Source organism: Bradyrhizobium neotropicale (assembly GCF_001641695.1).
Taxonomy (GTDB): domain Bacteria; phylum Pseudomonadota; class Alphaproteobacteria; order Rhizobiales; family Xanthobacteraceae; genus Bradyrhizobium; species Bradyrhizobium neotropicale.
The window spans coordinates 62,968-269,241 of sequence record NZ_LSEF01000025.1; the positions used below are offsets into that span (position 1 = coordinate 62,968).

A 206,274-nucleotide genomic window follows, 5' to 3' on the forward strand; every position below is an offset into this window, starting at 1 on the left:
ATCGACCAGATCGCGGCCCGGGCGATCAATCTGCTCGGCCTGGAAAACCTTCTCGCACCGGCAAAAGCCTGGTCCGGCTCGCGCTTCGAACGCGTGTAGACAGCGGAGTCCTCACTTCAACCTCGCTGCCCATTGCTCGATCTCGTCTATGTCCTCGGACAACTCGATGGAGAGCGAGCCGGCAAAATCCCTCCAGGCCTGCAAATTTGTCTTCGGCACGCCGATGACGATCGTAATCTGGCGATCCATCGCGCTGGCGATCAGGTCGAGCAGTCCGCCGCCGGAGCACTCGGCCTTGCCGAACTTGTTGAGGATCAGCAGGTCCGGCCTGTCCTCCATGTTTCCCTCGATTCGGGCAGCAGCTTCGGTCAACGCCGCCTCATCGAGCCTGCACCCCGCTGCACCTGCGCCGCGATCCTCGAAGATGGAGGTGCAGTGACCGGTGCTGAGATCTTCCAGCAAGACATCGCATCGCCGGTTGGGGGCGTCCGACACGCGGCGTTGAAGCACGCCGGCCAGCGACAGCCCGAGGCTGCGGCATTGCGTCACCAGCGCCGCGAAGGCTGCATCGGGATACACGTTATCAGGGTAGACGATCGCCGCAAGCGATGGTGCGAGCGTCACTTTTTCTTCGCCTGCTGTTACAGGTTTCATTGCAGTCATTGGAATTCACCTCGGATCAATTCACTTCGGCAAAGCCGAGCGATGCCTTTACGCCGGGCGAGATCATCCAGGGCTGCCAGGGCGGATCGAACGTCATGGTGACATCGACCGACTCCACGCCCGGAACGAGACAGGCGCTGTTGGCGACGCCCTCCTTGAGAAAGGACGCGGCGGGACAGCCTCGCGTCGTTGCCGTCATGGTAATGTGCGCGACGCCGTCGTCGACCGATACGTCATAGACAAAGCCGAGGTCGACGATGTTGTGTCCGAGTTCCGGGTCGATCACGACTTTCAGTGCCTGCCTTATCTGCGTCACAAGATCATCGTTGGCCGTCATGCGAGCACCCTCACCGTCAGCTGATAGACGTCCTTCTGCGGCGTGAAGCCGCCGCGCCACTGATGGCCGCGCTTGGTCAGCTCCCGAAACAGGAAGACCGGTTCGCGACTGAGCAAGGCGGAGAGCGTCTGCCCGGGCGCGAGCTGCTCCGCCGCGGCAAGAATACGAACCATCGGCTCCGGCGGATCGAGGTCACGGTTGTCGAGATGAACCACGGGCTCCGGCCAATCGCCATCGGCCAGCGCGGCGGGCGCCGGTTCAGCCGCTTCGAACGAGCCGACGGGCATGAACCGGATCTCCCATTCGCCGCCTTCGAGCTCGGCTTCCTGATGCGCAAAGCCCTTGCTCGCCATGACGTCAAACAGAGGGACCGGCTTGAAGGGGGCATAGAGCCGCAGGCCCTGCCCCGGCGCGAGCCGGTCGAGCGCGGCCATGATGATCGAGAACGGCTCGCCGCCTGCGCGCAGGATTGGCCGGACATCGACGTCGATGAATTCGCTCATTGCAGTCTCCTTTCAGTTTCGCGAGATCAGGAGGTGCGGCACGGCTGCTCCCGTCGGCAGGCGCAACGGCTCCGCCACATCCGCGAGCCGCCGGGCCCTGATGAGCTCCTCACCCAGGCCGAGCGTCGCAAGCGTGACGACCGCGAGAGCGACTCGGAAGCCGAGTGCCGCGTCGACCAACAGCATCAACGTTGCCGCCCAACTCCCGGCAAAGAACAGGACGAACCATTTTGTCGCGCGGCGCTCGGCAACGAGATCCTGCACGCGGGGCGTCGGCACTCTGCCCATCACCGGACCGTAGGCTTCAAGCCAGGTCAGGAACGGGACGATCTTGTAGAGGTTGGCAAGCACCAGGCCGGTGAGCCAACCGAACGCGACAAGGAAGACGAGCGCCCCGACATGCGGCTGGAACGAACCGGTCGCAAGAAGCGCGGCGCCAAGGATTGCGACCGCGGCGAGGCTCGCCAACGATAGGATGCTCATGCGCGTGTTGAGCTCGAGCGCGCGGCGTTTGCGGGTCCTATACAGGCCGAGCACATCATGGCCGTAGGCGATCAGCGATAGCAGCGCCGCAGCTCCTGCCACCAGAAGGACCAAGTTCAGCCCGGTCGCGCGCCAGAGCGCAAGCACGCCGCCGACGACACCGACGGCCAGCGCGGCGGCTCCGGCAAGCCAGGCAAGCCGCCCCAGCCTCGCATCGCTATCGGGCGCGAGCATGAACATCGCAAGCAGGCGATAGCTGACGCCCATGGCAGTGAATGTCAGCCATCCGCCAAGTCCCGCAATCGCATGGATCGGAACGCCTGACACCAACAGCTCCGGCCATCGCGCAGCCACGGCCGCTCCCGAAAGCACCAGGGAGAACATGCCGCCGAATGCTGCCGTGACACAAATGCAGGCAAGCCCGACTGCGGCGAACCGCGCAGGCCCCGGCAGCGGGCGGGCCAACCAGAGCGTCATGCCGAGATTGGCAACGACCAGCACGAAACCGGCAATCAGCAGGCCCGCGCCAACGGGAAGCAGCCAGCGCGGCCCGTTGATGTGGCCGCCCAGGGCCAGAAAGCCTGCGAGCAGGATGGTCAGCCCAAGCGTCAGCAGCGCAAGAGCCGGCAGCGTCCAGCGCTCCGCATAGAGCGGCCTTGCGACCAGCACCGGCACGAACTGAAACAGCGCGCCGCAAACGACCATGCTCAACCAACCGATGCAAACCATGTGGACGATGACGAGCGTGTCCGGTCCTCCGATGTCGTCATTCGGAAAACCGAATCCGGCAACCATCAGAACTTCTGCAAGCAGCAGCCATACGATTGCGGCCGCGAAGTAGCTGATGGCCCATTTGCAGAGGCTGGTTCCGATCACGGCTTGCTTCCCATCGCCTGCACACAATCCTGTGCCAGCGCTTCAAAACGGTAAGTAGTTGCAGCCACGACCTCTTTGTCGAGGCACAAACTTGAGCGCCTATCGCAGCGGTCTTTGCGGCAGCGCAAGGAGCGCTGCGGTGCGGCAGCCGATGAAGCTGTGACCACGGGAATCGGGAGGATGGCTTGCGAAAATTGCGAAGGCTACGCTGGCGGAGCCGCAAAGTGGCCAGGGTCGAACGGAGGCTTTTCGAGACCGTCTTCGTGGGATTGTTGCGAGAGATGACGGCCGAGATCGAGCCGGGGGCCCGCGTTCGCGAAAATGCCGCCGGCCGCCATTCGGCCTGCCCCTCAGAACCGGAAGCCCGCCCCGGCTAGCGATGCCGCGCCCCGGAATGACGCGGCCCAGTCATAACACTAGGAACTCTTCACGTTCAGGGACCGCAACCAGGCAAGCCGCGCGATCGCGCGCCCGGCGAGCCTTTGCAGCTCGTCGAGGCGAGCCGGCTCGCCGGCGGTCTCGGCGCTCTCGAGATATGCGTCCACCAGCGCCTCAGCGATGTGCTCGGCATCACCCTGCGCAAGACTTGATGGAAATCGCCCGACGCCCGTGGCTTCGACAGCCATCTCGGTCGTTTCCATCAGAAGTTCGTGTGCCCGGCTGGCCACCGCCCCGGTGTGAGCGCGCTCCAGCTCAACGACCAGCACGGCCAGCCGGCGTTCGAGCTCGCCTGCGTCGATGTGGCCGGCTGCGGCGCTAGCTTGCCGGCCCGCTCGCATTTCATCATGCTCCCGGTGGTAGGCGCGGCGCCGCTCTTTCCTGAGTGTTGCCACGTGGCCCAACTCCTCCTGCGCCATCGCCTCGGCGGCCTTCTTGATTTCGGCGTCTTTCGAGTAGGCCGACAGATAAGCCCAGAAGGCGAACGCGCGCTCCTCATTCCGTACCGCCATCGCCAAGGCGCGGTACGGCGTCATCAGTCGCGACGCCTTTATCTCCGCGGCCGTCTCGGCGTCAAACGTGTCGGGGACATCCCAGCGAACAAGGGCGGGATCGGGAGCCTTATGCCGGCGCGATTGCGACCACCTTGTGACACTGTCAACATGCTCGCGCTCGGCCGCAGCGAGATTTGCAAAAACCTCCGCCAGATCGACCTTCTTCTGACGCCGCATCTCCTCGGCAAGGTCAGTGTATCTCGTTGCTGCTTCCTGCTCCATGGCGTGTGCGAGTGCGAACAGTTCATCGAGCGAATGCAAGGATCCGGCCGGCTCGGATCCCAGGAGGAGAGTTTTCGCGAGCAACATGACACACCTGGCCCAGTTTCTTTGTCCTAGATCAAACCCGATCGGTCATCGGGCGACTAGACAACCGTCAGGAACAGGAGTCAAACCGCGATGGCTGGATCGTCGATCCCATTCGGGCCGTCCGCGGCTAGGGCCACTGCTCGCAGATCAGACAACGAAGGAATGCGCATCTTTCGATGCGCAATCCCGCGCTGAGGTGCGTCATGGTCTGGTGTCCTTTGGATGCGTCGCGGGCGTTGCGTAGCGGCCTGATCCTGACCGTCGTGCTCGGCGCGTTGCTGACTTTCTGGACGCACGCCGCTTGCGCTGCCAGCGACGTCGCAGGCTTTTTGCCCAAGGTCCAGCCCGCGGACTTCTTCCCATCCGCCGATCGGTTCGGCCCCCCGCAGGGTGACCCGCCTCTCGTCCCCGTCTACCGCGGCGATCAGCTTCAGGGATTCGTCTACCTCAATTCAGATTTTACCAATTCTGTCGGCTATTCCGGCAAGCCGATCCACATCCTGGTCGGGATCGATCCCAACGGCGTCATCACCGGCGTGAAGCTGGTCGATCACAAGGAACCGATCGTGCTGGTCGGAATACCGGAGGCCCGCATCGTCGGCGCCATGAACTCCCTGATCGGCAAGGACATGAAGCCGGTTGCCAGTGGCGCCGAGCATCCGCCGCAGGTCGACATCGTGAGCGGTGCGACCGTCACCGTACTGGTAATGAGCGACAGCATCGTCCGCTCCGCGGTGCGGCTGATCCGCACCGGGCGCGTCGGAGCGGGCGGCGCCGCCGCGGCCTCCGCCGCTTTACCGCCAGTCACCAAGACGCTCGATCTCGAGCGCAGCGAGGTACGCGATTGGGCGAGCCTCGTCGGGGAAGGTTCGATACGCCGGCTGCACCTGACCATAGACGACGTGAACCAGGCTTTTGCGAAGTCCGGCAACGCTGCGGCCGCCCAAAATCCCGAACCTGGCGACGCAGGTGACAGCTTCGTCGACCTCTACGTGGCGCTCGTCACCGCGCCCACCATCGGCCGCAGTCTGCTCGGTGACGACGGCTACCAGCGACTGAAAGAACGGCTGCAGCCGGGACAGCAGGCCATTCTGGTCGCCGGAAACGGCGTCTATTCGTTCAAGGGCTCGGCCTATGTGCGGGGCGGGATATTCGACCGGATCGAGGTGCTGCAGGAGGGTTCCAGCACGCGCTTTCGCGATCGCAATCATACCAGACTTGGGGCGCTGGCCGCTCCAGATGCACCCGAATTCCGCGAGATAGGCCTGTTCGTGACGCCTCCGGAATTCACGCTGGATCCGACGCATCCGTGGCAGCTTCAGCTGCTCGTTCAGCGGAGCCTCGGCACAAGAGACAAGGCGTTCCTCACCTTCGATCTCGACTACGTCCTGCCTGATCGCTACATGCGCCGCGAGCAGCCGGCTGTGACCGTGCCGGCCAGCGCTCCGGCGCCAAGCGCCCAAGCGCCCGCCCCGCAACCTGTCTCCACCGGCGAAGGCGAGGAGCCGCTGTGGATGCGGATCTGGCGCTCCGAGCCGATTTCGATCGGCATCACCGCTCTCATGCTGGCGGCACTCACCGGAATCTTCTTCTTTCAGAACATCCTCGTGCGCCGACCGGTCTTCTACAATTGGGTACGCAGGGCTTACCTGGCTTTTGTCCTGGTGTGGCTTGGCTGGTACGCGAACGCGCAGCTTTCGGTCGTCAATGTGATGACCTTTTCGAACTCCCTGATCACGGGATTCCATTGGGAGTTCTTCCTTGCCGCGCCGCTGATCTTCATCCTGTGGGCGGCGACTGCCTCGGCTCTTCTGTTTTGGGGACGTGGCCCCTTCTGCGGCTGGCTGTGCCCGTTCGGCGCGCTGCAGGAGCTCACCAACACCATCGCGAAGTGGCTGAAGGTGCCTCAGATCACCGTGCCGTGGGGTCTTCACGAGCGGTTATGGCCGGTCAAGTACATCATCTTCCTTGGGCTGTTCGGGCTGTCGCTCTATTCGGTCGACCTGGCCGAACGGTTCGCCGAAGTCGAGCCGTTCAAGACCGCGATCATCCTGAAGTTCGCACGTGGCTGGCCATTCGTGCTCTACGCGGTGGCGCTTCTCGTCGTCGGCCTCTTCATCGAGCGCTTCTTCTGCCGCTACCTCTGTCCGCTCGGTGCCGCGCTCGCAATCCCCGGCCGCATCAGGACGTTCGAATGGCTTCGCCGCTGGCAGGAATGCGGATCCCCGTGCCAACGATGCTCCAAGGAATGCCCGGTCCAGTCGATCCATCCCGAAGGGCACATCAACGTCAACGAGTGCATCTACTGCATGCACTGCCAGGAGCTCTACTACGACGACCAGCGCTGCCCGCACATGATCCAGGTCCGGCTGAAGCGCGAGAAGTTCGCGGCCATGTCCTCGCCAGCGATGCGCGCGGGCGGCAAGGGTCCCGCGACCGTCATCACCGCCGGCGGCAAGCCTGTCGGCGCATCATCCGCCATCTCTCCACCAGCAACCTGAAACCGAAAGCCGAGGAGGCAATCATGAGCGAGAACGAAGAAGCAAAGGGCGTCAACCGACGGACTCTGCTGGGGACAACGGCGGCCGCAGCTGGCGTGGGCCTGGCTGGCGGAGCGGCGATGAAAGCCGGCGGCGGCTTCGTCTCGACCGCGGACGCGCAGACCAAGGCCGCTGCACCGAAAGCGCCGGCTGCCCGGCCGGCTGTGCAGAAGACAGAGGTCGCGCCCGGCGAGCTCGACGAATACTACGTGTTCTTCTCGAGCGGCCAGTCCGGAGAGATGCGGATCGTCGGCCTTCCGTCGATGCGCGAATTGATGCGCGTTCCGGTCTTCAACCGTTGCAGCGCGACCGGTTGGGGCCAGACCAACGAAAGCCTCAAGATTCTGACGGAAGGGATGCAGCCCGCGACCCGCGAACTCCTCAAGAACCGCGGCGGCACCTTCATGAACGGCGACCTGCACCATCCGCACGTCTCATTCACGGACGGCACCTACGACGGCCGCTACGCCTTCATGAACGACAAGGCCAACAGCCGCGTGGCACGGGTGCGGCTCGACATTATGAAATGCGACAAGATCATCGAATTGCCGAACCAACACACGGTTCATGGCCTGCGATTGCAAAAATTTCCGCGCACCGGATACGTGTACTGCAACGGCGAAGACGGGGTTCCGCTGCCGAACGACGGCAAACTTCTCGACAATCCGAAAGAGTACCACTCCATCTTCACGGCGCTCGACGGCGACACGATGAAGGTGGCCTGGCAGGTGATCGTCAGCGGCAATCTCGACAACGTCGATTCCGACTATCAAGGCAAGTACTGCTTCTCGACCTGCTACAACAGCGAAGAAGGCGTCACCCTGGCCGAGATGACGGCCAGCGAGCAGGATTGGGTCGTCATCTTCAACCTCAAGCGGATCGAGGAGGCGGTCAAGAAAGGCGACTTCAAGGAAATGAACGGTGTACCCGTTATCGACGGCCGGAAGGGCTCGCCCTACACCCGCTATGTTCCGGTCTCGAACAATCCGCACGGCATGAATACCGCTCCCGACGGGATCCACATCGTGGCGGCCGGGAAGCTTTCACCGACGGTGACCGTGATGGACGTCCGCAAATTCGACGATCTATTCGACGACAAGATCAAGCCGCGCGACGTCGTCGTCGCGGAGCCGGAGCTCGGCCTCGGCCCGCTGCATACCGCCTACGACGGCAAGGGCAACGCCTATACGACGCTGTTCCTCGACAGCCAGGTCTGCAAATGGAACATCGAGCTGGCCAAACGAGCGTTCAAGGGCGAGAAGGTCGATCCCATCATCCAGAAGCTCGACGTACACTATCAGCCTGGCCACAACCATTCCTCGATGGGGCAGACCAAGGAGGCCGACGGGAAGTGGCTGATCTCGCTGAACAAGTTCTCGAAGGACCGCTTTCTGAACGTCGGTCCGCTGAAGCCCGAGAACGACCAGCTCATCGACATTTCCGGAGACAAGATGGTTCTGGTCCACGACGGTCCGAGCTTCGCCGAGCCGCATGACGCCACGATCGTCCATCGCTCCAAGATCAATCCGATCTCGATCTTTGACCGGGCGGATCCGATGTTCGCGGACGCGGTGAAGCAGGCCAAGGCCGATGGCATCAACCTCGAGGCGGATTCCAAGGTCATTCGGGATGGCAACAAGGTCCGCGTCTACATGACGTCGACCGCGCCCGCCTATGGCCTCGAGCAGTTCCAGGTCAAACAGGGTGACGAGGTGACCGTCTTCATCACCAATATCGACGCGGTCGAAGACCTGACGCACGGCTTTTGCATCGTGAACTACGGCATCCAAATGGAGATCGCGCCGATGGCGACGGCGTCCGTGACATTCATGGCCGATAAACCGGGCGTCTACTGGTACTATTGCTCCTGGTTCTGCCACGCCATGCACATGGAGATGAAGGGCCGCATGTTCGTCGAACCGAAGTCGGTCTGATCGGAGCGGCATCGTGGGCCTCTTGTCACGCATGTTTCCGGCGGCGCTGGTCGCCGCCGGATTTTCCAGCTTCGCCGATGCGGAGACCTTGACGGCTGCGCCAGACCGACCGCTCCAAGCGTTACTGGATGGCGCGCGCGCCGGCGACGTCATCGAACTTGCCCCGGGTGAATATCACGGTTCGGTCCGGATCGACCGTCCTTTGGAGCTGGTGGGGAGGCAGGGCGCGGTGCTTGATGGCGAGGGCGCCGACAACGTCATCACCGTCAGCGCACCCGACGTCACTGTCCGGGGCGTGACCATCCGCGGGTCTGGCCGCGATCTGCAGGCGATGAATTCCGGAATCTTCCTTCAGAAGACGGCCGAACGCGCGAAGATCGAGAACAACCGTCTGGTTGGAAACCTGTTCGGCGTCTACGTCCATGGCGCCCAAGGCTCGCGGGTCGTCCACAACGAGATCGAGGGACTGCGTGGCGGGCGTCTTAGCGAGGCAGGCAACGGCGTCTCGCTTTGGAATGCACCAGACGTCACCATCGCGGACAACACATTCCGCTACGGCCGCGACGGCATCTTCTCGATCTCAAGCCGCAACGACCGCTTCGTCAGAAATCGCTTCGAGCAGGTTCGCTTCGCGATCCACTACATGTACACCAACGACAGCGAAGTGAGCGGCAACGTTTCGATCGGTAACCATGTCGGGTACGCCATCATGTATTCGAGCCGGCTGGTGATCCGCGACAACGTTTCCGATCACGATCGCGACCACGGCCTTCTGTTCAACTACGCGAACTACTCCGAGATCGACGGCAATCGGGTGACGGGTGGCCTGCTGAGCACGGCGATGGACAGTGCGGAAGACGGTCCGAACGACGAGCGCGGCATGCTTCCGGAGCCGAAACGGGAGCGAGCTCTTCGAAGCGGCCCGGAAAAGTGCGTGTTCATCTACAACACCAATCACAACAAGTTCCGCAACAACTGGTTCGAACGCTGCGCTATCGGAGTACACTTTACCGCGGGCTCCGAAGGCAACGAAATCACGGGCAACGCCTTCATCAGCAACGCCAACCAGGTGAAATACGTCGGCACCAGACACTTGGACTGGTCGACCGGCGGGCGGGGTAACTACTGGAGCGACAATCCGGCGTTCGACCTCAACGGGGACGGAATCGCCGACACGGCCTACCGGCCGAACGACCTGATCGATCGTGTGCTCTGGACCGCGCCAGCCGCGAAAGTTCTCATCAACAGCCCCGCGGTCCAGGTGATCCGCTGGGCCCAGGCGCAATTTCCGGCGCTGCTGCCGGGCGGCGTGATCGACAGCCATCCGCTGATGTCACCGCCGAAGCGCCGCACGGCCGAGGAGGCGCGATGACCAGCACCATACGCGTCACCGAAGTCACCAAGGAGTACGGCCCGGTCAAGGCCGTGTGTGGGGCTTCGTTCGAGCTGGGTCGGGGCGAACTGGTTGCGCTGATCGGCCACAACGGCGCCGGCAAGACCACGCTGATGAAGCTGATGCTCGGGCTCATCCGGCCGACCAGCGGCTCGATCGAGGTCCTCGGCGACAACCCCGCCGCCGGCGAGTTCGCGGGCCGCCGGCAGCTTGGCTATCTGCCGGAGAATGTCTCGTTCGATTCCGCGCTGACAGGCCGGGAGACGCAAGCCTTTTACGCCCGGCTGAAGCGCGAGCCGATGACGAAGGCGCTCAACCTGCTCGAAACCGTCGGACTTGGGCCTGCCGCGCGCCGTCGCGTTGGCACGTACTCGAAGGGGATGCGGCAGCGGCTGGGGCTTGCCCAGGCGCTGATCGGTCATCCGCGGGTGCTGTTGTTGGACGAGCCGACGACCGGGCTTGATCCCGAACTGCGCCAGACCTTCTACGAGGTCATCGAGCAGCTTGCAGCGGACGGCGCGACAGTGCTCTTGTCCTCGCACGCGCTGACCGAGCTCGAGGAGCGCGCAGGGCGGGTGATCATCATGAACCGCGGCATCAAGGTCGCAGACGGATCGATCGACGAATTGCGCCGCCTCGCCCGGTTGCCCACCAGGATCCGTCTCAAGGTGGCGGGACTGGCCGCGAGCGAGATGCCGGCCTGGGTCCCGACGGATACGATCTGCCGGCGGCTCAACGGGCACATCGTCGAGATCGATGCTGCGCCGGACCGCAAGATCGAGCTTCTGCATCGCGCGACGGCGTCGGGCAATTCCGTGGAAGATGTCGATGTGGTCCCACCAAGTCTCGACGAACTCTACGCTCACTTCCTCCGACAGTCGGAGCGAACCTCATGAACGTGCTCATCATCGCGGCGAAAGAAATTCACCAGGCCATTCGCAACCGCTGGGTGCTCGCGGCAACACTCCTGCTCGCCGGACTTGCCTTGTCGCTGACCTTCCTCGGCAGCGCGCCGACCGGTAACGTCGGCGTTCGCGCGCTCGATGTCGTCGTCGTCAGTCTTTCGAGCCTGACGATCTTTCTCGTCCCACTCATCGCGCTTCTGATTTCGCATGACGCTATCGTGGGCGACATGGAGCGAGGCACGATGCTCTTGCTGCTGAGCTATCCGGTTGCGCGATGGCAGGTGCTGCTCGGCAAGTTCCTTGGTCACCTTGCGGTGCTCGCCTTTGCGACCTGTCTCGGCTATGGCCTGGCCGTCGGGGCGCTCGCGGCCACTGGCAGTCGCATCGATTTCGACAGCCTCCTCGCCTTCGCCGCCATGGTCGGCTCCTCGGTGCTGCTCGGCGCCGCATTCGTCGCGATCGGCTATCTCGTCAGCGCCCTCGCGCGCGACCGGGGCACGGCCGCCGGCATCTGCATCGGGCTGTGGCTGCTGCTTGTCCTGATCTACGACATGGCTCTGCTCGGCGTGCTCGCGCTTGACCAGGGCCGCAGCATTTCCGCAACCGCGCTGAATGCGATGCTCCTGTTGAACCCGACCGACGCATACCGGCTGTTCAATCTGACTGGATTCGCCAATGTCAGTACTTTCGCGGGGATGGCAGGACTCGCCCAAACCACGTCTCTGACCATGTCGGTCCTTCTGGCCGCCCTGCTCTCCTGGACCTTGGTGCCGCTGGGCCTCGCCGCGCTTGCCTTCTCGCGGAGAGAGCTATGAGACGCCTCGGCATCACGCTCGCTCTCCTTATTCCGCTTGCGCTTGTCGGCTGCGGCGAGAAGGAGGTCGCGAAGCTTCCACCGCCGCAGCAGATGACCGCCGAGGCGGTCGGGCACTATTGCGGCATGAACGTGCTCGAGCATCCGGGACCGAAGGGACAGATTTTCGCCGCGAGCCTGATCGAGCCCGTGTGGTTCTCATCCGTTCGAGACACCCTCGCCTTCACGATGCTGCCGGACGAGCCCAAGGACATCCAGGCGATCTACGTCTCGGACATGGGCCAGGCGCCGAGCTGGGACAAGCCGGGCGCCGACAATTGGGTCGAAGCGCGCAAGGCGCAGTTCGTGATTGGCAGCCGGGTCAAGGGCGGCATGGGCGGCGCCGAGGCGGTGCCGTTCTCGGATAGGTCGGCCGCGGAGAAGTTCGTCGCCGAGAACGGTGGACGCATCGTCGCATTCGCGGACGTGCCGCGCGCCTACGTGCTCAGATCGGGCGACGAGACCACACCGGATGATGGCGCCTCCGGGCGCGGTTCGGCCGACTGAGGAGAGCGTTATCATGCCAATGCTTTCTCGACGACGTTTCATCAACATCAGCGCCGCAGCGGCGGGCCTGGCGCTCGCACCGCTCGGACGCGCGGTGGCCTTGAATGCTGACGTCGCGGTCTGGCACGGCACCATGCTGGGCGCGACTGCAACCCTGAAAATCCATCATCAGGCAAGAGACGAAGCGGAACGTCTGATCGCGGCGGCGTGCTCTGAAGCCCGCCGCCTGGAGCGCCTGTTCAGCCTGTACCTGCCCGACTCCGCCCTGGTCGAATTGAACCGGACCGGAATTCTCGTCGACCCGGCACCGGAGTTGGTCGACCTGCTCTCGGACTCGCGCCGCTACGCCGAACTGACGGACGGGATGTTCGATCCGACCGTGCAGCCGCTATGGAAGCTATACGTCGAGCATTTTTCGAGCGCCGGTGCAGACCCGTCCGGTCCGCCGCAAGCGGCGGTGAAGGCGGCGCTTGGCCATGTCGACTATCGGCGTATGTCTATCAGACGGGATCGCATCGTACTGCCGAAGGGAGCCGAGCTCACGCTCAATGGCATCGCGCAGGGCTATGTCACCGACAAGGTTGTCGATCTGTTGCGCTCACAGGGGATCGCACAAAGCCTCGTCGACATGGGCGAGACGCGGACGATCGGATCGCGACCGGACGGCAGCTCGTGGGAGGTCGGAATCGCCGATCCCGAGCACCCGGGGCGGATCGAGACGACGCTGCGGATCGTGGATCGCGCGGTGTCGACGTCGGGCGGCTACGGGTTCCGGTTCGATCCCACAGGCCGCTTCAACCACCTGTTCGATCCGACCAACGGCGGCTGCGCCAGCCTCTATCGCAGCGTCACCACGGTGGCGTCCAGCGCCACCGCGGCGGATGCGCTGTCCACGGCTTTCAGCCTGATGCCGGAAGCGCAGATCCGCTCCTTGCTGCCGAAAACCGGTATCGAACGGGTCCATCTGATCGACGCAGCCGGAGGCGTTTCCGAGCTCGTGGCGTGATCTGTAGTCGCCGTTTGAGCGTTAGCCCTTCGCCAGGCTCGAGCTTCGCTACACGGTCTCGAACATCCGTGCGATCCGTCTCGACTATCAGTCTTCGCATCGACGGCGTAGGAAAGCTTAGCACTACGGGCGTCGCTCAAAACGTCGCCCGTCACCTCGTGATCCAGCGCTCCCTGCTAGGGACGGCCTTCAGCGAAAAGACAGGAGCGGGCTACTGCGAACGGTCCGAAGTCCACCCTTTATACTCGGCGACATTGTCCCGGGTCACGAGCTTCGAAGGCAACAATTCCACGGTCGAAGCCGGCTTCTGCCCGTTGAGAATGCCGACGCCGACCTGCACGGCGCGCCGCGCCATGAAGAACGGATCCTGCGAGGCAGAGGCCTGGACCTGCGGCGACTGCGGATCCTTCAGCGCGGCCTCGATATCGGGAGCGCCGTCGACCGCCGTGATGACGATGCCGCTGCGCCCTTGCTGACGCGCCGCGAGATCGGTACCGATCGCCTGTGGGTCGTTGATGGCGAAGATGGCGTCGATCTTGGGGAAGCGCGTCAGATAGCCCTGCGCAACGGTGAGGCCGCCCTCGCGCGAGCCCTTGCCGTCCTGATCGCTGGACAGGACCTTGATGCCGGGATTCTTGCCGAACACGTTCTTGCAGCCGGTGACGCGGTCGATCACGGCGGAAACCTGCGGCCCGTTCTCGATGATGACATCGCCTTTGCCGCCCAACTTATCAACGATGTACTGGCAGGAGATCTCGCCGGCCTGGACGTTGTTCGTGGTCACGGTAGCGTCGGCGCCCTCGGCTGCCGTGTCCACCGCGACGACGATGATGCCCGCGGCCTGCGCCTTCTTGATCGCGGGGCCGATCGCCTTGGGATCACCAGGGTTCAACAGGATCAGGTCGACGCCGGCGGCGATGAAGTTGTCGATCTGTGTCACCTGCTTGCCGAGATCATATTCGAATCCGACGGCGGTGATCTTCACATTCGGATTGGTCTTCTTGGCTTCGAACTCGGCACCCTTCGACAGCGCGACGAAGAACGGGTTGCCCATCGAGCCGAGTGAGACGCCGATCGCCTTGAGCTCCTTGGCGGATGACGGCGCGGTGCCGAGCGCAAGCGCCATCGCAGCGCCGGCGAGCGTGATCGTCTTCAACATTGCCTTCCTCCCTGGTCTATCTTGATCCCCGACACGGCAGACCAGTTGCCGCAGCGGAACTTCGCATCGGGCGCTGCGCGCTCAAGTGCGCGCCGAGCCTTTTAGGTTCTGGCGGAGCCTTGCAGCCGGTAGCGATCCAGCGCCACGGCGCCGATAATCACCAGACCCTTGATCACATATTGCCAGATGTCGGAGACGCCGATCAGAATCAGGCCGTTCGAGAGAACAGCAATGATCAGCGCGCCGACCAGCGTGCCCCAGATCGAGCCGATACCGCCGACGAAGGAGGTGCCGCCGAGGATCACTGCGGTGATGGCGTCGAGCTCGTAGGACTGGCCGAGCTGAAGACCGTTGGCCGCGTAAAGCCGCGCCGCCTGCATGGCGCCGCCGAGCCCGGCAAACAATCCCGACACGCCGTAGACGAAGATCAGCACAGCCCAAACCTTGATGCCGGCGAGCCGCGCCGCGCTCTCATTGCCACCGACCGCGTAGATGTGCACGCCGAGCACCGTACGGCGCAGCACCAGCCACGAAACGAGGATGACGAGCAGCGCAATGACCGACAGCCAGGGAATCGAGATCACACCGGGAATGAGCGTGAGCGAGCCGTTGCCGATGAAGGCGTAGGGAATGGAAGGATTGAACACAGTGGTGTCGGCGCCGAGCAGCCGCGCCAGCCCGCGCACGGCGGTCAGCGAGCCCAGCGTCACGATGAAAGGCGGCAGACGCAACAGCGCGATCAGCGCGCCATTGACGACGCCGAAGCCGAGGCCGGTCAACACCGCGACCGGGAGCCAGAGGGCACCAAGGTCGGGCAGTTTCGAGATGGTCAACCCGGCCATCGCAGAGACCGCGAGGATGGAACCGACCGACAGATCGATGCCGCCGGTCAGGATGACGAAGGTCATGCCAGCGGCAAGCACGGTGTTGACGGCGGCCTGTTGCAACACGATTCCGAGATTTTGTCCGGTGAAGAAACGGCCGTCGGACAGGAAATGAAAGCCGATGCACAGGACCAATAGCACCGGCAGCATGCCGGCGGCGCGGATCAGGAGCCGCAAACGCTGACGCTTGGTCTCCTGCGCAGCCGCGGTGCCGGCCGCCGTGCCCGAGTTTGCCTTTGCCTGCGAGGAACTGTCATGCATCGAGCTGCTCCATGCCGGTCGCCAGCGCCATGATATCTTCCTGGTTCAAGGGCGATGCCGCCTCCCGCCTGATCTCACCGGCAATGTGCCCGGCACGCATGACGATGACGCGGTCGCAGATGCCGATGATCTCCGGCAGATCCGACGAGATGACGAGGGTCGCAGTGCCCGACTTGGCAAGATTGTCGATGATCGAATAGATCTCGGACTTGGCCCCGACGTCGACGCCGCGGGTCGGCTCGTCGAGGATCAGCACCTTGGGCGCCGTCGCAAGCAAGCGCGAGAGCAGCACCTTCTGCTGGTTGCCCCCGGAGAGCGCGCCAACGTTGACACTGGCATTGGCGGCGCGGATGCCCAGCGCAGCAAACGCCTTGCTGGCGCGGTCGCGCGCCTTGTCGCGATCGAGGACATAGCCGAGCTTGGCATCGCGGCCGAGCACCGCGAGATTGATGTTGTCCAGGCACGACATGTCCAGGAACAGGCCGAGCGCCTTTCGGTCTTCGGTCAGATAGGCGATCCCGGCATCGAGCGCCTCGCCGGGCGTGCGAATCTCGATCGGGCGTCCCTCCAGCTCGAGCCGGCCGGAGGTTTTGGGCGAGGCGCCGATGATGAGATGTGCAAGCTCGGTGCGGCCCGCGCCGATCAGGCCGGCGAGGCCGACCACCTCGCCCGCGTGCACGGTGAGGGAGCAACCCTTGACGCGCTGGCCGTCGGCCATGTCGATTGCTGCGAGCACGGGATGTCCCCGCCCCGCCTCCGGGTCATGGTCCTTCTTGTAGAAAGAGGAGACGTCGCGTCCCACCATCAGCCGCACGATGGTATCGGCGCGGATCTCGGGCTTGTCGAGCGAGCCGACCAGACGGCCGTCGCGCAGAACGGTGACGCGGTCGCCCAGCGCGTAGACCTCGTCCATACGATGTGAGATGTAGATGATGGCGAGCCCCTCTGCGCGCAGCTGGCGGACCAGCGCGAACAGCCGATCGCTCTCGCCGGCCGACAGCGCAGTGGTCGGCTCGTCCATGATCAGTATCTTTGACCGCGCGTGCAGTGCACGCGCGATCTCGACGAGCTGGCGCTGGCCCATCGACAGATGCGCCACCAACGTCGATGGCAGGAAATCCGCGCCCAGCCGTTCCAGGATCGGGCCGACGCCCTCGCGCATGGCGCCGCGCGCCAGCAACCCCGAATGCGAGATCTCGCGGCCGAGATAAATATTCTCCGCAACACTGAGATTGGGGGCTAAGGATAGCTCCTGATAGATGATGGAGATGCCCGCGGCACGGCCGCCCAGCGGGCCTTCGATCCGCGCCGGCCTGCCCTCGATGCGGATCTCGCCGCCGGGATCAGGGCGATAGGCGCCCGACAATATCTTCATCAGCGTCGATTTGCCGGCGCCGTTCTCGCCCATCAGCGCATGGATTTCGCCGGCATAGACCGTGAGATCGACGGCTCGCAGCGCCTTGATGCCGAAGAAGGACTTTGAGACCCCGCGCATCTCGAGGATCGGATCGTTCATCGTGCCTCCCGATGCACAATGCGTTTCCCACCCGCGTCTCGATTTTTTGCCAGCGCGGTTCGCGCATTAAACAAAACGCCGCGGCACAGGGCAATACCGAAGACGGCATACCGAAGTATGTGCAACGCCAGGTCGACGCTACTGGCGCGGCCGGTACAGCTCGCGCCAGGCAGGAAGCCGCTCGGCATAGGCATCGACGAGCACGCGTTCAGGTTCGAACGTCTCGACGCGTCGCGGTGGGGTGCAGACGGCGTCGATTGCCTCGCCCGTGACAGCAAGCCGCCCCAATCTCGCCGCACCGAACGCCGCGCCGGTTTCGCCTTCGGCAAAGCGATGGATCGGAACATTCAGAACATTCGCCAGCACCGACAGCCAGAACCGGGACCGTGAACCGCCGCCGATGACATCGGCTTCAGTGACCGCGATTCCGACATCCGCGAGCACGTCCCGGCAGTCCGCAAGTGCGAAAGCGACGCCCTCGAGCACGGCCTGGACGATCGTCCCACGATCGGTGCCGTGGCTCAAACCATCGAGCATGCCGCGCACGACGGGATCGTCGTGCGGCGTCCGCTCGCCCGCGAGATACGGCAGGAAGCTCACAGGAGACGGCGCCTGCGGGCGCGACCCGAGTGGCGCCAGCAGCTCGGCCTCGGCGACGCCGAACAGGCGCGCGATCCAGGCGAGACAGGATGCCGCCGAGAGGATCGCACCGGCCTGAATCCACATTGCGGGGATGGCATGGCAGAACGTGTGCACCGCGCGATCCGGATTGGCGGCAATCCTGCTGGTCGGCGCCAGCAAAGCGCCTGATGTTCCCAGCGAAATGAACGCGGTGCCCGGCCTGATCGCGCCGATGCCGATGGCGCCCGCTGGATTGTCACCGGCACCGCCCGCGATCATCGGCCGCCTCGCCATGCCCCAGCGCTGCGCAAGTTCGCTGCGCAGTGTTGCTGCGGGCGCGCAACCCTCGACCAGACTCGGCATGTGATCGCGCGACAGGCCGGTCGCAGCCAGCGCTGCATCCGACCAGTCCCGGCGCGCGGCGTCGAGCCACAGCGATCCCGATGCGTCCGAGACGTCCTCGATCGCTTCGCCGGTCAGGACCAGGCGCAAATAGGCCTTCGGAAGCAGGATGAGTTTCGTGGCCGCAAAAATCTCGGGCTCGTGCGTCGCGATCCAGAGCAGCTTCGGCGCCGTGAATCCGGGCATCGCCTTGTTGCCCGACGTCGCACGCAAGGCGGGCCAACGTTGTTCCAGAATACGACACTCGGTGGCGGACCGTCCGTCGTTCCAGAGGATGCAAGGCCGCAACGGCTTTGCGCTGGCGTCAAGCAGCGTGGCGCCATGCATCTGGCCGGACAGTCCGATGCCTTCGACCGCAGCCAGCTCGCCGGCATGCGTCACCCTCAGGGCATCCAGCGTGGCAAAGGTCGCATTGATCCACTGCGCCGGATCCTGCTCGGAATAGCCCGGCAGCGGCGAGGCCGTCGTCAGCGGCCGGCTCTCGCTTGCAATCACGCGCTGGGCCTCGTCGACGAGAACGGTCTTGACCGCCGAGGTGCCGAGGTCGATGCCGAGATACATGGATGACTACAATTGTTGACGTTGGTATGGACGACGGCGTCGCCACGTCGGATAGTCCAATCAATCCAAGAAGCCTGATCGCGTCAAGGGAGCCGCTGCATGCTGAAATCGATCGACCCGCTTCTCAATGCGGATGTACTCTACGCCCTGCGGTCCATGGGGCACGGAGACAATCTCGTGCTCTGCGACACCAATTTTCCCGCTGACGCCGTTGCCCGCCAGACCGTACTGGGGCGGCTGTTGCGCATCGACAACGTCTCCGCCGGCCGCGCCGCGCGCGCGATCCTCTCGGTGCTGCCGCTCGACAGCTTTGTCGAAAAGCCGGCCTCTCGCATGGAGATCGTCGGCCAGCCCGACGAAATCCCGCCGGTGCAGCAAGAGGTCCAGGCCACAATCGATGCAGCGGAAGGACGCTCGTTTCCCATGGGATCGGTCGAGCGGTTTGCCTTTTATGAACTCGCCAAGAAGTCCTATTGCGTGATCCAGACCGGCGAACGGCGCTTCTACGGCTGCTTCATTTTCAAGAAGGGCGTCATCCCGCCCGATGCGGCTTGAGGTGAACACCTCAAGCTGAGCCCGCCCAGCGGCCACGGCGACGGCTGCCCCCCGGCATAATGTGACATCGACACGATGTCGCGCTCGCGGAACCTCTCGTTCAGCATCGGCGATGGCAACATCATCTCGCGGACGCATTCATCTTGCAGCGCGGCATCGCGACGAGTCCGCTCGTCGCTCGTCATTGACGCCACGCACGGACTCGACTCCGCGTCCATTCGTTGACTTTGATTCGTGCCGTTGCATACTCGACGCGGCCTCTGTCACCCATCACGACGACACCGAAGTCCACGCCTCGATGCGCTCCGGTGAGTCAGACTTCAGATCAAGAAAGTCAACAAGGGAGGGTATCGCGGTGAAACACCAAGATCATGATCGGCGTTCCGAAATGCAGCCGAGCCGACGCACGGTGTTGAAAGGCGCAGCCAGCGCGGCCGCGTTGGGCACGACGGGCGCGCTCGGCACGTTCTCCGAGCTTGCCTTGGCCCAAGCCAATCTGCGCGCCCAGATCACGCAAATTCCCGGTGTCGGCAAAGGTGCGCCGACCGACGCCGACTGGCAGAAAGTCGGCGAGCTCTGCCTCGGCCCGACCAAAGCGAGCATCAAGGAAGGCGAATTCAAGGGCGTCGAGCTCTCCTTCATGGGACTGAACAATCAGAACCTGCACAATCTCCTGTTCCGCGGCTTCCTGAAGCCATGGGAGGCCTATACGGGCGCGAAGATTTCCTGGATCGATCTCGCCCAGGCCGACTACAATCCGCGCTTGCAGCAGGCGATCGCGACCGGAACGGTCGACTTCGACATCCTGGAGATGGGTGCGCCGTTCGAAGGCGACGTCTGCGGCAAGGGGCTGGCCTCGGAGATGCCGGACTGGGTCAAGAACCAGATCGATATTGACGACTATGTCGACTACCTGAAGCCGCCGGTCGGAACCTGGAACGGCAAGACCTATCGCGTCACCATCGACGGCGACTGCCACAACTTCAACTACCGCACGGACGTGTTCTCCGACCCAACGCTCGCCAAGGCCTGGAAGGACGCCGGCAACACCAGCGAATGGGGCGTGCCGAAAACCTGGCAGCAGGTGCAGGCGGTGACCAAATTCCTCAAGGGCAAGAAGATCAAGAACCAGAACGCGTTCGGCTATCTCGACGCGCCTAAGCCCTGGGGCGGTTTCGGCTTCTATTTCCTGACGAGCCGCGCCTCCGCCTACGCCAAGCATCCTGATGACAAGGCCTGGCTGTTCGACATCGACACGATGAAGCCGCGCATCAACAATCCAGCCTGGGTGCGCGCCATCCAGGACGTGATCGACGCGCTGCCGTTCGAACCTGCCGATCAGCTCAATGCCGATCCGAACACCACCGGCTTCCAACAATTTCTGGCGGGCATCGGCTCGATGATCCCCTGGTGGGGCGACATCGGCCAGGTGGCGAAGGCGAGCGACACTTCCGTGGTCGGCGACGTCGTCGGCTTCGACATCCTGCCTGGGTCGGACGACGTGTATAACTCGAAGACGGGAAAGTGGGACAAGCTCGCGAGCGGGCCGAACCATGCGCCGAACTGCGCCTATCTCGGCTGGGGCGTTTACGTCATGGCGCGGGTCAATGGCGACGAGAAGAAGCACAAGGCGGCATGGAGCGCGGCCGCGCATCTCGGCGGCAAGGATCTGTCGCTGTGGATGGTGATGTATCCCTCGGGCTTCCAGGCCCACCGCACCAGCCACTTCCAGTTCGACGAGTGGGTGGCCGCGGGCTACGACCGCAAATACATCACTTCCTATCTGAACTCGCAGCTCGGCTCCTACAATCATCCGAACCGCGCAGTGGAGCCGCGCATCCCCGGCATCTTCCAGTATTACAGCATCGCCGAAGACGAGCTGACGAAGATCTTCGCCGGCAGGGTCGATGCCCAGACCGGCGCGAACAACATCGCCGCCGCCTGGGAGAAGCTGACCGACCAGATCGGCCGCGAACGGCAGATCGGGCTCTACAAGGCGTCTCTCGGCACGTAGCTTCTTTTGACTGCGAGACCCTTCCCAACCCCAGCTGGCGCCGCTTCAGGCGCCAGCTCCTCTAGCAAGATCGCAGAGTCGGATTGCGATGCAGAGTTCGGTCGACTTGAGCAATGATCGCTTCGCGCCCGCCCCCCGGCGGGCTAGCGTCAGCCGGAAGAACGCAGGTCGGGCGCTGGTCGCGTTCGCTTCGCTCGGTCTCCTGCTCGTGATCCTCCTGCAGGGACTGCACGCAACCGGTACAATCGCGGCAGGCTTTTCGGATTGGCGTCCGATCATGATCGCCTACGTGCTGTGGGCTATCGCGTTTGGGGTCGGGCAAATCATCATCAGAGGCGAGCGTGGTCAGCGCGCGCTGTTTCTGCTGCCGGCCGTGTTCTTCACGGTCGCGGTCGTAATATTTCCTACGATTTTCGGACTCTACATCGCGTCACTGGACTGGAATCTGTCATCAATCGACGGCCCGCGCTTCAGCGGTTTCGATAATCTTAGGGGAATGCTGAGCGACACCTACTACTGGAACGCGCTGGGCAACATGATCTTCTACACGGTCGCAGTGCTCGGCGAATATGCGATTGCGTTTGGGCTTGCTTTGCTGCTCAGTGCCGATATCCGTGGACGAAGATTCTTTCGTGTGGTCTTCCTGCTGCCGATGATGCTCAGCCCTGTCGCGGTGAGCTGGATGATCGGCAAGTCGCTTTTGGAGTATCGCTTCGGACCTGCGGCGACGCTGGCGCGCTATCTCGGATGGGAAAACCCGGCCTTCTTCGCCTCACCGTGGATGGCACGCTTCAGTATCCAGGCGATGGACGCATGGGTCTCGATCCCCTTCATCATGATCATCCTTCTCGCAGGCCTCCAGGCGATGCCGAAGGAGGTGCAGGAGGCGGCCAAGGTCGACGGCGCGAATGGCTGGCAATCATTCTGGCACGTCACCTTCCCGATCATGCTGCCGGTCAGCATCACCGTCCTGATCATCCGCATCATCTTCAAGCTGAAGCTCGCCGACATCGTGATCAACGTCACCGCGGGAGGCCCGGGAGGAGCAACCGACACAGTGTCGAGCTTCATCTACCGCGTCTACCGCGACCGCTCGAATGTCGGATACGGCACGGCGCTCGCTATGGCCTATCTGCTGTTGATCATCGTGCTGCTAACGCTGTTGTTACGGCTGGCCAAGCGCTGGACGCAAAGGGTCATGTAGGGTATCGCAAAGGGAGTTGCTCGATTGGCTGTGACGACCGTAGCATCCAAGCCCGTCCGAAGGCATCCTGTAGCACCGCGCGCCAAGCGGATGCTGGGCCGCATGCTGATCTACGCTGCACTCCTGTTCTGGACGTTCATCTGCCTGTTCCCGATCTACTGGACCGTCACGACCTCATTCAAATCGGCAGTCGACGTGACGCAGGCCCACCTGATTCCCTGGGTCGATTTTCAGCCAGACTGGAAAGGATGGCGCTCGCTCGGCTTGTCGCCGGACACGCTATTCGGCACCTCGACGGCACGCTCCGAATTCGTGAACCGCTTCGTCAACAGCGTCATCACCTCGGTCGGTGCATCGCTGCTCGCGCTCCTCCTCGGATCGCTGGCGGCCTATGGCCTGAGCCGCTTCCGCTACAAATTCGCCTGGATGCGCAACGACGACATCCTGTTCTTCTTTATGTCCCAACTTATCCTGCCGCCGGTCGTGCTCGCGTTGCCGTTCCTTGTGCTGTACAAGGCGCTGTCTCTGCTCGATACGACGTTTGGCCTGATCCTGCTCTACACACTGACGGTGCTGCCAATCGTCATCTGGATCATGCGCGACCAATTCAACGCAATTCCGATCGAGCTTGATGAAGCCGCTTTTGTGGACGGCTTGTCGACCTGGGGCGCGTTTCTTCGCATCATCCTGCCGCTCGCGCTCCCCGGAATGATGGCGGCATTCATTCTCTCGCTTGTGCTGTGCTGGAACGAGTATTTCTTCGCGGCGCTATTGACCAGCACGGACGCCAAGACGCTACCCGTGATGGTGGCGAGCCAGACCGGCTCGCAAGGCATCAACTGGTGGTCGATGGCGGCGCTGTCGACGGCGGCGATCGCCCCGCTCGTCCTAATCGGCATTTTCCTCGAGCGCTACATTGTCAGCGGCTTGACTACGGGAGCGGGAAAGTAGCTCGCAAGGCCAGCCGGGCCCCTCACTTCGCGAATTCGACCGGCCCGACAAGAGTGACAGATGGAGATGGGTCGTTTTTCGCGACCGGACATCCTATATAGTAATCCGTGACTCACTTGTTGGAGGACAGCGATGAAGGCCTTCATCCTTGCCTGCGTTGCGACGATCGTGATTGCTGCGGCTGGAGTTGTCGTGCTCGACAGCGTACAGCAACCCGTCGCCGAAGCTTTTGCGACGACGGGCGTGCGTCTGTAGGCAATGCGCCGCCTGCTCTATTCGCTGCCCTATTCGGCTGCGGATGCGGCATGGCGGGGCCGCGGCTGAGAATCGTTCGGGCCGCTCCGTGCCGATTGCTGGTCGAGCCACAGGCTGTGGTGCTCACGCGCCCAATTGACATCCACCTCACCTGATCCCATCGCCTCGAAGGCTCCCTCCATCCCGATCGTACCGATGTAGATGTGAGCGAGCATCGCGGCGATGAACAGCACGGCCACGATCGAGTGAACGACCTGGGCAATCTGCATGCCCTCGATTCCCGTCAGGTAGAACGGGAACATGAGCTGATACCCGGTCGCAGCGACGATGCCACCGCCAATCACAACGATCCAGTAGATGCCCTTTTGACCGGCGTTGAAGCGGCGGGCCGGCGGATGATCGTGACCGATCAGGCCACCGCCACGCTTGATCCACTCCAGATCCACCTTGTTCGGGATATTGCCGCCGATCCACATCAGAAAGATCAGCACGACGCCAATCGTGAAGGGAAAGCTCAAATAGTTGTGGGCGAATTTCGCCCATTGCGACCATTCGGAGAAGGCATCGAATCCAATCAGCGGCAGCAGCAGCGGCCGTCCGAACGTGATGTTCAGTCCCGAGATCGCCAGGATGACGAAGCAGGTCGCAGTCATCCAATGCACGAAACGCTCAAAGGTGTTGAATCGCACGATGGTGCGGCCGGATCGTCCGCTTTCGAGGCGGACCATGCCGCGCGTCAAATAGAAGATCACGAGCACCGCCAGCATGCCGAGCATTGCAACGCCGCCTATCCACCGTAGCGCGACGTTGCGGAATTCACGCCACTCCCGGCCAGCCGGTTGCACCAGCACGCTGGAGCGCTGGTCGGGAATGCTGACGCGTCCCTGGATCCGGTCCATCTCCTGAAGCAACTGGCGCTCGTTGACCGAGCTCGCCGTCGGATTGACCTGCTGGGCCAGCGACGGTGTCGGAACTGCCATGATCAACAGAAGCAACGCCCACGCGCCGATGGCTGGACGAATGAACCTTGCAAATGAGGACATGAACTCCTCCTCGGCATTTGTGCCGCGTCGCCCGCGGCCTGCTTCAGGACTCGATCGTCTCGCGATAGGCGGTCTTCCAGCCCCACGCGCCTGAACCGTAGCCGCGCTTCAGCACGCGCTCCTTATATATCTGGGCGATGATCTCGCCGTCGCCGGCGAGCAGCGACTTGGTCGAGCACATCTCGGCACACAGCGGCAGCTTGCCTTCGGCGAGGCGGTTCGCACCGTATTTCTCGTATTCCTCCTTGCTGCCATCGGCCTCGGGGCCGCCGGCGCAATAGGTACATTTGTCCATCTTGCCGCGCGAGCCGAAATTGCCGACCTTCGGATATTGCGGCGCGCCAAACGGACAGGCGTAGAAGCAGTAGCCACAGCCGATACAGAGATCCTTGGAGTGCAGAACCACGCCGTCGGCAGTGGTATAGAAGCAGTTCACCGGACACACTGCCGCGCATGGCGCATCCGTGCAGTGCATGCAGGCCATCGAGACCGAACGTTCGCCCGGCTTGCCGTCGGCGATGGTGACGACCCGGCGCCGGTTGATGCCCCAGGGGACCTCGTGCTCGTTCTTGCAGGCCGTGACGCAGGCGTTGCACTCGATGCAACGGTCGGCGTCGCAGAGAAACTTCATACGTGCCATCGTCGTTGCTCCTTATGCCGCCGCGATCTGGCAGAGAGTGACCTTGGGCTCCTGCATGCCCGTCGCGGGATCGTATCCGTAGGTGGTGATCGTGTTCGCGCTTTCGCCGAGCACGATCGGGTCGGTGCCCTTCGGGTAGTTGCCGCGAAGATCCTTGCCAGCAAGCCAGCCACCGAAATGGAAGGGCATCCAGGCAACGCCCTTGCCGACCCGCTCGGTGACGAGCGCCTTCATTCTTGCCCTGGAATTGTTCTCGGCGCCCGTGACCCAGACCCAGCCGCCGTCCTTGACGCCGCGCTCGGCTGCATCGGCGGGATTGATCTCGATGAACATGTCCTGCTGCAGTTCGGCGAGCCACGGGTTGGTGCGCGTCTCCTCGCCGCCACCTTCGTATTCGACCAGACGACCGGACGACAGGATCAGCGGGAATTGTTTTGCAATTCCCTTGTCCACCGCAGCTTTCTGCACGGAGAAGCCGATATTGGGCATCCGGAACTGCTTGGCGTCGGGCAGCGTCGGGTATTTGGCGACGAGGTCGACGCGCGGTGTGTAGATCGGCTCGCGGTGGACCGGGATCGGATCCGGCAAGCCGAAGGCATTCATGCGCGCCTTGCCGTTGCCGTAGGGTACGCAGCCATGCGCCAGCGCGACGCGCTGGATGCCGCCCGACAGGTCGAGCGACCACGACACTGTGTCCGGATTGGCTGGATTGACCTTGTTGATCACGGCCATTTCCGCTTCGGTGAGCTCGGTGTCCCAGCCGAGCTTCTTCAGGCTCGCCAGCGTAAATTCCGGATAGCCGTCCTGGATTGCCGACCCCAGGGAGTACGAGCCATCCGCGAGCAGGCTCACCTTCCGCGTCGTGCCGTCCGGCAGCTTCTCCTCGCGCTCGAGGCCGAACCGCGGCCGGAACGTGCCGCCGCCATCCATCACGTGCAGATTGGTATTGTAGAGCAAGGGCGTGCCGGGATGCTTGACCTCCGGTGATCCCCAGCATGGCCAGGGCAGACCGTAATAGTCGCCGCCGACCTCGGGATCGTCCTTCGGCGCCCGCATCGTCAGCATGTCGAACTTCGCCTGGTTCTTCATGTGCGCCTTGAGGCGCTCGGGCGATTGTCCGCAATAGCCGGTCGACCAACTTCCGCGATTCATCTCGCGTAGCACATCCTCTGCTTCAGGAAGATTGTTCTCGACCTTGATTTTCTTGAACATTTGGTCGGCGAAGCCAAACTTCTTCGCCATCAGATAGATGATCTCGAGATCATCCTTCGACTCGAAGATCGGCTTCACGATCTGCTCGCCCCATTGCAGCGAGCGGTTGGAGGCAACGCGCGATCCCTTGCACTCGAATTGCGTGGCGACCGGCAGAATGTAGACGCCATCCTTGCGCCCCGCCTCGACGGAGAGCGAGGCCCAGGTGGTCGGATGCGGGTCGGCGATGACGAGCAGTTCGAGCGCCTTCAACCCATTGAGGGACTCAGGGATTCGGGTAATGCTGTTGGAGGCGTGTCCCTGCACGAACACCGCCTTCACATTGTCTTTCTGCGCGACCTGATCCTTCGGCAACGTCACCGCTTCGAACCAGCGGGTCAGCGGAATGCCGGGGGTTTCCATGATCTGCTTGGAGTCGAAGCGCGATTTCAGGAAGTCATAGTCGACCTCCCAAACACGCGACCAATGCTTCCAGGCACCTTCGGCGAGGCCGTAGTAGAACGGCAGCGTGACGATATCGAGCCCGACATCCGTCGCGCCCTGCACGTTGTCGTGGCCACGGAAGATGTTGGCGCCCGCGCCGGCCTTGCCGACATTGCCGGTCATCAAAAGCGCGATGCAGCTCGCCCGCACGTTGGCGGTACCGACGGTCTTCTGGGTCTGGCCCATGGCCCAGATCAGCGTCGCCGGCTTCTCGGTGGCAAACATCTTGGCAACGCGCTTGAGCTGCTCGCCGGGAATGCCGGTGACGCGCTCGACTTCGTCCGGAGGCCATTTATCGACCTCCTTCTTGAGGTCGTCGAACCCGTAGACGCGTTGCCGGATGAACTCCTTGTCCTCCCAGCCGTTCTGGAGGATGTGCCACATCATGCCGTAGAGCACCGGGATGTCGGTGCCCGGCCGCATCCGCACATATTCGGTCGCGTGCGCGGCCGTGCGCGTCAGGCGTGGGTCGATGACGACAAAGTTGGCCTTTTGCAGCTCCTTGCCCTCGAGCAGATGCTGCAGTGAGACAGGATGCGCCTCCGCCGGATTGCCGCCCAGGATGACCTGTGTCTTCGCATTGCGGATATCATTGTAGCTGTTGGTCATCGCGCCGTAGCCCCAGGTATTGGCGACGCCGGTGACGGTGGTCGAATGGCAGATGCGGGCCTGGTGATCGGTGTTGTTGGTTCCCCAGAACGCGCCGAGCTTGCGGAACAGGTAGGCGCCTTCATTGGTCATCTTGGCCGAGCCGAGCCAATAGACGGAATCGGGACCCGACTTCTCACGTACAGCTTGAAGTTTGTCGCCGATCTCGTTGATCGCGGTATCCCAGGAGACGCGGGTCCACTGCCCGCCCACCAGCTTCATCGGATAGCGCAGCCGCCGCTCGCTGTGCACGAGCTCGCGCACGGACGCGCCCTTGGCGCAATGCGAGCCGCGATTGATCGGCGAATCCCAGCTTGGCTCCTGGCCGATCCATACCCCGTTCAAGACCTCGGCCGTCACCGTGCATCCGACCGAGCAATGCGTGCAGATGCTCTTGCGGACGGCCGCGCCTGCGGTGAGCGGACCGGCCATCGCCGCTTCCGCCTTGCGCACGCTGCCGACCGGCAGGGTGCCGAGCGCGGCGAGCGCGCCGCCGGCAAGACCGGATTTGCGCAAGAAGCTGCGGCGGTCGAGACCGCCAGCCTGCCCCGCGAGGGACTCGGCAACGGAACCGTGGCGCAGGGACTGCTGGTGTGCTCGCTTGATCAGCATGGTCAGCCCCCCTTAGCCGGATAACGATTGACGCGGTAAAAGGCCTTGACGTGATCGGTTTCCTTGTAGCGCGCCTTGCGCTTCTCATCGTTGGTTTCGCTGTCGGCCTGCGCGGACCCGACCAGCGGTGTCGCGAGTGTCGCGCCGGCGCCCACCGTGCCGATGCCGACCTTGCGCAGAAAGGCGCGGCGCCCAACTGTGGTTTTGCTGTCTTCACTCATCGCATCTCTCCTGGACCTGCAGTTGCAGGTCAGTTGGCGAATGTGAATGCTTCCGTCTCGATCTCGATGAAGGCGCGCCCCAGTGCGCCAACCGCACGATAGAAAATGGCGCTCTCCGCGCTCTCGATGTCGGCGAACAGCCGCCCCATCCAGGGCGCGACGTGTTTTTCGAAGAAGGCGCGCTGCGCCTCGAACGACGCCGCGAAGCGGCCTGCCGCGAAACCTGCCATGATCTCGCACAGAATGGCCGCGTGATCTTCTGGCTCCGAATTATTCGCGACGCACGCGATCCCGGACGCAGCGAGGTCGGCGCGCAGGCGCGACAACGGCCGCTCGTTGAGAAAGCCGGTCAGGTAGTAGGAGGCATAGGGCAAGAGCTCGCCGCGGCCGAGGCCGATGAACAGATCGAAATATTCGCGTTCGACCTTCGCTGCGACCGCGTTGGCGGCGGCTGCAGCCAGCTCAGCATGCGCGCGCCCGAGCGGCGTCGCATCACCGGTCAACGCTGAGAGTTGATCGAGTAGTCTTCGTGACGGTGCCGCGGATAACAGCGTCGCGAGCAACAGATATTGCTGCGCACGTGCCGCATCGACCAGATCAATCGCCTCTTTGGACAAAAGCGGCTCGCTGTACAGATCAGGCCGCAAGTCATTGCGCGATACGCCGGTGGCCGCTTCGACGGCAATCACCCGTTGCGCTGGCACCTTGCTCCAGTTCGAAACGGACGGCTGGCTGATGCCGATTTTGCGCGCAAGCTCTGCAACGCCGCCGGCGGCGTCAATGGCTCGCTCAAGGCCATCATCACGCACGTGGACCTCCCATCAGAGTCCGAGGTGCTTGATTTTTCTTTTGTTACAAAGCGCTAGGCGAAGCGTAGTCCCGGTTCCGCGGGGGGTCAATTGCCCCATAGTCTGAGGCTATAGCCTTTCGTCGGGGGTTTAGCGGGGCAGCGCGCCGCCATGCGTGTGGCGCCGAACCAACATCCGTTCGCTTTCAGAGCTCTCAGCGACAATTGGTTGCGTTGCAGCAGGAGCAGGTGCCGGTTCAGTGGTCGCGGCTTCTTCGGCGACGACCTCAGCGTCCGACGTCCCGGCCTGGCGCAATTCCCGCGGAGAATCCGTGACTTCAACCGGAGGCTCGGACAGCGCCTCAGCTGATTTGCTGAGGCCGCCGACGATCTTGTCCACGAACGCAGCCAGCTCTTGTTCGGAGCAATCCAGTGGACCAAAGCCCGGCATCGCGGTCGGATCGTTGAAGTCCCAGGCGTTTTCGGCAAGCCCGACGAAGTCGCGAATGGCGGGGTCGGCGATCCAGGCGCGACGAAGCGCCGCACGCGTCAGATCCTGCGGAATCCCTTTGCGGAGGAATGCCTTGATGTCGGTCGCTGATGTGATCGAGTCGATCGAAGGCAGGCTCGAGATGTCGAATTCCGCTTCGTCGTCCTTCGCGGCGGGCGGTGGTGCTGTTTGCATGTCGTCGTGCGTTGCCGGGGCCGGTTGCGTGGCGTTCGCCCTTGCCTCCTGCTTGCGACGGGACCAGCGTGCCAAAAACTTGTCCTCGCCCAACTTGTCCTCACTCATTCGTGTCCGCCTTCATGCTGCCGGCGCGCGAGCGCCTCCGGATCGGCCTGCCGCCGCTTGCGTTTGAAGAACTCGCGTTCGACGTGGTGCTCGGCAACGAAGCTTTCAATCTGCTCGCGCAGCATCTCCGGCATGGGAACCGCCTCGACAAGATTCGCACCGGCTTCCGTGAACGCCTCGCCTTCGGCAGGATCGGCGGTGGCGGCAGCCACCGAATAGGGCCAGGCGCCTTCTGCCGGCGACAATACGGTCCAGATGCTCGGACTTCCCGAGGCGAGATTGTCGCGATAGCGCGCCGTCTCGGAACTGTAGAGATCGACCATGGCGCTGCCGGCGTAGAACAACGTCGTCCCGTCCTCTTCGCGCAGCACCGTCCAGGGCTTTGTGTCCAGCTCGTCCGGCAGCACGGCGACGGCACGCCAGACAAAGTCGGTCCACGGCGAGTCCGCCCTGTGCCGCTCGACCACGATGCCGACGGGGATGCGCACAAGCGGCAGCGCGGCCGGGCTCATGTCACCATCTCCAGGTGTTTGATCGGCAACCCCGTCAGCAGGTTCTGCGGCTTCATCCGGAGCTTGTGATCGGAGCTCATCGACAGAATGAGATAGACCGGCTCACCCTGCATCTCGGCTGCAGCCGCGTTCGTGTCTGCAAACCTCAGGCAGAACAATGAGAGCACGCGTGCGGCGCTGCGATCGTCGAGCCGCTCGCCGTGCCAGAGACGGTCGCCGAGCCTGGTCGCATCAGTGTCGAGCCCCACATACCAGGTGAGGTGCGCATCACGCAGCTCGCGCAGCGGCTCGATGCTGACGTCGATCCCGAGCAGATGGGAGATCCAGCGCGCCATCGCCTGCGCCAGCGCGCTCGGCCCGCGGCCGCCTGCGGTGAGGTCGAACGCCATGTCAAAATGGTCACTTCTAGGCCAATAATCGTCGGCATTGTCCTCGCTCAAGACGTCCAGCTCGGCATCGGTCACTGCCCCCAGCATCGACATCAGCGAGAGCACCGGGGTCGGGCTCTGCCCACCGACGACCTCTTCATCGCCGAGCAGCAGGGCCCGTTCTTGCGGCAGGATACGCTGCGGGCGGAAGAACAGCTCGGCTGCGCGCAGCACGAACGGATCATCGCAGCCATCGAGCGCATTGCGCAGGATCACGTGCACGAGCTGATTGACGAACAGCGGCGGCACATCGTTCGCCCCCGACCGGACGGTTGCAAGATAGGCGGCCTCCAGCGTCGGATGCCGCACCAGCAGATCGCGATAGGCAAGCACGAGCCGCCAGTTCTCCCTCGCATCCGCATCGACAATCGCAGCGATCTCGTCCGCGCTGACCGGCCGGCGGGGAGCGGCGAGCAGCTCGCGGTGCAGCCGCCGCTCGACCGGGCATGCTTCGTCCGGTGGAATCAGCTCGGGACGGACGAAATAGGCTTTCAGGAACTCCTCGGTGACGCAAAGCCCGCCGCTCTCGTCACGATCGAGCAGATGATGGCCGCACGCGATCCAGAAATCATTCATCGGTGCCGCGGCTCCTGGTTCATATCGGCGAGCCTCAGATTGCTGTCGGGCTCGACATCATCCTCGACTTCCATGAACGAGAACGCCTTGCTGTGTCCCTGCCCTGCCCGCAGTTGCAGCCTGCGGAACGACTCCCGGACTTCGCCATCGCTCACCGAACGGTGAACCGCGATGAGCGAACTGATCGGATGCGTGCAGAGCGACTGCGCAAAGGCGACCTCCTCTTCCGCAGCCGTCCGTGCGGTTGCCAGATCCGGCGCGCCGAAACGATCGATGAGTTGCCCGGCGAGGAGTTCGATCAACGCCCTGCGATCGTCGTCGGTTGCCGGCACAATCTGCACCAGTGTCGACCACCCCCAGGATTGCACCCCGAGGAAGCCGCTGCGGAAGGCCGCACGCGCCTTGCCGCTCATGGCCGTCGGATCCTGGTCGCAGAAGCGGAACGCGCCGGAGACGGCCCATTCGCCAGGTTCGGCCGGCGCGTCGAACACAAAAGTGTCGGAGGGATCGAGCGCGATGGTGCGCAGCAGTTTCACAGCCGCGGTCCTCCGAGCTTCGGATCGAGCCAGGACGGCGTGGCGAGCGCCTTGACCAGTTCGCTCCGCTCGGTCCGGTCAGTGTTGATGCGGCGTGCGAGGAGATCGCCGCAATCATCGATCCGCAGGACGGTTTTCCGCTCGCGGGCCATGCGACTGAGATAGTCGCGCGCGACGCCGTCAAAGCCATCGACCTGCCAGCTATCGATCACGCGCATCAAATGCCGCGCGAAGCTCTCGGTCACCTCTACGGCGCCCGCTTCGCCAAACCCCTCCTCATCCAGCGCGGACGCGAGCGGATGAACGCCCGGCCCCTGGTCGGCCATTGCGACCGTCCGGATCATCGCGCCAAACACGAGCCAGGCGGGCGGCTCATCCTCGCGCGCGGACGACGGCCATCCCATCCGCCCGCCGCCGACCAGCCCCCCGTCAATCTCGACGGCGTCGGGCCAGCCGATCGCGACCGTCTTGTTCGGCGGCGCATAGGCGCGAAGAGCGTCAGTGAGCGCGACCATGCCCGCGTAGAAGGCGCGTCGCGCGGTGCTCAAGGGTTCGCCCGGCTCGAGCACCACGGCGAATTCCGCAAGATCGAACCGGCCGACGCACACCAGCGTCCCAGCGCCGCTTTTGGGTGCAATGCGGCAAGCGTGGGCAAAGGCGTCTCCGCTCTCACGCAACCGGACGAGCGTGAATGGCGGCGGCAGATGGATCGGTTCCGCCAGGGAAACGTGGCTGGTTGGGGTCGACCGCAGGGCCGTCCTCCACTTTCCTTTTCTTCCCGATAGTGAAAATCTATACGAGGTGCAGGAACGGCGCGAGTCCGTAAGACGGCGCCGCACTGGCGGAGGGATCACCTGGAGCAGCCAGCGAAGACCGTCCTGATCTGCTCGTGTGAAGACACGATGCGCCTTGACGTGGCCGCTATCCGGCGTGGATGCCCCAATTGCGAGATCAGGAGCCATCGCCATCTCTGCGGCGCAGAACTCGATCATTTCCGCAATGCCGCAAAGGCGGACGGCCCGCTGACGGTCGCCTGTACGCAGCAGGCCGCGCAGTTCACCGACGAGAGCGGCGAACGCCCTGGCGGCATCAGCTTCGTCAACATCCGCGAGACGGCCGGCTGGTCGCGCGACGGCGCGAATGCGGGCCCGAAGATGGCCGCGCTGCTCGCGGCGGCTGAGATTCCCGCGCCGGACTATCCGTTGGTCACTTTGACGAGCGACGGCATCATCCTGATCTATGGGCGCGACGAGGCCGCGATCGAAGCCGGGCGGCTGCTCGCGGATCACCTCGATGTCACGGTCATGCTCAAGCAGCCGGCAGACGTCACGCCGCCTGGCACGGCAGTATTCCCGATCGTGAAGGGCACGATCCGCAACGCGCGGGGACATTTTGGCGCTTTCGAGCTCACGATCGACGACTACGCTCAGCCGCACCCATCTTCGCGCGACCGTTTCGTGTTCGAAGTCCCGCGCAACAGAGCGACCTCACGCTGCGATCTCGTGCTCGACCTCTCCGGCGGGGCGCCGCTGTTCCCCGCGCACGACCTGCGGGACGGCTATCTCCGCGCGGATCCGAAAGATCCCGCGGCCGTGCTGCGTGCGGTGCTTGCCGCGCGCGATCTCGTCGGAAGCTTCGACAAGCCGAGATACGTCGACTTCACGCCCAGCCTCTGCGCGCATTCGCGCTCGAAGCTGACCGGATGCCATCGCTGCCTGGATTTATGCCCGACCGGCGCGATCACGCCGGACGGCGACCATGTCGCTGTCAACGCAGAGATCTGCGCGGGTTGCGGGCAATGCGCGTCCGCCTGCCCCACAGGCGCTGCATCCTACGCCCTGCCGCCCGCCGACATCCAGTTGCAGATCCTTCGCGCCATGTTGCTCGCCTACCGCGAGGCCGGCGGCACGCAGCCGGTGCTATTGCTGCATGACAGCCAGCACGGCACGCCCCTGATCGATGCGCTCGCCCGTCATGGCGACGGATTGCCGGCCAATGTGATTCCCCTCGCCGTCAACGAGCTGACGCAGGTCGGCCTCGAGGCCATCATCGGCGCATTCGCCTATGGCGCAGCTGCCGTCCGGTTCCTGCTGCGCGCCAAGCCACGACACAGCGTGACCGGATTATTGCAGACGATCGGAATGGCCGAGACCATTCTAGCCGGGCTCGGATTTGACGGACGCCGCGTGACCACGATCGAAACCGACGATCCCGACGCTCTGACTGAGCAACTGACGGGGATTGGAGACCTTGCCGGCCTCGTGACATCGGCCACTTTCCGGACCGTCGGTAAGCGCGGCGACCTGCTTCGCTTCGGCTTGAGTGAACTGCACCGCCTCGCCCCCAACCAGGTTGATGTGATTGCCTTGCCTCAGGGCGCGCCGATCGGTGCGATCACCGTCGACACCGGCGGTTGCACGCTGTGCCTGTCCTGTGTGTCGGCCTGCCCAACCGGCGCGCTTCGTGCCGATCCCGACCGTCCCGTCCTCAAATTCGTGGAAGACGCCTGTGTGCAGTGCGGACTGTGCCAGAGCACCTGTCCTGAGAAGGTCATCACGCTCACCCCACAGATCGACTTCCGGGCAAGGCGCGCGCCGGCGCAAGTGATCAAGGAAGAAGAACCCGCCCTGTGTGTTCGTTGCGGCACGCCCTTCGGCGTCAAGAGCACGATCGACCGGATCGCGACCAAGCTCGAGGGACGCCATTGGATGTACCCCGCCGGCGACAGGCGGGCCGAGGCCTTGCGCATGTGCGCCGACTGCCGCGTCATCGTCATGAGCGAACAGCAGTTCGATCCGATCCAGGACGTTCCGGAACGCGCGCCACCACGGACGACGGATGATTATCTGCGCCAACGCGAGAACAAGGAATAGCCGATGCCTCGTTTCATGATGGTTCCGTCGACATGCCTCATCGCCACGATGCTTGCCGGCACGGCCGTCCCCGCCGCCACCCTCACCAAGGCGGAAAAGGTCGCGCTCAAACAGGCGGTCGTCGCCTGCAAGGCGGAGGCAAAGGGCAAGAAGATCAAGTGGCTGTCACGCCGCAAATACGTCAACCAGTGTGTCGTGACGGCGCTCAAGGAACATCCCAGCATCGATGTTGCTCGCATGCTCGAGGAGCGCCCTGAGCTGACGAATATGCCCGTAGAGCAATGGCCGGGGTATTAAATTTAGATCGAGCTACTTCGATGTCGCACGCGCCAGAAAGTCAGTGAGCGCGCGGCGATCTTCGGCTGAGCCGATGTGCTGCTCCGGCATCTTGGTGCCGGGCGTATACGCGTTCGGCCCGATTTCGAACAGCTTTGAGACAGTCTCCGGCGTCCAGACAATGTCCATCGCCCTGAGTGCGTCGGAGAAGCGGTAGCCCGGCAGCGAAGCGATCCTCCGGCCGAAGAGCCCGGCAAGCGTCGGGCCGGCGCGCTGCACCTCCGTCTCCGACAATGTGTGGCAGGCGACGCAGGCCCTGAAGATTTCGGCGCCGTGATCGCCGGCATAGGCGGCGAGCGGATCCGCCGGCGCGCCCAGCACGTTCGAACCGATCGCTTCGCCGGTCAGTGCATTCCAGCGCCTGATCTTGCCGTCGGCGTTGCCGGTCAGGAGCGTCGCGCCATCGGGCAGGAACGCAACCGACCAGACCGGCATGCCGAGCGCGGCGAGCGTTCGCACCACGCTGCGCGTTTTGCGATCGACGATCGTCACAGTGCCGTCAATCGCCGCCGCAGCGATCAAGGCGCCGTCATGCGAGATCGCCAGGGCCACGATCGGCGTGGCGCTGGCCATGACCTCGCCATTTCCCTTGCCATCGGCACTCAGCATGCGCAGCTTTCCGTCTGCTGCGCCGGTGACGATTTCGCCATCAGGCGAGATGGCTACGGCATTCAGCGGCGACGGCACCGTGACGACCTCGGCGCTGCCGTCCGGCGGGCGCCAGATCCGCACCGTGAGATCATAACCCACGCTCACCAGTGATTTTCCATCGGGGGCAAAGGCCACGCCGTTCACGTTTTGCGAGTGACCTTGCAGCACGCGCGTCCCACCGTCGATCAGCGATGAAATCCGCACCGTGTGGTCCCACGAGGCTGATGCGAGCTTCGATGCATCAGGCGAAACGGCGAGCCCGGCAATAGGTCCCGCATGGCCCTCGAGAACCCGATCCGGCTGCGGCCGGCCCGGCACCCAGATGGCGATCTGGCCGTCCGCACCGGCGGTTGCCATTCTTCCATCTCCGAGGAAGGCAACCGCATTCACCGCGCCCGAATGGAAGCGAAGGACCTGCTCGGCGGACTCGGTTGCGAGGGACCATCGGATCGCTGCGGTGTCGAAGCTACCCGACAGAACCGTCTTGCCATCGACCGAAACGGCGATCGCACGGACAGGCCCGCCGTGTCCCGCCAACTGCGCCTGTGCGGGCTGCAGCGCAAGGAGCAGCGAAGCCGTCAGAAGCACGGTGGCGAGACGCAAGGTCAAATCCATTAGCTGTCGGAGATACTCACAGCGACGCCCCGTGCCATTCCGCCTGGCTTTAGCGGCACGGCCAAATGCCGACCCGCGACGCCCGTCAGCTCCTGCCGGCGGTCGTTCTGCAGATCTCGCGTGTCCGTTCCGACAGGCTTGGGGCCCTTGGGCAAAAACGCACCCGTTTGATCCAGCTCAACGAGGGGACCTCGCATTGGGTTCCAGGTGCGACAAGCGGCGCCTTGAAAGGCGACCTACATGATAGCAGTCTTATGGCGCCTCACAGATCGAGGCCGAACATGCAGATTCACCCGAAGACATATCTGCAGCTCATCTCGCGGTTGTGGCACTTTCGCGTGTTTCCGCCGCGACACCGCGACTCGCCCGCCCGGGACGCCTCGCCACTGCTGATCTACATCGTCGCCGTGCTAGCGCTGCTATTGGCTGTCCTTGAGGTTGACCTCCACCGTGAGTTGCTTCAGTCCTTCGGACTGCTCGGCGATCCCGCTGGGATCAACCCGATTTTTATGAGCCCTTGAGATACAGCCTATGACGCTGCGGCTCCCGCAGGCGAACAAACCGCCCGACGCATTGTTCAAGACGCACGGCAGCATTCTCTCTACGGCTGTGCTCCCCTTGGAAACACCAGGGATCGATCTTCGAAATCTTCAACCGCCAGTCTGCCCTGTTGCGCCTTATGCATCTCTCGCATAGCGGGCATCCCTGCCACCGATGCGCGATTCTCCGAGGATGGATGCGATCGAAGCATATTCGTCGCGCCCACGATAACCGCGAGGGCGGTGAGGCCGGAGATCATCAGGAGCTTCATGCGAACCTCCGTTGGTTCTGCGAGAGTAGAAGCTCTGACTAGTGCAGGACTCGAAGCCGCCGTGTGAGATCCCTCACATTTCTCATTTTCTTGATGATGCCCGCCACGCGTCCGGAACGGGAGCAGAAACCGGCCCTGCCCGGCGAAGCCGACGATTGCTTCGAAGATCTATAGTCCGCCGCGCGGAGAGTGAGGATAAGTTGCGGGCAGCGGCGTTAGTCCGGCGACTGTCAGGACCAGAGGCGTGACGCGGCGATCTTCGTCTTCAGACGTGCGAGCTTCGGCCTGACACTTGCTCCCGAATTCCTCCAGGCCCGCGCGCTTCTCGAACATCGCCGACAACAGAGACGCGAGTGGAGATTTCTTCTTCAACTCCTCGACGTCGACGACGCGGATCGCATGGCGGCTCTCTCGCTCGATCAGGCCGCTGTCGCAGAACCTCATCATCGTGCGGCTCAACGTGTCGCAGTTGATGACGAGATAGTTGGCGATGTCGGTGCGCGACATCGGAAGCTCGACCGTCACGCTGCGGGAGTCCATGCGCCCCTTCCTCAGTGCCAGGGCCAGGATGAACGAGGCGACGCGCTGCTCGGTCTCGAGGCGACCGACCAGCAATTGATGAATGTTGGCACGTGCCAGTTGATTGTGGCACCGCATGACCAGGAACGCCCAGTAATCATGCACCGGCACGATCCGATTGGCGGAGGGCGGATCCAGGGACACCAACGATGCGCGAGTGATCGCCCTCAGCGAAACGCCGGGCGCGGGAAGCACCGTCGCGGCCGACAGCACGTCGCCGGCGACGAGAAAGTCCAGCACCTGCAACTTTCCTTTGGCCGGCGTTGCGTCAATTGCCAGCATGCCCTCCCGCAGCACCACCACCTTCCCCGGCGGAGGAAGCGGAACGCGCTGCTGCGAGTTGAGGTGCAGGCAGTCGCCATCGGCGCAGATGTATTCGATAAATTGTCCGACTTCGTCGAGCGGCGGGTTGAGTGTGGATGAACGCAATTGCGGTGGAGAAAGATCTTCAACAAATGGCTTGCGCCGGGGGATCATTGCAGGGCCCTCTTCGGGAGCCTTGGCGCTGACCTCGCGTCAGCGACGAGCGCTCAAAATCAAATGAATAGATAAACAGCAACGCAGAGGGCGAAGTGTATCACGCGCAGCCGCCGATCGAACGGTCATGAGGGGGTAGACCTCATGCGCCGCATTTCGAATCGAGAATACCCTTTTGGTGGTAATCCCAAATTGCGGCGCTGGGGCTTGATGCGCTTGTCTGATTCCACTCTTGGCGGACGCAAGCCGCATCCCGGTTGAAGGCGCCACTACAATGCCAAAGCGCGGGTGTGTCCAACGAGAAACCCTGTCGCGCGTCAGAGTTCTCCATCGGAGACGCGCGCGAGCATATCCAGGCATCGCGCGCCACATCATCGTGCAGCCGCGATGCTGCCTGACGTCAGTCCTCGATGAAACCGCTGTCGAGATGCATGGCCACCGCCACAATACTGTCGCGGTCGATGAACACGGCCGGATCGGAGAAAGAGTGTGCTGGCGACTAACGCCATTCAGCTGCGGCGAATGCGTGGCCGCCCCTTTTTTGGAGCCACTTCACTCGCGCTGCCGACCCGAGCGAGAGCAAGTGCTGCCAGCACCGTGCGATTGGAGACCTGGAGCTTCTGGAAGACATGATGAAGATGCACCTTGATGGTGCCATCCGAAATATTCAGCCGGCGCCCGATTGCCTTGTTCGACAATCCTTCCGAAACCAGACGTATGATCTGGCGTTCGCGATCCGTCAGCGTCATCAAGGCATCCTCCGAACCCTGATCGCGAGGAGCCGGCCTAGGCAGAGGCGAAAGGTCGCGGCCTTCCGCGATTTGACGCAGGGCCTGCAGGAGTACTTCTGGCGCCACTTCTTTCAAGAAGATGCTGTGACCATTGATCGCAGTTGACGCGACCAATTCGCGCCCATGCTCCGCCGTCGTGAAGAACACCAATCGCGTCTGGAGTTCTTCCGAGTTCACAATGGAAAGAAGTTCGAGGCCGGACAGACCGGGCAGCGCGACATCGACGATGGCAATGTCAGGCTCGAGATTGCGCAACGCCTCAATGAAGCCCGCGCCATCACTGCAGGACGCAACGATTTTGAAGTCGCGGTCGGCTTCGAGCAGGCCACTTAAGCCCAACAGCACCACCGGATGCCGGTCCGCTATGACGACACTGATACGACCCATCTGGGCGATCCCAACCTCCCCCAACGTGATGAACCGCCCCTGACCCCCGCTTATTCCGCAAACACTGCCACGTTTTCCCTACCGGCACATTCCGTAGGATGCCGGTAGGATTGGTACGAACGACTCCACCGTAGCACACGAGGTTCGCCGATTCTGTTAAGAAGAATACACAATCCTTGCTAATCATTTTATCGTTAACTCGCGCATAGGATGCATAATTGCAACCTATAGCGGCGTTTTTTCGCCCGCCGACTTCAAAGCTGCAGCCGCGCGACATTTAAGCTCACCCCCAGAGCGCCTATAACCAAAGATATATATGGATATCGGTAATTAGAATCTAACATTCAGAAAAGGCTCCGCGAAATAATCAAGGCTTTGGGAACTACGGGGTGCGGACCCCCCGAGTTCTGCCAAGGAGAGCGACGAAAGGAGACAAGAGAGGACTACGACAGCCGCGATCTACACGATGGGACCGATTTCGAGACCAAGACCATTTCAGGACCAAAACAGCATTCCCTCGTGCCAGCACCGGATGTCGACTGCCCCGTCTAGATTGTCATTGCGTCAAGGGCTGGGAGTGAAAAATGTTGAGGCGACGATTTATCGCAACGGTTGTTATTGGAAAAAGCGTATTAATAAGAGAGGGCATCGCCGGAATACTGAGATCGGCGAATTTTCGCACTCTGACCTCTGTATCATGCGTCGATGACCTGCCGCCGGGCAAGCTGCAACCGCAAGATCAGCTGGCCTTAATGCTACATACCGGCGACGAGTTCGATACGGTGATCGAGCAACTCGAATTCCTGCGGGATCGCAATCCAAAAGTTCGTATTGCGATCGTCACCGATCACTATCGGCGGGACGAGATGGTTGCCGCGTTTCGCGCGGGTGCCAACGGCTATTTCGTCGATGCTATGACGCGCGATGCCTTCATCAAATCCATTGAACTGCTGATGATGGGCGAAACCGTCTTCCCACCGGCGTCTCTGATGTCAATTGCACTCGAACCGGAGCGCGATATTGACCGAAAGCTGGAGCGGCAGGACAACGGCGATCCCAGACTCCTCGCCATGGAGGAGGACCAGCCGGCGCAGCAGTTGTCACCGCGCGAGAAATCGGTTCTGCGGTGCCTGATCGCGGGCGACTCCAACAAGTCCATCGCGCGCAAGATCGACGTCGCCGAGGCGACCGTAAAGGTTCACGTCAAGGCGATCCTTCGCAAGATCCGGGTTCAGAACCGGACCCAGGCGGCGATCTGGGGAATGAACCACTGGTTTCCGGCGCCGTCGGCAAACACGAGGATCGGCGCTTCGCCTCCGACCGTCCAGATCGGCAAACGGCCCTTCGATACGATCGACGTAGCGTCCAACGTCGAGCCGATCGAGGCATCGCCTCCGATGGAGATGCCGACGCCGCTGCCAAACCATGTGAAGGCGCGTCGTTACGGGCGCCTGCTTCGAGGCGATTGAGCCGCGGCGACACGTCACGCTTGGCCTGTCCCGCGTTGGCGGCACCGAGCTCGCGGCGGCATCCGCCGCCGTAGGGCTTACCGGACCATCGGTCGCCGCCGCAAGCGGCCCGAGCGTGAGTTCGCTTTTCACGCTCGAGCCCCCCTCTTCCTATCGCTCACGCAGCGCTTCTTGCTTGTATCTCGCCAACGGCGAGAGCAGGTAGCTGAGGATCCTGCGCGCGCCGGTCTTGATCTCGACCGTCACGGCCATGCCGGGACCCAGCTTGACCAGCTTGTCCTCGACCTGCATGTGCGACCGATCGAGCGATATGCGCGCGGCATATTCCAGCTCCTGGCCCTTCGGCTCACTGCCGCCCTGGGCCGAGCCCGCCGTCCGGTCATTCGAGCCGCCCTGTGGACGGTCGCGCGTGATGGCGTCCGACGACACGCTGAGCACGTCGCCGTGGAGAAGCCCGTAGCGCGTGAAGTTGAAAGTATCGATCTTGATTTCCGCCTTCTGTCCGGGATGGACGAAGCCGATGTCGCGGTTGGAGAGCATGGCCTCGATCTCGAGCTGGCTCTCGCTTGGAACGACCACCGCGAGCGCCTGAGCCGGCGTCACCACACCTCCCACCGTATGGACGGCGAGCTGTTGCACGACGCCATCGACCGGCGCGGTTAGCTGCTGGAGTTTGGTGCGCCGCTCGGCCTTGATCACCTCCTGCTGAGCGCTCGCAGCCTTCTGCTCGGCTTTCGCCAGCAAGTCATAGGTTGCGCGCCGATACTCCGCAGCGGTCTTGTCCTTCGTTTCCTTCAGCAGGGCGATGGCCGCGTCGGCTTCTCGCAGCCGGCTCTGTTGCAGGAGAAGATCCTGCTGCAGCCCGACGAGCTCCTGATACTCCTGGAGATAGACGACCTTCGAAGCCAAGGCCTTTTCGACGAGACCTTTGCGGATGTCGACGCGCTCCTGCAGCACCGGGATCGTCGCCTCGAGCTTCGCGACGCTTGCCGACGTCGTCGCCCGCTCCGCCTCCTTCTGGCCTTGCTGGCGCTCGATTTCGGCGAGCTTGGCATTCTGCTCGGCGCGCTGGCTGATCAGGAACTGACGATGCATCTCGACGTCTGCGGCGCTTGCGCTTTGCGGCGGCCGGAATGCGGCGAGCGGGTCCTGCGCGAGCGCAGCCCGCAGCCGCGCGACGTCGAGCTCGGCCGCAACGAGATCGCTCTTCTGGCGCTCCTGATCGGCTTCCGTCATGGTCGGGTCGAGCTCGATCAGGACGTCGCCGGACTTGACGCTCTGCCCATCGCGCACGTGGATGGCGCGCACAACGCCGGTCTCGAACGGCTGGATCAGCTTGGTGCGTCCGCCCGGCACGATCTTGCCGGTAGCGGTCGCGACGATATCGACGGTACCGAACGCCGCCCATACCAGCGCGATGCAGAACACCGCGATGATGCTCGCCGCGATCGCGCGTCCGACCGGCGACGGCGGCGATTCCGTGATTTCGAGCGCCGCCGGCAAGAACGCAATTTCCTGCTCGCGGCGACGAACCTCGGTTCGCGGAAATGCGATGATGTTTCGGCTAGCGGACGTCATGGATACCGGCCTGCAGATAATGAAGGTTTGCGTAACGCCCGTTCGAACGGATCAGCTCATCATGGCTGCCGTCCTCGACGATGCGGCCATGCTCGAGCGTGATGATCCGGTTCGCATTGCGCACGGTCGAGAGCCGATGCGCGATGACGAACACGGTCCGGCCGGCGGCAATTCGCCTCATGTTCTGCTGGATCGCGCGCTCGCTTTCGTAGTCGAGCGCGCTGGTTGCCTCGTCGAGGATGAGGATGCGCGGGTCGGTAATGAGTGCGCGCGCGATCGCAACGCGCTGGCGTTGCCCGCCGGACAGGCTGCTGCCGCGTTCGCCGACGACGGTGTCGTAGCCCTCGGGCAGCTCCAGGATGAAGTCGTGAGCGCCGGCGAGCGTGGCAGCCTCGATCACGCGCTCCATCGGCACGGCCGGGTCGGCTAGCGCGATGTTCTCGCGAATGGAGCGGTTGAACAGCACGTTCTCCTGCAGGACGACGCCGATCTGGCGTCGAAGCCAGGCCAGATCGACCATCGCGAGGTCGACGCCGTCGACCAGCACGCGGCCGCTTTCCGGCACATAGAGACGCTGGACCAGCTTGGTGATGGTGCTCTTGCCCGAGCCGGAGGAGCCCACGATGCCGACGACCTGACCGGGCTCGACGTTGAACGACACGTCGTGCAGCACCTCGGGGCCGTCGATGCGGTAGCGGAAGGTCGCATGCTCGAACGTGACCTGCCCGCGGATCGGCGGCAGGGCAGCCCGGCCGGGATTGAAGCTCGGCTCGGGAATGGTGTTGAGGATGTCGCCGAGGCGATCGATCGACAGGCGGGCCTGATGGAAATCCTGCCACATCTGCGCGAGTCGCAGCACCGGCATGCTCACGCGGGCGGCCAGCATGTTGAACGCGACCAGTTCGCCGACGGACAGGTCGCCGCCGATTACCAGCCTGGCGCCGAAGTAAAGCGTCGCGGCCACGACCAGCTTGTTGATCATCTGGACCGCCTGGCTCGCCGTGTTGTTCAGGCTGAGCACGCGGAAGCTAGCGCTCACGTAGGCGGCGAGCTGCTCCTCCCAGCGGAGCTGTATCTGCGGCTCGACCGCCATCGCCTTCAACGTCTCGACGCCAGTCACGCTCTCGACCAGGAAGGCTTGGTTCTCGGAGCCACGATTGAATTTTTCGTCGAGGCGTCGGCGAAACAGCGGCGCGGCTCCCGCGGAAATGCCGATGTAGAACGGGAACGACGCCATGACGATCAGCGTCAACGTCGTCGAATAATAGAACATCACCGCAAGGAAGACGAAGGTGAACAGGAAATCGATCACGAGCGTGAGCGCCGAGCTCGTTAGGAACTGGCGGATGTTTTCGAGCTCGCGGACGCGCGCAACCGAGTCGCCGACACGGCGTGCCTGGAAATAGGCGATAGGCAACGCCATCAAGTGACGGAACAGCCGGGCGCCGAGCTCGACGTCGATGCGGTTCGTCGTGTGCGCGAACAGATAGACACGCAGCGTGCCAAGAACGGTCTCGAACACGGTCAGCGCGACAAGGCCGATGACCAGAACGTCGAGCGTGCTCATGCTTCGATGTACGAGCACCTTGTCGATCACCACCTGGAAGAACAGCGGCGAGATGAGGGCAAAGATCTGGAGGAAGAACGAGGCGACCAGCACTTCGCCGAGAAGGCGGCGATATTTGTGAACTGCGCCGACAAACCAGCCGATATCGAAGCGCCGGGACAGATCCGTCAGGGCCGCGCGCCGGGTCATCAGGATGATGTCGCCATCCCAGATGGCCTCGAGCTCGGCCTGCGTCATAGTTTCGGGGCGGGGCGACAACGGACGCTGAACGAGGAGCGTGTCGTCGACGAACTTGCCGAGAATCAGGAATCCGCCATCGCGCAGCAGAGCGATGCCCGGCAGCGGAGTCACCGCGAGCCGGCTCCAGCTCGTCCTCTGTGCCCGCGCCTTGACCCCGAAATCCTTGGCACAGCGCAAAATTTCGGCAACGCCGACGCGCGCCGTGCCGATCCGGTGCCGGATCTGGCCCGGGTCGGCCGCAATGCCATGGCAACGCAGCAAGATGGCCACGGCAATGAGCCCGGCCTCATCGTGGCTCTCGGATTGCGCGAACGCTGCCTCGACCGGCATATCACTACGATCGGCGAAACTCGCAGGCATCAAAACGTCGCGGGCGCGCATCAAGGCGTCGCGAGCGCGCATCAGCGCATCGCCGGCACGCCTCGCCAGCTCACGCCCGTGGAGGGCTGCGACAAACGTATGAAGCGCGCGGGCGCGCATCAGCGCGTCCCTGGTACGTCCCGCCAGCTCACGCGCGTGGACAGCCAAGCCGGCAAACGCATGAAGCACCCGATTGGCGACATTCTGCGTTCCAGTCAGGATCAGACGGCCATCCCAGATCTCTTCGAATTCCGCGCGCGTCATCACCTTCGGAGACGTCGAGGCCGGATGCAGCACCAACGCGCCGCGGTCGTCGACCTTTCCGAGCAGCAGAAATCCGCCGTCACGCAGCGATGCGATTCCGGGTAGCCCGATGCCCGCAAGTCGCTTCCAATGCGTAGTCCGCGAACGGACCTCGACTCCAAACTCGCGCGCGCAGCGAAGCAGCGCGGGGATACCGATCACACCGCCCTCGCATCGGTCGAGGAGCTGGTCGGGCCCGGCGTTCACGCCATGAAGGCGCAGGAAGAGAGCCAGGGCTCGAAGCCCCAGATCTGCGGCGTGGGCATTTCCGTTCTGGATCGCCATTTTTTACTCAACCCTTCGCGGCTACCCGGCCGCGTTTGATGTTCCTTATGCATTTCAAAACTGTTGGTACCGCACCCTGACACCGGGCTGCGGAAGCGGATCAGTGCTGAGGCCTGGTCAGGAACGGGTCCTGACACCAGATGGCGCCATTCGATACCGCCAGCACGATCTGAACGCATCGACCCGGCCGGAGTTACCGGCCAACGCACTTGTGGACACTCGACGAACTTCTTGGCAGGCCAAGTTGAAGACCGGGATTCCACTGCCGCGCATCGCGAAGGCGCGCGACATACCGCATGCTCGCAGCCTAGGACCACGAGCAGATTTCAAAGCATTGCAGCCTCGAACCGCGAGGGGATTTCAAAGCAGCGGGATTTTGGAAGCTGGCCCCCCAACTGCTGGGCCGGTGGTTAATAAGCAAAAATGGCGAAAAAACTTTCGAAATGTGATTTATGCACACGTATTCAGGCCCCATGTATTTTGCGCCGACACGAGCCGATTCGGCGGAAGACACGCACTCGATTTTTCTGTCGGATTAACGCGCGAAATTGATAATCGAATGTTTCGCGGCCATGGCCGCGTGCGATGTTGCTTCTCATGCATTTCCAAGACTGTCCAAGACTGATGGTGCCGCACCCAGGCGCCGAGCGCCTGGGTGCGGCAGTGGATCAGTGTTGAGGTCTGGTCAGGAGCGACGAGTTCTGTGCCCAGGTGTTGCCATTCGACACGGCTGCCACGATCTGACCGGGGTCGACCCGACCGGTGTTACCCGCCAGATACTGATTCAGCAGTGCGAAGCTCTGGCTTGCCAGGGACGAAGCAGTCGATCCGCTCGCATGCGAGGTATCCGCCGCCGTGATCGGCGACGCAGAGGTCGCGACGCCTCTGTTGGCGACCAAGTCCCTGATCTCGCTGAGCAGAGCAGACCCCTGGCTCGTGCCGGTCGTGGTGGTCCCGCCGCTCGCGACCGAGCTGCCATGGTGGTGGTGGTGCCAACATCCATGGCCATGGCCTGAGGCCCCTGTGTCCGTGCCGGTCGACGGCGTCCCAGTGGAGGTAGTCGACCCGCGAGGATCCGTCACGGTGATGGTCTGCGGCGAGGCCGTCGAGACCGCACCGGTGGTCGGATCCTTCGCGCTTGCCGTCAGCGTAAGCGTCGCAACCGGCTGACCTCCGCCCCTGTAGTTCGACGTCAGCGTCAGTCCGCCGTCGACTTGCGCGGCAGTCAAGGTGATGTCGCTGCCGTGGAACTTGGTGCCGTCGCTGGTGGTGATCGTCTCGTATCTCGGCAGCCCCTTGATGTTCAGGGTGACCTGATCGTTGGAATCAGTCGTTGTCACCGTTGTCCCAAGGTCGACATGACCGCCTCTCCCAGCCACCCAGAGCGAGTTATCCGCGACGGAGAGGACGGGCTTGGTCACGGACGGCGTCGATGGGGTGGTCGGCGTCGTCGGCGTCGATGACGGCGGATCAATCTGGAGGCCGGAGAACGTCTTCAGCGCGCCCGACAGGTTCGCTGCGAGACCGCCGGAGTCCTTGATGCTCGCCCCGTTCGGGAGATTGACCCCGGTGATGGCGAGCGCCGGAGTATTCGTGTCGGTCGACGCGACCGTGGTCTTGAAGGTGAGCGAGTTCGTGCCCGAGCCACCGACATAGGTCGCCTTTGCACCATCGTTGAGCGACAGCGTCGGCGTACCACTGACGGTCACGGCCTCGCTGAAGCCGAGCGTCAATGTGATGGTGTCGCCGGGTAGCTCGACTCCCGTTCCCGGTGAAGCGGAGGCCTGGGTCACCGTCGGCGCGACGTTGTCGGGGGTTGTCGGCGTCGTTGGGGTGGTCGGCGTCGTCGGGGTAGTCGGGGTCGTCGGCGTGCTCGACGAGTTCGAGATCTGGAGACCCGAGAACGTCTTCACCGCACCCGAGAGGTTCGCTGCGAGACCGCCGGAGTCCTTGATGCTCGCACCGGTCGGCAGATTGACCCCAGTGATGGCGAGCGCCGAAGTATTCGTGTCGGTCGACGCGACCGTGGTCTTGAAGGTGAGCGAGTTCGTGCCCGAGCCACTGACATAGGTCGCCTTTGCGCCATCGTTGAGCGACAGCGTCGGCGTACCCGTGACGGTCACGGCCTCGCTGAAGCCGAGCGTCATTGTGACGGTGTCACCGACGTGCTCCGTTCCCGTCCCCGGCGAAGCGGACGCCTGAGTCACCGTCGGCGCGACGTTGACGGGGGTGGTCGGGGTCGTCGGCGTGGTTGGGGTCGTCGGCGTCGAGGGTGCGCTGGGCGCGGTCGTGGAGTTGTTGCTTACCGTGTTGTTGTTGGACTGGTTTATGAAAATTGTCGAGTCGCTTGCCGCCTGAGTGTGCTGCGTGTTGTTTCCATAGACCGTGTTGCCGCTGATGACCGCGTTGTCCGTCTGGAATGACTCGATGCCGGGTCCACCGTTGTTGTAGACGGTATTGTTTTGGACAAGCATTTGTCCCGTATAGCCGGGGTTGGTGTCCAGAATGATCCCTTCGCCATCCGTGATCACGTTGCCGCCCTGGGTGGGCACCATTTGCGCGTTGTTATAGGAAGTGTTGCCGCTTATGACGAAATGGGGACCGGCATTGTTGTCCAGGTTCACCGAGGTAGAGACAGAGATGCCGCTATTGCCATAGTGCGACCAGTGCGCGTTGTCGTGCACGACGTTGTTCAGGATCTGCACATAGTCAGCTCCCTCAGTATAGATGCCGCCGCCCGATTGGTTGTAGACAGTGTTGTTTTCGATCGTGATGTTGTGGGGCAGCGAGGCGCTGCCGCCCGGAATGATGGCGATACCGTTTCCATTGAGGGCCGGGTCGCCGGTGCTCCCCCCCATCGCCTGGCTCAAATTGTAGTTGGCCGCACCGCCCCGCACAGTGAAGCCGTTAATGACGATATAGTTCGCCGAGACAACGATCCCATTCCAGGTGCCGGCGTTGTCGATGACTGGCGTCGCTCCAGGGGCAGCTTGGAAGGTGATAGGGGCACTCGCCGTGCCGCTGGTGGTAATCTCCAGCACTTTGCCGTTGTCCGTCCCCGTATAAGTACCGTTCATCACCAGGACGGTGTCACCGGGCTTCACCAGGTTTGCGGCTGCCTGCAAGGTAGCCAAAGGAGCATCCGCGGACGTGCCCGCGTTGCTAGCCTTACCAATTTCAGAGCTCACATAGTACGTCGTCATGCATTATCTCTCCCACACGGCGGACCCCAATTCGTCACCGAGCATCAACGCAGCACACCGATCACCGGCGTTTGAACTGCACCACCCACTCGATTTTGAATCAGCCGCTGAACTACCCCGTCACCCAATGCGGAATTCGCCGCGGGCGAAGACTTTTTTAAGACGGTTTGTGGACTCGAACAGGGAGCTTTTGAGTATCACCGCCTAAGTTGAGGCTGCGACCATATACCAACGGATAAATGTAAGGCCGATCGTTTAAACCAAAGAATATTTCTTACTGCAGTTGAATAACGCAGATTGCTCAAAGAACCAAAAATCGAAACATTTTCGCTTTTACCCACAAGCCACCGCACGATGAATTGCGCTCAACTTCGGGCCCGCGAAAATTCCCTTTGAGCACAACATCATCCGCTCGCAGACTAAAGGGCTTCGAACCGCAGCAGAATAAACGGTGGAAAATAACTCTCCGATTAAGGAGCGATGTCCCCGCACCTAAATTTACGACCCGCCCGCGATTATAATCGTGGCAGGCGCGATCAAAGCGATGGCCCCGGACTGGCAGCTTTTGGGCAAGTTAGTGAACTGAATGCCGTTATCGGCGACTACGACTCAATGTCGCAGGGAACGGCCTCGACGAACTGCTCGTGAAACACAGGTGCGGCCGCACCATTCGCCCTTTCAAGCGGCCCGGCAAGGCGACCTTCGATGTCCGATCGATCGCGACAAACAAATAGAGCTTGTCTTCCGCGGTTCGTGCCTCAGCAATGTCGATATGGAGAAAGCGGATTGGATATCGTCAGACACAATCATTCCTGGCTTGTCGCGACGTTCGACGATCACCGTCGGCTCGACGACGACGCACCGTCCGGAGATCGACGTATCCGGAGAGCCGTGCCCCTGCAAATACCGATGCAATGACGAACGTGTCAGGCGATGAAGTTAGGTTCCTCTACAGCCTGAGTTGGCGAGATAGCTGGCGCATTCCGCTGGGGTTAAGGCTGTGCGGATTCCCAGGTTTGGGAATCTCAAATCGACCCAACCTGGCTTCATCCCGCTCTAGCGACAGCTCTCTCTCACAGATGAATCCCATTATGAAGAACATGCTCGTCCAGATTTGCAGAGCTGCAAGAAGGACCTGCTCGCTGATCCCAATCAACAGAATTGCTATGAGAAGAAGCATCGACGTAAGTCCGAATTGTCGTGCTCGACCTTTCATGCACCTTACAGCCATGACGAGATTTCGCGCCCACAATAACAAGAAGAGAGATGACCCCACCGCCCCGACACCCAGCAAAAACTCCAACAGGCCGTTGTGAGCGTTGGGCACCTCCCAATTCACCGCTTCCGCGATTTGTCCGGCTGCGGGATTTCCCGGCACCCAAAATGCGGCATACCCCCAACCGAACAACGGCTTCTCGCCTATATTATCAATCGCGTACTGCCATATCTGAGTACGTCCCGTCAGCGTTGCATCCTTGCCGAGAATCTCCAAAATCAGATCGTCGTTCACCGCAAAGAAGAGGAGAACCAGAGCGCAGCCCATCGAGAGGCAGATTGTTCCGATCGACGCCCCTTTGAGATAAAGCCTTCCAAGGAAGTCGAGGCAGAAGAGTGCGGCGATGGCCACCAGCGACGTCGATGATTTGCTCAGAAAGGCAACCGTGGTGCATAAGGCGATGATGCAGATGTATCGAAGCCGCCTCCCCTTTCTGACCCGTAAGCAATGAAGTGCGCCAAGCACCCCTGCGGCCATGACCTGCCCGAGCACATTCTTCTGCGAGAATATTCCCTCGAAGTCTGGTTCTGTGTCATTGAACGCGGCCCCGGGGAATAAGACGAACTGCCAAAGGACCGAAGCGACTGCAGATAAGGCGCAGGTCCGGACGAGCAAGTCCATCAGCTCGTCACGGTCCGAAACTTGGACGAGCCCAATAGCGCCAACGACAACGAAAACATACGCTGTACCTTGAGTGAAGGTCAGGCTGGGCTTAACAGACCAGAGAGCTGACGCGAGCAGGAAGCCCGCTGCCAGCAGCGGAAGAAACTTATTGAACCGAGCCGCGCCTGTCTTGCGCATGCCCGACCAGAAAAGAAAAACGCTGACGAATACGCCGAGCAAGTTCACCGTCATGGTGATGTCATTCCCGGTACTTCCAGCCCCACGAGGCCCGTTCACAAGCTTGTCGATGACACCCAAGAAGCTCATGGTGTGCAGCACGTAGTAGATCGACGCAGCATGGACCACCTTGGTCATCATCGGCGAGCTAGCGCGATCTACTGTGCGAAATGCATCTCTGGATTGGCCCGCTTGAGCTACACTGCGATGCACCACGTCTAGATTCCTCTTCTTAGACTGGGCTCAATTGGTCCAAATATCCAAGAACGTCCGCACCGACCTACTCTGTACACGCAATGCCCCTTCCGATCTCTGCTCGACGTCACCCCATTCCACAGATTTCAGCGAGGCGACTTGGTCGATTAAATGACGCCCCTTGGCGGTGATCGCCGGACGAAACCAAGACAAGACACGAATATTCGTGGTTTTTAATAATAATCCGATATAACCACATGTAAATGGCGCCCCGGGATGCGGCGAGGCTGACACAGTATTAATGTTGCTATAAATTTTCTTGGCCACTTCCTGAACCTCCTAGAGAGAAATCGCGCCTCGATAATATCGCGGTTATATTATACCTCACCGGGAAGACCCTCGCTCCTTTTGAGGATTTGCTCAACGACCCAGACGTCTGGAGAACTTGTGGATGCCCTTGGTTTCCGTCGTGATCCCGACACTGCATCGGCCGGAAATGGTATTGCGCGCAATTCGTAGCGTGCTCAATCAAACGCACAGAGAGATCGAGGTTGTCGTGGTCGTTGATGGACCGGATGCGGCCACGGTCGCTGCCGTTCGGTCCTTGGAAGATCCGCGGCTGCAACTCATTGTCAACCCACGGTCGCTGACGGCGGCCGGGGCGCGCAATGCCGGCGCCGCTCGCGCGACAGGCGATTGGATTGCCTTCCTCGATGACGACGACGAGTGGCTGCCGAACAAACTGGAAAGGCAGATGGCATTCGTGCGCGAGACCACGCTTGTGAGCTGCCTTAGTCGGGTCGTGACCCCGCTTGCGACCTATGTCTGGCCGGGGACCGTTTATGACAATTCCCTCCCGCTCGACGAGTACCTTTTCGATCGCCGCTCATTGTTCATGGGATCGAGCTTCATTCAGACGTCCAGCTATCTGCTCCCCCGACGGCTATTTGATCGGATACGCTTCAACGTCGAAAGCCCTCATGACGATTGGGAATTCATATTGCGCCTGTCCAAGGAAACAGGCGCCAGAATAGAGACCGTCCCGGAGGTGCTGGTCACGCTGTATTTCGAAGAGGAGCGCTCCTCTCTTTCCAGCGCCGCAACGTGGTCGGCTTCTCTCAGGTGGATCGAAACCCTGCGCCCGCTCATTACCCCGCGTGCCTATAGCGGGTTCTGCCTCGGCGTCGTGGGATCTCGGGCAGCGAAGCAGGGAGCCTACGCGGCATTTTTTGACCTACTCCAAACGGCATTTCGGCGCGGCTCGCCGACATTATATCAAGTCACGTTTTACCTCCTGTTTTGGCTCGCGCCGCAAAGAGCTCGACGCCGTTTGCGTGCCTTGCTTCGGGGGCAGCCGGCCTGAACTGCGTTTGCTCTCGTCCACGAGATGGATGACCGATTTCGGCCTCCTCGCGCCTCCGGGCTCCAACGAAATTCGGGCCAACGCCCCAAGGCCCTCGCCCGCCCTTTGATTAAACCAAGGGCAAGAGCATTGATTAAAATCATTTAAATGCCCGGCATTAAATATTGACTTTAAATTTCTTCGTGCTTATTTTACGGGCGGATTGTCGATATAAATAATAATAGGACAGGATTAATGAAAAGCGCCCTGGTCTGCGGAGCCGGTGGATTCATCGGCGGCCATCTCGTGAAGCGTCTCAAGAAGGACGGATTTTGGGTTCGCGGGGTCGATCTGAAATTTCATGAGTTCTCCGAAACCCAAGCCGACGATTTCGTCATAGGCGACCTGCGGGATCAGGGATTTTGTCGCGCCGTCGTGGACCGCCGATTTGATGAAGTCTATCAACTCGCCGCCGACATGGGCGGCGCCGGCTATATTTTCACCGGCGAGCATGACGCCGACGTCATGCACAACTCAGTCACGATCAATTCGAGCGTACTAGACGCCTGCCACAAGCGCGGCGTCAGAAAGATCTTCTATTCGTCGTCGGCATGCATGTATCCGGCCTATAACCAGGAAGATCCGAAAAACCCGAAGTGCTCAGAGGACTCGGCTTATCCGGCCGCGCCTGACAGCGAGTACGGTTGGGAAAAGCTGTTCAGCGAACGTCTGTATCTGGCCTACCGGCGAAACTACGGTGTGCAGACCCACATCGCGCGCTATCATAATATCTTTGGACCGGAGGGCACGTGGATCGGAGGCCGCGAAAAGGCCCCGGCCGCGGTCTGTCGCAAAGTCGCCATGGCGCGCAACGGCGAGGATATCGAGGTGTGGGGCGACGGCGAGCAAACCCGCTCATTCCTTTACATCGACGAATGTATCGAGGGCACCGTGCGGCTGTTGCGCTCAAACTTCTCCGGCCCGGTCAACATTGGTTCGGAAGAAATGGTCACGATCAACCAGCTTGTCGACATGGTGGCGGATATCGCCGGCAAGCGGATTGGCAAGAACCACGTGCCCGGACCTCAGGGCGTGCGAGGTCGGAACTCCGACAACCGGCTGATCAGGGAGAATCTCGGCTGGGAGCCGAGCCGATCGCTCCGCGCGGGGCTGGAACCGACCTACCAGTGGATTGCCGCCCAAGCGGCGAGGAACGTCATGCCCAAAGCGCGGGTGGCATGAGGACGACGGCAGGTCTTTGAATTGGATTTTCCGAGTCGGATCGCTTCATCCACTGAAGCCCAAGCCGGAAATGACGTCAAACGACTGGCTGGTTTTCGAGGATCTCGCTCAAGACGCACCAAACTCAAGAACGCTTGGCTGGAATGGACTCCATCCATGAGTAGGCCAAATCTACCGCTGTGCAAGTGATGCAGCAGCTGCAACGGAGACGGACTGCACGAAACACGCCGAACAGGCGGGAGCAACTAGTGGATTGTGAATTGAACTGCGACGACGCTGTCACTCACGGGCTCCGGACGCGCACCGTTCTTATTGTTACTCCAGGCGGACTGGAGCATGGCGGTGGAATTGGCCGCCAGATGGGTTATTTCCTCCAAGCTTACCAAGAGACCGAACAAAGATTTCGTTACCAGGTCGTCGATTCACGTGGCCCGTGGTACCTCGGCTCGTCACCGCTGCACGTCGTCGGGTCCATTGCTTATCTTGGCCGCGCCATTCTTACGCTGTCTCGTGCCTGTCTTTCGTCGCCCTGCGTGGCACACGTCAACATCACAGGCCGCGGCAGCACCATTCGCAAGCTCATTCTCCTGACCATCTGCCGGCCACTTGGATTGCGCTACGTCCTGCATCTCCATGATTACGACTACGCTGCATATTACCGCAGCCGGGGGACCTTTGTTAAAAAGCTGATTGCAACGATGTTTCGCCGTGCAGCCGCAGTCATCGTACTTGGACGGCGAGACCTCGAAGTGATCTCCCAATTGTTCCAGCTGCGCAAGGACCGCATGACCGTCCTTCCCAACGCGGTACCGGATCCTCTCCCAGATCTCGATGGACGTCCGGCCCCTGGACAGCCGTGTCAGTTGCTCTTTCTCGGGCACCTCGGCTCTCGAAAGGGTGTGCCGGATTTGCTGAAGGCCCTCGCCAGCCCAGCCGTAAGGCACCTGCGCTGGCGAGCAACGCTCGCGGGGGACGGACCGATCGAGGAGTACCGCAACCTTGCGAAGGACCTCGGCATCCTGGGCTCGCTAAGCTTTCCGGGCTGGCTCGATCAGAGGCGCACGAGCGAATTGTGCGCCAATGCCGACGTCCTAGTTCTTCCCTCCTATGCCGAGGGGTTGGCGATGTCGGTGCTGGAGGGCCTGTCCCATGGCCTCGTCGTGATCACAACCCCGGTCGGCGCGCATTCTGAAGTGATCAAGCCCGAGGTGTCGGGGATACTCGTGCCTCCCGGAGACATAGCGGCGCTCGCCGAGACATTGGTCCGCGTGATCGAAGACGAAAGTCTTCGGATGCGGCTGGCGAGTGGCGCGCGCGCCCGTTTCCTCGAGAAATTCGACGTGCGTCACTACGCGGCTCGACTGGAGCAGCTTCACGCTGATCTGTTCGGGCCCCCACTTGACCGCCCGAAGCCGGTGGAGAAAGGGCTGATATCGTGAAACATCTGGCCGACCAACGAGAAAACAGCCAAATCCTGGCTGGCATTCCGAGCGAGATTCCCAGGGTGAACATTCTTGGAGTCGGCGTCACGCCGGTGAATCTTCCGCAAACCATCAACATACTGGAAAATTGGCAAGCCGAAGGACGCCGCGAATACGTCCTCTGCACTTGTGTTCACGGCATTATGGAAGCGCAGAGAGATCCCGAGATTCGAAGCGCTCTGAACCGGTCCGGTCTGACGACGGAGGATGGGATGCCTCTGGTCTGGTGGTGCCAACGCCGCGGCTATCCCAATGCGGGGCGCGTCTATGGACCCGACCTGCTTCTGGCGATGTGCGAAAGGGCGGCCCAGACTGGCCACCGACACTATTTTTACGGAGGAAGCCCTCGCGTCGTCGAGGCTATGGTCTCGCGCCTCGTAGCGCGCTTCCCGGGCCTGACCATCGCTGGCTACCGGTCCCCTCCGTTCCGGCCGCTCACGCCGGAAGAAGACGCCGCCGATATCCAGGCCATCAACGACGCCCGTCCCGACTACGTCTGGGTCGGGCTCGGAATGCCGAAGCAGGACAAATGGATCGTGAACCACGTCGGCAAAATTGAAGCCGCTGCGTTACTTGGCGTGGGGGCGGCGTTCGATTTCGCCGCGGGCGCGAAGCCTCAGGCGCCGCTATGGATGCAGCGTTCAGGTTTGGAGTGGCTCTTCCGTCTCATGACGGAGCCTCGGCGGCTCGCTCACCGCTACCTCGTCTACAACTCCATTTTTGTCGTCCGGGCGTTTCAACAGCTTGCCGGGTGGAAGTCCTACGCTCGAGATTGGTAAACCCTGCACGCTTCATCTCGGAAATAGATCTCCACCGCCGTCGGAAAACAATAGTGCCGACAACGATGTGTCGCATCGAGACGCACATGATGTAGCTACATGAAGCTATTGATTTCAGCCTATGCGTGCGCCCCCAATCGTGGTTCTGACCATGCTGTTGGCTGGAATTGGGCGACCGAAGCCCACAGGTTGGGCCACGAAATCTGGGCGTTTGTGTCCCCAGCACATCATGACTCGATCAAGCGCGCATGTGACGAGATGCCGGGCCTCGACGGTATCCATTGGGTCTTCCCTGAGGTTGAGGGATGGCCCCTCAAACAGGCGGTCGAACCCAAATGGGAGAGAACCTACAACGTGCTCTGGCAGCGCGCAGCCCTGCGTGACGCACGCGACCTGCACCAGCAAGTCGGTTTCGACGTCGTCCACCATCTCACATGGGCCGGCATTCGCGCGCCGACGTTCTTGGGGGCACTTGCAGCACCGCTCATTATAGGGCCAGTCGGAGGCGGGGAAACGTCTCCGCCCTCACTGCGGGACGAAATAGGCTTAAGGGGCAGGATACTCGAAGGAATACGAGATCTGTCCAATTCGACCATTGCGATGAACCCGCTGGTCCGGAGTGGTCTGGCTCGCGCTTCTGCTATTTTTGTTTCTACAGCCGACACCCAGAATCTGTTTAAGGGCGTCCTCCGCAACAAGGCGACGGTCTTCACGCAACTCGGCCTTCCAAATCTCCCCAGCGATCGCTTGCCGCGCTCCCCCTCAGGACCGCCGCGTTTACTCTACGCCGGTCGCCTGCTCTACTGGAAGGGCGTTCATATAGCCATCAGGGCTTTTGCCGAGGTGGTGAGGCAAATCCCCAATGCCCGCTTCACGATCGTAGGAAGCGGCCCGGAACGATCGAGGCTCGAAGACGATATAAGGCACAACAAACTTCTCGGCAGCGTGGAATTCATTCCGCAACTGCCACAGAATGCGTTGTTCGAGCTGTACAGAAATCACGACCTCTTCCTTTTTCCAAGCCTGCATGACAGCGGCGGCTTTGTAGTGCTCGAGGCAATGTCTCATGGCTTACCAGTCGTTTGCCTTGATCTAGGCGGTCCCAGAGACATGGTGACGCCGAGCTCCGGTGTCGTCGTAAAGCACAACGGTCAGAATAGCGCGCAGCTCGCCACAATGATGGCCAGGGAAATATGCCGGCTGCTTGCGTCGCCAGAGACACTCTCTGTCTTGTCTGCGGGCGCGGTCGCCCGCGCACAGGATTTCATCTTAGCAGAACGCATCAAGCGCTTTTATGATCGCGCCCTGGAATTCATGCCGCGCGGCGATCCGACCGTCGTGCGACAACTAGACCAGGTGCTATCGATTCATCAGTAGATCCTGCACGGTCGAGCCGGCGCGTTTGACCGGCTCGACAAGCGGAAAAAAGCCAGTGCGTGCTGTTGGGAACATTCGGATGATGAAGAAGTTCTTGTTGTTGGATTTCGCGCTCAGCCTATCGCTGCTTGCAGTAGCCGCGTATGCGCGGAATTCTCCCCCGGCCAACACTGTCGCCACATCACGACCGTTCACGCCCCTGCACCTCTATTATATTTCCCCGAGCGGTGACGATTCCAACAACGGCTTGACGCCGGCGACAGCCTGGGCGACGCCTAAGCACGCGGTTGCCTGCGGCGACGTGCTGATCGTCGCCGCTGGGAACTATGATCGTGGTCAGTTTGGTCGTGCGTCTTTTGGAAGTGATTACGGCAACTTCGGCCCGGTCTCGAACTGTCCGTCGACCACCGGCGGCATCGATGGCACAGGCGGCATCTATTTTGCGATTTTGCTCTGTGCAGGGCCCGATGTGATGAGTTGTCGGGTTGATGGTGGTTCCGGGCCGGCGTTTGATATCGGCCAAGGCAACTGGGCGGTTGAAGGATTTTGGGCAACGCAGAATACAGATGCTGAGCGCGCGTGCTTTGGTTCGCTGGGGACTGCCACAGGAACGACATGGCACCATGTGGCTTTCATCAACAACATCGCGAGCACTTGCGATCTTGCCGGATTTAGTACCGGCAACATCGGTATCGAAAATGCAGGGGTCGACCAGACGGCAATAGTCGGGGGAATCGTTTTCGACGGAGCAAATAGTCTTGGCCCCTACCAACTCTGTGGCAGCGCCCTCTCACTCATGCCAACAGGTAGCACGGACACCAGTGCCGGGACCCACGTTTATGTGTCGCAGAACTTCATTTATAGAAGCACCAATGCGACGGGTCCCACGGAATGCAGAGCCTCTGCTGATCCCCATCCGCACTCCGATGGCAACGCCATCATCTTCGACACCTTGGCGGCGAACTCTTATCCTGGTCAAGGTGTGGTCGCCAACAACGTGATGTGGGCCAACGGAAACGCGTGCTTCCAGGCGTTTCCGCAGACTGCCGCCGGCTGGACAGACCGGGCGCCGATCCATGTTTTCAACAACACTTGCTATAACAACAACCAGGATTCGCGGGCGCATTGTGCGGGCGAGTTGTATTTGCACGGCGTTTACCCGACTGAGGGTGGCATCTACAACGTCGCAAAGAATATCTTCCTCGCAACTGTAACTTCCTGTGGCCGCGGCGGTTACGGCCCTGTTGTCAGCGCGTGGGTGGAGAGCGCAAACAGCGCTACACTGACCAATTCAAATGTTTCGATTTCCGGGAACTACATCTGGAACAGCCATCCGCCGACGACGACTACGACGGGCGGCAGCAACACTATGGTCAATATCGGACGCTCTGAAGGGACCGCTTCGTGGATGTTCGGCACCAACACCTACGAAAACCCCGGTCTGACCAATCCTGGTAACCTGCCAACCGAGGCGCCTGATTGCGCAGGTTATGCGACGACAGTGTCGTGCATGAATGCAAAATACGACGTTTCCAATCTCATCAAGCCCACCATCGCCACGACGAGCGTGGGCTACCAGCCGCCAGGGACCTGCACGCAGGACCCCTACTATCCGACGTGGTTGAAGGGGGTCGTCCACTTGCATTGGGACGGCACGCACCTGACCGAAGTCGACGGGCTGATCACCAAACCCTGCGGGCTATGAAGACGATCTCTCCTTCTTGTAAGCCCGAATGACAATTTCGTTCTCGTCGCAAGGAACAGTGCTTTCTGGAGGGAGAGCGACATTGCTGACGTCGTCTTTCTCAGAACGAACATCGAAGGTCATGATCTCGCCGCGCTGCGGGGTGCGCGGAACGCATTTGCGCCGCTCACCTGCTCCGCTGCAATTCATACCGCAAGTCAGCTGAACCCTCTCGTGCCTCGCCTCGCCCCACCGCTATCGGCTCTTCAGCAGATCTTGCACGATTGAGCCGGCAACCTTGATCGGTTCAACCAGCCGAAACAGGCCCACGACTATGGCGAGGTAAAGGCAGGTGCAGACGCCGCCCAACAACAAGATGCGCACCAAGCTGGAACAATCACCAAGAGCCTCGGTGCGCAGCCACCAGCCTCCCGCCAAGGCCCCGATAGCACCGATCAGTTGCGGGCCCACCGCCCGGATTACGCGTTCAGCGCCAATGCCTATCGGGCGGCCGGCATAGATTATCGAAGGAAGGGCAATGAGCAAGCTTGTCACGGACATGGCGATGGCTACGCCCGTGGCACCAAAGGGCAGACCTGCGAGAACCGCCACGACCTGGACAGCCGCTGTGATAATGCCCCAGTTGCGCCAGCGGTCCGGCCTTCCAATCGAAACATGCAACCAGCCTTGCGAGCCCTCGACGACCTGGAAAATGCCGCGCAGGGCGATAATGCTCAGCAGCGAGCCGGCCATCCGCCACTTCTCTCCCAACAATATGACTGTCAGGTCTTCAGCGACCACGGACAGGATCGATGCCGCAGGCATGACGAAGAACGCCAATGCTGACAACGCCGCTTCGTATTTTTGCCGAAGAGCGGCCGGATCGGATTGAAGCTTGCTGAGGGTCGCGCTTGCGACCATGTGTAGCTGAATTAGTGCCGCGAAGATCGAGTTCTCATACAGCGCAATGGCGTTCTGATAATATCCAACCTGGTCAGGCCGGTAGAACAAGCCCAGCGCAATCCGGTCGACTGATTTGGCCATCGTATAAATGACCGAAAAACCTACCACGTGTTGGCCAAACCGGATCATCGGCCTCACGTCACTGTCAAAGGCCGGAAATCCAGGTCTCCATCGGCATACAAACCACGCCCCAACGGCAATACAGAACGTGCTTACGACCGGACGCAGCACCAGCGCCCAATAACCCGATCCGAAAATTGCGACAACGACGGCGACGACAATCCCCGCCAGCGTGCTGAGAATCTGTATGTTGGCGATCCTGCCGAACTGCATCGAACGTCGTAGGAGCGCCAAGTGCTGGTTTGAAGCCCCTCCCAGCACGAAAGTGATCGCAATACACAGCGTGATCGGCGCCAGCCGGGGCTCGCCATATATCCATGCAATCAACGGACTGCAGGCAGCCACTATCAATGCAACGGCCAACCCAATGCCGCTACTGAGCCAAAAAAGGCAGTTGACCTGTCCTCGCGTGATCTTGCTTCTTTGTACCGTGGCGTCTCCGAGACCGAAATCGATGAGCAGCGGCGCAAAGCTCGTCAGAACCGTGACGATCGCGACCAATCCAAAATCCTCCGGCGCCAGGAGCCGGGCCAGGATGACCGCGGAAACGATCTGGAGAGCACCATTTCCGTATTGCATCGCGACGGAGACGAAGCCACCGCGCAAGGCGCGGCGCCCCAGATCTTTCGAGTCACTGTGGTCCTCAAAATAACCCGCTACGCTGTCAACCATGCCGCTATTAATCGCCTTTCGCTCACCGGAAAAATAACTGTATAATACATTATCGAATTAATTCCTCTTCGAATAATTGATAGGTGAATTGGTTGCCAAGCAAGGAAGTTCTCATGAAAGTCAGTGAACCCGTCTATGACGCGTCTCAGTCGATCTTCGCGAGAGCGGCAAGATTGAGATTGTTTGGAAAGTCTCCTGCCAAGGTCTATTTGCGGCTCAACAAGCCGATCTGGGAAATCATTCCGCGCGGCCTCCAGAATTCCGATCCTGTTCACGCGTACGGAGCCTGGCTTCAGAGCCTGGTTCGGCTCAGCGCGACGCGAGAGCAGTATTTCGGAACGTTCTTTCTCCGGAACCGTCCAGCCCTGGAATTGATGCGCCGTATCGCCGACAAGAAGCCAAAGGGCGCACCCCTGAGAATTGTCGTGCTCGCGTGCAGTGCTGGCGCCGAGGTTTACTCGATCCTTTGGACAATTCGCTCGGCTCGACCCGACCTCAAGGTTTCCGTGCGCGCGGTGGACATTTCGCAGAAGATTCTGAACTTTGCTGAAAATGGCGTGTACGCGTCCGATACCACCGGACTGGTCGGCTCCTCGATCTTCGAGCGCCTGACCGCGCACGAAATGGAGCATATGTTCGACTGGAAAGGCGACGCGGCCAGTGTAAAGCCCTGGCTCCGAGAGGGGATTACGTGGCAGCTTGGCGATGCTTCTTCGCCCGAGCTGATCCGCGCTTTGGGACCTCAGGACATCGTGGTGGCCAACAATTTCCTTTGTCATATGGAGCCGCCGGCGGCAGAGAGCTGTCTGCGGAATATTGCGGGTCTGCTCGATCGTGGGGGATGCCTGTTTGTTTCCGGCGTTGATCTCGATGTTCGAGCAAAGGTCGCGCGAGAGCTTGGATGGCGGCCGATCCCAGAGTTGCTCGAGCAAATCCACGACGGAGATCCTTGCGTCCGAAACGACTGGCCCTGGAAGTGGTGGGGTCTTGAACCGCTAAATCGCAGCAAGCCCAATTGGCGTAGTCGATATGCGGCATTCTTTGAGGTCAACGACGGAAACGGCTAGAAGCCGAGGTCGATCTTCGACCCGCCAAACGCGATAGACCCCTCCCTTGATCCGAGGTCAAGCGCCACTAACGCCCGATGCCCTCGTAGTGCGCGAATGCCTCGGGATCGAGAACACGGCGCCCATCGACGACCAGAGGACGTCTGCCAAGCTCTTTCAGCAAGCCAGCGAGCTGTGAGAACTCCTTCCATCGCGTGACCAGAATAACGACCTGCGCGTTGGCGACCGCCTCGCGCAGCGATTCCGCCAGATCCACGTCCGTCAGATCCTCGTGTCCATTCGGGCGCGCGATAGGGTCATAGGCCGTCACACGCGCGCCTTCCATCTTGAGTTTGCGAATGATCGGAAAAGCCGGGGATTCGCGCACGTCATCCGTATCGGGCTTGAACGCGATTCCGAGTATGGTGACCGTCACATCCTGCAGCGATGCAAAATGGCGCCGGATCAGACGCATTATCTCGTCGATCTGTCCCTTGTTAACGTCGAGAACGCTCTGCAGAAGATTCAGCGTCAGGCCCATTTCGCGCCCCTGGCCTATCAATGCTGTAACGTCCTTGGGCAAGCAGCTCCCGCCGAACCCGCAGCCTGGCTCCAGGAAGCTGACAATGGGCGCCGTCACTCTCTCGCCGCCAATACGCGTTGTGAAATATCCGGCTTGATGCACGCCGCGCATCACGTCGGCTGCGTCCACATTGCCGACCGCCCTGCACAAGCGCGCAATCTCGTTCGAGAACGAGATCATGGTAGCCAGCACGGCGTTCGACGCGTACTTGATCATCTCCGCAGTCGTCGGACTGGTCACGATGCGCGGCACCGCTTTGTCGAAGCCGGAGTAGAGTTCGCGCAGGACATCATGCGTGCGGGCATCTATACCCCCGAGCACCAGCCGGTCCGGATAGGAGAAGTCAGAGACCGCGGTGCCCTCGGTCAGAAACTCCGGGTTCATGCCCAGTCCGAACCCCTGCCCCGCAATCTTGCCGGATGCTCGTTCGAGCGCTGCTCGCACAACACCCACCGTCGTTCCGGGTATGACCGTGCTTTTGACGATCACGGTGCTGTAGCCGGCCTTGCGCCGAAGCGCACCACCGATCTCGGAGGCTGCCGCCTCGACATAGGACAGATCGATCTTGCCGTCGGCGGCAGGCGTCCCCACCGCAATGAACGTCACGTCGGTCGCCGCTACCGCCGCGGCCAAATCCGTGGATGCCCGCAAGCGCCGGCCGACGTGGCGCTCCATGAGCTCCGACAAGCCCTTCTCGTGGATCGGCGACCGCGCCGAGTTGATCATCTCGACCTTGCCGGGATCGACATCCACGCAGGTCACGTCGTGCCCACACTCGGCGAGGCAAGCGCCCGTCACCAAACCCACATAGCCCGTGCCGATGATTGAAATCTTCATTGCGCGGCCGCATTCCGGTTGTGATTGTACCAGATCAACGATCGGTAGATGCCATCCTCGATCAGGACCTTGGGCGCGAAGCCGAGTTCATTGCGCGCCTTGTCGATGACGGGGCAACGGCGGTTCGGATTGTCGATCAAATAATCTGCTTCGTTGCTCTTGCCCAACACGACCTTGCCACGGTAGCCGCTGACTTCGGCAGCCGCCCTGACGATGAGCTCGGCCAGATTGGCGATCGAGATTTCCGGACGGTCGATGCCGATGTTATAGGGCTCGCCGGCACCGCCGCGCACCAGAACCTTGAAGTAGCCGGTGATCGCATCGGTCGCGTAGCAGAAGGTCCGCGTCGGGCTGCCGTCGGACAGCATGACGATGTCGCGCCCGGCGAAAATATCCTTCGCAAAGTCCGATATCACGCGTCCATCGGTAATCTTCAATCCAGGACCGTAGTTGTTGAACGGCCGCGCCATGCGCACCGGGATTTCCTCCTGCCTGGCGTAGACGACGCACATCGTCTCACCGAAGCGCTTGGTCTCGTCGTAGCAGGCCCGAGGGCCGGTGCAGGAGACGTGGCCCCGGTAGTCCTCGGGTGTCGGTATGGCCGCCGATACGGGGTCGCCGTAGATCTCGCTCGACGAATAGAACAGAAACCCGCGCAGCGGCTGGCCCCTGTCTCGCTCCGCCACGGCATAGTCCAGCAGGTTGCGCAAGCCGTTGACGTTCGCGTCGATGCACTTGAGCGGTTGGGCGCGATAGAAGATGGGTGAAGCGATGCCCGCAGCGTGGACGACATAATCGAAATGGCCGATATCCTTCGGCAGCGGTTCGATCATGTCATGGCGCCGCAATTCCAGGTCAGCGCGCCCGCGCAGGGCTTCGAGCCATTCGGGCACACCGCGCGCGTAATTGTCGTACACCGCGACATTGATCTTCCCGCCGGCCGCGCGCGTATCATTCCAGTGCAGAACGGATTGAACGAGGTAGTATCCGAGAAATCCGCCGCCGCCGGTCACCAGCAATCTTCCGCCGGACATGGCGCCGAACTCGGCGGCTAGATCCGCACAGATCGCATCCAGGTCTTCATCCAGGAGCTCCTGCAACCCAATCAACTGTCTGTGCTTGCGCATGTACGAAGATTCCATCATTTGAACCTAGAGAACGAGCTTTCGCGCGTGGAAAGCCTCGGCGTAGCGCGTTGGCGAGTTGCACTCGACACCGCGAAGGCGCATGTGACCGCGAAACAGGTCCGCGTCGAACCATTGGTGATTGATCTGTGAGGGAAAACTCTTCAGCAGGGTCGACACCTTCTTGTCGACCGTCGCCTCCGACAGCGGACAAAAAACTCCCGGGTGCGTCAGATCCCCTTCATATTTCGGAATCTCGTATTCCAGGATCGTGTGATTGCGGAAGGTGTTCCACGTCAGCTCCGAAATGACGCGATGATCCTGATGCCGGTCGGTGAGGTAGTGAGTCATGATAAGATCCGGTGCGCCCCACCTGCGCATGTCCTCGAACGCGTCCTTGACGTCGGCCACACAGGACGGGAAATAGCTGCCGCGAAACCTGTGCACATGCACAGTGAGATCGGCGCCCGCTGCGCCCAGCAGCGATTCGGCTGCTGCGCGCGTCTCGGGCTCGCGCACGTCATCTCCGGAGAAGAGCACCCAAACGAAACGCAATCGAGGATAGCGCTTATGCAGCTCGATCAGCGTCCCGCCGCATCCGATCTCAATGTCGTCGCAATGGGCGCCCAAGCAGAGGATCGTACCGTCCGCAGGGAGATCAGGCTTGAATCGCAGCATGGTCTTCGCCCAGAGAAAGCCGCCGGCTGGTTCTGGAAAGCGCCTTGTTGAGCGCTTTCTCGCCACTGACGAAGGATTGGTCGGTCCAAAGGTAGGCCCAATCCCCATAGCGGCCGCAATATGCGATGCCGATATCGTCGAGGAAGCCGTGAACCGCTGCCGTGCAGGACGTCGCCTCCAGATCGAAGATCACGTTGGCGTAGGGAATGTGCATGGCGCCGCGGTACAGGATGCGATCGTCCTCGCGCAATATACCGCACTGCCTGAGACCGGCGATGACCGGCTCGATGCAATCCTCGGGCCGCCGGTCGAGGGGCCTGTACTTCTTGGAGAAGTAGCACTCCGCCTGCAGGCTCCCGCATCCGGGAGGAACGTTGTGCGGAGATTGCAGATGCGGCGTGCTGAGACGGCTGAAGAAGATGTCGCGATCGTAGAAGTAGGTCCAGTGAGCGTCGATGAGGTCTTCCCGATCGATGCCGAGGTTGACGATGACGGCTTCGCTGCAGGCCAGCCGTTCGGCCGCCTCGAGAACGTCTCGCGGTACTCCCTCGATCATCGGTATCAGCTCAGGCAGCGGAATCGACGAAATCAGGGCGTCGTATGATGCCGCCGCGCCGTTCTTGAAGTGCAGCAGGCGTGCCTTCGGATCCATGCGAACGACCTTGTGACCGAGCTTGATGTCGGCCATTTTTTTGAACGGCTCGAGGTAGCTGACAAAGCCGCCGCGACTTGGATAGCGAAAGCCGCTGTTGTAGTTCACATTAGCCGTGCTCGGCTCCAGGGCGCCGCGAAACACTTCATCGAGCTTCGGGCGATACATTCGCGGGCCAATCCACTCCGTGCTCAGGTTGGACGCCGTCGTGGTGTGGTATTTCCACGTGTATTCCATCGGAAACGTTTCCGAAAACGTCTTGCCGTAGCTTGCGCGCAGCCAGTCCTCGTAGTTGCGAATTGGCGGCGTTTCGGTGCGCTGCGCCACTTCGACGAATTCCAGCATGATCTTGGTGACCAGGTCGGTCGGCAATCCGTACAGGTTGACCTGGGCCGGATGCTTGATCCAGTGCCCCCGCCAATAGTTGTTGATCCGCGTCGGCGTGCTTTCGTATTTGCCGCCGATATTGGCCGCGAGCAGATCCTTGATGCGGCCATCGTCGGTGAACGACACGTGCGGCCCTTCATCGAAGACCCAGCCGCCCGGAAACTCGTGCGACGCGGTATGGCCGCCGACGTAATCGTGCATGTCGTACATCACGGGGCGTGGTGCGCCGGCCGCCTGCGCGGCGTGCGCAGCACCGAAACCCGCCATTCCCGTACCCAGTATCGTGATACTCGTCATCGCCAGTTCATCCCTTGCGATTATTCGATGGACACGCCACCAATCCTGTCACCAAAGGGCTTTCAGCCAGTCGGCGTCGTCTTGGGTGGCGCGATCGGGGCCCTGGCGCTCTTTTGTTTGCCATGACTGGAGGCCCTTCCTGCATTTCCGGATCGCGTTGGCTCAAATGGGGGAGAGTTGCGTGTCCTTCTCCGATCCGAGCGGCGCTTGCGTGAATTGCGAGCGCGAAGGAGTCGTCTCCAATGGCCAGCGCTGGTTCTGCTCCCGCCAAAGCTTCTCCGCCAACCGGCCGCGCGGTGACTCGACATCGTTGAAGGAAATGACCGCATCCTTCGCGATGTCCCGCCGCAGCATGCAGCCTTCGGACAAGCCGATCGGCAACGCGTCGACGGCTCTGGCCGCCGCGCGATTGTCGATCAAGCCATAGGAGCAGAAGCCACCGACGCCATCCAGACGCTCGCCGGCCTTGAGGTCGCGCTTGGCGATGGTGAGCACCTCGCAGACCGGCCCCGCGAGCGGCGCCACCGTCGGATCCTGATGAACCACCGCGCGGCCGATCGTGGAAAGAAGTTGCACGTGCGGCAGGTGAAAAGGCGTGTAGAAAAGGTAGAACGGACCGTCGCCCAGCTTGTAGTAGCTCAATTGCGCTTGCTTGAGCGGCGCGTCCTCGTGAACAATGACCCAGGCTCCGGTCCCTGGCATCGCCCCTACTGAATAATCCACGATACCGGTCTTGAGCATCTCTTCGGCCGGCAGCAGTTTCGTCAGCTCCCTCACATATGAGCAGGACGGGCCGTGCATGCCGCGGCGGCCAACGTGGAAACCGGTCGCGTTCGCCAGGACCGTAGTTTCCATCGACAGCTTGGTCGAATCGGCGAAGGAGGTGACCTTGTGCACATCCTGGCCGTACTTCGCGGCAAACTCACGCTGGGTCTCCGGGGTCCGGTAGTGATCCACCATCCCCTTGATGTTGCCAGCGGCCACAGGACGAAAACCGAGGGAACGCAGGTAACGCAGGAGCGTCATGGCGACACCCGGCTCGTCGCCGTCCGTGTGCGTCACCACCACTCCCGCACTGTCCGCCCGCGCCTTGAGGATCGGTCCCAACAACGAGTCCAGTTCTGCGTTGACCAGGACGACATGCTTGCCGTGCTCGAAGGCCGCCAGAACCACGCCCGCCGCAGCCTCGATCGTTCCCGTCGCTTCGACCAGGATGTCGATCGCCGGGCAAGTCGTGAGCGCCGAGGGATCATCCGTCAACACCGGAATGCCTGACTTGATCGAGGCTTCCGCCGCCCGCGCCGACGTGACCCGGCGCCATTCCTGAAAGCCGGCTTCGCGGAAAGCCCTTTCGCCATGCTCGAGGGTTCGGTTTGCGATGGCCACCAGACGCATGCCGGGCGCCGGCGTTCCCAGTTGCAGAGCAATGGCCCGGCCGGTCACACCGGCTCCCACCAGTCCTATGCGGATTGGGTTGCCGGTGGACTCGCGTTGCAGCAGAGCGACGTCGACGTTCATAGGAACCTCTCTTTCGTAGGGTTGTTCTGCCCCGGCGTGTTGCCCTGCCCCTGCATCAAGGGCCAGTTGCGGTCCTGCTCCGAAATCGCCGAAACCGGCAGCGGCCACTGAATGCCGAAGGCCGGATCATCGAATCGTGCGCCCCGGCACGATTCCGGCGCGTAGAACGCCGAGGTCAGGTACAGCGCCTCGGAATTATCTTCGATGCTCTGAAATCCATGCGCACATTGCTCGGGAACGTAAAGCATGCGCCCGTTTTCCGCGGTCAGCTCCACGCCGCACCATTGCCCGAACGAAGCCGAGTCCGGTCGGAGGTCGACGGCCACGTCAAAGATCGCGCCCCTTGTGCAGCGCACCAGCTTCGCTTCGAGCGTAGGCGCAATCTGCAGATGCAGTCCGCGGACCGTGCCCTTGCACGGGTTGAATTGCATGTTGGCCTGGACCGGCAGGAAGTGAATTCCATGTTCTTCGAATTCCCGCCCGCACCAGGCGCGCATGAAGCGGCCGCGTTCATCGTGACGCGGATCGGGATCGATGATCCAGGCACCTGCTACTTGGGTCCTTGTGAAATGCATCGCGGCCCCTGCCCCAAAATGCGCACACAGCGCGCTGGCCTAAAATAATACCGTAACTTTTAATTCGCCTGCAATTAAACCGACCATTATCACTATTTAATGCCACGACAAAGCAGAATATTGATTATACCTGCGATTTAGAATATAAAAACAAGGCGAGATAAAAAATCGCGCGCTAAGCCATTGCAACTACGCGACAAATTGCCCATGCCAGGAAAGTGCGATCTGATTTAATGTGTTGTCGGCGCCCCATCGCCGAAATTAACTTTTTAATCCTGCCATGGAATTTGAGGAGCAATATGGTCGGGCAGATCCCCGCGGTGGCCGGCTGAAGGATGGTGAAGCTCCAGATTTGAGAGGCGAAGAGCCATGAAGGTTGTTTTATTCTGTGGAGGACTTGGTACGCGGATACGCGAGTATTCCGAGGCGATTCCAAAGCCGATGATACCGATCGGCCAACAGCCCATCCTCTGGCACGTCATGCAATACTACAGCCGATACGCGCATCGGGACTTTGTTCTGTGCCTTGGCTACAAGGCCAACGTCGTAAAGGACTACTTCCTCAACAACAGGCAGGCCGCAAACAGCGACTGTACGGTCTCGCATTTCGGCAAGAAGATCGAATTGCTCGGCGAAGCTCCTCCGGATTGGAGTGTCTCGCTCGTGGACACGGGAATATGGCGCAACATCGGTCAGCGCCTGCTGGCGGTCCGCCATCTCGTGCAGGACGAGGAAATATTCCTCGCCAATTACAGCGACGGTCTGACCGACGCTCCGCTGCCGGAAATGATTGATCACTTCAAGAGAAGCGGCAAAATCGCCTGCTTCATAGCCGTGCACCCGCCGATCACCTTCCATCTGGCCGACATCGACGAGAATGGCCTCGTGCGCGGAATGAGTGCGAGCCAGGACTCCGGGATATGGATCAATGGCGGGTATTTCATTCTTCGAAAGGAGATATTCGACTACATTGAGGAAGGGGACGAATTGGTCGTGCAGCCCTTCAAGCGCCTCATGGAGCGTGGCCAGCTTATGGCGTACCGCTACGAGGGATTCTGGCGCGCCATGGACACCCTCAGGGACAGGCAGGTCCTCGAGGAGATGATTGAACGTGGCGATACGCCATGGCAACCGAACCAGAATGTTGCGGCCGCGATCAGCGCATGACGGCGCTCCAACTCGCCGGACGTGGAGATTGGCCGTCGGGACCATGCTTTGGAACGCACCTGGATGACATGAATGCCAGGTCGAGCGGCCCCGACCGCGCACCACCGCGTCAACTCCAGGCATTCGAGCCAAGGCAGCGCACGACGTCAAACTTCTCGAGCGCAGCAGACAGTAACAATGCATGTGCCTCTACTTCACCACTCCAAACCTTTGTCTTTTCCAGCCACCAGAACGGATGATCGTTCCACGCATCATTCGTTGAACTAAGAACAGGATCGCATGTCCCGTGCGGTTAGAAGGATCGGGCTTCTTCACCATGTCGGCGGGGGCAACCTCGGCGACGAGGCCACCGTGGAGACGGTCGCGCGCAACATAAGGCAGCGATGGCCAAAAGCCGAAATAGTCGCGCTTTCAATGAATCCCGACGATACGGAAGCCCGGCACGGGGTCAAATCCTACCCCTTGCGGCGGATGCGTTGGAGCATCGGTTATCGGCCGGCGGGACCCGAGTCAGCCTTCAAGAAGAAACTGAAGGTGCTGGCGCGGAAATGTAAGGCCTCCTACCCGCTTGCCATGGCTCGTCTACCGAGCGAGGCGCTCCGCGAACTGTCTTTCCTGATGTCCTCACGCCACAAGGTGAAATCTCTCGACCTCTTGATTATCTGCGGGGGAGGACAGCTCACCGGCAGGGATGGCCCGTGGGGTTTTCCCTACACGCTCTTCAAGTGGATCGCACTGGCGAGATCTGCGGGAGTAAGATGCATCTTTTTGAACGTCGGGGCTGGACCATTGACCACCCCCCTGAGCAAATTCTTCGCAAGGCGAGCTCTGCATGGTGCGGACTACGTCTCTTTCCGCGATAACAAGTCTCAGGCTCTCGTTCGTGAGATAGGGTTTACGGGCAAGAGCTGGGTGTTTCCGGACAAGGTCTACAGCCTGGAATTCGCCGCAATAAATACGGCTCCTCCGGACAAGGGGTCTCGGCGGACCGTCGGTCTTGCGCCGATGCCCTATCCTGATCATGGCGGCGCACCGACGGAAAACGATCAGATTCTCTATAACGAATTCATTGGGAAGCTTGCGAGCTTCGGGTCCTGGCTTGCTTCTCAATCGTATGCGCTGGAGTTCTTTGGAACCGACATAGGCGTCGACCCGAAGGCGATCGACGATCTTCAGAAGACTCTGCAGTTTCAACAAGCGCTTTGTCCATCACGTAACGGGACACGCCGTCCCGTCCAATCGGTGCACGATCTATTGGCAACGATGTCACGCGTGGACTACGTTGTGACCTGCCGCTTTCATGGCGTGGTGTTTGCGCATCTGCTCAACAAGCCTGTTCTTGCAATTGCGCATCACCCGAAAGTTGCCGAACTGATGTCTGATCTGGAATTGTCGAGCTACTGCGTTGATATACGGAACTTTGATCCTGATTTATTGGCAGAACGGTTTGCATCGATGGTTGTTCGGACGGAAGAGATCAAAGCGCGGATGGCCGCGAGCCTGACCACAAATAGGCAGTTGTTGAGACGACAATTTGATGAATTATTCGGCCTCGAGGTTTCGTAGGCGTGGCAAGTGGATGGGTGTGACGTGAGAGAAGCTCTTGGCGCAGGATCGAAGTGGAGGCGCCGTCCCTCCGCGCCAAATCTGTTCCCGCGATTTCAGCCGAAGATTTCGCACTCCGGCCCTCGGTTTCGATTTCCCGCAATTGGATTGGTAAACGACGAGTCTGGCAGTCATGGACATCAAGGTGGATAAACCGCGCGTACTGCTCTTTTCACTTAGAAATATTTACGGGAGGGCTCACTTCAGGTGCCCTCACTTCGAGTTCGAAGACATCATCTGCGAGATCGATTCTGTCGACCTGCTGGCACCAAAGGTCGATTCTTCCAGTCTGCGCGCTGACTTTGCCACGCGACTGGCTTTCCACGCGCCCATCGCACTGAACCCAGGCATTCCACGAGTATCAGTGAAGAAGCACTATGATCTTCTTTTTACCGTCTGCGGACATCCGCAGGATCTGATAATGTTCAATGCCATCAAGAATGTAAAAGACAGCTGCGCGATATCCGTCTGCTTGCTGGACGAATTCTGGGTCAAGGAGATACCGCAACGTCGTCACTTCTTGCCGATGCTGGCCCAGTTTGATGTGGTCATGCTGTACTACAGTCAAACAGTGAAGCCCCTCAGCGAGGCCATTGGTCGACGATGCGCGTTTTTGCCGCCTGGTGTGGACGCCATTTCGTTTTGTCCTTACCCAAATCCTCCGAAGAGAGTTTTGGATGTTCTAAGTGTTGGCCGAAGATCGGAGATAACGCACCAGAAGCTCCTCAGTCTGGTCAACGAAGAGGGTCTATTCTATCTCCATGACAGCTTGGCCGGCATTCAGACTCTCAACTCAAGGGAACACAGAACACTTCTCGCGAATTGCGCCAAGAGGAGCCGGTACTACATTGTCAATCCGGGGTTGATCGACCGACCGGACAAACGAGGCGATCAAATCGAGGTTGGTAACAGGTACTTTGAAGGCGCAGCATCCGGAGCCATTATGGTAGGAGAGCCGCCAAACAATGAAGCTTTCAAAGAAATGTTTGACTGGCCTGAAGCTGTCACTCCCGTCACTCGGCTGCCGTTCAATTCACCCGATATAGATTTCGTCATGAAGGAGCTGGATCAAAATCCGGAACGTCAGGAGAAGATACGGCGAACGGGGATATTGGAAGCGTTGAAACGGCACGATTGGGTGTATCGGTGGGAAAAGATACTCGAAACGGTTGGTCTTCAGCCCACGCAGGAAATGCAGCAAAGGAAGGACCGCCTTGGTAAGCTCGCCGAAATCGTGTCACAGCAGTAGACTGACGCGATGCCGAAGACGACGAAGATAGCGTTTCAGCCTATCTCCTACTATTCGGTGGAAACGGGCTTCACCTACTACGTTCGGATTCTTCCTGGTCATCCGCTCATTGCCTTCGAACCAGCGCGGGTGTGACACCAACAATATCTTCATGCGTCCGGAATACGAATACTCGACACCCGGTGGCACCTCAACGACGAGGCCCGGCGATACGTCAAAGTTCTGATTGTCGATCGCAAATACTCCCGAGCCTTCAATGATGTAGTAGATGCGAGTAAGAGCCTGGCTGATCATGAAGGTGTCATGTCCGGTGCGGACATCGAGGAGGTGAACAGCAAAATCTGGATCCTTGAGGGGCCGAAACTCATATCCCGCCATGCCCTCTTGAGCAAAAGCCGGCGATGAAGACATCTCGAATACGTATGACATGTCATTTTCTCACAGATCAAACCAATAGACTGGCCGAGCCTCAGCCCCGAGACCGTCTTCATAGTTCCGTTGTATCATTCGGGAAATCTGCTGGCTCGATAGAGAGCTGGGCGGATCGCGCGCAACGAGTGCCGCGGCAATAATCATCGCGCAGCACCTCGCCATCTCGTCTCACTGCATCATATTTTCGCTCCTCCCCAGGTCCCGCGCTTTTTCCGAGGATGCTCATCCACCCGCGCCGTACTCTCTGCACTTTTCGATCGTCGCGCTTGCTCGCGGATTACTGGCCTTTTGTGGGTTCAGCCTTTTGAATCTGCGTCAACCCCGCTTCGATTTCGTACCGTCGTTGTCACAGTCGGCGAGCCTCAACACGATGAAGTATGCGGCATAATAGCATTTAAATAAACCTATTTAAATTTTAAATCTTATATATAATATGAGGCTCGTGCTGTTGGGTCCAAAAAAAAATACGGCCTCGGCAGACTCGCCGGAGCATCGTTTATCGTTTCCGGCGTGGCATTTCTCCGAGATTTGAGAGTTAATCGATGAGGACCACGGTTAAGTCATCTGGATCCACTCGCCTCGTCCATGATGGAGACTTCTTTTTTCTCTATTCAACCGGCGGCATGGTCGTTGAGCTGATGTATGGCGGAGCGCCGGGTCTAGCCGGTCAATTCGGCACAATCGCGCCGATAGGGGCCGAGCAGACGGCGAGCGGGTACGAAGTTACCTGGAAAGTGCCGGGCGACGATACGTATTCGGGATGGCTCATCAACAATAGCGCAGCGAACGCCGCGTTGCAGTCGATGGAGATCGGCTTCCGGCCGGATCTTAACGGCGACGGCACGATTGGCCCTGCTACCCCTTCTTCACCTCCTCCCGCATCCAACCCCGTCGTGGTCGAGAGCTTCGGATCGACCAGCCTCACGCAAATCGATACTCGTTTTTATCTTTATGGCAGCGACGGCACGGGCCCATCGCTGAAATACCATGGCGCCGACTATTTGGCCGGTCAATTCGGCCAGATAGCGCCGATTGCGGCCGAGCACACGGCGACCGGATACGAGGTCGCATGGAAGGTGTCGGGCGCTGATCAGTATTCGGTCTGGGCAACCGACAACAACGGCAATTATGTTTCGAACATTCTCAACAGGGTGTCCGGGACGAACACCGCGCTGCAATCGATCGAGACCAGCTTTCATCAGGACCTCAATGGCGACGGCACAATTGGCTCGCCTTCTTCACCTCCTCCAGCATCTGACACGATAGTCATCGAGAGCTTCGGATCGACGAGCCTGACCAAGGTTGGCACTCTTTTTTATCTATACGATAGCGGCGGCACCGGCCCATCGCTCAAATATCAGGGCGCGGACTACGTCAGCGGTCAATTTGGCTCGATCACGCCGATTGCCGCAGAGAAGACGGCGAGTGGCTACGAGGTCGCATGGAAGCAGCCAGGCGTCGATCAGTATTCGGTGTGGGTCACGGACAACAACGGCAACTATATCGCGAATATTCTTCGCAACGTGTCGGGAGCGAGCACCGCGCTGCAGTCGATCGAGGCCAGCTTCCATCAGGATCTCAATGGTGACGGCACGATCAGTTCGCCCAGCCAAAATTCATCACCGCAGTTCGTTTATGAAGGCGTCGACGCCGACGGCGCGCAGCTCTACTCGGTGACATGGTCGACTGCGGGCTTGCAACCGTTCGCCGTTCGCGTGCTGGCTCCTGACCATCCGACGACAAATGTAGCACACAGCTTTCTCTATGCACTTCCCGTCGAGGCCGGACTCGCTCAGTCAACTTGGGGTGATGGTCTGGAGCAGCTCCAGCAACTCGACGTGCAAGATCGATATAACGCAACGATCATCGAACCGATCTTCCCTATCGCGCCGTGGTATGCAGACAGCGCCACCGATCCGACCATCAACTACGAGACATTCATGGCGACGCTATTGCCCGCGTGGGTCGATAGCAACTTTGCCACCACCGGCACCGAGGACAACCTGCTGATTGGCTTCTCGAAGTCTGGCTACGGTGCTCTTGATCTGCTTTTCAAGCATCCCGATGTGTTCGATGCCGCTGCCGCATGGGATTTCCCCGCGGATATGGCGAATTACACCGATTTTGGGGCGGACGAGAATTACGGTACCGATGCAAATTTTCAAGCCAACTATCGGTTGACCGACGCTTTCATCGACACATGGAAGGCGCCATTCACCACGGAGAATCGAATCTGGATTTCCGGATATGGCCTGTTTGGATCCGATCTCTCGGACTTCGATGCTCTCCTCACATCGGATGGCGTCTTGCATACGCTTGGCACGCAGACGTTCGATGCCCATAACTGGTTCAGTGGCTGGCTGTCCCGCGCTGTAGCGGGGCTTTATGGATTCGACGGCGGGAATGCCGGCGATCCGCCTCCGCCGACCACGACTATCGTCGAGAGCTTCGGAGCGACGAGTTTAACGAAAGTTGGCACGCATTTCTATCTCTACGACAGTGCCGGCACCGGCCCATCGCTCAAATATCAGGGCGCGGACTATGTCGACGGTCAGTTTGGCTCGATAACACCGATCGGCGCCGAGCAAACGGCGAACGGATACGAGGTTGCCTGGAAGCTGCCGGGTGCAGATCAGTATTCCGTGTGGCTCACCGACAGCAATGGAAACTACCTCTCGAACGCCCTGACCAGCGTATCGGGAGCCAGCGGCGTGCTGCAATCGATCGAGACCAGCTTCCACCAGGATCTCAACGGCGACGGGACGATTGGCCCTCCTGCGCCGTCCGGCCCCATCGTGGTCGAGAGCTTCGGATCGACCAGCCTGACCGAGCTTGGCACGCACTTCTATCTCTACGACAGTGCCGGCACTGGCCCATCGCTCAAATATCAGGGCGCCGACTATGTCGACGGTCAATTCGGTTCGATAACGCCGATCGGCGCCGAGCAGACGGCGAACGGATACGAGGTCGCCTGGAAGCTGCCGGGCGCCGATCAGTATTCGGTGTGGCTCACCGACAGCAATGGCAACTACCTCTCGAACGCCCTGACCAGCGTATCGGGAGCCAGCGGCGTGCTGCAGTCGATCGAGACCAGTTTCCACCAGGATCTCAACGGCGACGGGACGATTGGCCCTTCTGCGCCGTCCGCCCCCACCGTGGTCGAGAGCTTCGGATCGACCAGCCTGACCGAGCTTGGCACGCACTTCTATCTCTACGACAGTGCCGGCACTGGCCCATCGCTCAAATATCAGGGCGCCGACTATGTCGACGGTCAATTCGGTTCGATAACGCCGATCGGCGCCGAGCAGACGGCCAGCGGATACGAGGTCGCCTGGAAGCTGCCGGGTGCAGATCAGTATTCCGTGTGGCTCACCGACAGCAATGGCAACTACCTCTCGAACGCCCTGACCAGTGTGTCGGGAGCCAGCGGCGTGCTGCAATCGATCGAGACCAGCTTCCACCAGGATCTCAACGGTGACGGGACGATTGGCCCTGCGCCCTCCGGCCCCACCGTGGTCGAGAGCTTCGGATCGACCAGCCTGACCGAGGTTGGCACGCACTTCTATCTCTACGACAGTGCCGGCACTGGCCCATCGCTCAAATATCAGGGCGCCGACTATGTCGACGGTCAATTCGGTTCGATAACGCCGATCGGCGCCGAGCAGACGGCGAGCGGATACGAGGTCGCCTGGAAGCTGCCGGGTGCAGATCAGTATTCCGTGTGGCTCACCGACAGCAATGGCAACTACCTTTCGAATGTGCTGACCAGCGTGTCGGGAGCAAGCGCTGCGCTGCAATCGATCGAGACCAGCTTCCATCAGGATCTCAACGGTGACGGTTACCAGGGCATCGTGCTGGATGGAAGCTCAGGCGGTCAGACGCTCGCCGCTGGTAGCAGTCCGACGACGCTAATCGGCGGCCCTAACGATATCCTCAGTGGGGGCGGCAGCGCCGACACGTTCGTGTTCCGGCCGAACTTCGGTGCAAACACCGTGAACAATTTCACGCCAGGAACGGACGTACTCCAATTCGATCATTCGATATTTTCCGATGCCAATGCAGCTCTGAGCGTCGCCCAGCAGGTGGGATCAGACGTGGTCATTGCGCATGACGGGTCAAACCTGGTGACCCTTCACGACGTGCAATTGGCTGCCCTGCCCGCATCGGACTTTCATATCGTCTGAGTTTGCGCTCGACGTGTTCGTCGGCGGCACGCACCTTCTTGCCCTGCCGCGCGGGCTGCTGCATCCGACCGCGCCCTGCAACCTCGGCTGAAACGGTACTCAAGCACTCAATATTTAATCCTCACTTTTCGGTTGCGAAATTAAATCTTTTAATATTTAATTGGAGCGGCTCTGAACTGGCGAATTTGGGCGAATATGACCGCGCTCGTTCCTTGGGCGAGCGTCATTATTTTGCGAATCGCACCAACAACATTCACGGTGCAACGAGTGTTATTCGGCAATCTGGAAGTTTCATTCTCTCAGCAGGCGGGCCGCGGACGAATGGCGCGCCAGAATCCATATTTCGGGTTCGGCTGCATTCTTGGGCGCGAAGGGCCGGTCTGGCGGGCCCGCGCTATCCCGACAGCAACAAAGGCCTTCGTGGTTTTGCTTGAAGCAAAAATTGGAGGTTGTGCAGGCGACAGTGCCGGAACTGATGAGACCTTCCCCAAGACAAAATGCGTCGGGGCCTTTGCCGCAAATATGGACGCGCCCATGGACCCGGGAGAATCATGATGCTCGACGCGACAAATAGCAGGCTTTCCGTCATCGACCAGGAAAATCAGCAGCCCCCTTGGCGAGACGGGACCGGCTTGAGGACGTTGATCGAGAAACTTCGCTATCACCGGCGGATGATGATGGTTCTGACGCTGGTCGGCGCCACCGTCGGATGGGTGGCTAGCCTCGCATACATTACCGTCAGAGTCCCCGCGTTCTCTGCTTCATCGGACATATTGATTTCGAACACGACGCTGCAGTTGTCTGGCACGGACGCGGTCGTGACCCAGATCCTGGTCGAGAATTCGCTCATCCAGAGCGCGATCGAAGTGTTGAGATCCGGGAGAGTGCTTGGCCGCGTGGTCGACAAGGTCGGATGGGATGAGATCGAGCAAAAATTGCCGAGATCATCATATGCCTTGCCCTGGAGCGACTTTTTTCGCGAGCCGGAGTCCTCGGACACCAGCAGGAGACAGTCGGCGATAGCGTTGTTGCGGTCCAACATGACCGTCGTACGTGTGGGCACAAGCCAAATTGTCTCGCTCGGCGCGAGAGCGTTGACCGCAGTGGACGCGGCGACGCTCGCGAATGAGATTGGTGGAGCATTCGTTCAGGAACTGTACGATGCGAACGCCGTCATCACCACGAACGCTGCCTTGCGGGAGCGGATCAAGGTGCTCGGTCCGACGGCCCGGATCATTAGCGAGGCCGTTCCGCCGAAGTGGAAGGATCCACCCAGGGCTGCAGTCGCCATGCTGCTCGGCATCTTGCTCGGCGGCGCCGTGGGCGCGGGAAGCGGCCTCGCCTTTACCATGCTGGATCGGCGCTTGCGCGCTGCAGAGCAGCTCGCCGCCCTGACTTCGGTCGAATGTTTCGGATACGTGCCCCTGGTCGACCCGCAATCTTCGTTGCCGTCGGAGCCCGACTACAACTTTGACCTGGAATCCATATTGAGGCGGTCCGTACTGCGCCGCGTGCGCTCGGCGGTGCTCGAACGGTCGACAAGGGTTCCTCGCATAGTCGGCGTGACGTCCTGCAGCGCCGCCGAGGGGAAGACGACGCTTGCCGCCAACCTGGCCCGGTTCATTGCCCGTGAAGGCTCGCGCGTGCTTTTGATCGATGCATGTCGCCCCGATGCGGCGCGCGGTCTGGGACAAAGCGACGTACCAGGTCTTCAGGAGTTGCTGCGGGAAACGGCCGCCCTGGACGACGTCATCGTGGACAACATTTGTCTCAACCTCGATTTTCTGCCGAGTGGAAAAGCTCTTGGCGATCTCGACCTGCTGTGGGGCAATCTCGTTCATGCCGTCAACGACGGGCGCGAGCGCGGTTATGAATGGGTCATTCTCGATCTGCCCGAACTTGCAACAGCGATCGATGTGCGCGCCGCAGGTCAGGTCTTCGACGACCTCCTGATCGTGGTGGAATGGGGCCGCACCTCGGAGGGACAGCTCCAGCAAGGGCTCCGCGCGCTGGGATCCTTGCGGGACAGAATCGTCGGTACGGTCATCAACAAGGCGCCATGGACTTCGATCGATTCCGAGACGGCAAGCCTGGCTCAGGCCGACGGCCGGCTTGCGACGAGCATCGATCCGAAATCGTGGACGGCGAGGTACATCTATGATCACGAAAAGATTCAGTGATATTGCGATGGCCTTGAGCCTCGCGCTGATCTTTACCACGCCGCCGGCGTCGGTCCTGGCCGGCGATTACAAGCTCGGAGTATCCGATCGGGTCAAGATCAAGGTGCAGGAATGGCCGGATCTCGCCGGCGAGTACACGGTCAATCCCGACGGTGTCGTTTCGTTGCCCCTGATCGGGAACATCAATGTGGCCGGCCGCAATCTCAACGATCTGGCGCGCGAGATCTCCGACCGCTTGCAGCAACGTTCCGAGGGCGCACAGCGGACTTTCGCTGCGGTCGAAATCTCTCAGTACCGCCCTTTCGCAATCCTGGGAGACGTTCAAAAGCCCGGTCAATATCCGTATCGGCCTGGTCTTACGGTGGTCGAGGCGATCAGCGTCGCGGGCGGGTATTATCGACCTGAGTTGGGGGTCCTCCGGCTTGGCGCGAGCAGCGACTTCACCAGCCAATCAGCCAAGCTGAACCGGCTGATCGCCCGCGAGGCGCGGCTGATCGCGGCGATCGATGGACGCGAGGATATTCCCCTGCCGCGGGAATTTGCGAAGAAGAACGATCCCGAGATCGCAGCGATCATGAAAAGTGAGCAAGCCGCGCTAGCGCTGGAAACCGAGATGAAGCGCATTGAACAGGCGGGATTGGAGACGATCAAGTCGCTGTATCAAAACGAGATAGGCTCGCTTGGCGGACAGGTGGAGGCTCTCGCACAGGAGAAGGAAAGTATTGGGACACAGCTCAACCAGCTGCGTGCGATGGCTGCAAAAGGCCTTGCGCTTTCCCCGACAATGTTTGCCCTCGAGCGATCGTTTGCCCAAGTCTCGAATGAGCAGATGAGCGCGGAAACGGCCATTGTGAAAGCCAAAGAGAACATCTCGTTGGCCGAACAGCGCGTCAGCGACCTTCAGCAACAGAGACGCCGCATCGCAACGACGGAGCTGGAGAAGGCAAGAGACGACATTGTCGACGCGCGCGCAAAAATCATGGCGGCAACGCAGGTGCTCGGGATAGTTCAGGCCGGTGCGCCCGGCGATGCGCGTGAGCGTTCATCACAGAACGCCCAGCGGGCCAGCTTCACTATCCTTCGAAAAGAGGGTGAGGCAATGCGGGAGATCGTGGCGGACGAAGTGACGCTTGTGGCCCCGGACGATGTCATCAAGGTCGTTCCGAATAACCTCGTCAACCTCTCGCAGGCGGTCCCACCGGAACGCTAGGCCGCGGCGACCGCTCCCATGAATCGGAGAGGTCTTTTCCGCTCCGATTGAATCGGAACGGAGGCTAAACGTTCTCTGGCATTACAGCTGCATTTGTCGGGAGGTGAGCGCTGCGAACACCGGCCTTGTGTCTCCGCCGCCAGAAATTCAGTGGCAGGTCAGATCCGAAACTCTTCGATTTTGCGTCCCGACTTCTTCGCGGCAACCAACCAGCGGGGAAGCTTGCCGCGGCCGGACCAGGTTTCGGAGGTCTGCGGGTTGCGATATTTCGGCAGCACCCGTGGATACTTGCGACGCCGTTTCGCGTCGCTCGGCTGGGCCTCGCCCGGTTGAACGATGGCGCCCATTCCGCGGTCAAGGACGGCCAGGCGCTTCTCCAACTCATGCTTTTCCGCCTTGATCCGGGCCGCCAGGATCGCACTGATCTTCTCGTGGAGCGACCAGAGGTCGTCTAACGACATAGACTCGAGCTCGAGCTTTTTCTTCGACAACATTCCGACGCCCTGTAGAATCAATTCGGGTTTCAATATTGCCGCACCCGCGAATAATCAAGAGGGTACCAGATTGTTACCAACAAGAACAAAAATAGTGATTTAAGTCGGCGACTCGAACCGCAACTTCAACGAGCCGCCGGAGGCAAACTCTCCAACTTCGGGTGCAATTGCACGTAACCGATGCGTGATCGACGCCCCGCGGTTCCCGGCTCGGCCGGCCTCCGCAACACATGAACGGCCGCAACTGGCGGCGAATGCCCCGCTGGAGCTCGATCTGCGCCATGAGAGAGGGCTGCGCGGCCGATGGAACAGCAAACGACACACATATTCACAAAAGCCGACCAGGCTAAAAGCAATTTAAATCCACGAGCGCAACAAAAATCCAATTATAATAAGCAACCGCTTGATCTAACCGGTATTTCTACTTCACAAAATTTAACCCGACAAAAGTCAAAAATTCAAAAATAATCGTTCCATTAATACAAATAAATTATATAATTTAATCTTCGAATGTTTAATTAGTAAGCGGTGTTTATCCCGCTTTCACCCGACGCACGCCTGGCATTGAGGCAGCCCCGACCATAATCGCAACCTGAATAGTGACGAGAATGCATAAATTGGATCTGGACGCCATGGATCTTGATGAACTCTGGCGCCTGCATGAGCAGCTCACGCACATTCTCTCGGAAAAAATTAGTGCAGAGAAGCTCGAACTTGAAAAGCGTCTCGCACAGCTCAACAGGGCCGAGCCGATCGGCGAGACCAAGGGTCCCTCCCCCGAGAAGCAGACCGACCGGCCTCCACGACGCAGATATCCAAAAGTTCTGCCGAAATACAGCAACCCGGCGGCTCCGGAGGAAACCTGGTCCGGCCGCGGAAAACAACCCCGCTGGGTCGTCGCGGCGCTCCAATCTGGGCACCGGCTTGAAGAGTTCCGGATATCCGATCCCGATCAGCCGCCCACGGATGAGAGCGACCGCGGCCAATACTGAATCGCGCCGCCCGTGGTGGGGATCAGATCAAAGCCAGTTGAGGCTCGCGGGTACGCCGGAGATCCTTGGCAAGGCTACTGCGAATGCCCGAAATCTCGCCAAGGAGAACGTCACAGAGCTCGATTCGCGTGGTGAGCACATTCGCCGTCGCGGACGCGTCTGTCAGTGCATGAAGCTGGACCTGGGTCTGCCTGATGATGCTCAGGGCATCGCTAACCGGACAGCTAGACGACGCCGCCAAATGACTGATCTTTGTCATGAAAGCCTCCCTAATCTGTTCCTTAGATAGCTTTCGATCGCTCGCTGCGCCCCTCGTCGAGGCGAGGCGCGCGCCTCGGCTCGTCGCTTTGCTCATTGCGATGCACTGAGTTTCCCGAGTTGCGCGCGGGCGATTCACCGAACGGCGGGAAGAAGATGCTGCAGGCGCATTAATAGGCATTCCAGTACACCTTTCTGGAAAACAAGGTCATGACAATAATTTTGAGATCGAGCAGGAGTGACCAGTTGTCGATGTAATGCAGATCATGCTCCAGACGGCGCTGCATCTTCTCGAGGGTATCGGTGCCGCCGCGATACCCATTGACCTGAGCCCAGCCCGTAATGCCAGGCTTGACGTTGTGACGACGGTAAAATGACGAGATCAGTTCCGCGAAGGCTTCGTTTTGCGCAGTTGGATGGGGACGAGGCCCGACCAGCGACATGTCGCCGGCCAGGACGTTGAACAACTGCGGAAGCTCATCGATATTGGTTTGGCGCAAGAACCGTCCCAGACGGGTCACACGAGAATCGTGTCTGGTGACGGGTCTGAAGTTGTCACCCTCCTCCATCACGGTCATCGATCGGAATTTCAGCACACGAATGGGCTCGTTGTTGTAGCCGTGCCGCGTCTGGCGAAAGAACACCGGCCCACGGGAATCGAGCTTGATGGCGAGCGGAGCGATGATGAAGACGGGGCTAGCCAGAATGAGGCCTGCGATTGCAGCGGCGACGTCGAACACTCGCTTGATCGCTCGGTTGAATGGAGTGAGGGGGGACTGGAAGATCCGCATGGTCACCATGTTGCCGAACTGGGTGATCCGCGAGACGGCCATGAGATCGATAGACCCGACGGGGACGACGTGAACGTCGACCGGCAGGTCTGATAGGGCGCTGGCGAGCACCAGTGCAGATGGAACATCCGGCTCCGAACTCAAAATGACGATGTCATCAGCTCGGAGAGGCCGGCACTCCGTAACCAGTTGGCGGGCATCAGGCAGCGCTCGGGCCGCGTCGGGACGCGCCGGCCCCGAATGGTCTGCGCGAACCATCGGAAAGTTGAAGGAGTGGATCGTCCGTATTCCGGCGACGATTGCTCGCGCGGAAAAATGCAGGCAGTGCTCCGGATCTCCGACAAGAATAACGCGCCTGGCGTCGATCAGCCCTGACGCAATGGCACGCTGCAGTAACGAGAACCATATTGTCCGCGTGCAGAGAACTGCGATCATGACGCTCACGCCTTGGACGATGACGGTAGCGCGCGAGTAGTCTGCCGAGATTTTCAGAACGAATATCGTCGAGATGAAGAAGGAGAATACGAGCAAGACAGCACTGGCGCCGCTCCACAGGAACACGTGGCGGGGCTGAGCCTGAATCCGCGAATATTGCCGGAGTCCTATTGATACCAGCAAGTGAAACGTGGAAATCAGAAGAGCTTCCGGAATGTACTGGGCGGGGTTCGGCCAATGCAGCAGGACCAGCCGATAATAGAGCACTGCTGCGAAATAAGCCGCAAAGGCTACGAGCAGGAATTCGGTGCCTGCTGCAAGCATCAATAGAGCAGCCAACTTGCCCCAACCAGCGCCTGCTGCGACTACCGTGCGGCCATCAACCGAATGTGCCGAAAGCTGCGTAGAGCCCGGCAGATTGGTGAATGACGCATAACTCATAGCAACCTATCCGGGAGCTTCGTCTTCCTGGCCCAAGCAGTAGCATTCGGGTCACCGGGTGGAAATTGGCAATAAATGGGTACTGAGAGGTAACCCCAATGGTTGGTTGAGCTGCGGCCGTGCGTGTTTAAACTGCCGGGAAGTATCGAAATGGCGAAGCGGCCCAGCGTCAATGAGGACTGGGCGGTGGCCCTCGCCTGTCTGGACCTTCGTCCGACGGTAGCGTCGTCGACGCGGCTGCCTCCGCGGATGAACTTGAAGGAGGAAGGTGAGTGGCGACGCTGCTGACACAATGCAGCGTCGGCCTATTATTTCGAACGGAGAATAACATGCGACGTAATTATGATAGTTGTAAACGTGTTTTGGTCACCGGAGGAGCCGGCTTCCTGGGCTCCCATTTAATCGATCGACTGCTCTCCGACGGCCATGAGGTTGTCTGCGTAGACAATCTCTTCACCGGAACCAAACACAACATCGAGCATTTGCACGCACACCCGCGCTTCGAATTTTTGCGCCACGACATCACCTTTCCCCTGCACGTCGAGGTCGATGAGATCTACAACTTGGCCTGCCCCGCGTCGCCGATCCAATACCAGCACGATCCGGTGCAGACCACGAAGACATCGGTGCATGGCGCGATAAATATGTTGGGCCTCGCCAAGCGGCTGAAATGTCGAATTCTGCAGGCTTCGACGAGCGAAGTTTATGGCGATCCAGCGGTTCATCCTCAAACCGAAGATTATTGGGGCCATGTGAATACCATCGGCCCTCGATCTTGCTATGATGAGGGAAAGCGTTGCGCCGAGACCTTGTTCTTCGATTATCACCGACAGTGCGGCGTCGAAATCAAGGTTGCTCGCATCTTCAACACATACGGCCCGCGGATGCATCGGGCTGACGGTCGAGTGGTTTCGAATTTCATCATTCAGGCACTCAACGGCGAGCCGATCACGCTCTATGGCGAGGGCAATCAGACTCGTTCGTTCTGCTACGTGGACGACTTGATTGATGGTCTCGTCCGCCTGATGGAGAGCCGCGCTTCGTTCACCGGACCGGTCAACATTGGAAACGATGGAGAATTCAGCATTCGAGAGCTCGCGGAGCTGGTGCTCGCTGAAACCGGCTCCTCGTCAAAGCTCGTCCATCTACCCTTGCCCCGCGACGATCCAAGGCAACGCCGACCCGATATATCCCTCGCCAAGGCCGAATTGGGCTGGCAACCGACTATAAGGCTGCAAGACGGATTGAAGCCGACCGTTGCATATTTCCGCCGCGACCAGGCGCATCGATCGTACAAGCTTGAGGAGCAATATCCGATCGTCGTCGACGAGCGGGATCAATTGATCAATTCCGTCGCGCACAACATCCTCGCGGCTGAATGATCGTTCCACAGCTTAGGGGTTCGGCCGTTCGCGACATCGACCGCCCCCCGGCCAGCGCCACGGGCGCGACCCTTGACGCGATCCCGGAATGCTGCGGCGGCCGCCAGGCCGCCGCCGGCAGGGCAAGTCCGGCGGTTGGCGGACCGGCATGAGGTCCAGCTCTGACGGCTGGTCGCGGAACTCGATCTGACGATCGCGACACCGACGAAACGGCCTTCGCGCCCGCCCGCTCGAGGAGGACAGGAAAAACCTCATGCCTCAAAGACTACTTAAGTTCGCTGCTTGGGCCGGTCTGAGTTTCATTGCTTATTCGACCCTGTCGCCGCTTAGAGACAGGCCGATTTTGCTGACCTCGTCCGCGCTGGAGCATCTTGCCGCATTTGCCATTCTCGGCACGCTCTTCTGCTTAGCCTATCCCCGGCGGACGCCTGCCGTCCTACTCATCGTACTTGGCAGCGCCGCGTTGCTTGAGCTTCTGCAGTTGCTTACTCCGGACCGCCACGCACGAACCCTCGACGCAGTCCAAAAGATTGCTGGAGGCACCGCAGGCGTTTTCGTTGGCCGCGCCGTTCTGCATTTCGATCGAGCACGTTCCTGGTTGTTGCACGCTAAATGGCATGTCGAGGGCTAAGTGAAAACGGTCGCCTTCTTCGGCCACACCAATCCATTGGGACCCGGTTTTGCCCTCCGCGCAGCGAAGGAGTTGAAGCGCATCTTCTTCGCCGCAGCCGGGCGACGCGCAGGAGGCGCTCTCGGCGCCGTCTCGTTACCTTCATGGTCAAAGCCTCAGATCGGATCTGACCGCACGGCCGGAATCCGGCATGGCTCAGGCAACGCAGGACATAAGCCTTGTGCGGCAACTATCGTTTGGCTGAAATACCCCGAAATTTCCGGACCAACCCTCTGCACAGGAGGGTTGCAGCAGGGTTACTGTTGAGCGGTGCAGGGACGAAGGGTGACTATCCCCGCCTCTCTGCAGCATTTGCTGGAAATGACCGGCTGAGCCGGATTCGCTTGTTCCTGGTCCTGCATGGTGGATGAAGATGACCGACGAGCAGTTGGTGCGCCTGAAAGTATACAGCAACAACATCCATCGCTATCGCCGATTGCTAAGGGGCAAGCTGACCGAGCAAGAGCGGCAATTCGTCAAAAGACGTCTGAGGGAAGAACAGTTGGCGATCCAGAACCTGACGGCCGATCGCGTGCCGCTAAGTGACTCGAGAGCCATGTGAAGAAGGTTGCCTTCTGCCGGACCAATCCGTTGTTGCTTGGTTTGGCCAAACGCACCGTCGACAAGCTCAAGCAGGTACTCTTCGCCCTCGCTTAGTTTCCTGAGTACTGTCTCCGCCGTGTTAAGCATTCGAATGTTGCCAAGCCGCGACGGAGCAGCAAACCTTCATCGACCTGCTATCGCGCACGCACGCCACGACGACCCGGCAGAAGTTGAAGGTAAAGCGGCCGTAGAAAAGGCTCGCCCCCGGTTCTGATGCTGCCAATCGATACGAGCTGCCGAAGGCGTGGACGAATTCGATCATCCCCATGAGCTCATGGTGCGTCAGCACCAAATGGAGCCCTGCCAGCGGCATCAACAGGGCTGGAATGCCGATGCTGTTCATGACGCCCTCGCTCCTGCACGCGGCAGCGGCATGAATTGCGCGAGATAGGCGCTCCGCCATTGATAGGGCGTATCGCCGGCGAAGCGCTTGAACACTGTGGTGAAGTGCGCCTGGGTCTGGAAGCCGACCGTCAAGGCGACGTCGACGAGGGAGACGTCGGCCTGCTTGAGCAACTCCTGGGCGCGCTCGATGCGACGCTTCAGCAGGTATTCGTGAGGCCGAACGCCGATAGCCGCGCGGAACTGCGCGGCGAAATGCATCCGGCTCAGACCCGCAACGGTGGCCAGATCCTGGAGCGAAATCCTCGCGCTCAGATTATCGTCGACATATTGCAGGACGCGCTTGAGGCGCCATTTCTGCAGCGATCGAACGGTTCGGCCGGGATGGTCCTCGCGGACGTCGGCGGCGGGGTCGGTCTCGGCCTGTGCGCCAGACGTCTGCCGGCTGAACGTCCGGGTCAGGATCGCAAGCCGCAACGCATCGGCCAGGATTGCGGAATGGGCATCGTGCGTGGCTTCGGTTGCAACGAGCGCATCGGACAGGCGCCGCATGACCGGGTCCGTGAATTCTCCTTCCGCAGACACCCGCTCGTTCTCTGCAGACGCGCCCGCAAGACGCTTCGCGGAAACCCTGAAGCTGAGCGCACGGTCGGCAGATGGCTCGACGTCGGCCGCGTGCGCCTCGACCGCCAGGGCCACGTCCAGATGGACCAGAGACAGCGTTATGCCCTCTTCGTCGAACCGGCCAGGGAGCCTCGACAGCCTGAGCCGACGGTGATCGATTCCCGAAACGTCGATCGCGCGAACGACATGATTCTTGGCGGCTTGCGGGTGTGACATCTGTAGCGACATCGTCGAACCTCCTTGTCCCTTTCTCGATCCGGGAAGGCCCACCAGGCTTGTCCGAATGCGATGGGAGCAGAGTAGTTCGCCGGTCTGCGCGCTCCATTCTACGCGCGGGTGCGTTCACTAGGTTCTCAGGTTGCCTGCGTCATACCTAGGTATGATCGCAAAGTCGCCATCTGGGCGTCCGGCTTGCAGAGCGACTCACCGGCCCCGCCTGCCGCCTGCGGTAAGGTGACGCTTCCGCCGAGAGGCCCCTGAAGTGGCAGCGTGGTGCGTGGCCTGTTTTCCTTCGAAAATGTGTGTGATCGGCGCTTGCGCACAGCTCACGAAGACGGGAGGTCTTCCAAGAGAGCACGAAAAACATCCGCCTGGGTGTTGTCGGAAACGAAAAATCGCGGCATCAACGCGGCTGCAATGCGAAGAATGTACGTCTGCGACGATGACAAGGCATGATCCAGCTACAGGCTCATCCAAGAGCCGCGCCGGCTTGCGGTTCTCGTCCGGCCTGCTGGCGTTCGCTGTCTTTCTCGTCGACGTCCTCACGCCGCTCGAGGGCGCGGTTGCGGTTCTCTATGTCGTTGCGATCCTGTTGGCGGCGAGGACGAGCCGGCGCAACGACATCATCGTCGCTGCTGCGACATGCGTCATTCTGACGATGACGGCCTACGTCCTGTCGCACGATTTGAAATCGATCGCCTCACCTGCCCTGCGCGCGCTGGTGAGTCTCGCGGCCATCGGCATCACGACGTTGCTTGCGCTGCAGAACCAGGCCGCCACGAGCCGGCTTGCGGCACAGGCGCGCCTGCTCAACCTGTCGCACGACATGATCTTCGCCAGGGACAGGCGCGGCGTGATCACCTTCTGGAACAAGACAGCGGAGCAAACCTATGGATGGCCGGCCGAAGACGCGATCGGGCGTGTCGCTGACGACCTGCTGCAGACCGTGTATCCCGACAGGCGCGATCTCATCGAATCCGTTCTGCTGGAGGCCGGCCGATGGGAAGGCCGGGTCGAACAGCGGACGAAAGCCGGCACCGCGCTCACCGTCGATGCGCGTTGGGCCCTGCAGCGCGATCATCTCGGCAGGCCGGTCGGCGTGCTCGAAACGCACACCGATGTCACGGACCGCGAGGCGGCGCATGCCGCGCTGGTGCAGAGCGAGCGACGGTATCGGCGGATGTTCGATGCCAGCCGGATCGGGGTCCTCGAAGAGGACTGGAGCGGCCTCCGAGCCGCGCTGAATTCGCTGGAGCCGGGGGAAGCCGGCCTACGCGACTATCTTGTGCAAAATCCCGATTTCGTCCGATACGCCCGCGGGCTCGCCAGGATCACCGACGCAAATCCCGCCCTGCAGAGGATGGCCGGGGCAAGCAGCTCCTCCGCCTTCATCGAGAACGTGGACAGGCTTCTGGGCGCGGACGACCGCAGTTTCCTCGGCGGATTGCTGGCATTCGCGGAAGGCGAGCCGTTCTACGAGGGGGAGACCGATCTCGTCAGGCTCGACGGCGGCAAGGTTCCCGTGCTGTTTACCATCACCTTCCCGCCCGAGCCCGGCGGGGATCGCAACGTGCTTGCCTTTGTCATGGATATCACCGAACGCAAGCAGTCGCAGGACGCACTGCTCGCGGCGCAGGCAGAGCTTGCCCACGCCGCACGCGTCGCCACCCTTGGCGAACTCAGCGCATCCATCGCCCATGAGGTGAATCAGCCGCTGGCGGCGATCGTCACCAGCGGCGAGGCCGGCTTGCGCTGGCTGCGGCGCGACGTGCCCGATCTGAACGAGGTTACGGCGACCATCGATCACGTCGTTGCCGAAGGGCGCAGGGCCGGCGAGATCGTGACCCGCATCCGGACCTTCCTGAAGAAGCGGTCGCCCCAGCAGGACATCCTGCAAATCAGCGAGATCATCGATGAAGCAGCGTTGCTGGTCGGGCGGGAGCTCGCAAAGGACGACGTCGTCCTGACCATCGAGGTGGAACCTGGGCTGCCGCCGGTTCGCGGCGACCGGATCCAGCTTCAGCAGGTTCTCGTGAATCTGCTGGTCAATGCCGGCCAGGCCATGTCGGGCCAAAGCGGCCCCCGCATCGTTACGCTCGGCGCCGGTTCCGTCGCAGGCGAAAGGCTCGCCATCACGGTGCAGGACACCGGCCCCGGCATCGCACCCGGCGACCTGCCCCGCCTGTTCGATGCGTTCTTTTCGACGAAAAATGGCGGAATGGGCATGGGACTTGCGATCTGTCGAACGACGGTGGAAGCTCACGGCGGGCAGTTGTCGGCAGAGAGCGTGCCCGGTTCGGGGGCGACATTTCGCCTGACGCTGCCCTACAGCCAAGAACACACCACGCCATGACGCGACCGATCGACGAAGCACATCCGCCATCCGCAAAGTCCATCGTCATCATCGTCGACGATGACGCAGGGATTCGTACCTCGCTCGACAGCCTGTTCCGATCCGTCGGCCTCGAAACGCGCCTGTTCGGCTCGCCGGCTGAGTTGCTCGGCGGCCAGCTACCCGACAGGCCCGGTTGCATCGTGCTGGACGTCCGGCTGCCCGGGGTGAGCGGGCTCGATCTCCAGGGCCAATTGGCCCAGCAGGGCATCGGATATCCCATCATCTTCATGACCGGCCATGGAGACATTCCGATGTCGGTGCGCGCCATGAAGGCTGGTGCCGTCGATTTTCTCTCCAAGCCATTCCGCGATCAGGACATGCTCGATGCCGTGACGGCAGCGCTCGCACGCGATGCCCAGCGTCGCGCCGAAGCCACGGCGAAAGAGGATATTCGCGCCCAATACGAGACACTGACGGCGCGCGAGCGCGAGGTGATGGGCTACGTGACCGCCGGCCTGATGAACAAGCAGGTCGCAGGCCTGATCGGCCTCAGCGAGATCACGGTCAAGATCCATCGTGGCAACGTGATGCGCAAGATGGGGGTCCGGTCGCTGGCCGATCTCGTCCGCAAGGCCGAGGCACTTGGGGTATCCCAGACCCGCAGGTCTACGGACCAAACCTGAGTATAGTTCCGGTGGGACCGTCCGCGGTCCATAAGGCGCTGACGGCCGCGTTGCGGGGAGATAGCCTCCTTGGAGCACGCCGGCCAGGAAGTGCGGGAATGGCCAAGACCCCGGTAATTGCGATCGTGGACGACGACGCAGGAGTTCGCACCTCGCTTGCGAGCCTGGTGCGTTCGCTCGGCTATGAGGCGCACACCTACGAGTCCGGCGTCGACTTCCTCGAGCAGCCGCCAGGCGATGATCCGGCATGCATGATCGCCGACATCCAGATGCCGGCCATCACCGGAGATGAATTGCAGGCGCGGCTGATTGCCTCTGGCCGCCATTTCCCCATCATTCTGATGACGGCGTTTCCCTCCGACGCCGTCCGCCAGCGTGTGATGGCGGCGGGCGCACATTGCTATCTCGGCAAGCCCTCCAGCGGCGACGAAATCATCCGCTGCCTCGAAGAGGCGCTGGCAGGTCAGCCGCCGCGCTAGTCCTACCTTCCCTTCCGCACAGAATGCGCGTGGCTTCTGTATTCGGAGCGTGCATTCTGGCAAGCGGGTTCCTGGACCGGAAATACCGGCAAGCCCGGCAAATCTCATACTCGCGCGCATGCGAGCGAATGCCACCAGTGCTCCCGGTCAAGCGCGCCCCCTTGTCTTCGCCGGTTTCTCCGCGAGCTCCTGGGCCTTCGCGCTGCGGGTATGGCTCGCGACCCTTCTCGCGCTCTATGTGAGCTTCTGGCTCGAGCTCGAATCCCCGTCGTCGGCGGCCCTCACCGTGGCGATCCTGGCGCTGCCCACGCGCGCTCAAGGCATGGAAAAGGCCGGCTACCGGCTTCTTGGCACCGCCATCGGCGTCGCGGCATCGATCGTGATCGCCGGCGTCTTCTCCCAGACCGGCGGTCTCCTGCTCGCCGTTTTCAGCATCTGGATCGGCCTCTGTGTCTATGCGGCCGGGATGCTGGACGGCAATCGCGCCTACGCGGCAGCCCTCGGCTGCACCACCGTAGCCCTGATTGCCATTCAGCAGATCGATAGTCCCCTGCAAGTGTTTCCCACCGGCGTCGCGCGTGGCGCCGCCATTGCCATCGGGGTCCTCGCGGTCGCACTCGTCAACGAGGTCCTTGCCGCGCCCGCCTACCATCCGGTGCTGGCAAGCCGACTAGAGGCTCTGCATCGCCGGGGCATGGACGTTGCGCAAGGCGCCGCTCGCGGCGAAGCGTCCTCAAGCTCCGTCGCGGCGGGCCTGTTGCGCGATATTGCGGCCCTGCGTCCAGAAATCGCGAGCCTCACCACGGAATCGAGCGACGGCCCAGCGAGAACCGCCGCAGCGCGTTCCGCGATGGTGGACCTCGTGACCGTATTGTCCCTCGCCCGCTCGCTCGCGGCACTGCCCGTGGCTATCTTGCCGACCGAAGTCGCGGGCGATCGGGACGGCGGCGCCTCCGGTCTGATCGCGGTTTGCCGAGCCTGGCTCAGGGGCGAGATTCTTCGCAAGAGCGCGGACGTACGCAGCAGCCTCGACGCCCTGCGCGCCGGAACGCGACCGCCGCAGACGTGGCGTGCGCCGCTGTATCGCTCGCGCCGCATCGCAGCCGAGGGCGGCGCGCGGACGGCGATCCATTTCGCGCTGATCGCGATGTTGTTTGTGATGGCGGGCTGGCCAACCACCGAGCTCTGCCTTTCCCTCGTTGCAGTCATCATCGGGCTGGGTTCGACGGCCCCCGATCCACGCAGCTTCACGATGACGGCGTTGCTTGCCACGCCGATTGCGTGCCTGCTCGCCGGCATCCTGAAGTACCTCGTCTTCAACGGCGTCTCCGAGTTTCAGTTGCTGGCGATCGGTCTTGCGCCTGTCGTCATCGGCCTTGCGCTCCTGATCTCGCTGCCGAGCCGCATGCTGTCATCGGTTGGCCGCCTCACCCTGGTGTTCACGCTCGCCATCTTCGCCCCGACCAACCCGCAGAGCTACGATCCCGAGGTGTTTCTGGTGACGAGCCTCTTCGTTTGCCTGGCTTCAGCGCTGGTCTTTGCGGCACAGCTTCTTCTTCCGTCCTTGTCGGGCGAGCGACGGATCCGGCTGTTGCTGGGCGAGGCCCGCGCCGAGCTGAACCACGTCGATAGCAGGCAAGTCCGGCATCTTCCGCTCGAGGAAGCCGCGTTTCGCGATGCCGCGCGCATCGAACAGATCGTGACGGCAAACGACGGTTCGACATCCAACGATCAGGTCGTGGCCGAAGCGATGCGCTGCTTCGACCAGGCCGCGATCCTGCGGCGGTGCCGTGTCGAACTGGACCGTCTGGCGGCGGGTGCGCTCGCCGAACCGGCGCGCGCCGCGCAAGCCGCCCTCGCCTTGCGCAACGATCGGGCGATCTTGGCTACGGCGGAGGCGCTGCGCCAGGCGGCAAGCCGACGCGGCCTGTCCGTCAATTCGACCCTCGCGGCACTGGTTTCGGCAAGCGTGGCGTTCGCATCAATACAGTCCAGCCAAGGAAGGAGGCCATGACGAACACATATCATGAGCTGGTCATCGGCGGTGTGCTGATTGCGCCGATCGTGTCATACGCGGCAACGGCGTTGCTCGCGTTCCTGTTACTTCGTCCTCTGCTGCGGTTCGTTGGCTTTGCGAGGTTCTTCAGCAACCCCTCGCTGGCCGAGCTCAGCCTGTACGTGACGATGTTTTGCCTGCTCGCACTATCTTCTTAGGGAGAGCATCATGGAAACTGGCCTGTGCCGCGACGCGGCCACGCTGCTTGACGGCAAAGCGGCCACCGAAACACAGGCCGGCAGCACCGACGCCGTCGACCATGCCGGCCTGCCGGAGCCTCTGGCACGCGACACCAGCGATCGCGCCGCGGAAGACGGCAACCGTGCGGCTCAGGCGACACCCTCGACGCTGCGGCGCGAGGCTCTCGGACGCCTCATCGTCGGCGCCGGCAAGCATCTTGCGACGCTCGGAATTGCGCTGGTCGCCATCCTGATATCGGCCGCGACATGGCAACACTACGTCACCGCTCCGTGGACACGGAATGGCAGTGTGCGCGTTCAGGTCGCCAACGTCGCGCCGCAGATCCCGGGCAAGATCGTGGAGCTGCGGGTGGCCGACAACCAGTTCGTCCACAAGGGCGACGTCCTCTACGTGATCGATCCCTTCGACTTCGAGGTGGCCGTCCGCGTCGGGAAGGCCCTCGTCGACCAGCGGGCAGCCGATTTGGAAGTGAAGCAGGCCGAGTTCGATCGCCGCCAGCATCTGTCCGATCTGGCCACGACGCCCGAGGAGCAGCAGATCTTTGCCGGCAATGCGGTGCAGGCAAAGGCCGCCTATGAAGCAGCGACACACCAGCTCGCGCAGGCGGAGCTGAACCTGAAGCGTACCAGCGTGCTCAGTCCGGTCGATGGCTACGTCACCAACCTTCTGCTGCGCGTCGGAGACTATGCCGTCACCGGCGTCAGCAACGTCTCCGTCATCGACTCCGACAGCTTCTGGATCGACGGCTACTTCGAGGAGACCAAGATGGCTCGCATCTGCATAGGCGATCGCGCCGAGGCGCAACTGGTCGGCTATCCCAGGCCGATCCTCGGGCACGTGAAGACCGTGACGCGCGGCGTCAGCGTATCGAACGCCGCTTCAGGCACGCAGGGCCTGCCCAACGTCGATCCCATCTACACATGGGTGCGGCTTGCCCAGCGCGTGCCGGTTCGCGTTGCCATCGACACGGTGCCGGCCGACGTGCCGCTGGTCTCGGGCATGACGGCGACGGTGACGATTCGGCAGCCTGCCGGTGGTGATCCCCAGACCTGGTTCGGCCAACTCCGTGCGAACCTGATGGCCCCCATATCCGATTGGTTCGGAGAAGGCCGCCCGCCACGTCCGAACTGCCTCCAGGGCGCATCCCAGCCCGCCCCCGAAGTAGAGGCGCTTCCTTACACGCGGGAGCCCGCGGTTCCCTCGGCGGAGAAGATCGCCCCGGGCCTCACGCCCGGCGTCGACGCCTCACCGCGCCTTCCCTGAATCCGGCCAAGATGAGAGGCGCTGCGCCGCGCCTTTCATCCGCTTTGCACCAAGCCGCACAGTGCCAGCCGGCAAACTCGCATCTCGCAATGCAACCCCTTGATGCCCTTGGTCCAATTGACGTTTTTGCGACACGCGGTCGCACCCATCGCATTTGCAAAATCTAACAGCGCTTAAGCATCCATAACGAGCTTTGCGACGGGATCAGACTTATCGTTTAGGCATCGACTTGTTGCATTCGGCAGTTCGGCGGCCGTCACGGCGGCAGCCGGACTTAAGAAACGGGACCAACGATGCTTACCGACATGCAAACGGCCGGCGCCTGGCTGGGCTATGATGCCAGCCAATGCGAACCGGAGATTCCGCCGGAAACGCGTGCGTTTCCCCATGAACGGAAATGGCGCCGGCCCGAGCAACACACCGGCACCGCCGCCGAGGACATCACGATCTCGCGCTGGACCTATGCGCAAGCTGCCGTCCGGCACGAAGAGGCGACGACCCCGCCGGACCGCTATTTCTTCTGCATTGCCTTGAAGACGACGCGCCTCAAACTGACCAGGGGCAGCCAGACCATCTTCGACGGCATCATGCCGGCAGGCACGCTGTATGTCGGCGCCCCCTCGAAACAGCTCAGCGCGCAGTTCCATGCGCCGTACGACTTCCTGCACTTCCACGTGTCCGCCAACTGCTTTCCATCGCCGCAACCGGATACGGAATTTCTCACGGCCGAGAGCCTGAACGACCTCGTCCTGTTGCGCGATCCGTTTGCCGAGCAACTTGCAAAGGCCCTGACCGAGCACGGCGCCTCCGCCGACCAGGAATTTGCCCGCTGCGTCGGTCAGACGCTGGCGATGCATGTTGCCCGGCACGAGTTGCCGCGTACGAAAGTCAACGCGCTGCCGAAATGGCGCCTCCGGCGCGTCGAGGAACATGTCAGGACGCATTTCGACCGCTGCATCAGCCTGTCCGATCTTGCCAGGGTCGCGGGGCTGTCGCGCATGCACTTTGCGGCGCAGTTTCGCGCTGCGACGGGATACCGGCCGCGCGAGTACCTCCTACATCAGCGCATCGAGCATGCGAAATCGTTGCTGTCGAACAGCGAGACGCCGTTGGCCGAGGTCGCGCTGGCCGTCGGCTTCTGCACGCAGGCGCATTTTTCGACCGTCTTCAAACGCATCACGGGCGACACGCCGGCGCGCTGGCGGTGCGCCAGGCGGAACGAATTGTCGTTGGCCGCGGCTCACGACAGCGATCCGGCGCCACCGCGCACCACGTTTTCTCGTGTCCTTCCGGCGGAGCGGCGTGATTCATGCGAAATGAGAAACGTCCTGGGTTCATGAAAGATTTTGTCTTGCCCATCGGCGATGCTGCAGACGTGAACGACTGAGACCCAGTCATGGCTCCGGCCTCCCCTCCCGGGCATGCGAGCCTCTCGGGCCGTCCTCCCCCAAGGGACGGCCCCTCTTTTTGCGATCAACCGCATCCTGTCGAACGACATCCGCCACGCCGCTCGAGCAGAGCGATCGCAAGCTTTGGCGATGCTGCCTAATTGGGAAAGAGCACGGCGATCGCAATCGCCATTGTAACGATGCTGAATGCGGTGCTGGCGATCACCATGGAGCCTGCAGTCGCGGAATCCAGCCGGTAATTGACGGCAAACAGGATTCCGAAGAAGCCCGACGGCAGAGCGGCAAGCAGAATTGCCGTCTTCGCGGTGTCCGGACCAATCCGAAGGCCATAGACGATCGCAACGGCCAGCAGCGGCCGGATGATGTCCGACGCCGCCGTTGCGGCGACGACCTTCCAATCGAGCCGGAACGACTGGGCCGACAGGACGAGGCCGGTCACGAACAGCGCCACGCCGGCCGTCGCGTTGCCGATCAGCTCGAGGCAGGCATGGGCAAGCGCATCGAGGTTCAGATCAGACAATGAAAGCAGGATCCCGAGTGCGGGCGCCAGCACAACAGGCTTGGTGAGCGCGCGCCGGACGGCCACCAGAACCTGCCGCGCCGACATTTCGCCACCGTGAGCCTTGCTGACGTTCATCTCGACCACAATCAGCGTGAGCGGGCTGATGAGGATCGAGCCCGTTGCCAGTACGACTGCAACCGGAACGGTGCCGGCCGGCCCCAGCACCGATGTCAGGATGGGCAGACCAACACCGGCAAGATTCGGGAAGCCGATCGTCAAAGCCTGGAGGGATGCATCGGATTTGGTCACTCCGGCGAATGTGCGCGCGTACCAGTACCAGGCGACGTAAAGCACCAGCATTGTCAGCCCGGAGACCAGGAACAGCGGGCCCTGCTCGATGGTCTGGCTGCGCGAGGCCGACGCTGTCGCGGCGAACAGTGCGGCCGGCAGCGCAAAATCCATCACGAGCGCATTGAGAGCCTCGACGTGATGATTGTCGATGACGCGAATCCGGCCTGCTGCAAATCCGAGCAACAGGACGAAGAAGACCGGCGCCAGCGCCATCACGATTGGATTGGACGTCATGGGTCCGCCCTTTCATGAGCATCGACATACAGCGTCATGACGAGCGGGTCGGCCGATCGCGTCACGTGAGGTTATCTGGATCTTCCAATGAGGCTGGCGGGAGTGCTGTCTCTCCCGCCAGTCTCCCTTCTGCCGGTCGTGCGTCAGGACCGGCAAAAGGTGTTTCAACGTGTGGCCGGCGGCACGATGTTGCGCGCGGCGCGCGTGATGACAGCCGCCACTTCCTTGGGATGGGACTCGTAGACCGAGTGGCTGGCACCCGGGATGACGGTCGTCTGGCTCTTGGCGCGCTCGTAATACCAGCGCTCGAGATCCGGGTTGATGATCTGGTCGTTGCCGGCGACGATGCCCCAGCTCGGCTTGGTCTTCCACGCGGCCGCGGTCAGCGGCGTGCTGAATACCTGCGTGGCGGCCAGGACCTGCGAACGCGATTCGAACTCGGCCTGCTCGCGCGGCAGATCGGGCGCGAACAGTTTGGGGAATTGCACGGGATCGAGATAGGTAAACTTGTCAGGGGTGACCTTGATCGCGCCTTCGGTCTTGCCCAAGACGCTCGGCGTCTTCTTGCCCAGCGCCGATTCGTCCTCGCCGACATCGGGCGCATGGGCTGCGACGTAGACGAGACCGACAACGTTGGGATGAACGCCGGCTTCGGTGATGATCGATCCGCCGTAGCTGTGACCGACGAGGAGCGTCGGACCGTCCTGGAGATCGAGCAGCCGCTTCGCCGCGGTGACGTCATCGGCAAACGACGTCTCCGGCTCCTGCAGCATGCTGACGCGGAAGCCTTCCTTGGTCAGGATCTCGTAGACCGACTTCCAGCCGGATGCATCGACCCAGGCGCCGTGCACCAGGACGATATTCTTCAGGGGCTCGGCATTCGCGGGGACGACGGTCGATAACAGCGCAAGGGCGGCCGTGAAGGCCAGGTAGGCTTTGAGATGTTTCATATCAGATCACTCCGGGTTGAAATGACGCGACACTAGTTTCGAAGGTTGCGTTCGTATTTCCGCAAACAACTGTCCTTGTCACTTCGCACGCCGGCAAGATCCGGGCCTCGAACGATGACTCACGGGCTCGGCTTCAGCGAACTAACTACTACGCGCGTTCGACTGATGGACAGCAAGCAACGTTCGTACGCGAAAGACCATCGGCGCTCGGTCGGGCATTGCAGATGGAGCTTCTGACATTTCCCAAACTCCACGCAAAGGATCGGACAATGACATCAACCGCGAAACGCTACATCGTCCCCCTCATTCTGCTCTGCGCAACATCGTCGGCGCATGCAAGCTCGTGCACGGGCGCGATCACGCGCACCCAGGCCCAGCTCGATCTGGCGATAGAGCACAATGCCGGCTCGCATGGCTGGAAGCCGGAGAGTCTGAACGCTTTGCGCAGCTATCAGCCCACGCCCCGCTCGCTCGCCGCGGCCGAGAACGGCAATGGCCCTGACTTCACCGGCGCGCTGGATTCGCTCGCTCGCGCGCGCGCTGCCGATCGCGCCGGCAACACCGCAGCATGCAACCGCGAACTCGCTCGTGCGCGAGCCGTGCTGAGATAGCGAAAGCAGGATGCATCCTTTCGTCGTGCCACCAGGGAGCAGGGCGTGCATTCTGGAAATACCTGCGCTTCCGCTGCTCTCTATGGTTCGAGCGCATTCAGCCGGAGCACCGCCCATGCGAATACAGCTCTCATCGAACAACGCTGGCGCAAAGCGATCCGCACCGCGTCGGTTCACGTTGATGTGTCTGGGCGCGACGCTTGCCGCCGGCGCCATATGGCTGGCCGCTGGAGCGGCGATCGCACAAACGCCAGTGCCGATGTCACAGCCGCCGGTCGGCATGGGCGCGACCTCGCCCCTGAACCCGCAAGCTCTTCGTCCCGAGGGTATTCCGCTGGGATCGACTGAAATTGCAACGCCGGGCGTGTCCCCGGTCAGTCCCGCGCAAGGCATGGCGAACTGTGCCACGTCAAGCAACACCGGAGCGCCCGGAGCTCTGTTCGACGGCGGCGGGCTTGCCGGGGGCTCATCGATCCCCTGCACCGGAAGCGCGACGTCTCCGTCGGCCCTGCCCTCATCAGCGACGGTCGGACGCGTCGGAATTCCGCTCGGTGCCACCGAGCTCGGTGGCGCCGGATTGAGCCCAACCGTGCCAGTGCCCGGCCCAGATCTTTCGGGCGGAGCGGCTGTCACGAACAGCACCGGCAATCCCTGACATCATCGAGGAACATCACCGTGAAACCAACCCTCGCAATCACGTTGGCCGCTTCCGCCGCCATCCTGGCGGGCGCAGGCTTCTGGTTCTTCGGCACGGACAGGCACCCGGCCGTCGTCGCCGCGCCAGTGCCTGCCGCTGTCCCCGTGGTCGCGGCCACCGTCACCGGCAAGGACGTTCCGATCTTTCTTCGCGGCATCGGCACGGTGATCGCCTACAACACCGACATCGTTCGCAGCCAGATCCAGGGGCAGATCGTAAAGATCGCCTTCACCGAGGGACAGACCGTCAAGGCCGGCGACCTGCTCGCCCAGATCGATCCGCGTCCCTATCAGGCCCAGGTCGAGCAGCTGACGGCCAATCGCGACCGCGACCAGGCTCAGCTCACGAACGCCGAGGCCAATCTCTCCCGCTACAATCAGCTCGGCGACAAGGGATATGCGACCCCGCAACTGATCGAGACACAGACGGCGCAGGTGGCTCAGCTCAAGGCGGCCGTGAAGGCGGACCAGGCACAGATCGACGAGGCCAACGTCCAGCTCAGCTACACGCGCCTGACCTCGGCCATTCCCGGCATTACCGGCGTCCGCCAGATCGATGTCGGCAACGTGATCCATCCGACCGATCCGAACGGCCTCGTCGTCGTCACCCAGATCGAACCGATCTCCCTGCTCTTCACCCTTCCGCAGACGGATCTTCCGGTGATCCAGCAGCGGGCCGCGAAGGGAACGCTGAAAGTCATCGCCTACAGCCAGGACAACAAGATGAAGCTCGACGAGGGCAGCCTCCTGCTGGTCAACAACGAGATCGCGGGCACGACGGGCACGGTCCAGCTCAAGGCGGAATTTCCAAACCATGAGCACCGGCTCTGGCCGGGGCAACTCGTGAATGCACGCCTGCTGATGGAGACGCGGAAGGATGCCCTGACGGTAGCCGGCTCAGCGGTGCAGCAGGGCCAGAACGGCAACTACGTCTATGTCGTGGCGGCCGACCAGACGGCGAAGCTGCGACCTGTCCATGTCGCGCAAATCAGCGATGGCCAGGCCCTGATCGACCAGGGCTTGAAATCAGGCGACGTCGTCGTGGTCGACGGACAGTATCGCCTCACCGAAGGCAGCCGCGTTCGCGAGCTTCACGGCAAGGCCGCGCGCGAAGCCGACCTGCAAAGTTCGGTGCAGGACGCCCTTCCATGAACCTCTCTGCGCCGTTCATCCTCCGGCCGATCGCAACCGCGCTCCTGATGGCGGGCCTGCTGTTGTGCGGCCTTGCGGCCTATCCGCTGTTGCCGGTCGGCGCGCTGCCGAACGTCAATTACCCGACGATCCAGATCTCGGCGCAATTGCCCGGCGCCGATCCCGAAACCATCGCGTCATCGGTAGCGACGCCCCTGGAGCAGCAGCTCAGCCAGATTCCCGGCGTCACGCAGCTCACCTCGTCGAGCGCGCTCGGCGTCGCGCAGCTCACCATCCAGTTCGAGCTGTCGCGCACCGTCGACAGCGCGGCGGTCGATGTGCTGTCCGCGATCAATGCCGCCAGCCCGTTTCTGCCGCAGAACATTCCCTACCCGCCGACGATCCGGAAGGTGAACCCGGCGGAAACGCCGATCATGCTGCTCGCGCTGACCTCCGACTCGCTGCCGTTGACCACCGTTGACGCCTACGCGGAAAACATCCTGCTGCCCAAGATCTCGCAGATTCCCGGCGTCGGCCTCGTCGGAATCGGCGGTCAGCAGAAGCCCGCGATCCGCGTCCGCGTCAACCCGCAGGCGCTTGCCGCCCGGGGAATCGGGCTTGAAGACGTCCGCAGCGTGATCGCCGGCGCCAATGTCGACCTGCCGAAGGGCACGCTCAACAGCCCGCGCGTCACCTATACGCTGAACACCAACGACCAATTGCTGAAGCCTTCGGCGTATGAAGCTCTCATCATCGCCTATCGCAACGGCTCGCCAGTGCGGATACGCGACATCGGCACCGCCATCGAAGCTCCTGAAAACGACCTTTTGGAGGGCTGGTACGGCAAACAGCCCGCCATCGTGCTCGCCATCCAGCGTGTCCCCGGCGCCAACGTGATCCAGACGGTCGACCGCATCAAGACGTTGCTGCCGACGCTGCAGGCATCCGTTCCTCCCGCGATCAAGGTGGCGATCGCCGCCGACCGCACCGCCACCATTCGCGCCGCCGTCTCCGACGTCCAGTTCACCCTGATGTTGACGGTCGCGCTGGTCGTCATGGTGATATTCCTGTTCCTGCGAAATTTCTGGGCCACGATCATTCCGGCGGTGACGGTCCCCCTGTCGCTGATCGGGACGTTCGCGGTGCTCTATGTGCTCGGCTACAGCCTCGACAACCTGTCGCTGATGGCGTTGTCGATCGCGGTCGGTTTCGTGGTCGACGATGCCGTGGTCGTGATCGAGAACATCGTGCGCCATCTCGAGCAGGGCATGACACCGATGCAGGCAGCCCTCAAGGGCTCCAGCGAGATCGGCTTCACCATCGTGTCGATCACGCTGTCGCTGATCGCGGTGTTCATCCCGCTCTTCCTCATGGGCGGCTATGTCGGAAAGCTGTTCCAGGAATTCGCCATCACGATCACCGCCTCGCTGCTGCTGTCGCTGATCATTTCGCTCACCCTGACGCCGATGATGTGCGCACGCCTCTTGAAAGACGATTCACGCACGAAGCACGGCAGGCTCTACCTCCTGTTCGAACGCGGCTTCGATGCCCTGCTCGCGCTCTATGCACGGGGCTTGCGCGTCGTGCTGCGCCACCGTTTCGTAACGCTGATCGTAATGCTTTCCACCATCGCGGTGACCGGCTATCTCTATGTGATCATCCCGAAGGGCTTCTTCCCGCAACAGGATACCGGGCAGATCGTCGGCATCACCGAAGCAGCGCAGGACATCTCCTTCCCCGCGATGTCCGAGCGCCAGCAGGCGATCGTCGGCATCCTCTTGAAGGATCCGGCCATCCAGTCGGTGGCGAGCTATATCGGCCCTGGCGGCCCGACGGCCACGCTAAACCAGGGACGCATCTTCATCGTGCTGAAGCCGAAACCCGAACGCAAGGCCAGCGCCGACCAGATCATCAATCGACTGAGACCGCAGCTCGCTCATATCCAGGGCATCACGCTCTACATGCAGTCGGCGCAGGACATCACGATCGGCGCGCGGCTGTCGAAGACGCAGTATCAGTACACGCTGACGGATGCCGATTCCGATGAACTCGCCCACTGGTCGGCGATCTTCCTGGAGAAGCTTCGCGCGCTCGACATCATCACCGATGTCGCAACCGACCAGGCCAACGCCGGACCGAGACTGGACGTCACCGTCGATCGCGAAGTCGCCTCGAGTTTTGGCATCCTGCCCACAACGATCGACAATACCCTCGACGACGCCTTTGGCCAGCGTATCGTCTCCACGATGTTCACCTCGCTGAACCAATACCACGTCGTGATGGAGGTCGATCCGAAGTTTCAATACGGACCCGAAGCGCTCAAGGACATCTACCTGAACTCGGCCACCGGCCAGCAGGTCCCCTTGAGCACGCTGGTTCACAGCGTCATCAAGCCTGCGCCGATCCTGATCAATCACCAGGGCCTGTTTCCCTCCGTCACGATATCGTTCAACCTGCGGTCCGGCGCTGCGCTTGGCGACGCGGTGGCGGCCGTGCAGAAGATCGAGAAGGACACCGGCAAGCCCGCTTCGCTGGCGACTTCGTTCCAGGGCAATGCGCAAGCCTTCCAATCCTCTCTGTCGGGCACGCCGCTGCTGATCGGCGCTGCGCTGATCGTGATCTACATCATCCTCGGCGTCCTCTACGAGAGCCTGATCCACCCGATCACGATCCTGTCGACCCTGCCCTCCGCCGGCATCGGCGCGCTGCTGATGCTGCTCGCCGTTCACATGGATCTCAGCGTCATCGCCATTATCGGCATCATCCTGTTGATCGGCATCGTCAAGAAGAACGGCATCATGCTGGTCGACTTCGCGCTCGAGGTGCAGCGCCAGCATGGGCTCAGCCCGCAGGAAGCGATCTACCAGGCCTGCACGCTGCGCTTCCGTCCGATCCTGATGACGACGATGGCCGCGCTGCTCGGGGGCGTGCCCCTGATGCTCGGCACCGGCACCGGCTCAGAGCTGCGCCAACCGCTCGGCTACACCATCGTCGGCGGCCTGATGCTCTCGCAAATCCTGACGCTCTACACGACGCCTGTGGTCTATCTCTATCTCGACAGGCTCGGCGCGTGGTTCACCAGGCCGCGGGCGGCCGGGCCATCCGGCCCGTCCACGGCCGCACCAGACACGAGGTTAAGTCATGAGTCCGCTCGATAGCGTGACCGTCGGCATGACGGCGGAAAAGCGTCTGACCGTCACGCCCGAGATGACGGTCGGCCATGTGGTGCCGGGCATGCCGGGGGTCTACGGCACGCCGATGATGATCCTGCACATGGAAATGGCCGCGGGATCAACGATCCAGCCATCCTTGCCGGCCGGATTTGTCAGCGTCGGCATGATGGTGAACGTCCGCCATCTCGCGGCGACGCCGGTTGGCCGCATGGTGCGTGCGGTTGCTCGGATCGTCGAGATCGAGGCGAAGAGCGTCGTGTTCGAGGTCGAGGCCTGGGACGGCACCCGCAAGATCGGCGACGGCACCCATCGCCGCGGCATCGTCAACGTCGCAGAGTTCGAGAAACGGTTCGGCGTAACGCGGCCTGCGGAGCTGATGCGTTCTCAACGCCCTGAGGGGATGACGGTCCGGGTGAAAGACGCGTCCCTTCTTCATCCGGAGTCTGCCGACTGCCGTGACGACGCCCGATGATCGCAGGTTGCCGGTGTTTTGCCCGACGTGTCAAACGATTTGGCTGAGGCGTCAAAACGGTTTGGCTGAGCGCTGCGTCGTGTCGGCAGCCTCGCGCTACTTTGCATGGGGTTGTTTTTCAGATTTTTGGTTGGCTGGCCGAACCGCTCCGACTTTCCGGCCCTCTCACCAGCCTGCGACTACAGCCGCGTTTGGGATCGAAGCCGCGACAATCTGGCCTTCGGTGACGCCGCCGTGCGTTTTGACAAAAGCTCCACGAAAGCAAAAGACTCTTATTCCGCAACGCGGTAGACCGCACGCACTTCGTGCTCAATGCTCCGAGCAACTGGACTCGGAAAAGCGATCTGATGGTCAACGCGTATCTCTCGAACCTGTCTCATCGGCTGACCCAGCCCGGATTCGCCTGTGGAGGCCGGGAGCCCCTGACGGGCCGCCGCATGGGGACGATCTGTCCAGTGTCCGCGCCGGGTAACGATCTCACGATCCCGGTCCAGTTGGACCGAGCAAAATCGTCCGATCGTCCGCAGTATGCTCCATGACGGCCGAGTGTCAGCGATCGAACACGCCGCCCGAACGCCTGGATGACTTTCGTCTGCTACAGTCCAAGCGATGGTGGCACCGCCTGCAGCCGGTCCAAGCCGAACATCGGAACACTCGCGTCCTCGCTCATGCCGCTCTCTGCGCCGCGGGAAGCGCTGCGCTGACCCTGCTGTCGTTCGCCTGCTTCCTGCTCGGATTCAACTTCACCACCACCGCCTTTGCCCTCCTCATCGTCATTGTCCTGTTGTCGCTGCTCGACAGTCTGGTGTCGTCGGTGATCTTTTCCGCTGTCGCGGTCGGCTGGCTCGCCTTCCTTTTCATCGATCCCATCTATTCGCTTGCGGTCGGCGGCCTCCAGGACATCGTCACCTTGGCCACCTTTCTGATCACGTCGCTGACAATCGTCGGCCTGGTCAGGCGCCTGCACAGCCTAGAGCGCGAGCAGTTGGCCGCCGCGGCCAGGGATATCACCGCCCAGAAGAAGGCCCACGCCGAACTGGAACGGAGCGAGCTGCGCTATCGCCAGCTGTTCAGCCGAATGCCGATCGCGCTCCGGCAGCTCGACGCCAGCCGGCTGGTGGTACTGTTCCGAAAGTTGCGCGCGGAAGGGATCGAGGATCTCGGCAGCTATTTCGACAGCCATCCCGATTTCCTCCAGACCTGCATGGAGGCGCTCACGTTTCAAGAGGCCAACGAACGCGCGGTTCAGATGTTCGGCGGCGGCTATGCCGGACGTTCCATGGCCGACACCTGGAGGGAGCGGCCGGATACTTTCCGTCGGGCCATGGAGTCCCGCTTTCGCGGTGAGACGAACTTCGAGGAAGAGACCAGGATGGTCACGTGGGACGACCGCGTCCTCGACGTTCTCTTCACGACGGCGCGCGTCGGTCCCATCAATGATCTCGAATTGAGCCTCGTCGGCACGATCGACATTTCGCAACGTGTTCGCGCCCAGGAAAGGCTCCAGCAGGTGCAGGCGGAGTTCGCGCATGCGGCTCGGGTCTCCGTGCTTGGCGAGCTCACCGCTTCCATCGCCCACGAGATCAACCAGCCGCTGGCCGCCATCGCGACCAATGCCGCAGCCGGGCTGCGCTGGCTGAACAGGCCCAATCCCGACATGGAGGAGGCGCGCGGCGTGATCGAAAACATGGCTGCGGATGCCAAGCGTGCCGCGAACATCGTGGCGCGCGTCCACGGCATGGCCACCAGGAGGGCGCCGGAGCGGATCCTGCTGTCGCTTGACGACGTCATTCGGGAAGCCCAGCACTTCCTTCAACATGAGATGGAATCCCGCGCGGTCACGATCCAGCATCATTCCGATCCGGCGGTACCGCGGCTGCTCGGCGACCGCACCCAGCTCCAGCAGGTGATCGTCAACCTTGCAATCAACGCCATGCAGGCCATGACGCAGGCCGGCAGCGAAGATCGCAGGATCGTCATCAGCACGGTCACTCTGGACCGGGGCACCTTATGCTGCTCCGTGGAGGACAGCGGACCCGGCATCGGCGCCGAACATGTCGGCCGGCTCTTCGAGAGCTTCTTCACGACCAAGGAAAGCGGCATGGGCATGGGACTGCCGATCTGCCGGTCCATCGTCGAAGCGCATGGCGGCCGGATCCAAGCCGATGGCAACGGCCCAGGTGGAGGCGCCCGCTTCTGGTTTACGCTGCCGATCTCGAGCACGGCGCATACGGCCTGATCCGGCTCGTCGCTGGTCGAGATCGGTTGGCGACTCTATTCCTCGATCGCGGACTCGGAGGCGCTCGCGCGCACCAGGCGGATCGGAACGCCCTTGAATGACGGCGTGAAGCTCATGGGGTCGCGGGCATAGAGCGGCACCAGCGGATTGGTCTCCGGATAATAGGCCGCGCAGCAGCCGGTCGGAAAGGAATAGCCGACCACGCGGAAGTTGCGCACGATCCGCTCGACGCCGTCGGTCGATTCCGTGATCAGATCCACGCGATCCCCTTCGGCAAGGCCGCGCTTCTTCATCTCGTATTCGTTGAGGAACACCACGTCACGCTGGCCGAACACACCGCGATAGCGGTCCGACATCGAATAGAGCGTGGTGTTGTACTGATCGTGGCTGCGTATCGTGCTGAGCCACAGGAAATCGGGATCGCACTGCGGCGGGTCCTCTCCGCAGCCCTCGAATACCAGAAAATTGGCCTTGCCGGACGGTGTCGCCCAGATCCGCTCCCGCGCGGTCGAGGTCAGATGGAAGCCACCGGGAACGCGGATGCGTGCGTTGTAGCCCTGGAAGATGGGGAAGACCGCCTCGATCGCATCACGGATGCGATCGTAATCGGCAACGAACCCGTCCCAGTCGACCACCGTGCGGTCGCAGAGCGTCGCCTTGGCGACACCGGCAATGATCGCCACCTCGCTGAGGAGATGCTCCGATGCCGGCTTGTTGCGACCGCCCGAGGCATGGACCATGGACATCGAGTCTTCCACCGTGACGGATTGCGGCCCCGCCGCCTGGACGTCGATTTCGGTGCGGCCGAGGCACGGCAGGATCAGGGCGGCACGGCCATGGATCAGATGGCTGCGGTTGAGCTTGGTCGAGACATGGACGGTCAGATCGAGCTCGCGCAACGCAGCCTGCGTCGCCTGCCAGTCGGGGATTGCGGCCGCAAAATTGCCGCCCACAGCGAAGAAGACCTTCACCTCGCCGCGGATCATCGCCTCCAATGCGGTCACGACGTTATGTCCTGGCGCTGATGGCGGCTTGAATCCGAAATGCTGTTCCAGGCGCTCGAGGAACTCCGCGTTGGGGACCTCGGTGATGCCGACGGTGCGGTCGCCCTGCACGTTGGAGTGGCCACGAACCGGGCAGACGCCGGCGCCCTCACGTCCCACATTGCCCCGCAACAGGGCCAGATTGGCGATCTGCTGCACGTTGTGCGCACCGCGCTGGTGCTGGGTGATGCCCATGCCGTAGACGAAGATGGCGCGTTCCGCCTTCATGTAGGCATTGGCCGCGTATTCCATGTCCTCGCGCGTCAGGCCCGACTGACGCTCGATGTCCGGCCACGCCGTGAGGTTGAGATCGTCGATCAGCGCTTCGATCCCGACTGTGTGCCCGCGGATGAAATCCCAGTCCAGGATCTCCGGCTGCTCGGCGGCACGCGCGGCCTCGTCAGTTTCCACCAGGAGCTTCATGATCCCCTTCAAGACCGCGACGTCGCCGCCGATCCGCACTTGGAAGAGTTTCGAGCTGATCGTCGTCGAGCTCAGCGTGATCATCTCGAGGGGGCTCTGCGGTGCCTGGAAGCGTTCCAGCGCACGCTCGCGGAACGGATTGATGGAGATGATCGAGGCGCCGCGGCGCGCCGCATTGCGCAGGCTCGTCATCATCCGCGGGCTGTTGGTGCCGGGATTCTGACCGAAGATGAAGATGCAGTCGGCCTTGTCGAAATCCTCGAGCAGCACCGTGCCCTTGCCGACGCCGATCGAATGCGGCAGGCCGACACTGGTCGCCTCATGGCACATGTTCGAGCAATCCGGAAAATTGTTGGTGCCGTATTCGCGCACGAAGAGCTGATAGAGAAAGGCGGCCTCGTTCGAGGTCCGCCCGGACGTGTAGAAATCCGCCATGTTCGGGTCCGGCAGGGCCCTGAGCTGGCGGCCGATCATGTCGAACGCATCGCTCCACTGCACAGGAAGATAGCGGTCGGAGGCAGCATCGTAGGCCATCGGATGCGTGAGCCGCCCGACCATCTCGAGATCATAGTCGCTCCAGCTCGCAAGTTCCGTGACTGTATGCTCGGCAAAGAACTCGGGCGTGCACCGTTTAGAGGTCGCTTCCCAGGCAATTGCCTTGCCGCCATTCTCGCAGAACTCGAATGACGAGGTGTGCTTCGGATCGGGCCAGGCGCAGCCGGGGCAATCGAATCCCTGCGGCTGATTCATCCGGCTCAGCGTCGCCGCGCCCTTCACCGGCACCCGCTGCACCAGCAGGGCCTCGCTCAGCGCCTTGAGGGCACCCCAGCCGCCGGCGGGCTCATGATAGGGACGAACCGATTTCCTGGTCATCTGAGAGGTCTCTCGATGTGACGATCCTCATGCCAGTTAAGGACGCCCGCGCCGGACTAGTCTTTTCAAATCGGATTTCGAATTTCTCAATTGCACAGCTTCCCCCCGGTGCAATCGCGAGGGCCCCGCCGAAGTCGGTAGTGCATTCCGGAAAAAGGATCGCCGTTCGCGGAAGCTGCGTCCACAGGGCGAAACTAGGCTAGTCTCGTGGAGCCTCGCCGCGATGAAGGCTCGAGATGCATTTCAGGAGCGACCAACATGTTTTCACGACGTGAATTGCTGGCTATGTCGGCGGCAGGCGCCGCCATGGTCAGCTCCAGCGCGCAAGCCGCAACCTTCGGCAATCCGGATGAGCCGCCGCAGGGCGCGATCAATGCCAAGAGCCCCGGAAGCCTGAGCGATCCCGGGCCGCAAAATCCGGCCCTGGCGAAGCAGTTTCCCTCGGCACAAGAGCCGCCGGCGACGGACGTCGGCGGCTTGCAGATGAACTGGGCCTCGTTCAACAACGCGCCCAGGCGCATTCAGAACGGCGGATGGGCCCGCCAGGTCACGGTCGAGGATTTCGCGATCTCGAAGGAGATCTCCGGCGTCAATATGAGGCTGTCTGCCGGTGGCATCCGCGAGCTGCATTGGCATCAGGCGGCCGAATGGGCGATCATGACCTACGGCAACTGCCGCATCACGGTGCTCGACGTCCAGGGCCGCCCCTATGTGGCCGACCTCAAGGCCGGCGACCTCTGGTTCTTTCCGTCGGGTGCGCCGCATTCCCTGCAAGGACTGGGTCCCGACGGCTGCGAGTTCGTGATCTGCTTCGACGACGGTCACGCCAACGAGTTCAACACCCTGCTGGTGACGGACTGGTTCGCCCACACGCCTCCGGAGGTGCTGGCCAGGAATTTCGGAGTGCCGGCCGAAACCTTCGCCAATATTCCCTTGCACGATCGATGGATCTTCCAGGGCACGGTACCCGGCGATCTCGCCGCAGATCGCGCCGCCATTGCCAAACATGCCGAGGCACCGCCCTACCCGTTCGTTTACTCGCTGGGCAGCTCGGCTCCCGTGAAGGAGAGTTCGGCGGGAAGCATCCGCGTCGCGGACAGCACCAACTTCAAGGTGGCGACCACGGTTGCGGCCGCGCTGGTGACGATGCCTCCGGGCGCCGTCCGGGAGATGCACTGGCATCCGAACGCGGATGAGTGGCAGTACTATATCAAAGGCAAGGCGCGGATGACGGTGTTCGATACGGGGCCCAACGCGCGAACGACGGATTTTTCCGCGGGCGATATCGGCTATGTCCCGCGCAATCTCGGACATTACGTCGAGAACGTCGGCGATACCGACGTACAGTTCGTCGGTGTATTCCGCGCGCCGCGTTACGAGGAGGTATCGCTCTCCAATTGGCTTGCGCACACACCGCCCGCACTGGTCGCCCAGCACCTCAATATCGATGAGAAGGTGATCGCCCAGTGGCCGGACACCAGTCCAGGCATCATGCCGAAATCCTGAACGACAAAGGCGCCGAAACCGGCGCCTTTCTTTTGCCGTCAGTAGCGAGCCGTTTCCGACTCGAACTTGCCCCGGAAGACGCGGAAGCCGATCGCGACGTAGGCCAGCATGAGCGGGAAGATGAACAGGCCTTCTCCCCAGAACATGAAGGCAAGGCTGGCATGAGGCGCGGCGGCTTCATCGATCGTGATGGCGAAGGGCACCATGTAGGGCCAGAACGAAAGAGCCAGCGTGCCGAACGCTGATACGAAGATCAACGAGACCATGTGGAACGGCCAATAGTCGTCATGCCGCAGGATGCTCGAGGCGAGCATGCAGGCGGCGCCGGCGCCGATCGCAGGAAAGAGGAACAGATAGGGCCGCTCGATCCAGCGCTGCAGGATCGGCAGGTGCTGGATCAGCGCGTGGCTGAAGACGAGGATCAGGAACAGGAGCACCCCGGTTGCCAGCACGGGAATTTGGCTTCGCGCCAGGTCGCGAACAGCGCCCCCGCGCTTTCTCACCAGCCAGCACGCCCCGAGCAGCGCGTAGCCGAGGCAAAGACCGACACCGCACAGGACCGAGAACACGCTCAGCCAGCCGAGCACCCCGCCGGTATATTGGCCATCCACGACCGGCAGGCCCTGCACGAGCGCGCCGACCATCACACCCTGCATGAAGCTCGCGACCAGGGAGCCGAGGCCGAAGCTGAGATCCCAGACCCAGCGCGAGCGCTGCGACTTCGAGCGGAATTCGAATGCGACCCCGCGCAGGATCAATCCCAGCAACATGAAGATGACCGGAAGGTAGAAGGCCGAGAGCACCGTCGCATACACGACCGGAAATGCACCCCACAGGATCACACCGGTCACCACGAGCCAGGTCTCGTTGCCATCCCAGAACGGCGCGATCGCGCCCAGCATGGCCTGCCGCCGCTGCTCGCTGTTCGGCAGCAGGAACAAAATTCCGACGCCGAGATCGAAGCCATCGAGCAGGAGATAGATCAGGATGCTGATCGCCAGCAGAGCCACCCAGAACGTCACCATGGTCATTCTCCTGCCTGAGCGTAGTCGCCCGATAGCGGTGGCCTATCGGCAAGCGACATGGGGCGATTGGGCGCCGGGTTGTGCAGGGGCTTGTCGCCAAGTCCCGCCGGACCGGCACGCAACAGCCGGTAGATGTAATGGGTCCCGAACGAGAAGATGAAGGCGTAGACCGCGACGAACAGAATCAGCGACGCCGTCGCGGCAGGCGCGGTCAGGAACGGCGTCACCGCATCGGCAGTCCGCAACACGCCGTAAACCGTCCAGGGCTGGCGCCCTACTTCCGCGGTGTACCAGCCCGTGAGGATCGCGACCCATGGCAGCGGAAAGCTGAGGAAGATGCCCCATAGCAGCAGCCGGTTCCGCTCGAGGCGGTGCTTGCGGCCGAGATAGGTCCCAAGCCAGGCCAGCCCCAGCATCACGAGACCGCAGCCGACCATGATGCGGAAGGCGAAGAACGGGATCGCCACCGGCGGCCGCTCCTGCGGCGCGAAACTGGTCAGACCCACTTCCTTCGAGGTCAGACTCATGCTGCCGATGATGCTTCCGAGGATCGGGATCGATATGGCGTATTTGTTGGATTCAGTGCCGGAATCTGGGATCGCGATCAGCACCTCCGAGGCCGGCTGTTCGTCATGCCAGCGGGCCTCGATCGCCGCAAACTTGGCCGGCTGATAGTCGTGGACATAGTCGCCGACGAGGTGTCCGATGAAGAGCTGGACCGGTAGCAGCACGGCCGCCAGCGCGAGGCCCATGCGCAGCATCACATGCGCCTCGGCGCGATAGGTCCCCCGCAGCAGATACCAAGCGCCGGTCGCCGCGACGCAGAACGCGCCGGTCAGATAGGAGGCGAGCAGCATGTGCGGAAACCTGACCCAGACCACCCGGTTGAAGATGATCGCCATCCAGTCGTCAGGAACGAACTGGCCATTCTGCAAGACATAGCCGGTCGGCGCCTGCATCCAGCTGTTGTTCACCATGATCCAGAACGCCGAAAGCGTCGTCCCGAGCGCCACCATGGCGGTGGAGAACAGGTAGAACCAGGGCGGCACTCGGCTCCGCCCGAAGATGAGGATGCCGAAGAAGCTGGCCTCCAGCATGAACGCGGTGAATGTCTCGTAGGACAGAAGCGGGCCCTGGATCGGCCCTGACATCTTCGCAAGAACGCTCCAGTTTGTTCCGAACTGGAACCCCATCACCACTCCCGATACGACGCCCATGCCGAAGGCGACGCCAAATATCTTGAGCCAGAACTCGAACAGGGTCCGGTAGACGGGCTTGCCGCTGTACTGGTGCAGCGCCTCAAGCACGGTAAGCCACGCCGCAAGGCCGATGGTGAAGGCCGGAAAGATGATGTGGAACGAGATGGTGAAGGCGAATTGTATCCGCGACAGGAGGAGCGCCGTGGGGTCCATCGGAAATTCTCCTGCCCGCTCAGGCTCGCTTCGCCGCCGGCAGCACCGGTGTGGCGGGGATGTTGTCGACCTTGAGGACCTCGGCCGTCACCGCACGTATCTGCCGGCACAGATCCGCATCCTCGATCAACGACACGCCGTAGGATGGGATGATCTGCTTCAGCTTCGGCAGCCAGGCACTTGCCGTGAGCTCGCCGGAGAAGCACTTCTCCAGCACGCCGATGGCGATGAACGCGGCGGTGGAAGCGCCCGGTGAGGCCCCGAGAAGCGCGACCAGGGAATGATCGGCGGCGCCAACGAGCTCGGTTCCGAATTCGAGCAATCCACCGCGCTTGACGTCCGGCTTGATGATCTGAACGCGCTGACCCGCGACCTGCAATCGCCAGTCCTTGGGATCCGCGTTCGGAAAATACTCGTCGAGCGTCGCCAGGCGTCGATTTTCGGACTGCAGCAGTTGACCGATCAGATATTCGGTGAGATCGAAATTGTCGCGCGCCACCGCCAGCAACGGCTCGACGTTGGCAGGACGGACGGACTCGAACAGATCGAGCAGCGACCCGTGCTTGAGAAACTTGCTCGAGAAGCCCGCATAGGGACCGAACAGCAGCGAGTGCTGCCCCCCGATCACGCGTGTATCGAGATGCGGCACGGACATCGGTGGCGAGCCAACTGCCGCCTTGCCGTAGACCTTGGCATGGTGGCGCTTGTTGATCTCCGGATCGTCGCAGCGCAGCCAGATCCCGCTGACCGGAAAGCCCGCGTAACCGCGCCCTTCCGGAATGCCGGATTTCTGCAGCAGCGGCAGTGCACCGCCGCCGGCGCCGATGAACACGAACTTCGCGCGGACCGACCGCGTCTCGCCGCTGTCGGTATCGCGCACGTCGATACGCCAGTGACCATCCGGTTCGCGGACAATCTCCGTGACGCAGCTCTTGTAGCGAACGGCGCAGCCGGACTGGTTGACGAGATGAGCGACCAGAAGATGAGTCAGCGAACCGTAGTCGACGTCAGTACCGGTGACGATGCGCGTTGCGGCCACGGGATCGTCGCCGCTCCGTCCTTCCATCACCAGCGGAACCCAGTCGGCAATCTTCTTCCGGTCCTCGCTGTACTCCATGCCCTCATAGCAATGATGGGCAGACATCGCCTTGAACCGCTTGCGGAGGAACGCAACATTGTCGGCGCCGTGCACGAAGCTCATGTGAGGCACCGGGTGGATGAAGGTCCGCGGATCGGCGATCGCCCCCCGCCCGACCAGATGGGACCAGAATTGCCGGGACAGGTCGAACTCGACGTTGACCTGAAGCGCCTTGGAGATGTCGATGCTGCCGTCGGGCCGTTCCGGCGTGTAGTTCATCTCGCAGTTCGCCGCGTGCCCGGTGCCGGCATTGTTCCAGGCGTCCGAACTTTCTTGAGCGCAATCCTCCAGAACCTCGAACATCTGGATCGTGAGCGAGGGCTCCAGCTCCTTGAGAAGGACACCGAGCGTGGCGCTCATGATACCAGCGCCAATGAGCGCGACGTCGAGTTCGGAATTGGAAGTGCCTTGCATGGGATTTCTCCTCGTTCGCTGTTTTTGGATTGCAGATCAGGCCTGGGTCCGCTGCCGCGCCTTTGTGCGGAATGGCACCTGCGCCCCCGGCGTCAGCACCACATAGGCGCGGCGCCAGGACGCATCATCCGTCAGCGTCCAGCTGTGTCCGGAGCCTGCGGTGTCTTCCGCCAGCAGGACGTCGCCGGGATGAAGCAGGAAGTGCTCGCCGTCGCGCGTTTGGAAATCGAGCGTTCCACTTAGCGTAATCACGAATTGGCGGACCGGCGCCGTGTGCCAGGAGAAGGCCCCGCCCGACGCGGTTTCCTGGAACGAGACGGTGGCCACATCGACCCTGCTGCTGAGGGCGTCGCCGCGCGCGCCCGGCTCCAGCTCGATGATCCCTTCCTCGAAATGGGAATTATTGTCCTCACCGGTCCATAGACGCACGCAGCGGATCATTGGTTCTCTCCTCACATTGTTGTCGCTGCGCTCGCACGCGAGGCCAGCATTCACCCGTCAAGTTGCCGGCGCACCGATCGCGCGAGGCGCCGTGGCCTCGGCGACATAAGGCTTGACCATCTTTGCGGGGTCGACCACGCGATCGAACTCCTGCTCGGTCACGAAACCGAGCTTGAGCGCTGCCGCCCTCAGCGTGAGATCGTTGTCCATCGCGTAGTGCGCGATCTTCGACGCCTTGTCGTAACCGATCACCGGGGCCAGCGCGGTAACGAGCATCAGCGAACGCTCCACATACTCCTCGATCTTCTTGCGGTTCGGCCGCGTTCCCTCGACGAGGAATTTGCGGAAGTTCGTGCATCCGTCGGTGAGGATGGTGATCGACTGTGCAATGTTATGGATGATCAGCGGCTTGTAGACATTCATCTCCAGATAACCGCCGGCGCCGCCGAACCCCACAGCGACGTCATTCGCCATTACCTGCACTGCGATCATCGTCAACGCCTCAGCCTGCGTCGGGTTGACCTTACCCGGCATGATCGAGGAGCCGGGCTCGTTCTCCGGAATCAGCAGCTCCGCGAACCCCGCGCGCGGACCGCAGGACATCAAACGGATATCGTTCCCGATCTTGTACAGTGAGCTCGCGAGCGTACGCAGCGTGCCCGACAGCTGCACCAGCGCGTCATGCGCGCCCTGCACGGCGAACTTGTTCGGTGCGCTGACAAAGGGCAGTCTCGTCAGCCGCGCGATCTCGGCGGCCACCGCCTCGGCAAAGCCGGGAGCCGCGTTAATTCCGGTGCCGACGGCTGTACCGCCGAGCGCGAGCCGGAACACGCCTCCGAGCGCACCGTCGATGCGCCCCAGGTCGTCCTCGAGCATGCCGGCGTATCCCGACCATTCCTGGCCCAAGGTCAGCGGGGTGGCATCCTGCATGTGGGTGCGGCCGATCTTGACGATATCGCCCCACTCCCCTGCTTTTGCGGCAATCGCATCGTGCAGCGCTTTGACCGCCGGCACGAGGCGCTGCGTCACATTCACGGCAGCCGCAATGTACATCGCCGATGGAAAGCTGTCGTTCGATGATTGCGACATGTTGACGTGATCGTTCGGATGGACCGGGCGCTTGCTGCCAAGCGGGGTGCCGGCGAGCTGACAGCACCGGTTGGAGATCACCTCATTCACGTTCATGTTGAACTGCGTGCCGCTTCCCGTCATCCAGACATGAAGCGGAAACATGTCATGATGCTGCCCTGCGAGAATCTCGTCGCAGACATGGACGATCAGCTTGTGAAGCTTACCGTCGAGGCGGCCTCCTGCACAGTTGGCGTTTGCCGCCGCTTTCTTCAGGGTCGCGTAGGACGCGATCATCTCACGCGGCATCAGATCCTTTCCGATGCTGAAATGCTCGAGCGAACGCTGAGTCTGCGCTCCCCAGAGCTTGTCGGCGGGAACACCGACTTCGCCCAAACTGTCTGTTTCTTTGCGGAGGTCGTTCATGCTTGCATCTCCCGGCAGTTGCATCGGAAACGCGCTCGGCGCCGCTGGCAACGTAGGCGCCTCGCCCCGCAGGCGCTTTCGCGAACGAACGTCCTTTTGTCGAATGGAATGGCGGCAGCTCGCCGGGCTGGCTCTTGCGCGATCGCGTCGGTTTCCAATGCGGCGAGCCCGGCCGCAAAGCCGATGGTGAGGGCCGGATAGGCTCAGATTGCGCGGCGCCGGCGGCAAAGCCAGAGCGCGAAAGTCGATAATGTAATCGGCAGCGCCAGACTTGCAGCGTCAAACCGCAGCGTGGCCCAGCCGCCGACCGCAGCCCCGAACAAGAACATCAGGCAGATCGTGAGCATGGCCACAGCGCCGCGTGCCGCCTCGGCACGCGGGATCGCCGCGAGTTGGTCAAGCGTGCGGAACATGTTCCCGGTGACAGCGACCGAGAGATAGTTCAGGCGCCCGACCTGCCTGAAGCTCGCCGACTGTAGCGCGCTTCCGAAGGAAATTCCGATGATGGCAACCGGTTCGGAGATCCGGTGCAGCGTCAGCATCACCGCAGCCAGACAGACGATCTTGCCGCAGAGGCACAGCAGCGGCGCATTGAGCCGGATCGCCAACGATGCACCGGCCAGAAAAGCAAGGATCGGAAGGAGGTGGTGAGCCGCCTGATGCCATTGCCCTGATGCGGCGTACATTCCGACGAAAACCACGTTGCCGGTGTGGGAGCTTCCAAACACGCCGCCGAGCGAGAGCCAGGTGAAGGCGTCGAGGAATCCGCCCGACATCGTCAGAAGGGACGCAACAGCAAGCGATTGCTCGACGCCGGAGGCGTCGACGACCAGCGGTTTGGGCTCCAGCTTCGGAGGCGCAGCTTCCATCGCCATTTGCACGGCCCACGAGATCAGCAATCTGCGCGCGGCGCGACGTTTTCGGGCAGGAGAATGCGATGGGGATGGGTGAACACGCCGTATCCGTCGTCGCGAGCGATCGCGAGCAACGTGATCCCCGCCTCCTCCGCGGTTCGGATCGCGAGCGTGGTTGGCGCGGACACCGCGATCACGACCGGCACGCCGATCATTGCGGCCTTCTGCACCATCTCGACCGAAACGCGGCTTGTCAGCAATACGGCACCGGCACAGGCAGATTTCCGTCGGCGAGCAATCGCGCCGGCGAGCTTGTCGAGCGCATTGTGCCGGCCGACGTCCTCTCGGACAGGGCCGATGCCGGAGCGAGGATGCCAAAAGGCCGCCGCGTGCACGGATCGGGTCTGCTGATTCAGGATCTGGAGGGGAGCCAGCGCCTGCATTGCACCCAGCAGGTCGCGGGCGTGAAAGACAGTGTCTCGATCCGGCACAGGAGAAGCGGGCCGGCGTGCCTGCTCAAGGCTTTCGATACCGCATAGCCCGCATCCAACCGGACCGCTCATGGCGCGGCGGCGCGCAGCCAGGCGCGTCGCGCGATCCCCATCGAGCCACATCCGGATCTCGATTCCAAGCTCGCTCCGGATCAGGTCGATGCTCTGGATGTCACTCGCACGTTCCACGATGCCCTCAGTCAGCGTGAAGCCGACGCCAAAGTCCTCGAGATCGTCCGGCGTTGCCATCATCACCGCGTGAGTCGATCCATTGTAGCTAAGAGCAATTGCTGTCTCTTCGGCCACCAGACGCGACGTCGCCATGACGTGGCCGCGCCGCCAGGCAATCTCCTGATGCCGCGCGAGTGTTGTGCTGCTCATCATGGCTCACACCGTTGCCGGCTGGCTCGAATGCCTGGTCGCACGCGATCTGAGCGCGAGCCCGAACGCGATCAGTCCCCACCCCTGGAAGATCAGGTCGACCACCAGCATCGCGCCGAGCAGCCAAAGGCCGATCGCGGGCCAGGTCGCGACGAGGAGAATGCCGACACAGAACGTCAAAACACCGGCAGCCACGATCCAGCGCCAGCCTGCGGCCGGCCTCATGTGGAAGCCAGCCCATGTCCGCATCACACCGGCGGCAACCAGGAAGGCGCAAACCACGAGGGACAGCGTGAACGAGGCGAGAAGCGGGTCGTAGAGGATGATCGCTCCGGCGGCCGTATAAGCGATCCCCGCCAAGAGCCAGAACAGAAAGCCACGCAGGCCGTGCATTGAAAAGGCATGTACGATCTGGAAAATGCCGGCGACCACCATGGTGGCTCCGATGACCAGCACGGAAGCCAGACTGGCCGCCATCAGGTTTGTCGATGCGATGCCGCCAAGGATCAGTTCGCCGACCCCCAGCGCAACGAACCAGCCCCATTTCCCGGTGATCGCGTGGATGGCGTGTCCCAGCGACGTTTTCGTGTTCGACATGTCCGTCATGACTTGACCCTCGTTACACGACCGTTCTTTCAGGTCGCGAATGGGGTCAGCTTGGACGACCCGGCGCCGGTCATCTTTCACGTATGCGGTCGATATTGCCCGTCTGCACGATGCAGGCCGCTGGCGGCCGCGAATTTATTCGCCTGCAACAGGCATCTCGTCTGCCCCGCGCGGGATATTGACGACGACGCGTGTCCCGTCCAATCCCCTGCGGATATCAACTGTTCCACGCACGCTGGCGGCAAGCGCCTCGACGACAGCGCTGCCCCTCTCGAGGTGTGCGCCCTCGTCTGATGAGCCGTTGTCGGTGACGCAGCACGCGATCGACGTATCCGTCGGCCACATTTCAAGATGAATGGCGCCCGCTCCCCCGTGGGGAACGTGCCGCGCTGAATCTGCGAGCAATTCAAAGACGATCATGCCGAGCAGCCGGCATCGCTCCGAGCTCATCCTCACTGGATCGAGCAACAATGACAGCGCAATACCGTCGCGCTCGAGCCTCGAACGGCTGATCGAACGGCACAAATGGTGGAGATAGGCCGCCAGATCGATCGTCGTGGTATATTCCATCATTTGCAGTGAGCGATGAACCTGCGCATGGCCTCGCAGCCTATCCCGCACCGAAGCGAGGCTCGCCCTCGCTTCGGGACTGTCGCAGCGGCTTGCCGCCACCGAGACGAGTTTGATCACGGAGGCGAGCTCATCGCCGAGTTCGTGCGAGAGCTCGCGCAACACCAGGCGTTCGGCCATATCCCCGCCATCCGGCAACAGCTCCGACGGCCCGCTCATCCTTCACTCGGCTCCCTGCCGGACGCTATGTCGAGCTCAGGGCTTCGAACCCGTCCGTCCGGACTCGTACAGGAACCAGATGCGCCGTTCGGTCTCATCGATCCAGTTTTCCAACAGACTTGCGGTTGCGACGTCGCCATATTCGTCGCAGAGCTCATGGACGCGGCGCATTTCCCGCGTCAGTTGCTGATTGTCGTCACGCAGCTCCGCGAGCATGTCCTGTGGCTCCACATATTCTGCATCGTTGTCGGGGATGCGCTGCTCGCGTGCGATGTGCCCGATCGAGCGCAGCGTCGTCCCGCCGATCTTGCGTGCGCGCTCGGCGATGTCGTCGGTCATGGCGAAAATCTGCTCGGCCTGCTCGTCGAGCATGAGGTGATAGTCGCGAAAATGGCTGCCCGACACATGCCAGTGGAAGTTCTTGGTCTTCAGGTACAGCGCGAAGACATCCGCCAGCAGCGCGCGCAGCGCGGCGGGAACGTCGCGGTTCGCATTCGCGCCCAGATCTGTCGGAGTTTGAAGTTCTGCTCTGATCATTGTCAGCATCCTTGTTGGTGGTTCGGGAACTCTAGCGGCATGCCACGCGAACGGTCTTTCGGGCCCGAAAGACCATTTTCAGATTGCACGCGTGATCATCGACCGGCGCGCGCCGCTCAGGGCGCTGTCCTGCCGGGCAGCCGGAACAGAGCCATTTTCTCGAAGACCCCATCGCGCCGGATCAATGCGTGGAACAGCCCTGCTGCGAGGTGCAGCAGCACCAGCGCGAAAAACGCAAATCCCAGATAGAAGTGGGCATTCCAGAGCAGCGTGTGCACGCCATCGCTCTGCGGCAGCAGCGCGGGAATCTGGATTCCGCCATACAGGACGACCGGATAAGCCGCCGCCCAGAGCATTCCGAGGCCGAGCAACGGCATGACGATCATGAGCGCATAGAGCGCCTGATGCGACAGCGCAGCGCCGACCTTCGTCGCCCTCGGCAGATCGGCCGGCAACGGCGGGGCACCGTAATACAGCCGCAGCGCCAGCCGCATCAGGACGAGGAAAAGCAGAGCGACGCCCAGCGTCTTGTGGATGAGGATGAGCGGCAGATATTTCGGCGCGACGGTCGACACCATGCCTACGCCGATGAAGAGCATCACGAAGATGCAGACCGCCATCAGCCAGTGCAGCAGCCGCTGAAGCAAAGCAAAGCGATCGGGAGCGTTGGTCATGGCTTGGCGGCCTTGTTGCGGGGATAGTCCTTGGCTTCCGCCGTGCGAAGATCATAGGATTTGCGGTAGACCGATGATCGCGCAGCCGGGAACGGGTCGTCCGATACGCGCATGCCTGGCGGCAGGACGGTGGGATCGAAGTTGATGTCGCGGCAAGGGCCATCCCGCTCCGGCTCGATCCGCTGCACGACCAGCGTTCCGACCTCTACCGTGCGGCGGCCCTGTGGCCACGCTTTGCTCGGATCAGCCGTAGGATCGCTGGGGTCGGCGACCGTGACGAGCATGGTCCAGCGTTGCGGACCGGCGGTCCGAACCCGCTCCGTGATCTCCTGCTCGAGGAAGTCGGGACCACGCTCATCGAGCTCGGCTTTCGAGACCGGTATGGGCTTGGCCGACGGCAGCAGCGACCATCGCACGGCGTGCTCGGTGCCGCTCGCATTCGTGAAGATGAAGCTGTTGAGGCCGTTATACGGTTCCTCCGCATAGCTGCCGGTCCAGGGCGCCGTCTTGGCCCAGCTCGCGAACCCGGCAAACTCCGGATTCGCGCCGACGAACGCCTTCATCGCCTCAGGGTTCTTGCTACCGGCAGCCAGCAGGAGATCGTGAAATGCCTGGGGCGTGGAGACCGCGAAGACCGGCGGGTTGATCATCGCGGTCCGCCATTCCTCGCCTTCCGCGGGCGAGATCATCAGCCCGAGGCCACGCACCCGCACCGTCGCGTCCACTGCGTTGGGGTCGGCCGTGCCGAGATTGAAGCGACCGAGGGCCGGGTAGCGGCCTTGCGCGAAGGCCTTGGCACGGGAAAGCTCCACGCCGTTTCCGTTCGCTTCGAACACGCCGGTGAAACAGATTCCCTTTGCGTGATTTCGCCGGTACCCGGGCGGCGCGCCGCCTGGCGGCGCCAGCGCCTCGATCATGCGTCCCGGCGTGAGCCGCCCGGGAGAGAGCCATCCGGCGGAGTACGCGAAGGCGGCGGCGCCGCCCCCAAGGACGGCCGCGATCAGGACGAGCGATCCAAGGCTGGACCGTGGTAGCTTGCCTGACTGCTTCATTCCGTCTCCTTGAGATGTGCGTGATCAGACGCCGGCGGTCCGATATTCGAGTTGGTCTCCTTGTAGTCTGCCCCCTTGGCGGCGATCTTCCCAAACCTGTTGCCAATTTCGGGAAGGCACGGCGCGCACGCGCGAGACGGCGGTCGGACCCGTCGTAGGCGAGTTATTCCCGGCGGGCCGGGCCTTTTCGAAAAGATTCGTGCTTTTTGGAAAACGCTCACCAGGAGCGAAAGACCCGCCCTGCCCTGCATCTTATTCCGGACATTGCTCGCTCAACGCGGCGCAGCCAGCCGCGAGGCGATGCAGTTGTGCCGTAGGGCGCAGCGATGTGCGGAAGGCTTGAATGCGATTGGGAATCGAATGGGCAAAGTGATCATCGTCACGGGGGCTGCGAACGGAATCGGAAGAAGCGCGTGCACGGAACTGGCGCGGGCGGGACACACGGTTTACGTCTCAATGCGAGAGACGAACGGTCGCAATGCGCATCATGTCGAGGAGATCAGAGCAGAAGCCATCAAGGATGGCCTCGATCTGCGTGCGATCGAGCTCGATGTGTCTTCCGAAACATCGGTCAATTCGGCCATTGACAGCATCATTGACGAAAATGGCCGGCTTGACGTGGTCGTGCACAACGCCGGTCAAGTCGTGTACGGACCGACGGAGGCCTTTACGGCGGAGCAGCTCGCCGAACTCTACGATACCAACGTGCTCAGCACGCAGCGCGTCAATCGCGCAGCACTGCCGCAATTGCGCAAGCAGGGCCAGGGCCTGCTGATATGGATCACCTCCAGCAGCGCGCGCGGCGGTTCGGTGCCGTTTCTCGGTCCCTATGCTTCGTCAAAGGCGGCTGTGGATGCATTGGCGTTGAGCTACGCCGGTGAGCTCGCACGCTGGGGCATCGAAACCACGATCGTCGTTCCCGGCGCTCTCGGTCCCGGCCACTATGTTCGCTCCGGCAGACCGCTCGATACCATCCGGGCGGAAGAATATGCGGACGGTCCGACTGCCGACGTGAGCGAAATCGCGCTCGCGGGCCTCGCTGAGCTTTCGCCCCGGGATCCGGCCCCACAAGACGTCGCGCGCGCAATCGCAAACGTCGTGGACACGCCGTTCGGGCAGCGTCCATTACGGGTTCATTTCGGTGCCGACGACGACGGAGCTGCAGTCGTCGATGCCGTCGCGGATCGGATACGGACGGAACTGCTGCGCCGGATCGGGCTCGCCGATATTCTCAAACCGACGATCATCGGATAGGCCAGGTCAGTCTCCCAGATGGACAACCATCTTCGGGCGATCCCGAGGAAGAGGACGATGCCGAACTGAACGAGCGCAGCTGTGGTGCTTTTCCAGAATCGACAGCTGTTTTCTGAAAATCCAGCATGCTCGTCCGAGCTCGCGGAGCTGCGCTCGAATTGTGACACGCATGTCATGCAGGTGATCCTTTACCGCCGCAACGTCGGCTGTTAAGTTGAGATTGCCTCTACGTTCACACGTCTTGGCGTGCTCCCAAGCCTTTGAACGCCACAGGTCGGCCGTCGGCTCAATATGCCCCAAATGGATTCCCGCGATCAGAGCAGCAGCGTTGCAGTCGCGACTCAACCCGCCGCTTGCGGAGTTTTCGCGTTTGGCCCCTTTCGCCTGGATCCCGCGCGGAGACGGATCGAAAGGGATGGCAGGCCCGTTCAACTGTCGGCGCGCGCATTCGACATTCTTCTCGTATTGATCAGGCACGCAGGCGCCGTCATCAGCAAGAGCGATCTGATGGCCAGAGCATGGCCTGGTGCCAGCGTCGACGAAGGCAGCCTGCGTGTTCACGTCGCGGCGCTTCGCAAGGCGCTCGGAGACGGCAACGCCGGCGCCAAATATCTGAGCACGGTGTCCGGACAGGGCTACTGCTTCATCGGATCCGTCGCGCGCCTGGAGCGCGCGCAGCCCACGCCGGTCAGTTCCACTCACGCCGACCATCTTCCGGCGCTTCCCCGCCAGGTGGTCGGACGCGAACAGACCATCCAGGAGATAGCCGAGAAGCTGACGATCCAGCGCTTCGTCACCATCGTCGGTCCCGGCGGCATCGGCAAGACGACGGTCGCCGTTTCCGTTGGCCACGCCCTGATCGACGAGTTCGCCGGCCAGGTCTACTTTCTGAGCCTCGGCGAGATCGGCGATGCCGCTCTCGTGCCTGACATCACCGCGTCAGCGCTTGGGCTGCCGGTTCGATCAAACGATCCTACCGAAAGTCTGGCGGCTTTCCTGCGCAACAGGCGAATGCTGTTGATCCTGGATTGCTGTGAGCATGTCATCGAAACGACGGCAGCACTTGCCGAACGCCTCTACAAGGAGGCGCCCGAGCTGCATATCCTGGCCACGAGCCGCGAGTTGCTGCGCGTCGAAGGGGAGCACGTAGATCGTCTCCCGCCCCTCGCAGGTCCACCGGAGGACGCCGATCTAAGGGCTGCGAGCGCGCTTACCTATCCCGCGGTAGAACTTTTTGTGAAGCGCGCGATCACCGGGGGCGATAATTTCGAGTTGACGGACGCGAACGCGTCGGACGTCGGCAATCTCTGCCGTCGGCTCGATGGAATACCGCTCGCAATCGAGCTCACCGCCGGCCACGTCTGCGCATACGGCATCAAAACCACGGTCGAGCTGCTCGACAAGCAGTTCAATCTGCTATGGGAGGGGCGACGTACCGCGCTGCCCCGACATCGGACGCTCCGTGCAACCATCGAATGGAGCTACAATCTTCTATCCGAATCGGAACGCGTGATCCTCAACCGGCTATCCATATTCGTCGGCAGCTTCACTCTGGAGGCTGCCCGATCAGTCGCCGGTTCCGGGGCTGCCGACGACGACACAATCACGACGACGCTCGCCAGTCTCGTTGCCAAATCGATGGTGGCGTTCAACGCAGGCCCGCAATCCAGTCGCTATCGGCTTCCGGACACGACGCGGGCCTACGCGCAGGAGAATCTTGCCGCCAGCGCGGACGCCGGCATGATGGCGCGCCGCCACGCCTCCTACTTTCTCGGCCTGCTTGAAGCCACGGGCGACGAGCGGGACGAAGATCTTTCGGCGATCGCCGATCAGTCCGGCAACATACGCAGCGCGCTAACGTGGTGCTTCTCAGATCAGGGAGACCGAAGAACCGGCGTGGCCCTCGCTGCGGCATCGATACCGCTCTTCTTCAAGCTGTCGCTATTGACTGAATGCCAGCTGTGGCTCACGCGCTCAATCAAGGCGCTGGACGAAACCGACGGAAGCGTCAGGCACGACCTCGCACTACATGGCGCGCTTGGGTCGGCCCGGATGCTCACAGGGCAAATCGACGAATTGGGCGTCAATTGCCTCAACCGGGCAATCGCGTTGGCGGAGAAGATTGGCGACGTACCCGGGCAGATCGGTCTGATCGGCCGGCTGCACTTGCTCCAGTTGTATATCGGTAACTTTGACGATGCGCTGAGTACTGCCAGGCGCGGCGAAGCCATCGCCCTCACCAGCGGCGATTCTGTTTCGGTGGCGCGCATGCGCGTATTGCTCAGCATTTCCTGCCAATATCTTGGCGACATTTCCGCTGCCCGATCGCACATCGAAGCCGCGTTGTTGCATTTGAACCTGGAACACGACGACTATAGCGGCATGGCGCTCGAGTTTCCGCAGTGCGCTCAAACCACTCTCGCTCGCATCCTCTGGCTTCAGGGACATCCCGATCAGGCCACGGAAACGGCGCGGCGAACCATCTCGGACGTGATTGCACTGAACGATCCGATGACGCTCTGCAGAGCGCTGCCCTGGGCATTTGGTGTCTTCCTTTGGAATGGGGACCTTGGGGATTGCGAGGTGCACTTGGACAGGCTCATCGCGGAAGCCCGCAGACTGGACCTCACCATCCTCCAGACGATCGGCGAGGCCATGAAGGGCATCGCGCTGCTGGGGCGGAGCGAGACCGGTATCGGGCTCGCCATGCTGAAAAGCTCTGTAGAGAAGCTGCAGAGCCGGCATTTCAGCGCGGCGGCGGGACTTTGCGCGCCGCTCGCCGAAGCTCTGGCGGTCGCAGATCACGGCGATGAAGCACTCGACATCATCGATGAGGCGATTGCCCGGGCTGGGCATCGCAACTTCATGGTGGACATGCCCGACATGTTGCGGGCAAAGGCGGAAGTGCTGATGCGCAAGGACAATCGGAACTTCCTGCAGGCGGAGCAGTGCCTCAGGCAGTCGCTGCAATTGGCCCGACGTCAGGGGGCGCTGGGTTACGAACTGCGTACGGCGATCAGCCTTGCAAGGCTATGGCTGCGACAGGGCCGCCGTGCAGAAGCGCACGACATGCTCGCTCCAATCTACGGACGATTTACCGAGGGATTCCAAACACGCGCCCTGAAGGCGGCCAGAGAGCTGCTCGCCAAATCGAACTCTTCGGGTTCGTTCGCGGCCGGTTGATCGGCGCCCTCAATCGCGCGTAAGTCCGATCGCTTTGACGACGGGCGCCAGGTGCGCCAGCTCATCTTCCACCAGTTGCTGAAATTTCTCCGGGCTGGAATCGGCGTCCGGCTCCATGCCTTGCGAACGGTAGGTTTCCTGCAACGCCGGATCGGCCATCGCAGCACGGGTTGCCGCGGATATGCGATAGACGATCGCATCCGGTGTCGCCTTGGGCGCGAACAGGCCGAACCATCCGGCATATCCGAGGTCGGGCATGCCAGCCTCGATGACGGTTGGAATGTCCGGCGCACCGCCGAGCCGCTTCTGGCTCGTCACGGCAAGCATGCGCAGCTTGCCGGCGCGGTGCAACTGCACGAGGTGACCAGATACGACGGCGATCATGGCCGGGATCTGACCGCTGACGAGGTCGTTGGTCGCAGGTGCCATGCCCCGGTAGGGAACGTGGACAAGATCCAGCGGGACGCTCGATCGCCGCCTGAACATCTCGCCGACAAGATGATTGCCGGTGCCGACCCCCGGAGTGCCATAGGAAAGCTTGCCGGGATTGGCTCTCGCGTAAGCGGCGAGCTCCTGGAGGTCCCTCACCGGGAGCGAGGGATGTACGACGAAAGCAAGCGTGCTGGTGATCAGGCGATAGACAGCCCGGAAATCGCGAACCGGATCGTAGGCAGGACGCACCGAGGACAACGGAATCATGACCTGGGTGCTGCCATTGCCGAGCAGGAGCGAATAGCCGTCGGGCGCACTCTGGGCCACCATGGCGGAGCCAACGGAGCCACCGGCGCCACCGACGTTCTCGACATAGATCGGGCCGAGCAGTGATGCGATCCTTTCGGCCCAGGGCCGGCCGATCTGGTCGCCCGAGGCACCCGCCGCATACGGGATCACCAGCCGGATGGGACGGGAGGGGTAATCATCGGCGCCTGCGCCGCCGGACCATGCGACCAGCGCGGCAAGGCGCGTGGCCGTTACGAGGAGTTCTCGCCGTGACAGAAGGTTCATTTCGCGCGCAATTGAGAGAGTGCATCGTTGATCTTACAGCAACGCAGCGCGAGGAGATATCGCTCAGGGGATAGGCTGCATTGCATCGATCGGACGACAGCGACCACCGAGGACGCGACCGCAATCCGATCTGCGTGGCATCGCCCCGGGACTTCCCGCCACAACGGTGGCAGGCCTGCCAAGCGCACTGGGATGGGGCGCGTGCGACGGCGCGCGCGCAGCGGCGAAGAATATCGAGATCGCAATCGCGACACCGCAGTTGCGTATGACGGCGAGCAAGAAGCGGGACACTGGTGCCTCCATGTCGCTCGAGTCATGCCTCGATGCAACAGGCTGGTCGTTCGAAAGCGCAGCTTTTGTTGTCTGTACGCATGGAATCGGAGCGTGGATTTCCGATCCCCAAGAGGTCGCCCCTGCTTCGGGTCGGCTCGCATCTCGCATCGGGACGCCGTGCGATCCTGATAGAAGAGCGCGGAGCCGAAAGACCCCGCCGGCGCGCCAGGGCATCCTGATCCGGCAATGAGACACCGGAGCAAGCGCCACACCACGCTGCGGCATGAGGCGCGGAACGATGAGCAAGTTGCGGAAGTTCTGGAGCACGGGGGCTGCGGCGCTCGACGAGGCCGCACGCACATCCGACTGCATGGGTCGGATGCCGCCCCCGGGGCATCCACCGCTGCAACCTACCCGGACGACAGCTGCCCCATCATTGCTCGCGCTCGTCTTAGATCCGCGGTCTCCAAACCTTCGGTGAAATGACCGTATACAGACGCAAGGATGCGGTGTGCTTCAACAGGGCGATCCTGGCTGATCCTCAACCCTGCCAGACTGATCGCAGTCCTCAGTTCCCAGGACAGCGCGCCCTGGCCCTGCGCGACCGCGAACGCCTTGTCGAACGCCTGTTCGGCCGCGGCAACGGAGTGATGCGAGCCGGCCCGCAGCAGCAACTCGCCTTTGATGCGCAGAAGCTCGGCTTCGTACCAGCGCTCGTCCCTCGCCTCGCACCGCACGAGCGCCTCGTCGACTGTGGCAAGTCCCAGCGATACGTCGCCGGCTTCGCCGAGGCATACCGCCAGCTCGCCGAGCGGAAGCAGGAAACGCGGCAGGTACCGGGCGTCGCCCGCCTGTTCGAGCGCCTTGCGCAGCGCGGTGAGACCGGCAGCGACGGCGCCGCGTCGCGCCATCACCACGCCTGTGAAGGCGTGCGCCCATATATTCCAGAGGCGGATCGGATGACGTTCGGTGTGCTCGATCAGCAGTTTGCAATAGCTTTCCGCCGCGTCGAGATCACCGGCCAGGAACGTAATCGGACAGGCGCCCTGGCCCAGCACGCTGCAGAACGTCAGGGCATGACCGCTGGCACGGCCCTCCTCGACGTTGCGCGCAACGACGCCCAATGCCTGATCGGCCAACCCGAGCAGCCAGAGGATGCGCGCGTGGAAATAGTGCGCCGAGGACCGCAGGTCGAACCGAAAGCGGACGACCTGCGGCTTCGGCGACAGATCCGAGAGACGGGACAGCGTCCGCGCAATGTGATGGTGCGCGAGCTTCTGGTCGCCGAGATAGTGCAAGGTGGTTGCGAGCAGCCGGTCGGCCATCATGCGGTCGACGGAATTGCTGGAGTAGGCCACGATCTCGGCGAACCGGTGCGCGAATTCGAGCGCCTTGCGGAACTCGCCATTGTTGAACTGATCGATGCACTGTCCCCAAAGCGCCCGTAATCGGTAGTCCCAGTCGTCAAGCTGCTCGGCGAGCCGTAGCGTCGCGGCCCAGGCAGGGCCGGCCTCGCGCCCCCGACCAACGCCATACATCAGCGACCAGCCACGCGCGGCGGACAATTGCATACGCAACCGCGCCGCGTTCGCCGCGTCGTCGTCAAGGCGCGCCAGGGCAAGCTCGGTACGCTCGCGGCATTCGGCAAGCAGCGACATTTGTACCCATAGCGGGATCGCCACGGCGGTCAGCGCCGCTCCGATCTGAGCATCTCCGCCGGACGAAAATGCCCAATCGAGGCTGGCACGCACATTGTCGATGTGCCGCCCATAGATGGCGAGCCACTCCGGCTGGGGTTTCAGCTCGCTTTCTGACTCCGCACCGGCGAAGAAACTGCAATAATATTCAGCCTGCCGGCGGGCCGCGTCGCAATATTCTCCACTGGCGCGCAGTTTCTCCAACGCATAGGCGCGCGTCGTATCCAGCAGCCGATAGTACGGATGGTCGCCGCGAATGTCGGCGACGACGAGTGACTTGGCCACCAGGTTCGCGAGCTGGCCGGTGACATCGCTCGCGTTCTCACCGGAGACCGCAATGGCTGCATCGAGCAGAAACTCGCCGGCGAATATGCCGAGCTGGCGCAGGACGCGCGCCTCGGCCTCCGGCAACAGGTCATAGCTCCAGTCGAGCGTCGCACGAAGCGTTTGCTGCCTCGGCAGTGCCGTGCGCCGACCGGACGTCAGGAATTTGAACCGGTCGTCGAGAATTGCTGCGATCTTCGGCGGAGTGAGCATTACGGCGCGCGCGGCGGCAAACTCGATCGCGAGCGGAATGCCGTCCAGCCGCCGGCAGATGGCTGCAACGGCAGCAAGGTTTTCTTCGTCCATCGCGAAGCTGGAGCCCAGCGCCCTCGCCCTGGTTATGAACAACTCCGCCGCCGTGTATTCGCAGATGGCATCGGGCGCGAGGCGGGACTCCGGCGGCACGCTCAAGGCGGGTACGCGATAGACATGTTCGCCATCAATGCGCAGCGCTTCACGGCTGGTCGCAATGATCGTCGTCCGAGAGCAGCGGCTGACGATCGTCTCGGCGAGCTTCGCCACTTCATCGACGACATGCTCGCAATTGTCGAGGATGAGCAGCAGTTGCCGGCCACCAATGGACCGCGCGACCGATTGCGGCGAAATCTCTTCCCCTTCCAGCTTGATTCCCAGCGCACCTGCGACGGCCGAAGGAACAAATGCGGGATCCGAAAGCGAGGCCAGTTCGATCAACAATCTATCGGCGGCAAAGCCGGCCGGCAGCGATCGGGCTGCCTGTAGCGCAAGCGCCGTCTTGCCGATCCCGCCCGGTCCGACAAGGCTCACCACCCGATACGCCGAGACGAGCTCGCACAGATGCGCAATCGCCGTGCTTCGGCCGACGAGATCGAATGACGCCGTTGGAATGTTGGTCGACGGCCGCGGGTCCGGTGCGGCGGAAAGTAGCGGCGCATCCATCTGCCGAACCCGCCATGCTCCGACCAGCCGATAGCCACGACCGACCGTCGTTCCCAGCATGTCGCGATCGGCTCCGAAGGCCTTCCGGATTGCGGCGATATGCACGCGAAGGGCACTCTCCTCGACGAAGACGCCGCGCCAGACCCTTTCCGTCAGGTCGTTCTTGGAGACAAGCTCGCCCCCCGCTTCAACCAATTCCGCAAGGATTTCAAAGGCTCGTCCGCCCAGCGGAACGGGCGCTCCCATGGAGCGCAACTCTCGTCTGGCGAGATCTATTTCCCATCCTGCGCAAGCGTAGACGGGGCGCTGGCTTGACCCAGCCATCATGGGATAGCCCCAAGTCGTTCTTAGATTTTCCACCTAGTTTACCACCAAGCCTTTCAACAAGCGCAAGTCGCCCAAAGGAGGGGGACGACGAACAAATCCGGACCTATTGCCCGGCAACACCGCCAGTGAGCCGAGCGCGACCTACGATCGCGCTGCGTCCAATGCACGTCTGCAACAATCTGAGATTGCAATCACGATCCGAGTTCAGAACGACAGCGTGCCGCGGATGATCAGGGTGCCAAGTCGCCTTCCTCAACAGCCGCGACAGATCGATCCTTCCAACATCTTATCAAGCCGCGCGTCGTCGCCATCGATAGCGGGGTCCATACCGAGCAGCGGCCCGCTCATGGCATGCCCGCCAGTGCCTGACGACGGCAGCGCGGTGCCGAGCGAATTCGTTCCGGGAGCCGCCGCACTCGTTCCGAGCACCCCGCCGCTTTCCATTGACATGTGCGGCCCTGAACCGCCGCGGGCGAACGCCACGCCCGAAAGCGCAACGCAGGAGACGATGCAGAAAATCCTAAGCGGCCTCATGACTCAAACTCCGGGTGTAAGGGCTCGCTGCAGCTAGAGCCAGCCGGGCAGTTTGGCCATGCACAATCACGCGAGCAGATCATGACCATTACGACATGATCAAAGACTCGTTGCTGCACGTCTCAACTCTCACATCACTCCGACTCCCGCATTTGAAGTTATTCCGCGATCTCGCAACATTGATGATCGTCCAGTCGCGCAACGGTGACGAATATTCTGCGGCATTCGGGCCACGAGTGCCTATATCGGTCGTGATACACAACAACCCTTCGAAACGCCCCCGAACGAGCAGCGATCATCGCCACGGCGACTCTCCGCACACGACAAGCAATGGAGAATCGCTATGGGTGCATTCAAGATCCTGATCGCCGCGACATTGATTTCAACTGCAACTATCTCATCCGCCTCGGCCGCGTGGTCCTTCGCGGATCAGGAGCCCGCGACCTTTGCATCGATGTACCCCGATCGCGACGTGCTCAACGGCGGCGCGCTCACACCGGCGGGTCGGATGGGCCTCGAACGTCCCGGTGGCGCTGCGCCGGTGTTCGCCTGGCACCACATCTACGGCGGCCATCGGCATCGCTGACCAAAACACCCTCGCTCCGCGCAATTGCGAAATTTAACAAGTCCTAAGCGGGCGTAACGAGCGTCGCCGTGCGGATTCCGCCTATAGTTCCAGCTCGCCCTCCCGGGCGCGCTCCGCCGCTAAATCGGAGCGCGCCGGGACGGCGCCGAAACTGGCGACATCACGGAGATCTTTCACTTGGCTACGAGCGGACGCGACGGGGCAATGTCAACAATCGCCCGGCAACTTGCAAAGCTCCTCATCGCTGCCGTCCTGCTTGCCGGCGACGACCTGGGCGTCTCCGCGCAGGAGCGATACGATCCCGGCGCGAGCGACACGGACATCAAGATCGGCAACATCATGCCGTATAGCGGTCCGGCATCAGCCTACGGCATCATCGGCAAGGCGATGAGCGCGTATTTTCGCATGATCAACGAGGACGGCGGCATCAATGGACGAAAGATCAATTTTATCTCGTATGACGATGCGTACAGCCCACCCAAGGCGATCGACGAGGCCCGAAGGCTCGTCGAGAGCGACGAGGTGCTTGCGATCTTCGCTCCGTTTGGCACGGCAAGCAACATTGCGATCCAGAAGTATTTGAACGCACGACACGTGCCCCAGCTCTTTGCAATAACCGGGGCCTCGCGCTTTGACGATCCCGCAAATTTCCGCTGGACCATCGGTTGGCAACCGAGCTACCGGACCGAAGCGCGCATCTATGCGGCCTACATCCTGAAGCACTATCCGGATGCGAGGATCGGCATCCTGTATCAGAACGACGAGTTCGGCCGGGACTATCTCGTCGGATTGAGGGACACGCTTCAGGACAGGTACGATCGGATGGTCGTGTCCAGCCTGTCCTATGACATCAGCACGCCGACGATCGATTCACAGATCGTCGCGATCAAGGCCGCGGCTCCCGAGATATTCATCAACATTGCCACGCCGAAATTCGCAGCCCAGGCGATCAGGAAGCTCGCAGAACTGGATTGGCATCCCGTCCACATCATGACGAACGTATCGGTCTCTGTCGGCGCTGTGCTGAAGCCAGCCGGCTTGGACAACGCGAGGGAACTCCTCAGCGCGGGCTATCAGATGGACGTGACCGATCCGCAGTGGGACGCCCACCCGGGCATGCAGCGCTTCCGCGCGTTCATGGCAAGGTACATGCCGGATGTAGATCGATCGGAGAGCGGTCCGTTGATCGCGTTCAGCATGTCAACCGCACTCACGGAGGTGATACGTCGCTGCGGCGACGATCTCACCCGCGAGAACATCATGAGAGTGGCAACCAATCTCGATTTCGAGATCGCGACTTACATTCCCGGCGTCCGGATCAAGACGTCACCGACGGACTATCGTCCGATCGAGCAACTTCAGATGATGCGCTTTACCGGCGACCGATGGCAATGGTTCGGGCCGCTACTCGACGGACGCGGGGATGGGACGACACTCTCATCCGACTAGCTGCAAGCCAGGCACGACTTCGTGCAAAGGCGAAAATGATCGTTCGATTGTTACTGCCCATCCGGTACATGCGTACACACCTTGGTGGGGCAAGCCGTGACTTTCTCCGGCTTCGCTTTGTCAAGGAGACGTTCGATGACTACACTGAAGCTCTTGTCCGCCGGACTGATCGTTGCGGCCACTTTCGCAGCCCCCGCGATGGCCCGCGAGAGCAGCATTCATGCGCGGCGCACCGTAGCCGATGCCTACGCGTCGGCTCAGCGCATTCCGGCCATGTCCAAGCGCGGCTGCGTCCGGGCGCCTGACGTCGGCTCGTATGCAAGTGCCCCGTGGCGCCGTCCCCCCTGCGAGCCCACCACCGGCTACTGAGCTCGGCCCGCGTCTGCGCGCGGAGCGCAGAGTTGGAAGGAAGAATGGCAGCTTGCCCGAGGCCGCCATTCTTCCGGCCAGGCATATCGAATCTCCGGACCCGAGCAGTCTCGCCTAACCGAGGCCGCCATCGACCTGAAAGCATTGCCGTGTGATGCGCTGGCTTTCGTCCGACGCCAGGAACAGCGCCACGCGTGCGATGTCGTCGGGCGTCACCGCGTCGGGAATAGCCTGACGCGAGCGAAGCTCGGCGATCTTCTGCTCGTCCGGAAACCAGAGCCGACGCTGGCGCTCCGTGATCACCATGCCGGGAGCGATGGCGTTGACGCGGATGCGGTCGGGGCCGACGAGTCGGGCGAGCGAGTTGGTGAAGCCGACGATCGCCGCCTTCGCCGCCGCGTAGGCCGGCAGCGCCGGCGCGCCGCGCATCCATGCCACCGACGACATGTTGATGATCGAACCGCCGCCACGCGCCTGCATCTGCGGCACGATCGCCTGCGCCGCGAAGAAGACGTGCCTGAGGTTGACGCCCATCATCCAGTCGAACTCGGCCGGCGTCACTTCGGAGAGAACCTGCCGTTGATCGTTGGCGGCGTTGTTGACGAGGACCGCCGCATCGCCAAGCACCCCTCGGACCTGCGCCATCGCGCTGCGCAAGGCGTCGATGTCGAGGAGGTCGCATGGCACAAACAGCGGCGCGGCGCCGGACACATCTGCCACTTCATCGACCAGCGCCTCGCCGGCTTCCGTATCGATGTCAACAAATGCAACGCGGGCCCCTTGCGCCGCGAACGCGTGCACGAAGGCCGCGCCGATGCCGCTGGCGCCTCCCGTGATCAACACCACACGGCCAGCGAGGCCGGAATAACTCGTCTCGGTCATGCGATCAGCCGCTCCGTCTCGGGGTCGAACAGGCAAATGCGCCGCGTATCGAGCGCGAAGTCGGCGGACGCGCCGAGCGTGGGCCGGATATCGGGGGTGATACGCGCCATCGCGGCTTCGCCGCCAAGGCGCAGCAACACCATCGTCTCGGCACCGGTCGGCTCGACCATCTCCACCGGCGCGCTAACGACAATGGGCGCATCGCCGGAAAATACCCGGCTGCCCTCGGCGATGCATTCGGGCCTGATCCCCAGCACCACCTCACGGCCGACAAACGAGGCCGCCACATCGTACCCCCGCAGGCGAAGGCGAACCTCGTCCGGCCGCCCGGCCCCGATCACGACCACCGGCCCGCCATTGTCGGCCTCGAGCCGTGCCGGCATCGTGTTCATCGGCGGCGAGCCCATGAAGCGCGCCACGAACAGATTGGCCGGATAGCGGTACACGGTGTCGGGATCGGCGAATTGCTGCACCTGTCCATGATGCATCACGGCGATCCGCGTCGCCATCGTCATCGCCTCGATCTGATCATGGGTGACATAGACGATGGTGGCACCGATGCGCTGATGCAGCCGCTTGATCTCCATCCGCATCTCGACGCGCAGCTTGGCGTCGAGATTGGACAGCGGCTCGTCGAACAGGAAGAGGAGAGGATCGCGCACCAGGGCGCGCCCCATCGCCACACGTTGCCGCTGGCCGCCGGAGAGCTGCGACGGCTTGCGGCCGAGCAGAGGCTCGATCTGGAGCAGCTTCGCGACATTCGCGACCGCCGCGTCCTGCTCCGCCTTCGGCACATGACGGCATTCCATGCCGAAGGTGATGTTCTGGCGCACCGTCATCGACGGATAGAGCGCATAGGACTGGAACACCATGGCGATGTCGCGGTCCTTGGGCGGGACGTCGTTGACGACGCGGCCGCCGATTTCGACGGTGCCGGAGCTCGCACGATCGAGCCCGGCGACGATGTTGAGCAGCGTGGACTTGCCGCAGCCGGACGGTCCGACCAGCACGGTGAATTCGCCGCTCTCGATGTCGAGATTGATGCCTTTCAGCACCTCCAGATTGGCGTAGCGCTTGGATAGGGCGCGAATGCTTAGTGCCGTCATGACAACCCCATCATTTCACGGCTCCCGCGGTAAGGCCGCGTACGAAGTATCTGCCACCGAGGAGATAGATCAGCAGAGTGGGCAGCGCTGCGATGATCACCGCGGCGCTCTGCACGCCATGCTGCGGGATGTCTGCGACTGCGGCAGATAGCGCGATGAGAGCGGCCGTGACGGGCTGCTGTTGGCCGCTCGTGAACGTCACGCCATAGAGAAACTCGTTCCAGATGTGCGTGAACTGCCAGATCACGGTGACGATCAGGATGGGAGCCGAGAGCGGCAGAATGATGCGCCAGAAAATACGAAAGAACCCTGCGCCATCGATACGTGCGGCCCTGATCAGTTCATGTGGAATGGCGACATAGTAGTTTCGGCAGAACAGTGTGGTGAAGGAAAGCCCCTGGATCGTGTGAATCAGCACCAGACCCGTCAGCGTGTTGATGAGACCGATGTCCCGCAGCACGATGGTCCAGGGAAGCAGGCGCATCTGCTGGGGAAGGAAGAGGCCAAGCGTCACGATGCCGTAGATCCAGCTATCGCCGCGAAAACGCCAGAGCGACACGGCATAACCGGCGATCGCGCCGAGCATGGTAGAGAAAATCGTCGCAGGAATCGTGACGAGCGCGGAGTTCAGCATGTACGGCCGGATGCCGGCGCAGGTCTCGGCGACGCAGAAACCGCTCCAGGCAGCGGCGTAGTTGCTCCAGGCCCAATGTTTCGGCCAGCCGATCATCGAGGCCTGCGCGATCTCCTCGTTGGTACGGAGCGAGTTCAGCACGACAACAACCAGTGGCGCGAGCCAGGCTGCCGCGATCAGCGAGACGACGAGATAGATCAGAATCCGGGTCGGCGCGAAGGTTTGGTCACGCATGGGTGGCGCGCCGTTGCTGGATATATCGCCACGCCGCATAGGGCAGCAGCACCGCGAGAAGAATGAGCAACATCAGCACCGCCGCCGCCGCTCCCCGGCCGAGCAAGCTGCGCTGGAACATCAGGTCGTAGACCACAAGTGCCGGCAGTTGGGTCGCGATTCCGGGGCCGCCGTTGGTGAGCGCGCGAACGAGATCAAAGGTCGAAATCGCGAACTGTAGCTGGATGACGACGACGGTTACTGTGATCGGCCAAAGCGTCGGCAGAATGACGCGCCGGTACATTCGGAAAGGTCCGGCGCCGTCGATCTGCGCAGCCTTGACGAGGTCGGCGTCGACGGACCGAAGGCCGGCAAGGAACAGCGCCATGGCGAAGCCGGAGGATTGCCAGATCGCGGCGATGACAATAGTCCAGATTGCCATGTCGCGGTCGATCAGCCAGTCGAACTTGAAGGAGGTCCAGCCGAGATCGTGGACCAGCTTCTGGATTCCAACGCCAGGATTGAGCAGCCAACTCCAGACCGTGCCGGTGACGACGAACGACACGGCCAGCGGGTAGAGAAAGATGGACCGCAGCACGTTCTCGCCGCGAATGCGCTGATCGAGCAGGATCGCAAGCACGAGGCCGGTCACCACACTCAGCAGCACGAAAGCGCTGCCGAACAGCAGCAGATTGTCGAAGGCGATCTTCCAGTTCCGCGTCGCGAGCACAGCCGTGTAGTTGCGCAAACCCACCCAGCCGGAGACCGGTACAAGAGTGGATGGCGTGAACGAAATCCAGATCGTCCACAGCGAGAACGACACGAGGTGCGCTGCGGACAACAGCAGCGGCACCCAGATCGTCAGATATTCGGGCAGCCGGCGCAACGCGCCGGAAATCGCCGGCCGGCCCGGCCGCGTAGCTGTCGAGACGGCGTTGGTCAACGCGCGCTCTCGACGGCGTCGGCAAGGCGGGTGACCGCCTGCTCCGGTGTAACCGTCTTGTTCTTCACGTACTCCGTGATCACGTCGATCATCGCTGCGGTCATACCGTTTTCCTGCGCCATGTTGTGCGCGAGGCTCAGAACAGCCTGATTGCTGGCGATCGCGTCTTTCAGAGCTGCTGCGGTCCGCCGTTGACCGTCCGACCAGCCTTCACCGGAAAGATCGACATCGGTGCGCACGGGGATCGATCCCGTGATCTGCGAATACATCGTCTGGATCGCCGGATCCATGACGAGCTGGGCCATCAGCGTCTGGCCGGCTTGCAGGTCGGGCTCCTTGCGCTGCCAGAAGATGAACGCATCGGCATTCAACAGGAAGACCGGCTTGGTATTGTCGCTCGGGCCGGGGGCGATGGTGAAATCGTCGAACTTGAAACCGGCGTTGCGCAATACGCCCTGCGCCCACCCGCCCATGATCATCATGCCCATGTCGCCGTCGACGAAGCGCTTCAGGTTGGTCGAAAAGTGTTGGGCGCCGACGTTGGGGTCCATCCAGTCGGCGATCTTGCGCACCTGCGCGAAGGCAGCCTTTATCTCGGGCCCCTTTAAGGCTTTTTCGTCAAGATTCATGATCGCCGCACGGTATGAAGTCGGACTGATGCCGGCGAGAGCGGCTTCGAACTTCTGTCCATCGTCCGGGCGGGTGCCGCCGTTGGCGATGGGATAGGTGACTCCGCCCGCTTTCATCTTTTCGGCAAGGTCGTTGAAGTCAGCCCAGGTGACGGGGATCTTGTCGGCCTTGGCCTTGTCCATCGCGCGTTTGGAGAGAAACAGCATGTTGGTGCTGTAGATCTGCAACGGCAGTGCAATCCATTTGCCCCCCGGCTTATGCAGGCGTGAGAGGTCTGGAGCGACAACCTTTTCGTAGCCGGCGGCGGCAACAAGGGCGTCGAGATCGACGGTCGGGGCAATCTTCGACCAGGCTGCGATCTCGGGACCTTTGAGCTGCGAACAGGCCGGTGGATCGCCGGCCATGATCTGAGCGCGCAGCTTGTTCATCATCTCGGTGGTGAAGCCGGGCACCGGCGAGTGCTGCCAAACCCCGCCCTTCTCCTCGAATTTCTTCCCAAGCGCCGTGATGGCCGCCCCGTCGCTGCCTGCGGACCATTGCGAGATCACGGTCAGGCGCGGCTTGGCCGCGCCTTGCGCACGGACAACCGCCGGCAGTGCGAGCGTGGCAGCAGATCCAGCGAGCAGACGACGCCTTGTTATCGTGATCGGCATGGCAAGTTCCTCCCGGGTGTGAACTCTGTAGCGCGAAGCCGCGCGGCTTTAGGGCATCTCAGGCGGCCTCCGTCGATGCGGCCGGCATGCCGCCGCGGCAAGCAAGGCAATAGGCGGCAAACGCCAGCGCGGCCCTCGGATCGTTGCCGTTCGACGGCGGCACGAAAGCGAGCGACACCTGCGCGAGTTTGCGTCCGCCGAGTAGGCAGGCATCGATCCCGTCGATCAGAGCCTTTCGATCGGTCTCCGCCAGAAGCGACGGCCAGCCCGAGATGGCCACGCCACAGCAGGGCTTTACGTTCAACGTGTTCCCGATCGCGAGGCCAAGCCGATACAGGCGGTGCCGCAGCTCCTGCCGCACGCGGGGCGAAATCGGCATTGCGGCCACCCAATCGCTGCCGAGCTGGAGCAACTCCGGTTCGGACATGCCGAGAAGCCCGGCCAGTGCGGGAAGCGAGGTGTAGGCTTCGACGCAGCCATGGTGGCCGCAGCGGCAACGCGGACCGCCCTCGCCGAACACCATGTGGCCGAGCTCGACGGGCTGCAAGGCGTCGGCGTCGATCGCGTCGTCCATCCAGGCGCCGGCAACGCCCTGGCCGACGAAGACGAACAGATGCGCGCCGCTGAACGGGTAGTCCTCCGTGCGGCAGCGGTGAAACGTGGCATGCGCCACGACCGAGTTGGTGAACTCGGCCTGCACGCCCGCGAACATCTCGCCAAGCATGCCGCGAATGCGTCCGACGTCGCAGGGGATGATGGGATTGTCCGATACGCTCAACCGGCCAAGGCCGGGAACCGAGACGCCGATCTGCGACAGCCGGACCCGGTGTCGCTGTGTCCAGTCCCGTAGCGACGTTAGCGCCTCGAGAAACACGCGGCCCACGGATTCGGCGGTCGGCGTTTTCGGCAGCGGCAGCCGCTCGGTGTAGTGTAGCTCGCCGGACATCGCGCCGACGCCCACACTCAGCGACTGCCCCGTGAGCTCGATAGCCGCCAGGGCCACGGAACCGTCGAGGGACACGAGCGCTGTCGGGCCGCCGAAGTAAGGCGCAGGCCGCCGAATTTCCTCGATCAGCCCTTCCGCCTTCAGGTCGAACAGGATGCGCGACAGGCTCGCCTCAGACAGGCGCACCGCCTTGGCCAGAGGTGGCCGAAACATGCCGCCCGATTGAAGCAGATGCCCCAAGATGGCCGCACGCGTCTGCCGCCGACTTCTCGGCTGCTCAGACATTTCCATCCCTGTCGTCATTCTTACTTAGTGTAAGAATGGGCGCGCTGCGTCTCGCCTGTCAAGGCGTTTGCCGGCTCGATGCTGAGCGTGCCGTTGTGGCAGCAAGGATCGAAGGCGATTGTTCTTTTTTGGTCCGCCGACTCGTTGGATGGAACTCTTCAAGTTTCACGCGAAGTCATTTCATCCAAAATCTCAGCGCAGGAACGGTGGCGCACGACGAAGATTGAGGCGCACGCCCTCTCAACATCGTCATCCGGAAGCGGAGCAAAGCAATCCAGAATCCGAGAAATTCAACTTTCGCCCCAGCCTAGATCGACCAGAAATCTCTCTTACATATCAATACTTTATATCGATTATCATTCAGCGCACGAGAATCGCTGAAACTTGCCTCTGAAGACAAGGCAAACAAACCGTAAAGGAGGCAGCTCCCTCGCCCCTCCCGCCCCGCGATAGAGGTATCATATAGCCGATAAAGCGCCTCTGTCGTGGCAAAAATGCGACAACGTCCGGTCATTTGTGCAACTTTTACGCGTTTGACCTAGATTGTCGCGCCGGTCCCTGCAAAGGTCAGGCGCATTTCCAGGGGGCCCCGCGTCCGTAGAATTCGGAGACGGGTGGAGGTTAAATTGTTTGGGCGCATTCTCATTTCTAGTGCATTGGTTCTGGTTCCGTGCGGTGGCGCGGTAGCGGAGCAATTTTCGATCAATGATGCTTTGAAGCAGGCCGTACATACCAATCCGGGCGTCGGCGAAGCGTCTGCCAACCGCCGCGCCACCGAAAGCGAGCTTCGACAGACCCAGAGCACGCTGCTGCCGCAGGTTCGCGTCGAAGCGCGGTGGGGTCCCGAAAAATTCGACCAGAGCGCTGCCGTAACCAGCAGTACCGCCCTACCCATCCCGGTGGCCGGAAATGGCTCCTGGCGAAACGGATCGCAGGAATCCGTCGTCGTGCGGCAGATCCTGTTCGACGGCTTCGCATCGATCCAGGACATCTGGCGGCAGACCGCCCGCGTCAACGCGGCGGCTTTCCGTGTGCGCGAACGCACCGAGCTGATCGCTCTCGACGCTGCGGAAGCCTATGTCGACGTCACGCGCTATTTGCGACTGGTCACGACCGGCGAGCAGAACGTCGCCGCTCACGAGAAGATTTTCGCCAACGTCAACACGCGCTTCTCCGGCGGACGGGCCGGCGAAGGCGACCTCGAACAGGCGCGCGAACGCGTTGAAGCTGCACGCGCCGCGCTCACCGAATTCCGCCGGAGCCTGGAGGAGGCCCGCGCCAAGTACCGCAAGGTCGTGGGACTTGAGCCCATCAATGTTCGTTTTCCGGGTCCACTGGGCGGCATGCCGTCGACCCGCGACGAGGCGCTTGCAACCACCGTGCGCTTCAATCCCACCATCCAGGCTGCGCAGGCCGACGCTGATGCGGCAAAGCACGCATTTCGGGTGACGGACGGCGCTTTCGTTCCGACCTTCTCGCTCGAGGGCCGGGCGACCCACAACGACAATACCTATCCGTATCTCGGCGTCACTCACGACGACTACAGCGGCAAGGTCGTGATGTCCTGGGATGTGTTCCGGGGCGGCCAGGATGTCTGGCGGCGGTCCGAGATGGCCGAACGCTATGTCGAGACCACCGCGCGACACGCGCGCCTGCAGCGTGACGCCATCGAGTCCATCGACAAGGCCTGGGCGGCGCGCACGGTCACCGCGACGCGGATCGCGACCCTGGTGCGGGAACTCGACGCCGCCCGGAAGACCATTGCGGCGTACCAGAAGGAATATGAGCTCGGCCAGCGCTCGCTGATCGATCTCCTGAATGCCCAGAACCAGTATTTCAACACGCTGGTCTCGTTGACTTCGGCACGCGGCGTCGTGGTGTTCGCCGACTACCAACTGCTGGCGGCCATGGGCACGCTGCTCGAGTACCTGAAGGCTCCGCCGCCGGTTGATGCGGCACCGGTGGATCTGGGGATCTTCGGAACGCCGGACTACAGGGCGCCCACGCTGCGCGTGAAGCTGCCGCAGACGGGCTCCGAGCCGCTGAAGGTCGCAGTGCCGGAAGCCCAGCCGGCTCCCCAGCGTCTGGGCTATGCGAGCGAAACGCCCGAGGCCTATCTGTTCAGGGATAGATGGCCGCGTGGGGCTAATCAGGCGAGCATGACGGGAGCATCGGAGTGGCTCACGCAGCAGCGAAGTACCAGTAATCCCCCCGTATTGACCCCCTCCCCGGTCACCGCTTATGCAGCGGACAAAAAGCCGCATTGGCTGGCGACGGCGTTCGAGCCGGTTCAGAGATAGCCCCGCCCCGCGAATGGGATCGGGTCGTGAAATCCGCTTGGCAGGTTGGCCAAGCGGCGGAAGGCGCTCCTAAGATTAACCTTTAGGCGCGCTTTCGCCGGTTAACCAAATGATTCCTCTGCGTTTTCCGCTATGGTGGAATGACGGTTCGTTGCTCGCTCCGCATCATTTCATTTTGGGCATTGGCAATTGTTGTTTCGATCATCCGAGTCTAGGCGCGCGCCTGACCGCCCCGTTGCTGAGGTGACGGCTGCACCTGAACCCAAGCAGGCGGCAGGTCACCTCGACGATCCGCTTGCATCATCGCTGATGTATCTGGCGGCCTATCATGGCCGCGCCGTCAGCCGCGAAGCATTGCTGGGCGGCCTGCCGATCCTTGATGGACGATTGTCAGTCCCCCTCTATGACCGCGCAGCCCGGCGTGCCGGACTTGAGACCGAAGCCGTCAAGCGTGACATTGCAGACATTCCCGCGCTGGTTCTGCCAGCCGTCCTGATCATGAAGAACGGGACGACGCTGATCCTCGTGGAGTTCGATCAGACCGGAGGCAACGCCAAAGTCCTCAATCCGTCCTCGACGCCTCACAGCCCGGAGCTTCACCCGATCCAGGCCATCTCGGCCGGCTACACCGGATATGCATTCTTCGTCCGGGCCGCAGCCGAGAGCAACGCACGCGTCGTAGCCGCCGGCGATCTGCCGCGAAGTCACTGGTTCTGGTCAACCGCCAAAGTGCATTGGCGCAGCTACGGCCACATCGCTCTCGCCGCCCTCCTCGTCAACATGCTCGCGCTCGCCACGCCGCTGTTCACGATGAGCGTTTACGACCGCGTCGTGCCCAACGGCGCCATTCCTTCGCTGATCGCGCTGTCGGTCGGGATGGGCCTTGCCATCCTGTTCGACTTCGTACTGCGAACCGTGCGAAGCAAGATGATCGATGTGACCGGCAAGACCATGGACGTGGTGCTGGCCGCGAACATTTTCGAGCACATCATGTCGGTCAAGATGGCGCAGCGGCCGACCTCGGTCGGCATCGTCGCCAACCAGCTCCGCGACTTCGATTCGGTCCGCGAGTTCTTCACCTCGGGCAGCGTGGTTTCGGCGACTGATCTGCTCTTCGCCCTGATCTTCATCGGCGTCCTCTTTGCGATCGCGGGTCCGCTTGCCTGGATCCCGCTCGCGATGTTGCCGATCATGATCATCATCGGCCTGACGGTGCAGCGCCCGCTGGACCGCGCCATGAAGCGATTGCAGGCGGAATCGGCGGCACGGCATGGGGTGCTGGTCGAATCCCTGTCCGGCATCGAGACCGTGCGGGCGACCGGCGCCGAGTCGCGGATGCAAACGGCCTGGGAGCGCTCCGTCGCGGCCACCGCGCGCTCCGGCGAGGACGTGCATTTCTGGGCCTCGCTCGCCCTGACCAGCACCAACACCGCCCAGCAGGCGACGAGCCTCCTGCTGGTCGTGATCGGCGTGCTCCTCATTCTCGACGGCAAGCTCTCGATGGGCGCGCTGGTCGCGGCCAACATGCTGGCCGGTCGCGTGCTGGCGCCGATCGCCGGCCTCGCGTCGGTCATCACGCGCGGCACCCAGACGCTGTCGGCGCTGAAGTCGATCGACCGCATCATGTCGCTGGAACGGGAGCGGTCGCCGCAGCGCGCCTACGTGTCCCGAAAAATCGACCAGGGGCGCATCAGCTTCGATAACGTCAGCTTCACCTATCCGAATGCGCCGGGCAAGGCACTAGACAAGGTGACGTTCAAAATCGAAAGCGGCGAGCGCGTCGGCATCATTGGGCGCGTCGGATCAGGGAAAACGACGGTCGGCCGGCTCCTGGTGGGCTTCTACGAACCGCAGGAAGGACGCATCCTCGTCGACGGCGTCGACTCGCGCCAATACGATCCTGCCGATCTGCGCGCCGGCATCGGCTTTGCCCTGCAGGATACCGATCTCTTCTTCGGCAAGTTGCGCGACAACATCGCCCTCGGCAAGCCCGAGGCGACCGACGAGGAAGTGCTTCATGCCGCCCGTCTGTCCGGGGTGGAAAGCTTCATCGCCGGACATCCGATGGGCTATGACATGCCCATCGCCGAGGGCGGCCGCAGCCTCTCGGGCGGTCAGAAGCAGGCGATTGGCCTGGCGCGTGTCCTGATCAGGAAACCGCGCATTCTGTTCATGGACGAGCCGACAGCGCATTTCGACGTGCGCAGCGAAGCCGAATTTCTCGAGCGGTTGAAGGCAATCCACGGCGATCGCATGACCCTGATCATCTCGACGCACCGCCTCTCGCTGCTGAATGCGGTCGACCGGCTGCTGCTGTTCGACAGCGGCCGCCTCGTCGCCGACGGGCCGCGCGACAAGGTGCTCGCTCTGCTCCAGGGCAAGCCGAACGGGCCATCCGCCGAGACTTCGCCTCACCCCAATTTATCCCGGGCTCAATCACAGGGCTGAACCCATGGCCTCCTCTGATTTCGCCTTCGCCAACGACGTTCGTGCCGCCGCGATGCTGCGCACGCCGCGAACCTCGCGCATGCTTCTGATGACATTCCTCGCCATGCTCGTGGTCTTCGTGGGCTGGGCGCATTTTGCCATCCTGGACGAGGTCAAGCGCGGCAACGGCCGCGTCGTGCCGTCGCGGCAGATGCAGGTGGTGCAGTCGCTCGAAGGCGGGATTGTCGGCGAGATCCTGGTGCAGGAGGGAGCGATCGTCCAGCAGGGACAATCCCTGATGCGCATCGACGACACCAAGTTCGCTTCCGAATTCGGCGAGATCAGGGAACGGCGCGCTGCGATGGCCGCGCGCGTCGCCCGCCTCGAGGCCGAAGCCAGGGGCAAGAGCGAACTGAGCTTCCCCGATCAACTCGACCAGGTGGTGCCGTCGGCCGTGGCTGCGGAGACCAGCGTGTTCAAGATGCGCGCGCAGAAACTGGCGCAGGATGTCGACGTCCTGAACCAGCAGGTCACCCGCCTGACCGGGACGCTGAAATTGCTCGATCGGGAGCTGTCGCTGACGCGGAAGCTGTACGAGCAGAAGGTCGTGCCGGAAATCGAGATGTTGCGCCTCGACCGTCAGGCGACCGAGATGAGAGGGCAGCTCGCCGAGGCTCAATCGAAGATCGCGAGCACGGTCTCTTCTTTCCGCTCCCAGGCGGACGAGGATCTTGCGAAGTCCAAGGGTGACCTCGCCGTGCTCGATGAAAACATCAAATCGGCGCAGGACCGGGTCCGGCGAACCGATCTGAAAGCGCCGGTACATGGGATCGTCAACAAGCTGAACGTGACCACCGTGGGAGCGGTCGTGCAGCCCGGCGCCAACGTCATGGACATCGTTCCCCTCGACGACACGCTGCTGGTCGAAGGGCGTATTCGGCCCCAGGATATTGCTTTCATCCGGCCCGGCCAGGATGCGGTGGTGAAGATCTCTGCTTACGACTCGTCCGTCTATGGCTCGCTGAAGGGCAAGGTCGAGCGCATCAGCGCCGATACCATCGTCGACGACAAGGCTGAAAAGACGCCGGACCGCCAGGAGAGCTTCTACCGCGTCATGATACGTACGGAGAAGAACCATCTGGGGACGGAAGAGAAGCCGCTGCCGATCATTCCCGGCATGGTCACGACGGTCGAAATCCTGACCGGCGAGAAGTCGGTTCTGGATTACATCCTCAAGCCGGCCCGTACCCTGAAGGATGAAGCCCTGCGCGAGCGCTGAGGCCGCGGCACGGTTAACAAAACGCAAAGGCCGGAGCGACAATTTACCGGCCGGCCGAAGCCCGCGATTGACCGCCTTTGCGACAATCGCCCCGCCCTCCTCCGGCCTTAACTCCACCTAAGCGCCGCAGACCGCAGTCTCGATCCAACAACAGGATCGGGGCGTAGATCGACGCAATAGACGTTGACGACGCTCCCGGCAGGGGACGTCGCTTATGGCACTGCAATTGGAATTGCAGCGAGCAAGCTTGCGCGCGCTTTGCGTGGGCCTGGCTGCATTGATCGCTACCTGCGCAACATCGCCCTCCCGGGCCGATGAGGCGGATGCACAGGAAACGCTCGCGCGCGGCATGGACGCGGCAGCGCGCCCCCCGGCGACATTCTTCCGCATCAACGACGTGCTGGCGAAGCTCGATGCCATGCGCGGCCGCGGACCGAATGCGGTCCGTCTTGCGGCGCTCACGCCCTCCAACATCGCAACCGACGCAGCGCCCGAACCCAAGCAGGCAGCCCCAAGGGGTGACGAGCCATTCGGCCTGTTCACCTTCCGCGCGCCCGATGGGCTGCTATGGCGCAAGTGGCGGGGGCTCGAAGCCAAGCTCACCAAGGACACGGAGACGCTGAGGCAGTGCGAGGCCGATGCCGGCAATTGCCTGTCCAACGCCGCGCAGTTCCTGCGGCTGATCGGCGCCGTCAAATCGAAATCGGGACGCGACAGGCTCGACGAGGCGAACCGCGCCGTCAACATGGTCGTCCGCTACGTCAGCGACTTTGCCCAGCACGGCGAAGCCGATCGCTGGAGCTCGCCGCTGGAGACCTTCGCGACGGCGAAGGGTGATTGCGAGGATTATGCGATCGCGAAATACGTCGCGCTGGGTGAAGCCGGATTTCCGCGTGAGGACCTCCGGCTCGTGCTGGTCCGCGACCGCGCCGTGCGGCAGGACCACGCCGTGCTCGCCGCGCGCCTCGACGGACAATGGCTCATCCTGGACAATCGGCGAAACAGCCTCATCGAGGATGGCGACGCGACGAGCTTCACCCCGCTGTTTGCCATCAATCATGACGGCGTCCACCTGTTCGCAACACCCTACGCAAAACGGCAGCCGCTCACCGGCGAAATCGCGGCCGCACCTGCGGCCGAAAGCGGCGAGCGAGTCGAATGGACCGGAGACGAAGCGTTGGCCGGCGGTGGTGGCATCAGCGCCTTGCCGCTCTGGATGTGAGCCGGGCGGAGACTGCCGGCGCAGCTTAGTCTATTGGCCGACAACCAGCCGCCCTCCGCGGTCAGGCTACTGGTGACAACCACAAAAAAAGGCGCCGAACCGGCGCCTTTTTTCTTTTTTGACGGTCGGCCAGGTCAGGCCGCGTGAACCATCACTTGGGCTTGGGCCTGAGCCTGGGTCTCGAGATGGACCAGGACCTGGTTCGCCGTTCCGCTCGTATCGACATGGAAATCGGACGCCGTATGTTCGCCGGCGAAGGCAATATTCGCCGTCGTCTTTCCATCCGTCACCGTCAGAACGCCTCCATTGCCCTGAGCGTTCTCCTGGTAGCTCATGCTGGCGCTGCCGCCGAGGATGCCTTCGAGATCCAGAGTGTCGTTCGCGTCGAACCCGGACAGGACACCATGGAAGTCGGAGGCATGATCGAGGACGAGGGTGCCCGAGGCATTGTCGTCGAACTTGACCTCGCCGCTGAACGCGCCGGCCAGTTCGAGGCTTCCGTGTCCCGAGATCAGGGCCGAACCGTTGCCGCTGACGTTGCCCGTGACGGAGAGATCGCCGCCATTGGCCCACAGCAGGCCCTCGTTGTCGATCGCAGCATGAACGATCATGCCTCCCGATCCCACCGCCTCCAGCGTGCCGGAATTGGTGACGACATTCGCTCCGGTGTCGATCACCAGCGCGTTCACGCCGGTGGCCACGATCGTGCCTTCGTTGACCAGCGTGAGCTGGCCGTCGCCGATCTGACCCGCGCCCATGATGGTGTTGTCCACGTTGGTGAGCGTGACATCCGCCTGGCTGCCGAAGATCACGTTCTCCGAATTGTCGGACAGCACGACCGTTCCGCCGCCCTGGAGCGTCGCCCCATGCTGCACGATCTCGAGCTCCGTTTGTGTGCCGGTCGAGCCGAGCTCGATCCTGCCGGTGTTGTCGACGATGCCGCTGAGAGGCAGCATCGCGCCGTCGCTCAGGACCATGTCGCCGCTGTTGTGCGTCACCGGCGTCTCGTTGAACACGAAATCGTCGCCAGTGAGGGTCTTGGCGTCGACCCCGGCCAGGGTGATCGTTTCACCGTCGCCGAGCGTGATGACGGCATTGCCTGCCGCGTCGGTTGACAGGTGCGCCTGAACGTCGGCGAAGCTCGACACTCCGTCGAAGCCGATCAGGTCGATCTTGTCATGCGCGACGTCGAAGCCGTGCACGACATCGGCGCCGATCCGGTTGGCGAAGACCAGCATATCGTGGCCGCTCGACGCCGTCAGCGTGTCGTCGCCGGACCAGGCGAAGATCGGCGAGCCCTTGGCATAGGCCTCGACGTTGTCGACGACGTAGGCAGTCCCGATGCTGCCGTCGGCATCGGTCCAGCTCTCCATGACGTTGAACACCAGAGCGCCGGTGAAGCCATCCGGCGAGGTCACCGAGAGCGAGCCGATGTCGTTGGTCAGAACCGTCCACGTGCCATCGGCATTGCGTGAGCCTTCGCTCAGCGTCCAGCCGTCGAGCACGCCGGCGATCGTCAGCGAGACCGGACCGACATGCTGGGCGGCCGCAGTGCTGGCGAGTGCGAGGTTGATGGCCTCACCAGACACGCCGGCGGGAGCGACTGCCTTCACCGACGTGGAAGCGGTATTGCCGGCCAAGTCGGTCGCTGTTGCTGTGATCGTTTGCCCCGAATTGAAGTTGCTGCTGGTAATGCTCCAGTTGCCGCTGGAAACCGAATTATCCGTTCCTAGCGAGGTGCCTCCCTTTGCGACGGACACGGAGACAGCCCCGCTTCCCGAATCGCTGACCGTGCCCGCCACCAGATTCAAGTTATGGCTAGCCGTTGTAATCGCGATCGTTGGCCCGACTGTGTCGAGCGTAAAGTTCAGTGTCGCATTCGACGAGGTGTTGCCGGCGACGTCGGTCTGGTGGACCAGCACGGTCTTCGCGCCATCGCCCGTGAGCGTGAAGCTCGAACCGCTGCCGTTGTTCCAGCTCGTCCCGTTGTTGGTGCTGTACTGCCAGGAGGCTCCCGTCTCGAGACCAGAGACATCGACCTGGCCGCTGCTGGTGATGCGGTCGCTCGACGACAGTCCGGTATCGCTGTGGAGCGCCAGTGTGGGAGCAGCAGCGCTATCGTCGATCGTCACCGACAGGCCCGCGGATGCGCTGCTCACATTGCCGGCCACATCGGTCGCCTTGGCCGTGATCACATGCGTGCCATCGGCCAGCGAACTGGTGACGATCGAATAGGTGCCGCCGGTCGCGACGCCCGTTCCGACAAGCGTTCCGTCGGAGAAGATGCTCACCGTGCTGCCGGTCTCCGCCGTGCCCGTGAAGGTCGGCGTGTGAACGCTGGTGATGTTGTCGGTGCTCGACGAACCGGAATCGCTGGCGGCGATCAGGTCGGGCGTCGAGGGCGTCGCAATGACGTGGTCGATCGTGACGGTCAGACCGCCGGAAGCGCTGCTCTGATTGCCGGCCGCATCCGTCGCCTTGGCCGTGATGGTGTGCTGCCCGTCGGAGAGCGAGCTCGTGGTGATCGTATAGGTGCCGCCGGTGGCGACACCGGTTCCGACGAGGTTGCCGTCGGAATAGATGTTCACCGTGCTGCCGGCTTCCGCCGTACCGGTGAAGGTCGGCGTCTGGTCATTGGTGACGTTGTCGGTATTGGACGAGCCGCTGTCGGTCGCAGCCGTCATGTCCGGCGTTGATGGAGCACCCGGCGCGGTGCCATCCACCGTCACGTTATGCGCTGCCGTATTGCCGACGTTGCCGGCGATGTCGATGACGCGGACCTGATAGGTGAACGTGCCGTCGGCATGCGTTGCCGGATCGGTGTAGCTCCAGGAGCCAAAGGACGTGTCGGCATTGTTCCAGGTTTGACCATTGTCGGTGCTCACCTGGATGATGTTGCTGCCCAGGTTGCTATAGGTACCATTCAAGGTCAGCGTTCGGTCGCTGGTGATGAAGTCCGACGAGCTCGCGCCGGTATCGTTTTGGATACCGGAGATCGCCACTGTCGTGGTCGGTGGCGTGATGTCGATGTCAACGTCCTGTTGGTCGGTGTTGTTGCCGACATTGCCCGCCGCGTCGACCACCCGGGCGTAGTAAGTGAAATCCGAACTGTGCGTGGCCGGATCGCTGTAGCTCCAGTGGGTAGAATCCGTCTGGGTTGCATCGAACCAGGTGAAGCCGTCCGTGGAGACCTGGACCTTGTCACCCGTGGCCAACGTGCTGTTGGTGCCCGAGACCGTGAGCTGGGTGTCATTGGTGACGAAATCCGTCGAAGACACGCCCGTATCCTGCGAGATCGCCGTGATATGGACGCTCTCGGTCGGTTTCGTCGTGTCCACCGTCACAGCGTAGCCGCTGGACAACGTACTGTTGCCGGCAACGTCGGTTGCCCTTGCCGTGTACTGGTACGTGCCGTCCGACAATTTGGTGCCGGTATCGTCCAGGCTCCAGTCGCCATTGCCGTCGGCCACGATCGTGCCGATCGAGGTTCCGTTCCGGTACACGATGACCGTGGTGCCAGCTTCGGCGGTGCCCTCGATGATCAGCCTGTTGTCGTTCGTGATGTGATCGCCGACGACACCGCTGTCGTTGACGATTCCGGTGACGGCCGCGGCCGGCGCGGCGGTATCGATGGTGATGTCGAGCGACGAGGACGACGGGCTGACATTGTTGGAGGCGTCGGTCTCGAAGCCGCGGACGTGATGCAGGCCGTCCGTGAGCAGCGACACGTCGATGCTGAACGTTCCACCGCTGACAGCGGCCGACCCGAGCGTCGCTTCGCCGGACTCATGGATGCCATCGTTGTTGGTGTCGTCGTACAGCGTCACCGTGGTGCCATTCTCCGCGGCACCCGTGATGGTCAAGCCGGTGGTGTGGTTGGTGATGTTGTCGCTGCTGCTGGTTCCGGTGTCGTCAAGCGCATCGAGGTCGAGCCCCGTCGGCGCATGCGGCGAGTTCTTGATCACGATCGACAGATCGGCACCGGCCTGATCGCCGTCGTGGTCCACCAGCGTGTAGTGGAAGGTCTCCGTCTGGTCGGCGTTGACCGATGCAGAGGTCGCGTAGGAATAGGCGCCGGTGGCGAAGTTGAACGTCAGCGTGCCGAGCGACGTCACGGCCGTCAGGACACTGCCGAGCGTGGTATGCCCATGCCCGTCGCTGAAATTTGTCCCGTCGAACGTATAGGTCGCGGGACCGACCGTGATCGACAGGATCCCGGCCCCCACGCCCGGGCCGTCGGCGCCGAACGTGTCATTGCTGAGCACGTTGCCGGACGCGGTGTGCACCGTCGCCGGGATTGTGTTGAGCAATCCGTTGGCGTTGCTGCCGATGCCGATGTTGTCGCCCGGGGTCGGATACGCGATCGGTGCGATATCGGAGTCAGCGCTGGTCGAGGCGACGTTGACGCCATAGACCGTGCTGATGTGGTTGGTCGCGAGGAAGGAATCCCAGGTTACCTGCTCGCTGTTGCTGATATCGGGGTTGTAGAAGGGCTCGGTCGGCTCACCGTCGGACAGGAAATATCCGATGGTCTGGCCGGCGTCGGGCGTCGTGTGCGTGCTGATGTAGCTTTCCGTGGTGGTCAGAGCGACGTGGTAGTTGGTGCCGCCGTCAGCCTGCAGCCCGTTGATATAGGTGATCGCATTCGACACCGTCATCCAGCCTGAAACCTGCGCGGTGTCGTTGAAGTCGACCACAAGGACCTGGCCGCCATTGATGCCGGCGTTCAGCAGGTTGATCGCTGCCTGCTTTTCAGACGCGAGGGTGGTGCCGTCGGTGCTGCCCGACGTGTCGATCATGAACACGACGTTGGTGGCCGAAGCCTCAGCCACGTTCGCCGTTTCACCCCGCGCGATCGGGACATCGTCCTTGACGTTGATGGAAACGGTCGAGGTCGAGGTATTCCCGAGCGAGTCGGTGACCGTGTAGGTGAACACGTCCGCGCCGTTGACGGTGTCGGCGCCGTTGTTGGCCGACGGTTCCGTGACGGGCTTGGTCAGCGTGTAGGTATAATGGCCCGAGGAATTGATCTCCAGCACACCATAGGTACCCTGCACGAGGGTGCCGACATGGCCGCTGACATCGCTGCCGCTGGTGCCGGCAGCGACGCCGGTGACCGTAACGCCGTCCGGATCGGAGAACGACACCGTTCCCGTCGCGGACTCAGTCGTCAGGGTCGGATTGGATCCAGTGAAGGCGCTCGATGCGAGATCGCCGCTGTCCTTCGTGGTGTCGAGCGCAGCCTCGTCGACCGTCACGGTCGCGGGCGCGACCGTGGGTTGGCCGTTCGTGACATTGATCGTCAGCGTCGTCGTCGACGTATCGCCGTCACCATCCGTGATCGTGTAGGTGAACTGGTCGGCCCCGGTCGCTGCATTCGGATTGGCGTGATAGCTATAGGAGCCATCCGTTCCGACCGTCAGCACGCCATGCGCGCCCGCAACCGTGTGGTTGAGCGACACGTTGTTCCAGGCGATCGAGGCGATGCCATCGGCGCCGCCAACGTCGTTGTTCTCGACATTGCCCGTGATGAGCGCGCCGGACTCTGCGGAGTTGACATCCGCATGCGCTGTCGGGACGTCGTCCTTGATGTTGATGGAAACGGTCGAGGTCGAGGTATTCCCGAACGAGTCGGTGACCGTGTAGGTGAACACGTCCGCGCCGTTGACGGTGTCGGCGCCGTTGTTGGCCGACGGTTCCGTGACGGGCTTGGTCAGCGTGTAGGTATAATGGCCCGAGGAATTGATCTCCAGCACACCATAGGTACCCTGCACGAGGGTGCCGACATGGCCGCTGACATCGCTGCCGCTGGTGCCGGCAGCGACGCCGGTGACCGTAACGCCGTCCGGATCGGAGAACGACAGCGTTCCCGTCGCCGACTCAGTCGTCAGGGTCGGATTGGATCCAGTGAAGGCGCTCGACGCGAGATCGCCGCTGTCCTTCGTGGTGTCGAGCGCAGCCTCGTCGACCGTCACGGTCGCGGGCGCGACCGTGGGCTGGCCGTTCGTGACATTGATCGTCAGCGTCGTCGTCGACGTGTCGCCGTCACCATCCGTGATCGTGTAGGTGAACTGGTCGGCCCCGGTCGCTGTGTTCGGATTGGCGTGGTAGCTGTAGGCGCCATCCGTTCCGACCGTCAGCACGCCATGCGCGCCCGTGACGGTGTGGTTGAGCGACACGTTGTTCCAGGCGATCGAGGCGATGCCATCGGCGCCGCCAACGTCGTTGTTCTCGACATTGCCCGTGATGAGAGCGCCGGACTCTGCGGAGTTGACATCCGCATGCGCCGTCGGGACGTCGTCGTCGATCGTCAGCGTGAGCGTGCCCGTTGCCGTGTCGCCGTTGCCGTCCTTGACCGTCACGGTGACGTGTCCGCTGTCGGTGTCGGCGCCGGCGTCATGGTGATAGGCGGCGGTCTGCTTGAACGTGTAGTCGCCGGTCGTCTCGTTGATGGTCAGCGTCCACGAGGCGGTCGTGATCGTCGTCACGCCACCGGCGGACGTCTGCGAGACAACGGCCCCCAGCCCGCCGTCATAGACCGCGGCAAACTCCGGCGTACCGGGTCCGTCGTGACCATAGTCGATATGCAGGGAACCGGTCGCCGATTGCGCAACGAACGGATCCGGAGTCGGACCCGCGGCGTGATCATTGCCGGCGGCATCGCTCAGCTCCGCGGCGTCGGACGACGAGATCGTCGGGATACCGTTCACGCCGATGTTGGCGTTGATGTGGATCGTGCCAGTCGCAGCATCGTTGTCGGCATCGGTGCCGGTGAGCGTGAAGTCGAACGGCCCGACGTTGGTATTCTGCGTGACCTCGGTGCCGCCAATGTCCTTGATCTTGATCTTGCCGCTGCCGTCTGTCGACGTGGTGAGCTCGAGTTGATCGAACGAGGCGATCGACGGATCGACCGTAAAGCCGTCTGTCCCGTTCTCATGCGCGGGAATGGTGAACTGGCCGCTCTCGTGCTGGCCGGTATGCGTGTCGGTCGCGATCCAGGTGATGGTCACGTCGCTGCTGCCGCCCGACTTGAAGTGCAAGTTCGCAACGGTCATCTCGTTGTCGAACGTGATCTTCGCGTAACCGCCATCGCCGGCGTTGTTGCTGTCGATACCGACGCCCTGGCCGGAACCGTTGAGTTTCTGGTTGGTGTCAGCGGTGATCGTGAACGGGCCGAAGTCCTTGCTATGCACAGGCGAGAAAGCCGACGTGAGGTCCACGGGGTTAAGTGGCGCCGTGCCGGTCGGCAGGTTGTCGATCTCGAAGCTGTAGGTGCCGTTCGGATTGACCGTAAGGACGTAATAGGTCAGCCCGCTGCCGTGGAACGTGCCGGTGACCGTCGTGATGCCGTTGCCGTCGACGACGGTCGCGACATCGACGCCGCTGATAGCCGGCGCAGCAACGGTGAGATGCCCGGGCTCGTCAGCACCGACGTGGAAGTCGAACGTTCCCGTCGCCGCCGTATGGAGCTGCGTCACCGAGCCGGTGCTGATCGTCCCGAAATAAGGTTCGTCGTCGCGGACGGTGACCGTGAAATTCGCGGAGCCGAGCGAGGTCACGTCCCCGTCGCCGTCGACCGCGTTGATCAGGCCGCCGAGGCTGATCGAAAGCGTGTCCTCGAACTCCTTCTCCTGCGTGGGCGTGCTGGGATCATCCTGCTTCGGATGATCGAGCTGATCCTTGAGCGCGAAGGTCCACGATCCGTCGTCGTTGACGGTGAGCGAGAAGATGTTGCGGCCATCGTGGCTCTGCGCTGTGACCGTATTGCCGGAGACCGTGGCGTGGTCGATCGCCTGGCCCTGCGACGTCAGATGAAGGCCGCTGATCCAGGCCGAGGCAGTGGTTTGGTCGACCAGCTGGAACGGATGCGCACCGGGACCGTCGGCACCGAAGCTGACCAGCGCCTTGAGCGAGCCGGCATCACCCGAAATGCTCGCATGGCCCGTTCCCGCCGTTTCGCCGAGACGGCCGGCGTCGATGTTTCCGGTGGGCAAGCCGTCCTCGTCGACCTCTCCGGTCACGCTGCCCGAAGCAATCACGAGCGGGATGTCGTCTACGACCTTGACCGTGAGCGAGGTCTGGACGCTGTCGCCATCGGCGTCCGTCGCGATGACGTTGAAGTTCAGCACATCGACATCGGCGCCGGCACCCGGATGATCGATGTTCTGGTACTGAACATAGGTGAAGTAGCCGTGGCCCTGCTCGTAGAGCGTGATGGAGAACACCGGATCGGTGTCGGGGTTGCCGCCATGCTTGTAGGCGATGATCTGCTCGTTGCCGGGCGAGTCGCTCGGGAAGCGAACGACGTAATCGAGCTGCACGCCGTCAGAGGTGAGCTGCGGGCCGAGCACATTGCCCTGGGCGTCCTTGGCAAAGGCGAGATGCTTCGCATCGCCGTTGTCCGCGCCCCAGTTGATGTGGAAGAAGCCGGTCGCGGCCTGCGCCTCGCCGGAGAAACCGCCGCCCGGAAGCGCGACCGGGCTCAGGTGGCGATCATCCGGAAGATTGGCTTCGTTGACGTTGACGGTGTCGCCCGCGGCGGTCACCACCGGCACGTCGTCGTCGACGCCGACCATGAAAGTGCCGTGCGCTGAATCGCCGTCGGAATCCGTCGCGGTGAAGTGGAAGGTCAGGTCGATATCGTTCTCCGAGCCGTTCGGCGCATGATCGAGCTGGCCCAGCAGGGTGAATTTGAACGCACCTGTCCCATCGTCGGACAGCGAAACTTCGAAGACCTTGTGATTCGGGTCGCCCACATACCCGATCAGCGTGGCCCCCATGCCCGTCAGCATGTACTGGACGGTCTGGCCGTTCGAGGTGAGGACGTGCCCGGCGATGCCGCTGACATCGACCGTGGCATCCGTGAAGGTCACATTGCGGCCGGTGAGTGCGCTGCCGTCGTTGTCCTGCGCGAACGACCCATCGGGCCTGATGGTGTCGTTCGAAGGATCGTAATTGTCAGCACCCCAGTTGATGCCGAGCGCGCCGGTGACCGAGGTCGCAATTCCCGCCGCATCACCTTCCGACGGAGTCGGCAGGTCGTGATTGCCCGCCGGCAGACCGTCCTCGTCGACGACGTACGTCGCGACCAGGCCGACATTGGCGAGATACGTGCCGTGATAGTCCTCGCTGGCGAGGTCGTGTCCTTGCCAGGTCTGGGTGATCGGCGCGTTGCCGGTGCCGATCTCGACGAAGCTCAGCGTGTCGTGGCCCGTGGCCGTGACGATGTAGTTGTAGGACGTCAGCTGGCCCGGTCCGCTCGGATCGATCGTGCCGATGACTTGGCCATCCCAGACCACCTGCAGCTTTGCGGTTTCGGGGAACGGCGCACCCGCCTCGAACTGGATGGCGTAGCTCTGGCCCGGGGTCAGGTTAGTGAAGCTCTGGGTGATTTCGATGTTGCCGGGCGAAGAGCCCATATCGACCATGTCCGCGCCGTTCGACGTGGTCATGCCGAGATAGCCGCTCGGCGTGCGTTCGAGATCGACTGTACCCGGCCCGACCGGAGACTGTGAGATCGTCCAGCCGGTGACGTCCGTCGACATCGATCCCCACCAGGCCGGATCGCTCCAAACGCCCTGGGAGAAATTGCCGTTGACGATCTGGCTGAGCGGAGCCGCAGCCACCGTCGGGCCGTCGTCGAGGAAGTGGATCTGGCCGCCGATGCCGACCGAGGCGACCGAGGTGTCGCCATCACCGTCGGTCACGGTCACGCTCGCCTGGATGGCGTTGTCGGCGATCGCGAGCGGACTTGCCGCCTCGTTCGGATCGGCCGGATTGTGATGATAGAGTGCTGTATATTCGGCAACCGTGAGCACGCCGGTCGCGCTGTCGATCGAAATTGCAAAGGCGACCTTGCCGCCGGAATCGACCGTGCCATCCGCCAGGCCTTCGCGGCCGACGATGAGGTTGCCTTCCTTGAACAGGAACACACTACGCCCGTCGGTTGCATCGAGGCCTGAATCGACACCGCTGGCGGAGACGTTCAGTACGAAAACCGGAGCAGCGCCCTGCCCGTCCGCACCGTAGACGGTCGCGGTCGCGGAAACGACGGCCGCGCTGCTCTGCGCGATTTCGATCGGCGTTCCGGCAATCGAGCTGAACAGGCCGGTAAAGTCGCTGAGATGGGCAACGTCGTTGGTGCCGGCGTCCTGTCCGGCGGTTTCGTCGATGGTCAGGGTGGCCTTGGTCACGGCCAAAGCGGCGGTCGGGCCGTCATCGTCGAAACGGATCGCGGCGGAGACGTCGACGGTCTTCGAAGCGGTGTCGTTGTCGCCGTCCTTGACGGTCACGGTCACCGACAGCGAGCCGGTGTTGAGGAACACGCCCTCGTCGTTGCTGGCCGTGTTCGGCTCATGGAGCGAGACATACTGGACCAGCGACAGTTTGCCGGTGCTCGCGTTGACCGTGAACGCGAACGCGGCGTCGTCAGCCGAGGTGACCTGGTGATCGCCGTTCGAGTCATAACGGCCGACGACGTAGCTGACGCCGTTATAGGTCTCGTTGAACAGGATGATGTGCTGGCCGGCCGTCGTCTGAAGGCCGGAATCCGTGAGGCCCGAATTGGCCGTCTGCACGACATAGGTCGTCGCACCCGAGGTGGCCGGGCCGTCGCTGCCGAAGTTAGCGGAGACGCTGACGATCGCGCCCCTGCCCTCCGCAAACTGCGGCTGCATGTCGGGGTCGAAACCCTGGTGGGCGACTGCGTTGAAGAGCGAGTTGGCCGCAACTTCATTCGAGTCCGCCTGGATGCCTGCGGTTTCGTCGATCACGATCTCGCCGACGGACACGTTGGCGAGATAGGTGCCCTGATTGTCCGGCGTGCCGGTCTCGCGGAATTCAAGCAGGTTGTCGTGATTGGGGCCGGAGCCGCCCACCACCTGGATCGTGTATTCCTGCATCTGCCCGGTCGGCGAGATGTCGCCGACCTTGACGCCGCCGAACCAGACCTCGAGATGCGCCAAATTCGGGAACGGCGCGCCTGCCTCGAAGCGCAGATCGTAAGTCTGGCCACTCGCCAGCCCCGTGACGACCTGGCTGATTTTCACGTCATGCGGCGAGGCGTCGAGGTCGACCATGTAGCCGCCGGTCGAGGAATGCATCCCCAGATAGCCGTCGCCGACGCGCTCGAGCTGAACCGTGCCGCCGCCGGTGTTGGCAATCAGATCGGCGCCGGAATGACCGCTGTTGGCGTCGGAGATGGTCCAGCCACCATTGGTGCCGGTCGCAGTGCCGCTTCCCTGGCCCCACTCATTACTGTTGAGGACGAACGCACCGAAGTCGAGACCGTTGATCACCGCGGGCGCGGTTACGGTCAGGGTCGGGCCGTCGTCCTGGAACTGGATCTTGCTCGAAATGTCGATGGCCTGCGTGGCGTGATCACCATCACCATCGGTGACCGTGACGACGGCCTGAACGTGCTGCAGGGTCGTGGTCGGCTCATCGAGGTCGCTCGGGGACGATCCCGGGCTCGGGTTCTTCAGCGACAGATATTGCGCGACGCTGATCCGGCCATCCTGACCGATCTCGATGGCGAATGCCGCTGGATCGGAGGTCGAAACAGAATGATCGCCGTTGCCGTCGACGCGGCCGACGATCATGCTGACGCCGTTGTAGGTCTCCAGCCGCAGCAGGATGTGCTGGCCATCGGTGGTCTGAAGGCCGGAATCGGTGTTGTTGCCACCGTCGATCTGCAGCGACAGCACGGTCGAGTTGGTCTTGGCCGGGCCATCGGTGCCGAAGGTCGCGGCCACGCTGACCACCGCGGCGGAGCTGAGCGCAAATCCGATGGCGCCGTTGTCCTTGTTCGGAACGTCAGGATCCGAGCCCTGGTTCGTGATCGCGTTGAACGAGGCGAGCACGGTGCTCGGCAGGTTTGCGCCGGCGACGTCATCGGACGGATTGGGATCGCCCGCGTTCTGGACGCCCGGCGTTTCGTCATGGACGACTGTTACCCCGGTCGCGGTGATCGTGACCGTGGGGCCGGAATCCTCGATCTTGATCAGCGAGCTGTCGTGGCCCGCCAGCGTGACGGTTTTCGAGTCAGAAGCCACGTCGCCGTCGCCGTCGGTCGCGGTCACGGTCAGCGTGACGCCGAGGCTGGCATCACGATCGTTGAAGGTCAGCGACGCCGACTCGTCGCTCGAATTGGTGTTGCTGTGCTGGATCGGCAGATATTGCTCGACGACGATCCGTGGCTCACCGCTGCTCTGGTCGATCACGACATGCAGGGCGACGAAGTCGGTGACGTTACCGCCGCCGCCAATGCCGATCTTGCCGACGATCGAGCCGTCGGCTTCCTTGAACAGATAGATCGTGCGCTGGGCATCCGTGAGGCCTGCCAGCGGCGAATCGGCAAGCGCAGTGACGATCAGGTTGGTTTCCACGCCGGTCGCCGAGCCGTTCGAAACCGTGCTGCCGTGATCATCCTTCAGCGTAAAAGTGTAGCTGACGGTGGGCGCGGCCTTGGCGCCGTCGGCGCCGAAGTCGACGTCGGTGGTGAACAGTTCCGCAACCGAGGTGCCCTTCTCGTCGGACGTCGGCGTCTTTGTGATGCCGATCGCCTTGGTCGGGTCGGTGCTGGTCAAGAACGAGGGAGCCGTCACGCCGGGAACGTCGTCGCTGGTCGCGTTCGGGTCGCCCGGGGTCACGCCGATCGACTCGTCGAGCGTCAGCAGCGCCAGTGTGACGTCGTGGCCGTGGCTGTCCTCCGCCCGGTCGACATCGACCGTCGGCGTGTCGTCGTTGACCTTCACGGTCAGCGAGCCGGAATCCTGGTCGCCGTCCCCGTCGGTGACGGTGAAGCCGATCTTCACGGAAAGGTTCTCTTCCGTGGTGCTGTTGGTCGGATGAACCAGCGGTTCGCTGACCTTGAAGGTGTAGGATCCGTCACCGGCGACGTCGAGCGTGAAAACGACGTTACCCGAAACGTGTCCGGTCGCGGTCAGAACGGTATGGCCGCCACTCGTCGTGGTCGTGTAGTCGAGGGTTTCCTGGCCGGCGAGACCGCTATCGAGCTTGTAGATCGCCTTGATGTCCGAAGGCGGCGCAAAGGTGACGCTCTCGGTGCCGTCGGCGCCGCTGTTGAAGAGCGAGTGCGCCCCGCCAGTCAGAGTATTCAGGCTCGGGAAAGCATCGCCGCTGCCGCCGAAATTCGGCGGGAAAAGTGATTGCGCCTCGTCGTCGAGAATCGTGAATGGCTTGACGTCATAGGCGTGCGGCACGTCGTCTTCGAACTTGATATGGCTCGAAATGTCGGTCGAAGCGGTCGCCTGGTCCTGGTCGCCGTCGGTGATGGTGACGGTCGCACTCACGACGCCCTGCGTCAGCTGGACGGTTTCGTCCGAGGCGTGCGGGTCGGGATGCTTCAGCGACAGATATTCCGCCGTCGCCACGTGACCATCGTCATCGATTGCGATCGCGAAAGCCGCCGGATCGGAGGTCGAGACCTGGTGGTCGCCGTTGGTATCGACCCGGCCGACGATCACGCCGTTCTCGATCGTGAGATAGATTTCTTTGCCGTCGGTGGTCTGAATGCCGGAATCGACCGAGCCGCTGACGCCATTGAGCGTCAGGGAGTACACGACGGCATTGTGCGCGGCAGGTCCGTCGGCACCGAAGATGGCATGAACATCGAGGGCGTCGTGGCCGCCAATGGCAAAGCCGATCGCGCCATGGTCCTTCTCGCTCGACGTAAGGTCGGGATCGTTGCCCGTATTGACGACGGAATCGAACAGGTGGCGGACGAAGGACGCGGTCGTATCATCGTCTTCGAACTGGACGCCGGGCGTCTCATCGAGCACGACCGAGAAGCGCTCGTCGACATTGACGGTGACCTTCGGGCCGTCATCGAGGAAGGTGATTTCATGGGAGACGTCAACCGACTTGGTGACGGTGTCGCCGTCGGCATCCTTTACCGTCAGCGCAATCGACACGCTGCCCGTCGCGAGCGAGACCCCCTCATTGTAGCTGTTGAAACCGTCAGCGGCCGTCGCGTGGTCCGGTTGGTTGAGAGAGACATACTGGGCCACCGAAACCTGCCCGGTGGTCGGATCGATCGTGATAGCGAACGCGGCCGGATCGCTGCCGTCGACGACGGTATTGCCGTCGTGGGGCGCGTCGTAGCGGCCGACGATGACGCCGTTCTCGAGGAATAGATAGATCTCGCGCCCAGCGGTCGTCTGGAGACCGGAATCGACGCCGCTCTTCGCCAGCGTCAGTTCGAACAGCTTGGACTGGGTCGCATCGCCGCCATCGGCGCCGAAATTGATGTCGGCGGAGACGAGGCCCGAATTCACCGCATAGCCGATCGCATTATGGTCGTGGCTGACGTCGGGATCGAAGCCCTTGTTCGCGACGTTGTTGAACGCCGTCTGGGCCGCGGCCGAAAGGTCCGTGAACTGGACGTCGTTGGTGCCGGCCTGCTGGCCGGGCGTCTCGTCGATCGTGACGGAGTTCTTGCCGGGGGTCAGGGTCAGCGTCGGACTGTCGTCATGAATGACGATCGTCGAGCCGATGTCGATGCTGGCGGAAGCGGAGTCGCCATCATTGTCCGTAATCGTCGCGGTCAGCGTGACCGGGACGCCGGAAAGCTGGATCGGCTCATTGCTGGGGACGTTCGCCTGGGGAGTGAGCTCGTGCACTGAGCGATCGAGCGTCATCGTCACCTGGCCGGACAACGAATCCACTTTGAGCGTGAAAGCAATCGCGCCATCGGGGTCAGAAGTAGCGAGGTCCGTTCCCACGCGGGCGACGACGGTGCCGTTCTCATTGAACAGGAACACCTCGTGCCCGGTCAGGGAATCGAGCAGGTGGGTGTCAACACCGCCACCGCTCACCGACACTGCATAGCTGATAGTGGCGCCGTCGGCGCCGTCGGCGTGCGTAAAGAGGCCGCTGAAGTCCTTGGTGACCGAAGCCGGGTATGACGGCGTTTGCGCGCCGCTCGGCAGCGCGCTCTCGTCGACTTCGAGGACAGGCAGGACCGGGAGCTGCGGCCCCTCGTCGCCGCCCTGGCCCAGCACCACAGCGATGGTCGGGCTGTCGTCATGAATGACGATGGTCGAGCCGATGCTGATGCTGGCAGAAGCGGTGTCGCCGTCGTTGTCCGTGATCGTCGCGGTCAGCGTGACCGGGACGTTCGAAAGACTGATCGGCTCGTCGCTGTTGGCGTTCACTTGGGGAGTGAACTCGTGCACCGAGCGCTCGAGCGTCATCGTCACCTGTCCGGACGAATCCACTTCGAGCGTGAAAACGATATGGCCACCGGCCGCAGCGGTGGCGTCCGTTCCCTCGCGGGCGACGATGGTGCCCTTCTCGTTGAACAGGAACACTTCGTGCCCTGTCAGGGAGTCGAGCAGGTGCGTGTCGACACCGCCCGCGGTCACTGACAAGGCGTAGGTGATGGTGGCGCCGTCGGCGCCGTCGACATGCGTAAAGGCGCCGCTGAAGTCTTGAGTGGCCGTCGTCGACAATGAGTGCGGCTGCGCGCCGCTCGGCAGCGCGCTCTCGTCGACTTCGAGGGCGGGAAGGAACGGGAGATGCGGACCGTCGCCCTCACCCTCGCCTTGCGCTACGGCGATGCTCGGACCGTCATCGTTGATCGTAATGTGCGGACCGAGGTCGAAGCTTCCGGTTGCCGAGTTTCCGCTGACGTCGACCGCCGTCGCCGTCACCGAGACCAGTCCCGGGCCGAGGTGAATCCCCTCGCTGGTGTCGGCCGGATTATCCTTGGAATCCTGATGGACGCCGCGCAGATCGGTCATCGTGATGTGACCGGTACCGTCCACCGTCAGAGTGAAGACGGTGAGCTCCTTGCCGTTGACCGTTACGACACCATCGACCTCGGCGGTGCCCTTCTGAACCAGGACGACACCCTGACCACTGAGCGAGTCAATCAGGCCGGTGCTCGTCTTGTCGACGTGGAGCGCGTAGGTCAGGCTCTGCAGACCCAACGGCGTACTTACCGTGAAGACGACCTGAAGGTTCTGGGTATCGACATTGGAGCCGGACGCGCCGGTGGTCGACCCAGCCGAGTTCGTGCCGTTGGCCGGAATGAAGCTCTCGTCGACCACCAGTTCGATCGAGCCGGTCACGCTGACCGTAGGAGAAGATATCGCGGGGAATTGCTGATCGCCGGTCCCGGAATTGCCGAGCTCCTCCTGCCCCAGCAGGTCCAGCGGATTGCCGGCGTTCAGCGGATCCACCGCGGAGCTGGAGAAGTTGGCGCCGCTTCCTTGCGCGTTGCCGCTGCCGTCGCCGGCTGCAGGCAGCACGGACTGATCGGTCGTGATCGGGAAGAGGCTGGCGAACTCCTGCACGCTGACGTCGCGCCCGGGCGCCAGCTCGATCGACAGCAACTGCTGATTGTCGTGCCGGGAGTCGAAGACGGGATCGACCGTGATCGTCGACTTGTTGTCGAACAGAATGATCAGCTTCTCGCCGACGTGGACGAGCGTGATCTTCTCGTTGGCGATTGACGAAAAGTCGAGCTTCACCTTCTGGTCGTAGCCAAGATGCACGACCACCGCCTGATCTGTCAGCGGCTTCGCTAATGAGAAGGTTCGAACTGGGGTGGAGGTGGTCGGAACAGCGGTGCCGGTGGCCTGCGCCACCTGAAATTGAGCGTTCATTAATTGCCCCTGCCAAACACTTTTTGCACTGAAAAAGCAGAAAGTAAGCCGAAAATCTTCGGTATTAAGCTATTGTTAACTGCACCAGGGGTCAACGAAATCAACTAGTTAACGAAGACTTTTTGGTCCACCGTGGTAAATTGGTTGACGCGGGAACCGGACACCCGAAAAGGCATTTGAAATGAATACCTTGCAGCGAACTACTCGGAAAAATTGTGCGACCTTGCGAGCAACGACAGTGGTATTATTGTCCGGTCTGACCGTTGCGCTGTGTGGATTCGCCGCGCCGGCATGGGCCGAGGACCCGCTCTCCCCGGTCGAGCGAACGGTCAAATCCCTCCCCAACAAGGACACGCGAATCGGCGTCTACATCAACGTGCTGCCCGACTGCACATCGGGGCCGCTGCCCACGATCCGCCTCGTCAATGCGCCCGCCTCCGGGAAGGTGACCGTCAAGTCGGCGAAGGTGAAAGCAACCAACTACAAGTCCTGTCTCGCACTGGAAGTGCCGGCCTACGTCGCGTTCTACAAATCGCAGCCGGACTTCGTCGGCGACGACGTGCTGATGATCGAGGTCAAATATGCCGGCGGTCGAACCGAAATTCAGAAGATCACGGTCAACGTGGTCGGCCCGGGAGCGCAGCAGAAGATCTAGCTGAGCCACCTCGTCACCGGCACAATCCTGCTCGATCTCGCACGCAAGAGCATAGGGCCTGCAGGCCCGAATGCGTCACCATTTGCTGACGCAGGACGGCAACAGATGAAAGCCAAGTGATGCCTCGGGGCGTCGTGGCAAACGCCGCGGTTTGACGGTGTTGGCGATTTTTGCTCTCTTAGCCCTGTGATTTGAAAATTTCTTTGGGGGCGGCAATGCGTAATTTCATGGCCAAGTGTCTGACGGCCAAGTGTCTGACGGCGGCTGTTCTTTTCGGAGCCGGAGTGGCGGGCAGTCCTGGGGCAGCCAACGCGGCCGATATGGCCTTGAAGGCTTCTCCGAGCGGGATCGGCAGTTGCTCGGAGCTCGTCTTCACCTGCGAGAACGGCAGGCAATACCCGCTGTGCCCGATCGCAGTGTCAATCGACGGCGACGTCGTGACGGCATCGCTGCATACCGGCCGCTCCGGCGGCGTGCATGTACGCCTGGTCCCGATGGGGGTCGGATATCGCTACGCCGGTCCCGGCGTCTGGGTGGACGGCTTCGGCGGCAATGCCCTGCTCAATTTCGGCAAGCACAGCCAGATCGCCTGCACGATCGAGAACTACTAATTGACGTGTGCCTGAGCGGCGCCCTCGCAAGGCGCCGCGGTTCAGCCGCTCGCTAACCTTTGGTGCGAACGACGAGCGCCCTCGCGCGAGGGTACATGAAGGCCTTGGGCTGGACGTACACCGGACAATAATTGTCCCACTGATATTGCTGCCAATTCCACTTCCAGCAGCCGGTCGCGATCTCGGGGTCGGGATACCAGTTCAGCCGGTACGGCTCATCGCCGAAGGGATAAGGACCGCCCTGGGCGCTGGCGGACGATGCACACATGCAGACGGCGGCAGCAATCGCGACAAGGCATGACTTATACATGACTTTCTCCGAATATGCCGGCATAGTGCCAAATCGATACATCCTTATCAAGCTTGGAAACGCGAGTCGCATTAGCGATCGCGTCCGCCACAGCGCCGGCTCTCAAGACATTGCTCGGACCGGGAGCCCACCGAAGTTGCTGCCGGCCTCGGCACCAATTGCGGCCGCTCAGATGATTGCAATCGAAGTCATTCCCCACACAAGTCTCGTTTCATGAAACAAACCATTTCCCTCAATGCCAAGCTTCGGTGGCCGGACGTCAAGGACCATTACGTCGTCATCTATGAAGGGCATGTGATCGGCAACGTGCATCGTTCCGGAGACAGCTGGTCCTGGTCGATAAGCGTCCCGATGGCCTTGCCTGATTGGTCGGCCGGAAACGCGCCGACCCTGCACGACGGCATCAAGTTACTCGGCGGCGCCTGGACCAAAATACTGAACGCGACCAGCCCGGAGCGCCTGCAGCGGGCATGGGATCTCGAGCGAGCTGCCGAAGCTCGGAGCACGGATTCCGGCTCCGACAAATAATGTCGGGTTGCCAAGGGTGTACTGCGTAGACGCGACGCCGCACGTCCCGCTCAGTTGGAGTGCCTACGCCTTCTCATTGATGGAGATCTCTTCGGGCCTTGCCAATTTCAAGTCGGCAAGCCCGGCTGGCTCCCGCGTCGTCTTTCGCCACTGCGCCGGCGTGACGCCCATATGGCTCTTGAAGGCGCGCTGGAATGCTGCCTCGGATTGATATCCGACCGCTTCTCCAACAGCTCCAGTCGAGACCGACGATGTCCTCAATTGGTTCGCTGCGAGGCTCATGCGAATGTCCGTCAGGAGATCGCTCGGCGAGCATCCAAGTTTCTCCTGGAATTGACGGGCAAGTGTCGCACGCGACATGTTGCAGAGACGCGCAAGCGCGGGCAGCGTCCATGCGCGTGCCGGCGCGCTAAACAAGGCGGCGACCGCGGGCGCAAGGCGCGGATGGCCTGCAAGTGCAAGGAGCCCCCGTGGCGCCGCATCGGTCTCGCTGGCGAGCCGCAGCACGAGTGCGAACATCGCCGTCGTTAGTGCGTTCAGCATCGCGCGGCCACCCAATTGGTCGTCCGCCGTCTCGCCGCGCATCAGGGCAACGAGGCCCGCGAGTTGCCCCGCAGTGTCCCGCTGTCCGGCGTGAGCGCCGGCATTCACGATGAGGACAGGCGGCAGATAATTGCGCAGCAACCGGTCGTGCGGCGGAGCGATCGCGAAGTGTCCGCACAACAGATCGAGCCGCTCGTCCGCGCCGGGATTTTCGCTGATCGTGAAATTGAGAGCCGCACGGTCGCGGGCCTTGAGCGGCACGGCTCCGCTGCCGTCATGCATGACGTGCCGTGGATTGCCGGGAAGCAGGAGGATGTCGCCAGTCTTCAGTGGCAGCGGCCGGCCTCCCGCTGGATTCTCCAGAATCGCCGAGCCGGCAAGCACCGCATGGTACGGGATTTCGTTCGCCTCGCCCGGCCCCTGCTCGATCCGCCAGGGCACGCCGTAGGCGCAGCGCAGGTCGAGACGACCGCGCACCGGCATCATCTCGAACAACCGGCTAAGCCAATCCATGGCGGCCTCCCGAAAATGAGATGATTGAGCATATAGCAGCGCCTTCTCGGCATTAAAAGTCTCGAGCCGAGACCCTACTGTCACTCCGCAATCGTTCACCACCCCAACCAAGGAGTGCCACCATGTCTCGTCTTTCTGTCCCGAACCTCGAAACCGATGCCGGTCCGTCCGGTCAGGTCTATGCCCAGATCAAGAAGGCCATCGGCAACGTGCCGAACACGTTCGCGGCCATCGCCGCCCATGGTCCCGCTGCGCTCAAGGCCGTGCTTGCTGCCGATGCGGTGCTTGCCTCCGGAAGCCTGAGCAAGTCCGACAAGGAGATCATCAAGCTCGTCATCAGCGAAGTCGCCGGCTGTGACTATTGTGTCGCCGCCCATAGCCATCTCGGAAAGCTCGCCGGCGTGAAGCCGGAGGTGCTCAAGCAGATCCGCGACGGCCAGCCCACCGGCGATGCCAGGCGCGATGCGCTGGTCGCCTTCGTTCGCAAGCTCGCGCGATCGAGCGGCACCGTCAGCGACGAAGACTTCGCCGCGATAACGGCCGCCGGTTACAGCGACGCGCAGCTCGTGGAGATCAGCCTCGCCTTCGCGACCACGGTCTTCACCAACGTCTTCAACCGCATCAACGACACCGAGATCGACTTCCCGGCCGTCGCGTAACGCGACCGCGCCGCATCGATCATCTCAAAGGGATCACGCCCATGACTACGCTTGCCAATACGGCTCAAAACCCTCTCGTCCGCGTGCTGGAGAGATCCGGTCTCCTGGCTGAGGACCTCGACTACCACGTCGTCCGCGCTTCGATGGTGATCATGTTCTTCTTCTTCGGTTACCAGAAGTGGTTTCCGTACGAATTCGAACGACTAGTCCCGTTCATCAGCAACGGTCCGCTGATCTGGTGGCTCTATCCCGTGTTCGGCCATGCCGGCGCCAGCTATTTCCTTGGCGCCTCGGAATGGACGTTCGGCTCGCTGTTGCTCGCGGGCTTCTGGGACAAGCGTCTTGGCGTTCTCGGCTCCCTCGGCTCGACCGGCACCTTAATCGCGACGGTCACCATCATTCCCTTCATGCCGGAAGGCTGGGACATCGCGGCGGGAGGCTTCCCCGCGATGACCGGAAACGTGCCCTTCCTGATGAAGGACGTCGTGCTGCTCGCAGTCTCCTTCTACCTCCTGCGACAGGACCTGGTTCGCCTGACGCGGCAATAGGGTGGTACTCCTGCTGACGGCGATGCGTCGCCGGTGAGCTTTCCAGCTCGCCGGCGATTGCGGGTCTGGCGCCGGCCTCCTCGTCGCCGTCAAACACGCTCCCTGCGCTCCAACGGTAGGGCAAACAGCAGGACTAGCATGACCAGACCCATCAGCGCGGCGTAGGCGCTGGCCGCTGCGAAGGCGCTGCCATAGGCTTCCACCTCGGCCGCCCCTCCCCCGCGGGCATGGACAAGCACGGCGGCAAACAAGCTGCCAACCAGAGCGACACCGAAAGCACCCCCCACTTGCTGCGCGGTACTGAGCATGCCCGAGGCCGATCCGATGTCGCGATGAGGAATGCCGCCGAGAATGGTATTGAAAAGCGGCGTCACCAACAGGCCTTGGCCAAATCCGACGAGCAGCAGACTCGGGATAAGCGCTTCGGCCTGCATGGGCGCCCCGAAAAACGCCGTGCCGGCCGCCGCGCCGTTGCCGATCGCTTTAATCGTAGAGCCGACCGCGAGTACATTCCATCGGTGCTCGGCTGCTACTCGCCCGGCGATTGTCGAGCCAATCATGAATGCAACGGGTACTGCGGAAAGAATGATGCCGGCGGCCAGTGGCGATCGACCAAGCCCAACCTGCACCAGGAACGCGTAGGCGAGAAAGAAGGAGCTATGAGTGGAATAGTAGACCAGCACCAACACAACGCCAATCGTGAACGACCGATTGCAAAACAGACCCGTCTGCAACAACGGCGATTCGCCTCGGCAGGATTTGCCATACTGATGCCAAGCGAACCCGACCAGGACCGGGACGGCAGCGCAAAGCATTGCCACCGACCAGACCGGCCATCCCGCCTCCCGTCCTTCCACTAACGGATAGAGCAATAGTCCGAGGCCAATAGCACTTAAGGCAACCCCCGTGACATCGAGCCGTTGACCGGCCGACACTGTGTCCATCGGGATCAGGCGTAGCGCCGCTCGGATCGCCAGCAAACCGATCGGGATGTTCACCAGGAAGATCGTTCGCCAGCCCAGATCCCACAGATCAATACTGACCAGCATGCCACCCAGCACCTGGCCTGTGACCGCGGCCAGTCCCAATACAATCCCAAGCGCCGCAAAGGCTTTGGTACGTATTGCGCTCTCTGCGAAGGTCATGTGGATCAGCGCGAGCGCCTGCGGGAACAGGACGGCCGCAGTGAGACCTTGCAGCAATCGAGCCAAGATCAGTGTCGTCGCGGTTGGCGAGAGGCCGCACAGTGCCGATGCAACAGTAAAGCCAGCCAGCCCAAGGCTAAACATTCTCCGGCGACCGCACAGGTCGCCCAGCCGGCCGCCAGTAATCAGCATCACCGCATAGGCCAAGCCGTAGCCAGCGATCACCAGTTCGGCTTGTCCAAAGCTCGCCCCAAGCTGGCGCCGGATATCTGGGATGGCGACATTCACAATCATCATGTCCATCACGGTCATGAACGGGCCGACCAGCACCACGGACAGAGTAAGCCATGGACGCGACTGATGTGCATGGGTGACGGAAGCGGCCAGGTCGTCCATGTGAAGCTCCGGCAGGTGGCTGTCCCTGTCGGAGAGTGAAGCAATTCGCTATAGTGAAAAATGTAAGTCGTTATCCTATTAGCTCGAACAACAGCGTGATGGACCGTGACAAATCTACAGCGCACCGACGACCGCCGAGCACTGTCCGATTTCGTGCGTGATCGGCGCTCCCGCATTGCGCCTGAACAAGTTGGACTGGCGGGAGGACCTCGTCGTCGTGCACCAGGGCTGCGGCGTGAGGAGGTTGCCCATCTCGCCGGGGTCGGCGTCACGTGGTACACTTGGTTCGAGCAAGGCCGCGCTATTCAGGTCTCCGCCGATTTTCTTGAGCGGATATGTCGAGCGCTGCGTCTTGACACTGCGGAACGCGCACACCTCTACGCCTTGGCGCAGCACCGGCCGCCACTCGCGGCCACGCCGAACGTCCCAACCGTCTCGCCGGTCCTGCAAACCTTTCTCGATAGCTTGCCCAACCCAGCCTACCTCAAGACGCCGCGGTGGGATGTGGTGGCTTGGAACTCGGCCGCGGTCGCGCTGTTCGGCGACTATGCCCTGATGCCTCCGAATGAACGCAACAGTCTTTGGCTGACGTTCGTCGACCCCCGTTACCGTCAGATGAGGCCAGACTGGGAACAGGGAGCCCGCCAGGCTCTGGCCAAGTTTCGCCTCGACCACAGCCAAGCCAACGGCGATCCCGCCTTCGATGCACTTGTTGAGGCGCTAAGGGCGGCCAGCGTCGAATTCCGACATTGGTGGCCGCGGCAAGACGTGACAGAGCGAAGCGAAGGAATTAAGCGCTTCAGGCACGAGACTTGGGGAGAAGTCGAGTTCGCCTACACCACGTTCCTGGTCGAGGGAGCATCGGAGCTGCGCCTGGTCACCTTTACGCCGCCGGACGGCGCCTGCAGGGCGCCGCGGCTCTAGCACGCCAAGGACTAGCGCGAATGGCTGAACAGGTCCGTCGTGGCGTCGTCGACTGCGATATCAACCAGCGCGGGGCCGCTTGACGCCAGAGCCTCGGCAAGAACGCGATCGAGCTCGCCGACATCGGTCACGCGCGTGCCCGGACAGCCAAGACCCTTGGCAAGCGCCACGAAGTCGAGCCCGGGCAGATCGATCCCGGGCGGGCGATGCGCCTGCATGAGTTGGCTGAAGGCGCGCATCGCGCCATAGCCGGAATTGTTCATGATCACGAACGTAATCGGCAGCTTGCGTTGTGCCGCGGTCCAGATCGCCTGGACACAGTACAACGCCGAACCGTCGCCGATCAGCCCCACGATACGTCGGCCCGGCCGTGCCAGCGCCACGCCGACGGAGGCCGGCAGGCTGTAACCAAGTCCGCCGCTCGCCATGGTGTAGAAGCTGTCCGCGCCCGGCCGCGGCAGGAATTGCTGAATGGCGGGACGATGCGACGGCGCCTCCTCGACCACGATCGCATCGCGCGGCATCAGCTCCGAGAGGCGGCTCAGCGCATAGGCCGGAGGGATCGGATTTTTCGCGGCGGGAATTGCGGGCTGAGGGCGCGCAGCCGGCGCATCGCGCTTCGCGACGTCAGGCAGCGCCGCCAGCAGCGCAGGAAGCGCCTTCGGCAGCGTGCTGATGATGGTGTCGCCGGCAGCAGCGGACGCTGCCTCGGTCGGATCGTCGGTGATCTGCCAGACCGGCGTTCCATCATCGAGCAGTTCGCATTGTCCCTCGACGTGGAAGGTGAACACGGGCGCCCCGACCACGACGATCAGATCGGCGCCGCGCAAGGCGCGGGCGAGCCCACCTGGCGCGGCCGGAAGGAAGCCCGCGAATTGCGGATGCAATTCCGGAAAGCTCGACCGGCTCGACATCGGGCTTGCAAACACTGCCGCCCTCGCCCGCTCGGCCACCGCGACCATCGCATCGACGCAGCCGTTGCGATCAATTTCGGGCCCGACCACGAATGCGGGTCTTTTGGCTGCTGTAATCGCCGCGCCGAGCCGAACGATCGCCGCCGGATCCGGCGCAAACTCCGTCGCGATGTTGCGGACCGGCGGAGCGACCGCAGGCCGCGCCCAATCGTCCGAAGGCACCGACACGAATGTCGGGCCGCGCGGATGCTGCATGGCCGTTAAGAAGGCCTGCGCAATGGCCGCGGGGACGTCCTCGGCGCGCGCAGGTTCCGAACTCCATTTCACATACGGTTTTGGAAACTGTTCGGCGTCCTCGGCGAAGAGATAAGGCCGCATCCGCAGCAGGCTGCGCGCCTGCTGCCCGGCCGTCACCACCATCGGCGTCTTGTTGCGAAACGTGGTGAAGAGATTACCGAGCGCATGGCCGAGCCCGGCCGCCGAATGCAGGTTGACGAAGGCCGGACATCCCGTGGCCTGCGCATAACCGTCGGCCATGCCGACGACACAAGCTTCCTGCAGGCCAAGCACGTAGTCGATGTCATCCGGCCAATCGCCGAGAAAGGCAAGCTCGGTCGAGCCTGGATTGCCGAAGACGCGGTCGACGCCGAAGGAACGAAGCACACCGAGGGTCGCTTCCCGAACCGTCAAGACTTTCGAATTCATGGACTGATTTCCTGGCATGCTTCGCCGTGTCGTGGCGCGATCAGAAGGGGTAGTGCTGGGGCTGCGTCTCGATCGTGATCCAGCGCAGATCGGTGAATTCGGCGATCCCGGCCTGGCCGCCGAAGCGGCCGTAGCCAGATCCCTTCATGCCGCCGAACGGCATCTGCGCCTCGTCATGCACGGTCGGTCCATTGACATGGCAAATGCCGCTTTCGATGCGCTGCGCGACCGTCAGCGCACGCGCGACATCCTTGCCGAACACCGCGGCCGAGAGACCGTACTCGGTGTCGTTGGCAAGACGCACCGCATCATCCACGCCACGCGCGCGGATCACCGAGACGACGGGGCCAAAACTCTCTTCGGTGTAAATGCGCATGCCGGGCACGACGCGATCGAGAACCGTTGCCGGAACGACCGTGCCGGCACGCTCTCCGCCCGCGAGCTTGGCGGCGCCCTTGCCGATCGCGTCCTCGATCAGAGCAACGACATGCTTGGCCGGGGCCTCGTCGATCATCGAGCCGACGACGACCGGACCGGAGCGCGGGTCGCCCGCCGGAAGCGCGCCCGCCTTCTTGGCGAGCTTCTCGACAAAGCGATCGGCCACGCTCTCATCGACGATCACGCGCTCCGTCGACATGCAGACCTGGCCCTGGTTGATGAAGGCGCCGAACGCCACGGCCGCGACCGCGGCATCGAGGTCGGCATCGTCGAGCACGACGAGAGGTGCCTTGCCACCGAGCTCGAGCAGCACCGGCTTGAGATGCCGGCCGGCGAGTTCGGCGATGACGCGGCCGACGCGGGTCGAGCCGGTGAAGTTGATCCGCCTGACGGCGGGATTGGCGATGAGTCGCTCGACCACGGCCGGCGCATCCGCCGGCGCATTGGTCACGACATTCACGACACCCGGCGGGAAGCCGGCATCCCTGAACACGTCTCCGATCAGTCGGTGCGTTCCAGGACAGATCTCGGACGCCTTGAGCACCACCGTGTTGCCGCAGGCGAGCGGCGTCGCCACCGCGCGAACGCCGAGAATGATCGGGGCGTTCCAAGGCGCGATGCCAAGGCACACGCCGGCCGGCTGACGAACGGACATCGCGAGGCATCCCGGCTTGTCGGACGGGATCACCTCGCCGGCGACCTGCGTCGTCAGCGAGGCCGCCTCGCGCAGCATGCCGGTCGCGAGCTTCACGTTGAAGGCCGACCAGACCTCTGTGGTGCCGATCTCGGCCATCATGATTCGGATGAAGGCGTCGCGTTTGGCGTCGAGCGCATCGGCCGCCTTGAGCAGCAGACCGCGCCTCGCATTCGGGCCAAGTCCCGACCACTGCGCCAGCGCGGCGGAGGCCGCCGCCACTGCGGCATCGGCGTCCGACACTGTCGCGGCCGCCGCGCGGCTCGCGACCTCTTGTGACAGCGGATTGCGCCGCTCGAACACCTTGCCGCCGGAAGCGGCCTGATCCCGCCCGTTGATCAGAAGATTGACGTCCATGAGAACCTCCCTTGTGTTGGCGCTGGACCTAGCCGAGCAGCCGCGATTTGCTGGTCTCGCGCGCGAAACCGAGCGCGATCACCGCCGCGACCGCGAGGGCGAGGTAATATCCGGTGATGGCGTAGGTGGAGCCCGTCTGCGCAAGCAGGCTGGTGGCGACGAGCGGTGCGATGCCGCCGCCGAGCACCGTCCCGAGCTGCTTTCCGATCGACACGCCGGTGAAACGGATGCGGGTCGGAAACAGCTCCGGGAAATAGCTTCCTTCAGTGCCGAACATCAAAGGATGGATCACGCCCGCGGCCAGGATCACCGCAGCCGTGACCAGGAGCGTGTCACGGCTTGCGACAGCACCGTAGAACGCAAACATCGACAAGCTTGCGAGCATGACGCCGGCGAGGAACAGCCGTTTCCGTCCGATCCGGTCGGACCACGCGCCGATGAGCGGCATCGCAACGAGGCCCACGAGATTGGCGAACAGCACGGCCTGCGTGATCACGTCCTTCTGGACGCCGAGCTGGCGCGTTGCGAAGGAGATGGTGAAGATGGCGGTCAAATAGAAATAGGATGTTTGCGCCATCTCGGCAAAGAACACGATGAGGATCGGTCGCCAATGTCCCCTCACCGCCTCGACGGCAGGTACTGCTTCAGCCACCTCCGCCGCGCGGAACGTCGCGCTCTCCTCGATGCGCAAGCGCATGTAGACGCCGAGCGCGACCAGCACCGCGCTGATCAGGAACGGAACGCGCCAGCCCCATGACAGCAGCTCCGCCTCCGGCAGCCGCGAGATCGCGAGCGCCGCAAACGAGGCGAGCACCACGCCAACGGGCCCCGCGGCCTGGATCACGGCAGCAGAGAAGCCGCGCCGGTGACCGGGCGCCGTTTCGATCGCCATCAGGATCGCCGCGGTCGACTCGCCGCCGAGCGCAAAGCCCTGAAGGAAGCGCAGCAGAACGAGCGCGATCGTCGCGATCAGGCCCGCGCTGGCGTAGGTCGGCAACAGCCCGATTGACATGGTCGCAAGTCCCATCATGAGCAGCGTGCACAACAGGACGGATTTGCGACCGAGGCGATCGCCGAAATGTCCGAACACGATCCCGCCGAGCGGGCGCGCCAGGAATCCGACGGCAAACGTCGCGAAGACCGCGATGGTCGCCGTGAGCTGATCGAACTTCGGGAAGAACAGCTGATCGAACACCAGCGGCGCGATCAGGCCGTAGATGAAGAAATCGTACCATTCGATCGCGGTGCCGATCGTGCCGGCGATCAGAATGCGCCGGCGGCTGCTTGCGGTCTGCTCGCCGCCGGCAACAGTGGCCGCACGATCGCCGTAGCCCTCGAGTGTTCCTGTCGTCACTTTGTCCTCCTCCGGTGTCGTTGTCGTTTTGTTGTTGTTAGTGCCCACACGGCCGCAGGTCGGACGCGGCGGCGGGAATCGATCAGCTTGCCAGACGTGCGCCGCTGCTCGCACTATGCCCGAGCGCGCGGGCAAGAACGCGCCCGAGCGTCCCCGCCTGCGATGCGCTACCGCGCCAGGCCACGATCTGGTCGGGACGTATGAGAGCGAGGTCGGCCTCATAGAGATCGCGCAAGGATTTTGGCAGCGTGACGAGTTTCACCTCGACGCCAATCGTCCTGACGGCTTCAGCAAGCGGAGCGTGAGCGGACGCGACCTCGCCGAACTGGAGCAGTGTCCACTCGAACCCGAACAGGTCGTACAAGGACACGCCGTCCTCCAGCCACGCATGCGGTGCGCGGCCGCCGGGACAGGCGCTGGGAACGTAGACATTTGCAGCGTCGGGCGGCGGCTGGCTGCCGTCGGAGACGATGATCGGCGAGGCGTCGTAGCGGCCACCAAAGGTGACGCCGGGAATGTTGAACTCGGCGCGGGCGTGCTGTTCGAGATAGATGCCGGCGGTTCGCCTCGCCTCGCGGCCGGCTTCCGTGGCGTCCTCGATCTCGGTCGCGGGCGCGAACAGACCGAGCGAGTCGGCGAAGCGGCGCGCGTAATCGGTGTTGCGGAGCGCGACCGGACGACGCTCGACCTCGTAGCTGTCGAGCAGCGCAGCCGGGCTCACGCCCTTGACGACGCTTGCGAGCTTCCAGCCGAGATTGACCGCATCCTCGATCGCGGTGTTGTAACCGAGGCCTCCCGTTGGCGTGAACAGATGCGCCGCGTCGCCGCCGAGGAAAACCCTGCCCCGCTGCATTCCATTCGCGACCAGCGCGTGACCCGCGGTCCAGGTCAAGAACGAGAGCACCTCGCATTCGATCGGCGCACCGCATGCGCGCTGAAACGCGGCCTTGGCCTCGTTGATCGTGATCGCGCTCTCGTCCTCGCCCGGCCGCAGCTGCGTGTGGAACGCGAATTCGTCGCGGCCATTCACGGACGCCATGAAGGCGCGGCGGTCACCGTTGAAGCAGTTGTACATCCACGCCTTGGCGTGCGGGATGCTCGCGTAGAAATCAGGCGAACGGAGATAGACGGCCAGCATCCGTCCGCCCATGAAATCGCGCTGCGTTCCGGTCTCGCCGCCATAGACGATCCCGAGCGATTGCCGGACCTGCGAACGCGGCCCGTCGGCGCCGACCATGTAGTCGGCTCGAACTTCAAAGCGGCGACCGTCATCGAGACACTCGATTTCGCCGACGATGCCCTCATCGCTTTCGACGTAGTTGATCAGACGATGGCCATAGTTGAGCTGGATTCCAGGAAGCCGTTCGGCATGCCGGCGCAGCACCGCCTCGACATATTTCTGCGAGACGCGGTGCGGCAGCTCGGCGGCGCTCCAGGAGCCGGACAAGCCCTTGATGAGCTCGCCCGCGCGTGACGATGACGGCAATTGAAACCGCGCCAACTCATAGCCGGTGTAGCGGGTGAAGTACGCGACGTCGGTCGGATAGTCGGCGGGTAGGCCTTCCCGTCTTATCTCGTCGGCGAAACCCAGCCGCCGATAATGCTCCATCGAACGCGCCTGCGTCGCATTGGCTTGCGGATTGAAGGCCGTGCCAGGCTTTTCATCGACGAGGATCGCGGACACGCCGCGGCGGCCGAGCTCGTTGGCCAGCATCAACCCGCATGGCCCCCCGCCCACGATGAGCACCGAGGCCGTCAGACGTGTCTCCAAGACGCTTCTCCCTACCAGCATTATCTTGCATGGTAAGGTAGCCTGACGATATCGTCAAGCAGCCTGACTAATTCGCATCATCGAGCGTGTCGAACTCCGCGCCATAGACCGCCAGCCCCTTCAGGATCGCGTCCATCGTGGCCTCGCCGAGGTCGGCGCGCATCTCCTGTTCGGCAATGTCGACTGCATCGCGAAACGCGTCGAGCCATTTGAGCCCGGCCGGCGTAAATGTGACGATGCGGGCGCGCCGATCGGTCGGATCGGCAATGCGATCGACCAGGCCGAGCTCAGCGCATTGATCGACCAGCTCGCCCATCGCCTGCTTGCTCATGGATGCGCGGCGGGCGAGCTCCGTGAGCCTTGTCCCCTCCACATCGAGATTGCGCGTGAGGCTGACATGCGCGATGCGCGTTTCGTCGTGTCCCCTGTCGCTCATCAATTCGAGCACGCGACCTTCAAAGCGCCGTACTGCATTGTTGAGCAGGCGGCCAATGTTGGCATGTCGCCACGCGGTCCCGGATGTCCTTGCTTTCAATGGATGTGCGCCTTCTCGGAAGCAGTCAGAGCTCGAGCGTGTGTATCGCTCACTTCGTCGTGTCGATCCAGATCCCCGGCTCCGAATGCTCGCGGATGTAACTCACCAGGAAGTCCGAAAAGACCCTGATCTTGGCGGGCAGCCCGGCGCGGTTCTGATAGGCGATGTTCATGGTGAGCAGAGGCAGCTCCCACTCCATCAGCACCGGGACGAGACGGCCCGCCGCGATGTCGCTCTGCACGATGTAGAGCGGCTGGATGAGAATGCCGAGGCCTGCCAGCGCCGCGCCGCGGATGACCTGGCCGTCATTGCTGTCGAGCGTCGGCGTGATACGGACGGTCTGCGCGCCATTACCCTTCCGCAGACGCAGCGAATAGGGATCGTTGGCAAGGTTGTAGACGAGCATGTTGTGCCGCGCGAGATCGGCGGGCTGCTCCGGCTTGCTGCAGCTTGCGAGATATGACGGCGCGGCCGCCAGCACGCGGCGCATCTGGCCGATACGGCGGACGACGATGTTCGAATCCGGTTCGTGCTCGCGGGTCCGGATAGCCACATCGATACCCGCCTCGATGAAATCCGGATACCGGTTGGCGGTCGTGATCTGCAGATTGAGTTTTGGGTAACGCGCGCGAAACGCCGGCAGCATCGGGGCCAGATAGATCACGGCAAAGGAGAGCGAGCTCGTAACCCGCAACGTGCCCTGAGGCGACAAGGCACGATCGCTGACGATGTCCTCGGCTTCCGCCAATTCATTCAGAACCGGACCGCAACGCTCGAGCAGTTCCTGTCCCGCCTCCGTCAACCACAATCGGCGGGTGTTGCGCTCGATCAGCCGGACTGCAAGGCGCTCCTCCAGCGCACTGAGGTAGCGGCTGGCCGCCGCATTCGACATGCGCAGCGCCTCGGCAGCTTTGGACAGGCTGCCGAGCTCGGCCGTCTTGGAGAAGACCTCCAATTGCAGCAAGCGGTCCATTTTTTCACTTATAGAAAAAGAGACTTACAAATATTGGCCTTTATTTCCGCATCCTGCAAGCCAAAATGGCCTCAAGACAAGCAAGACAGCAGGCGAGGAAATCAGGAAATGTCGGGCCCGATCAGGCACATCGTGATGTGGCGGCTGCGTGGGGAGACCCCCGAGGAGCGCTCCGCCGCCCGACTCAAGGTCAAAACCCTGTTCGAGGGCCTCAAGGGCCGGATCGACGGCCTCACCCACATCGAGGTCGGCCTCGACGTCAGCGATGTCGATTATGCCTGCGACGTGGTCCTGTTTTCCGAATTCGCCAATCAGGCCGCGCTCGCCGCCTATGCCACCCATCCGGAACATCTGCGCGTGCGCGAAGCGCTGGGCGACTTGCGAACCGGACGCTTCCAGGTCGATTATCCCATCAAAGAGACCGGCGCATGATCGGTTCGTTCACATTTGAAAACCTCCCCTGCCGCGTCGTGTTCGGCAGCGGCACGCTTGCTGCGGCCAAAGCCGAAGTCGAACGGCTCGGCGGCAAGCGCGCGCTGGTGCTGACGACGCCGCAGCAGGAGACACAAGGCAAGAGCTTGGGCACGGCGCTCGGCCCGCTCTACGCAGGACTATTCCCCGGCGCCACCATGCATACGCCGGTCGAGGTCACCGTGCAGGCGCTCGCGGCGATGAAGGCGTGCGATGCCGACTGCGTCGTGTCGCTCGGCGGCGGATCGACCACCGGTCTTGGCAAGGCACTGGCCTTGCGCACCGGCGTCAACCAGCTCTGCATTCCCACCACCTATGCCGGCTCGGAGATGACGCCGATTGTCGGCCAGACCGAGAACGGCCTGAAGACCACGGTGCGCGACGCCGCCGTGCTGCCGGAGACCGTGATCTACGATGTCGATCTCACCCTGACGCTGCCGGCGAGCCTGGCCGCGACCTCCGGCATCAATGCGATCGCGCATGCGGTGGAAGCGCTCTACGCCCGCGACACCAATCCCGTCACGTCGCTGATGGCGGAGGAAGGCATTCGCGCATTGGCCCGCGCCCTGCCTGCCATTGCCGCGAAAAGCGATGACCACGAGGCCCGCACCGAGGCACTCTATGGCGCCTGGCTGTGCGGTGTTTGTCTGGGCACCGTCGGCATGGCGTTGCATCACAAGCTCTGCCATACGCTCGGCGGCACCTTCGATCTGCCGCACGCCGAGACCCACACCATCGTGCTGCCGCATGCGCTGGCCTACAACGCGCCCGCCGTGCCCGATGCGATGGCGCGCATCTCGCGCGCGATCGGCGCTGCCGATGCATCGCGGGGTCTGTACGATCTTGCGAAGCGGCTGAATGCAAAGCTTGCGCTGCGCGACGTCGGCATGCCCGAGAGCGGCATCGACAAGGCGGCCGATCTCGCCGTCACCAACGCCTACTGGAATCCGCGCCCGCTCGAGCGCAACGCCATCCGCGACCTGATCGCGCGCGCCTGGGCCGGCGAGCCGCCGGGCCCGGCCAAGGCGGCGGCTTGATCCGATGACGCGCACGCTGATCAAATCCGCTGTTGTCATCAGCATGGATGATGCGATTGGCGACCTCCGCACCGGCGATGTGCTGGTCGAGGGCAACCGTATCCTTGACGTGCGTCCATCGATCGATGTCGGCGGCGGCGCAGCCGACATCGAGATCGTCGACGGGACGGGCCGCATCGTCATCCCCGGCCTCATCAACGCGCATATGCACACCTGGCAGACAGCGCTCCGCGGCTATGCCGCGAACTGGACGCTGCTCGAATATTTCCGACGCATGCATGCCGGCCTCGCAACCGTGTTCCGGCCCGAGGACATCTACATCGCAACGCTGGTCGGCGCGCTGAACCAGATCAATTGCGGCGCCACGACGCTGGTCGACTGGTGCCACAACAATCCGACGCCTGACCATACCGACGCCGCTGTCCGCGGCCTGATCGAGAGCGGCATTCGCGCCGCATTCTTCCACGGCTCGCCGAAGCCCGAGCCAAAACCGGGCGAGCCGCACTTCTCCGAGATCGCGCACCCACGCCGCGAGGTCGAGCGGCTGCTCGCAGGTCCCCTCGCCGATCGCGACGGCCTCGTCACGCTGGGGCTCGCCATTCTCGGTCCGCATTATTCGACGCTAGACGTTGCCGTGCACGATTTTCGCCTGGCGCGCGAGCTCAAGCTGATCGCATCGATGCACCAGGGCGGCGGTCCGGCGAAGACGCCCGGCGGCTGGGAGAAGCTGATCGAGGCCGGCCTTGTCGGCGCCGGCGTCAACATCGTTCACGGCAACGATCTGCCCGACGATCTCCTCGATCGTCTGGTCGGTCTCGGCGTGTCCTTCTCGGTGACGCCTGAAAACGAGATGATCCAGGGCCACGGCTTCCCGATCACCGGACGGCTGCTGAAGCGCGGCGTGCGCCCGACGATCGGCATTGATCTGGAATCCGTGCTGGCCGGCGATCTCTTTTCCGCCGCGCGAGTCGCGCTGTCAATGCAGCGGGCACTCGATAACGCAGAGACGCGCAAGGCCAGCGGCACCATTCCGGCAACGACCACGATTCCAGCGCGCGAGGCACTGCGCTGGATCACGACTGAGGGCGCGCGGATGCTTGGCCGCGAGGATCAGATCGGCTCGCTGACGCCAGGAAAGCTCGCCGACCTCGTCATCATCAACGCTTCCGATCTCAACCTCTTCCCGGTGCACGACCCCGTTTCCACCGTCGTGATGCAGACGAGCCTCGCCAATATCGAGGCCGTCATGATCGGCGGCACCTGGAAGAAACGGAACGGGCGTCTGCTGCTTGAGGGGCTGGAGACGAAGAAAGAGCTGCTCGCGCAATCGGGCCAGCGGCTGGTGCAGGACATCGAACGACAGGGACGCGCCGCCTGAAGGCGCCAACGGACAACAACAATGACAGACGCTTCGAAGACTGTAGCTTTTATCGGGATCGGCAAGATGGGTCTGCCGATGTCGGTGCTCGTTGCCAAGGCCGGGTACGCCGTGACCGCCTTCGACCAGAGCGCGGCGCGGCTCAACGAAGCACGCGCACAAGGCATTTCGACCGCCGCTTCGCTCGCCGGAGCCGTGAACGGCAAAGCCGCAGTCGTCACGTCCCTGCCCGATGACGCGGCCCTGCGCGCCGTGTTGCTCGGCGCCACCGGCCTCATCGGCGCGATGGCGCCTGGCGTCGTGCTGATCGAGACCAGCACCGTGAGCGCCGAGGCATCCGCCGAAGTCGACGCTGCCGCGCAGGCGCGCGGCGTTCTCTATCTGCGCGCGCCGGTCTCCGGCAACGCCAGCATCGTTCACACCGGCGCGCTGACCTGCTTTGTTTCCGGCCCCAAGGACGCCTTCGAGAGCACCAAGCCTTTGTTCGCCTCGTTCACCCGCGCCCAGACTTATCTCGGGCCCGGCGAAGAGGCGCGCTACGCAAAGCTCGCGGTCAATCTGATGATTGCGGTGTCGGCCGCCATGATGGCCGAGAGCCTTGCGCTGGCGCGCAAGGGCGGCATCGCCTGGCAGGACATTCTCAAGGTGCTCGACGACAGCGCGGTCGCCTCCCCCATGGTCAAGTATAAGACCGCGCCCCTCCGGACCCGCGATTTCGAGTCCACTTTCTCCTGCAAGCAGATGGCCAAGGATCTCGACCTCATCCTTGGCGCCGGCCACGCCGTCGGCGTGCCGCTGCAGCTCGCGGCCCAGGTGCGCGAGACCTATGGCTCGCTAGTCGCGCAGGGCGACGCTGAGACCGACTTCATCGCGACCGTCAAGCATCTCGAGCGGCTGTCCGGCCTCGGCGAGCCCAAACTCTGATCCACGGAGCCACATATGCGTAACTTCAACGAGAACACGATCACGGACGCGGTGCTGGAGCGGATCAAGGACGCAAGCGATCCACGCATCAAACAGGTCAGCGAAGCGCTGGTGCGCCATCTTCATGCCTTCGTCCGTGAGGTCCGCCCGACTCAGAAGGAATGGGAATACGGCATCGATTTCCTGACCCGCACCGGTCACATGTGCGACGACAAGCGGCAGGAGTTCATCCTGCTGTCGGACACGCTCGGCGTCTCGATGCTGGTCGACGCGATCAACCATCCGATGCCGGAAGGCGCAACCGAGACCACTGTGCTCGGGCCGTTCTTCGTCCAGGCTGCGCCGGAGAAGGACAGTGGCGCGGATATCTCCGGCCCAATGGAGGGCGACCCGATGCTGGTCACGGGCTCCGTCTCGACCGTCGACGGACGCCCGCTTGCAGGCGCTACGGTGGACGTCTGGCATTCCGACGATGACGGCTATTACGACGTGCAGCAGCTCGACGACATCGGCGGCGATCTCGCCATGCGCGCACGCTTCCACACCGATGCCAACGGCCGCTTCCATTTCTGGTCGATCAAGCCGGCCGCCTATCCGGTTCCGCATGACGGCCCGGTCGGCGAGATGCTGGAGGCGCAGGGCCGCCATCCCTGGCGTCCGGCGCATGTCCATTTCATGATCTCGGCGCCCGGCTTCGAACAGCTCGTGACGCATGTGTTCGTCGCCGGCGATCGGTATCTCGACTCTGACGTGGTGTTCGGCGTCAAGGACAGCCTGATCCGCGACTTCGTCCGCAACCCGGCCGGCCGTGCGCCGGATGGTCGCATGGTGGACAGTGAGTATTTTCACCTCAACTACGATTTCGGCCTGAAGCAGGTTGCGAGCAACGCACAAGCCGCTTAAGCCGGACGATAACGCAACGGACCCACAAGAGTCCGGCGCCGGAGGCAGACAGGGAGCAAGGATGGGACCACGGGTTAGCACGGCAGCTTTGGCCGATCGCCTCGCGGGCATGATCGGTCCGCGCGCGAGTGTCGCGCGCGGCGTGCTCGATCAGCATGGGCAGAGCGAATCCCATTATCGCAACCTGCCGCCCGATATCGTCGTGTTCCCGGAGACGACGCACGAGGTCGCCGAGATCGTCAAAATGTGCGCCGGCGCGGGCATGCCGATCGTGCCCTATGGCGCCGGAACCTCGCTTGAAGGCAACGCGGCATCGATCGCAGGCGGCGTCTGTCTCGACTTCGCGCGCATGAACAAGGTGCTGGCGGTGCATGAGAGCGACATGGACGTCGTCGTGCAGCCCGGCATCACGCGAAAGCAGCTCAATGCGGAGCTGCGCAGCACCGGCCTGTTCTTCCCGATCGATCCCGGCGCCGACGCTTCGATCGCCGGCATGACATCGACCCGCGCCTCGGGCACCATGGCGGTGCGTTACGGCACCATGAAGGACAATGTCATGGCGCTGGAGGTGGTTCTGGCCGACGGCCGCGTGATCCGCACAGCGCAGCGCGCGCGCAAATCGGCCGCCGGCTACGATCTGACCCGGATGTTCGTCGGCGCCGAAGGCACGCTCGGGGTCATCACCGAGATCACGCTCAAACTCCATCCCCTGCCGCAGGCAATTTCGGCCGCGGTCTGCAGCTTCGATACGCTGCACGACGCCGTCGACACGGCGATCTCCGCGATCCAGTCCGCCATTCCCGTGGCGCGCATCGAGTTGCTCGATGACGTCATGATGCGGGGCATCAATGCCTACGCAAAGCTCGGCTATCGCGAAGCCTCGACCCTGTTCTTCGAATTCCATGGCTCCGAGACCTCGGTCGCCGAGCAGGCCGAGGCGGCGCAGGCGATCGCCGCCGACCATGGCGGTCATGGGTTTGCCTGGGCGAAGGCGCCGGAGGACCGCAGCCGGCTCTGGCATGCCCGCGACAACACGCTCTATGCGGGCCTGGGCTTGAGGCCCGGCGCGCGCGCCGTGATCACCGATGTCTGCGTACCGATCTCGCGGCTGGCGGAATGCCTGACCGAGACGCGACGGGACGCCGACGAGCACGGCTTTACGGCTCCGATCGTCGGCCATGTCGGCGACGGCAATTTCCACATGCTGATCCTGATCGATCCCGCAAAGCCGGAGGAGGCAGAAGGCGCCAAGGCGCTGCAGGCGCGCATGGTCGCCCGCGCCATTGCCATGGATGGCACCTGCACCGGCGAGCACGGCATCGGGCTCGGCAAGATCGACTATCTCGCCGATGAGCTCGGCGAGGCCGTCGATGTGATGCGGTCGATCAAGCAGGCACTCGATCCGAACGGCCTGATGAATCCCGGAAAGATCTTCGCAAGCGGAGCGCGGGCATGAGCACCGCGGCATTGCCCATTCAGACTCCTTCGCCGACGCCGCTGCTCGAGCTGCGCGGCATCAGCAAGGACTTTCCCGGCGTCAAGGCGCTGGACGACGTGTCCTTTGCCGTCTTCCCCGGCGAAGTCCATATGCTGCTCGGCGAGAACGGCGCCGGCAAGTCGAGCCTGATGAAGGTGCTGTGCGGCGCCTATCGCGCCGACGCCGGCGAGTTCTACCACAAGGGTGAAAAGGTCGCGATCGGCTCGACCGCCGACGCGCAGAAGCTCGGCATTGCCGTGATCTTCCAGGAGTTCTCGCTCGTCCCCTATCTCGATATCGCCCAGAACATCTTCCTCGGCCGCGAGCCGAAGGGGCGCATTCCCGGCACGATCGACCGCCGCAGGATATTGGCCGACGCCAGGCGCGTGCTCGACACGATCGGCTTCGACATCGATCCCTCCATCACCGTCGACAAGCTCGGCGTGGCGCAGCAGCAGATGGTCGAGATCGCGAAAGCGATCAGCCAGAACGCGCGCATCCTGGTCATGGACGAGCCGACCGCGGCGCTGTCCGATCGCGAGACCGAGCTCCTGTTCGCGCTGATCGCGCGGCTGAAGGCCGATGGCGTGTCCATCGTCTACATCTCGCACCGCATGGCCGAAGTGTTCGCGCTCGGCGACCGCATCACGGTGCTGCGCGACGGCCGCCGCATCGACGGCGTGCGCCCCGCCGACGTCACGCCGGACCAGCTCGTCCGCATGATGGTCGGCCGCAATGTCGACATGACCTATCCGCGCAACTTTGCCGACAAGCCCGGCGAAGTGCTGCTCAGGGTCAAGGACCTGACCTCGCCGACCGGCATCTCGGACATCAACATCGAGGTGCGCCAGGGCGAGATCGTCGGCCTGTGTGGCCTCGTCGGCTCGGGGCGCAGCGAGGTCGCGCGCGCCATCTTCGGCGCGGATCCCGTGACGTCCGGCGAGATCATCTTCGACGGCAAGGCCATCTCCGGAGAGCCCGACATCGCGGCACGCAGCGGCATCGCCCTGATCCCGGAGAGCCGCAAGAGCGAAGGACTCGCGCTGCTCCGCTCCGTCGGCGACAATCTCGTCGTCTCGGCGCTGCGAAAGCTCTTTCCGAGCGGGCTGTTCGACCAGCGCAGCGCCCTGCGTACGTCCGACGGCCTGATCCGGCAGCTCCGCATCGCGACGCCTAGCGCGCGGCAGACCGTGGGACTGCTCTCCGGCGGCAATCAGCAGAAGGTCGTGATCGGCAAATGGCTGGCCGCCGGCGCAAAGCTCTTCATCTTCGACGAGCCGACGCGCGGCATCGACATCGGCGCCAAGTCCGAGATCTTCGCGCTGATCGATCGCCTGGTCGCCGAAGGCGCGGCGGCGCTGATGATCTCGTCCGAGCAGGTCGAGATCTGCCATGTCTGCGACCGCGCCTATGTGATGCGCGAGGGCCGCATCGCCGGGCATCTTGCGCGCAATGAGCTGACGGAGGAAAACATCGTGCGACTGGGGATGCATCATGCGTGAGGCCGCGGTCGCGTCACAACCCAATCCGCTGCAGCGTATTCCCGGCGTCGCGATCGTGCTGGTCGTCCTGATCGCGCTGTTCGGCGTGCTCGCGCCCGGCTTCCTTTCGGTCGCCAACCTCTCCAACGTGCTGGTGCAGTCGACGATCCTGACCATGCTCGCGCTGCCGATGACGCTGATCATCATGACCGAGGGGCTTGACCTGTCGATGGGCGCGGTGCTGACGCTGACCTCGCTTTGCGTCGCGATCGTGTCGCTCGCGACCAAATCGATGCTGCTCGGGCTCTGCGCCGGCCTGCTGGTCGGCGCGGCCTTCGGCACCGTGAACGGCTGGCTGGTCGCAATCCTCGGCATTCCGCCGTTCGTCGCGACGCTCGGCACGCTCGGCATGGCCCAAGGCCTGTCGCTGATCGTCAGCGACGGCCAAAGCGTGGTCGGTATCCCCCACAGCGTGCGTGACATCTATTCCGCGACGCTTCTGGGCGTGCCCGTCCCGATCGTGATGGCGCTCGTTACTTATGCGGCCTTTCACGCCCTGCTCTATCACACCCGCTTCGGCACCTACATCTTCGCGCTCGGCGGCAATCGCGAGGCGCTGCGCTATGCCGGCCTCTCGCCGAACCGACTCCTGATCGCGGTTTACGCGCTCGGCGGCACCATGGCCGGCGTTGCCGGCCTGCTGATGACCGCACGCATGAATTCCGGCCATCCCACCGCGGGTCTCGGCCTCGAATTCGACGCCATCGCCGCTGTCGCGGTCGGCGGCACCTCGTTCGAGCGCGGCAATGGCTGGCTGCTCGGCACCGTGCTCGGCGTCATCGCGGTGGGCGTGCTGCGCAACGGACTGAACCTGATCTCGCTGCCGTCCTCGGTGCAGGTCGCAAGCGTCGGCGTCCTCGTCATCGTCGCGCTGTTCCTCGACGGGCTTCGGAGCCGGGCATGAGCGACATCGCCAAAGAGGCCATCGCGCCGCCCCGCTCCTTCCTGTCGCAGGATGCGATCCAGCTGTTTTATCGTCTGCTCGCCGCGTTCTTGATCTGCGCAGTGCTTGCCGTGCTCAGCGATTCCTTCCTGAGCCTCGGCAACATCCTCAACGTGCTGCGCCAGGCGAGCCTGACCTTCTTCATCGCCTCGGGGCTAACGCTGGTGGTGTTGACCGCCGGCCTCGATCTCTCCGTCGGCGCCAATGTCGCGCTGTCCGCCTGCCTCGCCGGCACCGTGATCCATCAGACCGGCNCGGCTCGCCTGCTCTCGGCATTCTTACCGCGCTGGTCGCCGGCGGCGTCGTTGGCCTGCTTAACGGCATCATGGTGACGGCGCTGCGTATTCCTTCCTTCATCGCCACCTATGGCATGCTCTGGGTGCTGAACGGCCTCACCTATTGGTACATGGCCGGCGACACCATTCACGGCTTCCCTGCGGGCTTCCGCCAGATCGGCAGCGGCTATCTGTTCGGCCTGCCGATCCCGGTCTATCTGCTCGTCGTCTTCCTCGCGATCGGCACGCTGTTCGCGCAGCGCACGATCTGGGGCCAGGAGATCTATGCGATCGGCGCCAATCCGGTCGCGGCACGGCTCTCCGGCATTCCGGTCGCGCGGCGGCTGCTGCTCGTCTACGCGGTCTCCGGCACCATGGCGGGGCTCGCCTCGATCATCTTCCTGTCGCGGCTCAATTCGGCCGAGGCCGACATCGGGGAGAGCCTGACGCTGCCGGCGATCGCGGCCGTGCTGATCGGCGGCACCTCGCTGTTCGGCGGCGTCGGCACCGTGTTCGGCACCTTTGTCGGCGCGCTGATCCTGACCTTGGTGCTGAACGGCATGAACCTGTTGTCGGTCAGCGCCAACTGGCAGCCGCTCGTCACCGGAATCATCGTCATTCTCGCGGTCTGGCTGGACATGAAGACCCGACGCCGCGCGCAATGATTTCTCGAGAATCCAACAAAGCAAAATGAGGGATGGAGACGACATGAGACAAGATAGACTGGGCTACCTGGCACTTCCGATTCTGATGGCGGCCGCGTGCACCACGCAGGCCCGCGCCGATGGCGAGACCATCGCCGTCTTCACCAAGAACCAGACCAACCCGTACTTCCAGACCGTGCGGGTCGGCGCGGACGTCGCCGCCAAGACGATGAACGCGAAGACGCTGCACTACATCCCGACCAAACCGGACTCGATCCCCGAGCAGCTCAGTCAGATCGAGGACGTCGTCGTCAAGAAGCCGAGCTCGATCGTGTTCATCCCCGTCGACTACAAGGCGATGGTGCCGGGCGTCGAGAAGATCAACGACGCCAAAATCCCCGTGGTCAACATCACCGACCGCTCCGCAGGCGGCAAGTTCGTCTCCTTCATCGGCGCCGACGACTACAGCCTCGGTCTCGAAACCGCGCGCTATCTGCTGAAGACGCTCGGTGGCAAGGGCAACATCGTCATCATCGAGGGCGTCAAGGGCTCGCTGACCAATGTCGACCGCGTCCGCGGCTTCAACGACGCCATTAAAGAGGCTCCGGGCGCCAAGCTCTTGGCCTCGCAGCCCGGCAACTACCAGCGGCTCCAGGCGCTCCAGGTCATGGAGAACCTGATGCAGTCGAATTCGCAGATCGACGGTGTGCTCGCCGCCAACGACGCCATGGCGGTCGGCGCGATCGAGGCGCTCGACGGCGCCAATCGCAAAGCGCAGGTGATCGGCATCAACGGCACCAAGGAAGCGATCGACGCCATCAAGTCGGGCAAGCTGCTCGCCAGCGGCGACTATAACGGCTTTGCGCAGGGCTGCCTCGGCACCATGATGGCGATCCGTTCCCTGCGCGACCAGCCGGTCATCAACGAGATCGTGCTGAAGCCGACTGTCATCACCAAGGACAATTACAAGCCGTTCGACGTCCCGCTGGAGCAGCGGAGCTGCCCGACCTTCGAGGAAGCCGGCAAGCTCGGCGGCAAATAGACGGCCAATCACAAAGCTCGGGGCGGCCGTTCGCGCGGCCGCCCTCAAGACAGGAGACATCATGCTGTTCGCAATTCATGCGCTCGACCGCGCCGGCGCCTTGCCGAGCCGGCTTTCCAACTACGATGCCCACAAGGCCTTTCTGAGCGACACCTCGCGCTTCGGCGTCAAGATCGTGATGTCGGGTCCCCTCGTCTCCGACGACGGCCAGACCATGATCGGCAGCCTGTTCCTGATCGAGGCCCCCGGCCGCGCCGAGGTCGAAACCTTCAACCGTGCCGATCCCTTCGCCGCCGCGGGCATTTGGGAAAAGGTCACGATCACGGGCTTCCTGCGCCGCCAGGGCTGAGCCACCAGACGCTCAATCTCGAAGTGTCGGGGTCATCCGCGCTCGCGGTGACCGGACGCTGACGCCGAAGCCGCAATCGCCGGCACGGCCTCATCGATGCGATGACCGGATTGCACCAGGTGCTCGACCAGCATCCTGGTTACCGTCGAGAGTCCGGCGGGATCGCGCGTCACGATCTTCAAGTTCCGGCGAGCCCAGTCGTCTCTGAGCGGGATCGCCTTGATGCCCATTCCGGAGGCGAGCACCTCGAACGCCCGGTCCGGGATTAGTCCGACGCCGAGGCCACACTGCACCATGCGACAGATGGCATCAAAGCTCGGCACGTTGATCCGCAGATTGACCGCCTTCCCAGCCCGGGCGGCGGCCGCACGCGAGACGGTGAAGATGGAGCTGTCCGCCTGGAAGCCGATATGGTCGAAATCCAGGCTCTCGACGAAATCGATCGATGTCCGCCCGGCCAACGGATGGTCCTGCGGCACCGCCAGTGCGAGCCGGTCGCTGCGATAAGGATGGGTCATGAGGTCGCGACTGTCGGTCGTGGAGACGCAGATGCCGATCTCCGCGTATCCCTCCTCGACACTCTTGACGACACCGGCGCTCAGCCTTTCCTCAAGATGAATCTTGACCAGATTGTGCATCGAGAAAAAGGCCGGCAGGTCGTCGGGAAGGAATTCGACCGTGGCCGAGACATTAGCCAGCATCCGGATGTGTCCCCTGATGCCCATGCGGTACTCATCGAGCTCCGCTCCCATCTTCTCGACGCTGCCCAGCATCGCTCGCGCGTGGTGCAGCAAGGATTCCCCGGCCGGTGCCAGCATCATCCCCTTCGGGTGCCGGATGAAGAGATCGGTTCCGAGCGCCTCCTCGAGCTCCCCCAGGCGCTTGCTCACCGCGCTCAGAGCAATGTTCTCCCGTGACGCCGCCCGCGTCAGCGTACCCTCCTCGCACACGGCGACGAAGAGCTGAAGCGAGGTCAGGTCGATGCGCCGGATGAGATGATTGATTTGCCGCATCTGTCGATCCGCGGGAACGTGTCCGTTCTTTAAACTTGCCCGAGACCCGCGAACCGATCCCGGCCGCACCGCCCTTAGCGGGGCGGTTGGCGTTCACTACCTTAAGTAAGCCTGATCAACGGCTCCCGGGTCAAGGTCGAAAAGACCATCCAAGCCGTTGTCAAACCAACGGTGATCGTCGATATCGCCGGTTCCGGCCTGCAGGAGCTTCGTCGAACGCGAAGGGGGCCTTGCCGAAATGAAATTGGCGCTTTTCGGCTGTACCGCTCATCATCTCTGTCACGACCCGCAAAGTCGGTGAGACGGACTATGGCCGAAATCTCCGAAGGAGATCAGCACGCAATCCCCCAGCCGCCCGGGCCAGCGCCGAAACCTCCCGTCGCAAGCGTGTCCAGGACGCACAACGTCGTCGGCGTATTGCTGGCGGCCACCGCCGCCATTGCGTTCTCGCTTCGCGCGATCTTCGTGAAGCTCGCCTATGAGGACATGAGCGATCCCGTCACCCTCCTTGCCCTGCGGATGATCTTCTCCCTGCCCTTCTTCATTGTCGCGCTTGCTCTCTATCGAGGTCCGCCTGGCGGCCAGAAGCTTCCGCCGATCACCGCGCGCGACGCCCTGGCGCTCGCCGCCCTCGGCTTCGTCGGCTACTATCTGTCGAGCTTCCTCGACATGATCGGGCTGCAATACATCGCCGCGGGGGTCGGCCGGCTGATCCTGTTCATGTACCCGACCATCGTTGTGGTGATCTCGGCGGTCTTCCTCCGGAAGCCGATCACCCGGCGCGAGCTCATCGCGCTGGCCATCACCTATGCCGGCGTCGCGCTCGTCCTGTCGGGGCAGCTCGACAAGACGAGCGACAATTTTTGGCTTGGGGTACTACTTGTCATGCTGAGCGCGGTGACCTTCTCGGTGTATCTCGTCGGCAGCGGCGAGGTTGTCTTGAGGCTCGGTTCGATACGTTTCACGGCCTATGCCACCGCCGCGGCGAGCGCCTATTGCATCGTTCAGTTCATGGCGCTCCGCCCGATGAGTGCGCTGGTACTGCCTGCGCGGGTGTATTGGCTAGCTCTCTGCATGGCACTCTTCAGTACCGTGATGCCGATCTTCATGATGGCCGAGGCGCTGCGCCGGATCGGCGCGAGCCGCGTGGCGATGATCAGTGCGCTGGGGCCTGTCGCCACCGTCGTATCTGGATATATCGGGCTCGATGAGACGATGTCACTGGTTCAGTCGGTCGGCGGCGTCCTGGTTGTGGCCGGCGTGCTCATCGTCGCAGCCCAGGCCCGCGCCATGGACAGGAAATAGCCGATCATCAGGCCGGTCCACCGCTGCGGTGGCTCCTCGAGATGGCACGCCACCCTGGTCGTTTCCGGTGGCGCGATTCCTTGCTTCGCTGCGCTCGCAATGACGGCGTAAGGTGCGATGTCACGGTGACACAATTCGTCAACTCGCTGCGCCTTCGGAACCCTGGTGTCCGTTCCTGGTTGATGATCTAAGCCTCACCTCGCCCGCGATCGCGCGCTCCCTTCCCCCGGAGTTTCATCGATGACTTCTGCCGACCGGCCGGCGACACGGCTTGCGACGCGGCTATCCTTTCTGGTCGCGGGTTTCGGCATCGCGTGCTGGGCTCCGCTGGTGCCGTTCGCAAAAGAGCGGCTCGCGATCGATGACGCCATCCTCGGATTGCTGCTGCTCAGCCTCGGCATCGGATCGGTCGTCGCGATGCTCGCGACCGGCATTTTGAGCGCGCGCTACGGCAGCAAGCCGATCATCATCGCGGGCGGAGTTGGTCTCGCTGTGGTGTTGCCGCTGCTGGCGATCGTTGGCTCGCCCGTGACGCTGGCGCTGGTGCTGCTCGCCTTCGGCGCCGCGCTCGGCTCCATCGACGTCGCGATGAACATCCATGCCGTCGAAGTCGAGCGAGCGGCGGGACAGCCGCTGATGTCCGGCTTTCATGCGCTCTTCAGCATTGGCGGCTTCGCCGGATCGGCCGTGATGACGACTCTGCTGTCATTCCATCTTGGGCCACTCATGAGCACGCTGATCTGCTCGGTCCTGATGCTGATCGCGATGGGCCTTGCCTGGCCGCGCCTACTGCGTTCGGCGCAGGCGCAGGAGGGGCCGCTATTCGTCCTGCCGCACGGTATCGTGCTTCTGCTCGCGCTGTTGGCGGCCATCACCTTCCTGGTCGAGGGCGCAATCCTCGACTGGGGCGCGCTGCTCGTCATCGGCGCGGGCCTCGTCGGCGAGGCCCAAGGCGGCATCGGCTATATCGTGTTCTCGATCGCAATGACGGCGGGACGGCTTGGCGGCGACGCCGTCGTGGCGCGCGTCGGCGATCGCGCAACGCTGGTCTGGGGAAGCCTGATTGCAGTCGCAGGTTTTGCGGTGTTGCTGCTCGCCCCCGTCGCGGCGGTTGCGATGGCCGGCTTCCTGCTCATCGGCCTTGGCGCATCGAACCTCGTGCCCGTCTTCTTCCGTCGCTCCGCCACGCAAACCGCGATGCCGGTCGGGCTAGCGGTGGCGGCGATCACCACCGCCGGGTATGCCGGCATTCTCGTCGGCCCCGCCGGAATCGGCTTCATCGCCCATGCCGGCGGTCTGCCGCTGGCGTTCTGGATGCTCGCAGCGCTGATGTGCCTCGTCACGCTTTCGGCGCGCACGGTCACGGCGAAATAGCGAAGGAGCGACGCAGCCGGCGCCACCCGATGACGATGCCAGTGATGGAGAACAGGAACCCGAGCGCGCAGAGCCCGACGATCAAGCCCTCGCGCAGCGACGGATGGGCCATCAGGATCGGAAAGTCGAGCGTGTGCAGCGCGCTGTAGAGCCAGCGATAGGCCCGTCGCGACGCATCGAGCCGCTGCAGCACGCGGCCGTCAGCGCCGTCGATGTCGAACCAGACGTCATTGCAGCTGACCCGATAGACGGGCGCATCGGGCACGCTGGACTGAGCGGGATAGTCGTCATTGTGCGCAAGGACTGACGGTGCGTTGCAGCCGGTGGCAAGGCGGGCGACAAATTCCTGAACTTTGTGCGCACCGAGGAATCCGGTCGGCCGATCGCGATCGCCTTCGTCCGCCCCGAACAAGACCTGCTGATCGAGCGCGATCCGGTCGCGCCGATAGAGCTTGCCGTTGAAGGAGAGCCATTCGACCTCGCGGGCGAAGGCCGATGGCGGCACACGATCGAGCGATGCGGCGGCGGTCCAGTCCGTCGCGGCAGTCGCTGCGTCGGCTTCGGCAACGGTCAATTGCCCGCGCGAAAACAGCCGGCCGTGATCCATGGAGAGCCAGCCGCTGAAAATCCATGTCAGCACGAACACCAACGCTACAAGGCCGATGACGTGATGCAGGGCGTGCCATCCGCGATAAGGCACCTTGATCCGGGCGATCCCGAGCACCACGCCGAGTACGGCGGCGATCAGAGCCAACAGCGACAGCGTCCAGACCACACGATCCCACAGCGGCCAGTTGCTGCGGAGGACCGTCGGATAGATCCAGTGCAGGACACTGCCGGCAAGATTCCATCCGCGCTCGCTGCGCGTCGTATCCAGGACGATTTCGCCGGTGCCGGATGAGACGTAGACTTCCGTCCCGGCGGCGTCGCCGAGCGCCACGCGAAACAACGGCCGGTGGCGATCAAACCCGTTCGGCACACTCCATTGATCGTAGTCCGCGCGCGCGACGATGGCCGCGCGCGTAGCGTCGAGCCCGCGCCCGCGGGCGTGATCCTGCGCGATGGCGAGCGCGACATCGGACGAAGTCACCGTCGCATCCGTTCCATCGGAGGCGCGGACGGCGCGCAACCGCGACGAACCCTCGACGATGTATACTGGACCATCGCTCCGCTGAATCAAGCGGGCGCGCCCGGCACCCGCGATCCCGCTGGCGGTCACCACATCGCCAACCGCGATCGTCACCTGCGTGCGATCCAGCGGCGCGAGGCCTGCAAATCGTTCTGCTTCGGTCAGCGACGGAAACGGAACGAAGTGCATCACGATCCCCGTCGCAAACCACATCGCGAACAGCAGGCAGAACGCGATACCGAGCCAGCGATGCACGAGGACGATCGTACCCATCATGCGCCGGAGCTCACCATTTGAACGCCGCGGAGATCTCGTAGGTGCGCGGCGCTCCCAGCAGGATCTGATCGGGGTAGAACGGATCGCCCCAGATCGCATAGCGCTTGTCGGTGATGTTGCGCACGCGGAAGGTCAGGCGCGCCTGGTCGACGGCATTGAACACCGTCCTGGGAATGTCGACGAAGGCATAGACGTCGGCCACGGTGTAGGCCTTCAGCGTCACGACGTTCGCATCGGTGTTGAAGCGGTCGCCGACATGGCGGCCGACGATTCCGAGCTCGACCGGCAAGGGTGTGAAGAAGCGGTAGGACGCTCCCGCATTGGCGACGATGCGCGGCACGTTCGGCGGGGTGTTGCCGGAGAACGAGCCGCCGACGAAATCGTAATCGGCGTAGCGCGCATCGACATAGGCGATGTTGCCCCACAGTCGCAGCGGATCAATCGGGCGGACCGACGCCGCGAGTTCAACGCCCTTCGACTCCTGGCGCCCGGCGATGTTGAGCTGCATGCCGCCGGCCGCGGCATAGACGTTCTTGCGCAGGATGTCGTAGGCCGAGAACGACCACTCCGCCCTGTTGTCCCAGAACAAATGTTTCACACCGGTCTCATAGGTGCGCGAGGTCGTCAGATCGAGCGGCTGGGTCGGCGCGAGCAGGAAGATATTGTTGGCCGAGACGTCCGCGCCGGTGGCGTACTGACTGAAGAAGGTGAGGCCTGGAACAGCGTCCCAAGTGTAGCCGATGCGGCCCGTCACCGGCACCCAGGATTTCGAGAACGGGAAGTTCGCCTTCTCGAGGCCATTCACGTCGGTCGAGTTGCGGTCGAGCCCGATATGCTCGACGCGGAGGCCGCCGACCAGGGCAAAGCTGCGCGTGAGCTTCAGCCGGTCCTCGAACGACAGCGCCTCGTTGTCGATGCGCGCGGTCTGCTGCTGCGTCGTGAGCAGGCCGTAATAGCCGCGCACGGGATCGACCAGCGTGACGAGATCGTGGGGGAAATTGGCGGCGCCCGGCCGGACGAAGTCGAGATCGCTCACCGCAAGTGTTGTGACGGAGCGATTATCGAAACCTGCGATATTCGTATCCCAGGTCAGATCGGTGATGTTACCGGCCAGCCGCTGGCTATGCGCGACGTAAAAGCGCTCGCGATCGAGCAGGTTCGAACCAGAGTTGAACGCCTCGACCTCGTTGTTGAACCAGGTGCGCTCGGCGCCATAGCCGTAGGCCTGGCTCTTCAGGGTGAGGCCGGGCGCGAGCTTCAGCTCGAAGCCGCCGCGCAGCCAGACCTCCTGCGCAACGTTGCGGTTGTCGAGGACGTTGTAGTTGGTGTTGAAGGTGCGGTCGTCGATGGTGACCGCCCCGAGATTCGAGCCGTTGTAGTTCGAGATGTAATTGCCGGAGACGATGCCGCTCGTCGCGTGCGAGCCGCTGAAGGCGATCGGCACCAGCGGCGCGCCCCAATAGGCTTTTCCGCGGTCCTCGCGATACTCGATCGCGCCCCAGATCTTGAGGCTGTCGGAGATGCGGTAGTTGAGCTGGCCGGAGACGTCGAGCGTCCTGGTGTTGGTATCGTCGGCAAAGCCGTTGAGCGAGGATCGGCTGATGTCGAAGCGGTAGTCGAGGCCCTGGACATTGGTGCTGCCGCCGGAGCCGTAATGCGAGCGGAACGAGTTCAGGGAGTCCCAGGAAAAATCCGCCTCGTTCAGGACGGGTCCAGTATGCGGCTGCTTGGTGACGACATTGACCGCGCCGCCGGCGGCGCCCTCGCCCGACATCACCGAAGCCGGGCCTTTCACGAATTCCACGGCCTCCAGATTGGCCGTGTCCATGATGCGCGAGGTCATGTTCTGCGGGCCGATCTTGATGCCGTTGTAGAGCGTGTTGATCTGGCTGTTGGTGAAGCCGCGCATCGAGAAGGCCGACGGCTCGGCCGGATTATCGCCGGAGGTGACGCCGACCGCGCCCTGGGAGACCTCCGACACGGTGCGATAGCCCTGCTCGCGCATGGTCTCGGCCGAGATCACCTCGACGGTCGCCGGGATCTCGCGCACGGTCAGGCCGAGGCGCGAGGCACTTACGGCCACCACATTGGTGTTGAGCGGCGTCTGCGCCGTGGTGGCAACGGCGGGCTTCTGCGAGGCCGGCACCGCGGCAGGCCTAGTCGCCGCGGCACGGCGCGCAGGCCGTCCCTCGCTGCGCGCGGGCTTGGCCGGCCTGCGGGGCTGGGCGGGGGTCACCTCGACCGGCGGTAGCGGATCGCGGACCTGCTGCGCGAAAGCCGCGGGCATGTCGACGAATGCAATTGATGTGAGAGCAGCGGTCGCGAGCAGGAATTTGCGCTGGCGCGCGACACGGATGGAAGACATGGTCCGAACCTCGGTGTGACGTCAGTGGCACGTCACAGCGAACCAGGTCTCACCTCCGGCCCTTTGGGCCTTTGCGATGAAGCCGAATGTCTGTACTCCCCGACCGACATTTTCGCGTGTGACCACGGCTGACGGCAGGTCTCCTGGCTTGCGGGTCATGACCGCTTCGTCGCCTTCCCGGGACCGAGGACCCAGTGGCTTCTGACGAAGGATTCTCCGCTCACAGTTGCGGGGGCAGCTACGGCATTGGGGAAACATCCCCGCACCGCATTCCCTTTTCATCCCCTTTCGGGGAAACCGTCAGGACCATCTAGGATTAAGACGCAGGCGGAGTCAATGTGCGCGAGCTGCGGCGTTGTTGTCGCAGTGGCTTTCAGGAGACATCACATGGAAGGCGAGACCTTCCTCTGGCTGATACGTCATGCGGCTGTCGGCGGCATCGCGGGCACGATCCATGCGCCGGACGCGCCGGCCGATCTCGGTGACCGCACGCAGATCGACGCGCTGCGACGCTGCCTGCCGCCGGATGCCATGAGCCATGCCAGCCCGTCGCGCCGGACAGTCGATACGGCACGCGCATTAGGGCTCGATCCGGCGCTTGCTCCCGAATTCGGCGAGCAGGATTTTGGCGCCTGGACCGGCCAGCGCCACGACGCGCTCGCCGCGGCAGGTGGCGACGCCTATGCGCAATTCTGGAACGACCCCGCGCGCGGACGGCCGCCGGGCGGCGAAAGCTTTGAGGATCAGGTCGCGCGCGTCCGGAAGGGCCTCGCGCAGATCGGACCCGGTCCGGCCATTCTCGTGGTCCACTCCGGCACGATCCGCGCAGCGCTCTGCATCGCACTTGATCTCGCGCCACAGGCCGCCTTGCGCTTCGTCGTCGATCCGCTCTCCCTCACTCGCATCGACCGGCTCGCGGCGAGCTGGCGCGTCGTGTCCGTCAATCAGCGCGCCGGCTGAACATCAAGCCGGACGATCCGGCACATTGGCCTGTGCAAACGTCGCCATGCCGTTGTGAAGGCTGCACGCGAGCCGCACCAGCGGCAGCGCGATCGCGGCGCCCGATCCCTCACCGAGCCTGAGATCGAGCATGATCAGCGGCTGGACGTTCAGCGCGCGCAGAACCAGCCGATGCCCCTGCTCCGCCGATTGATGTGACGGCAGCAGGAATGGCTGGCATGACGGGTTGAGGCGCACAGCCGCCAGCGCAGCAACCGAGACGATGAAGCCATCGATCAGCACCGGAATGCGGCGCTGCGCGGCGGCGATGATCGCGCCGCAAATGGCCGCGATCTCGAGGCCACCGACGGCGCACAGGATTTTCTCGGGCAACGCACCAGCAAGCCCGTGTCGCGCCAGCGCCGCATCGATCACGCGGGCCTTATGTGCGCGACCGGCCGCATCGACGCCGGTGCCGCTGCCGGCAATCTCCTCAGCACTCACGCCGAGCAGGCTAGCGGCAATCGCCGCCGCCGTCGTGGTGTTGCCGATGCCCATTTCTCCGAGGATCAGCAGATCGGGCCTCGATGCCTCCGCACGAACGACCGCGCGCTGGCCGGCTTCGAAGGCAAACGTCAGCTCAGAAGGCTCGAGCGCGGCTTCCACGCTGAAGTCGCGCGTGCCCTTGCGCGGCTTGTCGGCGACGACACCCGCCATCTCAGCCTCCGCCAGCGTGCCGGCGTCAACCACTTCAAGGTTCGAACCAAGCTCGCGCGCCAGCACCGAGATCGCGGCACCGCCAGATGCGAAGTTCGCCATCATCGCGATGGTCACCGCTTGCGGATAGGCCGAGACACCTTGCGCGACGATGCCGTGATCGCCGGCAAAGATGATGATCGGCACGCCGCCTGCGTGCGGCTGCTCGGTCGCCTGGAGACCGGCGAGCTCGATCGCGAGCTGCTCGAGCCGGCCGAGCGCGCCGGTCGGTTTCGTCAGTTGCGCCTGGCGCGCGATCGCCGCGTCGCGATGGACCGCGGAGATATCGGGGCATTTCCGGTAAACCCATTCGGGAAGCATGCTGCCTCTCTGCGTCACGGTATGCGTTTGAGAATGTAGCTGTCCATGATCCAGCCATGGCGTTCGCGCGCCTGCTGCCGGGCGGCGACGATGCGCGGCCCGACGTCAGCGAGCGCGCCGGAAATGATGATTTGATCAGGCATGCCGAGATAGGCGCCCCACCAGATGTGCAAGCCGTTCGGATCGAGCGACCGAAACGCCGCACCGCCATCGAGCATCACGACGACGGTATCGGCGCTTATCGGCCAGCCGCCTTCGCGTAGGCGCCGCCCCGTCGTGACCAGAAAGGGTTCGCCGATATCGTTGAGCGGCAGCGCATGCGCCGCGCACAGCGCCTGAATCGAGGTGATACCGGGGACCACCTCGATCTTCGGCAGCGGTTCGAGCCGGCGCGCAATGCGCAGCGAGGAATCGTAGAGCGAGGGATCGCCCCAGATCAGCAGCGCGACACGGCCGTCGCTTCCAAGACGGTCTGCGATCGTCTGCGACCAGGCTGCGGCAACGGAAGCGTGCCAATCGTCGACGCCCTTGCGGTAGTCCGCCTCGCTTGCGTCACGCACCGGAAGATCGAATTCGGCGATGCGCGTCCTGTCGTTGGTGAGCACATCCGCGCAGATCGTCCGCCGCAAGTCGGCGAGATCGGATTTCGCGGTCCCCTTGCGCGGGATCAGGACGAGATCCGCCGCGTTGATGGCACGGATCGCAGCCAGCGTGAGCTGCTCCGGATCGCCGCAACCGATGCCTATCAGCGAGAGCCTCAACACGATGGGTCGGCCTCCGCCAGCGCACCGAACACGATGACGGCTGCCGTCGTGGCCGCCCCGCCCCGCGCGAGCTGCGCGGCCAGCTCGGCGATGGTGGTGCGCACGAGGCGCTCGTCCGGGCGACCGAGGGATTCGGCAAATAGCGCCGGCGTGTTCGCGGCGAGCCCATGCGCGATCAGCTTCGCGGCGAGATCCGGGAACGTCCGCCGGCCCATATAGACCACTGTCGTCGCCTCCGGATCAGCCAGCGCCGCCCAGTTGAGATTCGCGGGCAACTCACCGGTAACGTCAGCTCCGGTGACGAACTGGACTCTGCGCGAGGTGTAGCGCCGCGTCAGGGGAATGCCGGCCTCCGCAGCCGCAACGCAGGCCGACGTGACGCCGGGGATGATCTCGTAGCCGATGGCGGCCGCGCGCAACGTCTCGATCTCCTCCTCGAGCCGGCCAAATATTCCAGCATCGCCTGACTTCAGCCGCACCACGCGCACACCGGTCGCGGCATAGTCGACCAGGAGACGATTGACATGCTGCTGCTTGGTCGAGGGACGCCCCGCCCGCTTGCCGACCGCAACGAGATTGGCGCCGGGCCGGGCGAGATCGAGGATCGCGCCCGAGGCAAGGTCGTCATAGAGCACGACGTCGGCCTCGCGCAGCCGCGCCGCTCCCTTCACCGTGAGGAGCTCGGGATCGCCGGGACCGGCGGAAACGAAAGAGACGAAGCCGCTCACCGGTCCTCCGCGATCAAATGGAAAAACGTACCCGTGGCTCGACCGCGACGCGAGCCGGTCTCGGCAATGACCGCACCGGTGGCGTCGCGCACGACCGCGAGCGCCGTGTCGGGCTGCGCGATGATGGTCGAATAGTGGAATTCATGGCCGCGCAGGCGCGCGCCGGCCCGATGTCCCGGCACCGGCGCTGCGAGCTCGGCAAGACGGTAGCCCAGATGCATGCGGCGTTTCGCAAAGCTCGTCTCCAGGCCGAGCAGGCCCGTCATCTCGTGGCGGACACCGTCGGCGTCGGTCAGGGCCGTGCCCAGCACCATATAGCCTCCGCATTCGCCGTGCACTGGCCGCGTCTCGGCAAAGGCGCGCAAGCTGCTGCGAAAGCGCGTGTTCGCCGCGAGCCGACCGGCGTGCAACTCGGGATAGCCGCCGGGCAGCCAGCAGACATCGGCGCCGGCGTCGGGAGCCTGATCGGCAAGCGGCGAGAACGTCACGATCTCGGCGCCGGCCGCGCGCCAGGCTTCCAGCATGTGCGGATAGACGAAGGAGAACGCAGCGTCACGGGCCAGCGCAATGCGCTGCCCGGGCGGCGTCACGTTCAGGCCATTCGCCGCCGCTTGCGGCGACCATGCTGCGGCCGATCGCAACACCGCATCGAGATCGACATGCTCGCTGACGAAGCGCGCGGCTTCACCGATCAGGCCACCGACCTCCGCCTGCTCCTCGGCCTGCACGAGGCCGAGATGCCGCTTCGGCAGGCTGATCTCGGCGTGGCGCGGCAGCGCGCCGAACACGGCGATGCCGGCATCGCCGAGCGCGCGCCGCACCAGGTCCTCGTGACGCGGGCTCGCGACGCGGTTGAGCACCACGCCGGCGAGGCGCACGCCGGCACGGTAGTCGCGTAGGCCCGCGGCGATCGCAGCCGCCGTCTGTGCCTGTCCGGAGGGATCAATCACCAGCAACACCGGCCAGCCCATCATCTCGGCAATATCGGCGGTGGCCCCGGTGCCTGAGACGCCGCGCGCCGCGACGCCGTCGAACAGGCCCATCGAGCCCTCGGCAAGCACGATATCGGCGTTGGTGCCGCGGCTGACGAGGTGCGCGATCATCGCCCGGTCCATCGCCCAGCTATCGAGATTGACGGAGGCGCGGCCCGTGGCGGCGGCGTGGAATGCGGGATCGATATAATCGGGTCCGCTCTTGAAACACTGCACATTGAGGCCGCGATCGCTATAGGCGCGCGCAAGCGCCAGCGTCAGCGTCGTCTTGCCGACGCCGGAGGCAGGTGCGGAGATGACGAGGCCCGCCGCCATCACGACGCCTCCGGAAAGCGCGGCTCGGGGCCGACCGGGCGGTAACGGCGATCATAGTCGGCGGCGTAGAGACGGCTCTCGGAGAAATCCGCAGACCCCAGCGTCTTGCCGACCAGGATGAGCGCGGTGCGTTCGAGCTCGGCGCCGACGGCGGCATCGAGCGTCGCAAGCGTGGCGCGCACGATGCGCTGATCCGGCCAGCTCGCACGCCAGACGATCGCGACCGGACAATCCGCGCCGTAATGCGGCGTGAGCTCGGCGATGACCTTGTCGAGCAGGTGGATCGACAGATGGATCGCAAGCACCGCGCCGGTCGCGGCGAATGCGGCGAGCTTCTCACCTTCCGGCATCGCGCTGGCGCGGCCCGGCGTGCGCGTCAGCACCACGGTCTGCGCGAGACCGGGCAGCGTCAGCTCCGCCTCCAGCGCTGCCGCTGCCGCGGAAAAGGCCGGCACGCCCGGCGTGACGCTATAGGGAATGCCGAGCGCGCGCAGGCGGCGCAACTGTTCGCCCATCGCCGACCAGATCGAGAGATCACCGGAGTGCAGCCGTGCAACGTCATTGCCCTCCGCGTGGGCAGCGGCGATCTCGGCAATGATGTCGTCGAGCGACATTGGCGCCGTGTTGACGATGCGCGCGCCGGGCGGGCAATGCGCCAGAACGCCTTCGGGCACCAGCGAACCGGCGTAGAGGCAGACCGGACAGGCAGCAATCAAGTCGCGACCGCGCAGCGTCAAGAGGTCGGCGGCGCCCGGCCCCGCGCCGATGAAATGCACCGTCATGCGCCGTCTCCTTCCGCAATCGCCGCGGTCGCGGTCCCATCCCGCGAGACCGCGCGCGTCGCAATCAGCCGCGCGCGAGACCCGGCTACGGCGAGCGCCGCGGCTTCAGCGACCGATCCCGTGCCGAATTTTTCCGCGACCAGCTTCGACTGGGTCGGCGTGATAATGCGCGCCAGCACATCGGCCGGAACGGCCTTGATCGGTACGCCGCATTCTCGCGCGAGTAGCTTGAGCGCCTCCGCGTCCGCCTTGTCGCTGACCGTTGCGACGGCCGCCAGCCCCGCGGGACCACCCGCCGCAACGAGCGCCTCGCGAAGTGAGGCCAGTGAGACGTCCTTCTTAAATCCGAGACCGGCGACCTTCATCGGATCGCACTCCATTGCACCACCGGGCGCGCCGCCTCCCAGGAGCGGTAGCGGCCGAGCGGGCCGGCATGCGCGATGTCGACCCGCATCAACTCGCCGCCATGGCGCTGGTGCAACTCGCCGAGCAGCGCGTCCGTCTCCAGGGTCACGGCATGGGCGACCAGCCGCGTGCCGGGCGCGACCCGGGACCAGATCGCGTCGAACATTGCACTGTCGAGGCCTCCGCCGATGAAGACGGCATCCGGCGCGTCCAGCGGAGCAAGAGCTTCGGGTGCTTTATCCGCGATCACGGTGATCCGATGGGCCAGTCCAAATGCGGCGGCGTTAGAGCGAATGTTCGCCGCACGGTCCTCGCGCGCCTCGATGGCGATCGCCGTTCCCCCGCACAGCGCCCATTCCACCGAGATCGAGCCAGAGCCGGCGCCGATGTCCCACAGCCTCTCCCCGGGACGCGGCGCCAACGCGGAGAGCGCAAGCGCGCGGACGGGGCGCTTGGTGATCTGGCCGTCATGGACGAAGAGGTCGTCCGGCAGGCCGGTGCTGCGAGCAACGCCCTGCGCTCCCTTCGCCTCCAGTGCCACGGTGACCAGATTTCCAGCGAGATCGCCAGCAAAGCTTTCGGCGCGATGCTGCGCGACGCTTTCTTGCGGTCCGCCGAGCGCAGCGAGAACCCAGAATGTTGAGGCGCCCCACCCATGCTCGCTCAGCCACTTTGCGAGATCGCCGGCCGCCTTGCCGTCACGGACCAGGCAAATGATGCGCGCGCCGCGCGCGAGGTGCGGCACGAGGCGTTCGAATGGCGCGGCATGGAGACCGAGACAGACGACGGATTCGAGCCGCCAGCCCAATCGCGCCGCGGCGAGCGAGAAGGTTGACGGCGCGGAATGCGCGATCCACTCGCTCCTATCGAGCTTTTCGGCAAGGCTCCCGCCAGCGCCGTGCCAGAACGGGTCGCCGGAAGCGAGCACCACCGTCGGGCGGCCACGACGGCTCAGCACGGCCTCCGCATCGAACGGCACCGGCCACGGACGACCGCGGTCGGCCATGCCCGCGAGGGCAAGATGACGCTCACCGCCGAAGACGGTTTCGGCTTCAACAAGCGCCTTTCGGCTTGCGTCCGACAGGCCGGCAAGGCCATCTTCGCCGATACCAATGATGGTCAGCCAGGGATCAGCCATGACGCGCGCCCTCATTCTGGGCGGAACGAGCGATGCGAGCCTGCTTGCAGCGGAGATCGCGCGCGCAGGTATCGACGCGGTGTACTCCTATGGCGGCCGCACCCGCGCGCCTGCCGACCAGCCGCTGCCGACCCGCATCGGCGGCTTTGGCGGGCCGAGTGGTCTTGCAGACTATATTCGCCGCGAAAACATCACGCATGTGATCGACGCGACGCATCCGTTCGCCGCCGAGATGAGCCGCAACGCGGTTGAGGCCTGCAAGGACACGGGAACGCCGCTGCTCGCACTCGAGCGTGCGCCCTGGGCCAAAGCGCCCGGTGACAACTGGATCGAGGTCGCTGACGTCAACGCGGCGGTCGCTGCGCTTCCCCAAACGCCGACTCGCGTGTTCCTCGCCATCGGCCGCCAGCACATCGCGCCGTTCGCGACGCGGCCGCGGCACACTTATACTCTGCGTTTCGTCGATCCGCCCGAGGCGCCCCTTCCCTTCGCCGCAGACGTGATCGTGTCGCGCGGGCCGTTCACGCTTGACGACGAATTGGAGATGATGCGCGCGCGCGGCATTGCATGGATCGTCGCCCGCAATTCCGGCGGTGATGGCGCTCGTGCCAAGATCGACGCGGCACGTGCGCTCGGCCTGCCCGTGATCATGATCGCGCGGCCGCAACTGCCCGAGAGATCGCGGGTGGAGAGCGCCGGCGAAGTGGTGCAATGGCTCGGTCATCGGACCTGCCTCGGCGCATAAACCCAGCGGCCGACGCGGCGCGTCTGCGAATTGCCGACGATCACGAGCGTGCGCATGTCGGCCATCTCGGGCTGCGCCTCGTTCAGCGCGACGGTTTCGATCCGCTCGTCGGGTGCACTGACCGCCCGCGCGAAAATCACGAGGCGCTCGCCGCAGCTGGCTTCTTTCAACACAGAAAGCGCACGGCCAAATCCTTCCGGCCGGCTCGCCGAGCGCGGATTGTACATCGCAATCGCAAAGTCGGCTTCCGCCGCGAGCCGCAGGCGCTTTTCGATCACGGCCCAGGGCTTCAGATTGTCCGAGAGATTGATCGCGCAGAAATCATGGCCGAGCGGCGCACCCGCGCGCGCGGCCGCCGCCAGCATCGCGGTCACCCCGGGCAGTACGCGGATCGGCAGCTCCTGCCATTGCGGCGCCCGTTCGAGCGCCTCGAACACGGCGGAGGCCATCGCGAAGACGCCGGGATCGCCGGAGGAGACGACGACGACCTGCCCGCCTTCGGCGGCGCGACGCAAGGCTTCGCTCGCGCGTTGCAGCTCCTCGCGATTGTCCGACGGATGCAAGGTGAGCCCGGCCCGTGGCGGCACGCGCGCGACATAGGGCGCATAGCCCAAAATGTCAGTCGCCGCCGCGAGCGCGGCAGAGACCTCCGGCGTGACCAACGCGTCGCTGCCGGGCCCGAGTCCCGCGATGGTCAGCGAGCCCCTCATTCGGCGCCGTCCAGGTGCCGGCCCCTGCCGTGCACGAGCACGATCGCGAAATAGGGACACTCGGCCGCATCGACGTCGGCAAGCCGTGCGACGCGCTCGCCCGGCATGGTGCCGCGCTCGACCAGCCAGGCGTCATCGAGTCGGCCGGCGGCAGCGAGCGCGCGACACACCTTCTGGAGATTGCGACCGGTCTTCATGATGACGAGCGCATCGGAGTCGCGCATGCGCCGTTCGAGTTCCTCCTCGGCGAGCGTACCCATCAGCACCGTCGTGACGTCATCGCCAAGCGCGATCGGCTGACCGACGGCGTTCCAGCAGCCCACCATGCCTGGGATGCCCGCGATCACCTCGATCTCGACGCGGCCTTGCAGGCGCGTGTGCAGATGCATGAAAGACCCATAAAAATATGGATCGCCTTCGCAGAGCACGACGACGTCGACCGCGCGCGCCAGCCGCGCCAGACGCTCCGCCCACTCGTCGTAGAAGCCGGCGAGCAGCTGGACGTACTCTGCACTGTCGAAGGCGATCTCGGTGGTGACCGGATATTCCATCGGATATTCGGTGACGTCGCCTGTGAGCATGCCCTCGACGATGCGGCGGGCCTGGCCGGGGCGGCCCTTCTTGCGGAAATAGGCGACATGCCTTGCCGCTCGTACCGTTCGGTCGGCGCGCACGCTCATCAGATCGGGATCGCCGGGACCGAGACCGCAGCAGATGATGCGTCCCATCGCTATTCGCTCCGGCTCGCGAGCGCGTTCACGGCAGCAACGGTGATCGCGGAGCCGCCGAGGCGGCCCTCGACCGTCAGCGCAGGTGCCGGCGGATCGGCCATCAGCGCGGCCTTGGATTCGGCCGCGCCGACGAAGCCGACCGGGCAGCCGATGATCGCCGCCGGCCGCGGACAGTCGCGGTCCTCCAGCATGTTGAGCAAATGAAACAACGCGGTCGGCGCATTGCCGATCGCGACGATCGCGCCGCCGAGATGCGGCCGCCACAACTCCAGCGC

Annotated in this window: 164 protein-coding genes, 5 pseudogenes and 1 riboswitch (1 of these 170 only partly in view); of the genes and pseudogenes, 80 read left to right on the forward strand and 89 right to left on the reverse strand. The window is 62.8% G+C overall.

Annotation, left to right across the window (positions count from 1 at the left end; translation table 11 throughout):
* Positions 1-99: the 3' portion of a UbiX family flavin prenyltransferase gene (locus AXW67_RS04265; protein WP_063676830.1), read on the forward strand. Its footprint begins 498 nt before the window's first position; 99 of the gene's 597 nt are visible here — the last part of the coding sequence; its start codon lies beyond the left edge, outside the window; the stop codon is at positions 97-99.
* A gap of 12 nt (positions 100-111) precedes the next feature.
* Here AXW67_RS04265 and AXW67_RS04270 read toward each other — a convergent pair whose 3' ends face one another.
* The 5 genes from AXW67_RS04270 to AXW67_RS04290 all read right to left on the reverse strand — a co-directional run bounded on the left by AXW67_RS04270 (position 112) and on the right by AXW67_RS04290 (position 4,163).
* Positions 112-663, reverse strand: coding sequence for a DUF2478 domain-containing protein (locus AXW67_RS04270; RefSeq protein WP_063676831.1), 552 nt, complete (start codon positions 661-663; stop codon positions 112-114).
* A gap of 16 nt (positions 664-679) precedes the next feature.
* Positions 680-1,000 (reverse strand): metal-sulfur cluster assembly factor, encoded by a 321-nt coding sequence (locus AXW67_RS04275; protein WP_063676832.1) that lies wholly within the window; start codon positions 998-1,000, stop codon positions 680-682.
* Positions 997-1,503 carry a DUF2249 domain-containing protein gene (locus tag AXW67_RS04280; RefSeq protein ID WP_063676833.1) on the reverse strand — a complete coding sequence of 169 codons (507 nt, stop codon included), beginning with the start codon at positions 1,501-1,503 and terminating at the stop codon, positions 997-999. Before AXW67_RS04280 ends, AXW67_RS04275 begins: the two co-directional genes overlap by 4 nt.
* Before the next feature lie 12 nt (positions 1,504-1,515).
* Complete coding sequence (locus tag AXW67_RS04285) at positions 1,516-2,862, reverse strand: hypothetical protein (protein ID WP_063676834.1); 1,347 nt, start codon at positions 2,860-2,862, stop codon at positions 1,516-1,518.
* Between the two features lie 416 nt (positions 2,863-3,278).
* Positions 3,279-4,163 carry a ferritin-like domain-containing protein gene (locus tag AXW67_RS04290; protein ID WP_063676835.1) on the reverse strand — a complete coding sequence of 295 codons (885 nt, stop codon included), beginning with the start codon at positions 4,161-4,163 and terminating at the stop codon, positions 3,279-3,281.
* A 203-nt stretch (positions 4,164-4,366) separates the two neighbouring features.
* Between AXW67_RS04290 and AXW67_RS04295 the strand changes: the two genes are divergently transcribed.
* Genes AXW67_RS04295 through AXW67_RS04325 form a run of 7 tightly spaced genes read left to right on the forward strand, consistent with a single transcriptional unit; the run spans position 4,367 to position 13,301 of the window.
* Positions 4,367-6,664: a NosR/NirI family protein gene (locus AXW67_RS04295; RefSeq protein WP_063676966.1), complete on the forward strand. Its 2,298-nt coding sequence runs from the start codon at positions 4,367-4,369 to the stop codon at positions 6,662-6,664.
* A gap of 23 nt (positions 6,665-6,687) precedes the next feature.
* Positions 6,688-8,637: a TAT-dependent nitrous-oxide reductase gene (gene nosZ / locus AXW67_RS04300; protein ID WP_063676836.1), complete on the forward strand. Its 1,950-nt coding sequence runs from the start codon at positions 6,688-6,690 to the stop codon at positions 8,635-8,637.
* A 13-nt stretch (positions 8,638-8,650) separates the two neighbouring features.
* A complete protein-coding gene (locus tag AXW67_RS04305; protein WP_145927410.1) occupies positions 8,651-10,009 on the forward strand; it encodes a nitrous oxide reductase family maturation protein NosD in 1,359 nt (452 codons plus the stop codon).
* Positions 10,006-10,926 carry an ABC transporter ATP-binding protein gene (locus tag AXW67_RS04310; RefSeq protein ID WP_063676838.1) on the forward strand — a complete coding sequence of 307 codons (921 nt, stop codon included), beginning with the start codon at positions 10,006-10,008 and terminating at the stop codon, positions 10,924-10,926. The genes AXW67_RS04305 and AXW67_RS04310 overlap by 4 nt, the downstream gene beginning before the upstream one ends.
* Positions 10,923-11,750 (forward strand): ABC transporter permease, encoded by an 828-nt coding sequence (locus AXW67_RS04315; protein WP_063676839.1) that lies wholly within the window; start codon positions 10,923-10,925, stop codon positions 11,748-11,750. The genes AXW67_RS04310 and AXW67_RS04315 overlap by 4 nt, the downstream gene beginning before the upstream one ends.
* Positions 11,747-12,295: a nitrous oxide reductase accessory protein NosL gene (locus AXW67_RS04320; RefSeq protein WP_063676840.1), complete on the forward strand. Its 549-nt coding sequence runs from the start codon at positions 11,747-11,749 to the stop codon at positions 12,293-12,295. The genes AXW67_RS04315 and AXW67_RS04320 overlap by 4 nt, the downstream gene beginning before the upstream one ends.
* Positions 12,261-13,301, forward strand: a complete 1,041-nt coding sequence (locus AXW67_RS04325; protein ID WP_430648698.1) for an FAD:protein FMN transferase — start codon at positions 12,261-12,263, stop codon at positions 13,299-13,301. The genes AXW67_RS04320 and AXW67_RS04325 overlap by 35 nt, the downstream gene beginning before the upstream one ends.
* A 211-nt stretch (positions 13,302-13,512) precedes the next feature.
* Here the strand turns inward: AXW67_RS04325 and AXW67_RS04330 are convergent, their stop codons facing one another.
* From AXW67_RS04330 to xylB, 4 genes are all read right to left on the reverse strand, one after another.
* Positions 13,513-14,460 carry an ABC transporter substrate-binding protein gene (locus tag AXW67_RS04330; RefSeq protein WP_063676841.1) on the reverse strand — a complete coding sequence of 316 codons (948 nt, stop codon included), beginning with the start codon at positions 14,458-14,460 and terminating at the stop codon, positions 13,513-13,515.
* Positions 14,461-14,561: 101 nt separating this feature from the next.
* On the reverse strand, positions 14,562-15,605 hold the full coding sequence (locus AXW67_RS04335; RefSeq protein ID WP_063676842.1) for an ABC transporter permease subunit: 1,044 nt from the start codon (positions 15,603-15,605) through the stop codon (positions 14,562-14,564).
* The gene (locus tag AXW67_RS04340) at positions 15,598-17,121 is read right to left on the reverse strand and encodes a sugar ABC transporter ATP-binding protein (protein ID WP_063676843.1); all 1,524 of its coding nucleotides are present in this window, start codon (positions 17,119-17,121) and stop codon (positions 15,598-15,600) included. Before AXW67_RS04340 ends, AXW67_RS04335 begins: the two co-directional genes overlap by 8 nt.
* A gap of 138 nt (positions 17,122-17,259) precedes the next feature.
* Positions 17,260-18,705: a xylulokinase gene (xylB, locus tag AXW67_RS04345; RefSeq protein WP_063676844.1), complete on the reverse strand. Its 1,446-nt coding sequence runs from the start codon at positions 18,703-18,705 to the stop codon at positions 17,260-17,262.
* 99 nt (positions 18,706-18,804) lie between these two features.
* On the opposite strand from xylB, the gene AXW67_RS04350 reads away from it, so the two are divergent.
* From AXW67_RS04350 to AXW67_RS44740, 5 genes are all read left to right on the forward strand, one after another.
* On the forward strand, positions 18,805-19,260 hold the full coding sequence (locus AXW67_RS04350; RefSeq protein ID WP_063676845.1) for an RbsD/FucU family protein: 456 nt from the start codon (positions 18,805-18,807) through the stop codon (positions 19,258-19,260).
* A 388-nt stretch (positions 19,261-19,648) separates the two neighbouring features.
* Positions 19,649-21,274 carry a substrate-binding domain-containing protein gene (locus AXW67_RS04355; protein ID WP_063676846.1) on the forward strand — a complete coding sequence of 542 codons (1,626 nt, stop codon included), beginning with the start codon at positions 19,649-19,651 and terminating at the stop codon, positions 21,272-21,274.
* A gap of 88 nt (positions 21,275-21,362) precedes the next feature.
* Positions 21,363-22,478 carry a carbohydrate ABC transporter permease gene (locus tag AXW67_RS04360; protein WP_063676847.1) on the forward strand — a complete coding sequence of 372 codons (1,116 nt, stop codon included), beginning with the start codon at positions 21,363-21,365 and terminating at the stop codon, positions 22,476-22,478.
* Positions 22,479-22,568: 90 nt separating this feature from the next.
* A complete protein-coding gene (locus tag AXW67_RS04365; protein ID WP_063676848.1) occupies positions 22,569-23,429 on the forward strand; it encodes a carbohydrate ABC transporter permease in 861 nt (286 codons plus the stop codon).
* A 132-nt stretch (positions 23,430-23,561) separates the two neighbouring features.
* Positions 23,562-23,684, forward strand: coding sequence for a hypothetical protein (locus tag AXW67_RS44740; protein ID WP_256380050.1), 123 nt, complete (start codon positions 23,562-23,564; stop codon positions 23,682-23,684).
* Between the two features lie 29 nt (positions 23,685-23,713).
* On the opposite strand, the gene AXW67_RS04370 is transcribed toward AXW67_RS44740, so the two are convergent.
* The 10 genes from AXW67_RS04370 to AXW67_RS04415 form a co-directional block, all read right to left on the reverse strand.
* Positions 23,714-24,727 carry a formate dehydrogenase subunit gamma gene (locus tag AXW67_RS04370; RefSeq protein ID WP_027557004.1) on the reverse strand — a complete coding sequence of 338 codons (1,014 nt, stop codon included), beginning with the start codon at positions 24,725-24,727 and terminating at the stop codon, positions 23,714-23,716.
* Between the two features lie 43 nt (positions 24,728-24,770).
* Positions 24,771-25,367, reverse strand: coding sequence for a formate dehydrogenase FDH3 subunit beta (fdh3B, locus tag AXW67_RS04375; protein WP_011088224.1), 597 nt, complete (start codon positions 25,365-25,367; stop codon positions 24,771-24,773).
* Positions 25,368-25,379: 12 nt separating this feature from the next.
* Positions 25,380-28,322 (reverse strand): formate dehydrogenase subunit alpha, encoded by a 2,943-nt coding sequence (locus AXW67_RS04380; protein ID WP_063676849.1) that lies wholly within the window; start codon positions 28,320-28,322, stop codon positions 25,380-25,382.
* Between the two features lie 2 nt (positions 28,323-28,324).
* Complete coding sequence (locus AXW67_RS04385) at positions 28,325-28,543, reverse strand: twin-arginine translocation signal domain-containing protein (protein WP_027557006.1); 219 nt, start codon at positions 28,541-28,543, stop codon at positions 28,325-28,327.
* A 29-nt stretch (positions 28,544-28,572) separates the two neighbouring features.
* On the reverse strand, positions 28,573-29,352 hold the full coding sequence (locus AXW67_RS04390; protein WP_063676850.1) for a Cro/CI family transcriptional regulator: 780 nt from the start codon (positions 29,350-29,352) through the stop codon (positions 28,573-28,575).
* A gap of 129 nt (positions 29,353-29,481) precedes the next feature.
* Complete coding sequence (locus tag AXW67_RS04395; RefSeq protein ID WP_063676968.1) at positions 29,482-30,108, reverse strand: DUF3306 domain-containing protein; 627 nt, start codon at positions 30,106-30,108, stop codon at positions 29,482-29,484.
* A gap of 11 nt (positions 30,109-30,119) precedes the next feature.
* Positions 30,120-30,635, reverse strand: coding sequence for a DUF3305 domain-containing protein (locus tag AXW67_RS04400; protein ID WP_027557009.1), 516 nt, complete (start codon positions 30,633-30,635; stop codon positions 30,120-30,122).
* Complete coding sequence (locus AXW67_RS04405; RefSeq protein ID WP_063676851.1) at positions 30,632-31,639, reverse strand: DUF6352 family protein; 1,008 nt, start codon at positions 31,637-31,639, stop codon at positions 30,632-30,634. Before AXW67_RS04405 ends, AXW67_RS04400 begins: the two co-directional genes overlap by 4 nt.
* Positions 31,636-32,175 carry a DUF6505 family protein gene (locus tag AXW67_RS04410; protein WP_063676852.1) on the reverse strand — a complete coding sequence of 180 codons (540 nt, stop codon included), beginning with the start codon at positions 32,173-32,175 and terminating at the stop codon, positions 31,636-31,638. The genes AXW67_RS04405 and AXW67_RS04410 overlap by 4 nt, the downstream gene beginning before the upstream one ends.
* The gene (locus AXW67_RS04415) at positions 32,172-33,014 is read right to left on the reverse strand and encodes a biotin/lipoate--protein ligase family protein (protein ID WP_082907754.1); all 843 of its coding nucleotides are present in this window, start codon (positions 33,012-33,014) and stop codon (positions 32,172-32,174) included. Before AXW67_RS04415 ends, AXW67_RS04410 begins: the two co-directional genes overlap by 4 nt.
* Before the next feature lie 63 nt (positions 33,015-33,077).
* Here AXW67_RS04415 and AXW67_RS04420 point away from each other — a divergent pair, with 63 nt between their 5' ends.
* Together AXW67_RS04420 and AXW67_RS04425 are read left to right on the forward strand one after the other, a co-directional pair.
* The gene (locus AXW67_RS04420) at positions 33,078-35,048 is read left to right on the forward strand and encodes a 4Fe-4S binding protein (RefSeq protein WP_063676853.1); all 1,971 of its coding nucleotides are present in this window, start codon (positions 33,078-33,080) and stop codon (positions 35,046-35,048) included.
* Between the two features lie 3 nt (positions 35,049-35,051).
* On the forward strand, positions 35,052-35,345 hold the full coding sequence (locus AXW67_RS04425; RefSeq protein ID WP_245315411.1) for a hypothetical protein: 294 nt from the start codon (positions 35,052-35,054) through the stop codon (positions 35,343-35,345).
* 12 nt (positions 35,346-35,357) lie between these two features.
* Here AXW67_RS04425 and AXW67_RS04430 read toward each other — a convergent pair whose 3' ends face one another.
* Positions 35,358-36,650, reverse strand: a complete 1,293-nt coding sequence (locus AXW67_RS04430; RefSeq protein ID WP_063676854.1) for a c-type cytochrome — start codon at positions 36,648-36,650, stop codon at positions 35,358-35,360.
* 281 nt (positions 36,651-36,931) lie between these two features.
* Between AXW67_RS04430 and AXW67_RS04435 the strand changes: the two genes are divergently transcribed.
* Positions 36,932-37,171: a hypothetical protein gene (locus AXW67_RS04435; RefSeq protein WP_063676971.1), complete on the forward strand. Its 240-nt coding sequence runs from the start codon at positions 36,932-36,934 to the stop codon at positions 37,169-37,171.
* A gap of 80 nt (positions 37,172-37,251) precedes the next feature.
* Here the strand turns inward: AXW67_RS04435 and AXW67_RS04440 are convergent, their stop codons facing one another.
* The 3 genes from AXW67_RS04440 to AXW67_RS04450 all read right to left on the reverse strand — a co-directional run bounded on the left by AXW67_RS04440 (position 37,252) and on the right by AXW67_RS04450 (position 39,695).
* Positions 37,252-37,461 carry a hypothetical protein gene (locus AXW67_RS04440; protein WP_063676855.1) on the reverse strand — a complete coding sequence of 70 codons (210 nt, stop codon included), beginning with the start codon at positions 37,459-37,461 and terminating at the stop codon, positions 37,252-37,254.
* A 168-nt stretch (positions 37,462-37,629) separates the two neighbouring features.
* A complete protein-coding gene (locus AXW67_RS04445) occupies positions 37,630-38,517 on the reverse strand; it encodes a Crp/Fnr family transcriptional regulator (protein WP_082907755.1) in 888 nt (295 codons plus the stop codon).
* A gap of 509 nt (positions 38,518-39,026) precedes the next feature.
* On the reverse strand, positions 39,027-39,695 hold the full coding sequence (locus tag AXW67_RS04450; protein ID WP_082907756.1) for a LuxR C-terminal-related transcriptional regulator: 669 nt from the start codon (positions 39,693-39,695) through the stop codon (positions 39,027-39,029).
* Between the two features lie 584 nt (positions 39,696-40,279).
* Here AXW67_RS04450 and AXW67_RS04455 point away from each other — a divergent pair.
* On the forward strand, positions 40,280-41,164 hold the full coding sequence (locus AXW67_RS04455) for a LuxR C-terminal-related transcriptional regulator (RefSeq protein ID WP_145927411.1): 885 nt from the start codon (positions 40,280-40,282) through the stop codon (positions 41,162-41,164).
* 150 nt (positions 41,165-41,314) lie between these two features.
* Here AXW67_RS04455 and AXW67_RS04460 read toward each other — a convergent pair whose 3' ends face one another.
* From AXW67_RS04460 to AXW67_RS41580, 7 genes and pseudogenes are all read right to left on the reverse strand, one after another.
* The gene (locus tag AXW67_RS04460) at positions 41,315-42,742 is read right to left on the reverse strand and encodes an HlyD family type I secretion periplasmic adaptor subunit (protein ID WP_063676857.1); all 1,428 of its coding nucleotides are present in this window, start codon (positions 42,740-42,742) and stop codon (positions 41,315-41,317) included.
* Complete coding sequence (locus AXW67_RS04465) at positions 42,729-44,879, reverse strand: type I secretion system permease/ATPase (protein ID WP_051311434.1); 2,151 nt, start codon at positions 44,877-44,879, stop codon at positions 42,729-42,731. The genes AXW67_RS04460 and AXW67_RS04465 overlap by 14 nt, the downstream gene beginning before the upstream one ends.
* A 303-nt stretch (positions 44,880-45,182) precedes the next feature.
* Positions 45,183-45,497: pseudogene (locus tag AXW67_RS44975) on the reverse strand (cysteine peptidase family C39 domain-containing protein); the annotation flags it as partial.
* 668 nt (positions 45,498-46,165) lie between these two features.
* Positions 46,166-48,700 carry a right-handed parallel beta-helix repeat-containing protein gene (locus tag AXW67_RS04470; protein ID WP_082907758.1) on the reverse strand — a complete coding sequence of 845 codons (2,535 nt, stop codon included), beginning with the start codon at positions 48,698-48,700 and terminating at the stop codon, positions 46,166-46,168.
* A gap of 685 nt (positions 48,701-49,385) precedes the next feature.
* Positions 49,386-49,496 (reverse strand): annotated as a pseudogene (locus AXW67_RS41575) (IS481 family transposase); the annotation flags it as partial.
* Positions 49,497-49,649: 153 nt separating this feature from the next.
* On the reverse strand, positions 49,650-50,957 hold the full coding sequence (locus AXW67_RS04475; protein ID WP_063676859.1) for an O-antigen ligase family protein: 1,308 nt from the start codon (positions 50,955-50,957) through the stop codon (positions 49,650-49,652).
* 102 nt (positions 50,958-51,059) lie between these two features.
* A complete protein-coding gene (locus AXW67_RS41580) occupies positions 51,060-51,338 on the reverse strand; it encodes a hypothetical protein (protein WP_145927412.1) in 279 nt (92 codons plus the stop codon).
* A 124-nt stretch (positions 51,339-51,462) separates the two neighbouring features.
* Here AXW67_RS41580 and AXW67_RS04480 point away from each other — a divergent pair, with 124 nt between their 5' ends.
* The 6 genes from AXW67_RS04480 (at position 51,463) to AXW67_RS04505 (ending at position 58,937) form a co-directional block, all read left to right on the forward strand.
* Complete coding sequence (locus AXW67_RS04480; protein ID WP_063676860.1) at positions 51,463-52,374, forward strand: glycosyltransferase family 2 protein; 912 nt, start codon at positions 51,463-51,465, stop codon at positions 52,372-52,374.
* A 234-nt stretch (positions 52,375-52,608) separates the two neighbouring features.
* On the forward strand, positions 52,609-53,595 hold the full coding sequence (locus AXW67_RS04485; protein ID WP_027557023.1) for an NAD-dependent epimerase/dehydratase family protein: 987 nt from the start codon (positions 52,609-52,611) through the stop codon (positions 53,593-53,595).
* A gap of 359 nt (positions 53,596-53,954) precedes the next feature.
* Positions 53,955-55,034 carry a glycosyltransferase family 4 protein gene (locus AXW67_RS04490; RefSeq protein WP_051311407.1) on the forward strand — a complete coding sequence of 360 codons (1,080 nt, stop codon included), beginning with the start codon at positions 53,955-53,957 and terminating at the stop codon, positions 55,032-55,034.
* The gene (locus tag AXW67_RS04495) at positions 55,031-55,855 is read left to right on the forward strand and encodes a WecB/TagA/CpsF family glycosyltransferase (protein WP_245315412.1); all 825 of its coding nucleotides are present in this window, start codon (positions 55,031-55,033) and stop codon (positions 55,853-55,855) included. The genes AXW67_RS04490 and AXW67_RS04495 overlap by 4 nt, the downstream gene beginning before the upstream one ends.
* 99 nt (positions 55,856-55,954) lie before the next feature.
* A complete protein-coding gene (locus AXW67_RS04500) occupies positions 55,955-57,232 on the forward strand; it encodes a glycosyltransferase family 4 protein (protein ID WP_082907760.1) in 1,278 nt (425 codons plus the stop codon).
* Between the two features lie 79 nt (positions 57,233-57,311).
* Entirely contained in the window at positions 57,312-58,937 is a 1,626-nt protein-coding gene (locus AXW67_RS04505; protein WP_063676862.1) for a hypothetical protein, read from the forward strand.
* A 234-nt stretch (positions 58,938-59,171) separates the two neighbouring features.
* On the opposite strand, the gene AXW67_RS04510 is transcribed toward AXW67_RS04505, so the two are convergent.
* A complete protein-coding gene (locus AXW67_RS04510) occupies positions 59,172-60,671 on the reverse strand; it encodes a lipopolysaccharide biosynthesis protein (RefSeq protein WP_063676863.1) in 1,500 nt (499 codons plus the stop codon).
* A gap of 113 nt (positions 60,672-60,784) precedes the next feature.
* Here AXW67_RS04510 and AXW67_RS04515 point away from each other — a divergent pair, with 113 nt between their 5' ends.
* A complete protein-coding gene (locus AXW67_RS04515; RefSeq protein WP_063676864.1) occupies positions 60,785-61,738 on the forward strand; it encodes a CheR family methyltransferase in 954 nt (317 codons plus the stop codon).
* 67 nt (positions 61,739-61,805) lie between these two features.
* On the opposite strand, the gene AXW67_RS04520 is transcribed toward AXW67_RS04515, so the two are convergent.
* The 6 genes from AXW67_RS04520 to rfbC all read right to left on the reverse strand — a co-directional run bounded on the left by AXW67_RS04520 (position 61,806) and on the right by rfbC (position 68,368).
* A complete protein-coding gene (locus AXW67_RS04520) occupies positions 61,806-63,137 on the reverse strand; it encodes a UDP-glucose dehydrogenase family protein (RefSeq protein WP_063676865.1) in 1,332 nt (443 codons plus the stop codon).
* Positions 63,134-64,264 (reverse strand): NAD-dependent epimerase/dehydratase family protein, encoded by a 1,131-nt coding sequence (locus AXW67_RS04525; RefSeq protein ID WP_063676866.1) that lies wholly within the window; start codon positions 64,262-64,264, stop codon positions 63,134-63,136. The genes AXW67_RS04520 and AXW67_RS04525 overlap by 4 nt, the downstream gene beginning before the upstream one ends.
* A gap of 24 nt (positions 64,265-64,288) precedes the next feature.
* A complete protein-coding gene (locus tag AXW67_RS04530) occupies positions 64,289-64,939 on the reverse strand; it encodes a PIG-L deacetylase family protein (RefSeq protein WP_063676867.1) in 651 nt (216 codons plus the stop codon).
* Complete coding sequence (locus tag AXW67_RS04535; protein ID WP_082907761.1) at positions 64,920-66,275, reverse strand: protoporphyrinogen/coproporphyrinogen oxidase; 1,356 nt, start codon at positions 66,273-66,275, stop codon at positions 64,920-64,922. The genes AXW67_RS04530 and AXW67_RS04535 overlap by 20 nt, the downstream gene beginning before the upstream one ends.
* A gap of 162 nt (positions 66,276-66,437) precedes the next feature.
* Positions 66,438-67,793: an NAD(P)H-dependent oxidoreductase gene (locus AXW67_RS04540; protein ID WP_063676869.1), complete on the reverse strand. Its 1,356-nt coding sequence runs from the start codon at positions 67,791-67,793 to the stop codon at positions 66,438-66,440.
* Positions 67,790-68,368: a dTDP-4-dehydrorhamnose 3,5-epimerase gene (gene rfbC / locus AXW67_RS04545; RefSeq protein WP_063676870.1), complete on the reverse strand. Its 579-nt coding sequence runs from the start codon at positions 68,366-68,368 to the stop codon at positions 67,790-67,792. The genes AXW67_RS04540 and rfbC overlap by 4 nt, the downstream gene beginning before the upstream one ends.
* 369 nt (positions 68,369-68,737) lie before the next feature.
* On the opposite strand from rfbC, the gene AXW67_RS04550 reads away from it, so the two are divergent.
* From AXW67_RS04550 to AXW67_RS04560, 3 genes are all read left to right on the forward strand, one after another.
* Positions 68,738-69,535, forward strand: coding sequence for a glucose-1-phosphate cytidylyltransferase (locus AXW67_RS04550; protein WP_027557031.1), 798 nt, complete (start codon positions 68,738-68,740; stop codon positions 69,533-69,535).
* A gap of 279 nt (positions 69,536-69,814) precedes the next feature.
* Positions 69,815-71,101, forward strand: coding sequence for a polysaccharide pyruvyl transferase family protein (locus AXW67_RS04555; protein ID WP_063676871.1), 1,287 nt, complete (start codon positions 69,815-69,817; stop codon positions 71,099-71,101).
* Between the two features lie 172 nt (positions 71,102-71,273).
* Entirely contained in the window at positions 71,274-72,389 is a 1,116-nt protein-coding gene (locus tag AXW67_RS04560; RefSeq protein WP_063676872.1) for a glycosyltransferase family protein, read from the forward strand.
* Here AXW67_RS04560 and AXW67_RS04565 read toward each other — a convergent pair.
* On the reverse strand, positions 72,378-72,818 hold the full coding sequence (locus AXW67_RS04565; RefSeq protein ID WP_063676873.1) for a cupin domain-containing protein: 441 nt from the start codon (positions 72,816-72,818) through the stop codon (positions 72,378-72,380). The two genes, AXW67_RS04560 and AXW67_RS04565, sit on opposite strands and share 12 nt — an antisense overlap.
* 545 nt (positions 72,819-73,363) lie before the next feature.
* On the opposite strand from AXW67_RS04565, the gene AXW67_RS04570 reads away from it, so the two are divergent.
* From AXW67_RS04570 to AXW67_RS04585, 4 genes are all read left to right on the forward strand, one after another.
* Entirely contained in the window at positions 73,364-77,005 is a 3,642-nt protein-coding gene (locus AXW67_RS04570) for an alpha/beta hydrolase-fold protein (protein WP_082907762.1), read from the forward strand.
* A 195-nt stretch (positions 77,006-77,200) separates the two neighbouring features.
* The gene (locus tag AXW67_RS41585) at positions 77,201-77,560 is read left to right on the forward strand and encodes a hypothetical protein (RefSeq protein WP_145927413.1); all 360 of its coding nucleotides are present in this window, start codon (positions 77,201-77,203) and stop codon (positions 77,558-77,560) included.
* Positions 77,557-79,185: a tyrosine-protein kinase domain-containing protein gene (locus tag AXW67_RS04580; RefSeq protein ID WP_161491222.1), complete on the forward strand. Its 1,629-nt coding sequence runs from the start codon at positions 77,557-77,559 to the stop codon at positions 79,183-79,185. Before AXW67_RS41585 ends, AXW67_RS04580 begins: the two co-directional genes overlap by 4 nt.
* Positions 79,163-80,395, forward strand: a complete 1,233-nt coding sequence (locus AXW67_RS04585; RefSeq protein ID WP_082907764.1) for a polysaccharide biosynthesis/export family protein — start codon at positions 79,163-79,165, stop codon at positions 80,393-80,395. The genes AXW67_RS04580 and AXW67_RS04585 overlap by 23 nt, the downstream gene beginning before the upstream one ends.
* 158 nt (positions 80,396-80,553) lie before the next feature.
* On the opposite strand, the gene AXW67_RS04590 is transcribed toward AXW67_RS04585, so the two are convergent.
* Positions 80,554-80,886, reverse strand: a complete 333-nt coding sequence (locus AXW67_RS04590) for an H-NS histone family protein (protein WP_063676974.1) — start codon at positions 80,884-80,886, stop codon at positions 80,554-80,556.
* Between the two features lie 611 nt (positions 80,887-81,497).
* On the opposite strand from AXW67_RS04590, the gene AXW67_RS40165 reads away from it, so the two are divergent.
* Complete coding sequence (locus AXW67_RS40165) at positions 81,498-81,881, forward strand: H-NS histone family protein (RefSeq protein WP_027557039.1); 384 nt, start codon at positions 81,498-81,500, stop codon at positions 81,879-81,881.
* Positions 81,882-81,903: 22 nt separating this feature from the next.
* Here the strand turns inward: AXW67_RS40165 and AXW67_RS04600 are convergent, their stop codons facing one another.
* Both AXW67_RS04600 and AXW67_RS04605 read right to left on the reverse strand, forming a co-directional pair.
* Positions 81,904-82,140, reverse strand: coding sequence for a hypothetical protein (locus AXW67_RS04600; protein WP_145927414.1), 237 nt, complete (start codon positions 82,138-82,140; stop codon positions 81,904-81,906).
* Positions 82,141-82,309: 169 nt separating this feature from the next.
* Entirely contained in the window at positions 82,310-83,806 is a 1,497-nt protein-coding gene (locus AXW67_RS04605; protein WP_063676880.1) for an undecaprenyl-phosphate glucose phosphotransferase, read from the reverse strand.
* A gap of 329 nt (positions 83,807-84,135) precedes the next feature.
* Here AXW67_RS04605 and AXW67_RS04610 point away from each other — a divergent pair, with 329 nt between their 5' ends.
* The 3 genes from AXW67_RS04610 (at position 84,136) to AXW67_RS04620 (ending at position 86,420) form a co-directional block, all read left to right on the forward strand.
* Positions 84,136-85,188, forward strand: coding sequence for a UDP-glucuronic acid decarboxylase family protein (locus AXW67_RS04610; RefSeq protein ID WP_082907765.1), 1,053 nt, complete (start codon positions 84,136-84,138; stop codon positions 85,186-85,188).
* Between the two features lie 253 nt (positions 85,189-85,441).
* Positions 85,442-85,819: a VanZ family protein gene (locus AXW67_RS04615; protein WP_063676881.1), complete on the forward strand. Its 378-nt coding sequence runs from the start codon at positions 85,442-85,444 to the stop codon at positions 85,817-85,819.
* 412 nt (positions 85,820-86,231) lie between these two features.
* Entirely contained in the window at positions 86,232-86,420 is a 189-nt protein-coding gene (locus AXW67_RS04620; protein WP_063676975.1) for a hypothetical protein, read from the forward strand.
* 120 nt (positions 86,421-86,540) lie between these two features.
* On the opposite strand, the gene AXW67_RS04625 is transcribed toward AXW67_RS04620, so the two are convergent.
* Together AXW67_RS04625 and AXW67_RS04630 are read right to left on the reverse strand one after the other, a co-directional pair.
* Positions 86,541-86,804, reverse strand: a complete 264-nt coding sequence (locus AXW67_RS04625) for a hypothetical protein (RefSeq protein ID WP_063676882.1) — start codon at positions 86,802-86,804, stop codon at positions 86,541-86,543.
* Complete coding sequence (locus AXW67_RS04630) at positions 86,801-87,655, reverse strand: AraC family transcriptional regulator (RefSeq protein ID WP_063676883.1); 855 nt, start codon at positions 87,653-87,655, stop codon at positions 86,801-86,803. The genes AXW67_RS04625 and AXW67_RS04630 overlap by 4 nt, the downstream gene beginning before the upstream one ends.
* Before the next feature lie 433 nt (positions 87,656-88,088).
* Between AXW67_RS04630 and AXW67_RS04635 the strand changes: the two genes are divergently transcribed.
* From AXW67_RS04635 to AXW67_RS04665, 7 genes are all read left to right on the forward strand, one after another.
* Positions 88,089-89,999 (forward strand): PAS domain-containing sensor histidine kinase, encoded by a 1,911-nt coding sequence (locus AXW67_RS04635; RefSeq protein ID WP_063676884.1) that lies wholly within the window; start codon positions 88,089-88,091, stop codon positions 89,997-89,999.
* On the forward strand, positions 89,996-90,664 hold the full coding sequence (locus AXW67_RS04640) for a response regulator transcription factor (protein ID WP_063676885.1): 669 nt from the start codon (positions 89,996-89,998) through the stop codon (positions 90,662-90,664). The genes AXW67_RS04635 and AXW67_RS04640 overlap by 4 nt, the downstream gene beginning before the upstream one ends.
* A 98-nt stretch (positions 90,665-90,762) precedes the next feature.
* Positions 90,763-91,143 (forward strand): response regulator transcription factor, encoded by a 381-nt coding sequence (locus AXW67_RS04645; RefSeq protein WP_027555444.1) that lies wholly within the window; start codon positions 90,763-90,765, stop codon positions 91,141-91,143.
* 118 nt (positions 91,144-91,261) lie between these two features.
* Complete coding sequence (locus AXW67_RS04650) at positions 91,262-93,157, forward strand: FUSC family protein (RefSeq protein WP_063676886.1); 1,896 nt, start codon at positions 91,262-91,264, stop codon at positions 93,155-93,157.
* Complete coding sequence (locus AXW67_RS04655) at positions 93,154-93,357, forward strand: DUF1656 domain-containing protein (protein WP_063676887.1); 204 nt, start codon at positions 93,154-93,156, stop codon at positions 93,355-93,357. Before AXW67_RS04650 ends, AXW67_RS04655 begins: the two co-directional genes overlap by 4 nt.
* A 10-nt stretch (positions 93,358-93,367) precedes the next feature.
* Positions 93,368-94,663 carry an HlyD family secretion protein gene (locus AXW67_RS04660; RefSeq protein WP_063676888.1) on the forward strand — a complete coding sequence of 432 codons (1,296 nt, stop codon included), beginning with the start codon at positions 93,368-93,370 and terminating at the stop codon, positions 94,661-94,663.
* Positions 94,664-94,956: 293 nt separating this feature from the next.
* Positions 94,957-96,003, forward strand: coding sequence for a helix-turn-helix domain-containing protein (locus AXW67_RS04665; protein ID WP_063676889.1), 1,047 nt, complete (start codon positions 94,957-94,959; stop codon positions 96,001-96,003).
* Between the two features lie 205 nt (positions 96,004-96,208).
* Here AXW67_RS04665 and AXW67_RS04670 read toward each other — a convergent pair whose 3' ends face one another.
* Together AXW67_RS04670 and AXW67_RS04675 are read right to left on the reverse strand one after the other, a co-directional pair.
* Positions 96,209-97,159 carry an AEC family transporter gene (locus tag AXW67_RS04670; protein WP_063676890.1) on the reverse strand — a complete coding sequence of 317 codons (951 nt, stop codon included), beginning with the start codon at positions 97,157-97,159 and terminating at the stop codon, positions 96,209-96,211.
* Between the two features lie 164 nt (positions 97,160-97,323).
* Positions 97,324-98,109, reverse strand: a complete 786-nt coding sequence (locus AXW67_RS04675; protein ID WP_063676891.1) for an alpha/beta hydrolase — start codon at positions 98,107-98,109, stop codon at positions 97,324-97,326.
* 269 nt (positions 98,110-98,378) lie between these two features.
* On the opposite strand from AXW67_RS04675, the gene AXW67_RS04680 reads away from it, so the two are divergent.
* From AXW67_RS04680 to AXW67_RS04700, 6 genes and pseudogenes are all read left to right on the forward strand, one after another.
* Entirely contained in the window at positions 98,379-98,720 is a 342-nt protein-coding gene (locus AXW67_RS04680; protein ID WP_063676976.1) for a hypothetical protein, read from the forward strand.
* Positions 98,721-98,901: 181 nt separating this feature from the next.
* Positions 98,902-99,375: a hypothetical protein gene (locus tag AXW67_RS42625; protein ID WP_245315413.1), complete on the forward strand. Its 474-nt coding sequence runs from the start codon at positions 98,902-98,904 to the stop codon at positions 99,373-99,375.
* 20 nt (positions 99,376-99,395) lie between these two features.
* Positions 99,396-100,568, forward strand: coding sequence for an efflux RND transporter periplasmic adaptor subunit (locus AXW67_RS04685; RefSeq protein ID WP_063676892.1), 1,173 nt, complete (start codon positions 99,396-99,398; stop codon positions 100,566-100,568).
* Positions 100,565-103,705, forward strand: a complete 3,141-nt coding sequence (locus AXW67_RS04690; RefSeq protein ID WP_063676893.1) for an efflux RND transporter permease subunit — start codon at positions 100,565-100,567, stop codon at positions 103,703-103,705. The genes AXW67_RS04685 and AXW67_RS04690 overlap by 4 nt, the downstream gene beginning before the upstream one ends.
* Positions 103,689-104,081: pseudogene (locus AXW67_RS04695) on the forward strand (thioesterase family protein); the annotation flags it as partial. The gene AXW67_RS04690 and the pseudogene AXW67_RS04695, both read left to right, overlap by 17 nt.
* A gap of 646 nt (positions 104,082-104,727) precedes the next feature.
* Complete coding sequence (locus AXW67_RS04700) at positions 104,728-106,431, forward strand: PAS domain-containing sensor histidine kinase (RefSeq protein ID WP_082907767.1); 1,704 nt, start codon at positions 104,728-104,730, stop codon at positions 106,429-106,431.
* A 35-nt stretch (positions 106,432-106,466) separates the two neighbouring features.
* Here AXW67_RS04700 and AXW67_RS04705 read toward each other — a convergent pair whose 3' ends face one another.
* Positions 106,467-108,770: an FdhF/YdeP family oxidoreductase gene (locus AXW67_RS04705; protein WP_063676894.1), complete on the reverse strand. Its 2,304-nt coding sequence runs from the start codon at positions 108,768-108,770 to the stop codon at positions 106,467-106,469.
* Positions 108,771-109,028: 258 nt separating this feature from the next.
* Here AXW67_RS04705 and AXW67_RS04710 point away from each other — a divergent pair, with 258 nt between their 5' ends.
* The gene (locus tag AXW67_RS04710) at positions 109,029-110,276 is read left to right on the forward strand and encodes an oxalate decarboxylase family bicupin (protein WP_063676895.1); all 1,248 of its coding nucleotides are present in this window, start codon (positions 109,029-109,031) and stop codon (positions 110,274-110,276) included.
* Between the two features lie 38 nt (positions 110,277-110,314).
* On the opposite strand, the gene cydB is transcribed toward AXW67_RS04710, so the two are convergent.
* The 12 genes from cydB to AXW67_RS04770 all read right to left on the reverse strand — a co-directional run bounded on the left by cydB (position 110,315) and on the right by AXW67_RS04770 (position 121,584).
* Positions 110,315-111,301, reverse strand: coding sequence for a cytochrome d ubiquinol oxidase subunit II (gene cydB, locus AXW67_RS04715; RefSeq protein WP_063676896.1), 987 nt, complete (start codon positions 111,299-111,301; stop codon positions 110,315-110,317).
* Positions 111,302-111,303: 2 nt separating this feature from the next.
* Positions 111,304-112,713 carry a cytochrome ubiquinol oxidase subunit I gene (locus tag AXW67_RS04720; protein WP_063676897.1) on the reverse strand — a complete coding sequence of 470 codons (1,410 nt, stop codon included), beginning with the start codon at positions 112,711-112,713 and terminating at the stop codon, positions 111,304-111,306.
* A gap of 19 nt (positions 112,714-112,732) precedes the next feature.
* On the reverse strand, positions 112,733-114,265 hold the full coding sequence (gene mqo / locus AXW67_RS04725; protein WP_063676898.1) for a malate dehydrogenase (quinone): 1,533 nt from the start codon (positions 114,263-114,265) through the stop codon (positions 112,733-112,735).
* Positions 114,266-114,301: 36 nt separating this feature from the next.
* A complete protein-coding gene (locus AXW67_RS04730) occupies positions 114,302-114,706 on the reverse strand; it encodes a cupin domain-containing protein (RefSeq protein ID WP_063676899.1) in 405 nt (134 codons plus the stop codon).
* A 57-nt stretch (positions 114,707-114,763) separates the two neighbouring features.
* Positions 114,764-116,200, reverse strand: a complete 1,437-nt coding sequence (gene fumC / locus AXW67_RS04735; protein WP_063676900.1) for a class II fumarate hydratase — start codon at positions 116,198-116,200, stop codon at positions 114,764-114,766.
* A gap of 203 nt (positions 116,201-116,403) precedes the next feature.
* On the reverse strand, positions 116,404-117,069 hold the full coding sequence (locus AXW67_RS04740; protein ID WP_245315414.1) for a YoaK family protein: 666 nt from the start codon (positions 117,067-117,069) through the stop codon (positions 116,404-116,406).
* Between the two features lie 23 nt (positions 117,070-117,092).
* Complete coding sequence (gene fdhD / locus AXW67_RS04745) at positions 117,093-117,926, reverse strand: formate dehydrogenase accessory sulfurtransferase FdhD (RefSeq protein ID WP_430648700.1); 834 nt, start codon at positions 117,924-117,926, stop codon at positions 117,093-117,095.
* Between the two features lie 6 nt (positions 117,927-117,932).
* Positions 117,933-118,532, reverse strand: coding sequence for an HdeD family acid-resistance protein (locus AXW67_RS04750; protein WP_063676902.1), 600 nt, complete (start codon positions 118,530-118,532; stop codon positions 117,933-117,935).
* A 135-nt stretch (positions 118,533-118,667) separates the two neighbouring features.
* Positions 118,668-119,282 carry a sensor histidine kinase gene (locus AXW67_RS04755; RefSeq protein ID WP_161491224.1) on the reverse strand — a complete coding sequence of 205 codons (615 nt, stop codon included), beginning with the start codon at positions 119,280-119,282 and terminating at the stop codon, positions 118,668-118,670.
* Between the two features lie 75 nt (positions 119,283-119,357).
* The gene (locus AXW67_RS04760) at positions 119,358-119,858 is read right to left on the reverse strand and encodes a Dps family protein (RefSeq protein ID WP_063676979.1); all 501 of its coding nucleotides are present in this window, start codon (positions 119,856-119,858) and stop codon (positions 119,358-119,360) included.
* 116 nt (positions 119,859-119,974) lie between these two features.
* The gene (locus AXW67_RS04765) at positions 119,975-120,532 is read right to left on the reverse strand and encodes a cytochrome b (protein WP_063676904.1); all 558 of its coding nucleotides are present in this window, start codon (positions 120,530-120,532) and stop codon (positions 119,975-119,977) included.
* The gene (locus AXW67_RS04770) at positions 120,529-121,584 is read right to left on the reverse strand and encodes a catalase family peroxidase (RefSeq protein WP_063676905.1); all 1,056 of its coding nucleotides are present in this window, start codon (positions 121,582-121,584) and stop codon (positions 120,529-120,531) included. The genes AXW67_RS04765 and AXW67_RS04770 overlap by 4 nt, the downstream gene beginning before the upstream one ends.
* Positions 121,585-121,944: 360 nt before the next feature.
* On the opposite strand from AXW67_RS04770, the gene AXW67_RS04775 reads away from it, so the two are divergent.
* Together AXW67_RS04775 and AXW67_RS04780 are read left to right on the forward strand one after the other, a co-directional pair.
* Positions 121,945-122,838 carry an SDR family oxidoreductase gene (locus AXW67_RS04775; RefSeq protein ID WP_063676906.1) on the forward strand — a complete coding sequence of 298 codons (894 nt, stop codon included), beginning with the start codon at positions 121,945-121,947 and terminating at the stop codon, positions 122,836-122,838.
* A 300-nt stretch (positions 122,839-123,138) separates the two neighbouring features.
* A complete protein-coding gene (locus AXW67_RS04780; RefSeq protein ID WP_082907768.1) occupies positions 123,139-126,021 on the forward strand; it encodes an ATP-binding protein in 2,883 nt (960 codons plus the stop codon).
* A 9-nt stretch (positions 126,022-126,030) separates the two neighbouring features.
* Here AXW67_RS04780 and AXW67_RS04785 read toward each other — a convergent pair whose 3' ends face one another.
* Together AXW67_RS04785 and AXW67_RS04790 are read right to left on the reverse strand one after the other, a co-directional pair.
* Positions 126,031-127,026 carry a Bug family tripartite tricarboxylate transporter substrate binding protein gene (locus AXW67_RS04785; RefSeq protein ID WP_063676908.1) on the reverse strand — a complete coding sequence of 332 codons (996 nt, stop codon included), beginning with the start codon at positions 127,024-127,026 and terminating at the stop codon, positions 126,031-126,033.
* 683 nt (positions 127,027-127,709) lie between these two features.
* Positions 127,710-130,565: an ATP-binding protein gene (locus AXW67_RS04790; RefSeq protein ID WP_063676909.1), complete on the reverse strand. Its 2,856-nt coding sequence runs from the start codon at positions 130,563-130,565 to the stop codon at positions 127,710-127,712.
* A gap of 877 nt (positions 130,566-131,442) precedes the next feature.
* Between AXW67_RS04790 and AXW67_RS04795 the strand changes: the two genes are divergently transcribed.
* The 3 genes from AXW67_RS04795 to AXW67_RS40180 all read left to right on the forward strand — a co-directional run bounded on the left by AXW67_RS04795 (position 131,443) and on the right by AXW67_RS40180 (position 133,503).
* A complete protein-coding gene (locus AXW67_RS04795) occupies positions 131,443-131,685 on the forward strand; it encodes a hypothetical protein (RefSeq protein WP_063676910.1) in 243 nt (80 codons plus the stop codon).
* 204 nt (positions 131,686-131,889) lie between these two features.
* Positions 131,890-133,134, forward strand: coding sequence for an ABC transporter substrate-binding protein (locus AXW67_RS04800; protein WP_063676911.1), 1,245 nt, complete (start codon positions 131,890-131,892; stop codon positions 133,132-133,134).
* 135 nt (positions 133,135-133,269) lie between these two features.
* Positions 133,270-133,503 carry a hypothetical protein gene (locus tag AXW67_RS40180; protein ID WP_082907770.1) on the forward strand — a complete coding sequence of 78 codons (234 nt, stop codon included), beginning with the start codon at positions 133,270-133,272 and terminating at the stop codon, positions 133,501-133,503.
* Between the two features lie 114 nt (positions 133,504-133,617).
* On the opposite strand, the gene AXW67_RS04805 is transcribed toward AXW67_RS40180, so the two are convergent.
* From AXW67_RS04805 to AXW67_RS04830, 6 genes are read right to left on the reverse strand one after another with little or no spacing between them, the layout of a single operon-like run.
* Positions 133,618-134,385, reverse strand: coding sequence for an SDR family NAD(P)-dependent oxidoreductase (locus AXW67_RS04805; protein WP_063676912.1), 768 nt, complete (start codon positions 134,383-134,385; stop codon positions 133,618-133,620).
* Positions 134,382-135,491: an ABC transporter ATP-binding protein gene (locus AXW67_RS04810; protein WP_063676913.1), complete on the reverse strand. Its 1,110-nt coding sequence runs from the start codon at positions 135,489-135,491 to the stop codon at positions 134,382-134,384. The genes AXW67_RS04805 and AXW67_RS04810 overlap by 4 nt, the downstream gene beginning before the upstream one ends.
* Before the next feature lie 10 nt (positions 135,492-135,501).
* Positions 135,502-136,359, reverse strand: coding sequence for a carbohydrate ABC transporter permease (locus tag AXW67_RS04815; protein ID WP_063676914.1), 858 nt, complete (start codon positions 136,357-136,359; stop codon positions 135,502-135,504).
* Positions 136,352-137,281: a carbohydrate ABC transporter permease gene (locus AXW67_RS04820; RefSeq protein WP_027555480.1), complete on the reverse strand. Its 930-nt coding sequence runs from the start codon at positions 137,279-137,281 to the stop codon at positions 136,352-136,354. The genes AXW67_RS04815 and AXW67_RS04820 overlap by 8 nt, the downstream gene beginning before the upstream one ends.
* Entirely contained in the window at positions 137,278-138,564 is a 1,287-nt protein-coding gene (locus tag AXW67_RS04825) for an ABC transporter substrate-binding protein (protein ID WP_063676915.1), read from the reverse strand. Before AXW67_RS04825 ends, AXW67_RS04820 begins: the two co-directional genes overlap by 4 nt.
* Positions 138,565-138,622: 58 nt before the next feature.
* Complete coding sequence (locus AXW67_RS04830) at positions 138,623-139,801, reverse strand: ROK family transcriptional regulator (protein ID WP_201723630.1); 1,179 nt, start codon at positions 139,799-139,801, stop codon at positions 138,623-138,625.
* 632 nt (positions 139,802-140,433) lie between these two features.
* Here AXW67_RS04830 and AXW67_RS04835 point away from each other — a divergent pair.
* The 4 genes from AXW67_RS04835 (at position 140,434) to AXW67_RS04850 (ending at position 147,023) form a co-directional block, all read left to right on the forward strand.
* Complete coding sequence (locus tag AXW67_RS04835) at positions 140,434-142,095, forward strand: TolC family outer membrane protein (protein WP_430648701.1); 1,662 nt, start codon at positions 140,434-140,436, stop codon at positions 142,093-142,095.
* Positions 142,096-142,404: 309 nt separating this feature from the next.
* Entirely contained in the window at positions 142,405-144,543 is a 2,139-nt protein-coding gene (locus AXW67_RS04840; RefSeq protein WP_145927428.1) for a type I secretion system permease/ATPase, read from the forward strand.
* A gap of 4 nt (positions 144,544-144,547) precedes the next feature.
* Positions 144,548-145,801: an HlyD family type I secretion periplasmic adaptor subunit gene (locus tag AXW67_RS04845; RefSeq protein WP_027555485.1), complete on the forward strand. Its 1,254-nt coding sequence runs from the start codon at positions 144,548-144,550 to the stop codon at positions 145,799-145,801.
* A gap of 349 nt (positions 145,802-146,150) precedes the next feature.
* Positions 146,151-147,023: a transglutaminase-like cysteine peptidase gene (locus AXW67_RS04850; RefSeq protein WP_245315415.1), complete on the forward strand. Its 873-nt coding sequence runs from the start codon at positions 146,151-146,153 to the stop codon at positions 147,021-147,023.
* A gap of 134 nt (positions 147,024-147,157) precedes the next feature.
* On the opposite strand, the gene AXW67_RS04855 is transcribed toward AXW67_RS04850, so the two are convergent.
* Positions 147,158-163,654: a DUF5801 repeats-in-toxin domain-containing protein gene (locus AXW67_RS04855; RefSeq protein WP_063676918.1), complete on the reverse strand. Its 16,497-nt coding sequence runs from the start codon at positions 163,652-163,654 to the stop codon at positions 147,158-147,160.
* A 238-nt stretch (positions 163,655-163,892) separates the two neighbouring features.
* On the opposite strand from AXW67_RS04855, the gene AXW67_RS04860 reads away from it, so the two are divergent.
* Positions 163,893-164,309: a hypothetical protein gene (locus AXW67_RS04860; protein ID WP_082907771.1), complete on the forward strand. Its 417-nt coding sequence runs from the start codon at positions 163,893-163,895 to the stop codon at positions 164,307-164,309.
* Positions 164,310-164,593: 284 nt separating this feature from the next.
* Positions 164,594-164,920 (forward strand): hypothetical protein, encoded by a 327-nt coding sequence (locus tag AXW67_RS43040; RefSeq protein WP_245315416.1) that lies wholly within the window; start codon positions 164,594-164,596, stop codon positions 164,918-164,920.
* A 52-nt stretch (positions 164,921-164,972) separates the two neighbouring features.
* On the opposite strand, the gene AXW67_RS04870 is transcribed toward AXW67_RS43040, so the two are convergent.
* Positions 164,973-165,230, reverse strand: coding sequence for a hypothetical protein (locus AXW67_RS04870; protein WP_027555440.1), 258 nt, complete (start codon positions 165,228-165,230; stop codon positions 164,973-164,975).
* 213 nt (positions 165,231-165,443) lie between these two features.
* Here AXW67_RS04870 and AXW67_RS04875 point away from each other — a divergent pair, with 213 nt between their 5' ends.
* Positions 165,444-165,758, forward strand: a complete 315-nt coding sequence (locus AXW67_RS04875; RefSeq protein WP_063676920.1) for a hypothetical protein — start codon at positions 165,444-165,446, stop codon at positions 165,756-165,758.
* 63 nt (positions 165,759-165,821) lie between these two features.
* Here AXW67_RS04875 and AXW67_RS04880 read toward each other — a convergent pair whose 3' ends face one another.
* A complete protein-coding gene (locus tag AXW67_RS04880; RefSeq protein ID WP_063676921.1) occupies positions 165,822-166,814 on the reverse strand; it encodes an AraC family transcriptional regulator in 993 nt (330 codons plus the stop codon).
* 122 nt (positions 166,815-166,936) lie between these two features.
* Here AXW67_RS04880 and AXW67_RS04885 point away from each other — a divergent pair, with 122 nt between their 5' ends.
* Positions 166,937-167,473, forward strand: a complete 537-nt coding sequence (locus AXW67_RS04885) for a carboxymuconolactone decarboxylase family protein (RefSeq protein ID WP_063676922.1) — start codon at positions 166,937-166,939, stop codon at positions 167,471-167,473.
* A 41-nt stretch (positions 167,474-167,514) separates the two neighbouring features.
* A complete protein-coding gene (locus tag AXW67_RS04890) occupies positions 167,515-168,021 on the forward strand; it encodes a YkgB family protein (RefSeq protein WP_063676923.1) in 507 nt (168 codons plus the stop codon).
* Positions 168,022-168,110: 89 nt separating this feature from the next.
* Here the strand turns inward: AXW67_RS04890 and AXW67_RS04895 are convergent, their stop codons facing one another.
* Positions 168,111-169,562, reverse strand: coding sequence for an MFS transporter (locus tag AXW67_RS04895; RefSeq protein ID WP_063676924.1), 1,452 nt, complete (start codon positions 169,560-169,562; stop codon positions 168,111-168,113).
* A gap of 105 nt (positions 169,563-169,667) precedes the next feature.
* Between AXW67_RS04895 and AXW67_RS04900 the strand changes: the two genes are divergently transcribed.
* Positions 169,668-170,486, forward strand: coding sequence for a helix-turn-helix transcriptional regulator (locus tag AXW67_RS04900; RefSeq protein WP_027555435.1), 819 nt, complete (start codon positions 169,668-169,670; stop codon positions 170,484-170,486).
* 11 nt (positions 170,487-170,497) lie between these two features.
* On the opposite strand, the gene mdlC is transcribed toward AXW67_RS04900, so the two are convergent.
* From mdlC to AXW67_RS04930, 6 genes are all read right to left on the reverse strand, one after another.
* Positions 170,498-172,105, reverse strand: coding sequence for a benzoylformate decarboxylase (gene mdlC / locus AXW67_RS04905; RefSeq protein ID WP_082907772.1), 1,608 nt, complete (start codon positions 172,103-172,105; stop codon positions 170,498-170,500).
* 40 nt (positions 172,106-172,145) lie between these two features.
* Positions 172,146-173,594 carry an aldehyde dehydrogenase gene (locus tag AXW67_RS04910; protein ID WP_027555433.1) on the reverse strand — a complete coding sequence of 483 codons (1,449 nt, stop codon included), beginning with the start codon at positions 173,592-173,594 and terminating at the stop codon, positions 172,146-172,148.
* 28 nt (positions 173,595-173,622) lie between these two features.
* Positions 173,623-174,948, reverse strand: coding sequence for an MFS transporter (locus tag AXW67_RS04915; RefSeq protein ID WP_063676983.1), 1,326 nt, complete (start codon positions 174,946-174,948; stop codon positions 173,623-173,625).
* An 82-nt stretch (positions 174,949-175,030) separates the two neighbouring features.
* Positions 175,031-176,740, reverse strand: a complete 1,710-nt coding sequence (locus tag AXW67_RS04920) for an FAD-dependent oxidoreductase (protein WP_063676926.1) — start codon at positions 176,738-176,740, stop codon at positions 175,031-175,033.
* A gap of 46 nt (positions 176,741-176,786) precedes the next feature.
* The gene (locus tag AXW67_RS04925) at positions 176,787-177,254 is read right to left on the reverse strand and encodes a MarR family winged helix-turn-helix transcriptional regulator (RefSeq protein WP_063676927.1); all 468 of its coding nucleotides are present in this window, start codon (positions 177,252-177,254) and stop codon (positions 176,787-176,789) included.
* A gap of 49 nt (positions 177,255-177,303) precedes the next feature.
* Entirely contained in the window at positions 177,304-178,227 is a 924-nt protein-coding gene (locus AXW67_RS04930; protein WP_063676928.1) for a LysR family transcriptional regulator, read from the reverse strand.
* Between the two features lie 108 nt (positions 178,228-178,335).
* On the opposite strand from AXW67_RS04930, the gene AXW67_RS04935 reads away from it, so the two are divergent.
* The 12 genes and pseudogenes from AXW67_RS04935 (at position 178,336) to AXW67_RS04985 (ending at position 189,211) form a co-directional block, all read left to right on the forward strand.
* Positions 178,336-178,659, forward strand: a complete 324-nt coding sequence (locus AXW67_RS04935; protein ID WP_063676929.1) for a Dabb family protein — start codon at positions 178,336-178,338, stop codon at positions 178,657-178,659.
* On the forward strand, positions 178,656-179,735 hold the full coding sequence (locus AXW67_RS04940) for a maleylacetate reductase (RefSeq protein WP_063676930.1): 1,080 nt from the start codon (positions 178,656-178,658) through the stop codon (positions 179,733-179,735). Before AXW67_RS04935 ends, AXW67_RS04940 begins: the two co-directional genes overlap by 4 nt.
* A gap of 4 nt (positions 179,736-179,739) precedes the next feature.
* Positions 179,740-181,113 (forward strand): amidohydrolase family protein, encoded by a 1,374-nt coding sequence (locus tag AXW67_RS04945; protein WP_063676931.1) that lies wholly within the window; start codon positions 179,740-179,742, stop codon positions 181,111-181,113.
* A 21-nt stretch (positions 181,114-181,134) separates the two neighbouring features.
* On the forward strand, positions 181,135-182,037 hold the full coding sequence (locus tag AXW67_RS04950) for an NAD(P)-dependent oxidoreductase (protein WP_063676932.1): 903 nt from the start codon (positions 181,135-181,137) through the stop codon (positions 182,035-182,037).
* 15 nt (positions 182,038-182,052) lie between these two features.
* The gene (locus tag AXW67_RS04955) at positions 182,053-182,940 is read left to right on the forward strand and encodes an intradiol ring-cleavage dioxygenase (RefSeq protein ID WP_063676933.1); all 888 of its coding nucleotides are present in this window, start codon (positions 182,053-182,055) and stop codon (positions 182,938-182,940) included.
* A 61-nt stretch (positions 182,941-183,001) separates the two neighbouring features.
* Positions 183,002-184,396, forward strand: a complete 1,395-nt coding sequence (locus AXW67_RS04960; protein ID WP_063676934.1) for an FAD-linked oxidase C-terminal domain-containing protein — start codon at positions 183,002-183,004, stop codon at positions 184,394-184,396.
* A complete protein-coding gene (locus AXW67_RS04965) occupies positions 184,393-185,919 on the forward strand; it encodes a sugar ABC transporter ATP-binding protein (RefSeq protein WP_063676935.1) in 1,527 nt (508 codons plus the stop codon). Before AXW67_RS04960 ends, AXW67_RS04965 begins: the two co-directional genes overlap by 4 nt.
* The gene (locus AXW67_RS04970) at positions 185,912-186,862 is read left to right on the forward strand and encodes an ABC transporter permease (protein WP_063676936.1); all 951 of its coding nucleotides are present in this window, start codon (positions 185,912-185,914) and stop codon (positions 186,860-186,862) included. Before AXW67_RS04965 ends, AXW67_RS04970 begins: the two co-directional genes overlap by 8 nt.
* Positions 186,859-187,155: pseudogene (locus tag AXW67_RS43740) on the forward strand (ABC transporter permease); the annotation flags it as partial. The gene AXW67_RS04970 and the pseudogene AXW67_RS43740, both read left to right, overlap by 4 nt.
* A 1-nt stretch (position 187,156) precedes the next feature.
* Positions 187,157-187,841, forward strand: a pseudogene (locus tag AXW67_RS04975) (ABC transporter permease); the annotation flags it as partial.
* 43 nt (positions 187,842-187,884) lie between these two features.
* Complete coding sequence (locus tag AXW67_RS04980; protein ID WP_063676937.1) at positions 187,885-188,862, forward strand: sugar ABC transporter substrate-binding protein; 978 nt, start codon at positions 187,885-187,887, stop codon at positions 188,860-188,862.
* Between the two features lie 61 nt (positions 188,863-188,923).
* Positions 188,924-189,211: a YciI family protein gene (locus tag AXW67_RS04985; RefSeq protein WP_063676938.1), complete on the forward strand. Its 288-nt coding sequence runs from the start codon at positions 188,924-188,926 to the stop codon at positions 189,209-189,211.
* 32 nt (positions 189,212-189,243) lie between these two features.
* Here AXW67_RS04985 and AXW67_RS04990 read toward each other — a convergent pair whose 3' ends face one another.
* Positions 189,244-190,224: a LysR family transcriptional regulator gene (locus AXW67_RS04990; RefSeq protein WP_063676939.1), complete on the reverse strand. Its 981-nt coding sequence runs from the start codon at positions 190,222-190,224 to the stop codon at positions 189,244-189,246.
* A gap of 387 nt (positions 190,225-190,611) precedes the next feature.
* On the opposite strand from AXW67_RS04990, the gene AXW67_RS04995 reads away from it, so the two are divergent.
* A complete protein-coding gene (locus AXW67_RS04995) occupies positions 190,612-191,529 on the forward strand; it encodes a DMT family transporter (RefSeq protein WP_063676984.1) in 918 nt (305 codons plus the stop codon).
* Positions 191,530-191,769: 240 nt separating this feature from the next.
* A complete protein-coding gene (locus AXW67_RS05000; RefSeq protein WP_063676940.1) occupies positions 191,770-192,903 on the forward strand; it encodes an MFS transporter in 1,134 nt (377 codons plus the stop codon).
* Here AXW67_RS05000 and AXW67_RS05005 read toward each other — a convergent pair.
* Complete coding sequence (locus AXW67_RS05005) at positions 192,890-194,308, reverse strand: PepSY domain-containing protein (protein ID WP_063676941.1); 1,419 nt, start codon at positions 194,306-194,308, stop codon at positions 192,890-192,892. The two genes, AXW67_RS05000 and AXW67_RS05005, sit on opposite strands and share 14 nt — an antisense overlap.
* Before the next feature lie 10 nt (positions 194,309-194,318).
* Positions 194,319-196,673 carry a TonB-dependent receptor gene (locus AXW67_RS43045; protein WP_063676942.1) on the reverse strand — a complete coding sequence of 785 codons (2,355 nt, stop codon included), beginning with the start codon at positions 196,671-196,673 and terminating at the stop codon, positions 194,319-194,321.
* A 116-nt stretch (positions 196,674-196,789) separates the two neighbouring features.
* Positions 196,790-196,990: riboswitch (cobalamin riboswitch) on the reverse strand.
* 70 nt (positions 196,991-197,060) lie between these two features.
* Between AXW67_RS43045 and AXW67_RS05015 the strand changes: the two genes are divergently transcribed.
* Positions 197,061-197,633 (forward strand): histidine phosphatase family protein, encoded by a 573-nt coding sequence (locus AXW67_RS05015; RefSeq protein ID WP_063676943.1) that lies wholly within the window; start codon positions 197,061-197,063, stop codon positions 197,631-197,633.
* 3 nt (positions 197,634-197,636) lie between these two features.
* Here the strand turns inward: AXW67_RS05015 and cobT are convergent, their stop codons facing one another.
* Genes cobT through AXW67_RS05050 form a run of 7 tightly spaced genes read right to left on the reverse strand, consistent with a single transcriptional unit; the run spans position 197,637 to position 203,813 of the window.
* Complete coding sequence (cobT, locus tag AXW67_RS05020; RefSeq protein WP_063676944.1) at positions 197,637-198,689, reverse strand: nicotinate-nucleotide--dimethylbenzimidazole phosphoribosyltransferase; 1,053 nt, start codon at positions 198,687-198,689, stop codon at positions 197,637-197,639.
* Between the two features lie 14 nt (positions 198,690-198,703).
* On the reverse strand, positions 198,704-199,453 hold the full coding sequence (gene cobF, locus AXW67_RS05025) for a precorrin-6A synthase (deacetylating) (protein ID WP_063676945.1): 750 nt from the start codon (positions 199,451-199,453) through the stop codon (positions 198,704-198,706).
* Complete coding sequence (gene cobA / locus AXW67_RS05030; RefSeq protein WP_027555410.1) at positions 199,447-200,181, reverse strand: uroporphyrinogen-III C-methyltransferase; 735 nt, start codon at positions 200,179-200,181, stop codon at positions 199,447-199,449. The genes cobF and cobA overlap by 7 nt, the downstream gene beginning before the upstream one ends.
* On the reverse strand, positions 200,178-201,488 hold the full coding sequence (locus AXW67_RS05035) for a cobyrinic acid a,c-diamide synthase CobB (RefSeq protein ID WP_063676946.1): 1,311 nt from the start codon (positions 201,486-201,488) through the stop codon (positions 200,178-200,180). The genes cobA and AXW67_RS05035 overlap by 4 nt, the downstream gene beginning before the upstream one ends.
* Positions 201,488-202,270, reverse strand: a complete 783-nt coding sequence (gene cobM, locus AXW67_RS05040; protein WP_027555408.1) for a precorrin-4 C(11)-methyltransferase — start codon at positions 202,268-202,270, stop codon at positions 201,488-201,490. The genes AXW67_RS05035 and cobM overlap by 1 nt, the downstream gene beginning before the upstream one ends.
* On the reverse strand, positions 202,267-202,635 hold the full coding sequence (locus tag AXW67_RS05045; RefSeq protein WP_063676947.1) for a cobalamin biosynthesis protein: 369 nt from the start codon (positions 202,633-202,635) through the stop codon (positions 202,267-202,269). The genes cobM and AXW67_RS05045 overlap by 4 nt, the downstream gene beginning before the upstream one ends.
* Positions 202,632-203,813, reverse strand: a complete 1,182-nt coding sequence (locus AXW67_RS05050; RefSeq protein ID WP_063676948.1) for a bifunctional cobalt-precorrin-7 (C(5))-methyltransferase/cobalt-precorrin-6B (C(15))-methyltransferase — start codon at positions 203,811-203,813, stop codon at positions 202,632-202,634. Before AXW67_RS05050 ends, AXW67_RS05045 begins: the two co-directional genes overlap by 4 nt.
* On the opposite strand from AXW67_RS05050, the gene AXW67_RS05055 reads away from it, so the two are divergent.
* Positions 203,812-204,558: a cobalt-precorrin-6A reductase gene (locus AXW67_RS05055; protein WP_063676949.1), complete on the forward strand. Its 747-nt coding sequence runs from the start codon at positions 203,812-203,814 to the stop codon at positions 204,556-204,558. The genes AXW67_RS05050 and AXW67_RS05055 overlap by 2 nt on opposite strands.
* Here AXW67_RS05055 and cobJ read toward each other — a convergent pair.
* From cobJ to AXW67_RS43745, 3 genes are all read right to left on the reverse strand, one after another.
* Positions 204,534-205,268, reverse strand: coding sequence for a precorrin-3B C(17)-methyltransferase (gene cobJ, locus AXW67_RS05060; protein ID WP_063676950.1), 735 nt, complete (start codon positions 205,266-205,268; stop codon positions 204,534-204,536). The genes AXW67_RS05055 and cobJ overlap by 25 nt on opposite strands.
* Positions 205,265-205,996 (reverse strand): precorrin-2 C(20)-methyltransferase, encoded by a 732-nt coding sequence (locus tag AXW67_RS05065; protein ID WP_063676951.1) that lies wholly within the window; start codon positions 205,994-205,996, stop codon positions 205,265-205,267. The genes cobJ and AXW67_RS05065 overlap by 4 nt, the downstream gene beginning before the upstream one ends.
* Positions 205,997-205,998: 2 nt before the next feature.
* Positions 205,999-206,274 (reverse strand): precorrin-8X methylmutase (locus AXW67_RS43745; protein WP_245315417.1); only part of this gene is annotated, 276 nt, incomplete at its 5' end.

Coding starts and splice junctions, on each gene's coding strand:
- AXW67_RS04270 (WP_063676831.1), bottom strand. CDS start 663: ATGACTGCAATGAAACCTGTAACAGCAGGCGAAGAAAAAGTGACGCTC.
- AXW67_RS04275 (WP_063676832.1), bottom strand. CDS start 1,000: ATGACGGCCAACGATGATCTTGTGACGCAGATAAGGCAGGCACTGAAA.
- AXW67_RS04280 (WP_063676833.1), bottom strand. CDS start 1,503: ATGAGCGAATTCATCGACGTCGATGTCCGGCCAATCCTGCGCGCAGGC.
- AXW67_RS04290 (WP_063676835.1), bottom strand. CDS start 4,163: ATGTTGCTCGCGAAAACTCTCCTCCTGGGATCCGAGCCGGCCGGATCC.
- AXW67_RS04295 (WP_063676966.1), top strand. CDS start 4,367: ATGGTCTGGTGTCCTTTGGATGCGTCGCGGGCGTTGCGTAGCGGCCTG.
- nosZ (WP_063676836.1), top strand. CDS start 6,688: ATGAGCGAGAACGAAGAAGCAAAGGGCGTCAACCGACGGACTCTGCTG.
- AXW67_RS04310 (WP_063676838.1), top strand. CDS start 10,006: ATGACCAGCACCATACGCGTCACCGAAGTCACCAAGGAGTACGGCCCG.
- AXW67_RS04315 (WP_063676839.1), top strand. CDS start 10,923: ATGAACGTGCTCATCATCGCGGCGAAAGAAATTCACCAGGCCATTCGC.
- AXW67_RS04320 (WP_063676840.1), top strand. CDS start 11,747: ATGAGACGCCTCGGCATCACGCTCGCTCTCCTTATTCCGCTTGCGCTT.
- AXW67_RS04325 (WP_430648698.1), top strand. CDS start 12,261: ATGATGGCGCCTCCGGGCGCGGTTCGGCCGACTGAGGAGAGCGTTATC.
- AXW67_RS04330 (WP_063676841.1), bottom strand. CDS start 14,460: ATGTTGAAGACGATCACGCTCGCCGGCGCTGCGATGGCGCTTGCGCTC.
- AXW67_RS04335 (WP_063676842.1), bottom strand. CDS start 15,605: ATGCATGACAGTTCCTCGCAGGCAAAGGCAAACTCGGGCACGGCGGCC.
- AXW67_RS04340 (WP_063676843.1), bottom strand. CDS start 17,121: ATGAACGATCCGATCCTCGAGATGCGCGGGGTCTCAAAGTCCTTCTTC.
- xylB (WP_063676844.1), bottom strand. CDS start 18,705: ATGTATCTCGGCATCGACCTCGGCACCTCGGCGGTCAAGACCGTTCTC.
- AXW67_RS04350 (WP_063676845.1), top strand. CDS start 18,805: ATGCTGAAATCGATCGACCCGCTTCTCAATGCGGATGTACTCTACGCC.
- AXW67_RS04355 (WP_063676846.1), top strand. CDS start 19,649: ATGCAGCCGAGCCGACGCACGGTGTTGAAAGGCGCAGCCAGCGCGGCC.
- AXW67_RS04360 (WP_063676847.1), top strand. CDS start 21,363: ATGCAGAGTTCGGTCGACTTGAGCAATGATCGCTTCGCGCCCGCCCCC.
- AXW67_RS04365 (WP_063676848.1), top strand. CDS start 22,569: ATGCTGGGCCGCATGCTGATCTACGCTGCACTCCTGTTCTGGACGTTC.
- AXW67_RS44740 (WP_256380050.1), top strand. CDS start 23,562: ATGAAGGCCTTCATCCTTGCCTGCGTTGCGACGATCGTGATTGCTGCG.
- AXW67_RS04370 (WP_027557004.1), bottom strand. CDS start 24,727: ATGTCCTCATTTGCAAGGTTCATTCGTCCAGCCATCGGCGCGTGGGCG.
- fdh3B (WP_011088224.1), bottom strand. CDS start 25,367: ATGGCACGTATGAAGTTTCTCTGCGACGCCGACCGTTGCATCGAGTGC.
- AXW67_RS04380 (WP_063676849.1), bottom strand. CDS start 28,322: ATGCTGATCAAGCGAGCACACCAGCAGTCCCTGCGCCACGGTTCCGTT.
- AXW67_RS04385 (WP_027557006.1), bottom strand. CDS start 28,543: ATGAGTGAAGACAGCAAAACCACAGTTGGGCGCCGCGCCTTTCTGCGC.
- AXW67_RS04400 (WP_027557009.1), bottom strand. CDS start 30,635: ATGAGCCCGGCCGCGCTGCCGCTTGTGCGCATCCCCGTCGGCATCGTG.
- AXW67_RS04405 (WP_063676851.1), bottom strand. CDS start 31,639: ATGAATGATTTCTGGATCGCGTGCGGCCATCATCTGCTCGATCGTGAC.
- AXW67_RS04420 (WP_063676853.1), top strand. CDS start 33,078: ATGCGCCTTGACGTGGCCGCTATCCGGCGTGGATGCCCCAATTGCGAG.
- AXW67_RS04425 (WP_245315411.1), top strand. CDS start 35,052: ATGCCTCGTTTCATGATGGTTCCGTCGACATGCCTCATCGCCACGATG.
- AXW67_RS04430 (WP_063676854.1), bottom strand. CDS start 36,650: ATGGATTTGACCTTGCGTCTCGCCACCGTGCTTCTGACGGCTTCGCTG.
- AXW67_RS04435 (WP_063676971.1), top strand. CDS start 36,932: ATGCAGATTCACCCGAAGACATATCTGCAGCTCATCTCGCGGTTGTGG.
- AXW67_RS04440 (WP_063676855.1), bottom strand. CDS start 37,461: ATGAAGCTCCTGATGATCTCCGGCCTCACCGCCCTCGCGGTTATCGTG.
- AXW67_RS04445 (WP_082907755.1), bottom strand. CDS start 38,517: ATGATCCCCCGGCGCAAGCCATTTGTTGAAGATCTTTCTCCACCGCAA.
- AXW67_RS04450 (WP_082907756.1), bottom strand. CDS start 39,695: ATGGGTCGTATCAGTGTCGTCATAGCGGACCGGCATCCGGTGGTGCTG.
- AXW67_RS04455 (WP_145927411.1), top strand. CDS start 40,280: ATGTTGAGGCGACGATTTATCGCAACGGTTGTTATTGGAAAAAGCGTA.
- AXW67_RS04460 (WP_063676857.1), bottom strand. CDS start 42,742: ATGACGTCCGCTAGCCGAAACATCATCGCATTTCCGCGAACCGAGGTT.
- AXW67_RS04465 (WP_051311434.1), bottom strand. CDS start 44,879: ATGCCGGTCGAGGCAGCGTTCGCGCAATCCGAGAGCCACGATGAGGCC.
- AXW67_RS04470 (WP_082907758.1), bottom strand. CDS start 48,700: ATGACGACGTACTATGTGAGCTCTGAAATTGGTAAGGCTAGCAACGCG.
- AXW67_RS04475 (WP_063676859.1), bottom strand. CDS start 50,957: ATGATGACCAAGGTGGTCCATGCTGCGTCGATCTACTACGTGCTGCAC.
- AXW67_RS04480 (WP_063676860.1), top strand. CDS start 51,463: ATGCCCTTGGTTTCCGTCGTGATCCCGACACTGCATCGGCCGGAAATG.
- AXW67_RS04485 (WP_027557023.1), top strand. CDS start 52,609: ATGAAAAGCGCCCTGGTCTGCGGAGCCGGTGGATTCATCGGCGGCCAT.
- AXW67_RS04490 (WP_051311407.1), top strand. CDS start 53,955: ATGGGTTATTTCCTCCAAGCTTACCAAGAGACCGAACAAAGATTTCGT.
- AXW67_RS04500 (WP_082907760.1), top strand. CDS start 55,955: ATGAAGCTATTGATTTCAGCCTATGCGTGCGCCCCCAATCGTGGTTCT.
- AXW67_RS04505 (WP_063676862.1), top strand. CDS start 57,312: ATGATGAAGAAGTTCTTGTTGTTGGATTTCGCGCTCAGCCTATCGCTG.
- AXW67_RS04510 (WP_063676863.1), bottom strand. CDS start 60,671: ATGGTTGACAGCGTAGCGGGTTATTTTGAGGACCACAGTGACTCGAAA.
- AXW67_RS04515 (WP_063676864.1), top strand. CDS start 60,785: ATGAAAGTCAGTGAACCCGTCTATGACGCGTCTCAGTCGATCTTCGCG.
- AXW67_RS04520 (WP_063676865.1), bottom strand. CDS start 63,137: ATGAAGATTTCAATCATCGGCACGGGCTATGTGGGTTTGGTGACGGGC.
- AXW67_RS04525 (WP_063676866.1), bottom strand. CDS start 64,264: ATGCGCAAGCACAGACAGTTGATTGGGTTGCAGGAGCTCCTGGATGAA.
- AXW67_RS04530 (WP_063676867.1), bottom strand. CDS start 64,939: ATGCTGCGATTCAAGCCTGATCTCCCTGCGGACGGTACGATCCTCTGC.
- AXW67_RS04535 (WP_082907761.1), bottom strand. CDS start 66,275: ATGACGAGTATCACGATACTGGGTACGGGAATGGCGGGTTTCGGTGCT.
- AXW67_RS04540 (WP_063676869.1), bottom strand. CDS start 67,793: ATGAACGTCGACGTCGCTCTGCTGCAACGCGAGTCCACCGGCAACCCA.
- rfbC (WP_063676870.1), bottom strand. CDS start 68,368: ATGCATTTCACAAGGACCCAAGTAGCAGGTGCCTGGATCATCGATCCC.
- AXW67_RS04550 (WP_027557031.1), top strand. CDS start 68,738: ATGAAGGTTGTTTTATTCTGTGGAGGACTTGGTACGCGGATACGCGAG.
- AXW67_RS04555 (WP_063676871.1), top strand. CDS start 69,815: ATGTCCCGTGCGGTTAGAAGGATCGGGCTTCTTCACCATGTCGGCGGG.
- AXW67_RS04560 (WP_063676872.1), top strand. CDS start 71,274: ATGGACATCAAGGTGGATAAACCGCGCGTACTGCTCTTTTCACTTAGA.
- AXW67_RS04565 (WP_063676873.1), bottom strand. CDS start 72,818: ATGTCATACGTATTCGAGATGTCTTCATCGCCGGCTTTTGCTCAAGAG.
- AXW67_RS04570 (WP_082907762.1), top strand. CDS start 73,364: ATGAGGACCACGGTTAAGTCATCTGGATCCACTCGCCTCGTCCATGAT.
- AXW67_RS41585 (WP_145927413.1), top strand. CDS start 77,201: ATGACCGCGCTCGTTCCTTGGGCGAGCGTCATTATTTTGCGAATCGCA.
- AXW67_RS04580 (WP_161491222.1), top strand. CDS start 77,557: ATGATGCTCGACGCGACAAATAGCAGGCTTTCCGTCATCGACCAGGAA.
- AXW67_RS04585 (WP_082907764.1), top strand. CDS start 79,163: ATGATCACGAAAAGATTCAGTGATATTGCGATGGCCTTGAGCCTCGCG.
- AXW67_RS40165 (WP_027557039.1), top strand. CDS start 81,498: ATGCATAAATTGGATCTGGACGCCATGGATCTTGATGAACTCTGGCGC.
- AXW67_RS04600 (WP_145927414.1), bottom strand. CDS start 82,140: ATGACAAAGATCAGTCATTTGGCGGCGTCGTCTAGCTGTCCGGTTAGC.
- AXW67_RS04605 (WP_063676880.1), bottom strand. CDS start 83,806: ATGAGTTATGCGTCATTCACCAATCTGCCGGGCTCTACGCAGCTTTCG.
- AXW67_RS04610 (WP_082907765.1), top strand. CDS start 84,136: ATGCGACGTAATTATGATAGTTGTAAACGTGTTTTGGTCACCGGAGGA.
- AXW67_RS04615 (WP_063676881.1), top strand. CDS start 85,442: ATGCCTCAAAGACTACTTAAGTTCGCTGCTTGGGCCGGTCTGAGTTTC.
- AXW67_RS04620 (WP_063676975.1), top strand. CDS start 86,232: ATGACCGACGAGCAGTTGGTGCGCCTGAAAGTATACAGCAACAACATC.
- AXW67_RS04625 (WP_063676882.1), bottom strand. CDS start 86,804: ATGAACAGCATCGGCATTCCAGCCCTGTTGATGCCGCTGGCAGGGCTC.
- AXW67_RS04630 (WP_063676883.1), bottom strand. CDS start 87,655: ATGTCGCTACAGATGTCACACCCGCAAGCCGCCAAGAATCATGTCGTT.
- AXW67_RS04635 (WP_063676884.1), top strand. CDS start 88,089: ATGACAAGGCATGATCCAGCTACAGGCTCATCCAAGAGCCGCGCCGGC.
- AXW67_RS04640 (WP_063676885.1), top strand. CDS start 89,996: ATGACGCGACCGATCGACGAAGCACATCCGCCATCCGCAAAGTCCATC.
- AXW67_RS04645 (WP_027555444.1), top strand. CDS start 90,763: ATGGCCAAGACCCCGGTAATTGCGATCGTGGACGACGACGCAGGAGTT.
- AXW67_RS04650 (WP_063676886.1), top strand. CDS start 91,262: ATGCGAGCGAATGCCACCAGTGCTCCCGGTCAAGCGCGCCCCCTTGTC.
- AXW67_RS04655 (WP_063676887.1), top strand. CDS start 93,154: ATGACGAACACATATCATGAGCTGGTCATCGGCGGTGTGCTGATTGCG.
- AXW67_RS04660 (WP_063676888.1), top strand. CDS start 93,368: ATGGAAACTGGCCTGTGCCGCGACGCGGCCACGCTGCTTGACGGCAAA.
- AXW67_RS04665 (WP_063676889.1), top strand. CDS start 94,957: ATGCTTACCGACATGCAAACGGCCGGCGCCTGGCTGGGCTATGATGCC.
- AXW67_RS04670 (WP_063676890.1), bottom strand. CDS start 97,159: ATGACGTCCAATCCAATCGTGATGGCGCTGGCGCCGGTCTTCTTCGTC.
- AXW67_RS04675 (WP_063676891.1), bottom strand. CDS start 98,109: ATGAAACATCTCAAAGCCTACCTGGCCTTCACGGCCGCCCTTGCGCTG.
- AXW67_RS04680 (WP_063676976.1), top strand. CDS start 98,379: ATGACATCAACCGCGAAACGCTACATCGTCCCCCTCATTCTGCTCTGC.
- AXW67_RS42625 (WP_245315413.1), top strand. CDS start 98,902: ATGTGTCTGGGCGCGACGCTTGCCGCCGGCGCCATATGGCTGGCCGCT.
- AXW67_RS04690 (WP_063676893.1), top strand. CDS start 100,565: ATGAACCTCTCTGCGCCGTTCATCCTCCGGCCGATCGCAACCGCGCTC.
- AXW67_RS04700 (WP_082907767.1), top strand. CDS start 104,728: ATGACGGCCGAGTGTCAGCGATCGAACACGCCGCCCGAACGCCTGGAT.
- AXW67_RS04705 (WP_063676894.1), bottom strand. CDS start 108,770: ATGACCAGGAAATCGGTTCGTCCCTATCATGAGCCCGCCGGCGGCTGG.
- AXW67_RS04710 (WP_063676895.1), top strand. CDS start 109,029: ATGTTTTCACGACGTGAATTGCTGGCTATGTCGGCGGCAGGCGCCGCC.
- cydB (WP_063676896.1), bottom strand. CDS start 111,301: ATGGTGACGTTCTGGGTGGCTCTGCTGGCGATCAGCATCCTGATCTAT.
- AXW67_RS04720 (WP_063676897.1), bottom strand. CDS start 112,713: ATGGACCCCACGGCGCTCCTCCTGTCGCGGATACAATTCGCCTTCACC.
- mqo (WP_063676898.1), bottom strand. CDS start 114,265: ATGCAAGGCACTTCCAATTCCGAACTCGACGTCGCGCTCATTGGCGCT.
- AXW67_RS04730 (WP_063676899.1), bottom strand. CDS start 114,706: ATGATCCGCTGCGTGCGTCTATGGACCGGTGAGGACAATAATTCCCAT.
- fumC (WP_063676900.1), bottom strand. CDS start 116,200: ATGAACGACCTCCGCAAAGAAACAGACAGTTTGGGCGAAGTCGGTGTT.
- AXW67_RS04740 (WP_245315414.1), bottom strand. CDS start 117,069: ATGGAAGCTGCGCCTCCGAAGCTGGAGCCCAAACCGCTGGTCGTCGAC.
- fdhD (WP_430648700.1), bottom strand. CDS start 117,926: ATGAGCAGCACAACACTCGCGCGGCATCAGGAGATTGCCTGGCGGCGC.
- AXW67_RS04750 (WP_063676902.1), bottom strand. CDS start 118,532: ATGACGGACATGTCGAACACGAAAACGTCGCTGGGACACGCCATCCAC.
- AXW67_RS04755 (WP_161491224.1), bottom strand. CDS start 119,282: ATGGCCGAACGCCTGGTGTTGCGCGAGCTCTCGCACGAACTCGGCGAT.
- AXW67_RS04760 (WP_063676979.1), bottom strand. CDS start 119,858: ATGATCAGAGCAGAACTTCAAACTCCGACAGATCTGGGCGCGAATGCG.
- AXW67_RS04765 (WP_063676904.1), bottom strand. CDS start 120,532: ATGACCAACGCTCCCGATCGCTTTGCTTTGCTTCAGCGGCTGCTGCAC.
- AXW67_RS04770 (WP_063676905.1), bottom strand. CDS start 121,584: ATGAAGCAGTCAGGCAAGCTACCACGGTCCAGCCTTGGATCGCTCGTC.
- AXW67_RS04775 (WP_063676906.1), top strand. CDS start 121,945: ATGGGCAAAGTGATCATCGTCACGGGGGCTGCGAACGGAATCGGAAGA.
- AXW67_RS04780 (WP_082907768.1), top strand. CDS start 123,139: ATGGATTCCCGCGATCAGAGCAGCAGCGTTGCAGTCGCGACTCAACCC.
- AXW67_RS04785 (WP_063676908.1), bottom strand. CDS start 127,026: ATGAACCTTCTGTCACGGCGAGAACTCCTCGTAACGGCCACGCGCCTT.
- AXW67_RS04790 (WP_063676909.1), bottom strand. CDS start 130,565: ATGATGGCTGGGTCAAGCCAGCGCCCCGTCTACGCTTGCGCAGGATGG.
- AXW67_RS04795 (WP_063676910.1), top strand. CDS start 131,443: ATGGGTGCATTCAAGATCCTGATCGCCGCGACATTGATTTCAACTGCA.
- AXW67_RS04800 (WP_063676911.1), top strand. CDS start 131,890: ATGTCAACAATCGCCCGGCAACTTGCAAAGCTCCTCATCGCTGCCGTC.
- AXW67_RS40180 (WP_082907770.1), top strand. CDS start 133,270: ATGACTACACTGAAGCTCTTGTCCGCCGGACTGATCGTTGCGGCCACT.
- AXW67_RS04805 (WP_063676912.1), bottom strand. CDS start 134,385: ATGACCGAGACGAGTTATTCCGGCCTCGCTGGCCGTGTGGTGTTGATC.
- AXW67_RS04810 (WP_063676913.1), bottom strand. CDS start 135,491: ATGACGGCACTAAGCATTCGCGCCCTATCCAAGCGCTACGCCAATCTG.
- AXW67_RS04815 (WP_063676914.1), bottom strand. CDS start 136,359: ATGCGTGACCAAACCTTCGCGCCGACCCGGATTCTGATCTATCTCGTC.
- AXW67_RS04825 (WP_063676915.1), bottom strand. CDS start 138,564: ATGCCGATCACGATAACAAGGCGTCGTCTGCTCGCTGGATCTGCTGCC.
- AXW67_RS04830 (WP_201723630.1), bottom strand. CDS start 139,801: ATGGAAATGTCTGAGCAGCCGAGAAGTCGGCGGCAGACGCGTGCGGCC.
- AXW67_RS04840 (WP_145927428.1), top strand. CDS start 142,405: ATGTATCTGGCGGCCTATCATGGCCGCGCCGTCAGCCGCGAAGCATTG.
- AXW67_RS04845 (WP_027555485.1), top strand. CDS start 144,548: ATGGCCTCCTCTGATTTCGCCTTCGCCAACGACGTTCGTGCCGCCGCG.
- AXW67_RS04850 (WP_245315415.1), top strand. CDS start 146,151: ATGGACGCGGCAGCGCGCCCCCCGGCGACATTCTTCCGCATCAACGAC.
- AXW67_RS04855 (WP_063676918.1), bottom strand. CDS start 163,654: ATGAACGCTCAATTTCAGGTGGCGCAGGCCACCGGCACCGCTGTTCCG.
- AXW67_RS04870 (WP_027555440.1), bottom strand. CDS start 165,230: ATGTATAAGTCATGCCTTGTCGCGATTGCTGCCGCCGTCTGCATGTGT.
- AXW67_RS04875 (WP_063676920.1), top strand. CDS start 165,444: ATGAAACAAACCATTTCCCTCAATGCCAAGCTTCGGTGGCCGGACGTC.
- AXW67_RS04880 (WP_063676921.1), bottom strand. CDS start 166,814: ATGGATTGGCTTAGCCGGTTGTTCGAGATGATGCCGGTGCGCGGTCGT.
- AXW67_RS04885 (WP_063676922.1), top strand. CDS start 166,937: ATGTCTCGTCTTTCTGTCCCGAACCTCGAAACCGATGCCGGTCCGTCC.
- AXW67_RS04890 (WP_063676923.1), top strand. CDS start 167,515: ATGACTACGCTTGCCAATACGGCTCAAAACCCTCTCGTCCGCGTGCTG.
- AXW67_RS04895 (WP_063676924.1), bottom strand. CDS start 169,562: ATGGACGACCTGGCCGCTTCCGTCACCCATGCACATCAGTCGCGTCCA.
- mdlC (WP_082907772.1), bottom strand. CDS start 172,105: ATGAATTCGAAAGTCTTGACGGTTCGGGAAGCGACCCTCGGTGTGCTT.
- AXW67_RS04910 (WP_027555433.1), bottom strand. CDS start 173,594: ATGGACGTCAATCTTCTGATCAACGGGCGGGATCAGGCCGCTTCCGGC.
- AXW67_RS04920 (WP_063676926.1), bottom strand. CDS start 176,740: ATGCTGGTAGGGAGAAGCGTCTTGGAGACACGTCTGACGGCCTCGGTG.
- AXW67_RS04930 (WP_063676928.1), bottom strand. CDS start 178,227: ATGGACCGCTTGCTGCAATTGGAGGTCTTCTCCAAGACGGCCGAGCTC.
- AXW67_RS04935 (WP_063676929.1), top strand. CDS start 178,336: ATGTCGGGCCCGATCAGGCACATCGTGATGTGGCGGCTGCGTGGGGAG.
- AXW67_RS04940 (WP_063676930.1), top strand. CDS start 178,656: ATGATCGGTTCGTTCACATTTGAAAACCTCCCCTGCCGCGTCGTGTTC.
- AXW67_RS04945 (WP_063676931.1), top strand. CDS start 179,740: ATGACGCGCACGCTGATCAAATCCGCTGTTGTCATCAGCATGGATGAT.
- AXW67_RS04950 (WP_063676932.1), top strand. CDS start 181,135: ATGACAGACGCTTCGAAGACTGTAGCTTTTATCGGGATCGGCAAGATG.
- AXW67_RS04955 (WP_063676933.1), top strand. CDS start 182,053: ATGCGTAACTTCAACGAGAACACGATCACGGACGCGGTGCTGGAGCGG.
- AXW67_RS04960 (WP_063676934.1), top strand. CDS start 183,002: ATGGGACCACGGGTTAGCACGGCAGCTTTGGCCGATCGCCTCGCGGGC.
- AXW67_RS04965 (WP_063676935.1), top strand. CDS start 184,393: ATGAGCACCGCGGCATTGCCCATTCAGACTCCTTCGCCGACGCCGCTG.
- AXW67_RS04970 (WP_063676936.1), top strand. CDS start 185,912: ATGCGTGAGGCCGCGGTCGCGTCACAACCCAATCCGCTGCAGCGTATT.
- AXW67_RS04980 (WP_063676937.1), top strand. CDS start 187,885: ATGAGACAAGATAGACTGGGCTACCTGGCACTTCCGATTCTGATGGCG.
- AXW67_RS04985 (WP_063676938.1), top strand. CDS start 188,924: ATGCTGTTCGCAATTCATGCGCTCGACCGCGCCGGCGCCTTGCCGAGC.
- AXW67_RS04990 (WP_063676939.1), bottom strand. CDS start 190,224: ATGCGGCAAATCAATCATCTCATCCGGCGCATCGACCTGACCTCGCTT.
- AXW67_RS05000 (WP_063676940.1), top strand. CDS start 191,770: ATGACTTCTGCCGACCGGCCGGCGACACGGCTTGCGACGCGGCTATCC.
- AXW67_RS05005 (WP_063676941.1), bottom strand. CDS start 194,308: ATGATGGGTACGATCGTCCTCGTGCATCGCTGGCTCGGTATCGCGTTC.
- AXW67_RS43045 (WP_063676942.1), bottom strand. CDS start 196,673: ATGTCTTCCATCCGTGTCGCGCGCCAGCGCAAATTCCTGCTCGCGACC.
- AXW67_RS05015 (WP_063676943.1), top strand. CDS start 197,061: ATGGAAGGCGAGACCTTCCTCTGGCTGATACGTCATGCGGCTGTCGGC.
- cobT (WP_063676944.1), bottom strand. CDS start 198,689: ATGCTTCCCGAATGGGTTTACCGGAAATGCCCCGATATCTCCGCGGTC.
- AXW67_RS05035 (WP_063676946.1), bottom strand. CDS start 201,488: ATGGCGGCGGGCCTCGTCATCTCCGCACCTGCCTCCGGCGTCGGCAAG.
- cobM (WP_027555408.1), bottom strand. CDS start 202,270: ATGACGGTGCATTTCATCGGCGCGGGGCCGGGCGCCGCCGACCTCTTG.
- AXW67_RS05045 (WP_063676947.1), bottom strand. CDS start 202,635: ATGAAGGTCGCCGGTCTCGGATTTAAGAAGGACGTCTCACTGGCCTCA.
- AXW67_RS05055 (WP_063676949.1), top strand. CDS start 203,812: ATGACGCGCGCCCTCATTCTGGGCGGAACGAGCGATGCGAGCCTGCTT.
- AXW67_RS05050 (WP_063676948.1), bottom strand. CDS start 203,813: ATGGCTGATCCCTGGCTGACCATCATTGGTATCGGCGAAGATGGCCTT.
- cobJ (WP_063676950.1), bottom strand. CDS start 205,268: ATGAGGGGCTCGCTGACCATCGCGGGACTCGGGCCCGGCAGCGACGCG.
- AXW67_RS05065 (WP_063676951.1), bottom strand. CDS start 205,996: ATGGGACGCATCATCTGCTGCGGTCTCGGTCCCGGCGATCCCGATCTG.